190 protein-coding genes and 6 pseudogenes (1 of these 196 cut by a window edge) are annotated in these 229,816 nt (G+C 70.4%); 101 read left to right on the top strand and 95 right to left on the bottom strand.

Features of this window, described 5'->3' with window-relative positions; genetic code table 11:
* The 4 genes from gcvT to ACQP09_RS26380 all read left to right on the top strand — a co-directional run.
* On the top strand, positions 1–748 hold the 3' portion of the coding sequence (gene gcvT / locus ACQP09_RS26395; RefSeq protein ID WP_433403888.1) for a glycine cleavage system aminomethyltransferase GcvT. It extends 419 nt beyond the left edge of the window; 748 of the gene's 1,167 nt are visible here — the last part of the coding sequence; its start codon lies off the left edge, out of view; it ends in the stop codon at positions 746–748.
* A gap of 122 nt (positions 749–870) precedes the next feature.
* Positions 871–1,248: a glycine cleavage system protein GcvH gene (gcvH, locus tag ACQP09_RS26390; protein WP_018509777.1), complete on the top strand. Its 378-nt coding sequence runs from the start codon at positions 871–873 to the stop codon at positions 1,246–1,248.
* Positions 1,249–1,274: 26 nt separating this feature from the next.
* On the top strand, positions 1,275–2,534 hold the full coding sequence (gene glyA, locus ACQP09_RS26385) for a serine hydroxymethyltransferase (protein ID WP_433403885.1): 1,260 nt from the start codon (positions 1,275–1,277) through the stop codon (positions 2,532–2,534).
* Between the two features lie 172 nt (positions 2,535–2,706).
* A complete protein-coding gene (locus ACQP09_RS26380; RefSeq protein WP_433403882.1) occupies positions 2,707–4,092 on the top strand; it encodes an L-serine ammonia-lyase in 1,386 nt (461 codons plus the stop codon).
* A 246-nt stretch (positions 4,093–4,338) separates the two neighbouring features.
* Here the strand turns inward: ACQP09_RS26380 and ACQP09_RS26375 are convergent.
* From ACQP09_RS26375 to ACQP09_RS26365, 3 genes and pseudogenes are all read right to left on the bottom strand, one after another.
* Positions 4,339–4,864 (bottom strand): annotated as a pseudogene (locus ACQP09_RS26375) (transposase family protein); the annotation flags it as partial.
* A gap of 79 nt (positions 4,865–4,943) precedes the next feature.
* Positions 4,944–6,296 carry a hypothetical protein gene (locus ACQP09_RS26370; RefSeq protein WP_433403879.1) on the bottom strand — a complete coding sequence of 451 codons (1,353 nt, stop codon included), beginning with the start codon at positions 6,294–6,296 and terminating at the stop codon, positions 4,944–4,946.
* Positions 6,293–8,434: a sensor histidine kinase gene (locus ACQP09_RS26365; RefSeq protein ID WP_433403876.1), complete on the bottom strand. Its 2,142-nt coding sequence runs from the start codon at positions 8,432–8,434 to the stop codon at positions 6,293–6,295. Before ACQP09_RS26365 ends, ACQP09_RS26370 begins: the two co-directional genes overlap by 4 nt.
* Before the next feature lie 879 nt (positions 8,435–9,313).
* Between ACQP09_RS26365 and ACQP09_RS26360 the strand changes: the two genes are divergently transcribed.
* The 7 genes from ACQP09_RS26360 to ACQP09_RS26330 all read left to right on the top strand — a co-directional run bounded on the left by ACQP09_RS26360 (position 9,314) and on the right by ACQP09_RS26330 (position 23,824).
* A complete protein-coding gene (locus ACQP09_RS26360; protein ID WP_433403874.1) occupies positions 9,314–12,769 on the top strand; it encodes a helicase-related protein in 3,456 nt (1,151 codons plus the stop codon).
* Entirely contained in the window at positions 12,769–14,667 is a 1,899-nt protein-coding gene (locus ACQP09_RS26355) for a hypothetical protein (RefSeq protein WP_433403871.1), read from the top strand. Before ACQP09_RS26360 ends, ACQP09_RS26355 begins: the two co-directional genes overlap by 1 nt.
* 98 nt (positions 14,668–14,765) lie before the next feature.
* Entirely contained in the window at positions 14,766–16,310 is a 1,545-nt protein-coding gene (locus ACQP09_RS26350) for a hypothetical protein (RefSeq protein WP_433403868.1), read from the top strand.
* Between the two features lie 185 nt (positions 16,311–16,495).
* A complete protein-coding gene (locus ACQP09_RS26345) occupies positions 16,496–17,971 on the top strand; it encodes an ATP-binding protein (protein ID WP_433403865.1) in 1,476 nt (491 codons plus the stop codon).
* A 63-nt stretch (positions 17,972–18,034) separates the two neighbouring features.
* A complete protein-coding gene (locus tag ACQP09_RS26340) occupies positions 18,035–20,815 on the top strand; it encodes a Z1 domain-containing protein (protein ID WP_402450913.1) in 2,781 nt (926 codons plus the stop codon).
* Complete coding sequence (locus ACQP09_RS26335) at positions 20,812–21,822, top strand: PD-(D/E)XK motif protein (protein WP_433403862.1); 1,011 nt, start codon at positions 20,812–20,814, stop codon at positions 21,820–21,822. The genes ACQP09_RS26340 and ACQP09_RS26335 overlap by 4 nt, the downstream gene beginning before the upstream one ends.
* Positions 21,815–23,824, top strand: a complete 2,010-nt coding sequence (locus tag ACQP09_RS26330) for an AIPR family protein (RefSeq protein ID WP_402450918.1) — start codon at positions 21,815–21,817, stop codon at positions 23,822–23,824. Before ACQP09_RS26335 ends, ACQP09_RS26330 begins: the two co-directional genes overlap by 8 nt.
* A gap of 20 nt (positions 23,825–23,844) precedes the next feature.
* Here ACQP09_RS26330 and ACQP09_RS26325 read toward each other — a convergent pair whose 3' ends face one another.
* The gene (locus ACQP09_RS26325) at positions 23,845–24,033 is read right to left on the bottom strand and encodes a hypothetical protein (protein WP_402450920.1); all 189 of its coding nucleotides are present in this window, start codon (positions 24,031–24,033) and stop codon (positions 23,845–23,847) included.
* A 55-nt stretch (positions 24,034–24,088) separates the two neighbouring features.
* Here ACQP09_RS26325 and ACQP09_RS26320 point away from each other — a divergent pair, with 55 nt between their 5' ends.
* Positions 24,089–24,583, top strand: a complete 495-nt coding sequence (locus ACQP09_RS26320; protein WP_402450923.1) for a very short patch repair endonuclease — start codon at positions 24,089–24,091, stop codon at positions 24,581–24,583.
* On the opposite strand, the gene dcm is transcribed toward ACQP09_RS26320, so the two are convergent.
* Positions 24,498–26,480 (bottom strand): DNA (cytosine-5-)-methyltransferase, encoded by a 1,983-nt coding sequence (gene dcm, locus ACQP09_RS26315; RefSeq protein WP_433403859.1) that lies wholly within the window; start codon positions 26,478–26,480, stop codon positions 24,498–24,500. The two genes, ACQP09_RS26320 and dcm, sit on opposite strands and share 86 nt — an antisense overlap.
* 431 nt (positions 26,481–26,911) lie before the next feature.
* Here dcm and ACQP09_RS26310 point away from each other — a divergent pair, with 431 nt between their 5' ends.
* Entirely contained in the window at positions 26,912–27,847 is a 936-nt protein-coding gene (locus ACQP09_RS26310; RefSeq protein WP_433403857.1) for a DUF5655 domain-containing protein, read from the top strand.
* A 97-nt stretch (positions 27,848–27,944) separates the two neighbouring features.
* Here ACQP09_RS26310 and ACQP09_RS26305 read toward each other — a convergent pair whose 3' ends face one another.
* Positions 27,945–28,691 carry a DNA-methyltransferase gene (locus tag ACQP09_RS26305; protein WP_388290014.1) on the bottom strand — a complete coding sequence of 249 codons (747 nt, stop codon included), beginning with the start codon at positions 28,689–28,691 and terminating at the stop codon, positions 27,945–27,947.
* 579 nt (positions 28,692–29,270) lie between these two features.
* Between ACQP09_RS26305 and ACQP09_RS26300 the strand changes: the two genes are divergently transcribed.
* From ACQP09_RS26300 to ACQP09_RS26255, 10 genes are all read left to right on the top strand, one after another.
* Entirely contained in the window at positions 29,271–30,398 is a 1,128-nt protein-coding gene (locus tag ACQP09_RS26300; protein WP_433403855.1) for a C40 family peptidase, read from the top strand.
* Between the two features lie 90 nt (positions 30,399–30,488).
* Positions 30,489–30,797, top strand: coding sequence for a DUF6112 family protein (locus tag ACQP09_RS26295; RefSeq protein WP_030578070.1), 309 nt, complete (start codon positions 30,489–30,491; stop codon positions 30,795–30,797).
* Positions 30,797–31,483, top strand: coding sequence for a hypothetical protein (locus ACQP09_RS26290; protein WP_433403852.1), 687 nt, complete (start codon positions 30,797–30,799; stop codon positions 31,481–31,483). The genes ACQP09_RS26295 and ACQP09_RS26290 overlap by 1 nt, the downstream gene beginning before the upstream one ends.
* Before the next feature lie 27 nt (positions 31,484–31,510).
* A complete protein-coding gene (locus ACQP09_RS26285; RefSeq protein ID WP_433403850.1) occupies positions 31,511–32,893 on the top strand; it encodes an SCO6881 family protein in 1,383 nt (460 codons plus the stop codon).
* A 144-nt stretch (positions 32,894–33,037) separates the two neighbouring features.
* Entirely contained in the window at positions 33,038–34,510 is a 1,473-nt protein-coding gene (locus ACQP09_RS26280) for an SCO6880 family protein (RefSeq protein ID WP_433403847.1), read from the top strand.
* A gap of 37 nt (positions 34,511–34,547) precedes the next feature.
* Positions 34,548–35,000 (top strand): DUF6238 family protein, encoded by a 453-nt coding sequence (locus ACQP09_RS26275; protein WP_433403845.1) that lies wholly within the window; start codon positions 34,548–34,550, stop codon positions 34,998–35,000.
* A gap of 25 nt (positions 35,001–35,025) precedes the next feature.
* Positions 35,026–36,531 carry an ATP-binding protein gene (locus ACQP09_RS26270; protein ID WP_433403844.1) on the top strand — a complete coding sequence of 502 codons (1,506 nt, stop codon included), beginning with the start codon at positions 35,026–35,028 and terminating at the stop codon, positions 36,529–36,531.
* Positions 36,532–36,872: 341 nt separating this feature from the next.
* Complete coding sequence (locus ACQP09_RS26265; protein ID WP_433403842.1) at positions 36,873–37,505, top strand: hypothetical protein; 633 nt, start codon at positions 36,873–36,875, stop codon at positions 37,503–37,505.
* Positions 37,506–37,638: 133 nt separating this feature from the next.
* Entirely contained in the window at positions 37,639–38,790 is a 1,152-nt protein-coding gene (locus ACQP09_RS26260) for a hypothetical protein (protein ID WP_433403840.1), read from the top strand.
* 94 nt (positions 38,791–38,884) lie between these two features.
* Positions 38,885–39,652, top strand: a complete 768-nt coding sequence (locus ACQP09_RS26255; RefSeq protein ID WP_433403837.1) for a hypothetical protein — start codon at positions 38,885–38,887, stop codon at positions 39,650–39,652.
* 145 nt (positions 39,653–39,797) lie between these two features.
* On the opposite strand, the gene ACQP09_RS26250 is transcribed toward ACQP09_RS26255, so the two are convergent.
* The 4 genes from ACQP09_RS26250 to ACQP09_RS26235 all read right to left on the bottom strand — a co-directional run bounded on the left by ACQP09_RS26250 (position 39,798) and on the right by ACQP09_RS26235 (position 43,206).
* The gene (locus tag ACQP09_RS26250; protein ID WP_433403835.1) at positions 39,798–40,262 is read right to left on the bottom strand and encodes a calmodulin-binding protein; all 465 of its coding nucleotides are present in this window, start codon (positions 40,260–40,262) and stop codon (positions 39,798–39,800) included.
* A 153-nt stretch (positions 40,263–40,415) separates the two neighbouring features.
* The gene (locus tag ACQP09_RS26245) at positions 40,416–40,754 is read right to left on the bottom strand and encodes a hypothetical protein (protein ID WP_433403833.1); all 339 of its coding nucleotides are present in this window, start codon (positions 40,752–40,754) and stop codon (positions 40,416–40,418) included.
* A 581-nt stretch (positions 40,755–41,335) separates the two neighbouring features.
* Positions 41,336–42,106 carry a transposase gene (locus ACQP09_RS26240; protein WP_433403831.1) on the bottom strand — a complete coding sequence of 257 codons (771 nt, stop codon included), beginning with the start codon at positions 42,104–42,106 and terminating at the stop codon, positions 41,336–41,338.
* 185 nt (positions 42,107–42,291) lie between these two features.
* On the bottom strand, positions 42,292–43,206 hold the full coding sequence (locus ACQP09_RS26235; RefSeq protein WP_433403829.1) for a DUF11 domain-containing protein: 915 nt from the start codon (positions 43,204–43,206) through the stop codon (positions 42,292–42,294).
* 303 nt (positions 43,207–43,509) lie between these two features.
* Between ACQP09_RS26235 and cspE the strand changes: the two genes are divergently transcribed.
* The 3 genes from cspE (at position 43,510) to ACQP09_RS26220 (ending at position 46,384) form a co-directional block, all read left to right on the top strand.
* Positions 43,510–43,719, top strand: coding sequence for a transcription antiterminator/RNA stability regulator CspE (cspE, locus tag ACQP09_RS26230; protein WP_433403827.1), 210 nt, complete (start codon positions 43,510–43,512; stop codon positions 43,717–43,719).
* Between the two features lie 315 nt (positions 43,720–44,034).
* Positions 44,035–44,880, top strand: coding sequence for a hypothetical protein (locus ACQP09_RS26225; protein ID WP_433403825.1), 846 nt, complete (start codon positions 44,035–44,037; stop codon positions 44,878–44,880).
* Positions 44,881–45,175: 295 nt separating this feature from the next.
* Complete coding sequence (locus tag ACQP09_RS26220) at positions 45,176–46,384, top strand: IS110 family transposase (RefSeq protein ID WP_433406768.1); 1,209 nt, start codon at positions 45,176–45,178, stop codon at positions 46,382–46,384.
* Between the two features lie 45 nt (positions 46,385–46,429).
* On the opposite strand, the gene ACQP09_RS26215 is transcribed toward ACQP09_RS26220, so the two are convergent.
* From ACQP09_RS26215 to ACQP09_RS26205, 3 genes are all read right to left on the bottom strand, one after another.
* Positions 46,430–46,786 carry a thioredoxin family protein gene (locus ACQP09_RS26215; RefSeq protein WP_433403823.1) on the bottom strand — a complete coding sequence of 119 codons (357 nt, stop codon included), beginning with the start codon at positions 46,784–46,786 and terminating at the stop codon, positions 46,430–46,432.
* 153 nt (positions 46,787–46,939) lie between these two features.
* Positions 46,940–47,266: a thioredoxin family protein gene (locus ACQP09_RS26210; protein ID WP_433403820.1), complete on the bottom strand. Its 327-nt coding sequence runs from the start codon at positions 47,264–47,266 to the stop codon at positions 46,940–46,942.
* A 1,020-nt stretch (positions 47,267–48,286) separates the two neighbouring features.
* The gene (locus tag ACQP09_RS26205; RefSeq protein WP_433403818.1) at positions 48,287–49,366 is read right to left on the bottom strand and encodes an RICIN domain-containing protein; all 1,080 of its coding nucleotides are present in this window, start codon (positions 49,364–49,366) and stop codon (positions 48,287–48,289) included.
* 724 nt (positions 49,367–50,090) lie between these two features.
* Here ACQP09_RS26205 and ACQP09_RS26200 point away from each other — a divergent pair.
* The 17 genes and pseudogenes from ACQP09_RS26200 to ACQP09_RS26120 form a co-directional block, all read left to right on the top strand.
* Positions 50,091–50,393: pseudogene (locus ACQP09_RS26200) on the top strand (hypothetical protein); the annotation flags it as partial.
* Between the two features lie 201 nt (positions 50,394–50,594).
* A complete protein-coding gene (locus ACQP09_RS26195; RefSeq protein ID WP_433403817.1) occupies positions 50,595–51,869 on the top strand; it encodes a hypothetical protein in 1,275 nt (424 codons plus the stop codon).
* On the top strand, positions 51,866–52,651 hold the full coding sequence (locus ACQP09_RS26190) for a hypothetical protein (RefSeq protein ID WP_433403814.1): 786 nt from the start codon (positions 51,866–51,868) through the stop codon (positions 52,649–52,651). The genes ACQP09_RS26195 and ACQP09_RS26190 overlap by 4 nt, the downstream gene beginning before the upstream one ends.
* Positions 52,652–52,746: 95 nt before the next feature.
* Positions 52,747–54,532: pseudogene (locus ACQP09_RS26185) on the top strand (type IV secretory system conjugative DNA transfer family protein).
* A 482-nt stretch (positions 54,533–55,014) separates the two neighbouring features.
* Positions 55,015–56,184: a DnaB-like helicase N-terminal domain-containing protein gene (locus ACQP09_RS26180; RefSeq protein ID WP_433403812.1), complete on the top strand. Its 1,170-nt coding sequence runs from the start codon at positions 55,015–55,017 to the stop codon at positions 56,182–56,184.
* Positions 56,185–56,224: 40 nt separating this feature from the next.
* Positions 56,225–56,803 (top strand): hypothetical protein, encoded by a 579-nt coding sequence (locus tag ACQP09_RS26175; protein WP_433403809.1) that lies wholly within the window; start codon positions 56,225–56,227, stop codon positions 56,801–56,803.
* A 1-nt stretch (position 56,804) separates the two neighbouring features.
* Positions 56,805–56,987 (top strand): annotated as a pseudogene (locus ACQP09_RS26170) (DNA cytosine methyltransferase); the annotation flags it as partial.
* Positions 56,988–57,108: 121 nt separating this feature from the next.
* A pseudogene (locus tag ACQP09_RS26165) lies at positions 57,109–57,339 on the top strand (DNA cytosine methyltransferase); the annotation flags it as partial.
* A 435-nt stretch (positions 57,340–57,774) separates the two neighbouring features.
* Positions 57,775–58,005, top strand: coding sequence for a hypothetical protein (locus ACQP09_RS26160; protein ID WP_433403807.1), 231 nt, complete (start codon positions 57,775–57,777; stop codon positions 58,003–58,005).
* A 93-nt stretch (positions 58,006–58,098) separates the two neighbouring features.
* Positions 58,099–58,698 carry a DUF4913 domain-containing protein gene (locus ACQP09_RS26155; protein WP_433403804.1) on the top strand — a complete coding sequence of 200 codons (600 nt, stop codon included), beginning with the start codon at positions 58,099–58,101 and terminating at the stop codon, positions 58,696–58,698.
* Positions 58,695–59,462, top strand: coding sequence for a glycosyl hydrolase (locus tag ACQP09_RS26150; protein ID WP_433403801.1), 768 nt, complete (start codon positions 58,695–58,697; stop codon positions 59,460–59,462). The genes ACQP09_RS26155 and ACQP09_RS26150 overlap by 4 nt, the downstream gene beginning before the upstream one ends.
* On the top strand, positions 59,459–59,929 hold the full coding sequence (locus ACQP09_RS26145) for a hypothetical protein (protein ID WP_433403798.1): 471 nt from the start codon (positions 59,459–59,461) through the stop codon (positions 59,927–59,929). Before ACQP09_RS26150 ends, ACQP09_RS26145 begins: the two co-directional genes overlap by 4 nt.
* Positions 59,926–60,594, top strand: a complete 669-nt coding sequence (locus tag ACQP09_RS26140; protein ID WP_433403796.1) for a hypothetical protein — start codon at positions 59,926–59,928, stop codon at positions 60,592–60,594. Before ACQP09_RS26145 ends, ACQP09_RS26140 begins: the two co-directional genes overlap by 4 nt.
* Positions 60,591–61,043, top strand: a complete 453-nt coding sequence (locus tag ACQP09_RS26135) for a hypothetical protein (RefSeq protein ID WP_433403793.1) — start codon at positions 60,591–60,593, stop codon at positions 61,041–61,043. The genes ACQP09_RS26140 and ACQP09_RS26135 overlap by 4 nt, the downstream gene beginning before the upstream one ends.
* A gap of 395 nt (positions 61,044–61,438) precedes the next feature.
* Positions 61,439–62,281 carry a winged helix-turn-helix transcriptional regulator gene (locus ACQP09_RS26130; RefSeq protein ID WP_433403791.1) on the top strand — a complete coding sequence of 281 codons (843 nt, stop codon included), beginning with the start codon at positions 61,439–61,441 and terminating at the stop codon, positions 62,279–62,281.
* 124 nt (positions 62,282–62,405) lie between these two features.
* Entirely contained in the window at positions 62,406–63,350 is a 945-nt protein-coding gene (locus tag ACQP09_RS26125; RefSeq protein WP_433403788.1) for a DUF317 domain-containing protein, read from the top strand.
* 57 nt (positions 63,351–63,407) lie between these two features.
* Positions 63,408–63,899 carry a hypothetical protein gene (locus ACQP09_RS26120; protein WP_433403786.1) on the top strand — a complete coding sequence of 164 codons (492 nt, stop codon included), beginning with the start codon at positions 63,408–63,410 and terminating at the stop codon, positions 63,897–63,899.
* Between the two features lie 4 nt (positions 63,900–63,903).
* Here ACQP09_RS26120 and ACQP09_RS26115 read toward each other — a convergent pair whose 3' ends face one another.
* A complete protein-coding gene (locus tag ACQP09_RS26115; RefSeq protein WP_433403783.1) occupies positions 63,904–64,194 on the bottom strand; it encodes a hypothetical protein in 291 nt (96 codons plus the stop codon).
* 215 nt (positions 64,195–64,409) lie between these two features.
* Here ACQP09_RS26115 and ACQP09_RS26110 point away from each other — a divergent pair, with 215 nt between their 5' ends.
* The 5 genes from ACQP09_RS26110 (at position 64,410) to ACQP09_RS26090 (ending at position 66,836) form a co-directional block, all read left to right on the top strand.
* Positions 64,410–64,757: a DUF317 domain-containing protein gene (locus tag ACQP09_RS26110; RefSeq protein ID WP_433403780.1), complete on the top strand. Its 348-nt coding sequence runs from the start codon at positions 64,410–64,412 to the stop codon at positions 64,755–64,757.
* Positions 64,758–64,887: 130 nt separating this feature from the next.
* Positions 64,888–65,232 carry a winged helix-turn-helix domain-containing protein gene (locus ACQP09_RS26105; RefSeq protein WP_433403777.1) on the top strand — a complete coding sequence of 115 codons (345 nt, stop codon included), beginning with the start codon at positions 64,888–64,890 and terminating at the stop codon, positions 65,230–65,232.
* Positions 65,233–65,364: 132 nt separating this feature from the next.
* Positions 65,365–65,850 (top strand): hypothetical protein, encoded by a 486-nt coding sequence (locus tag ACQP09_RS26100; protein WP_433403775.1) that lies wholly within the window; start codon positions 65,365–65,367, stop codon positions 65,848–65,850.
* 89 nt (positions 65,851–65,939) lie between these two features.
* On the top strand, positions 65,940–66,269 hold the full coding sequence (locus ACQP09_RS26095) for an esterase (protein WP_433403772.1): 330 nt from the start codon (positions 65,940–65,942) through the stop codon (positions 66,267–66,269).
* Between the two features lie 243 nt (positions 66,270–66,512).
* Positions 66,513–66,836, top strand: coding sequence for a hypothetical protein (locus ACQP09_RS26090; protein WP_433403769.1), 324 nt, complete (start codon positions 66,513–66,515; stop codon positions 66,834–66,836).
* Between the two features lie 325 nt (positions 66,837–67,161).
* Here ACQP09_RS26090 and ACQP09_RS26085 read toward each other — a convergent pair whose 3' ends face one another.
* From ACQP09_RS26085 to ACQP09_RS26045, 9 genes are all read right to left on the bottom strand, one after another.
* Entirely contained in the window at positions 67,162–67,566 is a 405-nt protein-coding gene (locus ACQP09_RS26085; RefSeq protein ID WP_433403766.1) for a hypothetical protein, read from the bottom strand.
* A 106-nt stretch (positions 67,567–67,672) separates the two neighbouring features.
* Entirely contained in the window at positions 67,673–69,445 is a 1,773-nt protein-coding gene (locus ACQP09_RS26080; protein WP_433403763.1) for a relaxase/mobilization nuclease domain-containing protein, read from the bottom strand.
* Positions 69,445–70,098, bottom strand: coding sequence for a MobC family plasmid mobilization relaxosome protein (locus tag ACQP09_RS26075; protein WP_433403760.1), 654 nt, complete (start codon positions 70,096–70,098; stop codon positions 69,445–69,447). Before ACQP09_RS26075 ends, ACQP09_RS26080 begins: the two co-directional genes overlap by 1 nt.
* Positions 70,095–70,319, bottom strand: a complete 225-nt coding sequence (locus ACQP09_RS26070; protein ID WP_433403757.1) for a hypothetical protein — start codon at positions 70,317–70,319, stop codon at positions 70,095–70,097. Before ACQP09_RS26070 ends, ACQP09_RS26075 begins: the two co-directional genes overlap by 4 nt.
* Positions 70,320–70,420: 101 nt before the next feature.
* The gene (locus tag ACQP09_RS26065; RefSeq protein ID WP_433403755.1) at positions 70,421–71,482 is read right to left on the bottom strand and encodes a DUF2637 domain-containing protein; all 1,062 of its coding nucleotides are present in this window, start codon (positions 71,480–71,482) and stop codon (positions 70,421–70,423) included.
* A complete protein-coding gene (locus ACQP09_RS26060) occupies positions 71,479–72,045 on the bottom strand; it encodes a WhiB family transcriptional regulator (protein ID WP_433403752.1) in 567 nt (188 codons plus the stop codon). The genes ACQP09_RS26065 and ACQP09_RS26060 overlap by 4 nt, the downstream gene beginning before the upstream one ends.
* Before the next feature lie 118 nt (positions 72,046–72,163).
* The gene (locus ACQP09_RS26055; RefSeq protein WP_433403749.1) at positions 72,164–72,871 is read right to left on the bottom strand and encodes an ATP-binding protein; all 708 of its coding nucleotides are present in this window, start codon (positions 72,869–72,871) and stop codon (positions 72,164–72,166) included.
* The gene (locus tag ACQP09_RS26050) at positions 72,871–73,890 is read right to left on the bottom strand and encodes a hypothetical protein (RefSeq protein ID WP_433403747.1); all 1,020 of its coding nucleotides are present in this window, start codon (positions 73,888–73,890) and stop codon (positions 72,871–72,873) included. Before ACQP09_RS26050 ends, ACQP09_RS26055 begins: the two co-directional genes overlap by 1 nt.
* Before the next feature lies 1 nt (position 73,891).
* Positions 73,892–74,218, bottom strand: a complete 327-nt coding sequence (locus ACQP09_RS26045; protein ID WP_433403744.1) for a transcriptional regulator — start codon at positions 74,216–74,218, stop codon at positions 73,892–73,894.
* 390 nt (positions 74,219–74,608) lie between these two features.
* On the opposite strand from ACQP09_RS26045, the gene ACQP09_RS26040 reads away from it, so the two are divergent.
* A complete protein-coding gene (locus ACQP09_RS26040) occupies positions 74,609–75,502 on the top strand; it encodes a helix-turn-helix domain-containing protein (protein ID WP_433403741.1) in 894 nt (297 codons plus the stop codon).
* Positions 75,503–75,558: 56 nt separating this feature from the next.
* On the opposite strand, the gene ACQP09_RS26035 is transcribed toward ACQP09_RS26040, so the two are convergent.
* The 4 genes from ACQP09_RS26035 to ACQP09_RS26020 all read right to left on the bottom strand — a co-directional run bounded on the left by ACQP09_RS26035 (position 75,559) and on the right by ACQP09_RS26020 (position 81,028).
* Positions 75,559–76,746 carry an amidohydrolase family protein gene (locus tag ACQP09_RS26035; protein ID WP_433403738.1) on the bottom strand — a complete coding sequence of 396 codons (1,188 nt, stop codon included), beginning with the start codon at positions 76,744–76,746 and terminating at the stop codon, positions 75,559–75,561.
* On the bottom strand, positions 76,740–77,888 hold the full coding sequence (locus ACQP09_RS26030; protein WP_433403736.1) for an MAB_1171c family putative transporter: 1,149 nt from the start codon (positions 77,886–77,888) through the stop codon (positions 76,740–76,742). Before ACQP09_RS26030 ends, ACQP09_RS26035 begins: the two co-directional genes overlap by 7 nt.
* Before the next feature lie 3 nt (positions 77,889–77,891).
* A complete protein-coding gene (locus ACQP09_RS26025) occupies positions 77,892–78,464 on the bottom strand; it encodes a hypothetical protein (protein ID WP_433403733.1) in 573 nt (190 codons plus the stop codon).
* A gap of 1,298 nt (positions 78,465–79,762) precedes the next feature.
* On the bottom strand, positions 79,763–81,028 hold the full coding sequence (locus ACQP09_RS26020) for an esterase/lipase family protein (RefSeq protein ID WP_433403732.1): 1,266 nt from the start codon (positions 81,026–81,028) through the stop codon (positions 79,763–79,765).
* Positions 81,029–81,377: 349 nt separating this feature from the next.
* Here ACQP09_RS26020 and asnB point away from each other — a divergent pair, with 349 nt between their 5' ends.
* Complete coding sequence (gene asnB / locus ACQP09_RS26015; RefSeq protein ID WP_433403729.1) at positions 81,378–83,201, top strand: asparagine synthase (glutamine-hydrolyzing); 1,824 nt, start codon at positions 81,378–81,380, stop codon at positions 83,199–83,201.
* 72 nt (positions 83,202–83,273) lie between these two features.
* A complete protein-coding gene (locus ACQP09_RS26010) occupies positions 83,274–84,494 on the top strand; it encodes an acetyl-CoA C-acyltransferase (RefSeq protein WP_433403728.1) in 1,221 nt (406 codons plus the stop codon).
* A gap of 598 nt (positions 84,495–85,092) precedes the next feature.
* Here ACQP09_RS26010 and ACQP09_RS26005 read toward each other — a convergent pair.
* The 17 genes from ACQP09_RS26005 to ACQP09_RS25925 form a co-directional block, all read right to left on the bottom strand.
* Positions 85,093–85,857: a 3-deoxy-manno-octulosonate cytidylyltransferase gene (locus tag ACQP09_RS26005; RefSeq protein WP_433403725.1), complete on the bottom strand. Its 765-nt coding sequence runs from the start codon at positions 85,855–85,857 to the stop codon at positions 85,093–85,095.
* A gap of 32 nt (positions 85,858–85,889) precedes the next feature.
* Positions 85,890–86,450 (bottom strand): NUDIX hydrolase, encoded by a 561-nt coding sequence (locus ACQP09_RS26000; RefSeq protein ID WP_433403723.1) that lies wholly within the window; start codon positions 86,448–86,450, stop codon positions 85,890–85,892.
* Entirely contained in the window at positions 86,447–87,568 is a 1,122-nt protein-coding gene (locus tag ACQP09_RS25995) for an adenosylhomocysteinase (protein WP_433403720.1), read from the bottom strand. Before ACQP09_RS25995 ends, ACQP09_RS26000 begins: the two co-directional genes overlap by 4 nt.
* 31 nt (positions 87,569–87,599) lie before the next feature.
* Positions 87,600–88,550 carry an NAD-dependent epimerase/dehydratase family protein gene (locus tag ACQP09_RS25990; protein ID WP_433406767.1) on the bottom strand — a complete coding sequence of 317 codons (951 nt, stop codon included), beginning with the start codon at positions 88,548–88,550 and terminating at the stop codon, positions 87,600–87,602.
* Between the two features lie 83 nt (positions 88,551–88,633).
* Complete coding sequence (locus ACQP09_RS25985) at positions 88,634–89,470, bottom strand: aminoglycoside phosphotransferase (RefSeq protein ID WP_433403717.1); 837 nt, start codon at positions 89,468–89,470, stop codon at positions 88,634–88,636.
* A complete protein-coding gene (locus ACQP09_RS25980) occupies positions 89,467–90,123 on the bottom strand; it encodes a histidine phosphatase family protein (RefSeq protein ID WP_433403715.1) in 657 nt (218 codons plus the stop codon). Before ACQP09_RS25980 ends, ACQP09_RS25985 begins: the two co-directional genes overlap by 4 nt.
* Entirely contained in the window at positions 90,120–90,878 is a 759-nt protein-coding gene (locus ACQP09_RS25975) for a phosphotransferase (protein ID WP_433403712.1), read from the bottom strand. The genes ACQP09_RS25980 and ACQP09_RS25975 overlap by 4 nt, the downstream gene beginning before the upstream one ends.
* Positions 90,875–91,726 carry a class I SAM-dependent methyltransferase gene (locus tag ACQP09_RS25970; RefSeq protein ID WP_433403709.1) on the bottom strand — a complete coding sequence of 284 codons (852 nt, stop codon included), beginning with the start codon at positions 91,724–91,726 and terminating at the stop codon, positions 90,875–90,877. The genes ACQP09_RS25975 and ACQP09_RS25970 overlap by 4 nt, the downstream gene beginning before the upstream one ends.
* A gap of 31 nt (positions 91,727–91,757) precedes the next feature.
* Positions 91,758–92,267, bottom strand: coding sequence for a topology modulation protein (locus ACQP09_RS25965; RefSeq protein WP_376082644.1), 510 nt, complete (start codon positions 92,265–92,267; stop codon positions 91,758–91,760).
* A gap of 96 nt (positions 92,268–92,363) precedes the next feature.
* Complete coding sequence (locus tag ACQP09_RS25960; RefSeq protein WP_433403705.1) at positions 92,364–93,416, bottom strand: glycosyltransferase family protein; 1,053 nt, start codon at positions 93,414–93,416, stop codon at positions 92,364–92,366.
* Complete coding sequence (locus tag ACQP09_RS25955; protein WP_433403702.1) at positions 93,413–95,131, bottom strand: carbamoyltransferase family protein; 1,719 nt, start codon at positions 95,129–95,131, stop codon at positions 93,413–93,415. The genes ACQP09_RS25960 and ACQP09_RS25955 overlap by 4 nt, the downstream gene beginning before the upstream one ends.
* 8 nt (positions 95,132–95,139) lie before the next feature.
* A complete protein-coding gene (locus tag ACQP09_RS25950) occupies positions 95,140–96,090 on the bottom strand; it encodes a thymidylate synthase (RefSeq protein ID WP_433403699.1) in 951 nt (316 codons plus the stop codon).
* Positions 96,087–97,934 (bottom strand): hypothetical protein, encoded by a 1,848-nt coding sequence (locus tag ACQP09_RS25945; protein ID WP_433403696.1) that lies wholly within the window; start codon positions 97,932–97,934, stop codon positions 96,087–96,089. Before ACQP09_RS25945 ends, ACQP09_RS25950 begins: the two co-directional genes overlap by 4 nt.
* On the bottom strand, positions 97,931–98,623 hold the full coding sequence (locus ACQP09_RS25940) for an HAD family hydrolase (RefSeq protein WP_233435894.1): 693 nt from the start codon (positions 98,621–98,623) through the stop codon (positions 97,931–97,933). Before ACQP09_RS25940 ends, ACQP09_RS25945 begins: the two co-directional genes overlap by 4 nt.
* 84 nt (positions 98,624–98,707) lie before the next feature.
* Positions 98,708–98,962 carry a hypothetical protein gene (locus tag ACQP09_RS25935; protein WP_030577884.1) on the bottom strand — a complete coding sequence of 85 codons (255 nt, stop codon included), beginning with the start codon at positions 98,960–98,962 and terminating at the stop codon, positions 98,708–98,710.
* Between the two features lie 130 nt (positions 98,963–99,092).
* Positions 99,093–99,698: a hypothetical protein gene (locus ACQP09_RS25930; protein WP_433403692.1), complete on the bottom strand. Its 606-nt coding sequence runs from the start codon at positions 99,696–99,698 to the stop codon at positions 99,093–99,095.
* Positions 99,656–100,048 (bottom strand): ATP-binding protein, encoded by a 393-nt coding sequence (locus tag ACQP09_RS25925; protein ID WP_433406766.1) that lies wholly within the window; start codon positions 100,046–100,048, stop codon positions 99,656–99,658. The genes ACQP09_RS25930 and ACQP09_RS25925 overlap by 43 nt, the downstream gene beginning before the upstream one ends.
* Before the next feature lie 257 nt (positions 100,049–100,305).
* On the opposite strand from ACQP09_RS25925, the gene ACQP09_RS25920 reads away from it, so the two are divergent.
* Entirely contained in the window at positions 100,306–101,553 is a 1,248-nt protein-coding gene (locus ACQP09_RS25920) for a helix-turn-helix domain-containing protein (RefSeq protein ID WP_433403689.1), read from the top strand.
* A 51-nt stretch (positions 101,554–101,604) separates the two neighbouring features.
* Here the strand turns inward: ACQP09_RS25920 and cutA are convergent, their stop codons facing one another.
* The 3 genes from cutA to ACQP09_RS25905 all read right to left on the bottom strand — a co-directional run bounded on the left by cutA (position 101,605) and on the right by ACQP09_RS25905 (position 103,826).
* Positions 101,605–101,931 (bottom strand): divalent-cation tolerance protein CutA, encoded by a 327-nt coding sequence (gene cutA / locus ACQP09_RS25915; protein ID WP_129826109.1) that lies wholly within the window; start codon positions 101,929–101,931, stop codon positions 101,605–101,607.
* Positions 101,932–102,196: 265 nt separating this feature from the next.
* Positions 102,197–102,883 (bottom strand): GIY-YIG nuclease family protein, encoded by a 687-nt coding sequence (locus ACQP09_RS25910; RefSeq protein ID WP_433403685.1) that lies wholly within the window; start codon positions 102,881–102,883, stop codon positions 102,197–102,199.
* A gap of 262 nt (positions 102,884–103,145) precedes the next feature.
* Complete coding sequence (locus tag ACQP09_RS25905; protein WP_433403683.1) at positions 103,146–103,826, bottom strand: hypothetical protein; 681 nt, start codon at positions 103,824–103,826, stop codon at positions 103,146–103,148.
* Between the two features lie 273 nt (positions 103,827–104,099).
* On the opposite strand from ACQP09_RS25905, the gene ACQP09_RS25900 reads away from it, so the two are divergent.
* Positions 104,100–104,366, top strand: a complete 267-nt coding sequence (locus ACQP09_RS25900) for a helix-turn-helix transcriptional regulator (RefSeq protein ID WP_433403680.1) — start codon at positions 104,100–104,102, stop codon at positions 104,364–104,366.
* Between the two features lie 120 nt (positions 104,367–104,486).
* On the top strand, positions 104,487–105,923 hold the full coding sequence (locus ACQP09_RS25895; protein ID WP_433403677.1) for a tyrosine-type recombinase/integrase: 1,437 nt from the start codon (positions 104,487–104,489) through the stop codon (positions 105,921–105,923).
* 82 nt (positions 105,924–106,005) lie between these two features.
* On the opposite strand, the gene ACQP09_RS25890 is transcribed toward ACQP09_RS25895, so the two are convergent.
* Positions 106,006–107,529: an MFS transporter gene (locus tag ACQP09_RS25890; RefSeq protein ID WP_433403674.1), complete on the bottom strand. Its 1,524-nt coding sequence runs from the start codon at positions 107,527–107,529 to the stop codon at positions 106,006–106,008.
* A 103-nt stretch (positions 107,530–107,632) separates the two neighbouring features.
* Between ACQP09_RS25890 and ACQP09_RS25885 the strand changes: the two genes are divergently transcribed.
* Entirely contained in the window at positions 107,633–108,517 is an 885-nt protein-coding gene (locus ACQP09_RS25885) for a helix-turn-helix transcriptional regulator (RefSeq protein WP_433403671.1), read from the top strand.
* Between the two features lie 136 nt (positions 108,518–108,653).
* Here the strand turns inward: ACQP09_RS25885 and ACQP09_RS25880 are convergent, their stop codons facing one another.
* Complete coding sequence (locus tag ACQP09_RS25880) at positions 108,654–110,153, bottom strand: MFS transporter (RefSeq protein WP_433403668.1); 1,500 nt, start codon at positions 110,151–110,153, stop codon at positions 108,654–108,656.
* A 153-nt stretch (positions 110,154–110,306) separates the two neighbouring features.
* Here ACQP09_RS25880 and ACQP09_RS25875 point away from each other — a divergent pair, with 153 nt between their 5' ends.
* A complete protein-coding gene (locus ACQP09_RS25875) occupies positions 110,307–111,245 on the top strand; it encodes an NAD(P)H-binding protein (protein ID WP_433403665.1) in 939 nt (312 codons plus the stop codon).
* On the opposite strand, the gene aroB is transcribed toward ACQP09_RS25875, so the two are convergent.
* The 7 genes from aroB to ACQP09_RS25840 form a co-directional block, all read right to left on the bottom strand.
* Positions 111,137–112,306 (bottom strand): 3-dehydroquinate synthase, encoded by a 1,170-nt coding sequence (aroB, locus tag ACQP09_RS25870; protein ID WP_433403662.1) that lies wholly within the window; start codon positions 112,304–112,306, stop codon positions 111,137–111,139. The genes ACQP09_RS25875 and aroB overlap by 109 nt on opposite strands.
* Positions 112,303–112,830: a shikimate kinase gene (locus ACQP09_RS25865; RefSeq protein ID WP_433403659.1), complete on the bottom strand. Its 528-nt coding sequence runs from the start codon at positions 112,828–112,830 to the stop codon at positions 112,303–112,305. Before ACQP09_RS25865 ends, aroB begins: the two co-directional genes overlap by 4 nt.
* The gene (aroC, locus tag ACQP09_RS25860) at positions 112,827–114,011 is read right to left on the bottom strand and encodes a chorismate synthase (protein WP_433403657.1); all 1,185 of its coding nucleotides are present in this window, start codon (positions 114,009–114,011) and stop codon (positions 112,827–112,829) included. Before aroC ends, ACQP09_RS25865 begins: the two co-directional genes overlap by 4 nt.
* Positions 114,012–114,048: 37 nt before the next feature.
* Positions 114,049–115,332, bottom strand: coding sequence for a 3-phosphoshikimate 1-carboxyvinyltransferase (aroA, locus tag ACQP09_RS25855; protein ID WP_433403651.1), 1,284 nt, complete (start codon positions 115,330–115,332; stop codon positions 114,049–114,051).
* Positions 115,329–117,506 (bottom strand): transketolase, encoded by a 2,178-nt coding sequence (gene tkt, locus ACQP09_RS25850; protein WP_433403649.1) that lies wholly within the window; start codon positions 117,504–117,506, stop codon positions 115,329–115,331. The genes aroA and tkt overlap by 4 nt, the downstream gene beginning before the upstream one ends.
* 308 nt (positions 117,507–117,814) lie before the next feature.
* A complete protein-coding gene (locus ACQP09_RS25845) occupies positions 117,815–119,026 on the bottom strand; it encodes an IS701 family transposase (RefSeq protein ID WP_433403647.1) in 1,212 nt (403 codons plus the stop codon).
* A gap of 140 nt (positions 119,027–119,166) precedes the next feature.
* Positions 119,167–120,336 (bottom strand): IS701 family transposase, encoded by a 1,170-nt coding sequence (locus ACQP09_RS25840; RefSeq protein ID WP_433403644.1) that lies wholly within the window; start codon positions 120,334–120,336, stop codon positions 119,167–119,169.
* A 163-nt stretch (positions 120,337–120,499) separates the two neighbouring features.
* Here ACQP09_RS25840 and ACQP09_RS25835 point away from each other — a divergent pair, with 163 nt between their 5' ends.
* Positions 120,500–121,171, top strand: a complete 672-nt coding sequence (locus ACQP09_RS25835; protein WP_433403642.1) for a TetR family transcriptional regulator — start codon at positions 120,500–120,502, stop codon at positions 121,169–121,171.
* A gap of 153 nt (positions 121,172–121,324) precedes the next feature.
* Positions 121,325–122,098, top strand: coding sequence for an SDR family NAD(P)-dependent oxidoreductase (locus ACQP09_RS25830; protein ID WP_433403639.1), 774 nt, complete (start codon positions 121,325–121,327; stop codon positions 122,096–122,098).
* A 98-nt stretch (positions 122,099–122,196) separates the two neighbouring features.
* Here ACQP09_RS25830 and ACQP09_RS25825 read toward each other — a convergent pair whose 3' ends face one another.
* Positions 122,197–123,177, bottom strand: a complete 981-nt coding sequence (locus ACQP09_RS25825; protein WP_433403636.1) for a ScbA/BarX family gamma-butyrolactone biosynthesis protein — start codon at positions 123,175–123,177, stop codon at positions 122,197–122,199.
* A gap of 156 nt (positions 123,178–123,333) precedes the next feature.
* On the opposite strand from ACQP09_RS25825, the gene ACQP09_RS25820 reads away from it, so the two are divergent.
* Positions 123,334–123,954, top strand: a complete 621-nt coding sequence (locus tag ACQP09_RS25820) for a ScbR family autoregulator-binding transcription factor (protein ID WP_433403633.1) — start codon at positions 123,334–123,336, stop codon at positions 123,952–123,954.
* Between the two features lie 44 nt (positions 123,955–123,998).
* On the opposite strand, the gene ACQP09_RS25815 is transcribed toward ACQP09_RS25820, so the two are convergent.
* The 5 genes from ACQP09_RS25815 to ACQP09_RS25795 all read right to left on the bottom strand — a co-directional run bounded on the left by ACQP09_RS25815 (position 123,999) and on the right by ACQP09_RS25795 (position 129,555).
* The gene (locus tag ACQP09_RS25815) at positions 123,999–124,955 is read right to left on the bottom strand and encodes a 4'-phosphopantetheinyl transferase family protein (protein ID WP_433403631.1); all 957 of its coding nucleotides are present in this window, start codon (positions 124,953–124,955) and stop codon (positions 123,999–124,001) included.
* Positions 124,956–124,968: 13 nt separating this feature from the next.
* Positions 124,969–125,628, bottom strand: a complete 660-nt coding sequence (locus ACQP09_RS25810) for an acyl carrier protein (RefSeq protein WP_433403628.1) — start codon at positions 125,626–125,628, stop codon at positions 124,969–124,971.
* An 82-nt stretch (positions 125,629–125,710) separates the two neighbouring features.
* Entirely contained in the window at positions 125,711–127,603 is a 1,893-nt protein-coding gene (locus ACQP09_RS25805; protein ID WP_433403625.1) for an anthranilate synthase family protein, read from the bottom strand.
* Positions 127,604–127,641: 38 nt separating this feature from the next.
* The gene (locus ACQP09_RS25800) at positions 127,642–128,325 is read right to left on the bottom strand and encodes an isochorismatase family protein (protein ID WP_433403622.1); all 684 of its coding nucleotides are present in this window, start codon (positions 128,323–128,325) and stop codon (positions 127,642–127,644) included.
* A gap of 57 nt (positions 128,326–128,382) precedes the next feature.
* The gene (locus ACQP09_RS25795; RefSeq protein WP_433403619.1) at positions 128,383–129,555 is read right to left on the bottom strand and encodes a 3-deoxy-7-phosphoheptulonate synthase; all 1,173 of its coding nucleotides are present in this window, start codon (positions 129,553–129,555) and stop codon (positions 128,383–128,385) included.
* 607 nt (positions 129,556–130,162) lie between these two features.
* Here ACQP09_RS25795 and car point away from each other — a divergent pair.
* Both car and ACQP09_RS25785 read left to right on the top strand, forming a co-directional pair.
* Positions 130,163–133,591: a carboxylic acid reductase gene (car, locus tag ACQP09_RS25790; protein ID WP_433406765.1), complete on the top strand. Its 3,429-nt coding sequence runs from the start codon at positions 130,163–130,165 to the stop codon at positions 133,589–133,591.
* A gap of 209 nt (positions 133,592–133,800) precedes the next feature.
* Positions 133,801–134,673, top strand: coding sequence for a DUF4394 domain-containing protein (locus tag ACQP09_RS25785; protein WP_433403617.1), 873 nt, complete (start codon positions 133,801–133,803; stop codon positions 134,671–134,673).
* 52 nt (positions 134,674–134,725) lie between these two features.
* On the opposite strand, the gene ACQP09_RS25780 is transcribed toward ACQP09_RS25785, so the two are convergent.
* On the bottom strand, positions 134,726–136,540 hold the full coding sequence (locus ACQP09_RS25780) for a cytochrome c biogenesis protein DipZ (protein WP_433403614.1): 1,815 nt from the start codon (positions 136,538–136,540) through the stop codon (positions 134,726–134,728).
* Between the two features lie 171 nt (positions 136,541–136,711).
* Entirely contained in the window at positions 136,712–137,356 is a 645-nt protein-coding gene (locus tag ACQP09_RS25775) for a transcriptional regulator (protein WP_433403611.1), read from the bottom strand.
* A gap of 66 nt (positions 137,357–137,422) precedes the next feature.
* Between ACQP09_RS25775 and ACQP09_RS25770 the strand changes: the two genes are divergently transcribed.
* On the top strand, positions 137,423–138,634 hold the full coding sequence (locus tag ACQP09_RS25770) for a PEP/pyruvate-binding domain-containing protein (protein WP_433403608.1): 1,212 nt from the start codon (positions 137,423–137,425) through the stop codon (positions 138,632–138,634).
* Positions 138,635–138,644: 10 nt separating this feature from the next.
* On the opposite strand, the gene ACQP09_RS25765 is transcribed toward ACQP09_RS25770, so the two are convergent.
* The 11 genes from ACQP09_RS25765 to ACQP09_RS25715 all read right to left on the bottom strand — a co-directional run bounded on the left by ACQP09_RS25765 (position 138,645) and on the right by ACQP09_RS25715 (position 154,653).
* Positions 138,645–140,549 (bottom strand): helix-turn-helix domain-containing protein, encoded by a 1,905-nt coding sequence (locus ACQP09_RS25765; RefSeq protein WP_433403605.1) that lies wholly within the window; start codon positions 140,547–140,549, stop codon positions 138,645–138,647.
* Between the two features lie 74 nt (positions 140,550–140,623).
* Positions 140,624–142,024 (bottom strand): MFS transporter, encoded by a 1,401-nt coding sequence (locus tag ACQP09_RS25760; protein ID WP_433403602.1) that lies wholly within the window; start codon positions 142,022–142,024, stop codon positions 140,624–140,626.
* A 106-nt stretch (positions 142,025–142,130) separates the two neighbouring features.
* Complete coding sequence (locus tag ACQP09_RS25755) at positions 142,131–142,928, bottom strand: 3-hydroxybutyrate dehydrogenase (RefSeq protein ID WP_433403599.1); 798 nt, start codon at positions 142,926–142,928, stop codon at positions 142,131–142,133.
* An 89-nt stretch (positions 142,929–143,017) separates the two neighbouring features.
* The gene (locus tag ACQP09_RS25750; protein ID WP_433403597.1) at positions 143,018–144,445 is read right to left on the bottom strand and encodes a 3-hydroxybutyrate oligomer hydrolase family protein; all 1,428 of its coding nucleotides are present in this window, start codon (positions 144,443–144,445) and stop codon (positions 143,018–143,020) included.
* A gap of 27 nt (positions 144,446–144,472) precedes the next feature.
* A complete protein-coding gene (locus ACQP09_RS25745; RefSeq protein ID WP_433403594.1) occupies positions 144,473–145,801 on the bottom strand; it encodes an extracellular catalytic domain type 1 short-chain-length polyhydroxyalkanoate depolymerase in 1,329 nt (442 codons plus the stop codon).
* Positions 145,802–145,988: 187 nt separating this feature from the next.
* Positions 145,989–146,678: a CoA transferase subunit B gene (locus ACQP09_RS25740; protein WP_433403592.1), complete on the bottom strand. Its 690-nt coding sequence runs from the start codon at positions 146,676–146,678 to the stop codon at positions 145,989–145,991.
* 1 nt (position 146,679) lies between these two features.
* Positions 146,680–147,450, bottom strand: a complete 771-nt coding sequence (locus ACQP09_RS25735) for a CoA transferase subunit A (RefSeq protein ID WP_433403589.1) — start codon at positions 147,448–147,450, stop codon at positions 146,680–146,682.
* Between the two features lie 120 nt (positions 147,451–147,570).
* Complete coding sequence (locus ACQP09_RS25730; protein WP_433403586.1) at positions 147,571–149,703, bottom strand: ATP-binding protein; 2,133 nt, start codon at positions 149,701–149,703, stop codon at positions 147,571–147,573.
* Positions 149,700–150,410, bottom strand: a complete 711-nt coding sequence (locus tag ACQP09_RS25725) for a DUF4255 domain-containing protein (protein WP_433403584.1) — start codon at positions 150,408–150,410, stop codon at positions 149,700–149,702. Before ACQP09_RS25725 ends, ACQP09_RS25730 begins: the two co-directional genes overlap by 4 nt.
* On the bottom strand, positions 150,407–153,676 hold the full coding sequence (locus tag ACQP09_RS25720; protein ID WP_433403581.1) for a hypothetical protein: 3,270 nt from the start codon (positions 153,674–153,676) through the stop codon (positions 150,407–150,409). Before ACQP09_RS25720 ends, ACQP09_RS25725 begins: the two co-directional genes overlap by 4 nt.
* Before the next feature lie 200 nt (positions 153,677–153,876).
* On the bottom strand, positions 153,877–154,653 hold the full coding sequence (locus tag ACQP09_RS25715; RefSeq protein WP_433406764.1) for a response regulator transcription factor: 777 nt from the start codon (positions 154,651–154,653) through the stop codon (positions 153,877–153,879).
* 273 nt (positions 154,654–154,926) lie between these two features.
* On the opposite strand from ACQP09_RS25715, the gene ACQP09_RS25710 reads away from it, so the two are divergent.
* The 5 genes from ACQP09_RS25710 to ACQP09_RS25690 all read left to right on the top strand — a co-directional run bounded on the left by ACQP09_RS25710 (position 154,927) and on the right by ACQP09_RS25690 (position 159,810).
* Positions 154,927–156,303 (top strand): COG1470 family protein, encoded by a 1,377-nt coding sequence (locus ACQP09_RS25710; protein ID WP_433406763.1) that lies wholly within the window; start codon positions 154,927–154,929, stop codon positions 156,301–156,303.
* Between the two features lie 816 nt (positions 156,304–157,119).
* On the top strand, positions 157,120–158,667 hold the full coding sequence (locus ACQP09_RS25705; protein ID WP_433403578.1) for a phage tail sheath family protein: 1,548 nt from the start codon (positions 157,120–157,122) through the stop codon (positions 158,665–158,667).
* Between the two features lie 59 nt (positions 158,668–158,726).
* Positions 158,727–159,167: a phage tail protein gene (locus tag ACQP09_RS25700; protein ID WP_007457189.1), complete on the top strand. Its 441-nt coding sequence runs from the start codon at positions 158,727–158,729 to the stop codon at positions 159,165–159,167.
* Positions 159,164–159,655, top strand: coding sequence for a hypothetical protein (locus ACQP09_RS25695; RefSeq protein ID WP_432150359.1), 492 nt, complete (start codon positions 159,164–159,166; stop codon positions 159,653–159,655). The genes ACQP09_RS25700 and ACQP09_RS25695 overlap by 4 nt, the downstream gene beginning before the upstream one ends.
* Positions 159,652–159,810: a DUF6760 family protein gene (locus ACQP09_RS25690; protein ID WP_018492281.1), complete on the top strand. Its 159-nt coding sequence runs from the start codon at positions 159,652–159,654 to the stop codon at positions 159,808–159,810. Before ACQP09_RS25695 ends, ACQP09_RS25690 begins: the two co-directional genes overlap by 4 nt.
* 186 nt (positions 159,811–159,996) lie before the next feature.
* On the opposite strand, the gene ACQP09_RS25685 is transcribed toward ACQP09_RS25690, so the two are convergent.
* Positions 159,997–160,470, bottom strand: coding sequence for a hypothetical protein (locus tag ACQP09_RS25685; RefSeq protein WP_433403574.1), 474 nt, complete (start codon positions 160,468–160,470; stop codon positions 159,997–159,999).
* 83 nt (positions 160,471–160,553) lie between these two features.
* Positions 160,554–160,688, bottom strand: a complete 135-nt coding sequence (locus ACQP09_RS25680) for a hypothetical protein (RefSeq protein ID WP_433403572.1) — start codon at positions 160,686–160,688, stop codon at positions 160,554–160,556.
* 308 nt (positions 160,689–160,996) lie between these two features.
* Here ACQP09_RS25680 and ACQP09_RS25675 point away from each other — a divergent pair, with 308 nt between their 5' ends.
* The 13 genes and pseudogenes from ACQP09_RS25675 (at position 160,997) to ACQP09_RS25615 (ending at position 176,118) form a co-directional block, all read left to right on the top strand.
* Positions 160,997–163,018, top strand: a complete 2,022-nt coding sequence (locus ACQP09_RS25675; RefSeq protein ID WP_433403569.1) for a hypothetical protein — start codon at positions 160,997–160,999, stop codon at positions 163,016–163,018.
* 50 nt (positions 163,019–163,068) lie between these two features.
* Positions 163,069–163,494, top strand: coding sequence for a phage tail protein (locus tag ACQP09_RS25670; protein ID WP_432150356.1), 426 nt, complete (start codon positions 163,069–163,071; stop codon positions 163,492–163,494).
* A 55-nt stretch (positions 163,495–163,549) separates the two neighbouring features.
* On the top strand, positions 163,550–164,272 hold the full coding sequence (locus ACQP09_RS25665; protein ID WP_433403566.1) for a peptidase M23: 723 nt from the start codon (positions 163,550–163,552) through the stop codon (positions 164,270–164,272).
* Entirely contained in the window at positions 164,269–166,038 is a 1,770-nt protein-coding gene (locus ACQP09_RS25660) for a VgrG-related protein (protein ID WP_433403563.1), read from the top strand. Before ACQP09_RS25665 ends, ACQP09_RS25660 begins: the two co-directional genes overlap by 4 nt.
* 51 nt (positions 166,039–166,089) lie before the next feature.
* The gene (locus ACQP09_RS25655) at positions 166,090–166,407 is read left to right on the top strand and encodes a PAAR domain-containing protein (RefSeq protein WP_433403560.1); all 318 of its coding nucleotides are present in this window, start codon (positions 166,090–166,092) and stop codon (positions 166,405–166,407) included.
* Entirely contained in the window at positions 166,404–166,862 is a 459-nt protein-coding gene (locus tag ACQP09_RS25650) for a GPW/gp25 family protein (protein WP_404059355.1), read from the top strand. Before ACQP09_RS25655 ends, ACQP09_RS25650 begins: the two co-directional genes overlap by 4 nt.
* Entirely contained in the window at positions 166,862–168,823 is a 1,962-nt protein-coding gene (locus tag ACQP09_RS25645; protein WP_433403557.1) for a putative baseplate assembly protein, read from the top strand. Before ACQP09_RS25650 ends, ACQP09_RS25645 begins: the two co-directional genes overlap by 1 nt.
* Positions 168,820–169,410 carry a phage tail protein gene (locus ACQP09_RS25640; protein ID WP_432150351.1) on the top strand — a complete coding sequence of 197 codons (591 nt, stop codon included), beginning with the start codon at positions 168,820–168,822 and terminating at the stop codon, positions 169,408–169,410. Before ACQP09_RS25645 ends, ACQP09_RS25640 begins: the two co-directional genes overlap by 4 nt.
* A gap of 4 nt (positions 169,411–169,414) precedes the next feature.
* Positions 169,415–169,477 (top strand): annotated as a pseudogene (locus ACQP09_RS25635) (zinc ribbon domain-containing protein); the annotation flags it as partial.
* Positions 169,478–169,879: 402 nt separating this feature from the next.
* Entirely contained in the window at positions 169,880–170,584 is a 705-nt protein-coding gene (locus ACQP09_RS25630; RefSeq protein ID WP_433406762.1) for a zinc ribbon domain-containing protein, read from the top strand.
* A 385-nt stretch (positions 170,585–170,969) separates the two neighbouring features.
* On the top strand, positions 170,970–171,977 hold the full coding sequence (locus ACQP09_RS25625) for a terpene synthase family protein (protein ID WP_433403554.1): 1,008 nt from the start codon (positions 170,970–170,972) through the stop codon (positions 171,975–171,977).
* A gap of 293 nt (positions 171,978–172,270) precedes the next feature.
* Positions 172,271–174,613, top strand: coding sequence for an N-acetylmuramoyl-L-alanine amidase (locus ACQP09_RS25620; protein ID WP_433403551.1), 2,343 nt, complete (start codon positions 172,271–172,273; stop codon positions 174,611–174,613).
* Between the two features lie 41 nt (positions 174,614–174,654).
* Complete coding sequence (locus tag ACQP09_RS25615; RefSeq protein ID WP_433403548.1) at positions 174,655–176,118, top strand: carboxylesterase/lipase family protein; 1,464 nt, start codon at positions 174,655–174,657, stop codon at positions 176,116–176,118.
* Between the two features lie 92 nt (positions 176,119–176,210).
* Here the strand turns inward: ACQP09_RS25615 and ACQP09_RS25610 are convergent, their stop codons facing one another.
* From ACQP09_RS25610 to ACQP09_RS25585, 6 genes are all read right to left on the bottom strand, one after another.
* Positions 176,211–176,426 carry an EF-hand domain-containing protein gene (locus tag ACQP09_RS25610; RefSeq protein ID WP_018509815.1) on the bottom strand — a complete coding sequence of 72 codons (216 nt, stop codon included), beginning with the start codon at positions 176,424–176,426 and terminating at the stop codon, positions 176,211–176,213.
* Positions 176,427–176,518: 92 nt separating this feature from the next.
* Complete coding sequence (locus tag ACQP09_RS25605) at positions 176,519–177,310, bottom strand: polysaccharide deacetylase family protein (protein ID WP_433403545.1); 792 nt, start codon at positions 177,308–177,310, stop codon at positions 176,519–176,521.
* A gap of 409 nt (positions 177,311–177,719) precedes the next feature.
* Positions 177,720–178,235: an ATP-binding protein gene (locus ACQP09_RS25600; protein ID WP_404059375.1), complete on the bottom strand. Its 516-nt coding sequence runs from the start codon at positions 178,233–178,235 to the stop codon at positions 177,720–177,722.
* Between the two features lie 338 nt (positions 178,236–178,573).
* A complete protein-coding gene (locus ACQP09_RS25595; RefSeq protein ID WP_433403542.1) occupies positions 178,574–179,341 on the bottom strand; it encodes an enoyl-CoA hydratase/isomerase family protein in 768 nt (255 codons plus the stop codon).
* A gap of 132 nt (positions 179,342–179,473) precedes the next feature.
* On the bottom strand, positions 179,474–180,718 hold the full coding sequence (locus tag ACQP09_RS25590) for a L,D-transpeptidase (protein ID WP_433403539.1): 1,245 nt from the start codon (positions 180,716–180,718) through the stop codon (positions 179,474–179,476).
* Positions 180,719–180,947: 229 nt separating this feature from the next.
* The gene (locus ACQP09_RS25585) at positions 180,948–182,189 is read right to left on the bottom strand and encodes a L,D-transpeptidase (RefSeq protein ID WP_433403537.1); all 1,242 of its coding nucleotides are present in this window, start codon (positions 182,187–182,189) and stop codon (positions 180,948–180,950) included.
* Positions 182,190–182,343: 154 nt separating this feature from the next.
* Between ACQP09_RS25585 and glgX the strand changes: the two genes are divergently transcribed.
* Positions 182,344–184,635, top strand: a complete 2,292-nt coding sequence (gene glgX, locus ACQP09_RS25580) for a glycogen debranching protein GlgX (RefSeq protein ID WP_433403535.1) — start codon at positions 182,344–182,346, stop codon at positions 184,633–184,635.
* Positions 184,636–184,648: 13 nt separating this feature from the next.
* On the opposite strand, the gene ACQP09_RS25575 is transcribed toward glgX, so the two are convergent.
* From ACQP09_RS25575 to ACQP09_RS25560, 4 genes are all read right to left on the bottom strand, one after another.
* The gene (locus tag ACQP09_RS25575) at positions 184,649–185,299 is read right to left on the bottom strand and encodes a response regulator (protein ID WP_433403533.1); all 651 of its coding nucleotides are present in this window, start codon (positions 185,297–185,299) and stop codon (positions 184,649–184,651) included.
* A 91-nt stretch (positions 185,300–185,390) separates the two neighbouring features.
* On the bottom strand, positions 185,391–186,680 hold the full coding sequence (locus tag ACQP09_RS25570; protein ID WP_433403531.1) for a sensor histidine kinase: 1,290 nt from the start codon (positions 186,678–186,680) through the stop codon (positions 185,391–185,393).
* A 14-nt stretch (positions 186,681–186,694) separates the two neighbouring features.
* Positions 186,695–187,495: an ABC transporter permease gene (locus ACQP09_RS25565; RefSeq protein WP_433403528.1), complete on the bottom strand. Its 801-nt coding sequence runs from the start codon at positions 187,493–187,495 to the stop codon at positions 186,695–186,697.
* A 1-nt stretch (position 187,496) separates the two neighbouring features.
* Positions 187,497–188,414, bottom strand: coding sequence for an ABC transporter ATP-binding protein (locus ACQP09_RS25560; protein ID WP_433403526.1), 918 nt, complete (start codon positions 188,412–188,414; stop codon positions 187,497–187,499).
* A 160-nt stretch (positions 188,415–188,574) separates the two neighbouring features.
* Between ACQP09_RS25560 and ACQP09_RS25555 the strand changes: the two genes are divergently transcribed.
* On the top strand, positions 188,575–190,461 hold the full coding sequence (locus tag ACQP09_RS25555) for an ABC transporter ATP-binding protein (protein WP_433403523.1): 1,887 nt from the start codon (positions 188,575–188,577) through the stop codon (positions 190,459–190,461).
* Positions 190,458–192,377: an ABC transporter ATP-binding protein gene (locus tag ACQP09_RS25550; protein ID WP_433403520.1), complete on the top strand. Its 1,920-nt coding sequence runs from the start codon at positions 190,458–190,460 to the stop codon at positions 192,375–192,377. Before ACQP09_RS25555 ends, ACQP09_RS25550 begins: the two co-directional genes overlap by 4 nt.
* Positions 192,378–192,449: 72 nt before the next feature.
* On the opposite strand, the gene ACQP09_RS25545 is transcribed toward ACQP09_RS25550, so the two are convergent.
* Both ACQP09_RS25545 and ACQP09_RS25540 read right to left on the bottom strand, forming a co-directional pair.
* Positions 192,450–193,484, bottom strand: coding sequence for an LPXTG cell wall anchor domain-containing protein (locus tag ACQP09_RS25545; RefSeq protein WP_433403518.1), 1,035 nt, complete (start codon positions 193,482–193,484; stop codon positions 192,450–192,452).
* 216 nt (positions 193,485–193,700) lie between these two features.
* Positions 193,701–194,792, bottom strand: a complete 1,092-nt coding sequence (locus ACQP09_RS25540) for an FAD-dependent oxidoreductase (protein ID WP_433403515.1) — start codon at positions 194,790–194,792, stop codon at positions 193,701–193,703.
* A gap of 122 nt (positions 194,793–194,914) precedes the next feature.
* Here ACQP09_RS25540 and ACQP09_RS25535 point away from each other — a divergent pair, with 122 nt between their 5' ends.
* Together ACQP09_RS25535 and ACQP09_RS25530 are read left to right on the top strand one after the other, a co-directional pair.
* The gene (locus ACQP09_RS25535; protein WP_433403512.1) at positions 194,915–195,508 is read left to right on the top strand and encodes a TetR/AcrR family transcriptional regulator; all 594 of its coding nucleotides are present in this window, start codon (positions 194,915–194,917) and stop codon (positions 195,506–195,508) included.
* 427 nt (positions 195,509–195,935) lie between these two features.
* Positions 195,936–197,978: a M4 family metallopeptidase gene (locus tag ACQP09_RS25530; RefSeq protein WP_433403510.1), complete on the top strand. Its 2,043-nt coding sequence runs from the start codon at positions 195,936–195,938 to the stop codon at positions 197,976–197,978.
* 96 nt (positions 197,979–198,074) lie between these two features.
* Here the strand turns inward: ACQP09_RS25530 and glgP are convergent, their stop codons facing one another.
* A complete protein-coding gene (glgP, locus tag ACQP09_RS25525; RefSeq protein ID WP_433403507.1) occupies positions 198,075–200,750 on the bottom strand; it encodes an alpha-glucan family phosphorylase in 2,676 nt (891 codons plus the stop codon).
* A gap of 723 nt (positions 200,751–201,473) precedes the next feature.
* On the opposite strand from glgP, the gene ACQP09_RS25520 reads away from it, so the two are divergent.
* The 10 genes from ACQP09_RS25520 to ACQP09_RS25475 all read left to right on the top strand — a co-directional run bounded on the left by ACQP09_RS25520 (position 201,474) and on the right by ACQP09_RS25475 (position 215,725).
* On the top strand, positions 201,474–203,492 hold the full coding sequence (locus ACQP09_RS25520; RefSeq protein WP_433403504.1) for an alpha-1,4-glucan--maltose-1-phosphate maltosyltransferase: 2,019 nt from the start codon (positions 201,474–201,476) through the stop codon (positions 203,490–203,492).
* Complete coding sequence (gene treS / locus ACQP09_RS25515) at positions 203,489–205,195, top strand: maltose alpha-D-glucosyltransferase (protein WP_326703436.1); 1,707 nt, start codon at positions 203,489–203,491, stop codon at positions 205,193–205,195. The genes ACQP09_RS25520 and treS overlap by 4 nt, the downstream gene beginning before the upstream one ends.
* Before the next feature lie 199 nt (positions 205,196–205,394).
* Entirely contained in the window at positions 205,395–206,816 is a 1,422-nt protein-coding gene (locus tag ACQP09_RS25510; RefSeq protein WP_433403501.1) for a maltokinase N-terminal cap-like domain-containing protein, read from the top strand.
* 58 nt (positions 206,817–206,874) lie between these two features.
* Positions 206,875–209,277 carry a 1,4-alpha-glucan branching enzyme gene (glgB, locus tag ACQP09_RS25505; protein ID WP_433403498.1) on the top strand — a complete coding sequence of 801 codons (2,403 nt, stop codon included), beginning with the start codon at positions 206,875–206,877 and terminating at the stop codon, positions 209,275–209,277.
* A 281-nt stretch (positions 209,278–209,558) separates the two neighbouring features.
* Positions 209,559–209,942: a DUF6507 family protein gene (locus tag ACQP09_RS25500; protein WP_398723539.1), complete on the top strand. Its 384-nt coding sequence runs from the start codon at positions 209,559–209,561 to the stop codon at positions 209,940–209,942.
* Positions 209,939–212,260 carry a hypothetical protein gene (locus tag ACQP09_RS25495; protein WP_433403495.1) on the top strand — a complete coding sequence of 774 codons (2,322 nt, stop codon included), beginning with the start codon at positions 209,939–209,941 and terminating at the stop codon, positions 212,258–212,260. Before ACQP09_RS25500 ends, ACQP09_RS25495 begins: the two co-directional genes overlap by 4 nt.
* An 11-nt stretch (positions 212,261–212,271) precedes the next feature.
* Positions 212,272–212,562 carry a hypothetical protein gene (locus ACQP09_RS25490; RefSeq protein WP_398723535.1) on the top strand — a complete coding sequence of 97 codons (291 nt, stop codon included), beginning with the start codon at positions 212,272–212,274 and terminating at the stop codon, positions 212,560–212,562.
* 178 nt (positions 212,563–212,740) lie between these two features.
* Positions 212,741–213,397: a pentapeptide repeat-containing protein gene (locus tag ACQP09_RS25485; RefSeq protein WP_433403492.1), complete on the top strand. Its 657-nt coding sequence runs from the start codon at positions 212,741–212,743 to the stop codon at positions 213,395–213,397.
* 112 nt (positions 213,398–213,509) lie between these two features.
* A complete protein-coding gene (locus tag ACQP09_RS25480) occupies positions 213,510–214,937 on the top strand; it encodes a DUF6177 family protein (protein WP_433403490.1) in 1,428 nt (475 codons plus the stop codon).
* Between the two features lie 149 nt (positions 214,938–215,086).
* Entirely contained in the window at positions 215,087–215,725 is a 639-nt protein-coding gene (locus tag ACQP09_RS25475) for a hypothetical protein (protein ID WP_433406760.1), read from the top strand.
* A gap of 247 nt (positions 215,726–215,972) precedes the next feature.
* Here ACQP09_RS25475 and ACQP09_RS25470 read toward each other — a convergent pair whose 3' ends face one another.
* Positions 215,973–217,340, bottom strand: a complete 1,368-nt coding sequence (locus ACQP09_RS25470) for a cation:dicarboxylate symporter family transporter (RefSeq protein ID WP_433403488.1) — start codon at positions 217,338–217,340, stop codon at positions 215,973–215,975.
* A gap of 161 nt (positions 217,341–217,501) precedes the next feature.
* Between ACQP09_RS25470 and ACQP09_RS25465 the strand changes: the two genes are divergently transcribed.
* The 3 genes from ACQP09_RS25465 (at position 217,502) to ACQP09_RS25455 (ending at position 220,722) form a co-directional block, all read left to right on the top strand.
* Positions 217,502–219,163 (top strand): sensor histidine kinase, encoded by a 1,662-nt coding sequence (locus tag ACQP09_RS25465; RefSeq protein WP_433403485.1) that lies wholly within the window; start codon positions 217,502–217,504, stop codon positions 219,161–219,163.
* Entirely contained in the window at positions 219,160–219,834 is a 675-nt protein-coding gene (locus ACQP09_RS25460) for a response regulator (RefSeq protein ID WP_018509853.1), read from the top strand. Before ACQP09_RS25465 ends, ACQP09_RS25460 begins: the two co-directional genes overlap by 4 nt.
* Before the next feature lie 183 nt (positions 219,835–220,017).
* Positions 220,018–220,722, top strand: a complete 705-nt coding sequence (locus ACQP09_RS25455; RefSeq protein ID WP_433403481.1) for a helix-turn-helix domain-containing protein — start codon at positions 220,018–220,020, stop codon at positions 220,720–220,722.
* Between the two features lie 27 nt (positions 220,723–220,749).
* Here ACQP09_RS25455 and ACQP09_RS25450 read toward each other — a convergent pair whose 3' ends face one another.
* Positions 220,750–221,775: an ATP-dependent 6-phosphofructokinase gene (locus tag ACQP09_RS25450; protein ID WP_432149664.1), complete on the bottom strand. Its 1,026-nt coding sequence runs from the start codon at positions 221,773–221,775 to the stop codon at positions 220,750–220,752.
* A 325-nt stretch (positions 221,776–222,100) separates the two neighbouring features.
* Between ACQP09_RS25450 and pta the strand changes: the two genes are divergently transcribed.
* From pta to pyk, 3 genes are all read left to right on the top strand, one after another.
* Positions 222,101–224,182, top strand: coding sequence for a phosphate acetyltransferase (gene pta / locus ACQP09_RS25445; RefSeq protein WP_433403479.1), 2,082 nt, complete (start codon positions 222,101–222,103; stop codon positions 224,180–224,182).
* Entirely contained in the window at positions 224,179–225,471 is a 1,293-nt protein-coding gene (locus tag ACQP09_RS25440; RefSeq protein ID WP_433403476.1) for an acetate kinase, read from the top strand. Before pta ends, ACQP09_RS25440 begins: the two co-directional genes overlap by 4 nt.
* Positions 225,472–225,545: 74 nt before the next feature.
* Positions 225,546–226,973: a pyruvate kinase gene (gene pyk / locus ACQP09_RS25435; protein ID WP_433403473.1), complete on the top strand. Its 1,428-nt coding sequence runs from the start codon at positions 225,546–225,548 to the stop codon at positions 226,971–226,973.
* A gap of 101 nt (positions 226,974–227,074) precedes the next feature.
* Here the strand turns inward: pyk and ACQP09_RS25430 are convergent, their stop codons facing one another.
* The 3 genes from ACQP09_RS25430 to ACQP09_RS25420 form a co-directional block, all read right to left on the bottom strand.
* Positions 227,075–228,391 (bottom strand): hypothetical protein, encoded by a 1,317-nt coding sequence (locus tag ACQP09_RS25430; protein WP_433403470.1) that lies wholly within the window; start codon positions 228,389–228,391, stop codon positions 227,075–227,077.
* Positions 228,381–228,950 carry a DUF6114 domain-containing protein gene (locus tag ACQP09_RS25425; protein ID WP_433403467.1) on the bottom strand — a complete coding sequence of 190 codons (570 nt, stop codon included), beginning with the start codon at positions 228,948–228,950 and terminating at the stop codon, positions 228,381–228,383. The genes ACQP09_RS25430 and ACQP09_RS25425 overlap by 11 nt, the downstream gene beginning before the upstream one ends.
* Before the next feature lie 96 nt (positions 228,951–229,046).
* Positions 229,047–229,688, bottom strand: a complete 642-nt coding sequence (locus ACQP09_RS25420; RefSeq protein ID WP_433403464.1) for a DUF6230 family protein — start codon at positions 229,686–229,688, stop codon at positions 229,047–229,049.
* Positions 229,689–229,816 lie beyond the last annotated feature (128 nt).

Raw genomic sequence — 229,816 nt, 5'->3', positions numbered from 1 at the left:
GCTGGACGCGCTCACCGCCCGGGTGGGCGGCTTCGACGCCGAGGTGCGCGACGACCGGGACGCGTACGCGCTGCTCGCGGTCCAGGGCCCGGAGTCGCCCGCGATCATGAAGGCCGTCACCGACGCCGACCTGGACGGGCTGAAGTACTACGCGGGTCTGCCGGGCACGGTCGCCGGGGTGCCGGCGCTGATCGCCCGTACCGGCTACACGGGCGAGGACGGCTTCGAACTCTTCGTCGCGCCCGAGCACGCGGAGGCCCTGTGGCGGGCCCTGACGGAGGCCGGCGAGGCGCACGGCCTGATCCCGTGCGGCCTCTCCTGCCGGGACACGCTGCGTCTGGAGGCGGGCATGCCGCTGTACGGGCACGAGCTGACGACGGCGCTGACCCCGTTCGACGCGGGCCTCGGCCGGGTCGTGAAGTTCGAGAAGGAGGGCGACTTCGTGGGCCGCGAGGCGCTCCAGGCCGCCGCCGAGCGCGCCGAGACCGCCCCGCCGCGCAAGCTGGTCGGCCTGATCGCCGAGGGCCGCCGGGTCCCGCGCGCCGGTTTCTCCGTCGTCGCGGCCGGCAAGGTGATCGGCGAGGTCACCTCCGGCGCCCCCTCCCCCACCCTCGGCAAGCCGATCGCCATGGCGTACGTGGACGCGGCCTTCGCCGCCCCGGGCACCGAGGGCGTGGGCGTGGACATCCGGGGCACGCACGAGCCGTACGAGGTCGTCGCGCTGCCGTTCTACAAGCGCCAGAAGTGATATCCCGGAAGAACCCGGGCCTTCGCATCGGCGCGCGGACGTCACAGAAGTGACGTACCTCCGTCTCACCCCGTAAGACCACCGTTCATCAGCACTCCCCCGCGTACAGGAGAATTCAGGTCATGAGCAACCCCCAGCAGCTGCGGTACAGCAAGGAGCACGAGTGGCTGTCGGCCGTCGAGGACGGCGTGGCCACGATCGGCATCACGGAGTACGCGGCCAACGCGCTCGGTGACGTCGTCTACGCCCAGCTTCCGGAGGTAGGTGACACGGTGACCGCGGGCGAGACCTGCGGTGAGCTGGAGTCGACCAAGTCCGTCAGCGATCTGTACTCGCCGGTGACCGGAGAGGTGACGGCGGCCAACCAGGACGTCGTGGACGACCCCTCGCTGGTGAACTCCGCTCCCTTCGAGGGCGGCTGGCTGTTCAAGGTGCGCGTCACGGAGGAGCCGGCCGACCTGCTCTCCGCCGACGAGTACACCGCGTTCTCCGGCAACTGAGACCTGAGACCTTAAGGGACCCCCTGATGTCGCTTCTGAACTCCTCCCTCCACGAGCTGGACCCGGACGTCGCCGCCGCTGTCGACGCCGAGCTCCACCGCCAGCAGTCCACCCTCGAAATGATCGCCTCGGAGAACTTCGCTCCGGTCGCGGTCATGGAGGCGCAGGGCTCCGTCCTCACCAACAAGTACGCCGAGGGCTACCCCGGCCGCCGCTACTACGGCGGCTGTGAGCACGTCGACGTGGTCGAGCAGATCGCGATCGACCGGATCAAGGCCCTGTTCGGCGCCGAGGCCGCGAACGTCCAGCCGCACTCCGGTGCGCAGGCGAACGCCGCCGCGATGTTCGCGCTGCTGAAGCCGGGCGACACGATCATGGGCCTGAACCTGGCCCACGGCGGTCACCTGACCCACGGCATGAAGATCAACTTCTCCGGCAAGCTCTACAACGTGGTCCCGTACCACGTCGACGAGAGCGGCATCGTGGACATGGAGGAGGTCGAGCGCCTCGCCAAGGAGTCCCAGCCGAAGCTGATCGTGGCCGGCTGGTCCGCCTACCCGCGCCAGCTGGACTTCGCCGCCTTCCGCCGCATCGCGGACGAGGTCGGCGCGTACCTGATGGTCGACATGGCGCACTTCGCGGGCCTGGTCGCGGCCGGTCTGCACCCCAACCCGGTGGAGCACGCCCACGTCGTCACCACCACCACGCACAAGACCCTCGGCGGTCCGCGCGGTGGTGTGATCCTCTCCACCCAGGAGCTCGCCAAGAAGATCAACTCGGCGGTCTTCCCGGGCCAGCAGGGCGGCCCGCTGGAGCACGTGATCGCGGCCAAGGCGGTCTCGTTCAAGGTCGCGGCGGGCGAGGAGTTCAAGGAGCGCCAGCAGCGCACCCTGGACGGCGCCCGGATCCTGGCCGAGCGCCTGGTCCAGCCGGACGTCACCGAGGTCGGCGTCTCCGTCCTCTCCGGCGGCACCGACGTGCACCTGGTCCTGGTCGACCTGCGCAACTCCGAGCTGGACGGCCAGCAGGCCGAGGACCGGCTCCACGAGCTGGGCATCACGGTCAACCGGAACGCCATCCCGAACGACCCGCGCCCGCCGATGGTCACCTCGGGCCTGCGGATCGGCACCCCGGCGCTGGCCACGCGCGGCTTCGGCACCGAGGAGTTCACCGAGGTCGCGGAGATCATCGCCGCCGCCCTCAAGCCGTCGTACGACGCGGACGACCTCAAGGCCCGCGTGGTCGTGCTGGCCGAGAAGTTCCCGCTGTACCCCGGCCTGAAGTAGCACCTGGCCTGCGGTTCCGCGCATCGTGACGGGGCACCGCGCACACTGAGGAGAGTGAGCGCGGTGCCCCGTTCCACGCCCCCGGTCTGAAGTTTTCACCCCGCTTGCCCCGCTTGTCCCCGCACCGCCCAGGCAGACAACGGCGTCTTCCAACCCCCCAAGGAGTCCTCCCGTGGCCATCTCGGTCTTCGACCTCTTCTCGGTCGGCATCGGCCCGTCCAGCTCCCACACGGTGGGCCCGATGCGGGCCGCCCGGATGTTCGCGCGCCGCCTGAAGAACGAGGGCCTGCTCGCGCACACGACCTCGATACGGGCCGAGCTGTACGGCTCCCTCGGCGCGACCGGCCACGGCCACGGCACCCCGAAGGCGGTCCTGCTCGGCCTGGAGGGCGAGTCCCCCCAGACCGTGAACGTGGAGACGGCCGACGCCCGGGTCGACGAGATCCGCTCCACCGGACGGATCAACCTGCTCGGCATGCACGAGATCGCGTTCGCCTTCGACGACGACCTGATCCTGCACCGCCGCAAGGCGCTCCCGTACCACGCGAACGGGATGACGATCTTCGCGTACGACACCGAGGGCGCCCCGCTCCTGGAGAAGACGTACTACTCGGTCGGCGGCGGCTTCGTGGTGGACGAGGACGCGGTGGCGGGCGAGAACCCGATCGTTCCCGACGACACGGCCCTCCGCCACCCCTTCCGCACCGGCGACGAGCTGCTGCGCCTGGCCCGCGAGACCGGCCTCTCCATCTCGCAGATGATGCTGGAGAACGAGCTGGCCTGGCGCACCGAGGCGGAGATCCGCTCCGGGCTGCTGGACATCTGGCGCGTCATGCAGGCCTGCGTCTCACGCGGCATGTCCCGCGAGGGCATCCTCCCCGGCGGCCTCAAGGTCCGCCGCCGCGCCGCCAACTCGGCCCGCCAGCTGCGCGCCGAGGGCGACCCGCAGGCCCACGCGATGGAGTGGATCACGCTCTACGCGATGGCGGTCAACGAGGAGAACGCGGCGGGCGGCCGCGTGGTCACCGCCCCGACGAACGGCGCGGCGGGCATCATCCCGGCGGTCCTGCACTACTACATGAACTTCGCGGCACACGGCTGCACCGAGACGGAGAAGGAGGACAGCGTCGTCCGCTTCCTCCTCGCCGCCGGCGCCATCGGCCTGCTCTTCAAGGAGAACGCCTCCATCTCCGGCGCCGAGGTCGGCTGCCAGGGCGAGGTCGGCTCGGCCTGCTCGATGGCGGCCGGCGCCCTGGCCGAGGTCCTGGGCGGCTCCCCCGAGCAGGTGGAGAACGCCGCCGAGATCGGCATGGAACACAACCTGGGCCTGACCTGCGACCCGGTCGGCGGCCTGGTCCAGATCCCGTGCATCGAGCGCAACGGCATGGCGGCGGTGAAGGCGGTCACGGCGGCGAAGATGGCGCTGCGCGGCGACGGCAGCCACAAGGTCTCGCTGGACAAGGTCATCAAGACCATGAAGGAGACGGGGGCCGACATGAGCGTCAAGTACAAGGAGACGGCCCGGGGCGGGCTCGCGGTGAACATCATCGAGTGCTAGGCGGAGTGGCCCTGACCAGCGTGTTTCCATCTTTCAGCGCTGTCAGGGCCTTCCCTGCTTACGCGGCGGAAAGTCCCTGAAACCTCCCTGGGACAGACGTGAAAGTCCCTGAAAAGTCCCTGGGATGCACCTGCGCTCGGAGGGGGCGACCCACGGACCCCTCAGCTGATTGGACACGGCAGAACCCCTTGCGTAGGGCCTGCGAGTGGAGTCTGCCAGTGGCCAGGAAGGAGGCTCACCTCGTCATCCGGCTTCACCAGTACATTTGTCGGCCAAGACGAAAATCTGCCGGGTCAGGCATGCCTGGACGATGCCGTGGGCGCGGGCCGCCGTCAGGTCGAGGGTGCGGCCGGGCAGTGCTCGGGAAAACCATAGAGGTGTGCCGTTCGCGGTGGCGATGACCTGCCCGTTCATCCTGTGCCGCTTGTGCTTCTGCGAACAGTACGGCTCGTCGACGGCCACACGGTCGGTAGGGATCAAGGTGCCGTCGACGATGACATGCCCTCACGGCTTCACCGCGGCCAAGACCTCATGGAGACCCCCTGCCTGGTCGGCGAGAATCTCGACCGTCTCGTTGACGTATCGGCCGGCGGTCGCAGTGGACACTCGAACCCGGCACCGACCTGAGGCAGTGTCTCGTTCTTCCGCAGGTGGACCAGGGTAAGCAGAGCCTGCTGAGAGCAACCCAGCCTGCGCCACCAGGAGTTCAATTCACGCCTTCGGGCGTAGATGGGCCGGAAACGTGCTCCACGACCTCGTGTGGCACATCGAGCAGAACCTCGCCTCGTTACGAACCCCGATCACCACTGGCCATAACTTTCACGTCGCAGGATGATAAGATCTCACCGAATCTATTCGGAATTCCTCTCCTTACCCACCTCACCTTGACGCTCGATTATTTCGCGCGAAATCCTTTCGAGAACTGCGTCGGCATCAGGGTCATCGAACCCCATCCGCCCGGTTTGGCGATTATACCTGTTTACCAGCACCTGCGGCCACGGCGAAGCAAGTCCACTGATCCTGGTATATTCACACATCTCGGACTCCGTAGGAGTCTTCACGTGCTGGAGATCAATCAGCAGGTCCGGAACTGTGAAGAACTGTGGCAAGTGGAAGTACCGATCATGCCGCCCGAGAATAATTCTCCTGCTTTCTGCGCGCAATTCACTGGAACTCTTTTTCAGCTTCGCACGACGTTCCTTCTCTTCTCGGCTCCACCCACTACGCGGAGTAACAGCATTTTCGATGCCCTTCCACTCCGGCTCGATCATGCTCCAGGCACGAAATGGGTCGACCTCGAGAAGAGGAGCTGCGGCCACCAAAAGGTGCCGGTCCGCCTTTCCGTTTGCAAGATCACAACCGGGCGTGAGCTGGACCCAATAGCGCTGCGAAACCCCATGCAGCAGAAGATCTCCCGTGTCGAAATTCTCCCCGATGGGAGGAATCACATAGATTCGAGAGGGGTGCCAATTACTGGGCGAGGCCAGCGCGCGCCCCACAGGGCCGCGCAGGCGATCGTCTCCATCGAGAGAAAGCGTCAACTCCAGCGACCGCGTCAGACGCGCAACCAGGAAGGTGGTCTTCTCCTCAGCATCGTAGCCTCCTAGCGACGCCCACTGTTTCGAGATATCCCAGAGATACTCTCGGGTCACCTCGCGGACATGGTCGGCAAGGCCCCTCACAGCGATCGGCAACCCGCTGTCGAACGCCGCCTTCACGGCATTGACCAAAACGTCGGTGCGCTCCTCCTTTCCCACGACCTGGACGACGGGTGGCTGAGCCAAGGGCTCGACCCGCTCTGCGTATGCTGTGTAAAAGACGACTGGCACAAATCGCGTGGCCTTCAGGTTTTCCAGAATAATCTCGCCAGCGTCGTCACTGCCTTTGTCGTCACGCACATCAAGGATGACGACGTCAACTGTCTGCGCGCTCAGCACCTCCTCCGCTTGGGAGAAATCGGCGACCGGGATTACTCGCGGTGCGCGGCCATATGCGACATCCGACCGACGAATCTCGTCCTCTACATCTTTTCGATAGTCCTCATCGTCCTCCACGATGACAACGGTCCACTCAGGACTGGGGTCAGGAATCTCGACGGCCAGATGCGGAATGACTATTTCCATGCCATCGCCGTCTCCACCGTCCGGGTCGGAATCCACCTCGGCTACACCCTCTCGAGTTGCGCCATCAGGGATTTCACTCACACTCTTCTCCTAAAGGTCACCTGGAAAGCTGCTCCGCCAAGCCGACTGTCGACAAGATCAAGCACGCCACCGTAGGCGTCAGCGACACGTTCACCCACGATCGCCAGACCGAGACCGCCGCCATTCGGTTTACTGGAATAATAGGGCTCGAAGATGAGTTCACGAATTTCGGGCGGAACCCCTGGTCCACTGTCATCAACTACCAATGCCAAGGCCCCGTCTCCCAGTTTCTCCACTTTCAGCTCCACATGCCGTGAACCCTTCGGGACGTGTTGAATCCAGTAGAGAGAGTTGTCCAGCAGGTTGATAACGACCTCTTGCAGTTCGGCGGGATCAAGCGTGACGGTCTCGTCGACCCCGGTTACCGTGACATCAGCACCGACCTTTGCGGCCCGGCTCGCAAGAACGTCGACAGCCGAATTGATCGTCTCCAGCATGCTCACTTGCTTGGGCCGACCCCGCCGACGGCCTCCGAAGGGGGCAATGCGTTTGAACAGTTGGGCCAGGTAGTCCGCTTGCTTGTCGACCGTACTGACGAGGCCAACGGCATCGTCACGAAACCCACAGGCGTCAGCGCTGGCCAGCAAGCGCTCGGCATCCCGGGTAACCCGACGAATCCGTCCGACAGAAAGCTGCCCATCATGCACGACCTCGTCAACGAGTCTGCCGAGCGTGGCGAGCCTCTGATAGCGGGCAAGTACCTCGCGAACGTGCTCGACCCCTGCGTTGATCCTGCGTTCTGCGTTGGCGACCACAGCAGCCAGCGCGCGGTCGTTGGGGTGTGATTTGCGAACGGCTTCTGCGACATCAGTGATATAGATTTCGTCGAACAGGCCGCGTCCCCGGGGCTCCTCAGTCTCGCGTGCCTGTTCCCGCTGCTTGAGCCGAGCGCTCTCAAGTTCCGCAATGATCTCCGTGACGGCATCCCGCAAGCCGTCATAGGCAGGGCCCTGGAGCAGCCCCTCACGGTTCGTCTGGTCGCGCAGATCGGGGTTCCCATCTGCGGAGACACTGACAGTACCGATTATCTGCGAATTACTCAGACGCATTCGGGGATTGTTGACGCGTCGGGCATCGAGCGTGAGCCAATCGTCACCACGTTCCCCGAATGGCAGGACTCGGAACCCATCGCGGTATACGCTTACTCCAGCCCGCTGGTCGAGCAGGTCACGAAACTTCTTAGTAGACAGATTGAGTCCACCGTCAGCAGCCAGCTGTGAGATCGCGTCGCGGTCTCGGTCATAGACCCGAAGGTCGATAGAGAAAGGGCCACTAGCAAGCAGCCCATCAGTGCCCCGGTACTGCATGCTGCGGTCAATTTCCACGTGGCGCCGATACGGAGCCCGACCGGGGATCGTGATCTCCAGATCCGCTGTTCCGTCGGCTGACACGGATCCGGACAGCCGATACGGGGGGTTAATCAGTTCGGTCGGAGGCTCGATTAGCCCTGACAGCGCTTCGAATTCCCGAGGCAGCTCGAGAACGATCTCAAAGTCCTGGTTACCGTCCCCATCTGGTGGCGCAATGAGGCGAGAAAGATCCCGGCGGAGAGCAAGAAGATCTGGCTCTTCCCAGCTACGCGTCAGGCCTTCCAACAGCAGCAGCGTGCCACCTGGCCGGCTCGGCAGATCGACACGTTCCCAGAGCGCGGCCGCACGCCCGCCGTCGCGGAAGTCCTCCGCTGCTCGTTCCTTCACTTCGATCTCGACTTGGTCTAGATAAACGTCTGGATCCCTGAACTGACGCCAGTCAACTCCGACTTCGACCTCGGTCGGCTCTCCCCTCTGCCGACTGATCAAAGTCATGGAGTCAGCCAGTCGAGCAACTGCGAACCGCCCGACGCCCTTTTCTCCCAGGACGCGGCGACCGCGCGGAGTAGTTCTCGCGCCCATCCGATGCGGAGTTGCGATTTCCAACCAAGTATTCGAAACAGTCTCGGCGGTCATTCCCGACCCGTCGTCGAGGACTGCCAGCTCCCCCTGGCCTTCTCGAAGCGCACCGGAGAAGCGCAAGACCACGCAACTCGCATCGGCGTCGTAGGCGTTCTTGACCAGTTCTACAACTGCTACCGTCTCACTGCTGATGAGTTCTGTACCGATGGTGTGTAGCAACCTCGCACGAGGGCGGAGCGTCGGCATGGTGACCTCCCGGCAGCTGATGCTAGATCACCACACGGTTCCGTGTCCGCTGCGGCAGCGTTTGCGCCAGCGGTGACAACGCGGACAGCGTCCACGCGACTGGCACGGCGGGCTGGCTGCGGGGTCAGCTCCCCTTGGCCGGTGTTGCGGCATCGTCGCCCACCCATAGCGCAGGCCGAATCCGTCATGGTGGTAGCGCGGGCGTCCCTGCTCGCCGCACGGCGCGTTGCACTGGGACCATCCCCACGGAGTGCCTGCGCGATCATCATGCTCAAACGGCTCCTCGCTCGAGTAGATCCGGATCTCGTCCTCCCTGCAGGCACGCAGCGCCACCCGGCCGTCGCCGTCGCCGTCGCCGTATGCGATAGGCACAACGCCGAGACAGGCCGGTCCCGGCCAGAACTCCGAGCGGAATCTCAACTGCCCCTTCGTCGCCACGTCGGTCTTCCGCAGGCTCTCTGGTCACGGCTTCAGGCTGCTACGGCGCCGACGACTCTCGTCGTCCCGCGGATCACCTGTGATCCACCTCGGGATCCAAACGGGCAACAAGCGAACTAGTTCAAGCCAGATTCGACCAACTTGGCATACCCGCTTGTTACTTCACATGTCCAGGTCCGATGCTGCTGAGGTTCGAAGAAGCAGAAGATGTCCGGCCTTGGCGTCGTGCCATGGCGGCTTCTGACTCGCGGACATTGGAGAACCCGTGGACACCCCTGTCCTGCGGGCCGGTTCGGCATGGTCGTCATCCCCGGCACGCGCATGGAAGCCGATCCGGCGCCCCCCTCGCCAGTTCCCGAGCGACGGCACCTGCCTCGTCAGGTCCTCTTGCAGCCCCTCCCCCCTTGCGGCGGCCTCCGCCCGGACTCACGGGGAGACGCCGTGACCCCTCCCCCGTTCGAGCCGAGCGTGGCCCAGCAGACAGCGCTCGTCGAGCACCTCGTGAGCGCTGTGGTCAGCGACGCGACCGGAGAAGCCCAAGGCGACGTGTGCCTGGGCGAGCCTCCCAGTGCCCGGTACTTTATGGAGAGCCTCGGCCCTCACACCGTCGAACCCGGGGGCACGGCTCCGAGGTACGGACGCACCACTCCGGACAGCCTCGGGTTCGAGTTCGAGGCCGAGAACGCCAGCTCTGTCACGGTGAAGGCACAAGCTTCGTTCTACTACTCGGCCCTGCCGACCCGAGCCCAGCAGCTGGAGTGGGCCGGCGACCGTGAGGAGCCTTACAGGCTGGCACCGTTGTTCAAACGACTCGGTGTGACGGTCGGCCCGGTGGAGATCGTCCTGGGGCACGAGGCCGGCATGCGTAAGACCCTGGAAGCAGAGTTCCGGCACGCCTTCGCAGAGGCCGTCGAGTTGGCCCTCGGCGACCTGCGGATCGATCGCCGCGTGGGGAACGACCGCCGAGAGCGACTGGTCCCTCCTACTGCGATGGAGGACGACACGTCCTTCGAACAGTGGCTGGCCCGGGAGGTGGGTGGAGACCCCGTGGTGCCGTCCCCCGCCGCGCACGTCGTCGTCACGTCGAGGCCGGTGGCCCCCGGACGGCTCCGGGTGACCGCGACCCTGCAGAACCTAGCCACAGACCCGGTCGTGACCGTCCAGGGGCGGGGCAGTAACGCTGGGCGCAGCCGTCGCGACGAAGCGAGGGACAACGCCCTGTTCCGCGCCGGACTGGAGGTCGGGGGAGACCGCCTCCTCCCCATCGTGATGGACCTCGGGGCTGACGCCTACCGTTACTCCGGGGAGCTCGGAGCGTACGCGAACAACTGCGGTATCGGGCCCCGGTGGCACAAGGGCCGCCTCGTCTCCGTACGCAGTGTGCCCGTACCGCAGCATGACACCCACCGCGCGGTTGCCCGGACCGACGAACGCTGGGGTTACGCGGCGCTCGCGACGGACCCGCTTCCGGTTCTCGACGACCTCGCAGACGAGATGGAGGCGTATCTCGACACTCCCGCCTGGAACACGGCAGATCTCCAGGACAGGCCCGAGTTGGCCCTCCGAAAGGAATCCGACCGAAAGGCCGCCGCGCTGGAGGTCGCGCGTTTCCGCGACGGCATTGCGTGGTTGCGGCGGGACAGTCGTCTGCTGACGGCATTCCAGCTGGCGAACGAGTCCATGACAGAACTCAACACGCGCAAGAGGCGGATGAACGGTGGGTGGCGCCTCTTCCAGCTCGTGGCTATCGTCAGCCAACTCGGCGCCCTGGCCTGGCGAGAGCACCCCCAGCACCTCTTCACGCCAGGACTCTGGGGAGACGACGAAGACGTGGACCCCACCGAGGCTGCGACGGTCGTCTGGTACCCGACCGGAGGCGGTAAGACCGAGGCCTATCTGGGGCTGGTACTCGTATGCATGTTCTACGACCGAACCCGAGGGAAGAAGGTCGGAGTCTCGGCCTGGTGCCGCTTCCCCCTCCGGCTCCTGACTCTCCAGCAGACGCAGCGGCAACTCGACGTAATTGCTGCCGCTGACACCGTCCGAGACCGCAACGCCGACCGCATCAGGGAGATCGGCGGCGATCCCGGGTGGCCTTTCTTCATCGGCTTCTACGCCGGCGGTGGCAACACCCCCAACTCGCTCACGTCCGACCGCATGCTCGACCGCCTTCGGTCGAGCGAGGCAGAGCGGCATGCGTATCGACTCGTACACGACTGCCCCTATTGCGGTGAACGGTCGGTACACATCCCGCCCCCCGATCCTCAGGAACTCAGGCTCAAGCACGTCTGCGGCAACAAGCAGTGCGGCAAGGTCCTCCCGATCGTCGTGGTGGACACCGAGATCTACCGCTACCTCCCCACGGTCGTAGTCGGCACTCTGGACAAACTGGCCAACATCGGACTCTCGGACCGGTTCGGTGCGCTCATCGGCGACGTCGACTGCCGGTGCCCTCTGCACGGCTTCGGTCGCGGTGGGAAGTGCCACGAGCGTCACGCGCCAGGTCACCCGAAGTCATCACCCAGGGCCTTGGAACCGCCTCTTTACGACCCATCCCCCTCCTTGGAGATCATCGACGAACTCCACATGGTGAACGAGGAACTCGGGGCGTTCTCAGGCCACTACGAAGGGCTCCTGGCTGAGGTCCAGCGCACCCTGACGTCCAGACACCGTCCTGACGGACGAGGCGTCCGCATGAAGGTGGTCGCGACGACCGCGACCATCCGCGGCGAAGACCGCCAGAGCGAGCACCTCTTCGGCCTGAGGTCGGTCGTGGTGCCTCTCCCCGGGCCCAACCTCGACGAGAGCTTCTACTGGCGCCTCGACCGAAGCCTTCCCCTGCGTCGCTTCGTCGGGGTCATGCCGACCCGGGGGACGGCCGAGATGACGCTGGTCAGGATCCTGACGTCCGCCCACAGGGCTCTGTGGAAACTTGAGCAGCGCCGTGGCCTTCCACCCGCTCTCGCAGCATGGCCGGAGGAGGAGCTCCGTACGCTCGTCGACCTCTACCGCACGAGCCTCACATACGCCACCACGCTCGTCGACTTCGGTCGTATCCGCCGTTCGCTGGACACCCAGGTCAACGAGGCGCTCCGCAGGGAGGGCTTTCCGGATCTCCGCGTGGCCGAGCTGAAGGGCGAGACGCGCTTGGACGAGGTACGTGGCGTCCTGGACGACCTGAGCAGTCCCAACGGCGACACGGGCATGGTCGTGGCGACGAGCATGGTGAGCCACGGGGTCGACGTGGACCGGTTGAACCTCATGCTGTTCAACGGCATGCCCAGGTCCATGGCGGAGTACATCCAGGCATCCTCACGAGTGGGCCGCGCCTACCACGGCCTGGTGTTCATGCTCTTCAACCCGGTCAGAGAGCGGGACCGCTCGCACTACAGGTACCACGGCAAGTTCCACGAGTACCTGGACCGCATGGTCGAACCAGTGGCGATCAACCGCTGGAGCCGGTTCGCGGTACGCAGGACCCTCCCGGGGATACTGATGGGCCATCTCCTCCAGATCGCCAACCGCGACTGGTGGCGTGCGGGTAACGCGCCGGGGCACCTGCACGACCTCTCGAAGATGCAGGCAGCTCTCCGTGATCCCTCTCTCGGGGGCCTTGAAGGTGTCCAGCTCACCGAACTGCTGGAGGCACTTCACTCGGTCTTCCAGTCGGATCGCCCGGAAGGACAGGAGCTCCGCAGCGATCTCGAGGAGATGGTGGAGCACGCCCTGGCCAGTCTCCGCTCCGCAGGTGCCTCTGCCGCTCTCGCTGGCGGGAACAACCGGGGATACCGCGCGACGGGAGACTACCTGGGCCTCGAGTGCCGGCCCATGACGAGTCTCCGCGACGTCTCCGAGGGCATCCCGTTCCACATCGTGTCCGACGGCCGGAGGTCGTGATGGCGTTCAACCCGAGGAACGACGAGATGGCCCGCGGCCGGGGCCAGGTCCTCTACCGGTACCGCCCAGGCCAGACCTTCGACCACCGCGGCGGCTACACCGCACAGGTAGTGCAGATCGGGCGTGACGAGGAGTTCGACGGACCCTCACTCGATCGTCAGCACCTGATCCAGGAAGCCATGCGGTTCGTTCGCAGATGGCGGGCCGCTGGCCGTGCCTTCGTCGCCGGATCCGACCGGGCGCCGGAATTTCCCGGGGACGAGGACCGGCTCGCCGATCGCCACTACGAGGTCGTGGTCCCGGGCAAGGTCTTCTGTCGCATCTGGCCTCGGGTGGTGCGCTGTTCCAGTGGAGGATGCGGACACGTCTGGACGGCCAGTGACCCGCGGCCCGGAACCGACGACTGGCCGCCGGCCTGCCCTGCCTGCGGCAGTGTCGGCGGCAATCGGCAGCTCCAGTTCGTCTTCGCGCACAAGTGCGGCGAGACGTCGCCCATGTACCCGCCGAGCAAGTGCCCCAGAGGCCACACCCGGTTCAGGCTCGACGACCGCGCCAGTCGGTTCCGTGACTTCCGATGGGAGTGCATGACCTGCGGTTTCCCCCTGGGCGTGCAGTGGAGCTGCAACAACTCCTCATGCAGTTACCCGGACAAGTTCATGAACCCTCTCCTGCACACCGCAGGGACCGCGCATGTCGGCCAAGGCCTGACCCTCGTCAACGTGACCACGACCGAGGAAGCGACCCGTCAGAGCAACCCCCTCTACACGGCGGCCGTACTCGGCTGGTGGCTGGGAGAAATCACCGAGGACGAGTTCCGACGAGTCACGGACGGGCACACGGTTGACGTCCCTGACGAGGTCGTCCAGAGCATCCGTGTGATGGAGGACGCCGGCCTGCACGACCAGGCGCGTGCCCTGCGGGCACGCTTCATGCCGGTCGAGATGGACCACCTGCGGGACCGGGTGGGCAAGGCTCTGGGACTCGACACCGAGAGCGACGACGCCCGCGGGCTCGCAGCCGAGCTTCACACCTACCGTCGCGTCCTCAACCTGGAACGCCTCGGCGTCCCTCGTCTGCAACGAGAAGCACGCAACGCCGAGCGACGAGCCCTGTACGAACGCTACCCCGGCGTCCTTGCGGCTGCCGGCCTGGGCCGGGACACCTGCCTGGTGAGCGATCTCCCCATCACCTATCTCGCGATCGGCTACAGCCGGACCGGTTTCAGCCCCGAAGAGGCGGATCTCGTGCCCTACCGGGGACGCGCTTCGCGGGGCGCCCCCGAGAAGACCCTGCTCTATGCACACCCCACCCAGGCAGAGGCTCTGCTCTTCCCGGTGGACCGGGATCGGGTGAGTCGTTGGATGGTCCGCAACGAGCTCATCAGCCAACGTACTCTCGACGATGCCGGAGGCGTCGCCCAGTGGCTGGTGCACCAACTCGGCCCGAGCGACGGCAAGGCCCTCTCCCACGAGACACGCCCGGCACCGGGACATCCCGACCTCCCCGTCCACGAGCTGTTCGGCCTGGTCCATTCCCTGTCGCATCAGCTCCTGCGTGCGCTGGCGGTCGACAGCGGATACAGCGAGACCAGCCTGTCCGAGTACCTGTTCCCGTACGACCTGGCATTCGCCATCTATCCCAACGGTGGGAGCGAGTTCAGTCTCGGTGCCATGCGGACCGTGCTCGAGCAGAACCTCGACGCGGTCGTGAGCCGGGCCGTCGACAACGACTCGTGTCTCTACGACCCCAACTGCATGATCACGAACGAGGGCGCCGACCACGGCTGCCTCCAGCTACCCGAGACCGCCTGTCAGTCCTGGAACAGGAACCTCTCCCGCTGGCACCTGTTCGGTTCTCCGGATGGCTCGAGAGTCGGGTACTGGGACCCGACTCTGTGAGCGCCCGGTGGGGGCCCTTTCTCGGTCCTTCCCCCACCACCCTCCTGCCCGCTGTCGTAGTGCCCGTTGACCGCTGACCGTGCACGAATGGAGCATGCGTGAAACCCGAACTGGACCTGCTGGACACCATTGCCGGCGCTCGCGACAAGGTCCGCACGCTGCCGGGCTGGGGCTCAGGTCCGGACCGGATCTACGATCTGCTCCGGACCGCGACGAAAGTGCGCGCGATGGAGATCAGCTCAGGAGTGACGAGCGAACTGCCCTGGGAAAGCGTCCTCGCCCAACTTGTCGTCTGGCACCACGACTATCCCGTCGGCACGGGTACCTGCCGGGTAGAGGACGCAGCCGAGATCGTCCTTGCCGCTGCGGCGGCCCATCGGTTGGACCTTCTGGAGACAGGCGTGCGGAGTGGCGCCTACCGAGTCCGCAAGACCGGAGGCGACTTCCGAGTGCGTCACAGCTGGGACGTGTCGGCGGAGGTGGCCGACATGCTCCTCGAGCACGACGCGCGCCCCACACGGGTACCGGAGTTGTCGATGGTGGAACGTCGGTGGATCGCCACCCGGCCCGTCGGTTCCAGAAGCGGCCCACCATCGGAGGTTCTTCGTGCGTCCGTTGGACGTGCCACCGAGACGATCGATGCGTACCGCCGGTCGGTGCCCGAGGGGCAGATACCGGACAACTTCCCCCTGGGCGACGGAATGACCGCTGGCGACATGATCAGCATTCTGGCCGTGATCATGGGGATTGCCTCCCTGAGTGAGCACACGGCACACAGGCTGTCCCGGTTGGAGGCCACCCTCGTCGACATGCCGGCTTCCAGGTTGATGTCTCTCATCGCGACGATATGCCGGAGTATCTCGGAGGCTCACCAGACCTTGGTGGTGGAAAGACTCACCTACCGTCCCGGTCGCTCTTGCAGGACCTCGCCGTTGATCCGGCATGGCGAGGTCGTGATCATCTGCCCGCCCCTCGTGACCCCGAGAGCAGTGGATCCGATCATGCTGCGTTCGGCTGCTCGTGACTACAGGCGGTTCGGCCCGGTAGGAAGGGAGCAGGGTGAGCGCGCGACGGCCTGGGCCACCTGGATGCGTACCATCCCAGGCACTCTGGTCGCAGAACTGGTTCCGGCGGCCAGAACCGACGGCAACCCTGCTGGCGATCTGGACGTGATCATCGTGGATCCGGTCAAGCGCCTGGGCCTGTGCCTCGAGATCAAGTGGCCGATCGAAGCTCTTTCTCTGCACGAGGTCATGAAGGTCGAGAACTGGATCACGTCCGCGGCCCAGCAGTTGGACCGCCTGAGGGAGGAACTCCGGGCAGGCAGCGCCACCGCCCAGATGCCGGCCGAGTGGCCTGCGTTCGGTTCCGTCGACTGGACCTGGTGTGTCGGCACCCCTCAGCAACTCAGTACGCGCCCTCTCCCCGTGCCGGACATGTACGCCACATCACTTCGGTACGTACAGGCGCTGGGGGCCCCACCCGACCTCGATGCCTTGGTGACAGCCCTGACCAGGCCGGACCTCCCCGTCGACGGGGTGCATTTCGACGTACGGAGAAGATCGTTTCCTGTGGGGCGGCACCAAGTACATCTGGATGCAATCCAGGTACGCACCACCGATTGGCGCCCACGCCTGGGATAGCCAGAGCACTATCGGTCTGCTCCTCACGAGGGGCAGATCCGGACCGGGGGGCGACGAGGAGTATGGATGGCGCCCATCGCCTCGCGTCGGCAGGACATCCCGCTCGACCACCCGCCCTTGGCCGAACGGCGTGGGTGGATAATCCCAACCAGTATCAGAAACCGGAAGCAGGCCGGAAACTCAGCATGATGTACGACATCGCGGCTCCGGAGCCGGCGGGCATGGTCGCCTCGCTCAGTTCGCTCGGGTACTCGTTGCCTGCCGCCATCGCGGATCTCGTCGACAACAGCGTCTCCGCTGGGGCGTCAACCATCGACGTCGAGTTCACCTGGGCCGGACAGGACTCGTGGATCGCCGTTGCAGACGATGGTGCCGGGATGACCGCCAGCGAGCTGGTGACCGCCATGACTGTGGCCGCGCGCGGCCCTGCGACGCCACGCAGCTCGACGGATCTGGGGCGCTTCGGCGTCGGACTCAAGTCGGCGTCCTTCTCACAGGCCCGGCAGCTTACGGTCGCCACCGCCACCTCCGACGAGTGGCACGTGCGCACGTGGGACCTCGACGTCGTCGAGTCGTCTGGCGAGTGGCGGCTGCTCCGCGGCGCGGACGAGGCGACCACCGGGCTGCTGGAAAGGATCCGGGGGACGGCAGGCCACGGCACAGTCGTGTTGTGGCGTCGCCTCAACGGCTACCACGTCGACGCGGTGACGGTGGAGGACGAGCGGACCCAGAAGCAGTTCTACGCGGAGGCCGCCCGCACGGAGTCCCATCTGGGAATGGTCTTCGCGCGGTTCCTCGTCGGAGGCCGCCGCCGCAACCTCCGGGTATCCGGTTCCCCCGTCGAGCCCTGGGACCCCTTCCTGTCCCGCCACCCGTCCGTACAACCGCTTCCCGTCGAGCGCCTGCCCCTGGGATCGGGTTCCGTCCGGGTGGAGGCGTTCGTCCTCCCCAGCGCGCAGAGGCTCGCCCCAGCCGAGTACGAGAAGGCCGGCGGTCCGCGTGGCTGGCTCGACCAGCAGGGGTTCTACGTGTACCGCCGGGACCGTCTGATCCTGGCGGGCGACTGGCTCGGACAGCGCGGACTACGTCGCGAGGAGAAGTACAACCTGGCGCGGATCGCCGTGGACATCCCCGCCGAGACAGACGTCGAGTGGAGTGTCGATGTCCGGAAGTCCAGCGTCGTCCCGCCCGTCGCCTTGCGTTCCCACCTCCGTCGCATCGCCCTGCAAGCCAGGAAAAGGGCTGCCGACGTACTGCGCTACCGGGGGCAGATCGCGGCGCGCACGCATGGGGATCCGCTCCTCTACGCCTGGAACGTCCGTCGTGTCGACGACCGGGTCACCTGCAAGGTCAACCGGGGGCACCCCCTGGTGAAGGCAGCTCTGCGTCCTGGCGCTGCAAGCTCGGACGACGTGCGCGCCCTGATCCGTCTGCTTGAGGAGACCGTGCCGGTCACCGCCCTCCGCGTGATGCACGAGACGGACACCAGCGACGATCCCGAGCCGTTCGGGGGCCCCGGCCCCGCCGACTCCGGGGCCACAGAGGTCGCACAGCGGATCTACGAGGCACTGGTCTCGGACGGCCGCTCGCCTGCGGCGGCTCGCGAACGCCTGCGAACGATGCCCCCCTTCGACCAGATGCAGGGATTCTGGAACGGATGAGCCCGTTGTCAGTGGCCCCGCATAGCCTGCCCCATGCCGTTCCCGCCCAGCCGGAGGTCTGCTGTGAGTTCCACCCCCGATGACTCCTCGGAGTCCCTTGCCAAGGCCCGTCGTCTGGTTCTCGCACTGCTGTCGCAGGACCGCCAGCCGACGCCGGACGAAGTACAGAGCGCGGTCACCGTGATCTTCGGGATGCTGGCTGGCCAAGGCGAGGTTCTCGACCGTGACCAGCTGGCCAAGGAGATCGAGGTCCTGACAGCGGTCTTCCAGGAAGGCTCCTCCGGCCTGGAGAGCGACAGCGGACACGAGCCGTGGCTGCCGGAGGCGAAGAACGACCGGGCGTGGGACTTCTGGGAGCGCTACCGGCGGTACTTGGAGGACGTCCGCAACCTCCCCCCGCTCGTCGTACGTCGGCTGGACCAGAGCACGGACGAGGTCCTGAGTCAGCTCGAGGATCCGCACCGTGCCGACTCTTGGCGGCGAACAGGCCTTGTGATCGGGCAGGTCCAGTCGGGCAAGACCGGCCAGTACATCGGTCTCGCCGCGAAGGCCGTGGACGCGGGATACCAGTTCGTGGTGATCCTCGCCGGCATCCACAACGACCTCCGCAGCCAGACCCAGTTGCGTGTCGACGAGGGGCTCCTGGGGTTCGACACCCAGCACCAGCAGCGATCCAACCAGAACGGGAAGTCCCGGCTCATGGGTGCCGGCCGGATGCCCGGCGTCAAGAAGCTCGACATCGCCTCCCCCACCAACAGCTCGGAGAAGGGCGACTTCGGTCGACAGGCGGCCAACGCCATCAACTTCCCGCTCGGCCGCTTCCCAGTGGTTCTCGTCGTCAAGAAGCACTGGAAGATCCTCGAGTACCTGCGGACGTGGGTGACCGAGGTCCAGGGCACGGAGGACGAGACGGGAAGCAAGGTCGTACGCGACATCCCGCTGTTCGTCATCGACGACGAGGCGGACAATGCCTCCATCAACACCGAGCGCGACCCCGACGCGGATCCGACCAAGACCAACGGTGCGATCCGCGAACTCATGAAGAGCTTCGAGAAGTCGGCATACGTCGGGTACACCGCCACCCCGTTCGCCAACATCTACATCGATCCCGACGTCGACCACGCCGAACTCGGCGCCGACCTCTTCCCCGACAGCTTCATCCGCACCTTGCCCTCCCCGACCAACTACCTCGGTCCGGAGCGGGTTTTCGGGCTTCGGACCGACAACGACGACGAGGAGGACGTTCCCCCTCTGCCCCTCGTACGGCCGGTGGCCGACTCCGACAGCTGGATCCCGAGTAAGCACAAGTCCTCCTTCGTCCCCTCCGACGACCTTCCTCGGTCCCTCCGCGAGGCGATCGACTCGTTCGTCCTCGCCAGCGCTGCACGAAGGGTGCGGGGCCAGACGAAGGTCCACAACTCCATGCTGGTGCACGTCACCCGCTTCACGGCGGTCCAGGGGATCGTCCGCGATCAGGTGGACGACTACCTGCGCCTCCTCGTGGACTCCCTCCGCGATCGGTACGGGCAGGCAGCGCAGCGCACGACCGAGCTCCGCGCCCTGTGGGAACGGGACTTCGTACCCACCACGGGCCACTTCCCCGCAGACGAAGCCCGGCGCGTCACATGGGAGGACGTGTCGAGCCAGCTGGTGCCCGCGCTGCGGAAGATCGTGGTCAGGACGGTGAACGGTGCCTCCCGCGACGCGCTCGACTACTACGAGCACCGCAGGACCGGTCTCTCCGTCATCGCGATCGGGGGCCAGAAGCTCTCCCGGGGTCTCACCCTGGAAGGGCTGACCGTCAGCTACTACCTGCGTACGTCCAGCACGTACGACACTCTGCTCCAGATGGGTCGCTGGTTCGGATACCGGCCAGGGCACGAGGACCTCTGCCGCCTGTACACCACGCCTGGCCTGCAGGCGAAGTACATCGAGGTGACCGCTGCGACCGACGAACTACGGCGTGAGGTCGAGGAGATGGCGGCGTTGGATCTCAGCCCGCGGCACTTCGGGCTGAAGGTCCGTGCTTCCTCGCTCGGCCTCGCGGTCACGGCTGCCAACAAGATGCGCCAAGGAACGAAGGTCATGCTCAGCTACTCCGGGGAGGGGCCGGAGACGGTGATCTTCAACCTCTCCGACGGGGTCCCTGAGCACAATCTCAAGGTCCTCGGGGACTTCGTCCGGAGACTCGACGGTCACACCGCCGGTCAGCAGGGAACACCGGGTGCCAACGTGGAGTGGGCACAGGTGACCTCCGATGCGGTCGTGGACTTCCTCAGTCGTTACGAGACGGACCGCATGGCGCAGAGGGTCCGCCCCCGCTTCATCGCGAAGTACATCGAACAGTGCATGGCCGTGGGGGAGCTTCCGATGTGGAAGGTGATCCTCGTCGGCAAGAGGGCGGCCACGGACCACCAGGACGTCTCCGGTCACATGGTGGGGCCCGTGGAGCGCACAGCGCTCAACGACGTCGAAAGGGACGGCCGTTACACGATTCGCCGCCTGCTCAGCCCTCCCGACGAGTACCTCGACCTTGATCCGGACCAGGTCACAGCCGCCCTTGAGGCGACGCAGAAGGCCGCAGCCATCAAGAAACGGGAGAAGGTACCCCAGTCCCCTTCAGGCGATCACCTCCGCTGGCAGCGCCGACCCGACCAGGCACTGCTGCTCGTCTATCTCGTCGAGCGGCCGACGACCGAGGACGGTCCGGCTCAGCCGCCACTGGTGGGCTTCAAGGTGAGCTTCCCCCTCTCGGAGCACCAGTCCGACACCGAGTACGTCGTCAACAGCATCTGGCAGAAGGAAGGCCTGGACGCCTTCGACGACGAGGAGGATGGGGAATGACCATCACCGAGGCGGAGTGGCGCGACCTGGAGGCACCGCAGGAAGCCCCCGGCCGGTCCCGCATCCGCCTGCATCCCGACGCCCCGCTGGACGTCTTCCTGTCCGTCTCCCATCCGGCACAGCGGCGCATGCTCGTGCTCAGGACCGACGCCCGCTCAGCGGACCACATCGTGCGGACCGTGACCCGGTTGCCCAGCGCAGCCGGCCTGGAGATGAACCTCAGCGCTGTGTCACGTCTCGAGTACGAGCTCCAGGTGGTGCTCACCGCGGACGAGCTTCGCGAGGTGTTCAACCCTCTCGTCACCGACGTCGCCGACACCGTGAGGGAAGCCCCCGGGGCCGCAGCCGCTCTGACAGCCGCCGTGGAGAGGTTCGAGCGGTGGCAGGACCTCCTGCGCGCCGTGGGCAGGGACGGTCTCGGCCCCGAGGCCCGTCTCGGGCTTGTCGGCGAGCTCCTGCTGCTGCGCGACCACATCCTGCCCGTCGTCGCGCCAGCCCAGGCCGTCGACTCCTGGGCGGGGCCGAGCGGGGCCAACCAGGACTTCCAACTGCCCGGAGTCGCCGTCGAGACGAAGGCCAGCGCAGCCAAGCGTCCCCGAAGCATCCGAATCGCCAGCGAACGCCAGCTGGACGACACGGGAACGCCCTCGCTCGTGTTGTCCCTGGCTATGCTCGACGAACGTCGAGGCGGTTCGGGGGCGAGCCTGAACCGCTTGGTGGACGGGATACGCCAGCAGCTCACCAGCCCCGTCGTGCGCGCCTCCTTCGACGGTCGACTCGTTCGGGCCGGGTATCTCCCCGGGCACCGAAACCTGTACGAAGAGCCTCGGTACACCCTCCGTGACCTACGTTTCTGGCACGTACGGGAGGATTTTCCGAGAATCGTCGAGGCAGATCTCCCCGAGGGTGTGGGCGACTGCACGTACAACTTGAGCATCTCGGGGCTGGACCAACACCGCGCATCGACCGACGAGGTGACTGCATTGATCGGGGGAACCCATGCCTGAGCTGGACCTGTCCCAGTACGCCCGCGACCTCGTCGCTGACGTGCAGGCGACAGCCGACGCCGAGAGAACCACCACTCCGGAGACGTTCACGCGGCGTGTGTTCGAGGACCTGGAGCAGGCTGGCATCGCGTCCAACACGTTCACGGCGTTTCACGGTGCACACGGTCACCTGGTTCACGGCTACGCCATCGGGGACTCCGGAGAGTGCCTCGACCTCTTCGTCACGGACTTCGACTTGGAGCCGCTGGCATCCAAGCTCACGAAGGGGCAGACCGAGACCGCCTTCAAACGGCTCCTCACCTTCGTCCGTCGGTGCCAGGACGGCCTGCGCCAGCACATCGACGAGTCCTTCGACGTCTACGACATGTGCGCGGCCGTGGAGAAGGCGCTCACCGAAGTGCGCAGGATACGGCTCTTCCTCCTGAGCAACCGCGTCGGCACCAGCACCACAGTCGCACCCACCGACTTCGACGGCCTCCCCGTGACCCACGAGGTGTGGGATCTGGCACGGCTGCACCGCCACGCGACCTCCGGCAGCATCAGCGAACCCATCGTCGTCTCGTTCGTCCCTCCGCTACCCTGCGTCGCAGCGTCCAGCAGCGAGCCCGACCACTCGGTGACCATGGCCGTGATCCCCGGGGAGAGGCTCGCCGAGCTCTACGGGGAGTACGGGACCAGGCTCCTCGAACTGAACGTCCGTTCCTTCCTGCAGGCCCGCGGGTCAGTGAACCGTGGCATCCGGGAGACCTTGCTGAACTCCCCCGGCAGGTTCCTGGCGTACAACAACGGCATCACGGCGACCGCTTCGCAGGTCGACTTCGCCTACGACCCGGAAGGCAGGCCCACGGGCATCTCCCGCGTGCACGGGCTCCAGGTCGTGAACGGCGGGCAGACGACAGCCTCTCTGCACTACGCCTCCAGCCGCGACAAGGCGGACCTGTCGCACGTGGCCGTGCAGATGAAACTGACGGAGGTCTCCCCGGAGCGACTCTCGGAGATCGTCCCGATGATCTCCGAGTACTCGAACACCCAGAACCGCGTGACGTTGGTCGATTTCAGCTCGAACCACGAGTACCACGTGGCCGTACAGCGGATCACCCGATCTCTGTGGGCGCCGGCGACGGACGGCAGTGGTCAGGAGACCCACTGGTTCTACGAACGGGCGCGCGGCCAGTACACCGACGAGGTGGCCAAGGCCCGGACGCCCGCGAAACAGCGCACGTTCAAGAAGCTCAACCCGACGAAGCAGAAGTTCACCAAGGCGGACCTCGCGAAGTACGCCAACTCCTGGAACCACCTTCCGTTCCAGGTCAGCCGTGGCGCACAGAAGAACTTCGCCGTGTTCATGGATCGCATCGGCGATGCGCCCCCGCGCGTCGACGTCCAGTACTGCCAACGCGTGATCGCCATGGCCATCCTCTTCAAGGCTGTCGACCGCATCGCGGCGAACCACGAGGCCGGCAGCTACAAGAGCATGATCACGACATACACCATGGCCCGTCTGTCGCTCGCGACGGAACAGCGCATCGACCTCGACAGAATCTGGCGAGAGCAGCAGGTCTCCCCGGCCGTCGAGGCGGCGATCGACGATCTCTGTCCCAGGGTGATGCGGGCGGTGACCAGGCCGCGCGAGGGCAACCACGTTGGTGAGTGGGCGAAGAAAGCCGTCTGCTGGGACGCCGTCTCCCGCGTGTCCTGGTCCGTGCCCGGTGACCTGGAGAGGGAACTCCTCGATCGTCCGCTGAACGAGGAAGCTCTCGCAGGGGGCTCGGAAGGCGGCCAAGGGGCACGCGCCGAGGTGGCGTCCGTTTCGGCGGACGAGTGGTACGCCGTCGAACGATGGGCGAAGGAGACGCACAACCTGGATCCCTCGCAGCGCCAGCTGGCGCAGTACGTCGGCAGGCGACTCGAACTCGACCAGGAGATCCCCGAGCCACAGGCGGTACAGGCACTGCACGCGCGCAACGAGGCGCTGTCTCTGGGGTTCGTCTCCAGTCCGTAGGACTGACTGATCGTCGGCCTTCAGAGCTCCCCGCGCTCGAGGAGATCCCCCACCGCGTCCTCGGCGCGGCGGAGCACGATCCGCCCGTCTCCGTCGCTGAAGGCCAAGAGGTCCGACCCGAGTGAGATGCCCGACTCCGCGAGCAGGCCGATGGGGAGATCGACCCGACCATGATCGTCGACACGGAGTTCTGCAGGTTCACGAAGCATGGGACGAGTGTGGCACCCTCGCACTCGTAGGCCGACGACGGGCTGGGGCTGAGGTATGGCAGCACGCGAGGACACCACGAGCGCGGAGTGGGTCAGCACCGAGCTGAGCGGCCATCTTCGCGGTCGGCGCGCCCGCGACACGAAACCGGAGGTGGCCCTCCGGCGTGCCGTTCACCGGCTCGGCCTCCGGTTCCGTCTACAGCGGAAGGTGGCTGCCCGTTGCACGGCGGACTTCGTCCTCCCCAGGTACAACGTGGCGGTGTTCGTCGACGGGTGCTTCTGGCACGGTTGCCCTGTGCACGGCCCGAAGACGTTCCGCGGCCCGAACGCCTCCCTTTGGGAAGCGAAGATCGAGACCAACAAGGACCGCGACCGCCGGAACACCGCAGCAGCCGAGGCCGCTGGCTGGGCCGTCGTCCGTGTCTGGGAGTGCGAGATCCGGGCAGACGTCGAGCGCGCTGCGCTCAGCGTCGCCCGGCAGTGCGACCGGGCTCGCGAGCCTGCGTCGGCACCGTCTCCCGTCCATGCGTCCCAGTCAACGCGTCCGTGAACAGGTCTCCCGAGACGCTCTCCCTGGCAACGCAGTACTTGCTCAGGGGGCACACGTCGCAGACGGGCTCCTTGGCTCTGCAGAAGCTGCTACCGATGAGGCGGAGCGCAGCCATGCGGAGTGGTGCGTCCTTACCGGCTCCGACAAGCTTCACCAAGTCGACTCGCCCGTCACTGAGTCTGTTCGTGCGGTCCGACTCGCTGCCGTGCAGCCGGGCGGCAACACGCAACGCCCCTTGCCCGACCCACAGAAGGTCCTCGCCGACCAACAACCGGTAGACCGTCACCTCAGCCGGCTTCAGCTTCAGGTACTCGCGGACCCTTTCCTCGTCGCCCCAAGCACTCTTTTTGCCCACCATCACGGTCAGCCGGGCAACTCGCGCCTTCACGGCCTCGGAGGGCGCCGCCGCGGTAAGTGCCTCGAGCGTGGACTTGCTCAGGGACGTTCGCCCTCGCACCACCTCGACCATCGCTGCCAGGTGGGACGACTGCATCCTGGTCCCGGAGAGTATGGCCACCACAGCAGCCTGCAACCCGGACACCTGCCCGCCCGGAAGCTGGTACCAGTCCTCCGAATCACGCCGTCCTTCGGCCCATGCGGTCAGGTCCCTCCGCACCGCACGCCAGTGCGGCTGAATTCCGCCGTCGACCGACTGCACGTCACTTACGGGCAGCAGGGCTTCGGCCGCAGCCTCACCCAGGAGGGGCGGCACCGCATTGCCGATCTGGCGGAAGGCGTCACTGCGGGTTCCGGCGAAGCGGAACCTGTCCGGGAAGGTCTGCACCCGCGCCGCCTCCCGCACGGTGAGGGTGCGCGGCTGCTCCTGGTCCGGATGGATGTACCAGTAGCCGTCCTTGGCGATGTGAGCGGTGATGGACCTGCTGAGGTCCGACCAGTCGAGCTTCTTGTACTTGTCCGTGAAGTGGTCAGCCTTGTAGCGCTGTAGTTCAGGGGAGATCTGCGAGTACAGGGTCTTGGAGTCCATGCTGGAGAAGATCTCCGCATCGTCCTTCCGGACCCGTCGGGTCATGTGGTCCCAGACCCGGTCCCTCGACGCCCACTTTCGCATGTCGAGCGCGAACTTGGAGAGCTTGGCCGGCTTGACATACGGCAGTTCGCGCTGCCCGACACGCTCCGTGGGAACGACGGGCAGAACTGGCAGGTCACCGATCGCGTCCCGCAGTGTGGTCCGCTGGTCGTGCTCCAACTCCTCCCGCCAGCCGAAGCGCTCCACGTCGTTCCTCGCCAGCAGGATCAGACGCTTCCTGTGCTGCGGAACGCCGTAACGCCACGCATCGACGAGGCGTACCTGCGTCGCGTAGCCGAGCTCCTCCAGCTGCTCCTCGATAGTGCGCACCACGAAGAAGTCGTCGCCAAGGCCCATGTCCGGCACGTTCTCCATGAGGACCGCGCGCGGCCGGAGGCGCTTCACGACATCAAGGTAGGCGCTCCACAGTTCCTTGCGGCGATCGTGGGGATCGCGCCCGTGATGTTCCACAAGGCTGCGGATCTTACTTCGGCCTGCCCTGCTGAACGGCTGGCAGGGCGGGCCACCGGCCACGAGGTCGATCTTGGCCGGAGCCAGTACGTCCACGAGCCTGTCCCGCTCGTCGGGATTGCCCAGGTCCATGCGAAGACTCATACCCGGGAAGTTCGCGGCGTGCGTCTGGAGAGCCCGCTCGTCGAAGTCGACCGCGGCCGCTACCGTCCAACCTGCTCGTTCCAGTCCGAGACTCAGGCCCCCCGCTCCGGAGAAAAGGTCTACGGCCAAGCGCTTTCCGGCGCCGAAGCCACCGAGCCACTTACCGAAGTTCTCGGGCCTGCAGCTGTTCCTGTGACGCTTGAGCTCCAGGCTGTCGCTCCGCTCTAGGGGCACCCCGTAGTGCTGCCTGCGCACAGTGCGAACCTCCATTGGACGAGAAGAACGAGCACCAGGAGATCACACATCCTCTGGCAAGATCAAGAATCCGGCGTCTACCTCGGAGAACAAGACCGCTCGGGACGCCACAGGCGCACCAAGGATATTACGTGCCCCCCTCGCCCGCAGGCGAAAGCAGCCCCCTAACCACTCCAGAGATGACCAATCATACGGATATGCACTGACAAGATCACCGAAGCGGTTACACGTTGATTTCCTGCGGCCAAGCGTCACCTGTGAGGGGACTCCTCGCACAGGGGTGAAGCTGCTCCACCCCGGCACCTCGACGAGCTCGTACCGCTGGTTGATCACGCCGTGCGGCAGCGTCCCACGACGAGCGGATCCCGTGGCCTGGAATAGCAGCGCCCGGTCCGATTGCTCTCCTGATCTGATCACAAGAGGAGACGCGTGTGGCCGATCTGTTGCTGTTCCAGCAGGGTGCCGACGGCCGAGACATCAAGCTAAGAGGCTTGAGGGTGGCCCTGGAGGTGGAGCTGCAGCGGCGTGTCGAGGCCGGTCTGGAGCAGATGCTCGGCATCCGCTTCCTGGCTTCGGAGTACTCGACGGGACCGTGGCATCGGGGGCGGATCGACACCCTGGGGCTGGACGAGAACGGGGCCCCGGTGGTGATCGAGTTCAAGAAGGGATCCGACAGCGGGGTGCTGTCGCAGGCAGTCTCCTACCTGTCCTGGCTGGACTCGGCGCACCACGAGTTCGAGGCGCTCGTACGGAGGGTGCTCGGCGCGGAGGCCGCCGAGTCGATCGACTGGCGTCGACCGCGGATGGTCTGCATCGCGGCCGGCTTCTCCCACCACGATCGCGTGGCCGTGCAGCGACTGCCCGGGCGGATTGACCTGGTGCGCTACCGCGTCTTCGACGGCGGCCTGCTGAGCCTGCTGCTCGTCGACTCCTCGCCCGGCTCCCCGAACCCGGCTGCGTCCCGGCGGCACCGGGAGCGGGAGGCCGCAGTCGTCAGCGCGCCGACGGTGCCAGCCGGTCCAGCGCCGGGAAGCGCCAGCCTCGTCCCGGAGTGCCTGCGGGACCTGTACGCGGAACTGGACGACGCCCTGACGGCGTGGGGCGAGGTCGAGGTGGCAGCGCTTCGGCATTACATCGCCTACCGGCGGCTGGTGAACGTGGCATCGGTGCTGTTCCGTCCGAGGCACGAGGCGATCCTGGTCTACCTCAGACTCGACCCGGGCTCGGTCGTGCTGGAGGAGGGCTTCTCCCGGGACATGCGCGGCATCGGGCACCTGGGCACCGGGGACGTGGAGGTGCGCCTCGCTTCGGCGGGCGACCTGGAGAGGGCAACACCGTTGATCCGGAAGGCGTTCGAAGCGGCCTGACGTAACGAGAAGGGCGGCTGGAGCATCGATTCTCGATGCTCCAGCCGCCCTTCGGCGTCTGCGGCCCGTTGGCCCCGGGCTCTCTTCGCTCTCATGATCATGCCTCCGGTCCGGCCAGGGCGACGTCGTCCTGCGTCAGCTCCGCGCGGAGCCGCTGCTCGGCCACATCGGCGTAGTGGGAGGACAGTTCGACGCCCACGAAGCGGCGGCCTTCGCGCAGGGCCGCGACGCCCGTGGAGCCGCTGCCGGTGAACGGGTCGAGCACCGTTCCGCCTTCGCGGCAGATCTGTACGAGCTGCTGCATGACCTCGACCGGCTTCTGGGTGATGTGCACCCTGCCCTTGCGGGGCTGGGACGCGATGAAGTGGCCGGGCAGGTAGAGGTCCCGGCCCTTGGCGAGACTGCCCTTGACTCCCCAGGTGATGAATTCGGCGGACTGCTTGAACCCGCCCTTGCGGGGCCGGCTGGCGGGCTTGATCCACGGGATCGTTCCGCTCCAGGTCCACCCCGCCATCTGGAGGGCGTCGGACGTCGTCGGTTCCTGGCGCCAGTCCGAGAAAACGATGGCGACCGCGTGCTCGGTCGATGCCCGGTATGCCTCGGTCATCAGCTCGGTCAGCCAGGAGCGGTACGAGCGCTGATCGCGGTTCTCGCCGGGGAAGGTGGCGAGGTCGTGCGCCGAGTTGCTGGTGACGTACTTGGCTCGCGCCGTACGACCGGTGCGCTCGGAGCTGGTTCGGCCGCCGCTGTTGTACGGGGGGTCGGTGATGACGGCGTCGACGCTCTCGTCCGGGAGGGTCTTCATCACGGTGAGGGCGTCGCCTCGGTGCAGCGTGTAGCTCATGTGGAGGGCCTCTTTCAGGGCATGACGGGGCGGTTCCCGCTCCGGACCATGCTCAACGGCGTGCATCTCGGGCGGGGTTGTGCCGGAGGTTAGCCGTGATCTCCGGCCGGGCCTAACGAGGTGTGCCGTGCTGCGGCCCCGGGTCCGGGAGGCGTTTGGTGCGGCCGGATTCCCGGTCTACTGTCTCGCCGTGTCACCGGGACGAAGCCTCGCTTCACCCCTGCTGACCTGTGCTTATCCGTGTTGTCTCGTCCTATCGAGCACCCCGGCGCGGCACGCTTCCCCCCTCGTTCCACGCGCTGTCAGGAGGCCAGGTGTACCACCTGAGATTACGAGCGCGGCCGGCTGCCGCGCTTGACCGGAGACCGGTGTCCGGGAGCTACCAACTCCCCTGACCCGGGCCCGCCCTGAGAGGCGGATGCACATCGGCGCGGTGCCGACGGCTTTGCACGAGAGGTCGGCACCGCGCCTCCTACGAACACGAGGAGCCGCTGCGATGCAGCATGCCCTGATACGCCCACACCCCTCCACGCCCACGTCGTACGACGTGCCCCGCCCCGCTGCTGACCGGCGGTCGCGATGAAGAAGGCCCTCGGAGCCGTCGCCGGTCTCTGCGCCACCGGATCCCTGCTGGCCCTGCCGCTTCTCGGCTACGCCGCCAGCAACGCCTCGGCGGCCACCTGCCCCGTCGGCGGTGAGCAGTCGGTGGACAGTGCGGCCGTCGCCAAGCAGGTGAAGGCGATTCTGGACGGGGGCGAAGACGACTCGGTGTCCGTGCCGGGCCTGGACGCGCCCGCCGAGCAGATCCCCCACGCCAAGACCATCCAGGCCACCGGCGTCGCGATGAACGTCCCTCCCCGGGGGCAGGTCGTTGCCCTGGCCACCGCTCTGCAGGAGAGCGGCCTGCGGAACTTGAACTACGGCGACCGTGACTCGTTGGGGCTTTTCCAGCAGCGTCCGTCCCAGGGCTGGGGCTCGGCGACCGAGGTCCTCGACCCGGTCCACGCGAGCACCAAGTTCTACGAGGGGCTCAAGAGGGTTTCGGGCTGGGAGTCCCTGTCCGTGACCCAGGCCGCCCAGGAAGTGCAGCTGAGCGGTTACCCCGAGGCGTACGCGAAGTGGGAGCCGCTGGCGACTGCTCTGCAGCGCGCGATCGAGCCGCTGCTCACGAAAGGCGACGACGCATCGTCCGCTCCCTCCGCCCTCGGAGGAGTTCCGGCCGCTGCGGGGGGCTGTACGACCGGTGCGGACGGGACCGACTTCGGAACCATCCCGCCCGGATCGGTACCCGACGAGTACCAGATCCCGGCGGACGCTCCGGCCAAGGCCCAAACGGCGATCCGCTGGGCTCTGGGCCAGCTCGACACCCCGTACCAGTGGGGTGGGAGCTGCGCCGACTCGCACGGCAAGGACCCGATGGGCCGGTGCGACTGCTCGTCCCTGATGCAGGGCGCCTACAAGGCCGCCGGGGTCTCGCTCACGCGGACGACCTACACGCAGGTCAAGGAAGGCAAGCCGGTAGCGGTCGGCTCCGTACGGGCGGGGGATCTCCTGTTCACCGAGGGGTCCGCCGCCACGCCGGAGCACGTCGGCATGGCGATTGGCCACGGGCTGATCGTGCACGCGCCGAAGACCGGTGACGTCGTGCGCATCACGACCCTCGCTTCCTGGAAGCCGCAGATCCTCGCGGCCCGCCGCGTCGTCTGACCCGGCCTCTCCCTCCCCTCTTCCTCTCTTCTCGCGTCGCCGCTCTACCTCTCGGGCTTCGGCGTGCACTAAATCGAACTGGAGTTCGCTATGTATCTGGCCGACAAGGTCATCCAGCTCGCCTACGACCCCGGCATCAAGCCGAACGAGGGCGGGCTCCCCGGCCTTTCCGTCCTCAAGCAGGTGATGGGCTCCATCAACCTCTTCGGCCTCGTCGCCATCGTCGGCGCGCTCGCCGTCAGCGCGGGCGTCTGGGCCTGGGGCCATCACAGTGGTGGGCACCAGGCGGAGGCGAACGGGAAGAAGGGGGTGTTGGTCAGCTCTGGAGCGGCCCTCCTTTTGGGGGCGGCGAATGGGATCGTTGCCTTCTTCAGCACGCTGGGAACGCAGGTCCGCTGATGCCTGCCCACTCCTCCAACCCCGGCGGCGCATCTCGCGTGCGCCGCCGGGCGCTGCTCGGCACCGCCGTCCTGGTGGTGCTCGTCGCCCTCGCCGGCCTGCTCGCCTTCCTCACGCGCGACGCCAGGGGCCCCTCCGCGCCCGCACCACACAGCAGTTCGGCGACACCGCGTCCTTCCGGCGCGGCGCCGTCGGCATCGCCGCCTCCGCACGCGAATCACCGGGCTCTGCCTCGACCGCCGAAGACGCACGACCCGATCGCCTACGGGAAGGCGGCGGCAGCGGCGCTGTGGTCGTACGACACCCGGGCCTACTCCCAGCAGGCGCTGCTGTCCGCGCTGCGCGGGTGGATGACCGGAGAGAAGAAGTACGTCGACACCGCCTCGGTCGCCAAGCTCGTCCCGTCGCCCGTGCTCTGGAAACAGATGGCGGACAACGGTCAGCGCGCCAAGGGGGTTGTGAACGAAGGGCACTTCCCCGACTCGTTCACCCGGGCTCTCCAGGACGATCCCGGAGCGATCACGCAGACCTACCTGTACGCCGTGACGGTCTCCGGCAAGCAGTCGATCGCGTGGAAGGGCTCCCCGGCCGGAGGCGCGGAGAGCCGCGTCACCACCCTCGCGGTCCAGTGCCGCCCCTCCTCTCCCTGCACGCTGGCCGGTGTTCTGCCGGCCGTCGCGCCCTGACCCCACCCTCAGAAAGGAGGTATCGCCATGGGAGTCTGCGACTTTCCGCTGATGGACAAGGTCTGCGGCGCGGTCGATTTCGCCAGCAACCCCGCCGGGGCCGTCACCGACGGCATCGGGGCGTGGATCGCGAAGTCCGCGGGTGAACTCGCGGCGAGCGCGGCGGATCTCGCCGCCGACGCCGTGAACTCGACCACCGCGATCGACCTCAACGCTCAGTGGTTCCGGACCAACTACGAGCTATTGCTTCCGATCGGCCTCGCGCTCACCGTCGGCTTCTTCTGCATCGCCTTGGTGTCCGCCGCCTGGAGGCGGGACGAGCGCGCCCTGGCGCAGGCTGCGGTCGGCACGATGACCGGTGTCCTGTTCAGCTTCTGCGCCGTCGCCTTCACGTCCGTCGCGATCACGGTCGTCGACGTGCTGTCCGACGGCCTGTTCCAAGCCGCGAACACCTCGGTGGACGACGCCATCCGCCGCATCATCAACGTGCAGCAACTCGGAGCGATGTACGGCCTGGGCTGGGGCGTCCCGTCCCTGGTGGCCTTCGGCTGTGCCATCGGCGCATTCATGTACTGGTGCGTGATGGTCGCGCGGAAGGTCGGCGTGCTGATCCTCGTCTCCCTGGCGGTCTTCGCCGGGGCGGGCGGCGGCTGGGAGGTGGCGAAGCGCTGGCGTCGCGGCTGGATCGAGGCCACCGCAACGCTCGTCGTCTCCAAGCTCCTGATGACCGTGGTCTTCCTCATCGGCGTCTCGGCGATGGGCAAGGCTGACTCCCAGGACGGCATGGCCGCGCTCTCCGACGCACTGGCCGGACTCGTTGTCATGATCTTGGTGTTGCTCTGCCCCTACGCGACGTACAAGTTCATTCACTGGGCCAGCGACGGCGGCGGCAACGACGATCTGCACCGCACCGGCGTCGCCGGAGTGGCGGTTGCCGCAGGCGCCGCGAAGACGGCCGGCACCCTCGCGATGCAAGCCGGCACCGGCGCCCCCGCCCCGCAGGGGCCCAGCGAGGTTCCCGGCGCGGGGAGCGACGGTGTCACCTCCGGCATCAACCCCACCGGCGGGAATCTGAGCAAGGAGGGCATCGACTCCGGACCGCCGAAGGCCCGGACGAACTTCCGGTACGGCGAAGACCCGGACGCCACCGGTGACAAGGGACGAGCCCTCATCCAGCGGCCCGGCATCCCACCGCTGATCAACCGGCCCGGCGGCACCGAAGCCGCCGAAGGCGAGGACGGCTCCGCAGCCCAGCCCGCTGCGGTGTCAATTCCGGGCGGGAGCATGCCACGCGTCGGCTCGGCGTCCCCGGGCGGCCCCGGGTCTCCGCCCCCGACCGGCGCCGGTCCATCGCCCACCGGGTCCGAGACGAACTGGGTCTTCCCGACCCGTCCACCGTCCGGATCCTGACCCGTCACGAGTACGGGGGCGGGCTGCCACCCAGCAGTCCGCCCCCGCCTCCCCCAATCACCACCGAAGGAGCCCTGCCATGTCCTCCAGAAGAGCGCCGAGCCCTCTGCCCTGCCGCACTCGCACCCACTGTCTGGACCCGCCATGTCTGCCCGCTCCCAGGCCGAAACCGCCACGGCCACCGTCAAGTTCCCGCACCGCAGTCGCCGAGGCGTACTGCTCGGCCTGACCGTCCCCCAGCTCATCGTCGCCGGGCTCACCGGGCTGCTGCTACTCGCCGTGATCATGACCCGTGGGGTCGTCGGCGCGCTCCAGCTCGTCCCGCTGTGGAGCGCCATCGCCCTACTCGTGTTCGTCCGCAAGCGCGGTCGGTCCCTGGCCGACTGGACGCCGATCGTCCTCCGCTACGCGCTGCGCCGGATGCGGGGCCAGCTGATCTGGCTCGCCCGCCCGTCCCGACGTCCCGTACGCGAGGGGCACCTCAATCTGCCGGGCACCTCCGCCAGCCTGCGTGTCGTCACCGCGCCCGACCGGCGGTACGGCGCCGTGCACGACCCCCACACCGGTTCGCTGACCGCCGTCGTCAAGGTCTCCTCCCGCGCCTACGCGCTCCTGGACCCGGGCACGCAGAACGCGAACGTCGCCGGGTGGGGCCGGGCGCTCGCCGCGCTCGCCCGTACCGGGCACGTTGCCCGCATCCAGGTCGTAGAGCGTACGGTCCCCGACAGCGGGGACGCCCTTCGCCGGTACTGGGAGGAACACGGCCGGCCCGACACCCCGCTCGCGGGCGCGATCTACACGGAGCTGATCCAGAGCGCGGGGCCCGCCGCCGCGCCGCACGAGGCGTACGTCGCCATCAGCCTGGACGCCAAGGCCGCCCAGCGGCTGATCAACCGGGCTGGCGGCGGCCTCACCGGCAGCTTCAGCGTCCTGGCCCAGCTGACGTCGACCTTCGAACAGGCCGCGCGGACCGCCGGACTCAACCCCACCGGCTGGCTCACAGCCCGCGAAATAGCAGCCGTCGTGCGCACGGCGTACGACCCCAAGGCCCTGCCCGCGCTGGACCGCTGGTCCGCCTCCGGCCGGCCAGAGGCCGAACCCGCTGCCGCAGGCCCCGTCGTGGTCGTGGAGAAGGGCGACCACATCGTCTCCGACTCCGCGTTCCACTCCACCTACTGGGTGGAGAACTGGCCACGCACCACCGTCGGAGCCGGGTTCCTGCACCAGCTCCTGTTCACGGCAGGCGTTCGCCGCACTCTCTCGCTCGCCTACGAGCCGGTGAGCGTGGACGCCGCCCTGCGCGATATCCAGCGCAAGAAGGCGAGCGTGGTCGCGGACGCCGCCGAGCGCGCGCGGCGTGGCCAGGTGGAATCCGAGGCGGACGCGATCGAGTACCAGGACATCCAGGCGCGTGAGCGTCAGCTCATCGCCGGTCATGCGGATGTGGCCCTGACGGGTCTGCTGACCGTCTCCGCCGACTCCGAAGAGGAGCTGCGTACCGACTGCGCGGTGGTGGAAACCGCGGCCGTCGGTGCCGGACTCGACCTGCGTCCGCTCACCTGGCAGCAGGCCAGCGCCTTCACCGCTGCTGCGATGCCGCTCGCGCTCGCGGCCTGACGCCCGCACCTTCACCGCGTCCGGAAAGAGCACCCTCATGTCCCGCACCACTTCCCCGTCCGCGCAGGACTTCGTACCCTTCGCGACCGCCGCGCTCGACTTCCACCGAGCGCTCAACCTCCCCGCCGGCCCGCTCGTCGCGTCCCGGGACGAGCTGGACGCCCTGCACGCCCACCTCGTCTCCCTGCACGGGCTGCTCGACGCGCACACCTCACGCACCGGTCCCCTCGTACCGGTCGAAGGCGACCACCTCCACGGTGCGCGCACCCGCATCTGGCAGGCCGCCGACCACATCCACCGCGCCTACCACGCTTCCCCCCGGCCCGGCTCCGACGACTTTCCCACCCCGGAAGCATGCCGCCCCGGACTGCCCGAAGGCGCTCCGGAACTCACCATCTGCCAGCGCCACCAGCGAACCGCCCGCCTCGTACGACGCCACTCCACACCCGCCGACCTGCGCGCGCCGTTCACCGGCCTGATCCGCCACTGACCACTCACCCCCCGGAGAAACGTTCATGCCCAGGACCCGCGCCAGCGCCTCCCACCTGTTCGTCCCCCGCAAGGCATCCCGCGCCCAACAGCGCGCAGCCCGGGCCGGGTTCGCCGCCGCCCGCCGCCAGGCACAACTGGCCGGGGCACCGCCCAAGCACCGCAAGGAGGCCGCCCTCGACCCGGAGCTGCGACCGGTCTACCCGGCGTCCGGACGCCCCGGACCTGCCTCGGCGCGCGGCAGCAAGCTGCGGCTACCCACTCACCGGATGACGACCGCCACGGTCAGCGGCGCTTACCCGTTCTTGGCCGAGGGCGGTCTCGGCTCGTCCGGGATCTTCATCGGCAGGGACGTGCACGCGGAGGCCGCCTTCTGCTACGACCCTTTCGCCCTGTACACCAGCGGGCGGATCGAGGGCTTCACCAACCCCAACGCGGTGTTGGCGGGAATCATCGGCATGGGGAAGTCGGCGCTAGCGAAGTCAATCGCGACGCGGGCCGTCGCCCACGGGTACAAGATCTATGTGCCCAGCGATCCGAAGGGTGAATGGTCGAACGTGGCGCAGGCTCTCGGCGGCCACACCATCGCCCTGGGTCCGGGGCTCCCCGGACGTCTTAATCCTCTGGATGCCCCGGCGCGACCCGCGTCGGTGACCGAAGAGGACTGGTCCGCCGAAGTACGCAAACGGCGCCTCGCGCTGCTGGCCAGCCTTGCCCGCACCGTACTGAACCGCGATCTGCTGCCGATGGAGCACACGGCCCTCGACCTCGGCCTGGACCTGGTCGTCGCCGAAGCCAAGGTTCGCGGCACGGTGCCGCTCCTCGGCGACATCGCCGACGTCATGGGCTCGCCGGACCGCCTCGACCGCGGCTTCGGCAGCCCCGCCGGCGGGATGGGCCACGCAGCTCAGGACCTTGCCCACGCCCTGCGCCGGCTCGTGCACGGAGACCTCAGCGGGATGTTCGACGCCCCTTCCGCCGTCGCCTTCGACCCGACGACGCCGATGCTCTCGATCGACCTCTCCCGGCTCGGTAACTCAGGCGACGACACCGGCCTGGTGCTGGCGATGACCTGCGCCAGCGCATGGATGGAGTCCGCTCTCGCAGACCCCCACGCCGGACGACGCTGGGTGATCTACGACGAAGGATGGCGCGTCCTGAAGCACATCGCGCTGCTGGAACGGATGCAGAGCCAGTGGAAGCTCAGCCGAGGGCTCGGCATCGCGAACTTGCTGGTCATCCACCGGCTTTCCGACCTGCTCAGCGCGGGCGACGCCGGATCACGTGGCCGGGTACTGGCCGAGGGGCTCCTCGCGGACTGCAGCACACGCATCATCTACCGGCAGGAGAGCGACCAACTCGCCGCTGCGGCAGCGCTATTGGGGCTCACCGGAGTAGAAACCCAGGCCGTCTCCTCCCTCACCAAGGGCAGGGGCCTCTGGAAGGTCGCCGGTCAGAGCTTCGTCACCCAACACCTCCTCCACCCTTCCGAACGCGAACTCTTCGACACTGACGCACGCATGTCGGGATAGCTCAACCACTGCTAGCCGCAGTCGAGTTGCTTACCTCCACGGATCGCCTGCTTCCCGAGACGGGCTACACCCCTGCGGTGATTCTCAGTGTCGGCGAACCGCCGGACGACTGGAGTGGCCGCCCCATCCCAGCTCACCACCGGGCCGCCGGGTTGCCGAAGCCCGCGTTCGGACGCGGTTCCGCCGGCCCGCAGAGGAACACATCTGCACCCTCCCGCCGCCAACCCCCTTCGCTGCCGTACTCGCGGTAGCGCCGCCACAGGAACCAAGGACTTAACGTGCCCACTTCGCCCAGCTCTCCCTCACCCAACGAAGACCGGCCACCGGCAAGCACCGACCACATGGCGTGGCGGCAACACGTCCCGGCACTGGCCTCCGCTTCTGCCGGCATCAAGCAGGCAGAAGACGCCTGGGACGCCGTCTCGGACTACTTCTGCGACCACGACGGTTGGCCGGTGGACGAGAAGGGCTACGCGGACGGCAAGGTCGTACGCGACGCCCAGGCGTGGAAACACGTCGAGGTCTTCCTCGCTCACGGTCCCGAGGTATTGGCCGGGGTCCGCGCTACCGCTACCGGTGCCGACTACCTCGGGGGGCCGATCAGCGAGGACCTCCGGCGCCTGAGCAGCATCGACGCCGCCCTGAAACGAGCCGGACAGATCCAGCGCGAGTGGGACGACGTCATGACGATCATGGACGGCTCCCTCCCCGGCACCCGGGCGCTCTACGAGGGCCGGGCCCAGGAAATCCGGAACGCCGAGGGCTGGCACGACGCGCACGAGCTGTCGCTCCACGGTCCGGCGCTGGTGCGGGCCGCTGAATACGTGACCGCTCGGCCGAAACCCGAGCAGCCCTCGCAGACCGAGCGGGCGCGGGCGGCTCTCAAGCGATCGGCCTCCGGCACCAGCACAGCTCCACCAACCCCGCCCCCTGTGCCTCCGGCGTCGCCGACGCCTCCCCATCGGTCCCGCTGACGCCACTACCACCGCATTCCGGCTCGGCCAAACCTGCCGATCTCCGGATCCTCATAACACCGGTACCCATACACGTGCCCCTCACGTTGACCCGTGTCGTCGACTCTGGGGCGCTCGGCCACGGAGACCATCGATGCCCCCCGATCAGCCCCTGGTTACCCTCCAACAGGAGGGCGCGCGTGTCACCGCGCGTACAAGCGGGCCCGCTGCCTCACGGGCGCCGGACAGCGATCCGGAGCAGGAACGCGGGTACGGGCACCTCACCTCCCCCCTTCGGCAACGCGGCCTGGTCTGCACCGTCGAGTACGGCCTCAGCGACTACTTCGTCCATGCCTCGCTTCCAGACGGCAGCGACGTGATCATCTCGCCGCCGCAGGAACCGTCCAGCGAGCACCCACCCGGGTATCCCGAGAGCTGGCTCGTCACCCGCCACCGCAGCGATGAGCCAGCAGCCTACGAAGTGATCTACGACTCGGAGCCGGACGGCCCGCACGCCCGGCACCGCGGCGACGTCGCAAGGTTGCTGGCCGCCGTCGACACCCGTCTGGATCAGCTCGGCGTACCTCCACGACCGGAGCCGAAACGGTTCGCTCACGACGCCGCCGCCGACGCGGTTCTCCACCGCGCGGGCTTCGTCCCGGCCGTCGAGTTCGGCGGTGAGCACTACCACCGGCTGCCCTCGGCCATGACCGACCCTGAGGAGCAGCGGCTGGTGGTGACCCGGGCCTTCGACATGCTGCAGGCCGACGGATTCGATGTCTCGTGCGACCCTGACCTGCTGGAACACGACATGCCTCCCCCCTGGATCCCGGAGACGAGCCTCGGCGACCGCCTCGGGTTTCTGGCCAAACACATCCAGGCGTCGACGCATACGCGCGACATGGTCGCCAACCTGAGCGAAGTGACCGCCCCGGGCGACGGCGTTCTTCAGCGGGTCGTGGAGATCCTCGACACGACGGCCGAGTGGTGGGAAGGGTTCGGCGAACCGGCCGATCACCGCTACGCGCAGCGTCTGCGCACCATCGCTGAGAGCCTCGACTCCTACGCGATCGAGCTGCGCGCGATACGCGGCGATCTGGCCGACCGCCATGCCGTGCGCCCCGGGAAGGACCGGGTCCGCGAGAACCAGGTCGCTGCGTCGACGCCTGCGCCACCACGGGTACGTGCTGCTCTCGCGCCCTCGCCGACGGCTGCGCAGCGCCGTGCTTCCTCGGCGCTCCCTGCCACGGCGGCGGCCGTCCGTCCCGTACCTCCGGCCCGCCCCTCGTCCGCCCCCGGTCGCTGATCGCCTCCCCTCTCGGAGTCCTCCGTGCCTCGTACCACCAGAACCATCCCGGACCTGGCCCCTGCCCTGCACGCCCACACCGGATGGATCAGCCATGCCCACCCATTACCAATCACTTCCCGATGCCGCCTTCGGTCACCACCCTGACCACGGCATCGTCGCCGCGAACCCGAAGCAACTCGTCTCCACCGCGTGGATGTTGGCTCGGTTCGACTTCCACCCCGTACCGGACCAGCCGACGCTGTACGCACTGGCTGATCAGCAGCGTGACGGACCGGGGCGTACCTCCCGGGCAGTCGCGCTGCTGCGCGAGGCCGGCTACCAGGTCGACGTGGACGCCGCGTACGACCCCTCGCTGGCCTCCCGTGCGAATTCCACCCGTGACCGGGCCCCGCGCGCAGATCCCGAGGTGGCGTTCGCCGAGCATCCGCAGCTCGGCATCGTTGCAGCCACCAGCGACCACTCCTCGGCGCTCGGCGGCCAGCTCATCCTGGAGGAGCACGGCTGGCGGCTGGACCCGAATCTGGACATCTACACGCTGCCCGTCACCGCCGACCGCACCGAGTCCGTGCAGAAGGTCGCCAGCGCCACGGTGGCGATGCAGCGGTCCGGTCTCCAGGTCGCTGTTCATCCCCGCCTCGCCCACGACGCGGCGCCGCGCCGCGCTCCCGCGCCCACGAGCGCCGAGCGCCTCCTCCCCGGTCAGGGCGCCACGCCCAACAAATCTCGCAACGCCGCCGCGCTCGCAGCGAGCCCAGCGCGCTCGGGCCTCCGGGACAAGGCACCGACTCCCGCCGCCGCTGCCTCCGGAGCTTCGGGTCGCCCCGTCGACCCGCGCATCGCGTTCTCCCGAAATCGCTAACTCACCTTCCGTAAGGAGCAGTTCTCATGGCTGTTATTGGTGAACCCGGATATCAGAACGTGCGGAATGCGCGCCCGGCCCGAGCGCTGCTGGGCCTGGGCTGGCCAGCGTGAGGGGCATGCGGCCGACCAGCCCGGGGGCTCACCTACGAAGCCGGGACCTCCCGGACGAGCCGGGAGGTCCAGTCGCACCAGACCAGGCCGGGCAGGAAGGCACCGCCAGCCTCGTCGAGGTGGTCCTCGGCGTACGGGATCGTCGAGTCGCAGACCTCGATGGCCTCGTTGAAGAATTGGGTGGTCTCCGGTTTGGCGTGGTAGCTCCAGCCCGGGTTGTAGGGGGCCGGCCTCTTCACGATCCGCGCGAGCACGTGTGGCCGGTCGGTGGTCTCGCCGGCGACGAGTTCGCGGGCGTGATCGATGTCCTCGCTCTTCGTCAGCTTGATGACGAACTGCTCCTGGGTGATGTCGGTCATCACGAAGTACGCAGGGCCGTCGGCGGCCGCGGCGCGGACCGGCTGGGCGGGGGTGTTGGCCTGGGAGGGCTGGGCGCCGGCGAAGGCCATCATGCCGACGGCGGCGAGGGTCGCCAGCTTGGTGAACACGGGTCGCATGAGAGATCTCTCCTTGATCAACGGTCGTCGCGCACATCACGAATGGCCACTGACAGCATTAAAGGGGTAACGGTGAGTGATATTTGTGAGGTGGCGCCCGCGTCGGGGGTGACGTATGAGGGCTTGTCTTAGACAGCGGTGCGGACGTGGCGGTCAGCGGTGGCTGAGGGCGGCGGCGTACGCAGCGCTGAGGGGCCCCGCTTCCTGGCGCCAGTGGTCGGCGGTGCTCTGGTTGAAGCCGAGGAGTCGGCTGACGACCATGGCGGAAAGTTCGGCGACCAGGTCGAGCAGGGCGGCCTGGCGTCCGGCGCGCGGGCGAATTCCAATCGCCTTCAGCCGGTGGTTGAGGTGGCGGGCGGCCGGGGGACCCGCCGTGAAACAGCCATGCCGACGTCTCGGCGGGGCTCGCCGCGCGCCAGCGGACGAGGGCGCGGACCAGGTCGTCCAGCGGGCCGGCAGGTCCGCGAGAACGCGGCCCAGCCGCAGGGGCACCCGGGCTGCCCTGGGCGGACATCCCGCTGGACCACCGCACCCGCGACCGTACCCACCACCGTGATCAGATCCGTCGCCTCAAGGTCGCCCGCCTTCCGGCGTCTCGACTATCCCGGCGCCTGCCAGGCCGTCCAGATCGCCCGCTGGCGACGGGAGTTGAGCACGGGGAAACTGACGATCGAGCGGGTCTACATGATCACGAGCCTGGACGTCTTCGACGCCCCCTGGCCGAGCTCGCCTCCTGGATCAGAGGTCACCGGGGCATCGAGAACCTTCTGCCACGTCTGTGACCGGACCTTCCGGGAGGACGACTCCAAGGTTCGCACCGGACACCTGCCCCGCATCATGGCCGGCCTACGCACCCTCGCCATCAGCATCTTCTCGGCGGAACGGCGACACCGGCATCGCCACCGTCCTTCGTCACACTGGCCGCAACCACCGGCGGCCTCTGACAGCTCTCGGCCTCACGTGATCAACCCGTGCAGGTCGCGATTGCACAATGGCCCTGGGCTACAGACCTAAGGGTTGTCCCGTAAATGATCTTGAGGGCGTGTATTGGTTGTTCTTGCGGGATAGCGGGGTCATTGTCTGGTGGCGAGGTTGTGCAGGTGGGCGATGCCGAGCATGGCGTAGTGGACTCCGTTGCCTTTGAGGCGGCAGTCTCGGAGGATTTTCCAGCTCTTCATGCGGGCGAAGGTGTGCTCGACTCGGGCCCGTATTCGTTTGTGAGCACGGTTGTGCTCGGCTTTCCAGCCTGAAAGTTCGCTCTGTCCCGGCAGGCGGCGGTGCGGGATGACCAGGCCTGTGCCGCGGTAGCCGCCGTCAGCGATCGTCATTGTGTTGCCCACGGCGTCCTTGGCACCGGATTCCGCCCAGGCCCGGCAGTCGTTGCGGTTGCCCGGCAGCGGTCGGCCGACGGCCACTACCAGGCGTGTGTCGGCATCGATGACGACCTGGTGGTTGGTGGAGTATCGGTAATTCTTGGACTGTTCGGCGACGCCGTGGTCCCGGGTGGGCACCAGAGTTCCGTCCACGATCAGCACAGCATCCTTGCGGAAGTGCAGTCGCGGCTGGAGCGCAAGCAGCGGGCCCAGATGGTTAATGATCCGACCGGCAGCCGATTTCGAGATCCCGAAAAGCGGGGCGAGCTGGCGCATGGTCAGATTCGTGCGCCAGTAGGCGGTCACCAGCAGCACGCGGTCTTCCAGGGGGAGACTCCATGGGCGCCCTCGCCGCGTACCGTCTGCCCCTTGACGGCGCGCGAAGGTCACCAGCTTGCCGAAACAATGTGGGCTGAGCCCGGTGAACAGCGCTGTCCAGCTCCGCTCTGACGCCGTGATCACTCCAGCCACGCCACGATCACCCCAGACACTCAGCCACAGGCCCCGCCCAGCAGTCCCACCGGGCGGCGGGAGGGAAGCCGAGAACTCCCGGGCGAATGGTGGGTGGGCCGGCGATGGTCTTTGTTGTTCTGCTCGCCCAGGTGCCGGTGGGGCGGGACGACTCGGTCACGCCCCACCGGCGCCGGTGGGTGGGGTCAGCAGTTGATGATCAGGCTAGTGACGGCGGTGCAGGTGGCGGTGGCGGTGTCGTTGGCGGGGTTGGGGTCGGTGGGTGTGCTGGTGGTGCGGGTGGCGGTGGCGGGCAGGGACCCGAGGGAGGTCAGGTTCATTTTCGCGGTGAAGGTGTGGGTGGCGGTGCTGCCGTTGGCCAGGTCGTTGAGGGTGCAGGTCACGGACTTGGCGCCGGGAGTGAAAGCGCAGTTGGCCGGCAGACCGGACACGCTCGCGGTCTGGGCGGGCAGCTTGGTGGTGACGGTGCCGCTCGTGACCGTGGCGGGGCCGTTGTTGGTCACGGTCTGGGTGTAGGTGACCTGCGGGGACAACGGGGCCGGGTCCGCGTTCAGCCCGACCTCAAGGTCGGCGTCAGCGCCCAGGACGGTGAAGGTCGGGCTCTCCGGGCTGAAGTCGACGGGTTCAAAGTCGAACTCGCCGGAGGCCGTGAGGGTGTAGGCGCCGGGAGCGGCGTCCTTGGCGACGGTCGTGGTCAGGGAGACCTTCGCCGAGGAGTGCGGGTCGATCGGAGGCTTGCTGACGTAGCCGTGGTCCAGCTCGAGCGAGCCGCCACCGTCGGGTGGAGCGATTCGGCACTGGTCGGGCTGGGGGCCCGACTCGATGACGCAGTTGCCGTCGACCACCGGGGAGAAGACCGGGGCGGACGGCTGAAGCGACAACAGAGCGCCCTTCTCGGTGTCGGTGTCGTTGGTGACCGTCACGGTGAACGTGACGGTGTCACCGGGCCGGGCCGCGGTGGTGGACATCTCGATCGTGGTCTGCTCGCTGCGGGTGAGCACGGTGTCGGCGTGCGCGGCCTGCGGCAACCCGAGCAGGGCTGTCGCGGCCATGGCCAGCGCCGAGACTGCCGACCGCACCACGTGATGCTTCCTTGCCATCGAACCTCCTGGGTAGCTGTTGGATCACAGCTCCCCCCATTCCCCACCAGTAATCACTTTCCGTAGAAACTCCAACACACACAGGAACAACATCCGGTTGGAAGTCGCGTGGCGAGACGCGGACCGGCGGGCAGACGCCGCCAGCCTCGCTGCCATGCAGCGTAAGAGCACCTGCCGCTGCGCTCCGGCCATCCAGGCGTCACTTCCAGTCAAGATCATCCCTGCCGGGTGTCCCGCCGTAGTTCCTGGGCAGCTGCACGGGCCACAGACAGCACCACATGGTGCATGAAGGGATGGACGGTCATGGCCAGGCAGACAGGCAGCGTCAAGTGGTTCAGCGAGGAGAAAGGCTACGGGTTCATCACGCCCGACGACGGCAGCAAGGACCTCTTCGTCCACTTCGCCGCGATCAAGAGGGACGGCTTCATCACTCTGGCCGAGGGAGAGCGCGTCGAGTTCGACGTCCAGAACGGCCAGAAGGGCCCCGCCGCAGACAACGTCGTGCCCATCTGAGCCCACCGCACATTCCCCGCCCCTGCCGACGCCGCCGAGGCGGGTCCGCTTCCCGCGGGTGCCGGTGTAGTCCGTCGGCACCCGTGACACCTGAAACGAGTGGGGCACAGACCGACCGGCCTGTACCCCACTCGTTTCAGGTGTTCTTGCCGCCCGTCCGCGTCCCTGCGGCGCCGGCCGGCCACGGCCCTCTTCGCGCGCCACCGACTCCAGGTCGCCCGCACCGGACCTCGCACGGCCTCGCGGACCTTGGCCCTCGACGAACGGGTGCCACCGGCACAGCCCTCAAGCCCACGGCTTCCAGGAGAGTGATCCATGACCACCCCACCTCCCTCCGCACGATCCACCGGCGGCAAATCCCGGTTCGAGGACATCTACGACCAGCCCGACCCGCGCCCCTACTTCACCCGCCTGAAACCGCTCCAATACGAGATACCCCACCACGCCCAGGACGTCTTCCGCCGCACCGCCGCCGCCCGCACCGCCCTGCCGGACAACGGCACCGGGCCGCCCTGGGTCCTGGACGCCTGCTGCTCGTACGGCATCAACGCGGCCCTCCTCAATCACGACCTCACCCTCGCCGACCTCTACGACCACTACACCGGCCCGCAGGCCCAGCGGCTCACCACCGACGAACTGATCCTGTGGGACAAGGAGTTCTACGCCGCCCACCGCCGCCCGGACGCCTTCCCCGTCCTCGGCCTCGACATCGCCACCCGCGCCGTCCGCTACGCCCAGAGCGTCGGCCTACTCGACGCAGCCCTCACCGACAACCTCGAACACCACCCGCCCGGACCCGACTTCCCTCAGTCGATGGAGAACGTCGGCTTGATCACCCTGACCGGCGGCGGCAGTTACATAACTCACCGCACCTTCGACGCCCTCCTGCGCGCGGCCCGGCGGCCCGTCTGGGTCAGCGCGTTCTTCCTGCGCACCGTCTCCTACACCCCCCTCACCGCTACCCTCGCCGCCCACGGTCTGCACACCGCCACAGACCCCCACCGCACTTGGCCCCAACGGCGCTTCACCGGCCCCCGAGAACAACAGCACGCCATCGAAGCCGCACGCACGCTGGGCACGGACCCCACCGGCAGGGAACAGGCAGGTTGGTTTCACACCGTCCTGCACGAATCCCGGCCCCCTGGCCACCGCCTCCCGTAGGTGGCTCAGCACCGTACGACGGACCACAGCACGGTCCCTCGGCGGCCGAGAACGAGTCTCCCCCCCCCCATTACCTTTTTGGTGGCCCCGCAACGGGGCTTCCGGCCTCCGGGCCTGGCATGACTTCCCCCCTTGTTAACCATGATCCGGGGGGTGGTGTCACCGGGCTCGGAGGCACTGACTGACCGCTGATTAGGGGCATGACCACCGACTCTTCGCAGGTCGGCAGGCTCTTCGTAATGTGGATGTGGCGATCGGTGCCGTGGACGAGGCCGGGCAGAAGCACGACCGGAGGATGCACGTGATCGAGACCGGCGACATCGACGTCTATCTCGGCCTGGACGTCGGCAAGGGCGAACACCACGCCACCGCCGTCACCCCGGCCGGGAAGAAGGCGTTCGACAAACGCCTGCCCAACACCGAGCCCAAGCTCCGCGAGCTGTTCGCGAAACTCCAGGCCAAGCACGGAACGGTGCTGGTCGTGGTCGACCAGCCGGCCTCGATCGGAGCTCTGCCGCTGGCGGTTGCGAGGGACATGGGCTGCCCGGTCGCCTACCTGCCCGGCCTGACGATGCGGCGGATCGCCGACCTCTATCCCGGCGAGGCCAAGACCGACGCGAGGGACGCGTTCATCATCGCCGACGCCGCCCGCGCGATGCCTCACACGCTGCGTTCGGTCGACCTCGAAGACGAGACGATCGCCGAGCTGGAGATGATCGTCGGCTTCGACGACGACCTGACCGGTGAGGCCACCCGGGTCGCGAACCGGCTCCACGGCCTGCTGACCCAGATCCACCCGTCCCTGGAGCGGGTGCTGGGCCCGCGGTTGCAACACCCGGCTGTCCTGGCCCTGCTGGAGCGGTTCGGGTCACCGGCTCAGATCCGCAAGGCAGGCCGCCGTCGGCCGATCACGCTGCTGCGGCCGAAGGCGCCGCGGATGGCCGAGCGCCTGGTCGAGGACATATTCACCGCGCTGGACGAGCAGACCGTGGTGGTTCCCGGCACCGAAGCGGCCGCCCTGATCGTCCCGAGTCTGGCCGGCTCGCTCGCCGCCGTCCTTGACCAGCGCAAGCTCCTGGCCGGGCGGATCGAAGAGCTGCTGGAGGCCCACCCTCTTTCCCAGGTCCTGACCTCGATGCCGGGAGTCGGGATCAGGACCGGAGCCAGGATCCTCGTCGAGGTCGGCGACGGCAGCAGCTTCCCCTCCGCCGCCCACCTCGCCGCCTACGCAGGACTCGCCCCGGCAACCCGCAATTCGGGCTCCTCGATCCGAGGCGAACAGCCATCCCGAAGAGGGAACAAACAACTCAAACGGGCCTTCTTCCTCTCCGCGTTCGCAGCTCTGGGAGACCCGGCGTCCCGGGCCTACTACGACAAGAAGATCGCCCAGGGCAAACACCACACCCAGGCCCTCCTCTGCCTCGCAAGACGACGAGTCGACGTCCTCTTCGCCATGCTCCGCGACGGCACCTTCTACGAGCCCCAACCCGCCCGATCAGCTTGACCAAACTCATAGGGGCACCCCCCCGAGATCATCACGGGACAACCCTTAGGAGCCAAACAGTTTCTGCACATTGTCGCGAAGTTTCACTTCGCTGGCACCCGAAAACTTTTCCTTCACTACGCGCTCCTGCAAGAAGACGAATGTCGGCATGGCCTCGATTTTGTATTCTGCGGCGAGATCTTCATGGTCATCGACATCGACTTTCAGGAATGTGACGTTCCCGTACTCCTTCGACATTTCCGTGAGCACGGGGGTGATTACCTTGCAGGGGCCACACCAGACTGCAGTGAAATACGCGACGACCTGCGGATTTTCCCCAAGCAGCTTATTGAACTGCTCCTTGCCGGTGATCGTGATCATAACTGTCTCCTTCCAGCGGCGGAAGCCGCAACACTTTTGCACTTCGTGGCCGCGAACGCTTTTCCACGGCCAGCAGGGTGAGGGTCAGTCGACGATGCGCTGACACAGGGAGAAGCAGCAAGCCTCTCGCCGAGGACGGCACATTTTCCGCCGACGGCCGGACGAGACCGATTCCAAGCCGAACGCAAGCGGGTCTCAGAGTTCCTTGCCCTGCTGGATGAGCTTCTTCACGTTGTCCGGCATGGCTCCCTGGAAGCCGTCGATCTGGACCCCGTCCTTGTAGAGCATGAAGGTCGGAATGACCGTGATGCCCGCCTCCTCTGTGATGTCCTGGTGGTCGCCGATCTCCACAGTGTGGAAGGCGACTGCGGAGTTCTCCGCATCCTTCGACATGGTCTCGAACGACGGGTTCATCTTCCTCCAGGGCTCGTTCCACACCATCCAGAAGGCGACGAGGGCGGGCTGGGAACCGCTGATGACCTCGTGGAACTGTTCGACGCTCGTGATGGGAGTTGCGGACATGCTCGACCCCCTCGTGGCAACTAGAAGTAAATGATCAGTAGCGCAGCGTGATGGTACGCACTGATGTCGACCTACCACCGCCCGATGCGGGCAAGGCGGGGGCCCTCGGCCCCTACTGCTGGGGCCAGAGAGCGGAACTACCGCGCACCCGCCCCGAGGCGAAAACGCCGGTCCGAGCGCCCGCGCTCTCTCGCCGCGAGCGAGGGCGGCCGTAAGGATCGTGAGGCAATCCACCCGGGCACAGGGCCACCCACTACTCGCTGCCCTCACACGGCGCTGACCAGGGTTGTAATCCCGCACGGGCCTGCCCCCACATCGCCCCGTCGCGTCTACGAGCGCCAGGGCGAGTATCGCCCAGGCCCGCTGACCCGACGGCTAGAGGCGCGCGGCGCCGGCCCCTCGGGGAGCCCCGGAAGGGACGACCCTCAGAGGGCCTTGCCGGTTCGATTCCGGGGTCGGACACCGCGACGGACGCCATCAGTGGGGCGCACATGCGCTGTTTCGACTGCACCGATTCGGCCTTGCACCGTGAGCGGGCCACTGGGTGCCACGGGGCGTGGGAGGGCCGCCGAGCTTTCGTTTCCGGCGGGTACAGGGTCGACGACGGGCGAACCGCCGGAACGCTGCTGCGAGACTTTGCCGAGGAGTGCGGGGAAGGAGCTCGGCTTGGTGCGCCTGGTGCTTGGGTGACTCGCCCTCGAACGGCGTGGAGGGCAAGTCGACCAGGTGTCGCCGGCCTCGCCGCCGCAGATGCACGATCTTCCACAGCCCGAAGTCGTTGGGCGGATCACGCGCCCGCACCCCAGGCAGTGCCCGGTGCAGCTTTGTTGATCACCTGCCGATGATTCCGTCGTCTGTCACAGCGCCCGCTGCCCGCCAGCGGAAGCGGCCCCACTCCCCGACCGTCAGATCACCGTCGCCAGTCATCCCGCACCATCGAGGTAGGACGACGCGACTGCCATGGCCCAGCGGGAGCGTTCGCGCCGTTGTTGCGGAACGGGAAGCCGCATCGGCAAGGCGTCAGCCTGTGTAGCCGTCCAGCACCTCGATTGCCGGGTTGAGGGTCTTCCACTCCAGGACCTGCGTGCCGTCCAGACGCTGCAGGCTATAGCGGTCCCCCCGGTACCAGAGACACTCAGCGACCTTTTTACCGTCGCCCTTATACGTCCTCGTGATCTCCTGCTCGGTGGAGTACTGCTCCACCTTGCCGACGTGAGTGGTGACTTGCAGCTCTCGGCTGTAGGTGGTGCTCAGGGAGGCGGAGAAGCCCTCGTAGGCGAACTTCGCCTCCGCTGTCACCGAGATGCCGGTCTTCTCCACTACCTCCTTACCGCTGCTCGTCGTCAGGCCGAACGTGACCTTCTTCGTCTTGGTGACGTCACTGGTGCCGGAGTGCTCGTAGAAGAACACCTTCTGGTAGTAGCCGTAACGCTTGATGATGTAGTACGGGCTGTTGTCGATCTGCCACTGGCGCGTGGCATCCGCGATCGTGAAGAAGGGCACCGCCATCTGGCCGACCAGGACCTCCGGCGTGGCGCTCACTCCGGGATCCTTGAAGCCGGTGAGCCGGATGACGTCGCCGATGTCGTCGGCATCCCCGCCAACCGACTTGAGGTCCGTGACCCGCGGGTCCCCTTCTTCCAAGTCCAGCGCCCAGTACTGTTGCTTCCGCTTGCTCGGGTCGCCGGGGTGGAACTGCTGCAGGACCGTTGACGGTGACGTGCCCCAGTTCTTGGGGGTCAGGTCCAGGCTGCTGTTCTTGTTGAAGATCGTGTAGCAGCCGTCTGCCGCCGGCCGGAGCATCCACGTCTGGCCGGAGGCGACATTGGACGGCTGGATGGGGTACTGCTGGACGCCCCTTGACGGGTCCTTGCTGTTCGCGTGAACGTTGAAGCAGAGGCCGGTCTTCGCGTTGACGATCATGACATCGTCGTTATCCAGGGGCATCACATGCCAGACCTGCCGGATGCGGTTGCCGTCGCTCTGCAGCGGATAGATCTGGAGCTGGGTCTCCCCGGAAGCCCACTCCTTGGGCGTCACAACCAGGCCATCACTTGCCGCGTTGCGGATTCGGTACGTCTTACCAGGCGTGAATGCCACGATATTTCCCTCCTGCCGTGCCCGCGCGAGGCTGTCTGCGGGCGACCGGAAAATCACAGACTGCGCCTGTGACGCCGAGCGCTCCTGTTCCAGCAGTTGATCTGGTGGATTGGCGCGTCAGCCCTGGTCACGCTACCGATCATCACCGAATGCATCCAATCGACTTCGAAGAGTGATGCGTCTTCTCGCCACATGCCCACCGGACGACCCTGCCCGGTCATGGCCTTCTTGTTGGCCGTGTCTGCAAGGCCCGTCCGGCGTCTTGCTGGTATTTACAGGCGGTCAACCAGCGAAGACGCCGACTGCCTCACCGTGCTGGTTCCCGCGGGCTGGTGCCGGTGCGGCAAGCGCACCCGGCGCCACCGCTGTTCCGTGATGACGGACCGATCGAGCTGTCACTTCCGAACGAGCTCAACCCCTCGCGACAGCGATACTCCCAGCACGACGGGGCTTCTCCGGGGTGGGGCTCAAGGGGCCGCCGCCAGCACAACGGCGAGGGTTGCTGGTCGAAGTGCTATGTCTCAAAGTCGCCGCTCAAGTGCTCGTTGAGCGGCCATCCCCCGGCCGAAAGCAATCTGCATGATCTTCAGCCGGATCCGGTTCTGGGCCATGTGGTGCCGGGCGGAGGGCGCGCCGCGCGGCCCGGACGCGGCTCTCGGCCCGAGCCCTCATCCGCTGGCAGAGCTCAAGCTCGGCCTACCCCCAGCCTGCGAGGCCAGCGCCCGAAGAGCAGGCCGAGTCGGAAGCCTGGTCGGAGCAGTACCGGATGCCTCCGCTGGAGGGGACCGAGCGGGCCGTCGCCTGGGGCGTGCGCTGTCGTCACCAAGTCCTCGCCGCTGCCTACACCGCCCTGGTACTCGAAGGGGAAACCGATGAGAGGGAGTGGGAGGCGATCGAGGAGGCCGCGCGCTTCGTCACTCGCGCCGGTTGGTGGATCGACCAGCGCTCCTCCGAGCCCGGAGACCTCGCCGAGCTGCTCCAGGCCGCCACCGAGGCCGACCGGCCGACGGAGAACCCTCACTTCTGACGGCCCCGCCACCGCTCCTCGCCACGTACCAGCGGCAGCCGGGCGCACTCGAACGTGTGGCCTCACGTGGCCCCGATGCCTCGGGATAGGCGGCGTCTACCAGCGAACTCCGGCCGGTCCAAATCTCGGATTCTGCGGATCCTCTTCGTCTGACGGCCCGAACGCCCGGCTCGTGTCCACTACTCCTTCGAGGTAGACGCCGTGATCGCTCACCTGCAGCGTGCCAGCAACACCGTGGGGCTGCTCTCGTACCTGTACGGTCCCGGCGAACGTGGCGACCACGTCAGCCCTCGGCTGATCGCGGGCGAAGGTCACGGAGACCCGATCGAACTGCTGGCCGAGCCCGGCTCGCTGCCCTACTTGGCACACGCCCTCGACGCACCCGTCGAACGGCTCGGTACTCGTGTACCCGCGCAGCCCACGTGGGTCTGCTCGGTTCGCTCCGATCCTCGGCAGCCGGACCTCACCGACTCGCAGTGGGCCGCTGTCGCCCGGCGACTGGTGGACGTCACCGGGATCGCTCCGGAAGGTGATCCGGATGCCTGTCGGTGGATCGCCGTACGTAACCGGCCACGGCAGGTGCACGTCGTGGCCACCATCGCTCGCGAGGACGGAAGCCTCCACAACGGCTATCGCGACGCCTTCCGTCTGCAATCCGAATGCCATCTTCTCGGCGCCGAGCTGGGCCACCTGCCCATCGCTCCGCAATCGACGCCCCGCACCCAGGAGCCCCGCATGCCTTCTCCCTCCATCACCATCACCGCCGAGCCCAGCGGCAGCGTCTCGGCCAAGGGCGCCAGCGACGACCTGTCCGCCACGCTCCTCAAGCACGCCGGCTTCCAGCAGATCGACGACTGGTACGGCCGACGTCACCGCCTCCCCACCACTACCCCGACCGATGACCGGGCGGCCATCGCCACCCACGCTGCCGAGATGCTCCGCGCCGCTCGCTACGGTGTCCACCTCGACCCCGCCCTGGACACCACCAAGGCGTTCACCTCGGCGAATCCGCTCGGGCCCTACGCCGCCGGAGCGGAACTCCTCCGGCTCACCGAACAGATCAGGTCTGCCGAGACCGGCGCCGACCTGAAGCAGGCTCTCGACCACCTCCTTGATCCCGAGCACGGCGCGCTGGAGCGCATCCGGGAGGCGCTGGAGGCGGCAGGCGAGCAGATCACCGATCTCGACGATGAGGCGTTCCAGCTCGCCGACCGGTTCGGCTTCGCCGAGGACTTCGTCCACTCGGCCATGTCGGAACTCGTTGATTCGGATGACGAGTTGCTCGGTGTCGGCCGTGCGCAACAGCCCTCGGACCAGGCGCAGACGCGCTCTCGATGGCTCCCCCAATTCCGAGGCGCCGCCGTCGCTGCTTCGCCTGCAGCGGCCAAGGCTCAGGTCTCCGCGTCTCCCGACTCTCGATCGACGCAGCCCAGCGCGGCCGGCCTCCCACCCCGCGCGCCAGGCTCCGGACTGTGACACAGGTCGTCCTGGCCGCCGCCAGCCGCCGCCCCGTCGCGCGCCCGCAGTCGACTCGGCCGTCCACGACGACTACCCAGGAGGGCAACATGCCCGAGCACTACTCCAGCATCGGCGAGGCCGTCGGCGCTGCCATGCAGCACAACATCCGTCTCGCCCAGCGCAGCGAGGCGCCCGGCTCCGACAGCCCATTGCAGGCCCGGCACCTACCCAGCGCTTCCGCCGATCCGTACTCCGTCCGCGGAATGATCGCTCGCCTTCACGAGGACGCCACGCCCGACGAAGTGGCCGGGATCATCGAGGAGATCAATGGCGCGCTGGTCGGGGCTCTGCCCGAACTGACCGAACTCGTCGCCGCTGCCGCCGACTGGACCTGTGGCCGCCTGGAGTTCCCCACCGACCCCGAGGTCTATTACCCCACCTGGGAGACCTGGAAGGTACTGGCCGCCGCACACGAGATGCTCCGCGACGTCCACGAGGAGTTGGCGGTCGCTGCGGACGGGGTCGCCGCGTGCCCGCCCCAGCGGGCAGACCTCCGGCATCACGAGAACGTCCGCACCCTGCGAAGCCGGGAACTGCTCGACGACGTCTTCGTTGCCGGCTCGGTCTCCCCGGACCTGGTCGCTCGCACCACCGAGGGGAATCTCGATCCCGAGGTCCGGCGGCAGGCAGTCGCCCTCCAGGTCTCGCCCGTCGCGGCCAAGGCCGGCGTCGAGACCAGTGCCCCGGCGCCCGCCACGCCGCCCCCGCCCACGGCACGGCCTGCCAGTCACCAGCGCTGAAACGTTCCCCTCCGGCCGTCAAGGAGCAGACCCGTGAACGACACGAGAGCCGAGCGCGCCCCGCCATCGCCCGCTCGCACCCTCAAGGAACCGCCGTGCCCCCACGTACCAGTGCGCCCTCGACCACCACGGGGTCGGACGCGCTCCTCTACCTCCTCTTCGGCGTCCTCGGCGCCGCCATATCCTTCGGCTCCTTCGCCTGGCTGACCGGCAACGTCACCAACTCCCTTGTCGGCAGCGGACCGTGGACCCCGTTCCGCGCGACGGACGCCCTGCTGCACCCCGAGATGCTGTGGCCGACCCTGGGCACCACAGCGCTGCTGGTCGGCGTGCGCCTCGTCCCCGGCCTGATCACTCTGGCCCTGGCCACCACCGGCCTCGTGCTGTGGATGCGCTGGCGCTCCGGCTCCAGGACCGGCCTCGCCCGGAAGGGCGAGCTGGCACCGCTGCTGGACAAGGAGAGCACCGCGAAGGCGAAGAGCCTCCGGCCCTCCCTCAGCGACCGGGAGCGTAAAAGAGGTCGCGCCCGCCGACCGCGGCATCCTGCTCGGCACCCTCGACCCCGGTCGTGCCGAGGTCCGGGCTTCCTGGGAGGACGTGGTCGTCGCGATCATGGCTCCGCGCAGCGGGAAGACGTCTGGACTGGCGATTCCCGCGATTCTCTCGGCTCCCGGCCCGGTCCTGCTCACCAGTAACAAGGCCGCGAACGACGCCTTCACCGCGACGGTGGACGCCCGCGCCGAGGTCGGCACGGTCTGGACCCTCGATCCGCAGCAGATCGCGCACCACCCGCGCGAGATGTGGTGGGACATCCTGGCCGACGCCCGCGACCTGGCCGGGGCGAAACGCTTGGCCGGGCACTTCGTCTCCGCGAGCGTGGACGAGTCGTCGGGCTCCGACTTCTGGTCCACCGCCGCGAGCAACACCCTCGGTGCACTGTTCCTGGCCGCCGCCAGCCAGCGGCGGCCGATCACCGACGTCCTGGCCTGGCTCGCCACCCCGGCCGACCGCACCCCGGTGGACCTGCTCACCGACGCCGGCCACGACGCGGTCGCCGCCCAGCTCCAGGGCACCGTCTCCGGCGCAACCGAAACCCGCGATGGCATCTTTGAGACCGCGAGGCAGTACGCGAGCTGCCTGCTCGACCCGGATGTCGCCGCCTGGGTCACGCCGAACGAGGACCTCCCCGAGTTCAAGCCCTTCGCCTTCGCCACGTCTCGCGACACGCTGTACCTCCTCAGCAAGGACGGCGGCGGCAGCGCGAGCGCGATCATCGCGGCGGCGGCCGACGCTGTCATGCGCGCGGCGGTCATCGTCGCCGAGCGCTCCGGCGGGCGACTCGACCCGCCTGCTCTGTGCGTGCTCGACGAGGCCGCGAACGTCTGCCGCATTTCCGATCTCCCCGATCTCTACAGCCACTTGGGCAGCCGGGGCGTGATCCCGATGACGATCTTGCAGAGTTATCGGCAGGGCCAGCGGTGTTGGGGCGAGGCCGGGATGGACGCCTTGTACTCCGCCGCCACCGTCAAGATCATCGGTTCGGGCATTGATGACGCCGACTTCGCCGACCGTCTCAGTCGGCAGGTCGGTGACCACGACGTCCAGACCACCTCGGTGTCGACCAGCGAGGGTGGCAAGTCCACCTCGGTGAGCATGCGTACCGAGCGGATCCTGCCGCCCGACGCGATCCGCGCCCTCCCCAAGGGCAAGGTGCTGCTGCTGGCCACCGGGATCCGGGTCGCCATGCTCAACCTCAGGCCCTGGTACAAGGAGCCCTCCGCCAAGGTCGTCGGGCCGGCCTCCGCCCGTGCCACGAAGGCGATCACCGAGCGAGCCCTCGCAAAGACCATCGGCCACGACGACTTCGAGTTGTCGGCATGATCGCCCCCGCCCCCGAGGCGCTTCTGCATCGCAGCCGGCGGCCTCTGGATCAGGCACCGATCGACCGGGGCACTGTCCACGAGCGGTCGGGGCGACGGTCGACGTCTTCGACGCCGTCGCGGACGCCACCCCGAAGAACGGCAAGCCGGACCGCTGTTCCCTGCCGATCCGGCGGCCTCGTCCAGGCAGTCGGGCGCCCCCCACCTCTCCGCGTTCTGGAGTCCCATCGTGTCCCCGCGCAGTAGCTCCTCCTCCGTGCCCTTCTCCGTGCCTCGCTCCGGGCGGCTCGCCGGGTCGCCGGCCGTACGGCGTGACGGCAAGTGGTGCCTAGTAGTCGGTTCGGGTTCGGTCAGCGCTACCGATCCGGCCTTCACCGGCGAGCTGGACCGCTTCGCCGCGTTGATGACCGCCGCCGACCAGTCGGTCGCCGCTCTCCACACCGCGCGGGGCGGTCCGCCGGCTTCTCGTCGCCGAGGGCGACGATGAACCCGCTGTTGCGGGCGGAGCAGGCAGTTCTTGGCTCGGTACTGCTCGACCCGAACCAGCTCACGCACCTGAACTGGCTCGCGCCCGATCACTTCGACCGTCCGGTGCACCGGGCGCTGTTCACCGCGCTGCGGAAGCTCCGAAACGACGGTCACCCGGCGGCAGCGGCTGATGGTCCGGTGCCGCTGTCGTGGGTGACCGACTCCGTCGTCGAGGCCGGCCGTCACGTCCGGGGGCTCACCGCGGTGTACGCCCACACCCTGGTCTCTGCCTGCCCGCGTCCCGAGCACGCTCCGGTGTACGGCCGCATGGTGCTGGAGGGGGCGATCCACCGGACCGTTGCCGAGCACGCGATCCGTCTCCACCAGGCGGCTCGGGCCGACGTCCTGCGAGGAGAGGTCGAGGGTGCGCTGCGGTCGGCGGATGTCCTGACCGGGGTGCTCACCGATCTCGCGCGGCGCTGGGGTACCGAACCGCGTCCGGTCGCGCCGCCCGCCCGGCCGGCCACGGTTCCGACCACGCCGACGGTTCAGGCCGACCAGGTTGCCGAGGACGAGCGTTTCCTCCTCGCGGTCCTCGCCGAGCAGCCGAAGGGCATGGGGGAGGTGGTGGGCTGGTTGCGGCCGGGGGACTTCGCCGACCCGGGTCACGGGCGGCTCTACCGGTGTCTCGGTGCCCTGCACCACCGGGGCGAGCCCATCGACCGGATCACCCTGCTCTGGGAAGCCCAGCGGCGGGGCCTCCTGGCGGACGGCACGCTGTCGGGCGAGCAGCTCACCGCGATCTGCGACGGCGTAGGCCCCGGCAGCGCGGAATGGCTGGGTGAACGGGTCATGCGGTCCTCCGTGACCCGCACCGCAGCCGCTTCCGCGCGCGCCGTCCGAGCCTTGGCCCAGGTCGAGGCCCTGGGCCCCGGGCCACTGATCAACCACGCGCTCTACGTACTCGGTCCGCTCGACGAGGTGCGCACCCGCTGGCAGTTGGCGACCGGCGACCCGCCTCCGGCGCCGAAGGCCCCAGCTTCTTCGGACAACGTGCCTCGCCCCGCCCAGGTGCAGGCCGCCCTCGCCCGCAGCTCACCGAGCCTCCCCTCGCCACCCTCGGCGCTATCCCGAGGTGCGCCCAGGTCAGCCGCCGTACGACCACGGTCCCTCGGCCCCAGCTGAAGCCTCCCCCGTACGTCACTCCTCTCCACTGGAACTCACCGTGAACACCACCCCCATATCCGACGCCCGAGCCCTGCGGTCCGCAGCCGAGAACTTCGACGCCCTACGCGGCAAGCTCCCGATCCCCGGAGATCCTCACCGCGGACCGGACAGCGTGACGGTCGCCAAGCAGATCTCGGAACTCGGCAAGAGGATCACCGCCCTGGGCGACGAGATCCTCTTCCGCACTGCGTCTCCGGACCTGGACGATCACACGGCCAGGGTCGCCATGGGCTTCGCCGTCGCTGTGGAACCCGCCGGGGAGGTGGCTTCCGCGCTCGGCTCGGTGGCGCACCAGCTCTCCTTTCTGGAGCGAACCGAGCACATGCGCGACCAGCCCGATGCGATGGATGCGCGCGAAGCGGCCACGCTGGTGATAGGTGACGCGCTCGGTCTGGCGGACGCATCCCTCCGGGACGCCTCCTACTCCCTTTACGCTGCGGCAGCAGCGGCTTCACCTCCGCCCAGGCAGCTCCGGGCCGCCCGCAGCCGGTCCACAACCGCGGCCCCGCTTCCCGCCGCAGCGCCCTCCACCGTTCCACCGGCTGCTGCCCCGAGCCGGACCACACGGGGGCGGTGACATGCGGAACACCATCGTGCGCCCTCCGCTCATCGGCTCGCTCTGCTCGGGGTACGGAGGGCTGGACCTAGGCGTGCAGTCCGCCCTCGGCGGGACGCTGGCCTGGCACGCCGAGGTCGATCCGAACGCCTCGCGCATCCTGGCCCGCCACTGGCCCGGCGTCCCGAACCTGGGCGACATCACAGCCGTCGACTGGTCCCTCGTTCCCCGGGTGTGTGTCCTGACGGCCGGCTTCCCCTGTCAAAGACGTCTCCGTTGCTGGCCGCCGGGCCGGACTCAACGCCCAGACCCGCTCCGGGCTCTGGCTGCACGTCACCCGTGCGGTCGAGGCCCTCCGACCCTGCCTGGTTGTGATCGAGAATGTGCGCGGCCTCCTCACCTCCCCCGCCGGTTCCCCTGGCGACGTGGAATTCTGCCCGTGGTGTCTGGGAGACACCGCAGGTCAGCCTCCTCTGCGGGCACTCGGTGCCGTACTCGGATCCCTGGCCGACCTCCGGTACGACGCAAAGTGGCTCGTGCTTCGTGCCTCCGACGTCGGGGCCCCGCACCGCCGCGAACGGACCTTCCTCGCCGCCTGGCCCACCGGAGACCCTGCTGAAGACGCCGACCAGCAACATCGGCAAGAACGGCGGCTCGCAGCATCCGTCGAAGAGGAAGAGCGGGGGGCACGGTCCGAACTTGGCCGACGAGGTCGAGTGGCTGCTGCTGCCGACCCCGAAGGCGTCGGACGGGATCAAGGGCTCGCCGAACCAGCGGCACGGCAACGGGGACATGACCCTGCCCAGTGCGGCGGCGTCGCTGCTGCCCACGCCGAGGGCCAGCGACACGGGGACTCCGGGCCGCCGCCCGGGGAAGGGGTGGCGTCCTCCCTTGTCGGCGGTGGTCCTGCCGCTCTGGACGGAGGAGTCGACGGAGTCCGCGGGGCGGACCGGCGATGGGGGCCGTACGCAGCAGCGATCACCCGATGGGAGATGCTCACCCGTCCCGTCCCCGAGCCCACCGACGCGGCCGGTCGGCTCCGCGCCGACTTCGTGGAATGGATGCAGGGCCTCGACGACGGCTGGGTCACCGCCACGCCGGGACTCGGACGACCGGCACAGCTCACCGCGCTCGGCAACGGTGTCGTCCCTCAACAAGCGGCAAAGGCAATGCAGTTGCTGGCACCGCCCTTCCCTCGCTGTCCTCGCTGCGCGGGCGGGTAGCGTCCCACTACCGGATCTTTCCGGCCGCGCCAAACCGCGGATTCTCCGGATCCTCTCGGGCATGTCGCCGTCTCACAGATGGAGCACGCCCCGATGTCCGACACCAGCCCGACCACCCCCGGCCCCGAGCCGTTCCGCATCCCCGACGGGGATCTCGACGACCTCGCCAGCACCCTCGCCAAGACCATGGCCGAGGTCAGGCAGCACGGCGCCCTCCTCGACCGCCTCGGCTCCGATCCCGTACCCGGTGCCAGCCAGCACACGGATGACGTTCCGGAAGCCGAGGCGGCCGACGCCGCGCAGGGGGAGGGCCCCGCCTCGGTGTTCATCCTCGCCTTGGGCGGGGAAGCGTACGCCGCCGAACTCACCGCACTCAGCGACTGGGTGAACTACCTCTTCCTCCCCGTCTACGGACGAGAAGTCAGCTCGTCCCGCCCGTGGTGCGCGCGGTGGGACGAACACCCGGAGGCCGTCGCCCGGCTGCACGCGCTCTGGCTCGCGTGGCAGCAGCTCACTGATACCGAGGCCGGCCTGTCAGGTCCTTCGACCTGGCACCGTGACCACCTGGACCAGGCGCTCGTCCACCTCCGGGCCCCCGACGGCCCATTCGCCGCGTGTACAACGAGCCCGACCCGGCCGAACCACCGGGTGCTGGTCACCCCGGCGCCCGAACAGTCGGAGGCGGCAGCATGAACACCGAACTCGACTTCCGCCTCGACGACCTTGCACCCGCCGACGCTGACTCCGAGTACGCGGAGCAGCAGTTCTGGTCAGGCGACCTGTCGGTCCTGACCGAGCACCACACCGCTCCTCACGGCTCACACTCCTACGTCGTCGCTCACGACGGGTCGGTCACGTGGGATGTCCCCGGCGAGCCGCAGGTAGCCGCGATCAAGGTCGCGCGGGATCTCAGCCTCAACACGTTCACCATGGAGACGGCCTACCACGCCACGGTCCCCTTCGCCCAGGACTGGTTGATCGAGCACGGCTGCCCACCCGAGCAGATAACCGAAGTAGGCGCCGGATTCTCCACTCCCGCCGACGATCTCACCGTTCGTATCGAGGCACAGATCCGGGAGTCGGGCGCGCGGTACGAGGTCATCGAGAGCCAGACCTCGGACTACGACCCGTGCGAGGCATGGACGTTGGCCCGTGACGGTGAGGCCGTTCAGGCACCCGTTCGCCTCTTCCTCGAAGAGGGGAACTCCAACGCCCACACGTACACGCTGCGCGAGGGCGCCTTCCCCGATGAGGAGGCCGCTCTCCGCTGGCTGGACGACCGCAGCACCCCGCTGCCGCAGCCACCGGACCACCTCGGTGAAGCTGCCGCTCTCCGGACCCGTGCCGCCCTCGCCCGCTCGGCCGGCAGCTCCGGGATACCGAAGACCGCCTCTGGAGCCCACCAGTCCGCGGCAGCCGTGCCGGTACAGCGTTCGGTACAGGGGAGGCTGCTGTGAGCGCCCGCTTCGCCTTCGCGGCGCATCCCGACGCCATTGAGGATCTGCGGAACCTCCCCGATCGCATCCGTGATCTGGCGCTGCTGGAGCTGCAGAACCTGATCCACGGAAGCGACGACTGCCTACCCCTGAAGGGGCGTCTCGCCGGTTATCACAAGGTGTACGTGGATCCGTCCGTCTCCTACCGGATGGTCATCCAGTTCCGCCCGGCCCCGCCCAGCTCGAACCACCGGCGCGAGGTCTACCTCGTTGCCGCCGGAAGCCGGAAGAACTACGCGGTCTACCACTCCGCTCACCTCCGTACCGGCCCTGAGCGAGGTACCGAGGCGGACTCCCGTACGGCGGCCCGGGTGCAAGCCGCCCGCGCCCGCTCGCCCCTTGCGAACCAGTCGACGGCTGCTCCGTCGACCTATCCAGCAGCAGCCCAGTCTCCGGCCGCTGCCTCTCGAAAGGCTCCCCAGCGATGACCTCCGATCACGCCCCGCTCACGCGTGCCGAACTGGCGAGCCTGCTCACCGATGCTGCGCACCGCGTCTCCGGGATCCTCACCGCCGACTATCCGACGGCCGCCAGCCACTCCTACCTGCATCCCGTACTCGGTGCTCTGTCCGCCGGGCCCCAGGTGATCTGCGAGCTGAACGACCGGCTCGAAGAGTTCGTGGCCGACGATCCACTCCCCACGACACCGGCAGGTCTCTTCACCCTGGCCTCCTACGCCTCCGCCCTGGGGTGGCTCACCGAGTCCCTGGCCGAACTGACCGCTTCGGTCGACCGGATCTGCACACACGTCGGCATCCCCGCGGAACCACCGGGCTCCGCCTTCTCCGCCCCTGCCAGCATGAAGCAGGGCCATGACTTCGACTTCAGTTTCAGCGCGCTGGAGTTGGAGGCCATCCGTACTGCGGCCGACGCCGCCGGTCTCGCACCGGACGACTACGTCGAGGTGCTCTCCGAATCCTTGCTCGCTGCCTCCAGGATCACCGACGCCTGCATGGAAATCTCCGGCGGCCTTCTCGAAGACGCCACGTACGTCCTCGACGAGGTGACTGACCACGTCCGGCTCGGTGACGGTCCCGACAGCCTTCCCACCCTGGTCCGCTCCCTACTCGCCCGGATGGAGACGGCCAAGTGAATCCCTACGACCCGAACACCGAGCCCGGTACGCACTTCGTCGCCGACGCGCTCGGTATCTCGAACGTCAACATGCTCAACACCACGTATCGTCCTGCCGATCTGCTGTACCGAGCCTCGACTCGGGTGATCACGTCCGCGTACGAGCTGAACGAGCAGCACGACCGGGTGACGGTTGCGGAGAGGGGTGCCTTCCCGCTCCTCGAATCCATCGGGCGCGGCGAACTCGGCAGGGCCCGCACTTCGTACGCGTTCCTGCGGACATCGATCCCGAAGCTCGGAGAACTCCTCACCAGGCAGGATCGGGCCTACGCCCAGCTCATCGAGGCCGTCTCCGCGTACCAGCGCCTTCTCCCCGATCCGGATACCGAGCACTCGGCGACGAAGGCCCACGAGGAGAACCGGGAACAGCGTGCCGGCCGGGACGACGACTGGGCGATAGAGGTGTAGCGCCAGCTCAAGGCGCTCGAAGTGGTCGAACTTGGCGAACTACGCCTTTGCCGGACCGCGCTCGGCGAGGAGCCCTTCCTCTCTGACGGGACGGGCCGACTTCCCCAGGTGCTGCCCTCGACCGTCCGGCGGATGACCGCCGACGGGCTACTGCACCAGGACACCAGCGAGAGCCCGTACCGGCTGGGGCAACTCCTCTCGCTCACGTCCTGCGGCGAGGCCGCCCTTGGTGCGGCTCGTACGGCGACGTCGCGTGTGGCCGCTGCCCTCGGCCGCAGCGGTGCCCCGGCGAACCTTGGCCGCCCTGCCCACCCAGCTGCAGCCTCCTCCGCCGCGATCTCCAGCACGGCTTCCCACCCCCGCTCCCGATGACCCCTACCGGAGAGAACGCACTCATGCCCAGCCCCACGCAGCCCCCCGCCTTCTCCTTCGACTCGGTCGACCCTCAGCGCATCGACCACGCGATTGCCCGGATCGGGCCGAAGTGGACCACCTGGTCGACGATGATCCTCGCCCAGGAAAACCGCCCCATGCGGGTGCGCGAGATCTCCGCCCAGCTCCCCTTCGTCACCGAGCAGTCAGTAAGCCAGCGGCTGCTGTACATGCAGGCCGACGGCTTGGTCACCCGTTCCGATGTCCGTCGTCGGGGCACCTACCAGCTCAGCGCGCTCGGCGAGTCGCTCGCCCCCGTGCACCGCACCTTGTCGGACTGGTCCCGGGCCCACTTGCCGCTCCAGACGATGGCCGAAGCCGAACGCGTCGAGGACGCTCTGGGACGTCTAAACCTTCGGCACACGACCGGCGTTATCCAGGCCCTCGGCACTAACGGTCCTCTGCGGTTCAGTCACATCGCCGAGGAGATCGGCGTGGACCGACCCTCCGCCCGGCAACGGCTTCTGCGGATGCAGGCCGACGGCCTGGTCGGACGCACCGGTTCGGACCACGGCGCCCCCTACGTCCTGACCGATGCCGGCCAGTCGCTGAGGGCCGTCTACGCAACCATCGAGCACTGGAGCGAACCCTTCACCACGTTCAAGACCTCGTCGAGCCCCGCTCGCGTCGCGGCGGCCACGCGGACCCATACGAATGTCCCGCTTACGGGGGACGGTGCCCGGACCGCAGCAGCCCTGCGTCGGAGTGCCGCCGCGCCGAACGACCTGTTCAGCCATGCGACGCAGCCCCAGCCGCGGGTGTCGGCGGCTGTCACCGCCCGGTTGGCCCCGGGCCGGGGGCGGTGAGCCGGGTGGTGGTGCTGAGAGCCAGTGCCGTCTCGCCGCTGCCTCCGCGTCCGCGTGCGCCGCCGCACTTCACCCTGCCGCGCACGCGGGCGCGTTCCCCTCCTACGTGCCCGGAGTCTCGACCATGAGCGTCCAGCAGCCCAACGACAACTATCTGTACCAGGAGGTACTGGTCAGCCCGATGTACCTGGCCGGGACCGGCGGGACCGGCGACCCCAGCTTCGAACCGGTCGCCCACTGGCCTCACCGCTACCTCGACGACGGCCCCTGCCAACTTGTCATCACCTCGCCGGATGACCGAATTCGCATCGGCTGGTACGGCGACGACTTCGAGCTGTGGAAGATCACCGCAGCCGAAGAGGCCACCTCCTCGACCCGCTGGACGGCCACCTTCAACCACAACACGCCCCCCGAGATCGTCGTCGGCCTTACCACCGCGTTGGCCCGCGACTACGCCGAAGCCGATGTCTACGACGGCAACGGACGCTTCCTTGCGAACCCGTCGATCTACTGGGCCGACGCCGTACGGCCACTGACCGATGCCGGCTGGACTCGCAACGGCGGAGCCGCATCCGGCACCGTGGAGATCGTCGCTCCGGACGGACAAGCAGGCGTCCTCATCGACAGCCGCCTCTACCGTCATGACGACGAAGCCGTCACGCTCTGGGCGGGTCCACGCGGCTGGGGCACCCGAGCGGAGGCGGTCTTCTCGGCTCGTACGCCCTCCCACCTGATTGCCGCGACGGCAGCCACCATGGTCGATCCAGCCCCGGTGGTACGCGAGCGCCACCACATCCACCGAGAGGTGGCACACCTTGTCTCGCTCACCCCCGTCACCCCGAGCACACCCCAAGTCCCCCGGGCTCCCACTCCCCTCGACGTACGCCGCACTGCTGTCACGCAGGCCGTCCAACGCGCCGCGCGATTCCCCCGGACGGCCGCCGACCTCCGGGTCATGGCCGCCCGAAGCCGCACGTCGGCTTCGGCCATGAACTCGTCCGGGAGTCCCGCGCCTGCTCTCACGGCCAGGCCGGCGGCCAGCGCGTCGACCCCGCGCCGCAGCCGCTGACCCCTGCTTCTCTTCCGGAGCACCGCCTCCACCCCCCTTGAATGCCGGGAGTTCCCCATGCCCGACGCCACCGCACTCGACCAGGCCACAACCATGATCGAGGAAGCCTGGGGCCGTCCGATCGAAGCTCTGGAGTCGATCGCGGTCCGACGCCCGACCGACGCCCCTTTCCTACGCTCGGTCATGCACATCCGCTCGGCCCTCCTGGTCACCGCCGACAGCTCTGTGGCCGTGCACCAGGAGCGCCTGCACGCTCTCACCCGTCCCGGCCGCGCACCGGCCTTCTACGACCTGCAACGCATCACCAGCTCCGCAGCCGACCTTCGCGTCACCCAAGCCGAAAGCCGTACGGCCCTTCAGGCGATCAGCCATGTGGTCCAGGCGCGTGAAGCCGCCGCGACGGCGGACCGGGCCCCAGTAACCCGGTTGGCGCAGGCCGCTGTTGATTGCTCCGGGCGCGATCAACACGTCCTCGGCCAGGTACCGGACCGGGCCGCTCCTTCGGCCGTCGTCGGGCCGCCGACGCCTGGCCCGGGGCCAGGTCGCTGATCGATCAGTCGTGGTCCTCGTCGCGGTGGGCGGGATCGCTCTGGTCCAACGTGCGCATCCAGATGCCGGAGCCCACCGCGCGGGCCAGTTCCTCCACCGTCAACTCGACGCGATGTCCGTCAGCGCTGCGGTCCAGGACCACCTCGCCGTCGTCCCGCCGCGCCTCGGGCTGGACGCCGACAGCCCACTGGCCGTCGGCGACCATCATCATGTCGCCCACCATCCACGGCCGCCCGGCGGCACGGACCTTGTGCTCCAGTCCGGTCCCGACCTCGTGTCTGCTCGGCTTCGCCATCCCTGCTCCCCCTTCGACCCCGTGCGGCCCTTTGCCGCAACCCCAGTACGACAACTCCCTTCGCCGTTCCATTCCCGGCGCACGGCCCTGATGGCGTCAGCCAGTTCGCCCACGGCAGACGCCGCTTCCTGGGAATCGACTACGTACTCCGCCACACCCCATGTCAACGTACGGGTGTTGGGAAAACCGCAGGTCAACGAAGGGATCGTTCAACCGTGACCACCTCCGCCACCCTCCTGCCCGCCGTCGTCCGCCCGGCCCCGGAAGACCGCTGCTGGCTCTCCTCCGACCACTGCGCCGGTCCTGTTCTCGGCCTCCTCGACAGCCTCGGCTGGGCTGTCGTCGACACCCCGGAGGCCAACGTCCACGCAACCAGCCCGGACGGTCGCGTCTACGTCGGCTGGCTCCCCGAAGACCCCGCCGCCTGGAAGCGCGACATCGTCTGGCGCGTCCAGGTGCTGCCCGCCGACGGCGCTCCTTGGGTTCAGGAGTTCGGCATCCACACCCCCTCCGAAGCCGTCGCCGGATTCCTCGCCGCCCTCGTCGCCCACTCCTCGCACTGACCGCCGAACGACCAGAGCGAGCCGACAACGCCCCGCCCACCGGCACCCGCACCGCCCACCCCGGCAGACCCGCCGAACCTCTTGTTCCTGACCGAAAGGCGTTGAAATGACGTTCTACTCCGATGACCTCGTGAGAGTCGCGAACCACATCGTCGGCTCCGGCACCACCGTCCTCGCGGCGTACGACGCCATCGCGGGCTCCGGCACGGCCTCGCGCGGTATCCCTCAGGTCTGCTGCGGGATGTTGCTGCTGTACACCGCCGGGATCTTCCAGGACTACCTCCGCCGCCGCGACACCCGTGTCGTCGCCTGCCTGTCCGCGAACCCCAACGCACCCCTCTCCAAAATCAGCTCCGCTACTGGGCTGAACCACGATCGCGTCGCCAGCTCGCTTCAGCGCCTGATCACCGACGGCCTGGTCATAGCGGAGACCGGACCCTCCGCTCCGGCCCGGCTCTACCGGCTGGCCCACTGACTCCTCCGTCACCGGGCCGCCCGTCGCGCCGTGGCACGCCAGCGGCGGCGCGACGCCTTCGCCTGACGGCGCGCTCCCCACACCTGTCGCTCCAGATGCCCGTCTACACCTCCCACGAGGAGCCGCCTCACCATGACCTTCCGCGCCCCGCTCACCAACCATCACGCCGACGGGAGTCTCTGCCCGGCGGGCCACAAGCACACCAGCTCCGGCAAGCCGCTCCACACCGACTGCCCCGGCCGCGCGTACACCCGCGCCGTCTGCTCCTGCGGCTGGAAGAAGGAGGAATCCGGCAAGGGCTACGTCAACGAGTGCCGCAAGCGGCACCTCGCCAGCCACGCCGAGGGGGCAGAACGCCTCCTCGGCATCCTGACCCCTCATCCCGTACCGCTCTCGGAGGTCCTCTTGCCCCAATACCTGACCGTCGGACACCTGCTTCGCCAGCTCCAAGACCTGGACCCCGGCCTGCCGATCCGCCTCGCCATCAACCCCGACTTTCCTTTCACCCACTACCTGGGAGCCGAGATCGTCGTCCGGGACGGCAAAGCGTTCATCGCCGACGACGGCCAGGAGGGCTACCTCCCGCCCTCCGTCAGCGATGCCCTGGCCTGGGCCTGACCGTCACACGAACCACCTCGGAGGCTCATATCCCGTCGCGATCCCTCTCACCGCAGACCCTTCCCCTGCACCGCGTTGCCGTACGCCCGATGCCAGACGACGTGCGCGGTGCGCTCGTCCAACGTGTCTCCGGCCTGCCCGACGGGCCGCTCGACATCTCCTGGCTCGCCGCCGGTACCGCGAGACTCTCTCAGGGCCGCGTGCGCCTGCACTGGAAGCCCGCCTCCCACACAGGTTGGGACGTCACCGCCCACCTGGGCCTGGCCACCACCGAGGTGCACCTCGCTTCCTGGCCCGCCGCCCCGGACGACTGGCCGCACCTGGTCCGCCCCACCCTCCACGAGGTGCTCGGCCTCTGCGCCGCCCTCTCGGTCGCGACCGCCGCCCTCGACCTCTCGCACCGCCTCGCCCACGTCTGACCGAACCGCAGAAGGCCGCCCCACGCCGATCACGCAGGGGCGGCCTTGCCGTACGCCCAGCCACCTGATGCGTACTCTCGTCCTGACCGACATGGAGGATCCGATGTCCGACGAAAAGCGGCTCTGGGGATATCGAGGAGGCGCTGCCCACCGGGGCACCAGCGTCCGCACCGCCCGGAACCGGACCAGCCTGGGCAGCCTGCCTCCCTCTGCCTCAACACCGCCTCCCGCACGAGGAATCTCATGACTAGGCTGTTCATAGGCTCGGCACTGCTCAGCGCTGCCGGGGCGGTCACCGCCATCGTCGCCGCTGTCCAGGACGACTACGCCGTCTGCAGCGTCGCTCTGTTCGCCGTGGCGTCCGGTGGCATCGGTGCCTACGTCGTCAGCCGGTACCAGGATGCCGCGAACGACCGCGCCGTCCTCCACCGACTACGAGTGTCTCCCCACCAGCCCGTTGACGTTCTCGCGAGCGAACTGGGGCTTCGCCCTGCGGCGGTTCGGCTCAGCATCTACCGCTTGACCAGTTCCGGCGAGCTTCGCTCGAACGCCGGTTCCTCTGAATAGGGCAGGTTGGGCCTCTAGAGTCAGGGCATGACCGCCTCACCCATGCCATCGCCCCCCCTTCCCCTCACTGGACAGCGCCATGCTCCGACTGGTCGTCGGCAACGCCATCGCGTCGGTCAGAAGCGGTGAAGCCTCGGTGGAGGAGGCGATCCTGCACACCGCTGTCCACGGATGGTACGAGGGCCATATTGAGGGCGAGGACGAGTGCCCTGGCTGCAGCTTCCGGGGTCAGCTACCGAGAGACGGAATCGACAGCTGACCAGTTATGACGAGAAGGGGCGACACCCGTCGGTGTCGCCCCTTCTCGTTCTGCTCTCGCGCTCACCTAGTCGAGGTACGTGCCGGCAAAGGCCCCGTCGAACCCCAAGGCGGCCAGGCCCTGCTCGACGCTGGGGTAGATCGTTCCGTCGGGGATCGCGATCAGGGCGTCGAAGTCGGCGCGGGTGATCTCGGGTTCGAGCCACTGGTTGCTGCAGCGGCAGCAGACCCAGACGTTGCGCCCGTGGTTGATGAGCAGCCAGTCGCGCCGGGCGCGGCAGGCAGTGCACGTCACCGGGATCCCGCGAAGGGCGAGTTCGCGAGGGTGGCTGAGGCAGCGCGTCGCGCCGGGGCCGCTGGGCGGCTGCGTCTCGTATGCGAGTTGCAGTAGGGGATCGGGGCCGGCGGGGAGGGCCAGCTGCGCGGGTGTCGACTCCGCGGGGCGGTCGGTGGTTCTGAGCACGAGCGTCATCTCCCGGTCGAGGTCCTTCTGTTTCCATCCGTAACAGCCGGTGGAACCGGTTGTCCAGGGACTTCTCGGAGTCCGGCGGGCCGATGGCCAGCCCGCCGGACCTTCGTCAGCGGCGTGGTGGGCGGTTTCGTCGAGTGGGGGCGACGGGGCGAACTCCGGTCCTGGGTGTCGTTCGGTTGCTGGTGCGGTTGGCCGAGGCTTTCGGGTTGCTGGTGCCGTCCTTCGGGTGGCGGGGAGTTGCGCCCGGGTGGGCGGGGAGCTGGGCGATGCGGCGCAGGCGCCAGACCAGGACGTCATTGACGTCTGTGGCGGTGTCGAGTTCGCGCATGTCGATGGCCTGTCGCAGGAGAGCTTCGGGGTCGTGGCCTGCCTGCTCGGCATGGGCGAGGGTGGCGGCCAGGGCGTCGGTTTTCGCCGGTACACCGTCCTCTCGTACGCCATGGTTCGGTAGGGCGACGCGAATGGTGGTCTCGTACGTCCGGCGTTGGGCGTCGGGGAGGGCGCGGCCTTGCTCGTGCAGGGTTCGCATCGGGGTGGTGGCGGCCTGTCGGTAGGCGGTGCGCAGGTGCTCGGCGGTCTGCCGGGAGGCGTGGGCCTGCTGGGCGCGTCCCCGGGCGGAGTGCCAGTGGGCGGCGGCGAGGGTGACCAGGACGAGGGTGGAGAGGAGCATGGCGGTGGTGCCGCCGTCCTCGCCCCGGCCGAGCGCGCCGCCGGCCCGGATGATTCCTCGTGCGGCGGAGCGGAGTGCTCGGGTGTCGGCGTGTTCCGCCTGGACGTGGCTGCGGGTCGCCCGTTCGAAGGTTCGGGCGGCGGCGGCCAGCTCGGTGCGGGTCGCGGCCGGCGAGGTCTGTGCGACGGCGTCGAGGAGTTCTCCGACGCCGACGAGCTGGGCGGCGGCTTCTCCGTCGTCACCCTGGTCGAGGAGGACGGTGGCACGTTCGGCGATGGCGGTGGCGCTGCGTCGTTCTCGGGCAGGTAGGGACGAGTCCGCTCGTCCGCCCGAGGCCGGGGTCGCCGTGTGTTCGACGGTGCCGTCGGCCAGCCTGCGGCGGATCTTGGGGAGGGACAGGTCGGGGGAAAGTTTGGAGCCGGGGTACCAGACCGGTTCGGCGTCGCGGTTGCGGTCGCCGGGCAGGGCGACGTTGTAGCCGAGCGCGTCACCGGACGGGGCGTGGCGCACTTTCACCCGTAGGCCGGCCTCGTGGAGACGGGTGAAGAACTCCTTCTCGTCTTCAGCTCCGGCGAGGGCCCGGCGTACGGCTTCGCGGAGCGTCTCCCGGGGGGTTTCGGGGCGGCCGGTGCGTTCGGCTTTGAACTTCTCGGCGCTGGTGGGGTTCTTCGCTGCCGTGCCGTCTCCGGCGTTGAGGCGGCGCAGGCCCATCTCCTTTTCGATGCGGCGGCATTCGGCCTGGGCCTTGTTGAAGTCGTAGTTCAGGCGTGGGTTGCGCAGGTCGCCGCGTACGAGGGTGGCGACGATGTGGATGTGGTCTGCCGCGTGGCGGACGGCGATCCACCGGCAGCCGTCGGGATCCCCGTCCGGTGCGGTGCCGGTGGCGTGGACGATGCGCTGGGCGACGGCGTTCCACTCCTCGTCGTTCAGCCGCCGGTCCCCGGGGGCGGTGCGGACCGAGCAGTGCCAGACGTGCTTGGCGGGCGCTCGGTCTCCGGCCTGCTTGACCCGCAGGTCCAAGGCGGCGGTGAGCCGGGCGAGGGTGACCTTCGGATCGGGATCGGGGCTGGTGTCGCGGCCGGGGTCGGGGGCGAAGCCGTCCCAGGAGCCGACGAGGTGGGCGTCGGTGTGCTCCTCCCGTCGCCCGGGGCCATACAGGTAGACGAGCAGGCCGTGGGTCCGGGAGCCGCGTCCGATGTCGGGAACCATCACAGCCGCCTGTTCACCAGGTTGTTCGCCGCGTCGTCGACGCGGGCGAGGAGCCGGAGCAGCGTGCTCAGCGCGTGGTCGAGTTCGCCGGGGCGGGGCTGCCCGCCAGCATTGAGGACGTAGGCGATCTGGTTGATGTTGTTGCCGATTCGAGCCAAGGCCGCTCGTAGGGAAGCGAGTTCGTCTATGGCCGTGTCCCAGCGTTCGTTGCTGTGCAGGGCGGTCGAACCGCGGGCGGCTGCGAGGCCGGCACCAGCGAGGAAGCGGGCGACGGTGATGCCGCGCTGCGCGGCAGCGGCGGCGATCTCGGCCTTCTCGGTGTCGGAGAGGCGGGTCGTCGTCTTACGAGTGCGCTCGCTGGCGTTGCGGGTGCGGCGGCGCGGTTTACGGTCGGGGAAGGGGGGCGTGCTCGCGCTCTGCGGCTCGCAGTTGGCTTCTCCTGCGGTGACCGGCGCCCCCTGGTGCCGGTTGCCCGGCTGGTCCCCGTGCGCCCTCGCTCGGGGACCAGCCGGGCTTCCCCCGCCCTCCTGGGCGGGGGCAAGTGCGTACGACGGGCCGTAGGACCGTCGTACGCGATAGCTTGCTCCGCCAGGAGCCGTGGTGGGGTCACGCTGCTGCCCAGCCGTGACCACCGCCGGGTCGTCGGGGGTCACCGGCTCGTCTCCGGGTCCTGCTGCTGGATTTCGTGGACGAGGTCCGCGATCCAGTCCATGGCCAGGACCGGGTGGTGCAGGGTCCACGGGCGGTCGTGCTGCTCGCGTTGCACGATCCAGGTGGTGTCGGGGCCGGACTGAGCGCGGTGGAGGTGGCCGCGCTGGTGCAGGACGGTCAGCCAGGAGTCGACTTCGGCGGGGGTAGCCGGGTGAGTGTGCATCAGATGTACTCCGCTTCTGCTCTGGAGGAAGGTAGGGCGGGTGTGCGGAGCGGGTGACCGGCCGGGGTGACCTGCTCGGTCACCCGCTCCGTAGTGTCCGATCAGGTCCGGGCGGAGCTGACCGGCTGTCCGTGCTGCTCGCGGAGCTGGGCCATCAAGGTGGTCAGGGTGTCGCTGGAGAGCGTCATCTGCTGGTCTCGGATCGCCTGTCCGACCACCTTGCGGGTCAGCTTGCCCTCGGCCCTGACCGCTGACCGAGCGATCTTCAGTAGCTCCTCGGTGTCCGAGTCAGATCGCCGGTCACCAGCTGTCCGGGTCCGCCGGTCAGTGACCGACGGGGCGGTGACCGACGGAGTGACCTGCAGGGCGGTGGCCGCCCCCCGGCTGTCCTCGTCGCCGGTCACCGAGACGGTGTCACCGGGGCGGTCAGTGACCGGCCGCGCGGTGTCCGACTGTCCGGGCAGGTCAGCGGCCTCGTGCGGCTGGCTCCGGTCACTGGTGACAGGGGCGCTGCTGTCCGCCGGAGCCCTGTCCCCGCTGAGCGACCGAGTGGCGGGAGTCGGCTTGTCCAGGGAGAGCGGCTGCCGGTCGGTCCGGGCGGTGACCGGCTGACCGGCCTCCGGCTGCTGACCGACCCGGTCGGTCCGGGTGACCTCTGCGCCGTCGCTCCGGTTGACCTGACCGAGGTGACCGGCCTGACCTAGGTCCTCGCGGTCACTGTCCTTGACCGGCCCCCGGGCGATGAGGATGTAGAGGTGGACAGCTCCCGCCAGGGCCAGCGGTGCGATGGTGGACAGCACCGCGACCACCGTGTCCCCGAGCCGGAGACCGGTGCCGGCGACCGCGTCCTGGTTGATCCGCACCGCGTGGAGCGCGTTGGCCCAGATGCTGGCGGCGGTGGCCGTGCCGACGAGCGTCCAGACGTAAAGCCGGGCGCGCAGCGGGGCATCGCGCAGGACCAGGAGCGCGCGGACGCCGTAGGCGATGAACCCGTCGATCACCAACGGGAAGACGAAGGTCAACAGGCCCCGGACGTGGATGGCGACGGCCATCTGCTGGAGGGCGTCGTACGACAGCGCGCACCCCGCGCCGCCCAAGGCGATGACCACCGCGCGGTCCCAGGCGGATATGTGCGCCGCCTTCGTTGTGCTCGTAGTGGTCATGCCGCCGTCCCGAAGTCGTCGCGGACCGGGTGCTCACCGTCGACCTCAGGTGACAGGGCGGTCTCCTTGGGCTGGTTCAGGGTTCGGTTGCGCTCGGCCCGGCGGATCTCGCGGTATCGCTTCTTGGCGTGCTCCTCGGTGACCTTCAGAAGCCAGGCCAGGCGCTGCTCGCTCACCCCGTGGCGGTAGGCAGCGTGCTCGACCGCGCGGCGCTCTGTATGGGTGAGGTGCACGTCGCGCCCGGCGATGGTGGCGTTGACGCGGCTGTAGTCGAGGCGGCTGGGGAGCTTCTCGTGCAGCGGCCCGCGCTCCTCCTCCGTCAGGCCGCCTCGGATCCCGTCGGTGTCACCCCCTTCGAGAGCGACATCCAGGCAGGTGCGGCGGACCGGGCACTGGCCGCACAGGGCCTTGGCCGTGGCGATCTTGGCAGTCTCGTCGGGCTCGGGGAAGAAGACTTCGGGGTCCACCGGGTTGTACTCGGTGCTCTGGCAGACGGCGTCGGCCTGCCAGGTCTGGTCGCCGAGCTGGCGGTGGTGGACAGGGCTGTTCGTCGTGCTGGTCATGCGGGTTGCTCCGATCGCTCTCCGCGCGCAGGGGCGTCGGCGGAGAGGTGCGCTGGTCGTGAAGTTGCTCGTGGCGGCGCGCAGAGGGCGCGGCCCGGACGTGGTGACCTGCGGCAGGTCAGGCTGCTGCGCGGTAGCGTCTGCGGTCGAGCGGCTCGAACTCGACCCGGGTGGTCATCTCCGCGAGTCGGGAGGCAACGCGGTCACCGAGGTAGGAGCGGAGGTCCTTGATCGCCAGGTTGGTGGTGATCAAGGTCGGGAGCATGAGGTTGTACCGGCGGTTGATCAGCCGGTACGTGATCTCCTCGACCCACTCGCTCGCCTTGGCCGCGCCGAGGTCGTCGATGATCAGCAGCGGGCACCGGCTGACGGCCGCCAGCTCCCGCTCGCTGTCGACCCCGGGCCGGGGGCGGAGATCGGCGTACAGGTCGGCAGCGGTGCTCGCGCGCCAGCGCACGCCGACCCCGCTCTCCACGAGCGCTCGGACCGCGCCGTACGCCTGGTGCGTCTTGCCCGCGCCGACGACTCCGGCCATCAGGAGACTGGGCCCGGTGGTGACCTGCCGCCGGGCTCCCCGGCTGGGGGCGACGGCCGCCTCGGTGACCTTCCCGACCCACTCCAGGACCATCGGGTGGTCGGCGGCAGCCGCCTGGTAGCGCGGGGGCATCCCGGCCAGGGGGGCGTCGAGCGGGGAGTGCGGCTCGGGGTCGTCGGGGAGCGCGGCGGCGTCGGCCGGGTCGATGTTGCGGGCGGCCAGGATCCGGGCCATGCGCTCCAGGGTGCCTTCGTGGCCGAGGAGCTGGGGTTCGCGGTGATGGGTGTGCATCACAGCTCCTCGGCGTAGGCGGCGGAAGCGTTGGCCGGGTTGGTCCACGCCTGGTGAGCGGGCACGTTAGGCCGGATTCCCGGCCGCGCCAAGCCGCCGGGGCGAGCGTTCATTGCCTCGTTGACCATGCTGGTCAGCACGCTCGGGTGCCTCGGGTTGGCCGCGAAGTTCGCCAGCCCGGCCCGGATGTGCTCCGGTGCGATGCCTTCGTCAAGGAGCTTCTTGGTGATCCGCCCGAGGTGTCCGATCACGTCGTTCGGGGGGCGCTGGTCGCACCCGGCGACGTACTCGCCGACGAGGTCCTTGGCGGAGACGCTGGGTGCGGGCGCTGTGCGCCCCGTAGGGACAAGAGATCCAGGATCCAAGATCCTAGATCCAGGCGCCGAGCCTCCGGAGAGGCTTCGGGGAAGGTTCGGGGAGTCCTCGGAGAATGCGGCCTGACCTGCACCTTTAGCACCAGATCGCCCCGCTGTGCCGATCGCGCCGTCGGCAGCCTTCTGCCGGTCGGCGACGAACTCGTCTGCGTGGTCCGGCGTCGTCGAGGCGGATACGGCAGGCAGATCGAGGGCTCGGGGAGCCCTCCCGGAGGTCTCGGCGAGCCCTCGGGGAGCCGTGGACAACCCCTCGGTCCGCCGGGAGCACGAGCCCTTGCACGGTGCGCACCGGTCGGCAGCCTGGTGCTGCGGGCACGAAGGCAGGCGCGACTGGCTCGGCTTGTCGATCTTCTGGTGCTCGGACCAGGTCACGATGTGGAGGTAGCGGCGGCCGTCGCATCCGGTGTACCGGCAGATCAGACCGGCGTTCGCGAGCTGGTGGAGGTCGTCCTCGACATGGACCGAGGTGTGCTCGGCACGCAAAGGCCAGAGGAGCCCCGCGACGATCGCAGCGTTGTCCCGGTGACGACCATGGTCGTCGGCCTGGGTGAGCATGCCGAAGAAGGTCCGCTCGGCCGTCACGGTCACTTCGGCGAGTGACTCGGAGGTGAACGCCTCCGGCTTGATGGTTCGGATCCGGGCCATGTCAGCGGCCCCGCTCGGCGGCGACCGAGTCGCTGCGGGTGAGGGTAGCGTTGGCGAGGCGGAAGGTGTGCGGGCGGGTCCAGTCTTTGTCCGGCCAGACCCTCAGGATCCAGCGGGCGGCGACCCTGGACGTCGTCCGGCCCAGCTCCACCGACCGACCGGCCTCGTCCTGCACGACCGTGTGCGGGTGCGGCCACACCTGCGCCGGGTCGGTGAGGCTGACCCGGATGGTGGCTGCGCCCGGGATCATGTCGGCGAGCTGGGCGGCAAGGCGGTGTCGACGGCTGGTGTCCGGGCAGGCCGGGATTCCGCTCGGCATGGCAGGCATGCAATACTCCGTGGTTCGTAGGAGCGCGGTGCGGTGGTTCTCGTGCAAAAGCCCCGCCGCCCGCGAGATGTGCATCGGCGCCCTTCGGGGTGCCGGCCCGGCGCTTGGGAGCTGGTAACTCCCGGGCGCCGGTTCTTCGTTGCTTCGTCGAGTTACGGGCCCTTGGCGTGCATCCCCTGCCCCTCCCTGACCTGCGTTCGGTCGGCACCCCCTCTTGCCGGGCACGCCGAAGGAGGTGTTCTCCTCCTCAGCCTCACGCCCTCGGCAGGCACGCAGCCTGGCCGGGAGAAATGCACGGCACCCCGTTTTTCGGTAGTCTGAAGCTATCCCGGTTCGCACGAAAGGTCAACGAGCCGATAGTTCTTCGATTCGCACGAAAAAGAGGTCTCGATGTCAGCTCGCCACTTCGACAGAGCCGTGGTGCGCGCCGTACGGCGGGCTGCAGAGATCCCGCAGGCCGAGGTGGGGGCTGCCGTCGACGCTGCGGACTCAACCGTGGCGGGGTGGGAGTTGGGCTCAAGCGTCCCGGACCAGGAGAAGCTGCCGGGCATCGCGCGTGTACTCCGGAAACCGTTGGATGAGCTGTTCCCCCGTAAAGGCACGCCCGACCTGATCGACCTGCGGTGCGACGCGGGCCTCTACCGGTACGAGGTGGCGAGGTTCATCGGCACGAAGAGCGACGGCCCGGTGGCTGCGGCCGAGAACGGCGTACGGCGGCTCAAGGAGAAGTACGTGCCGAAGCTGGCAGCGGCGTACGGCGTATCGGAGAAGGCGCTGGAGCAAGCTCAGGAGCGCTCGTTCGGAAACGTCGTCGAAGAGGACGGGGACGAGAGCGTCGCTGCGGCCGAGGCCGACGAGCATCCCCGTGCTCTCGGGGAGAAGATCAGCTTCCTACTGGATCACTCCTACCCGGCGGGCGCAGTTCCGGGGGATGGAGAAATCGCAGAGGCGGTGAACCGGCATGCAGGGGCGGAGGTCGTCACGGCCAAGGAGGTCGAGGCCCTCCGAACAGGTGCCGGTGACTCCGACGGCCCGGACCCCGTTGTCTTGGAGGGCCTTGCCGAGTTCTTCGGCGTCGAGCGCATGTACTTCGAGCCGGACGAGGCCGTCGCCCGTCAGGTGTACCAGGGGATTCGTGTGTTGCTCGCATCCCGGAACGGGACGATCGGACGGGTTCGGGCTCGTGGCCTCGGCCCGGAAGGTCTGTCGCCCGAGGTTCTCTCGCTCCTGACGGACCTGCAGGCCGAGTTCGAGAAACAGGTCGGCTCCACGGACGACGAGTAGGGCCCTGCCCTCCGGGCCTCCGGAGGCCCAAGAGGGCAGGGCTCGGTCAGCCCCGATTACTCGGCTGGTGCGTTCGGTTCGTGTCGCCGACCGGAGGCGAATACGGCCTTGATGTTCTTGAGCGCGTCGAGATCCGAGAGCGGGTCCCCGTCGACAACGATGAGATCCGCTCGGTAGCCCGGAGCAATGCGGCCCGTTGTGGAGCCGAGCCCCAGGGCTGTGGCTGCTGCGGTCGTCGCCATGTTGATGATCTCGGCGTTCGCCAGGCCGAGGTGGGCGTAGAACGAGAGGGCAGGTACCAGGCCGCTGAAGTCGGCACGCTGCACTCCGGCGTCCGTGCCGGCGACCAGCTTCACACCCGCGTCTGCCATCTGGCGTACCAGGTCGAACATCCCGGCGGCGCGCTCCTCGCCGAAGATCGCAGGGAGCATCCGCCAGTGGGGGCTTACCGCAGGGCAGACGGTGATGCCACGGTCGATGATCTGCTGCACCACGTCCCGGCGAAAGTCGAGGCCGTCGCCGGTCATCCACGTGCAGTGCTCGATGGTGTCCACCCCGGCCTCCACGGCGGCGGCGATACCGTCGGCTCCGTGCGCGTGGGCCGCCACGGGGACGCCTGCGCCGTGAGCCTCATCCACGAGAAGTCGCAGTTCCGCTGCGGAGAACTGGGATTCGTGGCTTGCCGGCCCGCCCCGGGTGAGCCCGCCGCCAGTGACCATGCATTTGATGACCCCAGCGCCTCGTTCGAGGTTGAGGCGGACGACGGAGCGGATCTCGGCTTCGCCCGAGACCTCACCCCCGAGGAAGTGGCAGTGCCCGCCGGGGGTAGTCAGGGGCGTACCTGCGGAGACGATCCTCGGGCCCGGCGTGCGCCGGTCGGCGATCTCCGAATCCAGGCGGAGAGCCAGCCCGTTCCGGTCTCCGAGATCACGGGCCGTGGTGACGCCGCTGAGCAGCAGTTCCTCCGCGCGGCGCCGCATGTCCGCGAGCAGGGCCTCATCCGTCGAGGTCTGGAGAGCGGATACCGGGTCGGGGCCCCCGTCGAAGACGAGGTGTACGTGGGCGTCGATCAAGCCGGGCAGAAGCGTGCCGTCGAACACCGACCGCGGCACGTCGGCGGCGGTCTGCTCCTCGATCTCCTTACGCGGCCCCACAGCCACGATCGAGTCGCCCTCGATCAGGACGGCGCCGTCGTCCAGATACGTGCCCGTGTCGACGAGCACACGTCGTCCACTAATCAGCATGGTGCCTCCTTGATCGTGAGGGGCGTCGCGCGGTCTGTCACCAGCGCGTCGGACACCGCAATCAGTTGTTTCACATCTGCCGATCGATCGCTCCCCAGCGTCATGGCGAGGGGGACCGCCCGGCGGGGCGCGGGGGCCCCTTCCTTGATCCGGGCAGAAGCGCGCCGTAGCCGAGCTGCCAGCTCATCCGAGTCGACATCGGGCGCTGTGATGCCGGTGTCGTCTATCAGGAGGTACGGGCTGAGGGCGACTAGGCCGTCTCGGATCTCCACGATGCGGCGGTGGTAGCGGCGGTGGACTCCCCGAGCGCGTCGTCGGTCGTGGGCGGACGAGGATGCCGGCGGCAGAACGTTGTCGGGGAACGCCTCGGCCAACAACTCCCAGAGGGCTGCGAGGCGGCGGTAATCACGTCGGTGCTGAAGCCAGAGTTTCGAAGAAGATATTCGGGCGCGGACCCCCGAGTAGGTGATCCCGGCCGTGAACAGAAGGATGGATGCGACCAACAGGAACGCGACCGCAGCCATCAGACGCTGGGGCACCTCGATGTCCGCCCAGCGGACGGCCACGATGACAGCCCTGATCGCGCAGGCCACGGCCATCGCGCCCAGACCAACAGCCGCCATCCACAGTCCTGTTGCGTGGGGGCGCCAGGACATTCGGGCGTAGGTGCGGGTCCACCTGGCGGCGAGGCCCAGGACGTACGTCAGGTAACACCCGGCTCCGCCATAGAAGACAGCGATCTGCGGAACCGTCATGTCCGCGGTGCTGAAACTGCCAGCGAAGACCTCGTGCGGCACCGATACGGCAGCCAGGGTGATGACCACCACGACGGCCACGACGGCGACCGCCTCCTTGTTCGCCCTGCGACGGCTCGCCTCCTCGTCAGCCGCAGAGTAGAGGTAGAAGCACATCAGGAAGTACATCGAGACGATCAGCAGCACGTTCTGGACCAACTTCGCCGCCCCGTGCCCCGCCACCGTGTCGACGCCGGTCGCGCCTCCCGGCATAGCGATGGGGTAGGAAAGCGTGGCGCAGAGGAGGCAGAGAGTCACCGACCGCAAAGGCGCGTCGTGGGGGGTTCGCCACAGCTTGTAAAGCTTCCAGGCAAGGGCGCCCACGAGCCCCAGGAGTAGCAGTTCCACGGGTTACAGCCATCCTCGCCGATCGCCGAGGGCCGACTGCACACGCCGAAGCGACGGGTCCTCCGAGAGAGGAGTGGAGTCGTCCAGCACCGACGCCCACTCAAGGATGATCGTCGCTGCCAGTTCGACGGAACACTCCTCGCCGTCGTCGTACGTACACCGGCGCGCGACGCGCTCGATCGTCTCGGGGTCGAAGACTGGAAGCATGGCAGCCCAGCCCTCGACGAAGACGGCCGACTCCTCGTCGGGGTCGAGCGCGGGCGCCTGCTCCGTCCCTTCGGCCAGCGCCTGCTCGGCGGCCTCAGCCTCCGCCACGAGGATGTGCCCTATCTCATGGAGCTTGATGTGATCTTGATGCAGACGGGTCGTCTCCTGCTGGTACAAGATCACGTCATAGTCCTCGTACTCGACCCACATCCCCGTCGGGCCGGGCTTCGGCAGCGGTGCTTCCCGCAGGTAAAGGGGCCGCCCACGCCGACGGCTGAGCGCCGAGCACAGCTCCTCCACGTCCAGCGGCGGATGAATGCCGAGGTCTTGAAGCTCCCGACGGAGGAAGCGATGCAGGTCCTTTTCCACCGCCCGACGGCGGCCCAGTCCCCTTCGGGGCTCTGCGCCCCGGGTCGGCCCCGTGGGCTCAGTGCGAAGGATCTTCCCAGACCACATGACAAATCCCTTCTATCGGTTAGCTCCCCCCGAGCTAGGCGCGACCGCGCCGTTGACTCTCGGTTCCCTCCGCGTTGGCCCGGTGCCCGGATTCGCCCTTCGGCTGCCTCCAGGGCGACACCGCTGCAGCCCATCAGGGCCTACGCGACATCGACGCCTATGTGTCGCTGTAGCGAATGAGCAACGCGCTCGCCACTCGCCTCGCCGAGGCTTCGGGAACTTCTTGGACAGTACGCGAAAGGTTCGGCAGAGATTGACCGAAAACTCAGCAGCGGTCGGTTCAGCGGGAGCGTTGACACTTCGGAATTGACTGCACAAAAGGACCATTAGGGAGCGTTGACCAGCGCCCTGACATGCGGTTTCGCCAATCGCTGGCACCGCCACGCCCCGGAGGGCCGAGCGGCTACCCCGCTGTCAATCCGAGATACGTCACACCAAAACCCGACATTCAGTTTGTTACAAAATACGCAAATACCCCATGTGATCACGCGCGGACAGCTCCGCTATCAGACATGGAGGGCGAATGACACCGAGTGCTCGGAGTGACGCAATCCAGCCAGCTCCTTGACCCCGCCGGAGGGCCCGGGTGGACGCGGCAGCCCATCCGGCTCGTCGCCCTCCCTCGTCGCGGTAAGCGCCCCTCGCTCGACCTGTTATCAGTCGCAAACTTCACCGGGCGGAGACTCATGAGCGCGAAGGCGCACGGCGCCCCTCACGGTTTCGACTGCGGAGGGTTTACGGAGGCTCATGCTTCTTCTGCCTCCATGGCCTTTCGCGCCTGTCGACGCAGGTCAGCCCAGCCGGCCATCCGCCCGGACCGCGCCACCCAGTAGGGATGCGCCGCCAGGCGGGTCGAGAGGTGCCGCAACCTCGACCTGGCCGCCCACCCCAAGGGAGCCCGTTGCACGTCGATCAGCTCGGCGTACGTTCGCGCCCAGTCCGCTTGGAGGAGTACCAGGTGTGACTGAGCATCACACTTGGCGGCGCTCCCCAACTGTCGTGCTCAGTTCGGTGCTCCATCGCGTTGGCCGCACGTGTAGGGCAGCTGTTCGTGGGCTGGTGCTCAGCTCAGCCGTGGGGCGCCTTGCAATCGACAGTGGGCACGGGGCGATCTGGGCGAACCGGCATGGGGCGCATTCGCCCGCGTGGGGCCCAGGACCGAACGGACATGGGCCCCACGCGGATCACTGCTATCGGCGGTTTGCCAGCGGTCACACTTCCTTGAGCTTGTTCACGATCCACTCGCCGAGTTCGCGGGTCATGGTGGTGTGGCCTTCGTTGCTGGTGGCACAGCGGTATTCGTGGAGGTCGCTGCGCTCGGGGTCGATCTTGCTGTACAGGGCGTCGTGGTCGTCGATGCGGGCTGAGGACACGGCGCTGATGGTGGGGACGAAGGTGGAGGCGTTGTGGGTGAGTTCTGCCTCGGTCTTGTTGACGAGGCCGGCGAGCATGGCGGCGATGCCGAAGTTGGCGGCGTCGTTGAAGGCGGGGGCCTGGGGGAAGAGGCCGCCGGGGGCGCCGTCGAGTTCGGGGAAGCCGGTGGTGCGGATCTCCGTCGGTTCCTGGCCGGGCTTGTCCATCCGGGCGACGGTCTGCGCGCCCGTGCCCTGGGCGTCGAGCCGGGCGATCAGGTGCGGTCCGTTGGCTTCCATCGCGGAATGGCCGGCAGGGATGTTGTTCCCGGCGCCAGTGTCGGTTCCGTTGGCGACGCCGAGGAGGCGGGGGATCTGGGGCCAGTCGCCCATCCGCGCGAGGGCCTCCAGGAAGTCGGTCCGGTCCTGGTGTTGGCCGTCGGCGACGTCGAGGGTCGTGCCGTTGGCGGTCTCCAGGTGCCAGCGCAGCATCTGGCGCGCGGCGGGGCTGTTGACCAGGTTGGAGAAGGAGTTGAGGACCGGCTTGAGGGGGCCGCCCCAGTTGTCCTTCACGTAGTGGGCGTATGCCTGGACGCCCAGGGGCAGCCACGCTCCGCGGTGCGGGGTGTCGTAGGAGAGGTAGGTGGCGGTCTCGTGTCGCATCCGCTGGCGTTCCAGCTTGGCCAGGGCGTAGCGGGTGATGAGCCCTCCCATGCTGAAGCCGCCGACGGTCAGTGGGTGCTCGCCCTCGCGGTCGGCGATCGCCCGCATGATGCACTCGATCGCGACTTCGGCGTTGTCAGGGATGGAGGCGGTGCGGTCGGCGAAGCCCAGAAGCACGACGTCGAAGCCGGCCTCGCGCAGCGTGGAGACGAAAGGGTACTGGCCGTTCTGCAGGCCGTCGTACAGATCGTCGACGTTGGTCCCGCCGGGGGCGAAGCCGTCGGCGAGGATCACCGGACGCTTGAGGGTCTTCTCACCGGGTGAGCTGTAGAAGATCCACGCGGTCCCGCTGGCGGTGTGCCGGCTACCGAGGTCCCACTTCGTGTCCCACGGGGCGGCCGGTGCGGCTGCGGGCGCGGTCTCTGCTGAGGTGCCCCAGATGTTGACGACAGGCTTGGACATGTTTCGGCGTCTCCTTGGTAGCGCGGATGATCATGTCGATCGCCGCCATCGTGACGATGCCCACGCCTGCCTTTCACTCGAATCGGCTCGGATCACTCTTTCAGTTAGGAAACACCCTGTTCAGGCCCGCTCGCACACCTCGCGCATGCGGGCGGACATGTTGTGGACCGAGAGCCCCGCGAGCGCAACCTCCGGTGAGGCGGTGACCTCGCTGGTGTCTGGTCGTTGCAGTCACGGTGGCCGGTGAACCGGCCGCGGACCTACCTCTCGCACGATCAGGGCGATGAGAAGTCCTGGTCATGGACCGTGCGGCGAGCCCTGGGGCCGGCGTGCGCGGGGAGTTGCGACGATGTGTGGGCTGGCCGGCTTTACCGGATTCACCGGGCATGTGCCCGGGGGGACCGAGGACACCTCGCTGAAGGAGATGACCGAGACCCTGGCCTGCCGCGGCCCGGACGCTTCGGCGGCCTGGGCCGAGGGGGCGGCGGGCCTGGGGCACACCCGCCTGGCGACGGTCGACCTTGTTGGTGGCCGGCAGCCGCTGGTGCTGGAGCGCGACGGGCGCGTGGTGCTGGTGATGGCGTTCACCGGCGAGATCTACAACCATGGACGGCTGCGTGCGGAGATGACCGCGCGCGGGCACCGGTTCGCCACCCGCGGCGACAGTGAGGTGGTGCTCCGGGCCTTCGACGAGTGGGGGCCAGCAGCAGCTGAGCGGCTGGAGGGCATGTTCGCCTACGCGGCCTGGGAGCCGGAGCCCCGGCAGCTGACGCTGGTGCGCGACCGCCTCGGCATCAAACCGCTGTACTGCGCGCGCACGGGCGATGGAGTGGTGTTCGGCTCCGAGCCCAAGGCGGTACTGGCACACCCCGCCGTTCCCGCCCGGCTCGACCTGGACGGCATGCGTGAACTGCTGCTGTCCGCCCACCCGATGATCAGCACCCCCGGACACAGCGTTTTCGCCGGCCTGGACGAGATCACGCCCGGGACCGTGTCCGTGTTCACGCCCCAGGGGGTGCGAACGCGTCGTTACTGGTCGCTGACCCCGGCCGAGCACCACGACGATCTGCCTACGACGATCACCCGGGTGCGCTCGCTGCTGGAAGGATCTGTCACCCGGCAGTTGCAGGCCGACGTACCTGTGAGCGTGCTGCTGTCCGGGGGGCTCGACTCCAGCGCCATCGCCGCCCTCGCCCGGCCCGAGCCCATCACCCTGCACACCCTCTCGGTCGACCTGGGCTCCCGTGCATCTCGCCAGGACGCGATGGGGCGCGACCCGGACGGCCCGTACGCCGACCTGATGGTGCGCCACCTGGGCAGCGCACACCGCCAGGTGTCGCTGAACGCCCGAGATCTGGCCGACCCCGCCCGGCGCGCCAGGGTGGGCCACCTGCGCGACGGGCTGACCCTGGGAGACTTCGACACCTCTCTGCTGCGGCTCTTCACCGCGGTGCGCGAGCACTTCCCCGTCACCCTGGCCGGAGACGGAGCGGACGAACTCTTCGGCGGCTACCGCTGGTTCACCCCCCAGGCCACCACAGCAGAATCCTTTCCCTGGGACAGCGTGCTGGACCGCACCGACCTCACCCAGCTGCTCGACCCGGCCCTGGCCGCGTCCCTGGACCTGCCCGCACACCGCGCGGACCTCCACGCCTCCGCGGTCGCCGAACTCGACCACCTCCCGGGAACCGCCCCGGCCGAGATGGCGCTGCGACGCGCCTGCTACCTCAACCTGACCCGCTTCCTCCCCTGCCTGCTGGACCGCGCCGACCGCCTCAGCATGGGCGTGGGCCTCGAAGTCCGGGTCCCCTTCCTCGACCACCACCTGGTCGAGTACGTCTTCAACACCCCCTGGGCCTTCAAGACGTTCGACGGCCGCGAGAAAAGCCTCCTGCGCGCCGCAGTCGCCGACGTCCTCCCCCAGCCGGTGCTGGCCCGCCGCAAGAGCCCCTACCCCATGGTCCGCGACCCCGCCTACCGCACAGCCCTCACCCACCAGGTCGGCCGCCTCTTGGACGACGGCGGACCCGCGACCGACCTGCTCGACACCAGTGCCGTACGCCGCCTGCTGCTGGGCTCCTCCGGCGAAGACCGCTTCCCCCGCGAAGGACTCGAACTCGTCCTGGACCTGGACCAGTGGCTACGCACCCACCGCCCCACCCTGCACCTCTGACCCCCCGCCCTGCACCGCTGGACACCACACACCGCACCACACACCCGCCCCACCCGACAGGACAGCTTCCTCATGCAGCACGCCGTGATCACCTCCGCCGTACGCACCCCCATCGGCCGCGCCCACAAAGGTGCCCTGGCCGCGATTCGCCCCGACGACCTCCTCGCCCGCACGGTCGCCGAGGCGCTGGCCCGGACACCCGGGCTGGAACCAGCCGACGTGGACGACCTCGTGGCCGGCTGCGCCCTGCCCGGGGGCGAACAGGGCTTCAACATCGCCCGGATCGCCGCCGTCCTGCTCGGCTGGGACCACGTACCGGGCGTCACCGTCAACCGCTTCTGCACCTCCTCGCTCCAGGCGATCCGCACGGCCGCGCAAGCAGTGCGCTGCGGCGACGCAGACGTGGTCGTCGCGGCCGGCGTCGAGTCCCAGTCCCGGCTCGCCCACGGCAGCTCCGACACCTGGCCCGACACCGAGAACCCGGCCTTCCGGCAGGCGGGCCTGCGCACGGTCCGGCGCTCGGGCGCCGGGACCGGCCCTTGGAGCGATCCGCGCGAGCGGGGCGAGTTCCCCGACCCGTACATCCCGGTCGGCCTGGCCGCCGAGAACACCGCCGACCTCTACGGCATCACCCGCACCGACATGGACGCCTACGCGGCCCGCTCGCACCACCTCACCCAACGGGCGCTCGCCGAAGGCTTCCACTTCGGCGACATCGTCCCGGTCAAGTCTCCCGACGGCACGACCGTCACCACCGACGACTGCCCCCGCACCGGAGTGACCGAAGAGAGCCTCGCCGCGCTGCCGCCCCGCTTCCGCCCCGACGGGCGGGTCACCGCCGGAAACAGCGCGCCCCTGTCCGACGGGGCAGCCGCGGTGGTCGTCATGTCCGAGGAGTACGCGCGCGCCCACGGCCACACACCGCTGGCCCGGATCCTCGCCACCGCGGTCTCGGCCGGCACCCCGGAGACGGAAGGCCCCGTCCCCGTCACCGCGACCCGCACCGTCCTCACCCGGGCCGGTCTGTCCCTCGCCGATGTCGGGACCCTCGCGGGCAACGAGCCCTTCGCAGCACAGATCCTGTCCTACTGCGCCGAACTGGGCCTGGACCCTGAGCGGATGAACCCGCACGGCGGCTCCATCGCCCTCGGCGAGCCCTACGGCGCAGCCGGAGCACGGCTGACCACCACCGCGCTCACCACCCTGCGCCAAGACGACCTCACCACCGCCCTCATCACGGTCGTCGCCGCGGGCGGCCAGGGCATGGCCATGCTCCTGGAACGCACCACATAGACCAACAAGGCACCAATCCGAGCAGGTCGGCGGCACGCACCGTGCGCTGGGCCAGGACCGTCTGGCCGCCCGGGTCGTCGAAGATCCCGATGACAAGGGCCAGCAAGGCGGCTGACCGCAACGGATCGCCAGGCGAGTGGTCGACGGAGCGAGCCAGCCAGCCGTCTCCTGGAGGTCCGGCTCGCTCGGCGGGCGCTCGGTTCGGTCTCGGCGTGAACGGCGACCGCGTCCATACACTTCGGCGCCACGAATGGCTCCGCCGCGCCGGGCCAGGTACTGAACATGGCGAGCGTGGCGGCACGGACGTCGATGAGGAACCGTTGGGGTGAGGTGGGCCGGCACAGACCTTCGGCCTCCTGCCTGGCCACGGAACAGGCGGCCGCGGTCAGCCGCTGTTGAGCGTGCACCATCGCCTCGGCCGAGCATTCGCTGGCGGAGGGGGCGTCGAACCGCCGGGCACATGCTGGCCGACTCCCCCGCTACCTATCGCACTCAATCGTCAACTGGAGTGCTCAGAAATCAGAGGCACCCTTGTGCCCAGAAGAACCTGAATGAGCGGGGCGGGTGCGTGAGGAAAGGTTGAGTTCGTGTCGACGCCTCAGTTGCTCTGGTCGAGAAGTCCCTCGGCGCGCGCCAGATCCTCGGGGGTATCTACTGCCACCCCGTTGTCCAGGACGGGCACCATCCGCACGGCGTGGCCGTGTTCGACGAAGCGCAGCATCTCCACTCCCTCAGCACGCTCCAGGGGCCCCTGCTGAAGCTGCCGGAAGTGCTGGAGAGCCTCGCCGGTGAATCCGTAGAGGCCCAGTTGACGCAGGTACTTCGGCCGGTCGCCCCTGGGGTACGGGATGGGCTGGCGCGAGAACATGAGGGCCTCGCTGCGGGCCGTGACGACGACCTTGACGACGTTGTGGTCCAGGACGGCGCCGACGTCTACCAGCTCGGTGTAGGCGTTCACGGCGCAGGTGCCGGGCGGAGTGAATTCCAGTGCCTCGGAGACGTCGTTGATGGCGGTCGGCGAGATGAACGGCTCGTCGCCCTGGACGTTGATGTATCCGTCGGCTGGCAGGCGTTCGGCGACCTCCGCGACGCGGTCGGTGCCGGTGAGGTGCTCCCCGGTACGGATGCTGTCGATGCCGAGATCGCGGCACGCTGCTTCGATGCGTTCGTCGTCCGTCGCGACGATGGCCCCGTCGAGGCGTTTGGCCTCCAGGCAGCGCTGGTGGACGTGCCAGAGCAGCGGCATGCCGCCGAGGAGGGCCAGTGGTTTGCCGGGGAAGCGGGAGGCACCCCAGCGGCAGGGTATGACGGCGATGTGCCGACGCCGCTCGGCGTCGGTCGGTCGGGCTGTGGTGGCGGCCACGGCGTCCTCCTGGTTGTCGGGGTCGGGGGGCTTCAGGTGAGCTGGGCGAGCTTGGCGCGGACGGTGGGTGAGGCGGTGGTCGCGAACGGCCGCCACTGGTAGCCGTCGACCTCCTCCTCCTGCAGCGTCACCGCGTGATCGGCCCCGAGGTGGAAGGCCCAGCGGAAGTCCACATGGTGGTGGGCCGGCTCGTTCTTCGACGGGTTCGCGTCGATCGCGTGCACGTCGATGTCGAGGGGGATGTCCTCGTGGACGGCGAGGGGGACGACGGCGCTGGGCGGGATGCCGGCCTCCTCGTGCAGTTCGCGCAGGGCCGCGTCGCGCAGGAGCTGGTCGGACGGTTCGTTGTGCCCGCCGGGCGTCAGCAGTTTCCCCGACGCCTTGTGCAGGATGTGGAGCACATGCCGTTCACCGTTGATGAGGATGGCGCTGCAGGTCACGTGGGCGGGTAAGGTCTTGCGGCTGGTGGGATCGTCCGCGCCGGCGAGCACGGCGAACAGCATCGTCAGGGAGGCGCGCTCGTCCGGGTGGCGGGCGAGGTACGCCTCCGTGACGGCGCGGACGTGTTCGGTGGAGGGTGGCAACGAGGTCACCTTTCGAAGTGGCGGAGCCAGGTTCTGGCGATGGTGTCGCGGTCGGCCGCCGGCATCTCGTGCAGTCCGGGCTGGAATCGCGCGTGGCTGAGTGCGGCGGTGGCGGCGAGTATCTCGGCCTGGACGAGGTGGATGTAGGTGCCGACGGCGGCTCCGTGCACGAAATTGACGGCACCGCCGTCGGCGAGAACGTAGAAGTAGTGGCCGGTGACCTCGTACCGGGTCAACTGGGGTCCGACAGGCTGGCGTTCATAGAGGTCATCGAGGCTGCCGAGTTCGAGTTCGTCCTCGGAGGAGGTCACCGATCCGAGGTACGCGCCGTTGCGCAGGGCGGCGAAATCCTCGTGCCGGAGGGCGAGGTTGCCGGTTGCGCACAGCACGAGTTCCGCGTCGTGGACGGCCTCGGTGGTGGACGCGCTGGTGCGGAAGCCGAGGGCGTGCGCCTGTACCCGCTTGACGGCGTCGTTGTCGTACACGGTGACGCGCAGGTCCTGGGCGCGCAGGGTCTGCGCAATGGAGCGACCGATCTTGCCGAAGCCGATGACACAGGCGCTGCGGCTCGTGAGGATGTCACCGCGGGCGCGGACGAGGGCGTCGGTGGAGAACACGATGGACCGGCCGACGAGGTGGTCCTCGCAGTCCTTGAGCGGTGAGCGGGCCACGGACACGACCGGGCACGGCAGCGAGCCGAGAGCGGCGTACCGCTGGTGTCCGTTCTCGGTGTCCTCGACGATGCCGAGTATGCGGCCGGAGAACTTGTTCACGAGGGTGTCGAGGCTGGCCGCGAAGTAGCCGCCGATGTCGACCAGGACGACGTCCTGGCCGCCGGCCGTGTCCTCCAGGTAGTGCAGGGCCTGGGTCTCGTCGGTGAACCGCTTCCGGCTCAGGTCGTGGACGGGCAGGGTGCGGCGGACGGTGTCGAGGGTCGGCTGGTGGATCGACCGGGGCTTGGGGAGGACGGCGCCGATCGTGGACACCGCGGCCATGGCGCGCAAGAACGCGGGGCGTTCCGGGAGCAGGTGGGTGATGACCAGCGTCGTGATCGCCTGCCCGGCGGGGAACTGCGCGGTGATCCTCCGGAAGAAGGCGTCCAGCCGTGCTCGCTCGGGGGTTTCCATGGGCACTCCTCTCGGGTTCCGAGGCGTAGGGCTACGCGGCCCGGCTGTAGTCCGGAACCGGGGCGGCCAGAGCCTGCATGTGGGCGCGCAGTCCGCTGTGGAGGTCGACGCGCGGCTGCCAGCCGAGGACCTCTCCCGCGCGGCCGGCGTCTGCGCGCGTGAGCAGGACGTCCCCGTTGCGCACGTGGTCCTGGTGGAGCTGGATCTCGCGGCCGGTGAGGCTGTTGGCGATGTCGATCACGTCCAGCAGCGATGCGTTCGAGCCGCCGCCGACGTTGATGGGGCCGTGAGCGTTCGGGACGACGCCGGCGGCGATCGTGGCGGCGACCGCGTCGTCGATGTAGGTGAAGTCGCGGCGCTGGTGACCGTCTCCGTACAGGCGTAGGGGCTGTCCGGTCAGGGCGGCGTACAGGGCGCGATGGGTGAACATGTCGGCGCGCTGCCGGGGGCCGTAGACGGTGAAGTACCGCAGGGCGACGACGGTGGGGCCACCGGGGCGCTCGGCATAGGCGAGGCAGAGCTGCTCCTCGGCCAGCTTGGTCACGGCGTACGGGGAGGCGGGGTTGGGGCGGTCGGTCTCGCGGCTCGCGTCGCCGTCGGTCGGACCGTAGACGCTGGAGGAGGAGGCGACGACCAGACGGGGGAGGCCGATCCGGATGGAGGCTTCGAGGACGCGGTGGGTGGCCAGCACGTTGGAGGCGAGGTAGTCGCCGAACTGCGGTCCCCAGGAGGGCCGCACGCCGGGGATGCCGGCGAGGTGGAAGACCGCGTCGGCGTCGATCAGAAGGGGGTCGATGGCGCAGTGAAGGAGGTCGGCCGTGACGTGGTGGTATCCCTGGCGTCCTCGCAGCGCGGCGAGGTTGGCGGCGGCCGTCGGGTCGGTGGACGGATCTCGGCGGTCCACGCCGATCACGGTGGTGCCGGCCTGGACGAGGGCGTGGGCGAGGTGGGAGCCGATGAATCCGGCGGAGCCGGTCACCACGGCCCGTCGGGGGGCAGCGTTGGTCGGGGGCTGCTCGTGCTGTGGCACGGGGATCTCCAGAGAGGTGTCGTCGAAGGGGTAGGTCATGTGAGCCGGGACAGGACGGTTCTGCCGTGCGCGCTGAGGGCGGCGTCGTTCTCTTTGTGGCCCTTGACCAGGGCTGTGGCCGCCTCGATAGCGCCGAAGGACTCCAGGAGGCGTCGCTCGGTGTCGTTCGGCGGGCGCCCGTAGCCGTGGAAGAAGGCGGTGCGGAGGTGGGGTGCGGCCTGCCAGCGTCGGAATTCGAGCCGGGCGAAGTCGCGGACCCGGGCGTCGCGTCGCATGTGCTCGAAGTCGTAGATGCCGAAGGTGTCGCCGAGCAGCCAGTTGCGCGGCTGGTAGTCGAGGTGGCAGATCGCGCTGTCCATGTAGCTGGCGCCCAAGATCGCCGCGTGGTGCTTCAGCAGGTTCTCCTCGGCCGCGTCGAGCAGGTCGGCTCGGACGGCCCGGTCGATCCACCGCTGGAACCGCTCGGCGAGCGAGGCGCCGACTGCTCCGCCCTGGGGCATGGCGGTGGCCCGGTGCAGCTTGCCCAGCACGTGCCCGGCCTCGTGGTGGGCCAGTTCCTCCTCGGGCGAGCCGGGAGCGACGGTGTCCGCGCGGTCGCCTGCGAGTGCGGTGAGCAGCAGGGTGCGGGTGGCGTCATCCCGGCCGACCAACTCCGGCGCGTGACCGGTCAGATGGCGGACCCACGCCTCATAGGCGTTGAGTTCTCCGGCGTACCGGTCTCGCTCCGCGTGCTGCTTCGCGATGAACTGACGCCCGTCCCCGGCCACCAGGCGCACCACGCGGGGCGGGAGCGCGGGGTCCGCTGCGATGTCGACTGCGCCGAGGAGGTGGTGCGCCAGTCGTATCCGGGGGTCGTCCGCGGTCGCGATCACGGAGTCGGCTCCGGCGTGAGGAGACTGAGGTGCTCGGTGTCGTTGTGCCGGTCGAGCATCCAGCGGGTCTGGCCCAGGCGGTTGCGGTGGTGCTGCCAGCGGGTGATGGAGGCGTGGTTGTGGGTGAACCCGGACGGCGAGCCGATCGGGATTCCGAGCAGCAGGGTGTGGGCGGTGATCACCGTCTCCCCGTGGGCGGCGAAGACGACGCGCTTGCCGTGGTTCTCCTTGATGAGCTGGCTCAGGTTCCTGCCGGCGCGCTCCAGGTACCCGTTCCAGGTGTCGGAGCCGTTGGCCCAGGGTGTGTCGGGGTGGGCGTGCGGCCCGCCGTCGGCGGCCGTCTTCACCGCGTCCCAGGGCCTGCCGTCGGCGTCGCCGTGGACCGGTCCGTCGAGTCGGTCGTCGTGGTGCACAGGGGTCTGGAGCGTCTGGGCGATGATCTCGCCGGTCTGGACGAGGCGGATCCGCGGGCCGGTGTAGATGACGTCGAAGGGCTTCTTCAGGTGCTCGGTGGCCAGGCGGCGTGCGGCCTGTTCGGCTTGGGCGTACCCGAGGTTGGTAAGGCCGGTGCAGGTGCGCGGGCCCCCGACGAGGCCGTCGGCGTTGCACTGGGCCTGGCCGTGCCGGACGAAGACGAGTTCGGTGGTGATCATGAGGCTCCTCTGTGCGTGAAGCGGAGGGGCAGTCTGTAGTGGTAGCCGTTGCGGCCGACGTACGGTGCGGTGAGCACGGCGTGCAGGCCCAGGAAGCTGTCGAGCTGGCCCCGGTCCGTCGTGCCCAGCCGGGCGTCGTAGCGTCGGGCTGCCGCGTTGTACGCGAGCAGGGCGGTAGTGACGGCTTGGTCCGTGAGCGGCCCGTAGGTCAGGTGGAGCGTCGCGACGAGCTTGGCGAGGTCGTAGCCCAGCGGGGCGAGGGACAGGTCGTCGGTGTCGACGGCGACGATGTCTTGCGCGGTGATGATGAAGTTCCGCGGGTTGCTGTCCTTATAGAAGGCGCACGGGCCCTCGGCGGTCGCCTGCAGCAGACCGAGCATCGCGTGCAGGGCCGTCTTGTTGGGCAGGTAGCCCTGCTCGTGGCGTCGCCGTAGAGCGACCTTCCGGGGCCCGAGGTAGTCGTCGAACTGCGTGCCGTCCTCGAAGTGGTGCGGGGTGCCCAGCGACGCGGAGTGCAGGTCGCTGGCCCAGGCGGCACCGTGGGCGTGGCCGAGCAGTTCCGCCACGCGCGGGAGGTCCTCGGGACGTACGGGGCGGCCCTCGATCCGTTCGAACATCAGGAACCGCGGTCCGGCAGTGTGGAGAGCCGGCTGCCGCAGCGGCTTGGCGTGCGCGGTGAGCCACCGGTAGTGGCGCGCCGCCCCCGCCGCGCGCTCGGGTTCCGCGTAATGCTTGGTGAACGGGGCGGGGCTCATGCCGGCTCTCCTTCTTCCTTCGGCTGGGCGACGACGAATGTGATCCGGGACCGGGTGGTCAGCGGCTGGTCAGGAAGGAACTCGTGCAGGGTCGCCGCCAGGGCACCGGGGTTGCCGTACAGGCCGGGCGCCAGGTCGTACTTGGGGTTGGTGGCCAGGTACTGCGCCGTGTGGTCGTGGCCGTCGAAGGTGAAGACGTGCTCCTCGTCCAGGACGGCGATCACGTCGAGCGAGGAGGCGGCCACGTCGGCGAGGTTGCCGCTGTGGGCTGCGGTGTAGAGGCTCTCGTGCTGGGCGGCGCGCGGATCGAGGCCGGCGGCGGCGACCATCTGATCCATTTCCCGGTAGCTGTCGAGGCCCTTGGTGACAAGCACGGCCACACCACCGGGGGCGAGGACCCTGGCGATCTGTCCGATGACGTCCTGGGGGCGCGGCGAGTGATAGAGGCAGAATGCCGCGACGACGATGTCGCTCGACCCGTCGGGCAGAGGGAGGTCGTGGTAGTCGCCTTCGACGAAGTCCACCGTGCTGTCGGGCAGGTCCTTGGTGCGCTCGCGGGCCTTGGCGAGCAGGGAGGGGGCGGCGTCCAGACCCACGAGGCGTTCGGGCCGGAGCTGCTCGGCGATGACGCGGCTGCTCGTGCCACGACCGCAGCCGATGTCGAGCACCACGCCGAGCCGGTTGGGCCGGGCGTGATGGGTCTGCACCAGGCTGACGATCGTCTCGGGCACCGGGTGGCCAGCGGTCTTGGCGCGCATCAGGGCGTTGGTCCGCCCGGCCAGCCGCGAGGCGTGCCCGTACAGCTCCCGCTGCCGGGCCGGGTCCAGGAACGGGTTGGGCTCGTTCATGCCGCACCCCCTGACCGGGGGCGCGGACCGGTCAGGACTGCTCGGCGGCTACCTTCCGCAGCCAGCGGCGCGTCTGACGCCGATTGGCCAGCAGCACCACATCGGCACCGGCGCCGAACTCCTCGATCTTCGCCATCACGCGGGGCCGCATCTTGCGCCGGTACGTGGCGACGTACTTGATCACGCCCCAGTGGATGCGGTTGTGCACCCCGTTGCCCTTGTGCCCGGCCCCGTGCCGGATCTGCCGGGAGAAGATCCCGTACAGCGCCGCCACGGTCGACACGTCCATCAGGACCACCGTGTCGCAGGCTTCGAGCCGTACCTGCAGCGTCGAGTTGTAGTTGCCGTCGATCACCCACCGCGGCTGCGCGACCAGCTCGCGCTGGACGTCGGTGAACTTGTCCATGGGCAGCGCGTTCCACTCGCCGTCGTAGAACGCGGCGTCGAGGTGCGTCACCGGGGCATCGAGGATCCTGCCCAGTTCGCGGGCCACGTGGGATTTGCCGCTGCCTCCGCAGCCGACGATGGCGACCTTCTTCATGGTGCTCCAGCGTAGAGAGGTTCGGGTGTCCGGCGGACCCATCCTCCGGGACGCGCCCTGAGGACCCGCGCGCCGTGGTCGATCGAGCGGTCTGCATCAGGCAGCTCCCCGCTCGGTCGCCGTGGTCTGGAGGAGGCCGTGCAGGACGGACTCCAGGGTGTTGACCTGCCTGCACAGGCCGAACAGGCGCAGGCGGTCCACACATGCGGCGATCAGGGCGGCGTGCCGCTCGGTGCCGGCGATCTCGCTCAGGTACGAGAGGCGTTCGAGGACGTCGTCGCCGGAGCGCACGACCAGTTCCTTCGGGACGAACCGGTCGGCGAAGCGGATGTCCGCCGGGGCCAGCGGCAGGCAGCCGGCGAGCACGGCCTCGAAGATGCGCTGAGTCATCTGCCCGACGGCGGCGTACCGCTCGGGCAGCATGAGCACCGTGGCCAGGGACCGGCCGTAGACGCCAGCGGCGTCCTCGAACGGGATCCGGCCCGCGAACCGGACGTGCGGCCAGCGGCCGGTCTTGGTCCACTTCCCGGCGATCAGGTGCTCGACGCGAGCGGCTGCCGGGGCGAAGAAGCGGTCGAAGGACTCGTCGCGGTCGTACTGGTTGCCCACGTAGCCGAGCGCGAGATCCCGGGGCCGCGCCGCCAGGGTGAGGGCATCGGCCTGGGCGAGGAGGTCCTCGGCGACGGGGAAGAGCAGCGAGTGCGCTCCGGGGGTTGGCGCGAGCGCGGCCTCGCAGACGCGGGTGTGGGCTGTACGGCGCCACACGCTCTCGGCGCGCAGGGTGCGGTCCTTGTCCCAGATGACGGTGGGCGTCCGGTGCCGGGCCGTGTAGTGGTTGATGAGCTGGGCCTGCCGGTGGAGGTCGCAGGTGTGCCCCTCGCTGCCGCACACGGTGGTGTTGCGGCCGGAGATCGCCCAGCGCCACTCCAGGAACAGAGCGTCGATGCCGGGCAGGCCGTCGTCGAAGGTGTACGCGCCGCCGAGGTCGTCATCGGCTTCGAGGCGGTCACGGTCGGGCTGGAGGAAGACGATCTCGTGACCGCGGGCAAGGAGGGCGTCGATGAAGGGGCGGCGGTGGCTGCGGCCTCCGTCGGGGGTGTCGGTGACGCCGTTGCCGAGGAAGCCCCAGAAGCTGTATCCGATCTTCATTTGGTGATCCACCGCCCTTCGAGGAGCAGGGCGTCGAGGCCGGAGTTGGCCAGGCAGTCCAGGGCCATCTCGGGTGTCCCGCAGATCGGCTTGCCCTTGACGTTGAGGGAGGTGTTGATCAGCACGGGGATGCCGGTTCGGCGGCCGAAGGCGGTCAGCACCGCGTGCATGAAGGGGTTCTGCGACCGGGTGACGGTCTGCAGGCGGGAGGTGCCGTTGCCGTGCACGATGGCCGGCACCCGCTCGTGCGTCAGGTCCGTCACCCCGGAGGCCATGGACATGTACGGGGCCGACTGGCCGAGGGTGAAGAACTCGGCGGCGCGCTCGGCCGGGACCATAGGGGCGAAGGGCCGGAACGGTTCGCGGAACTTCACGGTGGCGTTGAGCCGCTCGACGACGCCGGGCTCCAGCGGGGAGGCGAGGATCGAGCGGTTGCCCAGGGCACGCGGCCCGGCCTCAACCCCTCCCTGGAACAGTCCGGCGATCACGCCGTGGGCGAGCTGGTCGGCGAGGAACTCGGCGGTCTCGATGCAGGGGGTCTTCTGGCGGAGGCCGGGCCAGGGGGCCAGGTCGAGGGGCTGGTCCTCGTAGGAGGGGCCGAGGTAACAGTGGCGGGCGATGCCGGCGACCGGGCGAGGGCTGCGCCCATCGACATGCACGGCGAGGGCGGCCCCGATGGCGGTTCCGGCGTCTCCGGGCGCCGGCGGGACAAACACCTCGTCGAAGATGTCAGCCTCGATGATCTTCCCGATGCTGACGCAGTTCGTGGCGACGCCGCCGCCTACGCACAGACGCCGGGAGCCGGTAAGCACACGGGCGCGGCGGGCAAGGTGAACCATCACCTGCTCGGTCCGCTCCTGGAGGGCAGCCGCCAGGTCTCGGTGGACGTCGGTGAGCGGCTCGCTCGGGTGCCGCTCGGGGCAGGTCTCGGCGACGAACCGCCGAGATGTTCTCGGGTATCCCGAGGTGAGGGTGCGCGTCGGGAAGTAGCCGGGGTGGATGCGAAAGCCCGTGGCCGTCGTGCGGACGGCCGTGGTGAACAGGTGCCGGAAGCGGGCTGGGTCACCGAGGGCGGCCAGCGCCATGACGGTGCCTTCCTCGTCGCCCCGCCGCCAGCCCAGGTGCTCGGTGACGGCGCCGTACACGTAGCCGAGGGAGGCCGGGTCGTTGATCGCTTCCAGGGTGTGGACGCGGGGGTGCTGAACGCCGTGGCCGTGGGCGATCGTGGTGGTCTGCCGCTCGCCGAGGCTGTCGACGACGAGTACGGCCGCTTCGTCCCAGCCGGAGGCGGCGTAGGCCGTGAGCTGGTGGGCTCGGTGGTGCAGGACCGATGTGACGCGGGCCGAGGGGAACTGGCTGCCGAGGACGCGCAGCCGCCGCCGGGTGCGCAGGGCGACCTTGGCGAACCCGTGGGCGCGGGCCAGGCTGCGTTCGCGCGTGATCGGCGAGAGCGCCATGCGCAGCGCGACGGGCAACTCGGCGAGGTAACGGGCGGGCTGGAAGTTGTAGGCGGCGGCGTCCACGTCGCTGGCGCTCAGTTTGGCCTGGTCGAGGAGCCATCCCACGGCGCGGGCCGGGTAGAGCTTGGTGTGCTTCTGCTCGGAGAGGCGTTCCTCCTCGACGAAGCCGACGAGTTCACCGTCCACGAGAAGGGCGGCCGAGGAGTCGTGGGTGTACGAGCACAGGCCGAGGATCACGGAGGGGGTGTGCTTCATGGCGGCGGTCACCTTGCCCCGGCCGTCGCGGCGCGCTTGGTCGAGCGCCGCTCCAGCTCTCCGTACCAGCTGGTGAGGGCCCGGCCGAGGGGTCCGTCGATCGTGTCGGCCGCCCGCCACGCCTGCTCGCGCTTGCCGTCCTTCCACAGCCGGTAACTGCGCAGCGTCTCGGACATCGCGTCCCAGCCGGGATGGCCGGTCACGTCGCGGGCCTCGACCTGGTCGAGCAGGCCGGAGAATCCCGTCCAGGACGTTCGCAGGTCGGGCATGACCTCGCTCGCCGAGAGCGAGGTCAGCGCGTCGGCCTGCTCGATGTGCTCGTCGTAGATGTGCAGCGAGCCGATGTGCAGGTGGAACTCGCCGAGTTCCGCGTCGAGCCACCCGGCGACCAGCTCGTGCAGCACGCTGTAAAAGAACACGTCGTACGGCATGCCGATCCATACGTCCTGGCCGCGCATCATGGTCGCCATGTGCAGGCGGCCGGCGCGCAGGTGGAACCGGAACCCGAGGGTGCAGGGCACGTCCTTGTGCCCTGCGGCGTCCTGGGCCGGGTCGTAGAGCTGGATCAGGGCTCGCCGGGAGTCGGGGTCGGCCTGGAGGATCTCCACGACGCGGGCGAGTTGGTCGACCTTGCCGCCCCACTTCCGCATCCTGGGGCCGTACGCCCCCAGGAGGACGCCGTCGTCGGCGAACTGCCGCAGCCGGTTGTTGTAGTCGAAGATCCACGGGGCGTTGGAGCCGGACAGGTGCCAGACCGTCTCGGCGACGGCGAAGGCCGGATTCACGATCCGGGCGGGCGGGGCGTAGAGCAGGCGGGCGCGCGGCTGGGTGAGCAGCAGGTGCACGTCGCGGACTTCGTGCGTGGCCATGCCCCGGGGGCTGATCCTCTCGCCGGATTTGGCCAGCGTGACGGCGCCGGAGAACAGCTCGGCGATGCTGTCGGCCGTGAGGGATGTCATCGGACGGATGCTCCTTCGTCCTGGGGCGACGCAGCGGCGCCCGGGTGGTGGTGGGTGGGGTCGTCGGCCCTCGGGCCGGAGGTGGCGCGGTCGGTGATGAGCCGGGCGATCCGAGCGGCGCTGTCGCCGCGCCACCGGCAGACCTCGTCCAGGGCCGCCCGCGGGATCGGTGTAGGGTCCCCGCGCACGCCGGAGAGCGCTTCGGCGACGTCACCGGTGGCCTCGCACCGGGTCGCCAGTCCGTGGCTGGTCAGGCCCAGGGTGCGTTCGCCCGTCGGGCCGATTTCGAGGACCGGGATGCCGAGCAGTGCGGCTTCGATCCCGCACGTCGAATACGCGCTCGCTACTGCGTCAGCGCCGGCGAGGCAGCCTCGTGCTCCGACCCGGGGATCGGCCACCGCGACGGGCGTCCCGTCGGCCCGCTTCACCAGAGCGTTGAAGGCGTCGGCTCCCTGCGCCGGGTGTGGAGCGATGACGAGCCCCCAGTCGCCGTCCGCCTCGGCGAGCCCGTCCAGGAGGAGGTCCGCGTGGGAGTTGAGGTGATCGGGGTTGAAGGGCTGGCAGGCCCACACCGCGATCCGGGCGGGCGCGCGGCGGCCCCCCGAAGCGAGCAGCTTCTCCAGGTATCGGCGCTGTGCCTGGCGGCTTAGGCCGGCGAGGACGTCGAAGCGGGGCTGCCCGAGGACGTGCACCTCGACCTCGGGGTGGCGTGCCCACCTCTGGCCCAGAGCGAGGTCCCGCTCGCCCATGACGACGATGTCGCGGCTGTGCAGGGCCGGCCAGGCGACCGACCCTGCCGTCCACGCCCCGTGCTGGACGTGAACCGAGTTCGCCCCGTGCCGCTCGGCGGCGTGCGCGGCCAGCACGCCCAGGGGGCTGGTGTCGTTGCTCAGCAGGACGGTGTGCGGCCGGGTGCTCGACAACATGTCGTCGAGCCAGCTCTCCGCCCGCACCACCGTCCGCCACGACGGCTGGGTGCAGCCCCCGCTGGTCTCCATGAGCACCGACAAAAGCCTCATGAGCCGGGCAAGTTGGACACCGTGGCCTTCCACCTGGACGACGTGCTCGTCGTCGGGACGGTGGAGGCCCTCGGCGGTGCCGGAGAGGGTGAAGAGGTCGCTCGGGGCCGAGCGCAGCTCGATACCCGTGACCGATCCCGCGCTGCACCGCTCGGCGGCGTCAGTGGCGAGATCGAGCAGGAGACTCCTCTGCCCGCCGCGCGCCAGTTCGGCGAGAACCGGGGTCAGCGTGGCCGCGTGGCGGGAGGTCCACGACAGCGCCAGAACGTCCTGCCGTCCGAGATCCGAGGGGAGCGGGCTCGGCTCCGTGTTCGCCGTACTCGTCCGGGCGCGGTTGCGGAGCTGGGCGGAGCGGGTCGGGTTGTGCGGTGCCGCAGCACCGAGCACGTACGCGACGCCGGACCACGTCACGGTGTAGGCCAGGTACTCACGCGAGCTGCTCGACCGCAGTCCCACGAGTCCTTCGTACGGGGCCAGGGTCAGGGGCCCTGGGGTCGAGGCGAACGGTGCCCAGGCGTTCAGGGCCAGGAGCTTGCGCACGATCTCGGCGACGAAGCGTCGCACGGGGACGTGCTGGACGTGGAGCCAGCCGGCTCCGCCCGGGGTGGAGGCCAGTGTGGTGCTGTAGTGGTCGAGGGCGGCCATGACGTCTTCGACGCCGGAGCGCAGTAACTGCTTGTCGACGGTCGTCGCTTCCAGGTCCGTGGTGTGGACGTGGTCCGTTCGCGCGCGCGCCAGGGCACCGGTTCCGACGAGAGCCCACGTCGGCTTCCCGGTGTTGGAGGAGCGGACCAGGCCGAGGCCGCCAGTCGTGCGGGGACTCACGCCGCGCTCCCCTCGACGAGCTGCTTGGCGGGGAGGAGACTCAGCAGTTCCTTGGGCGACGCGGCCGTCTCAGGGTCGGGAGTCGTCGGCTGCCCGTAGCCCCATGCAGCGTGTACATAGGGGACGCCGGCGCGTGCGGCCGACTCCTGGTCGACCGCCATGTCACCCACGTAGACGGCGGAGGCGGGGTCGACTCCCAGGTCGACCAGCGCCAGGAGGAGCGGGTCCGGGGCCGGCTTCGTCCGGCCCGCTCCGGCGGGCGTGCGGATGGTCGCGAAGGGACAACCGAGGCGCGCGAGGAGCGGGGCCGCCCGGTCGACGTGCTTGGACGTCACGACGCCCAGCCGCCAGTCGGCGGCCACGAAGGCGTGGAGCGTCTCGACGATGCCGGCGAACTCCTCCGCGAGGTGCGCGGTGGCCACGGACTCCGCCTCGTACGTCCGGCGGATCGCTTCGGTGTCGGTCACGCCCAGCCGCTGCATGATGTCGCCGAACTCGCGGCCCAGATGGCGCTCGTAGTCGCGGAAGGGGAGCGCGACGCCATGGATCTCTTGGACCCTCTGCCACGCCTTCCGCATCACCGGACGCGTGTCGAGCAGGACGCCGTCGAGATCGAGAAGAAGAGCGCGCGACCTGTGGTCGTTGGGTGCGGCCGGAGCCGGTGGCGATTCGTGAGCGGGAATGGTCATGATCATCCTTTCGTCAGGGGTCGTCGCGCCTCAGAGGGCCAAGCCCGGTTCGAGTTCCAACTCGGGGTACTGGGCCAGGGCCAGTCAGGCCGCTTCCGGCGGACCGTCAGTCGAGGGCGAGACCGATCCATTCGGCGCGGCCGGCAGGCGCGAGAGCCGGTGAAAGCGCGAGAGGTCGAAGCCGCGCCCCTGAACCTCGCCGGCGGGCACGGCGAAGAGATCGATGCCCTCTTCGCTGGGCGCCGTCGGGGCGGCTTCCCGGATGGCGAGGAGCGCTTCGCCCTGCTCGCGGTGCGGCAGGAGGCGCGGCGCACGATCGGTGTGTCCCTCGAAATTCATGGTCAGCCCTCGGTCAGGTGTATTTGAAGGTGAAGGCGAGTGCGACGCTCACGGTGACGATCAGGACGACCTGGGCGCCGATCTGCCGCCAGCCCCAGCCCTTCCTGTCCATCCAGCGCAGTGGACGCCTTCAAGTCGGCGCGACGGGCTCCTCGGAGATCACGAGGCGGAGAAACGCCCTGCAGTGCTCGCCCAGGTGTCTGATCACGGCGTGGTACTCGTCGTCGTCGGAGCTGATGTTGTGCCGGTCGAGGACGATCACGCCGTCGGCCAAGCCCTCTCGGAGCTGCCGCTCGGCTTCCCGCCAACCAGGTCGATCCCAAGGCGGCGTGTAGACGCCCTGGCTCGCACTGGATGCCGGGAAGTACGTCGTGGCCACCGGGACGGCCACATCGTGGAGCCGGGCGGCGATCGCGTAACCGAGCTGGTCGGCCTCAGCCTGTAGCGTCCCCCAGTCCTCGTCAGGTCGGGCTCTCGGACTCGGTACCAAGCTGTACGCCAGCACGCGCAGCGGCTGATCGTCCTGCGTGTCGACGACCTGTCGGTAGAAGTGCTGTCGGATGCCTCGGAGTTGGCCAGCTCGGGACTGGCGCTTCACCGGGAGAGGTGTTGGGCCCTCTCGGGTGTCATTGCCAGCAATCGGCGACCCACCGCCCGTGTGCTTCTCACGCCCCCGGTAGAAGGCAACGAGGCTCAACACGTCGGGTCCGTGCTTGACTGCGCCGTGCGGCGACATGGGGGTGCCTCCGTGAGAGTGGGGATGACCGCGTACGTAGTTCGGCCGCCGTCCGCGACGCCCCACCGAAGCGACAGGCAGGCGACGAGGTGCAGCCCTCGACCACCGAGGCTGGCGGCACTTGCACGTCGTCGCCTCGCCGGTGCGGTGCTGTCGTCGGTGACTCGGATTCGAAGCTCGTGGTCGTCGTGTCGCAGTCGCAGTCGGACATCCCCGGAACCGTGGATGATCGCGTTGGACACCAACTCCGAGACGACGAGTTGGGCGTCTTCTGCCGGCGCCTCCGGCAACGACCACTGCTTCAGGACGGTGGCCGTGGTTCGTCGTGCTTGAGCGACGTGCACATCCATCGGCTCCATGGCCATCTCGAAGACGTGAGAGGTCAGAGGACACCGAGCGGTCGCGGCGCCGACGACGTGGGCGCCACCGTCCTCACCCCCAGGTCGGGGTGGCGTTGCTGTCCGGTGTGTGGTCATGCGCACATCGCACCGTGGCTGCGCGATCCGGAACAGGGGAAACCGGAGGGGGGAAATCTTCGTCAAGGGGGAAAAATCACTGGGAAGTTGGGGGGAGTATTGGCTTTCTCCCACGGATAGGGGCCAGACTCATGGCAGTGGATCCATTTGCCGAGCTGCTCCGTCACCTGCGGCGTAACGCGAATCGGACGCAGGACGAGCAGGCCGGTGCGATCAACGCCGCTTCCGGCCGGGCAACGATGACCCGCCGAGAGGTGAACCGGTACGAGAACGGTGCCAACGTTCCGACGGACCACACCCTGGGGAACATCGCTTTGGCCTGTGGCGTCCCGCTGGAGCCGCTGCTGCGCGAGGCGAAAGCCGCCCGCGCAAGGCGGCGAGAGAAGAACAAGGCCGAAGCGGAGGACCTGGACGACGTGAAACGCCGAACGCTGCTGGGAGGCGCAGTCATCGGTGCGGCTGCGGCTGCCGAGCCGTGGGGCCGGCTGGCCTACGCACTCAGCAAGGGTTCCAAGATCGACCCTGAGTCCGCGCGGGTGCTTATCGATCATGCGGCCCGGTTGCACGTGGACGAGCTGAACGAGAGCGCGCTCAGCCTGCAGTCTCGGGTCGAGGCGCACTTGGACGCGATCAGCGCAGCCCTCCCCCGCGCCGGAACCCACGAGCGAGCGCTGACCATCGCGGCGGGAGAGACCGCTGCTCTTGCCGGATGGGTTGCCTGGGACCTAGGCGAGCACGACAAGGCCACTTCCTATTACGGAGTGACCTCGGAGTGCGCGAAGAAGGCTGGGCACCCCCCTCTGCGCGCCCTGGCTCTGGGCTACGCGAGCTACGGTGCGCCCAGCCCTGCTAAGGCGCTGGAGATGCTCTCGCAGGCAGCTCAGGACGTACGCGGACGTGGCAATGCAACCGCCGCAGCATGGGCCCTGGGCCGGTACGCGGAGGAGGCCGCCCAGTCGGGCGATGACGCCGCCGCCCTTCGCGCGCTGGACCAGGCCAGGTTCGCCTATGACTTCGCCGACCATACGAGCGAGCAGGCGTGGGTCCGCTTCGTGACGCCGTACCGGATGGACTCCTTAACCCTCTCGGTCTACGGCGAACTCAAGCGTCAGGAGCTGACGGCCACGGTCGACTCCGCAGTCGAGCGCCTCGGCGGCGGACTACCCGAATCCGGTGTGGTCGTCCTGGGGGACCTGGCGTCCGCACTTCTGCGCGGCGGCGACGTAGACCGCGGGGCGTACGTCGCGCACCAGTTCGCAGCAGCGGCGGAGTCGAAGCCCAACACCATGGGCCGTCAGCGGGCGCAGGCCATCGCTGCCGGCCTCCCCGACACCGAGCATGATCTGGCCAGCCACCTACTGACGTTAGCGACGCTGTGAAGCGTCCAAACGCACAGGCTCGGTGAGAGCGAGGCGCCGCAGTGGTGACCTCTACTGCGGGCGCGTCTCGTCGACGACCCAGGACAAGTACGCCTCCGACCCTCCAGTCACGGGCAGCGTGACCCACTGGGGGACGTCGTACGGGTGCTTCTCGTGCAGCCATGCCTCCAGCGCGGGGAGGCGATCCGACGACGTCATGTAGGAGATCCGCCACTCCTGAGCCGTTTCGACCTTCCCCTGCCACCAGTAGAAGGCGGTGATGGGCGCATCGATGTGAACGCCCGCCGCCAGCTTGCTCTCAACAGCGCCTCTGGCGAGGGTCTTCGCCTGCTCCTCGTCGTCACTGGTCGTCTGCGCGATCACGATCTCGTGGTCCATGCGGCTACCTCTCCAGCTCGGGTACCGCGACCCTATCCATGTGTTCGACGTAGGCCAGCGAGTGCTAGCCGGCGGGAGACCGCGCAAACGCACTGATTGCTTCTGAAGCACCTGTGATCCCGCGAAAGGAGCGCTTCTTCGACGCCACTGTGAAGGCGCAGCTGGTCGACAGCGACCCAGGTGATGCGTTGCCGGGGCGCAGCCTCGCCGAGATCGGTCTGGACATCAGAACTGCCTGACCGGCAACGATCCCACGGGCTCAGCCTCAATAGGTGGCGTCGTACTGCTGAAGGAAGGTCCGCGCCGCCTTGTTGATGGCCTTCACTGGGTCTGCGGTGCGCTGGAAGTTGAACCACTCCCCTACGATCCGCAGCCGGGTGAACTTCTCGTGGAGGTGGCTCTCCAACGGAAATCCGCCCGGCGACTGCCAGCGCAGCACTATGGGAGACGCCGACCCAATCTGAAGCTGCTTAAGGCGCTTCTGGATGTTCCCGGCAACACCGATCTTTATGGACTTCGGGTCGGCTTCGGTGGATACGGCATAGACCCACCGGAAGTCCATCTCTTTGGTGCTCTCCGCCTCGGGGACACGTGATGCCCGGACCTCTGAGCAGGGCTGGCAAACCCCTCTCAGGCCACCGCACGAGCACTGGCCGCAGTCGTCGCAGGGCACGCACGGTTGCTGGTCGGCTGGAGGTATCGCCTCGAGGTTCACGGAGAGGACAAGACCCAGGCCGTGGTGCTCACGCTTGTCGACTACACCGACCGCGGTGAGTTCAGCAAGGACTGGTAGCAGCGCGTCCGAGTCGGCCAGGCCCACAACGCGGGCAATGTGGTCCAGGTCGAAGGTGTCGCTGCCCTCGTCGACCTGCTGGTCTGCGGTGAGGACGGCGTATGTAAGGCGGGCGGTGGGGCTCAGGTCCTGATTGAGAAGGGTGACGGCGTCGACCAAGACGGCGTAGGGATGTCGGCGGTAGACGCGGATGATGAGCCTCCTTCGGCGGAGGCGGCCCGCAGTGTTCGGGCCGCCATGTTGTGAAAACGCCGGGCGCGCGGATCTGTTCCAGACCTGTGGGGTTCAGCGCCCTCGGCCGACCGCCCCCGGAGAGCCGTCGAAGTACCGCCGCCTTGTGGCGACCGCACGGCGCCCATTCGGTGCCCGGCCGAGGGTGGACCTTCACTCGCGAGTGGGCGAGCATTACGCGCCCGCGCCCTCACTCTTGGTACGGGGCCTCCGAGCGAGAGTCCTCCAAGTCGGCGGCCTCTGCCTCGGCTATCTGTGCGGCGATCTCCCTGCGGATGGCCGCCGTGTCCGCAGGCGACCACACCGAGCCGCTCCCGAAGGGCAGCACACGGTCGTGGGGCTGGTAGAGCTCCTCGCTTTCCAGACTGCGGCAACAGGCACGGCACTTCCACGGACGGCGCAGAGTGATCCACTGTCTGAGCCCGCACCAGGGGCACAACACGAAGTACGCGCTGGGCCCGTAAGCGGCGGCCCAACTGGCATAGCCCGAACGGCTGCGAGCCACGTTGATGTCGCCATGGGTGCGTTCCGCGACCCAGCCAAGAAGAACCATCTCGCCACCGGGCCACGCACAGGCGCAGGGGCCGTCGCAGGGGCAGGCGCGCGCCTTGCCCAGCTCGACGGCCTTTTCCTTACGGGGCGTGGATGGTCCCTTGATCTCAAGCCATGTCCCGATCTCGGGCAGCCAGAAGTCCGGCAGGTAATGCGCCCCTGACGGCAGGGTGATTCGCTCACGCTCGTACTGCCAGAGGATGCTGTTGGTGTCGAGGGTGCAGGCCCAGTCGGCTTCGAGCCGAGAACGGAAAGTGGTGCCGCTGTACTCCGTCGGTACGGCTTCGATGGGCTGGGCGTCTGTGGGGAGTTCCGTCACGGCGTCTCCGTTCCAGGTCAGTTATGCGCCGACCCACAGTTTGACCGCTAACCTCGCGCTTCATGAACCGGGCTGTCCGACGGGTGGCCAGTCCCGCTCTCGTTTGCAGACCCATGCCTCGGCCTTAGCGCAGCGGACAACCACCGTTAGCTGCTTCGGCATCACAAGATCCATTTCAGCAACGCCCTCTTTATCGCAAGAACCCGGTTCGTCCAACTCGGCCTTTCCCTGGAATCTCGTCCTGTCATCGCCCCACACGACAGGAGTCGACCCATGCCGGAGCCGCGCGGAGCATCCCAGACCGCTTTCTTGACCCTCCCCAGTGCTGCCGAGTACCTCGGCATCTCACCCAACACGTTGTACGTCTGGCGACACCGCCGACAGGGGCCTCCCAGCTTCCGCATGGGACGGCGCGTGATGTACCGGATCACGGCGCTCGACGAGTGGGTCCGCGATCAGGAGCGAGCGGACTCCCGCTCCAACCGCGTCCTCGACCCGCTGAGCCGGAAGCCGCAACGGCGCTCTAAGGCCATGCAGTAGCACAGTGGCTTACGCGTCCGGCCTCCCCGAGAAGAAGTTCTCCGCACGGGGATTGGATCGTGCCGCAGATCGCGTTAACACCGACCAGCTCATGATCACGCACCACTGGAGGGCCCCGTCATGGCGGGTTACATAGAAGACCGATGGCTGAAGAAGCGCCCCGACAAGCTGACCGGGAAGCGGGAGCGGACCGCGATCTACGGCACCGGGAAGCGCTACCGAGTGAAGGGGATTCCCGGCATCCAGGACCGGTCGTTCCACACCAGCGAGGACGCGAAGCAGTGGCTCGCCAGCGCCAAGACGGACTCCAGCCGTGGTGAGTTCGTCGATCCCCGCAAGGGCGAGATACTTGTCGCCGACTACATCGCCGAGTACTGGTGGGCGGGCCGCTCCGACGAACCCTCGACGGCGGACCCGATGCGCAGCCGCATCTGGAACCACATCATCCCGTTGGTGGGCGACTACGCCCTGCGTGAGATCGACGCGTCCGCTCTACGGACCTTCAAGGCAGCGCTACTCACGAGGGTCGAAGAGTCGACAGCAGAGGTGATCTGGGGACACCTGTCCTCGATCCTCGGCAGCGCCGTCGACGACCAGCGTCTGCTGCGCAACCCGATGAAGGCGAAGAACAGCGTCAAGCCCCCACGAGCAATCGACAGCAAGGCCAAGGCGTGGTCACGTGAGGTCGTCGACGCCGTCCGCGCGGAGTTGCAGGACCGCTACCAGATCGCGGTCGATCTCGGCATCGGCCTCGGGCTGCGCCAAGGAGAAGCGTTCGGTCTCGCCGAAGAGGACTTCGACTTCGCGGCTGGAGTCGTCCACATCCGCCGCCAGCTCAGGTGGGACATCAAAGGCCGCCCCTACTTCTCGCTCCCCAAGGGGCGCAAGACCCGCGAGGTCCCCCTGCCGGCCAACCTCACCCTCCGGGCCCGAGCTCACTTCCGCCGGTTCCCGTCGACTTCCTGCACGTTGCCCTGGCGGAACCCGGAGGCCCCGACCACCGCGCTCGAGGAGCGCCAGCGGAAGCCGATCACGGTCGAACTGATCCTCACCTCGTCGCACGGCAACCGCATCTACTACCGCACCTGGAACGACCGCAGCTGGAAGCGTGCGCTCGCCGCCGCCGGGCTGATCAAGCCCGTGGGCGAGAAGGTACGGCGCGACGGCAACCGGGTTCGCCGGGTCCTGCTCTACGCCGCCCCACGCGAGGACATGTTCCACGTCCTCCGCCACACCTACGCGAGCGTGCAGCTGGAGGCCGGCGAGTCGGTCGTCAGCCTGTCCAAGTGGCTCGGGCACTCGACACCGAAGGTCACCCTCGACCACTACGCTCACTTCATGCCCGGTGCGGGGCAGCGAGGGATCGCCGCGATGGACGCCTGGCTGCGGGACCCCTCCCGTCCGAAAGTCCCTGAGAAGTCCCTGCCGGTGCCGAACACCCCTCGGATACTCTCGAACATGCAGGTCAAGGGCATAGCACGGCAGGGGGCGGACATGTCCGTCAAGTACAAGGAGACCGCCCGGGGCGGGCTCGCGGTGAACATCATCGAGTGCTGACGTTCTAGGCCCTGAACAGCGCGTCCCTGCCTTTCGGCGCTGTCAGGGCCTTTCCCGTCCGTACGGCGGAGAGTCTCCGGAGCTACTGCTTGCTCGCGATGCGCTCCTCCGCGGGCTGCTCGGGCACCTCGGCGGTCTGCTCCTTCGGGGCCGACCTGGGGAGCCAGCGCAGTGCGGCCGTGCCGAGGGCGGCGTGCAGGAGGCTCGCCACGACCACGACGACGTGCAGGCCGGTGACGAACGCGGACTTCGCGTCCTGGACGGCGGACGGGAGCAGGGAGGGCAGCTGGAGGGTCTCGTCGAGGGTGGGGGCGAGGTCCGGGCCCTGGAGGCGGAAGAGCAGCGCGGCGAGGGAGCCGAGGATCGCGATGCCCAGGGCGTTGCCGATCTCGTTGCTGGTCTCGGCGATCGCGCCGGCCGAACCCGCCCGCTCCGCGGGGACCGCGCCGACCGCGGTGTCCGCGACGACGGCGAAGGAGATGCCGTATCCCAGTCCCGCGATCACGGTCGAGGCGATGTACCAGCCGATCCCGCCGGTGATCGTGGTGGGGAGCAGCATCAGCAGGCCGCTCGCGATGGAGAAGTGGCAGATGAGGAGCGCGGCCCGCTTGCCGATGCGCTCGACGACGGCCGGGGTGACGATGCAGGAGAGGGTGAGGGCCGCCGCGCCGGGGAGCGCCAGGAGCGCCGCGTGCAGGACGCTCAGGTTCAGTACGGACTGGAGGTAGATGCCGGACAGATACGCCGCTGCCGACCATGCGGCCAGAGGTAGCAGGCCGGTGATGATGGCGATGGTGAAGACGCGGTCGCGGAAGAGGGAGAAGTCGATCAGCGGGTTGTCGAGGTGCCGTTGGCGCAGGCCGAAGAAGGTCAGTACGGCGATGCCGGCGATCACCGTGATGACCGGGAGGGCCGAGATCCCGTCGGCGGCCAGGTGCTTGATCCCGTAGATCGTGAGCAGCAGGCCTCCGGCTGAGGTCACGACGCTGAGGGGGTCGACGCGGCCCGTCCCGCCCGACCGGACCTCGCGGAGGAGGACCGGCGCGAAGACCAGGAACACGACGATGACGGGGAGGTTGACGAGGAAGACCGAGCCCCACCAGAACGGGCCGAGCAGGGCGCCGCCGACGACCGGGCCGATGGCGAAGCCGGCCGCGAAGGCCGCGGCGAAGATGCCGATGGCCTGGGCCCTGCGCCGGGGGTCGGGGAACAGCTCGCTCAGCACGGCCAGCGCCGAGGGCAGCAGGGTCGCACCAGCCACGCCCATGAGCGCCCGGCAGGCGATGAGGAGTTCGGGGGTCGGTGCGAACGCGGCCCCGGCGGAGCCGAGTCCGAACACGGTCGCGCCGATCATCAGGAGCTTCAGCCGGCCGTAGCGGTCGCCGATGCTGCCGAAGGCGACGAGCAGGGAGCCGACGGCGAAGCCGTAGATGTCCAGGATCCACAGCGCCTGGTCGGCAGTGGGCGAGAGGGCCTGGCTGATCCGGGGCATCGCCAGGAACAGGATCGAGCCGTCCATGGAGACGAGGAGAACCGGTCCGAGGATCACCGCGAGCCCCAGCCAGGACCGCAGTCCGGGTGCGTCGTTCGCTTGCTGTCGAGTCATGGTGCCGACACTCGGGCACGGCGGAGCCGGCAGCCATCCCCATGGTGTGGGTACACCCGACAGGTACACCCACGGAGCGGGCGGGCGCCCTACGCTCGTATGCATGGAGAGCCTCGGTACGTTCCTGAAGAGCCGCCGTGACCGGGTCACGCCGGCGGAGATCGGTCTGCTGACCTACGGCACCTCCCGCCGGGTTCCCGGCCTCAGGCGGGAAGAGCTCGCACAGCTCGCGGGGGTGAGCGCGGGGTACTACACGCGTCTGGAGCAGGGGCAGGCGGAGACCGCCTCCGAGCAGGTACTCGACGCGCTCGCCCGGGTGCTCCGGCTCGACCAGGTGGAGACCGTCCATCTGCACAACCTCGCCCGGCAGTCGGTGAAGCCCGGGCTGGGCGATCCGCCCGCCGAAGAGCCCCACCCGCGGGTCCTGACCCTCCTGGAGTCGCTGGGCGATGCCACGCCTGCGGTGGTGCTCGGCCGGCGCGGCGACGTCCTCGCGTGGAACCGCACCGGGCACGCGCTGGTGGCCGAGCACATCCCCTTCGAGGCGCCGCGGAACGCGCAGGGGCGTCCGTCGATCCCCAGGATGTTCTTCCTCGACCCCCACACCCGCGACATGTACCGCAACTGGCCGGACCTCGCCAAGGTCCACGTCGCCTATCTGCGTCTCACCGCGGGACGCTATCCGACGGATGCCCGGCTCGCCGGGCTGATCGGCGAACTCACCATGAGCAGCCCGGACTTCGGCGCGATGTGGGCGACGGGTGACGTCTCCGACTGCACGACGGGGGCCATGCATCTGCAGCATCCCACCGTCGGGGCGGTGAGCGTCGACTACCAGGTGTGGCTCCAGCCCGACAGCCCCGACCACCGGGTCGAGATCTACACGCCCAACGACGCGACCTCCGCGGACGCGTTGCGCGTGCTGAACCAGCAGAGCGGCCGGGGTCACGAGCCGGAGTCCACCCTCGTACGGGCCGAGCGGCGCTGAGGCGCTGAAACCGCCCCGCTCCTTCCGGGGGACGCCCGCGGTGGGGCCGGGGGCGTCCGTACGGAAAGGAGCGGGGCGGTTTCGCGTGCTGGGAGCGGGCGGTTTCGCGTGCTCGTGACACGCGGGGTCCGGGTGCTCAGGACACGGTCTGCTCCTGCCGGTCCGGGGTCTCGGGCTTCGTGTTCCGCTCCTCGCGCGGCAGCCAGCGGATCGCGAGGATGCCGAGCGCGAGCGTGAGGGCGGCCGCGACGCCGATCGCCGCGTGCAGTCCGGTGACGAAGGCGTCCTTGGCCTGCGCGGCGCTCTCGTCGGACAGGCCGGGTGTGGACAGGGTGGTGTCGAGCGTGCCCGCCGTGCCGGGGCCGAAGAACCGGAAGAAGAACGCGGCGAGCGAGCCGAGCAGGGAGATGCCGAGCGCGCCGCCCAGCTCGTTGCTCATCTCCGCGATGGCCCCGGCCGAACCGGCCCGCTCCGCGGGCACCGCCGCGACGGCGGTCTCCGCGACCAGGCTGAAGGAGAGCCCGTAGCCGACGCCCGCGATGACGGTGGAGGCGATGTACAGCGCCGCACCGGCGGTGGTGCCGGTGAACATCAGCAGCAGGAGTCCGGTGCCGATGAAGAAGTGCGAGGCGATCAGCGCGGACCGCTTGCCGATCCGGTCGACCACGCCCGCCGTGCCGATGCAGGCCACGGTGAGCACCGCCGCGCCCGGCAGGGCGAGGAACGCCGCGGTGAGCACGGTGAAGCCGAGCACCGACTGGAGGTAGACACCGCTGAGGTAGCCGGCCGCTGCCCAGGCCACCAGGGAGAGGAGCCCGGTCAGTACGGCGACGGTGAAGACCCGGTCACGGAAGAGGCCGAGGTCGAGCAGCGGCTCCTCCAGCGTGAACTGCCGGCGTACGAACCACACCAGGATGGCGATGCCCAGCGCGCCGATGGCCAGCTGCTCGACCGAGAACCCCTCCGCCGCCGCGGCCTTGACGGAGTAGACGGCGAGCAGGATGCCGACCGCCGACTGCGCCACGCTCAGCGCGTCCACCCGGCCGGGCCGGGCCTCGCGGACCTCCTTCAGGAGCTTCGGGGCGAAGGCCAGGAAGACCACGACGACCGGGAGGTTGATCAGGAACACCGAGCCCCACCAGAAGCGGTCGAGGAGCAGACCGCCGGCGACCGGGCCGACGGCGAAGCCCGCCGCGAAGGTGGCCGCGAAGATGCCGATCGCCCGGGCCCGCTGCCTGACGTCGGGAAAGAGGTGGCTGACGATCGCCAGGCCGGAGGGCAGCAGTGTCGCGCCGCCGAGTCCCATCAGTCCGCGCGAGGCGATGAGGAGTTCCGGGCTGGTGGCGAACGTGGCGCCTGCCGATCCGATGCCGAAGAGCATCGCGCCGCCGAGCAGGAACTTGAGCCGGCCGTGCCGGTCGCCGAGGTTGCCGAACGCGATGAGCAGCGAGGCCACCACGAATCCGTAGATGTCGACGATCCAGAGGGCCTGGCTCGCGCTGGGCGAGATGGCGTCGTTGATGCTCGGCATCGCGAGGTAGAGCACCGAGTTGTCCATCGCCACCAGCCCGACGAGGCTGAGGACCAGGGTGAAGCCGAACCAGGCCCGGCGGGGTGTTGTGCTGTGTGTGGTCAACGTACTTCCTCCAGAGTGAGTGCGGCCGGGCCGCGGAGCGACGAGGGGGATGACCGCCCGCCAAGAAACATAGTGCTCATTATTATGTTGGCATAGTAGCCGCTCCTTCGCCAGATCCGGTGATAGTCATGGAGCCGTGGAGAGGAGAAGGCCTTGCGGATAGCGCTGACGGGGGCGACGGGAACGGTGGGGGGCCAGGTGGCGCGCCTCCTCGCCCCGCGGTACGACCTGAGCTGCCTGACCCGCTCCCCGGAACGGGCGGCGGCCCGCCTGCCGGGGCCCGGCCTGACCGTCGAGACGGACCTGGACGACATCTCCTCCCTGACGCGGGCGCTGGCCGGGGCGGACGCGCTCCTGGCGGTGACGTTCGACCCCCTGCGGGACACCCACGACGAGCACCTCCTCACCGCCGCACGCCGGGCCGGGGTCCGGCACGTCGTGAAGGTCTCGGCCCTCGCGGTCGCCGACCCCGGGGCGCAGGACGCGATCACCCGGTGGCAGCGGGCGTGCGAGGAGCGCGTCCGGGCGTCCGGGCTGTCCTGGACGCTGCTGCGCCCCCGCGCCTTCATGTCCAACTGCCTGGACTGGACGCGGTCCGTGCGCGAGGAGGGCGTCGTACGTACGCTGCACGGCTCCTCCGCCAACTCCTGCGTCGACCCCCGGGACGTGGCCGCGGCGGCGGCCCGCGCCCTGACCTCCCCCGCGTGCGCGGGACGGGCTTACGCGCTGACGGGCCCGGCCCCCCTGTCGGCCCGGCAGCAGGCCGCGCAGCTCGCGGAGGTGCTGGGCCGGCCGGTACGCCACGAGGAGCTGACCGAGGCGGAGGCCCTGGCAAGGTGGCGCGCCCGCTACCCCGACGCCCTTGCGGCGGCGCTCCTCGAAAGCGCGGACCGGCAGGCCCGGGGAGCCAAGAGCGCCGTGGACCACGGGGTACGGGAAGCGATCGGCCGGGAGCCCGGTACGTTCCGGGCGTGGGCCCGGCGTCATGGCGCCGCCTTCCGTACGGAGGAGGCGGAGGCGGTGGGGAATGCCGTGGAGAAGGCGGCGGAGAAGCCCCCGGCGGTGCCCGTGGAGGCGCAGACCTCGGCGTAGACGGTGTGCAGGAGGACCGGGTCGGGGCCCTCCAGTACGCCCGGTGCGGTCGGCCCGTCGAGGACGACGAACCGCAGGAGGTCGCCGCGCGCCTTCTTGTCGAGCCGCATGGTGGCCAGGAGCCGGGGCCACTGGTCGGCGCGGTAGGTCACCGGCAGGCCCACCGACCGCAGGATCGTGCGGTGCCGCCGGGCGGTGGCCTCGTCCAGGCGTCCCGTCGCGCGGCCGAGTCCGGCGGCGAAGACCAGGCCGACGGAGACGGCTTCGCCGTGCCGGACGCGGTAGCCCTCGTTCCGTTCGATGGCGTGGGCCAGGGTGTGCCCGTAGTTGAGGATCTCGCGCCGGCCGGACTCCTTGAGGTCCTCCGACACGACGTCCGCCTTGACCCGGATCGCCCGCTCGATCAGCTCCTCGGTGTGCTTCCCCGTGGGGGTGCGGGCGGCCTCCGGGTCCGCCTCGATCAGGCCGAGGATGTCCGGGTCGGCGATGAAGCCCGCCTTGATGATCTCGGCGAGGCCGGCGACGTGGTCGCGCGTGTCCAGGGTGTCCAGTGCGGCTAGGTCGCACAGCACCCCGGCGGGCGGGTGGAAGGCGCCGACGAGGTTCTTGCCCTCGGCGGTGTTGACACCCGTCTTGCCGCCGACCGCCGCGTCCACCATGCCGAGGACGGTGGTGGGCACCGCGATCCAGCGCACCCCGCGCAGCCAGCAGGCCGCGACGAAGCCGGCCAGGTCGGTGGTGGCACCGCCGCCGACGCCGACGATCACGTCACTGCGGGTGAACCCGGCCCGCCCGAGGGCCCGCCAGCAGTGGGCGGCGGCCTCGGCGGTCTTGGCCTCCTCCGCGTTCGGCACCGCGACGGCGAGCACCTCGAACCCCTCGGCCGCGAGAGCCGCGGCGACGGCCTCGCCCCTCGGGGCCAGCGCCGCCGGGTGGATCACGGCGACCCGGTGCGCGGCCCCGGCCAGCCGGACCAGCTCGCCGGTAAGCCGCCGCCCGACGACGACCTCGTACGGTTCGCTCCCGGCGCTCCCGGCGACGGGGATGCGGACGGCGGTCATGACGGGACCCCCACCGACGCGGCGGCCAGCTCGGACCGCACCACCGAGGCGACCTGCGCCGCGGTGCGCCCGTGGGTGGACACCACGACCCGGGCCACGGACAGGTACAGCGGGCGCCGCCGGGACATCAGGCCGAGCCACCGGCCGGCGAAGTCGTCCCGCAGCAGCGGACGGGAGTCGTCCGCGCCCAGGCGATCCCGGACGTCCGCGAGCGTGGCGTCCAGGAAGACCACCGGCAGCCCGCGCAGCGCCGCACGCGTCCCCGCGTGCACGACGGCCCCGCCGCCCAGGGCGAGCACCCCGGAGTGCTGGTGCAGCGCCGCGCGGACGGCCTCGTGCTCGATGGCGCGGAAGTGCGGCTCGCCCCGTTCGGCGAAGATCTGCCCGATGGTCCGGCCGGTCAGCCGCTCGATGTCCCGGTCGGTGTCACGGGCCTCGGTGCCCGTACGCGCCGCGAGGATCCGTGCGACCGAGGACTTGCCCACGCCGGGCGGGCCGACAAGTACGGCCAGGGGGGAGGTCATGCGATCTCCAGGTGGGCGAGGAAGCCGGAGACGTTACGGCGGGTCTCGGCCACGCTGTCGCCACCGAACTTCTCCGCCACCGCGTCGGCCAGGACCAGGGCCACCATCGCCTCCGCCACGATCCCGGCGGCCGGCACCGCGCACACGTCCGAGCGCTGGTGGTGCGCGACGGCCGCCTCGCCGGTGCTGACGTCCACGGTGGCCAGGGCGTGCGGCACCGTCGCGATCGGCTTCATCGCGGCCCTTACGCGCAGGAGTTCACCGGTGGTCAGGCCGCCCTCGGTGCCGCCGGAGCGGCCGGAGGCGCGCCGGATGCCGTCGGCGGTGGCGACGATCTCGTCGTGCGCCTTCGAGCCGGGAACCCGGGCCAGGTCGAAGCCGTCGCCCACCTCGACGCCCTTGATCGCCTGGATGCCCATCAGCGCGGCGGCCAGCCGCGCGTCCAGCCGGCGGTCCCAGTGCACGTGCGAGCCGAGGCCGACCGGCACCCCGTGGGCGACGACCTCGACGACGCCGCCCAGGGTGTCGCCGTCCCGGTGGGCCTGGTCGATCTCCGCGACCATCGCCTTGGACGCGTCCGCGTCCAGGCAGCGCACCGGATCCGCGTCGAGCCGCTCCACGTCGCCGGGCCGGGGCACGTCCCCGTACGGGGCCCGCGCGGCGCCCAGCTCCACGACATGGCTGACGATCTCGATCCCGGCCGTCTCCTTCAGGTACGAGCGGGCCACCGCGCCGAGGGCCACCCGGGCGGCGGTCTCCCGGGCGCTGGCGCGCTCCAGTACGGGGCGCGCCTCGTCGAAGCCGTACTTCTGCATCCCCGCCAGATCGGCGTGGCCCGGGCGCGGCCGGGTCAGCGGGGCGTTGCGGGCCAGGCCGGCGAGCTCGGCGGGGTCGACCGGGTCGGCCGACATGACCTGCTCCCACTTGGGCCACTCGGTGTTGCCGACCATGACGGCGACCGGGGAGCCCATGGTGAGCCCGTGCCGTACGCCGCCGAGGAAGGTGACCTCGTCCTGCTCGAACTTCATCCGGGCACCGCGCCCGTACCCGAGCCGCCGCCGGGCGAGCGCCTCCGCCACCATCTCCGTGGTGACCGGGACACCGGCGGGAAGTCCCTCCAGCGTCGCCACCAGTGCGGGGCCGTGCGACTCCCCCGCGGTCAGCCAGCGCAACCTGCTCATCCTCTCCCTGCTTTCCTCTTGCGCGCGTACGTGGTCATCAGCGGTGATCCGGCACTTCGTAGGACGGGAAGAGCCGGGCCATCTCCCGGTGGAACCCGGGGAAGGTCTTCTTCACACAGGACGGGTCGTCGAGGGCCAGCGGTATCCGTGCGGCCATCCCCAGGACCGAGAACGCCATGGCGATCCGGTGGTCGCGGTGGCAGGCGATGCGGGCCGGGCGCAGCAGGCCGGGGTGGACGGTGACCGAGTCCTCCGTCTCGTCCACCCGGACGCCGCAGGCGCGCAGGTTCTGCGTCACCGCCGCTATGCGGTCCGACTCCTTGTAGCGGGCGTGCCGTACACCGCCGATGGTCAGGGGCCCGTCGGCGAGCGGGGCGATGGCGGCGAGGGTCATGAAGGTGTCGGAGATGTCCCCCATGCCGAGGGTGAGACCGCCGCGCAGCCGTCCGGTGCCGGTCACGGTGACGTCCCGGTCCGACACCTCCACCTGGGCGCCCAGCTGCCGCAGGGTGTCCACGAACCGCAGGTCGCCCTGGAGGCTGCGCCGGCACAGGCCGGGGACGGTGACCCGGTGCCCGGTCGCCGCGGCGGCGGCGAAGACGTAACTGGCGGTGGAGGCGTCGGGTTCGATGACGAGGGCGGCGGGCCGGTATCCGCCCGGCCGCACCTCGACCACCCCGGTGCCGGACTCCTGGACGTCGGCGCCGAAGCGCCGCATCAGGGACAGCGTCATGTCCAGGTAGGGGCGGCTGACGGAACCGCTCAGGTCGGCCCGGACCGGGCGCCGCATCAGGGGGGCGCTCATCAGCAGGCCGCTGAGGAACTGGCTGCTCATGGAGGAGTCCACCCGCAGCTCGCCGCCCTCCAGTCCGGTGGCCCGTACGGTCAGCGGGAGGCGTCCCGGGGCCGGGGTCTCCAGCTCGGCGCCGAGCGCGGTCATGGCCTTCATCAGCGGACTCAACGGGCGGGCCCGGAGCTGTTCTGAGCCGTCGAAGGTGAAGGTGCCCTCGCCCGCCGCGCTGAACGGGGGCAGGAAGCGGGCCGCCGTACCGGCGTCCGCGCACCACACCTCGCCCGTCCCGACGGGGCCGCGGCCGTGGCCGGTGACGTCCCAGAACTGGTCGCCGGGGCTGTTCTCGACGTGTACGCCGAGGTTCCCCAGGGCCGCCCGGAAGGCGAGGGTGTCGTGGCTGACCAGCGGGGCCCACAGGGTGCTGGTGCCCTTCGCGGCGGCGGCCAGCAGCAGGGCTCTGGTGGTGATGCTCTTGGAGCCGGGGATGCGCGCGGTCAGCGGGCGCAGCCGGGATGCCTGCGTCGTCATCGGCCGGCCGCCTTCTCCATGGCGGTCTCCACCTCGGCGGCGATCGCCTCGGGGGTGAAGCCGAACTCGCGGAAGAGCAGTGCGCCGTCGGCCGAGGCCCCGAACCGCTCCAGGGACATCACGCGTCCCGCCTCGCCCGCGATGCGGTCCCAGCCGAGGCCGACGCCGGCCTCGACCGTCACCCGTACGCGGATGCCGGGAGGCAGCACCAGGTCCCGGTAGGAGCGGTCCTGCTCCATGAACCACTCCAGGCAGGGCATCGACACCACCCGGGCCGCGACGCCGCGCCGCTCCAGCAGCTCCTGGGCGGCGACCGCCAGGGACACCTCCGAACCGGTGGCCACGAGCAGCGCCTGCGGAACCCCGCCCTCGGCCTCGCGGAAGACGTAACCACCGCGCGGGACGAGGTCGTTGGGCGGGTAGACGGGCAGGTTCTGCCGGGACAGCACGATCCCGTGCGGGGCGGGGTCGGTGCTGTGCCGGCGGACGATCTCCGCCCAGGCCGCCGCCGTCTCGTTGGCATCGGCGGGGCGTACGACGTTCAGTCCGGGGATGGCCCGCAGGGAGGCCAGCTGTTCGACCGGCTGGTGGGTGGGGCCGTCCTCGCCGAGGCCGATCGAGTCGTGGGTCCACACATAGGTGACCGGGAGCCGCATCAGCGCGGCGAGCCGTACGGCGGGGCGCATGTAGTCGGAGAAGACCAGGAAGGTGCCGCCGTAGATACGGGTCGCGCCGTGCAGCGCCACCCCGTTCATCACGGAAGCCATGGCGTGTTCCCGGATGCCGAAGTGCACGGTGCGCCCGTACGGGTCGGCCTGCGGGAGGGCGTTGCCCAGCGGCAGGAAGGAGGAGGAGCTGTCGATGGTGGTGTTGTTGGAGCCGGCCAGGTCGGCGGAGCCGCCCCACAGCTCGGGCAGCAGCGGCCCCAGCGCGGCGAGTACGGTGCCCGAGGCCTTGCGGGTGGCCACCGAGGTGCCGGGTTCGAAGGTGGGGAGCTTGTTCTCCCACCCGGTCGGCGGCTGCCCCTGGGTGATCCGGTCGTGCTCGGCGGCCCGGCGGGGGTGGGCGTCACGCCACCCGGCCAGTCTCCCGGCCCAGGCGGTGTGGGCGGCGCGGCCACGGACCAGGGCGGTCCGGGTGTGCGCGAGCACCTCGTCCGGTACGTGGAAGGAGCGGGCCGGGTCGAGGCCGAGGATCTCCTTGGTGGCCGCGACCTCGTCCGCGCCGAGGGCGGCTCCGTGCGCGGCGGCGGTGCCCTTGGCCTGGGGCGCGGGCCAGGCGATGACCGAGCGCGCGGCGATCAGGGTGGGCCGGTCGCGTACCTCCTTGGCGGCGAGGAACGCCTCGCGCAGGGCGCGGGGGTCGAGGTCGCCGTCGGGCTTCGGCTCCACCCGCTGCACATGCCAGCCGTACGAGGCGTACCGCTGCAGGACGTCCTCGGAGAACGCGGTGCTGGTGTCCCCCTCGATCGAGATGTGGTTGTCGTCGTAGAGCACGACGAGGTTGCCCAGCTTCTGGTGCCCGGCCAGCGAGGAGGCTTCGGCGCACACGCCCTCCTGGAGGTCGCCGTCGCCCGCGATGACCCAGACCGTGTGGTCGAAGGGGGAGGTGCCGGTGGCGGCCTCGGGGTCGTAGAGCCCCCGCTCGTAGCGGGCGGCCATGGCCATGCCCACCGCGTTGGCGATGCCCTGTCCCAGCGGCCCGGTGGTGGTCTCCACCCCGGGGGTGTGCCCGCGCTCGGGGTGGCCGGGGGTGAGGCTGCCGTGCCGGCGGAAGGCCTTGAGGTCGTCCAGGGTCAGCGGGTAGCCCGCCAGCATCAGCTGCACGTACAGCAGCAGGCTGGCGTGCCCGGCCGAGAGGACGAAGCGGTCCCGCCCCTCCCAGCCGGGGTCGGCGGGGTCGTGGCGCATGACCTTCTGGAAGAGGACGTACGCGGCCGGGGCGAGGCTCATCGCGGTTCCGGGGTGTCCGTGCCCGGCGTGCTGCACGGCGTCCATGGCCAGGGTGCGAGCGGTGTCGACGGCCAGCTCGTCGAGCGCGCTCCATTCCTGTGCGCTCCATTCCTGTGCGCTCCGGTCCTGCGCGCTCCATTCCTGCGCGCTCCGGTCCTGAGCGCTCCGGTCCTTGGTGCGCTGTGCCGGCTGATCCGGTGCGGTCTGCGGTGGTGACTGCATGAGGTCGTCCCTACGGAGTTCGGCGGTCCGGGAGAACCGCGGGGCTGGTCGGGAGGTGCTGCCCGGGGCAGCGCGGTCGAGACGTGCGGGCGTGCGGGTGTGCGGGCGGGCGCACATGAGCAGGCGCGTGGGGGGGCGGCGGGTTCGGGGTGGGCCCCTGTCCGGGGCCGGTCCTCGTGGTGGGGTCCGGCGTGCCGTGCGCCGGACGGGACCGGCGGCGGGGCGGCCCGCGGCGGGGCCGGGCCGTGGCTCGGCTACCGTTCCAACTTATGGGGCAGCGGGTGGGCGCCCAAGCCGGAGGTCGATAACTAGCGCACCCTGTGCGGAAGTTGCCGTGCGGGGTCGCCGAGCATGGTGACGGCGTGGGCCGCCGAGGCGAGCGTGACGTGCCGGTGCCAGCCGGTGAAGGAACGCCCGGTGAAGTCCCGGATGCCCACCCGGTCGGCCACCACCGCGGCGTCCCGGGCCGCGCGGGCCGTGAGCTGTCGCAGCCTGGCCAGGTATTCCATGGGGACGGTGGTGAGGTTGGACAGCCACAGTTCGGCCGGCCAGCGGCTGCCGTAGTCGCCCGTGCCCAGGAGCACCAGCTGCCGGTGCTCGGAACCCCGTGGGTATGCAGGGAGTTCGACGCGGACGGCGGCGGCGAGGGGCATGCCCTGCACCCTGCCCGGCAGCGGGCGCCCGTGCGGGACCGGACGCCGCATGTTGCCGGCCATGGCCATGATCCGGTGCGCGGGGAGCGGGCTCTGCTCCCGCCCGCCCATGACCCGGTCGACCACGGTGAGCAGGGTGTCCTCGCCCACCCTCGCCATGAGCGGCGCGTGGCTGGTGGCGAGCGTCTCCAGGAGCGGTTCGGGCGCCTCGTCCAGGTCGAAGACGACGGGCCGCACCGGCAGCCCCCAGCCCAGCTGGGTCTCCCGGGACGCCTCGACCGCGCAGCCGTGCAGGCTCTCCGCGCTCGCCCCCTCCGGGACCGCCGCCTGACTGCGCCGGGCGTCGTCGGTGTGCCACGAGGAGGGGAGGTACAGGCGCCAGTTGACCGGTACGCTCGCGGACTCCGACGCGGCCCAGACGCCGACGGCCCGCTGTGCGTTCAGGGTCTGGCCGAGCGCCGGGGAGAAGTGCTGGCCCACCCCCACGGAGTTCTGGCCGGCCTTGGGGATGGTCATGGGTCTCACCACCCAGGCCCGGGTCGGCAGGGCGTCGTCCACGGCTTCGGCCAAGGCCCGGCGTATGGGGACCCAGTCCCAGGTGGAGTCGCAGATGAAGTGGTGCAGGTTCTGCTCGGAAGCCTGGGTTCCGAGCAGTTTGGCGATGTTGCGGATCGACTTGCGCCCCTGGACGGTCAGCAGACCGTCCAGGTACTGGAGGCCCTTGCGGCGCTGGTCGCTGCGGGGCAGCGAGGCCAGGACCCTGGAGGACAGCTCGGCGAGGGTGAGGTCACGGGAAGCGGAAGGAGCCTGGGCCTGGGCCGGCAGAGCGTGGCCGGTACGGACAGCGGCCGGGTAGTGGTCAATCATGGGGCTTCCTCACTGTTGCCCGGGGGCGTGGCCCCGGAGGGATCGACGACAAGACGGCACGGTGTCCGGCTGAGCGGCACCTCGGCTGCGCGAGGTCCCGCTCGGCGACGGGCCACCTCGTACGGGGTGTTCGGGCCCCTCTACGGGGTGTTCGGGCCCCGCAGCCGGCGGTAGAGGTAGGCGGCGGAGGCCAGCGTCATGTGGTGGTGCCAGCCCGGGAAGGAACGGCCCTCGAAGTCCAGGAGACCCAGCTCGGTCTGCACGTCCCGGACCACGACGTCGGTCAGGACGGTGCGGTGGGCGAGCCCGCGCACGGTGGTGGGCGGGGCGTCGCGCAGCGAGGTGATCCAGAACCGGGAGGGCCGTTTCGGCGCGGCGGCGACCTCCGCCACGAGCCGGTGGGGCTGGTGCCCGGCCGGTGCCGGGGGGCCGGGCGGGAGGAGGCGTACCGCGGCCGAGAACATCTGCGCCCGCCCCGGCAGCGCGGAGGCCGTCCGCCGGCAGTGCGCCGCGACCAGGGCCGCCGCGTCGCCGCGGGGCGCGGTGGATGAGGAGGGGACGGTCCCGCGGGGGGACACCGGGACGAGCGGCTGCCCGGGCTCCACCTCCAGGACGAAGTCGCGCCGCCGGCGGGTGAGTTGTGAGACCACCTGGCGGACGCCCGGGGCGAAGTCACGGCCGAGCACCACGGGCGCGGACCCGGCCACCCCCGCGGCGGCGAACTGCTCCACCATCTCCAGTACGAGGGCCCAGGCGGGGCGGGGCGTCACCGTGTCCGGGATCCGGACCCGGCGGCGGCGCTCGGGGTCCTCGCACCAGGCGTCGTCGAGGAGGAGACGCCAGCCGACCGGGACGCTGTGTCCGGCTCCGGTGAGGAACAGTCCGATGCCGACCTGGCAGTTCACCCGCCGGCCGGTACCCGGGACGATGCCCTCGCGCACCCCCACGGAGTGGTTTCCGCGCTTGCGCAGCAGCACCGGCTTGGCCGTCCAGACGGCGTCGGGCAGCAGTTCGGCGGCGATCTTGGCCAGCTCCACCCGCGCGGGCGTCCACTGCCAGGGGCTGGCGCTGATGAACTGCTGAAGGGCCTGCGGCGCACTGTCGGGCAGGTCCAGCCTCCGGGCCATCCGCCGTACGGTCTTGCGACCGGGCGTGGCGAGCAGTCCCCTGAGATAGGCGTCCGCCCAGCGGCGCTGATCGCTGCGGGGCAGATACCCGAAGACCCGCTCCCCGTAGGCGGTCAGGCCCTCCGGCCCCTCGCGCCGCGCGCTCTCCGGTGCGTCGAGGATCGCTGTGGCCCCTGCAGACATGGCTGGCTCCTTGAAGGCTCCCGGCCGGCGCTGGCTGCCGGCGACACCAAAAACATAACCATCATTCTCATTCTTTTGAAGAGTGAGGATGCCTTCCGGGTGCAAGTTCGTCAACTCGGCGTTGTGAACGGCGGATGACGCGGGGAGCGTAGGGAGTTGATCAGTGAACGAGAAGCGGGAGGCCACGGTGACATCGGACGGAGCGGGAAGGAGGCCGGCGAAACAGCAGGAGAGATCCCTGCTGACGCGCGGCACCCTGCTGGACGCCACCGCACGGGAGATCGACCGGCACGGCCACGGCAGCATCGCCATGCACCGCATCGCCCGCGAGGCCGGCGTCACGACCGGGGCGCTGACCTTCCACTTCCCCACGAAGGGACAGCTCCTCACCGAGCTCAGGGAGCTCGGCCTCGCCCGGATCGAGGAGCGGGTGAACGAGGCGGTCGAGCTCCCCGCGGCCCCCCTGCGCCGGGCCCACCTCCTGCTGCTCGCCCTGCTCGAACTGCTGCACCGCGACGTCGCGGTGCGCGCGGCCGTACGGCTCTCCGGAGAGCTCCCGGAGGGCGGGGGCTGGCCGGATTCCTGGCTCCGGCCGGTGCGGCAGATGCTCCGGAGCGCGGACGAGGAAGGGAAGCTGCGGGCGGGCGTCACCCCGGAGGCGGTGACGGAGATGGCCCTGCGCCTGGCCGCCGGGACGGAGGTGCGCGCCCGGGGCCGCGATCCGGAGCCCGGCGCCGCCGAGGCCGGCGGAGAGTACGTCGCCCAGTTCTGCGATCTGCTCCTGTACGGCATCTCGGCCCACCGCCCACCGGAGCCGGACCACACCCCCCGGTAGGGCCCCGGACTCCCCCGGCCCTGACGCCCGCCAGACCCCTGACACCCGCTAGCAAAAATACATAAGGACCATTATTCTTTTCTTGTACGGGGGGCCATCCGCGAGGGCGGCCCCTGGGGGGTCAGAAGCAATCCATGGGGAGTGGGAGCTCGCATGACGAGGGACACAGGCTTGCTGCGCGACAAGGTCATCATGATCACGGGGGCGTCCAGCGGGATCGGGGCGGCGGCCGGGCACGTGTTCGCCACCGAGGGCGCGACCGTGGTGCTCATGGCGCGGCGCGGGGAGCGGCTGCGCGAACTGGCCGACCGGATCGTCGCGAGCGGGGGCCGCGCGATGGCGACCGTGGGGGACGTGACCCAGGAGGGCGAGGTCGAGCGGGTCGTCACCGAGGCGGTGTCACGCTTCGGCCGGCTGGACGGGGCGTTCAACAATGCCGGATACGCGGCGTCCGGCAGCCTGCTGCACGAGACGGACGGCGCGGCCTTCGAACAGATCATGGCCGTGAACGTCCGGGGCGTGTGGAACTGCATGCGCCACCAGATCCCCGCCATGCTCCGCTCCGACCGCCCCGCCGCGATCGTGAACACCTCCAGCGTGGCCGGGGTGCTGGCCACCGGCACCTCCGCCGCCTATGTGGCGGCCAAACACGCGGTCCTGGGGCTGACACGGGCGGCCGCGGCCGAGTACGGAGGGCGCGGGATCCGCGTGAACGCCCTGGTGGTGGGCAGCACGCGCACCGAGATGATGGACCAGGTACTGAAGGAGACCCCCGCGCTGGAGGAGCAGTTCGTCGGGCGCTCCATGCAGCGCCGGATGGCCGAACCGGAGGAGATCGCGCGCAACGCCGCCTGGCTCTGCAGCGATCAGGCCTCCTTCGTCACGGGGGTCGCGATGCCGGTGGACGGCGGCTGGACCGCCGGCTGACACCAGGTGGCCCGCCCACGGCGACGGCGGCCCGCCCCTTTGCGGGGCGGGCCGCCGTCGCCGTATCAGCGCGTGCCGGTGAGGCGGGACACGGAGGCCTACCGCGGGAACGGGATGACCTCACCACCGGCCGCGAGAGCGCCGGCCCCGGAACCCGCCTTCCGGGTGAGCCGCACCGTGGCGGTGAAGCACTCGACGCCGTTCTGCCACAGCGAGACGACCGTACGGTGGTGGCCCCGCGGGTCCGGGTCCACCGGTCGCGCCTCGATCCGGCACGGAGCGTCGAGCTCGACGTAGCGGACGAAGGAGGTCTCCATGCCCAGCACGGACTGCGGGTGGCCGGCGGGAAGCATCAGGGCGGCCTGGCGCGCGGCCTCCAGGAGGAGCAGGCCCGGGGCGTGGTCGAGGGGGTGGTCGAAGAAGAGGGGGTGCGCGGTGTCCACCCGCAGCCACCACCGGCCGAGGCCGGCCGCGGGACTGAGGACGACGTCGCGGAGCCGGGTGCGCGCCAGGGCGGACGACGCGATCGGCGCGATGGGGGCGGCGGGCAGGGCGGTGACGGATTCCGGGGTGCCCCGCCCCGCCCGCAGGCGCTGGTAGACGGCCGGGGACTGTACGGTCAGGCGCGTGTCGCACTCGGCGAGCAACACCCCTTCCCGGACCACCGATATGGACAGGGTCAGCGCCGCCGCCCGGCCGCCCCGGCGGGTCGACTCCCGGCAGGAGACGTGGAGTTCGACCGCTCTGCCGTGGTCTCTGGGGGCCAGGGCCGCGGGGGTCAGCTCGTAGCCGAAGGTGTCCCAGAGCAGGTGGTGGCCGAGGGGGACGTCGTAGGCGCTGTGGCACAGCAGGGGGAAGGCCTGCCGCACCGTCTCGGTGAGGAGCAGCGGGTCGAGCGCCGTGCGCCCGGTCGCGTAGAACTCGTGCACCTCGGGCCAGTGGGCCGAGACGACGAACCCGTCGCCCCCGTCGGGCCGCAGACCGGTCAGGAGCACCGAGCCGGGGCGGGCCTTGTGGACGAGCTCCCCCGCGACGAACGCGACGGGCGGGGCAAGGGTGGCGGTGGCGGTGCTGAGCATACGGATACTCCCCCGGTAGAGAGGTGCGAGAGGTATGGACACAGAGCGCACGGGACACTGGTGGGGCGCACCAGCCTGGACGGCTGGGGCCCTGAGAGATAAAATAAGGATGATTCTTTTTTTTGTCCAGACTTTGCTGATGAAAGGAGCCGGAACATGGAACGTCAGATGCAGGACCGTGCGGTGCGCACGCGGGAGATGCTGCTGCGCGCGGCGGCGGAGGAGTTCGACGCGTCCGGGTACGCGGGAACGGGCCTCAACAAGATCGCCAAGCGGGCCGGGCTGACGGTGGGCGCTCTCTACTTCCACTTCGAGTCGAAGGAGGGCATCGCCCGGGCGGTCATGATGGCCCAGCCCGAGAGCATCGAGCCGCACCTCGACACCCAGGGGCTGCAGCGCATCGTGGACATCACCCGGGTCTGGTCGCACCAGCTCCTGCAGGACCCGCTGCTGCGCGCCGGTGTGCGGCTCTCGGTGGAGCAGGGGAGCTTCGGCGTCCACGACATCACGCCCTACCTCCAGTGGCGGGACGTCATGGAGCAGTGCCTGTGCGACGCCCGGGACAGCGGGGAACTGCTGCCGGGGATCGACCCGGGGCGGGTGGCGGAGTTCGTCGTCAGCGCGTGCACCGGCGTCCAGCTGTACGCGCAGCTGGTGAACGGCCGGGAGGACCTGCCGGAGCGCACGGTGGAGATGTGGCGGCTGCTGCTCCCGGGGATCGCCACACCGGGGACCCTGCCCCGTATCGATCTCAGCCCGCACCGCGACAGGTCCTGAGCCGGCCGGCTCGCGTACGGCCCGCCGGCTCAGGACCTGTCGCGTCAACGCCCGGCGACCGGCTCCGGCAGCTCCAGCAGCTCCGGTGCCTCCCGGCTCCAGGGGAAGCCACGGTGCAGCTGGAGGGCGGACGGTACGCCGGTGTCCGCGAGGAGGGCCACGGCCGCCAGCACTCCGCGCTCGGGTTCGAGCTCCACGAACCGCCAGGGCAGCTCCCCTTCGGACTCGGGCGGCCGGAACGCCAGGACCCCTCGCTCCTCGTGCAGGGTGAAGGAGAAGCTGTCGAAGGGGAGCCCGAGGCCCAGCCCCCGGGCCTTCGCGTACGCCTCCTTGAGCGTCCACAGCCGCAGGGTCCGGCAGTCCCGGGGGCGGCCCGGCGCGGCGCGCGCCACCCAGTCGCGCTCGTCCCGCGCGAAGGTCTCGATGATCGCGTCGAGGCCCTGCTCACCGCGGTCGACCCGCTCCACGTCCACCCCGATCCGGTGACTGCGCACCACGCCGAGCAGGTTGTGGCCCTCGGCGTGGGACAGGTTGAAGTCCAGCTCCTGTCCGCCGCGCGGCAGTCCGACGGAGGGCCGCTGGAGGAACGGCCGCCCCCGCTCGGAGCGCCAGATCACGGCTTCCGCCTCGGGCAGACCGCTCTCCAGTGCGAGGACCCGCCGGACGAGGGCATGGGCGACCAGGTACTGCCGCCGGTCCTGTTCGAACAGGAAGCGGCTCGCGGTCTCCTGCTCCTCGTCGTCGAGCCAGTGCCGGGCCAGGGTGGCGGCCAGTGCGTGGTCGAGCTCGTCGTTGGAGCAGTACCAGAGCTTGATGGGTTCATGGGCGCCGCCGGGCAGCGGCAGCAGCACCGGGGCGGCGGGGCCGGACGCCGGGGGGCCTGGCGCCGAGGGGCCGGCTCCGGGACCGGGTGCCTCGCGCCGTTCCGCGAGGAGCCACACGGCCTGCTCGCGCTCCAGCAGCCCGGCCTTGAATCGGGTGAGTATCTCGCGTTCGTCCATGGTGGTCGTCCGTTCACGCCCGGTGAGGCAGCCGCGTGAGCGCCTCGTCCACGGAAAGGCGGTCCGCGCGCACCGCGTCGAGGAGCGCGCCCAGTGCTTCGTCGGCCGCCCGGTCGTCGGTGGCGGGCGGTGTGTCCGCCGTGGCGACCCGCGCGACATGAGCGGCCATCGCGGCGAGGCCGGGGCGGTCGAGCAGGGTGACGGCGGGCTCGTTCATGCCGTACGCGTCGTTGACGGCGGCGACGAACTTCGCCCCGCGGATGGAGTCGACGCCCAGCAGGTTGAAGGGGGCCGCGGGGTCCAGGGCCGTCGGCTCACAGCCCAGGATCCCGGCCAGGCACTCCCGTAGGAACCCGAGGATCTCCTGTACGGGTGGCGTGGCGGGGGTGACAGGGGCCCCGGTTGCGCGGGCCACGTGTCCGGCGAAGGCCGGCAGCGTCGGGTGGACGAACAGGGAGGTGGGATCGAGGCCGGTCCCGTAACGGGCGTTGACCGCGGAGACGAACTGCGTGGCCGCCACCGATCCGACGCCCGCCGAGCGGAACGTCAGTCCGGGGTCCAGCTGCTCGGGCCGCACCTTCAGCACGCCGGCGAGCAGGGCCAGGAGCTCGGCCACCACCGTGGCCGGTGCCGCGCCGGACGCCGCGGCGAGGGTCTGGTGTTCAGGGGACATACGAGGGCTCCAAAGTGTCCGTGCGGGGTACGTCGGCGGCTCCCGGGCCCGGCCGTGCCGCCGGGCCCGGGAGCGCGGCCGGTCAGCCGACGCGTGCGGCGGTCAGGCCCTCCAGGAGGGCGGCGATGACCCCGGGGCCGTTCTGGGTCAGCACGGATTCGGCGTGGAACTGCATGGAGGCGAAGCCGTCGGCGTGCAGACCGTGCACCTCGCCCGTCTCCGGATCGCGGCTGATCCGTACGGGCCCGTACGCGGGATGGTCGAACCCGTCCTCCTCGGCGTGGGCGGCGAAGGTGTTGTAGAAGCCCACCCGCGCGCGCCCGCCGAACCAGTCGATCTCATGCTGCACGCCCTGATTGGGGACCGGCCTGCGGTGCAGCGGCAGGCCCAGGACGGTGCTGAGCACCTGGTGGCTCAGGCAGACGGCCAGGAAGGGCCGGCGCTCCGCGAGCAGTCCGGTGACGGTGCCCCGCAGATGGGCGATCTTGGCGTGCTCCGTCTCGCGCGGATCGCCCGGCCCGGGGCCCAGGATCACCAGGTCATGGGCGGTCACGTCGTACGGCTCGTCGAAGCGCCGCACCGTCACCTCGCAGCCCAGGGAGCGCACCTGGTGGGCGATCATCTGGGTGAAGGTGTCCTCCGCGTCCACCACCAGGACCTTCTGCCCCGCCAAGGGCTGCTCCTGCCCGTAGTGGCCGCCCGGTTCGCACAGCCAGAAGTCGGCGATCCCCTCGTTCCGCCGGTCGAGCGCCGTACGGACGGCGGGATGGGCGCCGAAGCGGACGGGCTCGGGTTCACCGAGCGCCGCGAGCAGTCCCGCGGCCTTGACCCGGGTCTCCTGCACCTCCGACCAGGGGTCCGAGTGACGCACCAGGGTCGCGCCCGTCCCGATGCTCATCCGCCCCGTGGCGTCGATGTCGGCGGTACGGATGAGGATCGCGGAGTCGAGGGTGCGGCCCCCGGCGGCGTCGCGGCCGATGAGCGCGGCGACCCCGCTGTAGTAGCCGCGTCCGACGGGCTCGTAGCGGCGGATCACCTTGGCCGCGCTCTCCAGCGGGGAGCCGGTCACGGTCGGGGCGAACAGCGTCTCGCGGAGGATGTCCCGGACGTCCCGGTCGGTCGCGCCCTCGATGAAGTACTCAGTGTGGGCCAGGCGCGCCATCTCCTTGAGGTAGGGCCCCACCAGCCGGGCGCCCGACGGGCAGACCCGCCCCATCATCTTCAGCTCCTCGTCGACGACCATGTAGAGCTCGTCGGTCTCCTTCCGGTCGCCGAGGAACTGCAGGACGCCGTCCAGGGAGGGGCCGTCGGCGGGGTAGCGGTAGGTGCCGCTGATGGGGTTCATGACCGCCACGCCGCCGTGCACGCTGATGTGCCGCTCGGGCGAGGCGCCGACGAACGTCCGCCCGCCCGTGTGCACGAGGAACGTCCAGTACGCACCGGACTCGCGCTCCAGCAGCCGCCGGAAGACGGACAGGGCCACCTGCCGTGAGAAGTCGGGCAGTTGGGCGACGAAGGAGCGCTTGATGACGAAGTTGGCCCCCTCCCCGGTGCCGATCTCGTCGTCGATGACCCGGCGCACGATGTCCGCGTACTCCTCGTCGGGCACGTCGAACCGGCCGTCGACGAACGTGACCGGTCCGCCCGGCAGCCGGGACAGCGTCGCGCCGAGGGGCGCCGTGGCCTGTTCCCGTACGGCCATGGCGAGCAGCGACTCACCGTCGTCGCGGGCCTGGTAGCCGCGCTCGGTGATCTGCCCGTACGGGATCATGACCAGCAGGTCGTGTCCCGCACCGGGCGCCGGTTCCGCCGCGACCGGCAGGTCCTTGAGGGCGGCGACCTCGGTCACCTCGCCGAGGAGGATCTCCAGGGTGTCGGCGCCGGCCTGCTCCGGCCGGTGCAGCAGGGCGAAGTCGGCGGCACCTCCGTCGAGGACGCGCGCGAGGAGGTCGGGAGTTCCGTTCACTGATGCCATGGTGTTCCCCGTGGGGTGAGATGGTGCGGACTGCGGTTTCACCGGCCGGCTCCGGGCGCGCCGAGGTCACCGGCTCGGCCGGGTTCGCCGAGTGCGCCGAGTGCGGTCTTGGTGGTGAGCACCCGGCCGGCGCGCCGTGCGACGTAGTTCAGGGCGAGGCGGTGGTCCTCGGCCGAGAAGTCGGCCACGGCGTCGGCGACCAGGAAGGGCTGGATGTCGTGGGTGTAGGCGTCCACGGCGGTCATCAGGACGCCGATGTGGGCGTACACACCACAGATGATCAGCTGGTCCCGCCGGTGGTGGCGCATGCGCTCCAGCAGGTCGGACTTGTGGAAGGCGCTGTACCGCCACTTGGTGAACTCCCAGTCGCCCGGACGGGGTTCGAGGCCGTGGACGACACTGCGGTCCTCCGGGGCGGGGTCCATCCCCGGCCCCCAGAAGTCGAGAAGCAGACCGCGCTGCCGCGGGGTCATGCCGCCGGGCTGGGCGGTGTAGGCGACGGGGATGCCCAGCTCGGCGCAGCGGTCCCTGAGAAGGGTGGCGTTGGCGACGAGGGCACCGCCGGGTTCGCCGGTGCGGGGGAAGGGCCTGAGGAAGAACTCCTGCATGTCGTGCAGGAGCAGCACGGCCCGGTCCGGGTCGGGCACCCAGCTCACGGTGTTGTCGGGGAGGTCCCCTTCCGCGGGCATGGGGTAGGGCTCGACGGGCGGTATGTGAGGCATGGTCGGTCGCGTCCTTCTGCGTGATGAATGGTGACGAAGTGGCCGGGGAGGGCAGGGCTATCCGCGCCAGGCGGAGACGACCTCGACCGCCTGCTGCGGGTTGAGCCGCGGGTCGCAGAAGCTCAGGTACTTCTCACCCAGCCGCCCCAGCTCGGCCTCGTCGCGCACGCACTCGACGACGGCCTCCGGAGTGGTCTCCAGGTGCAGCCCGGCGGCCACCCCGCCGTTCCCCGTCACCGCCTCCTGGAAGTTCACGACCTCCTGGACCACGGTCCGCACCAGGCGGGTCTTGGTCCCGTCCGGGCCGCTGACCGTGTTGCCGTGCATGGGGTCCGACAGCCACAGCACCGGGTGGCCCGCTTCGTGGACCGCCTTGACCAGGGCGGGAAGGGTACGGGCCGCGTGGTCCGCGCCCATCCGCGAGATGAGGGTGAGCCGGCCCGGCTGCCGCTCCGCGTCGAGGCGGTCGCACAGGGCCAGCAGCTCGTCCGGCGTCATCGTGGGCCCCACCTTGACCGCGACCGGGTTGGAAACGGCGGCGAGCAGCGCGATGTGCGGGCCGTCGAGCTGCCGGGTGCGCTCCCCCACCCACGGCCAGTGCGTCGAGGTGAGGAGCAGCGAGCCGTCCAGCTCCCTTCGCAGCTGGGGCACTTCGTAGTCGAGCAGCAGCGTCTCGTGGCTCGTGAACACCGGTGCGTCGAGGTCCGTCCTGCACTCGGTGCCCCGCCAGCCCAGGAAGTGCATGATGTCGCTGGCGGCGCGGTACCCGGTCAGCAGGTTCCGGGGGTCGGGGCGGCGCAGCTCGGCGTCGGGCTCCGGGCGGTTCACCATGTGGCCCCGGTAGACGGGGAGTTCGCGCCCGTCGACCATCTCGACGGACGCCGAGCGGGGCTTGGCGTACTGCCCGGCGATCCGGCCGACCCGCAGCACCGGCAGGCCGGAGGCCAGACGCATCGTCCCGGCGAGGACGTCGAGCAGCGCGCTTTTGCGCCGGACGTCCGCGTGAGTCGCCTCCGCGGGGTCCTCCGCGCAGTCGCCGGCCTGAACGATCTGGACCCGGCCCGCCGCGGCTTCCCTGAGCAGGGAGCGCAGCCGCTGTGCGGCCTCGGCGTCCACCAGGGCGGGCATCCGGCCCAGGTCCGTGCGGACCGCTTCGAGATCCGGATGGCCCTCCCAGTCGGGCTGCTGACGTGCGGGCATGGAACGGAGGTGAGTGACTATGTCGATCATTGAGTTCCCTCGAATTGGCCGGACCCGGTGGGCCGGCTGTCGACAGACCTGGTGATGCGCCCAGCCGCACGGAAGTACGACGGAAGAGCGGGCGCAGAGGCAGATGCAGGAGCGGATACGGCTGGCGATGCCATGCGCCCCGTACCCGTGCACGGGGCGATGTCGCGCACCTTCGGCGGCTTTCGGCGGCTTTCGCCGGGGGAATTCCCGCCCCGGATGAAAGCCCGTGGAGATCCCGGGTGTTGAGCCGTGCATCCACCGCTCGTACGGTGAATTCCGACGCTTTTCACACCGTCGGCCGACCGGGACCACCTCTCGGACGGACACCACTCTCGGCCGACGGCGGCCGGTGGACAACTCGGCGGAACGTAATCCGTCAGGTGGGCTCCGGCGAGGGCGTCGCCGCTGCCGTCGTCAGGGGCGCGGAGGGCGGACCTGACGGACTCCGGCTCAGGGGCTCGAATGTTCGGTTCGGCCGCGCCTAGCATCACGGCGCGCCCTGGGTGACGGGAAGGGGATTGCGCCGGCCTCGCCCCGCGCAGGAGTTTTCCCGTCCGTCCCGGAATCGAGCGTCCGACGTCAAGAGTTGGCGTAATCCAGTTATGCGATACGGAGATTCATCATGCGACTTGCGCGAGTGATGGCCGACATCATGGAGCAGTATGCCGAGCGCCCCGCTCTCGGGGAGCGCGTGAGAGAACTCGTCGAGGAACCCGGCACGGGCCGCACCCGTATCGGCCTGCTGCCGCGGTACGAGATGACCACCTACGGCGAACTCTGGCAGCGGGTCCGCTCGGTGGCGAGTGCCTGGCACCACGGCGGCGACGACGCGGTGCGGGCCGGGGACCGGGTGGCGATCCTCGGTTTCGCCAGCGTCGACTACACGACGGTCGATCTCGCCTGTGCGCATCTCGGCGCGATCAGCGTCCCGCTGCAGACCAGCTCCGCGGTGTCACAGGTGAACGCCATCGTCGAGGAGACCGAGCCCGTCACCGTCGCGACCAGCATCGAGCGCCTGGACACCGCGGTCGAACTGGCCCTGGCGAACCCGTCGGTGCGGCGCCTGGTGCTGTTCGACTTCGAACCGGCGGTGGACGACCAGTCCGACCGGCTCACCGCCGCCCGGGCCCGTCTGGCGGAGCACGGGCGCGAGCTGGGCATCGACGTGCTGGAGGACGTACGCGCACGAGGGGCCGCACTCCCCGAGGCGCCGCTGTTCGACATCGCGGGTGACGAGGACCCGCTCGCCATGCTCATCTACACCTCGGGCAGCACGGGAACCCCCAAGGGGGCCATGTACACCGAGCGGCTGGCCCGCGCCATGTGGGGCGGCGCCTGGTCGCAGCTGTTCTCGGACGAGCACGCGGCGAACCTCCACTACATGCCGATGAGCCACGTCGCCGGGCATTCCTCGCTGAAGAACACCCTGGCCCGCGGCGGCACCACGTACTTCACGGCGAACAGCGATCTGTCGTCCTTCCTGGAGGACATGGCGCTGGCGCGTCCCACGGAAATGTCCCTGGTCCCCCGCGTCTGCGAAATGCTCTTCCAGAAGTACCAGAGCGAACTCGACCGCCGGTCGGCCCGGGACGGCGACGGAGATCAGGAACGGATCGAAGCCGAGGTCAGGAAGGATATCCGCGAGAACGTCCTCGGCGGCCGTGTGGGATGGGCCAGTTGCGGATCGGCTCCGCTCTCCGCCGAACTGAAGGAATTCACCGAATCCCTGCTGGGGATCGATGTGCACATCATCTACGGTTCCACGGAGGCCGCCGCGGTTTCGGTGGACGGAAAGCTTTTGAAGCCCCCGGTCATCGACCACAAACTCGTCGACGTACCGGAACTCGGCTATTACCGGACCGATTCACCGCACCCCCGGGGCGAACTCCTGCTCAAGACCGAGGCGATGGTCCCCGGCTATTTCCGCAGGCCCGACCTCGACGCCGAGATCTTCGACGAGGAGGGGTACTACCGGACGGGCGACATCGTCGCGGAGACCGAGCCGGGCCGGCACGTCGTCGTCGACCGGCGCAAGAACGTACTCAAGCTGTCCCAGGGCGAGTTCGTCGCCACCTCCCGCCTGGAGGCGGTCTTCGCGGTCAGCCCGCTGGTCCGGCAGATATTCGTGTACGGGAACAGCGAGCGGTCCTATCTGCTCTCGGTGGTCGTCCCCACCGCGGACGCCCTTGAGCAGTGCGGAGACGACGAGTCGACGCTCAAGAAGCTCCTCGGGGAGTCGTTCCAGGAGATCGCGAAGGAGGCCGGGCTGAACTCCTACGAGATACCGCGTGACGTCCTGATCGAGACCGAGCCGTTCAGCCAGGGCAACGGCCTGCTCTCCGACCACCGCAAGCTCCTGCGCCCCCAGCTCCTGGAGAAGTACCGCCCGGCTCTGGAGGAGACGTACTCCGCCATCGCCTCCCGGGAGAAGGAGGAGCTGCGCGAGGTGCGCCGCGGCGGCAAGGACCGGCCGGCCGTCGAGACGGTGCAGCGGGCGGCCCGGGCGCTGATGTCCACCGCGACCTCCGCGATCGGCCCCGGCACACGCTTCCGGGAGATCGGCGGGGACTCCATGTCCGCGGTCACCTTCTCCGACCTCCTCCTGGACATCTTCGGCATCCGTGTCCCCGTGGACCTGATCATCAGCCGCGGCACCGACCTGGGGCGGATCGCCGCCCATGTCGAGGAGAAGCTCGCGGCGGGGCCCCGGCGGGTCAGCTTCGAGTCGGTCCACACGGCGGGCAGCTCCCGCGTCCACGCCAAGGACCTCACCCTCGGCAAGTTCATCGACGAGGAGACGCTCGACCAGGCCCTGTCCCTGCCCCGGACCTTCGGGGATCCGCACACCGTGCTGCTCACGGGGGCCAGCGGCTATCTCGGCCGGTTCCTCTGCCTGGAGTGGCTGCGGCGGCTCGCCCCGGTGGGCGGCAAGCTGATCTGCGTGGTGCGCGGGACGGACGACGCCGCGGCCCTGGCACGGCTCGTGGAAGCGTTCGGCGACGGGGACGGCGAGGCCGCCCGCACCTTCCAGGAGCTGGCCCGCGACCACCTGGAGGTCCTGGCGGGCGACATGGCGGAGCCCCGGCTGGGCCTGGGCGAGCAGGTGTGGGAGCGGCTGTCCGGCGAGGTGGACCGGATCGTGCACGCCGGTGCGCTGGTGAACCACGTGCTGCCCTACAACCACCTGTTCGACGCCAACGTGGTGGGCACCGCCGAGCTGATCCGCCTGGGGCTCACGGGCCGGCTGAAGCCGTTCACGTACATCTCCAGCGTGGCGGTCGCCGCGTCCCTGCCCGGCGGCCGGGCCCTCGACGAGGACCGCGACGTCCGTGTCGCCCTCCCCGACCAGCCGGTCGACGACGGCTACGCCAGTGGCTACGCGACCAGCAAGTGGGCCGGTGAGGTGCTGCTGCGGGAGGCGCACGACCTGCACGGCCTCCCGGTCACGACGTTCCGGTCGAACATGATCCTGGCGCACAGCGAGTACGCGGGACAGCTGAACATCACCGACATGTTCACGCGGCTGCTGCTCAGCCTCGTCGTCACGGGCATCGCCCCGCGCTCCTTCTACGCGACCGACGGCACGGGCCGCCCTCCGCGCGCCCACTACGACGGCCTTCCGGTCGACTTCACCGCCGAGGCCGTGGTGACGCTGGGAGGGGAGGCACGGGCGGGGTACCGGACGTACAGTCTGGTCAACCCCCATGACGACGGCATCTCGCTCGACACGTTCGTCGACTGGCTGAACGAGGCCGGCCACCGCATCGACCGCGTCGAGGACTACGACGACTGGCTCGCGCGGTTCGCGACGGCGCTGCGCGCGGCGCCCGAGACGCAGCGGACCCACTCCATCCTCCCGCTGCTCGACGCGCACCGGACTCCGGAGAGCGTCGTGAACGGATCGGCCATTCCCTCCGCCCGCTTCCAGGCCGCCGCCAAGGAGGCACGCCTGGCCCGGACAGGCGCCATTCCGCAGCTCTCCCCGGCCTTCATCAGGAAGTACGCGGACGACCTGGCGCATCTGATCGCTCCGTGACCGAGGAACCGGTGCGCGCACCCTCCCGGTCCGGCCACCGCACCGGCGCGGTGGCCGGACCGCCCGGCGCGAGCCCGGCTCCTTCCCGGCCGATGACTCCAATGAGGTGAGTTTCCCGGTTTCCACCCATCCGTGCGCCCCTGTGCTCCGAACCCGTCGCGAAGCCGCCCGCGGCCGTGGGCGGTACACCGCACTTCTCCAGGAGCATCATGCGTACGCGTAGAACCGTCGTCGCCGTCTCGGTCGCCGTGGCCGCCGCCCTGTCCGTTCCGGCGCTGGCGTCCGCCGACGGCCATGGCGGGCCCGCCATGGACCACCGCGGGCACAAGGCGCTCACCGCTGTCGGGCTGACCTCCGACCAGCGGCTGGTCGCGTTCGGGGTCGACCGGCCCGCCGGGACCTCGGCCATCGGGAAGGTGTCCGGGCTGCGCGGGGACACCAAGGTCGTCGGGATCGACTTCCGCGTCCAGAACGGGAAGCTGTACGGCGTCGGCGACAAGGGCGGCGTCTACACCCTCGGCACCTCCGACGCCCGGGCCCGGAAGGTCTCCCAGCTCACCGTCGCCCTCTCCGGCAAGCGGTTCGGCGTCGACTTCAACCCGGCCGCCAACCGGCTCCGCGTCATCAGCGACACCGGGCAGAACCTGCGGCACAACATCGACGACGGCGCCGCCCCTCTCGGCACCATCGCCGACGGCACTCTCACCAACCCCACCATGCCGCCCTCCACCGCCCTGGGCGTCACCGGGGCCGCCTACACCAACAACGACCTGAACGCCGCCACCGCGACCACCCTGTTCGACATCGACACCCTCGCCGACCGGGTCTCCCTCCAGTCGCCCGCCAACGCCGGCACCCTCGCCCCGACCGGGAACCTCGGTGTGGACGCGGGGCCGGACGCCGGATTCGACATCTACTTCTCCCCGAAGCACGGCACCAACCACGGCTTCGCCACCCTCAACACCGCCGGTGCCGCCCGGCTGTACGGGGTCGACGTGCTCACCGGCGCCGCCCGCGACCTCGGCGCCTTCCCCCGGGCCCACCAGGTCACCGACCTCGCCCTGCCTCTCGACCAGCACTGAGCCACAGCCCGCTGTGCGGTGGGCCGTCGGATCTCCCGGCGGCCCACCGGCTCTACCCGAAGGTGAAGGCGTACGCCTGCAGGCCCTCGTCGAGGCGGAGTTCGAGCCGGGCGGTGCGCGGGTCCTTGTCATCGGTCAGGCGGTACAGCGTCGGGGATCCGGAGACGTCGATCGTCCTGGTGGCCTTGCCGTCCACGACGACGGTGACCTTTCCGGTGCCGGCCAGGACGAGGTTGGCGTTCTTCGCGCGGTAGGTGATGGCGAGGCGGGCGTCGGGTCCGGCGGTGAAGTGCTCGTAACCGGCAGTCCAGGTGCCGTCCAGTGAGAGCTTGTCGAGGGCCAGGGGCTCTCGGGGGAAGCGGTAGACGGCGGGCTTGTCGTCGACCAGCGGGGTGCCGGTGTAGCCGCGGATGCGCAGGTTGCTGAGGTAGGTCTCGGGGGTCCGGCCGGTGGTCAGGTCGTCCATGGCGCGGCCGGTCGGCTCGGGGAGGGTGACGGTGGGGTCGGCCTGGCGGAGCAGCTCGCGGATCATCTTCTCGGTCTTGTCGTACTCGCCTTCGCCGAACTTGAAGTAGCGGACGGTGCCTTCGGCGTCGATGAGGTACTTGGCGGGCCAGAAGCGGTTGCGGTAGTTGTCCCAGGTGGCGAGGTCGTTGTCGAGCGCGACGGGCCAGGTCACGCCGAGCTTCTCGGCGCCGGAGACGACGTTGCCACGCTTCTTCTCGAAGGCGAACTCCGGGGAGTGGACGCCGATGATGCGCAGTCCGGCGTCCTCGTAGGCGCGCTCCCAGTCCTGCAGATGGGGCACCGCGCGCTGGCAGTTGATGCAGGAGTACGTCCAGAAGTCGATCAGGGTCACCTTGCCACGCAGGCTCTTGAGGTCGACGGGCCGGTTGCCGGGCGTGTTGAGCCAGCCGTCGATGCCTTCGAGCGGCGGGGCCTGCCCGCAGGAGCGGAGCTCGTCGGCGCCGTCCTCGCAGCGGGACAGCTCCTTGTTGGAGTCGTCGTAGAGGCCGGAGAGCTGCTGCCGGGCGGCGTCGCTGTCCTCGATCTTCTTCTGCACGCCGGAGGTGTAGTCCGGCAGGGCCCGCTGGATGGCGGCGGTGACGTCGAAGGCGAGGCCGAGGGCGAGGACGATCATCAGCGACCCGGCGATGACGCGGAGCACCCGGGCGCGCTTGCGGAACGCGGCGACCCGTTCGGCGACCCTGCGTCCGGCCAGCGCGAACGCCAGGAGGGGTACGGCGGTGCCGACGGCGAAGGAGAGGGTCAGCACCACGATGTCGGCGCTGATCTCGCCCCGCGCCCCGGCGACGGTGATCGCGGCGAGGACAGGACCGGCGCAGGGCACGTACAGCAGGCCGAGGCCCAGGCCCAGGGCGAAGGCGCCGCCCTCCTTGTTGACCTGGCGCTGCGGGATGCGGGCGAAGGGCTTCTCCAGGATCCGTTCGACGGGCGGGAGGATCAGGCCGAGCCCGATGAGCACGAGCAGGCCCAGGCCGATGTAGCGCAGGATGTCCTGCGGCAGGCCGAGGGCGGAGATGATCGTGACGCCGAGCAGCGTGAAGAAGGCGAAGCTGACGACCAGTCCGGCGACGACGGCGTACGGGCGGCGGTTTCGCGTGCGCGGCGGGCGTCCGGCCGCGTCCGGGGCGGGTGCGGCCGGGGCGGGTGCGGTGAGTACCGCGGTGCCGCCGTGCGGCGAGGGCGCGTCCGGCCCTTCGGTCGCGGCTCCGGGCTTCGTCCGGTCATCCTCCTTGCCGCCGGTTCCGCCCGCCAGGAACACCACGGGGAGGACCGGCAGGATGCAGGGCGACACCGCGGTGATCAGCCCTCCCAGCAACCCGATCAAGGCCAACGTGAGCATGCCGGTCACCTTCCGTCCGGAGTGCGGATGGCCCGCTCCTCCTCCACCTGCTATTCGTCGCGGCGGGAGGTTCGGATTGGCCGGAGGGAGGTGCGGATGGTGGGCGAGGTTCGCTTTCGTGAGCCGGTAAGCCCATTTGGCTGGCAGATGCGAGCCCTCACCCGGCCGGGCCTACGGGCTTTCCTGGGTGGTGCCCCGGGGGATGCCGAGCGTCGACAGCAGGTCCTCGTGGAGCTCCATCCAGACCGCGTGACACGACGGCACGCCGACGCCCGCCACCCACCGGTCCTCCCCCGCCCGGGCGCGGGCCAGCGCGGTGGCGAACCGCTCGTCGTAGCCGCCGAACCGGGTCAGCGGGTCGGCCAGACCGCGGACGAGAACAGCCAACTCTTCGCTGAGGGAGGTGAGTTCGCCGAGCACACGGGCGTCCCACGCCGGGTCGCCGTGGTCGTTGGTCGCCAGCCGGTCGTCCTCGGTGGGCCGCAACTGCCAGTCGGTGCAGGCCCGTACGAGCCGTCCGTTCAGGATCTCGAACGCCTGGTGCGCCTGCTCGACGGCGGGGCGCGCGCCGGTCTCCTCCAGTTCGCGCGCCAGTTGACGGGTGTCCTCGGCGCGGCCGCGCTCGGTGAGGGACCAGCCGCCGGTTCCGGCGAACGCGGTGTGCGTCACCCAGCCGTACGCTTCGAAGTCCGGTAGCAGTTCGCCGACCGTGTCCTGGTCGATGCCGGTACGCCGGGACACCGCCGCGTCATCGGCGAAACCGGTGACCCGTACGGCGTGCAGGACCAGCAGGTTCGGGGAAGAGGTGTGCGCCATGGCGAGGAGCATTCAGGATCCGGCACGTCCGCGTCAACGCGGCGTGTGCGGGAGGAAGGGGACACGTTGCTGATCGATCTGGCCGACGCGGAGTACGGGACGTCGGAAGGAAAGGCCGCGGTACTGGCCCGGCTGCTCGCGGCGGGTCTGCCGGTGCCGCCCGGGTTCGTGGTGCCGGTCGCCGCGTACGAGGAGGCGGCCGGCGGCCTGGACTTCTCGGACCCCGCAGCCGTACGGGATCTGCCCGGGCCCTCCGCCGCGCTGACCGGTGAGATCGCCGGGGCGCTGGTGCGCGCCGCCGGGGGCGGGCCCGTCGCCGTACGTTCGTCGGGGACCGGCGAGGACACCGCCACCGCCAGCGCCGCCGGGCAGCACGACACGTTCCTGGGCGTCAGCGGCGCGCGCGAGGTGGCCGACGCGGTGCGCGGGTGCTGGGCCTCGCTGTGGTCCGAGCGGGCGGTGGCGTACCGGCGCAGGCAGCCGGACGCGGTGCCGCCCGGCATCGCGGTCCTGGTGCAGCGGCTGGTGGCGGCGGATGCGGCGGGGGTGATGTTCGCCGGTGCCGGTGGTGGTGCCGAGGTCCGGCTGGAGGGGTCCTGGGGGCTGGGCGAGAGCGTCGTCGGGGGCCGGGTCACGCCGGACTCCTGGACGGTCTCCGGTCCGACGGTCACCCGGCGGGCGCTCGGCACGAAGTGCACGCGGGTCGACCGGGGCGGTACCGGGGTGGTCACCCGCGAGGTGGAACCGGCCGACCGGGAGCGGTTCTGCCTGACCGACGAGGAGGTGTTCCGGCTCGCGGAGCTGGGGCGCCGGACGGCCGGGCTGCTGGGCGGGGAGCAGGACATCGAGTGGGCGATCGCCGGCTCCCGGATCTGGCTCCTCCAGGCCCGGCCGGTGACCGGTGCTCTTCCCGGCGGGGTGGTGGGGGCTGCTGACAGCACCGGGGAGCGTGGCTTCCGTACGGGTACACCCGGGAGTGCCGGGGTCGCCACCGGTCCGGCCCGTGTGGTGCGCGGCCCCGGTGATTTCGGCCGGGTGCGGGCCGGGGACGTCCTGGTGTGCCGGACCACGGACCCGGCGTGGACCCCGCTGTTCGGGATCGTCGCCGCGGTCGTCACCGAGACCGGCGGCCTGCTCTCCCATGCCGCGATCGTGGCCCGGGAGCTGGGGCTGCCGGCCGTCCTGGCGGTGGCGGACGCGACGGAGACCCTGACCGACGGAGCGATGGTCGAGGTGGACGGGGGTACGGGCCGGGTGGAGGTGGTCGGGCGGGGGTGACGGGACCGGCTCACAGGCCCTGGGCCAAGCGGTGCAGCCGCAGCGCCAGTTGGATCTCCAGCGTGCGCGGCGGCTCGTTCCAGTCCGGGCCGAGCAGGCGGCCGATGCGTTCCAGCCGCTGGACCACCGTGTTCACGTGGACGTGGAGCAGGGTCTTGGTGCGGGTGAGGCTCGCGCCTTGCCCGAAGTACGCGTCCAAGGTGGCGACCAGGTCGGTGGAGCGCACCTCGTCGTAGTCGAGCACGGGGCCGAGCGTCCGGCGTACGTACCCGGTCAAGTCGGCCTGGTCACCGAGGAGTACGCCGATGAACCCCAGATCCGCCGTCGCCCCGCCGCTCCCGGTGTGGCCGAGGGCGCGCAGCGCGGAGAGGCAGCGGGCCGCCTCGTCGTGGGCGCCGGGGAGTTCGGCCGGGCCGGTGGCGGGGCCGGCCGCGCCGACGGTGACCGGGCAGCCGGCCGCCTGGGTCAGTTCGGCGGCGAGCGTCTGGGCGTCGGGGCCCGGAGTGTCGGAGGGGGCCACCAGGACGACGTGGTCGTGGTGGAGGCCGGCGAGGCCGTTGCGGGTCTGGGCGCTGCGCGCGGCGGCGGCCAGCAGGCGGTGGCGCGGCGCCACCTCGCTGTGGGCCACGAACACGCTGTGCAGGCGGCCCAGGTCGACGCCGAGGCGGCGCGCCCGAGCGGTCAGCGTGCCCGGGTCGCCGGTGCGCGAGAGCAGGTCGCCGAGCAGCTCACCGCGTACCCGGTCCTCCGTCTCGGCGACCGAGCGGCGCAGCAGCATCAGGAGTGCGGTCACCACGCTGGCCCGCTCGAACAGCAGCCGGTCCGCGTCCGCCAGGCCCGCCCGGCCGGTCAGGGCGATGGAGCCGAGGAGTTCGGGTCCGGCGAGGACCGCGCAGACCCAGGTGCCGTTGAGCGGGACGGCCCGGCCCCGCGCCCGGGAGGTGGCGACCGCCGGGGTGGGCGGGGGCTGCGGTTCGGTGCGGGCGCGGGCGAGTTCGGCGCCGTCCGCGTCGTGGATGAGGATGCCGCCGTCCAGGATGTCGGCGAGGGCGGCGGCCACGTCGTCGGCGCCGCCGCCGCGCAGCACCAGGTCGGTGAGCTGGTCGTGGGCCTCCTCGGCCCGGCGCATCGCCTCGCTGTGGGTGCGGATGGTCTCCGAGGCGGCGTTGAGGTCGACGAGCGCGGCCCGGGTCTCCTCCAGCAGCCGGGCCCCGTCGATGGCGATGGCGGCGTGGTCGGCCAGCGAGGAGAGCAGCGCCACCTCACCGGCCGTGAACTCGCGGGGTGCGCGGTCGGCCGCGTACAGGACGCCGATGATGCGGCTGCCGAGCCGCAGCGGTACGCCGAGGATCGCGCGCAGCCCCTCGTCCGCGACGGCGCTGTCGATGGTGCCGGTGTGGTGGAAGCGGGTGTCGGCGCCGTAGTCGCCGGTCGCGTAAGGCCGGGCCGTCTGGGCCACGAGGCCGCCGAGCCCCTCCCCCATGCCGAGCCGCACCTTCTGGAACGCCTCGGCGACCGAGCCGTCGGTGACCCGCATATAGGTGTCGCCCGCCGCGTCGTCGTTGAGGGAGAGGTAGGTGACGTCGGTGCCGAGCAGGAGTTTGGCCCGGTGGACGATGGCCCGCAGGACGGCGTCCAGATCGCGCAGGGCCGCGAGGTCGCTGGCCGTGTCGAAGAGGGCGGTGAGCTGAGCCTCGCGGACCCGGTGCTGGCTGAGGGTGCGCCGGATGCGCAGCGCCACGGTGGTGGCCTCGGTGATCTCGGCCAGTTCGGAGGCGGGCGCGCCCGCCTCCCGGGCGGTGGCGGCGGGCCGGTCGAACTCCTCGGCCGCCGCGCCCTGCGCCAGCAGGTCGAGCAGCCGGCGCAGGGCGGCCGCGGAGTGCTGGGGTCCGGGGGCTGTCACGCCGGTGAGCATACGGTGATCACCTCCGGGAGGGACGGCCTCTCCCGCGCGCTCCGGGCAGCCGGGCGCGCGGGAGGAGGATGAGGTCAGCGGCCGAGCGGGACCGAGTCCTTGACGGTGGCGGCCGGCGCCGCCGGAACCGAGTCCTCCAGGCCGTCCTTAGCCAGGTCGCGGCCCCGGGTCTCCTTCGCGATCCACACCGTCACCGCCGTGACCAGCGCGGCGAAGCAGAGGTAGACCGAGATCGGGACGGACGAGCGGTAGTCCTTGAGCAGCTCGACCGCGATGAGCGGGGCGAGCGCGCCGCCGATGATCGAGGCGAGCTGGGAGCCCATGGAGGCGCCGGAGTAGCGGACCTTCGTGTCGAACATCTCGGAGATGAAGGCCGCCTGCGGCCCGTACATCGCGCCGTGCAGCAGCAGGCCGACGGTGACCGAGAGGACGATCACCGGGAAGGACTTGGTGTCCAGCAGCGCGAAGAAGCCGAAGGCCCAGACCGCCATGCCGAGAGCGCCGATCAGCGTGACGGGCCGGCGGCCGAGCCGGTCGGAGAGCGCGCCCCACAGCGGGATGGTGACGAAGTGGACCGCCGAGCCGATCAGTACGGCGTTCAGCGCGTCGCTCTTGGACAGCTCCAGGTGCACGGTCACGTAGACGAGGAGGAACGCGGTGAGGATGTAGTACGAGATGTTCTCGCCGAACCGGGTGCCGATGGCGAGGAGCACCTCACGCCAGCTCCTGCGGAACACCTCGACGACCGGCGGCTGCTCCTTGACGCCCGCCGCCGCCTGCTCCTGCGCCTTCTTCTGCGCCTCCAGGAAGACCGGGGACTCCTCGACGGAGATCCGGATCCAGAGGCCGAGCATCACGAGGACACCGGAGAGCAGGAACGGGATGCGCCAGCCCCAGGCGAGGAAGGCCTCGTCGGACTGGACGGCGGCGAGCAGCGCGAGGACACCGGTGGCGAGCAGGTTGCCGCCGGGCGCTCCGGCCTGCGGCCAGGAGGCCCAGAAGCCGCGCCGCTGGTCGCCGCCGTGTTCGGAGACGAGGAGGACGGCCCCGCCCCACTCGCCGCCGAGCGCGAAGCCCTGGACCAGGCGCAGCACGGTGAGCAGGATCGGCGCCCAGACGCCGATGCTGGCGTGGGTGGGCAGCAGGCCCATGAGGAAGGTGGCGCCGCCCATCATGAGCAGGCTGATCACCAGGAGCTTCTTGCGGCCGATCTTGTCGCCGTAGTGGCCGAAGACGACACCGCCGAGCGGCCGGGCGGCGAAGCCGACCGCGTACGTCAGGAAGGCCAGGAGCGTGCCGACGAGCGGGTCGCTGCTGGGGAAGAACAGCGTGTTGAAGACGAGCGCGGCGGCCGAGCCGTAGAGGAAGAAGTCGTACCACTCGATGGTGGTGCCGACGAGGCTGGCCGCGACGATCCGGCCGATGCGGCTGGTGGCGGGCGGAGCGGAGGGCTGGGCGGAGGCTGGGGAGCCCATGGTGAGTCACCGCGTTTCGTTGACAGGTGGGGCAGGGACGGGGGTGCGGGTGGGGCGGGGTGGAGCAGGTGGTGCACCCGGCCTCGATGGGTGCCGGGTGTGGGGTTCAGCGGGCGCCCCAGCCTCCGTCGACGGGGAGGGAGGCGCCGGTGATGTACGAGGTGTGCGGGCCGCAGAGCCAGACGCAGACGGCGGCCACCTCCTCGGGCTCGATCAGCCGCTTGATCGCGGACCGGTCCAGCAGGACGTCGGCGACGACCTCGTCCGACGGGATGCCGTGCGCGGCGGCCTGGGCGGCGATCTGGCCCTCGACCAGCGGAGTCCGTACGTAACCGGGGTCGACGCAGTTGCTGGTGACCCCGTGCGGTGCGCCTTCCAGCGCGGCCACCTTGCTCAGCCCCTCCAGGCCGTGCTTGGCGGCGACGTACGCGGACTTGAAGGGGCTGGCCCGCAGGCCGTGCATGCTGGAGACGTTGACCAGCCGGCCCCACCCGCCCGCGTACATGTGCGGCAGGCAGTGGCGCATCAGGAGGAACGGCGCGGTCAGCATCACCTTCTGGATCAGCTCGAACCGGTCCGGCGGGAAGTCCTCGATCGGCGCCACGTGCTGGAGCCCGGCGTTGTTGACCAGGATGTCCACGGCCCTCGGCAGCGCGCCGACCGCCTCCGCGTCGGCGAGGTCCACGACATGGGCCACTCCGCCGGTCGCGGCGGCGACGGCCTTGGCGGCGTCGGCGTCGCGGTCGGCCACGTGCACGAGGGCCCCGGCCGCGGCGAGCGCCTCGGCGGTGGCCCGTCCGATGCCGCTGGCGCCACCGGTGACCAGGGCGGTGCGCCCGCTGAGGTCCACGGCTCCGGCCGCCTGGGCCGAGGGACCGGGCGCTGCGTGAAATTGGCTCGTCATGGCCGGAAACGCTAGAGACACCCGGCCGGACATCCCATGGCACGGACCCCCACAGTGGAGGCGGCCGGTGTGGCGGCCGCCACCACTGTCTAGCCGTTCAGCGGGCAGTACGTGAGCAGCTTCTCGGGGCTCGCGTCGGACGGCAGCTTCAGCGTGCGGCTGGACGGCGGCCGTACGCCGTGGTCCAGCCAGCGTTCCAGCGCGGTCGCCGCCGACCGGTGGCACGGCACCAGGGGCCGCACCTGGCCGGGGAAGGCGTCGGCGAGCGAGTCCACGTGCGTGCCGGCCTCGACGCGGTAGTACCGGTGGAGGTGGCCGCGCCCCTCGCGCTTCACCAGCTGCGCGTAGACGTCCGAGCTGCGGGAGATCGGCAGAAGCACGTCGTAGGTGCCGTGGAAGGTGATCAGCGGTTTGCCGATCCGGCCGGTCAGCGCGATCTTCGCGACGGCTTTCCGGACCTCCTTCGGCCGGTCAACGTAGACGTAGTCGGCGTCGCAGGCCGGGGTCCCGGGCGCGCAGAACGGTGTCCCGGCCTCCGTCGCCCCGTCGAACCCCGGGTCCAGCTCCTCGCGGTAGATGCGCTGGGTGAGGTCCCAGTAGTACTGGTGGTGGAAGGGCCAGAGGAACTCCGAACCGGCCGGGAAGCCCGCGTCCGTCAGCGCCCGGTGCGCCTGCTCTGCGCCCGCGCCTCCGGCCGCGTACGCCGGATAGTGCCGGAGCGCGGGCGGCAGGAAGGTGAGGAGGTTCGGTCCCTCGGTGCGCCAGAGCGTGCCTTCCCAGTCCACCCCGCCGTCGTACAGCTCGGGGTGGTTCTCCAGCTGCCAGCGCACCAGGTAGCCGCCGTTGGACATGCCCATCGCCAGGGTGCGCGCGGGCGGGCGGTCGTAGCGGCGGGCGACGACCTGGCGGGCCGCGCGGGTGAGCTGGGTGACGCGGTGGTTGCCTTCGGCCAGCGCGTCGCCGGGGGTCCTGCCGTCGCGGTGGAAGGCGGCGGAGGTCGCGCCCTTGTCGGTGGCGGCGAACGCGTAGCCGTTGGCCACCGCCCAGTCGCCGAAGGCCCGGTCGTTGGCGTACTGCTCGCGCACGCCGGGCGCGCCGGAGACGACCAGGCCGCCGTTCCAGCGGTCGGGGAGGCGGATGACGAACTGGGAGTCGTGGTTCCAGCCGTGGTTGGTGTTGGTGGTGGAGGAGTCCGGGAAGTATCCGTCGATCTGGATGCCGGGGACGCCGGTGGGGGTGGCCAGCCCTGCCGGGGTGAGGCCCGCCCAGTCGGCGGGGTCGGTGTGGCCGGAGGCGACGGTGCCGGCGGTGGTCAACTCGGTGAGGCAGGAGAGCTGTTGGTGTTCCGCACCCGGGACCTTGAGCGTGTCGGTACGGGAGCAGAGGGCAGGTCGGGCGGTGTCCGGCGGCAAGGGTGCGGCGGTGGCCGGGGCGGCGGTCCAGGCGGTCAGGGCGGCTGCGGCGAGGGCGGCGGGGCGGAGCCACCGACGGCGGTTGGATGGTGGGTCAACTGGCATGTTTTGGGCCTCCGTCGGGGTGGCGGATCAGGGGCAGGAGCCGGTGGCGATGGTGTAGTGGCCCGGCGGGGACTCCTTGAGCGTGCGGGTCACGAACGTGTTGTAGAGGCCGAGGTTCTGGCCGGAGCCCTTCGCGTAGGCGTAGCCGCCGGTGGTGGTGGCGCGGCCCGCGCGGACGTGCTCGTAATTGCTGGCGGTCCAGCAGGCGGCGGGCTCGGTAGGCGGGTCCGTGGGCGGGTCGACCGGCGGCTCGGTGGGCGGCTCGGTCGTCGTGCCGTCCAGGCCGAAGAACGTGGTGATCCAGTAGCTGGAGCAGATCGACGCGATGAAGTGCTGGGTGCCGGTGGCGCCGCACTGCTGCGGGCCGGTGCCCGGCGCGACCGGGGTGCCGTGGCCGATGCCGGGCACCTTGTTGACCTCGACGGCGGTCCGGCCGCCTGCCGTGACGTACTCGCTCCTGCGCGTGTTGTTCGGGCCGAGCGTGGAGGTACGGGACGGGGTCTGGCCGAGGCCGTGGACCGCCGTCCATTGGTCGCGCAGCTCGTCGGCGTTCCTCGGGGCGACGGTCGCGTCGTTGTCGCCGTGCCAGATCGCGACCCTGGGCCACGGTCCGGCGTAGCCGGGGTGCGCGTCGCGTACGGCCTGTGACCAGGCGGCCGGGGTGCGGTCGGCCCCGGGGCTCATGCAGCTGAACGCGGAGACGACGTCGACCCCGCAGCCGTACGGGATTCCGGCGACCACCGCACCGGCGGCGAACACCTCCGGGTAGGCGGCGAGCAGCACCGCCGTCATCGCCCCACCCGCCGAGAGACCGGTGACGTGGGCCTTGGCCGGGTCGGTGCCGTACGCGGTGGTGGCGTGGGCGACCATCTGCCGGATCGAGGCGGCCTCGCCCTGGCCCCGCCTGGTGTCGCCCGGCTGGAACCAGTTGAAGCACTTGTTGGCGTTGTTGGCCGTCGTGGTCTCCGCGTAGACGACCAGGAAGCCGTGCCGGTCGGCGAAGGTGTTGAGCCCGGAGTTGTCGGCGTAGAGCTGGGCGCTCTGGGTGCAGCCGTGCAGGGCGACGACGACGGGGGCCTTGACGGGGAGAGCGGCGGGGCGGTGGACGTACATGGTGAGGGCGCCGGGGTTGGCGCCGAAGTTCGCGACGCGTTCGAGCGCGGCGGCGGCGCTCGGGGCGGCCGCCGCCTGTGCCTCGGCGGCCGGCGCGACGGCGGCGCGGGCCTCCGTGGCGGGGCTGAGCAGCGCGGCTCCGGTGGCGAGCGTGACGGCAGCGGCGAGCGCGGCGAAGAGGCGACTCCGGCGGCCTTGCGGCCTGCGTGGTGGTGCCGGATGCGATGGCGTGACGTACGGCAACGTGACCTCCCGTGGGGCGGTGGCACGGAATCGCCCGTGATCCCGTGGCCCCGGCGGCCCGCTCCCGCAGAGCCTCCGAGGTCCGTCACCGTAGGAAGCGCGCGGCGGGCCGGGTAATGGCGGTGCGCGCCACAACCCGGCCCGGAACGAGGCGCCGCCACCCGTTGCGGGAGCGCGCGTCCCGCTGCTACACGCGTACGCCCTGCTGCTGCACGCGTACGTCCCGCTGCTGCACGCGTACGTCCGGCCGTACGGTCACCTCCGCGCCCGTGGCCGCCCGGACCTCGTCCACCGTGACCCCGGCCGCCACCTCCCGCAGCACGAATCCCTCGGCGGTGATGTCCAACACCGCGAGATCCGTGATGACTTGGTGCACCACGCCCCGGCCGGTCAGCGGCAGCGCGCACTCCGCCAGCAGCTTCGGCGAACCGTCGCGCGCGGTGTGTTCCGTCACCACGATCACGTGCCGGGCGCCGTGGACGAGATCCATGGCCCCGCCCATCCCCTTGACCATCTTGCCCGGGATCATCCAGTTCGCCAGGTCCCCGGTGGCCGAGACCTGCATGGCTCCGAGCACCGCCACGTCGATGTGGCCGCCCCGGATCATCCCGAAGGAGAGCGCGGAGTCGACACACGAGGCGCCGGGCCGCAACGTCACGGTCTCCTTGCCCGCGTTGATCAGATCGGGCTCGACCTCGGACTCCCCTGGGTACGGGCCGACGCCGAGCAGGCCGTTCTCCGACTGGATCACCACCTCCACGTCCTCGGGCAGGTAGTTCGGGATCAGCGTCGGCAGGCCGATGCCCAGGTTGACGTAACTGCCGTCGGTCAGCTCCCGTGCGGCGCGGGCCGCCAGCTGTTCACGGGTCAGTGCCATGTCAGGCCTCCACGCGTACGGTCCGGCGCTCGACGCGCTTCTCGGCGCGCGGGTCACCAGGGGCGACGGGAACGACCCGCTGGACGAAGATTCCGGGCAGATGGATGTCGTCGGGGCCGAGTTCGCCGGGCTCCACCAGCTCCTCCACCTCCGCGACCGTGATACGTCCGGCCATCGCGGCGAGCGGGTTGAAGTTGCGGGCGGAGGAGTGGAAGCGGAGGTTGCCGTGCCGGTCGCCGACGGCGGCTCTGACCAGCGCGAAGTCGGTGGTGATGCCTTGCTCCAGGAGGTGGTCCCGGCCGTCGAAGACCCGCGTCTCCTTGGGCGGTGAGGCGACGGCGACCGAGCCGTCGGCTCCGTACCGCCAGGGCAGTCCGCCCTCCTCGATCCAGGTGCCCGCGCCGGCCGGGGTGTAGAAGGCCGGGATGCCGGAGCCGCCGGCCCGCAGCCGTTCCGCCAACGTGCCTTGCGGGACCAGCTCCACCTCCAGTTCGCCTTGGAGGTACTGCCGGGCGAACTCCTTGTTCTCCCCGACGTACGAGCTGGTCATCCGGGCGATCAGCCCGGCCCGCAGCAGCAGGCCGAGGCCCCAGTCGTCCACCCCGCAGTTGTTGGACACCACCCGCAGTCCGCCCGCGCCCCGCTCCAGCAGGGCGTGGATCAGCACTCCGGGGATACCGCAGAGACCGAATCCGCCGACCGCCAGCGACGCTCCGGCCGCCACGTCCGCGACCGCGTCCGCCGGGTCGGCGACCACCTTGTCCACACTCATCCGTCCGTCCTCTCCCCGCCGCATCGACTGCGACGAGACTAGGAACGGAGGACGGCGTACGGCGATGGCGTCCGCCCACACTTCGCCACCGGCCCAGGTGGTGACGGACCACGCGAGGCCCTACCGCCCGTGCCGCTCCTTCGCCAGCCATGGCCCGAACTCGCTCTCCAGCACCAGCCGGCCCAGCTTGCGGTACTCCTGGAGCACCGCCGTGACGAGCTGGTCCATGGTCAGCGGAGCCCGCGACTCGGCGGCGAGGTAGGCGGCGGTCACCGCGCAGGCCCGGATCGAGCCGCCCGCCAGCTCGAAGCGGTTCGCGCAGAACTCCAGGTCCAGCGCCGGATCGCGCGGGATCGCGGTGCCCAGGCAGCGGTCCCAGAGGGCGAGGCGCTGTTCGGCGTCCGGGATCGGGAACTCCGCGATCACGTCCAGGCGGCGGGTGAACGCCTCGTCCAGGTTGGCCCGGAGGTTGGTGGTGAGCACGGCGATCCCGTCGAAGGACTCCATGCGCTGGAGGAGGTACGCCGACTCCACGTTGGCGTGCTTGTCATGGGCGTCCTTGACCTGCGACCGCTTGCCGAAGATCGCGTCGGCCTCGTCGAAGAGCAGGATGCCGTTGACGTCGGAGGCCTCGACGAAGATCCGTTCCAGGTTCTTCTCGGTCTCGCCGATGTACTTGTCCACCACGGTGGAGAGGTCCACCACGTAGAGCTCCATGCCCAGTTCGCGGGCGATCACCTCGGCCGACATGGTCTTGCCGGTGCCGGACTCGCCCGCGAACAGCGCGATGACCCCGCGCCCCCGGCCGCCGCCCGGCCGCATCCCCCACTGGCCGAGCACCTGTTCGCGGTGGCGGGCGCGGAGGGCGAGTTCGGTGAGCTGGGTGCGGGTGGCCGGGGGCAGGACCAGGTCGTCCCAGCCGACGGCGGGTTCGATGCGGCGGGCGAGCCGTTCGAGCCCGGCGCCGTTCTGGGCGCGGACCGCCGCGCGCAGGTCGTCCGGGTGGACCGGGCGCTGTTCCAGGAGCGCCAGCCGGGAGGCGACGGTGGCGGCCTTGCGCAGCTGGTCGGAGTCGAGCCGGTAGGAGGCGGTGGCCTCGATGAGGTGGTCGTCGGCGCTCGCCTGTGCGTCCGGCAGCCCGACGGACCTGGCGGCCTCGGTGAGCGCCTGGCGCCACTGGCGTGCCGCGCCCGCCGGGCCCGGCGGCAGGACGGCGACCGGGACCGGGCTGTCCCGGGTCCAGAGCGGGTCCCAGTTCTTCTTCCCGTACGCGATCAGGGGCGTGCCGCTCACCGCCGTACAGAGCGAGGCCAACAGGCGGGCGCCTTCCGGGCGTTCGGGTGCGAGCGCCTCCAGCGGGCCGAGGACGATGCCGCCGTGGGTGAGGCGGGCCTCGGCGGCCAGGGTCCGTACCAGCTCGGCCGTCCGGTCTCCGGCCGCCGCGAGGGCCGCGATGTCGACCACGAGCGGGCGGCGGCCTGCGGCGGTGAGCGCCTCGACGGCCAGGCCGGAGGCGTCGCCGCCGCGGTCGAGCAGGTGCACCAGGCCGCTGCCGGTGGCGAGCGCGGCGGCGATGCGGTGGGCCTCGGGACGGTCGTCGGGCTCGGCAGCCGGTACGGGCACGTGGGCCAGGCCGCGCAGCCGCCCGTCGGGCTCGTCGTCGCCGAGGAGGTGGGCGGTGATGCGGTCGGGTACGCGCAACGTGCGGGAGAGCAGCGGGCGTTCGGGGTCCGTCACCTCCAGCAGGCCGCCTGCGACGAGCGGGGCGGAGGGCTGGAAGCGGAAGCGGCCGGAGCCTGCCGCGGGCAGGCCGCAGAGCTCCAGCGCCAGGCCGATGGCGGGGCGGCGGCGGGTCAGGTCGTCGTTGAGGTAGCCGTAGAGGCGCTCGAACCGGGCGTCGATGTCGGGCGCCATGGCGACCAGCAGCAGCTCGATGTCCAGCTCCACCAGCCCGAAGCTCCGGGCCAGTCGGCCGAGCCGGGAGCCGCTCTCGGTGACGTACGACGACGGCTCATCACCGTACGGCACATCACCGTACGAAGGTACGGCCGCGAACGCGTCCCGCGACTCCAGGATCCGGTCCACCGCGTCCGGCGTGAGGTACTGGCCCCGGTACGGATCGTCCGGCTCCGGGTCGGTGGCGCGGCGGGCCGCCACCGCGTGCCGGACCCGCTGCTCGACGCGGGCCAGCCGCTCCCACAGCACCTCGACGTCCGCCATCGGCGGCGCGCTCTCCGTCAGACTCGCCGTCATCGCGCCGCACTCCCCCGCCTGCGCCGCCCGGGCGGCAGTTGTCTCTCCCGTTCGGCGGCGAAGCCCTCCGCCGCCAGGTCCGCGCCCGCGTTCTCGTACCGCAGGCGGCGGCCCGGGTCGTCGACCGCCGTGCCGTCCACGGCCGGTGCGGCCTTCATCACCAGGCCCTCGGTGACCGGCGGTCCGGTCGGGGCCCGTTCACCGGCGAGCGGGGCCAGGGCGCGGAGGTCGATGGCGGCCTTCAGCTCGCCGCCGAGCGCGGACCACACGTCGGAGGCGGACGGCCCGTCGGTGCGCGGCCCCGCCGCCTCCAGCTCGACGGTGAGGCCGAGTTCGGCGAGGCTGCCGGTCAACATCGATGCGGGCAGCGTGTCGTGGCGCATCAGACAGCGCAACACCTCGGAGAGCAGGCGGTGTTCGTCCTGCGGGCGGTTGGTCCAGGCGGTGACCAGGTAGGTCAGCTCGAACCAGCGCGGCGGGGTCCGCCGGCCGGTGACCATGCCGTGCTCGTCGTGCTCCTCGGCCGTACCGGTTCGCCGCCTGCCCGCGTCCTCGCGGATGCCGTGCAGGAAGACACTGATGGTGGGGGCGTTGCGCCGGGCCGACCAGTCCTTCGTCGGCGCGTCGAAGACCAGGTCGACGCCGCTCTCCTGGAGCCCGGCGTCCACCAGCAACAGCCGCAGTCCTTCGTCGACTTCGTGGATCATCGGCGGATCACCTCGTCCGGCGGCGTGATGGTGCCGAGCACCACGAGGAAGTCCGTGGTGACCGGGGAGAAGCCGGGGCCCCGGGCCGTGATGATGCGCGGTCCGGTCTGGTCCTTCGCCAGGATGAGCAGCTGCGCGATGAACGTGCCGTCCGGGTTCGGCAGGGTCGGCGCCGCGGCCGCCGTGATCCCCGGGTCCCAGTCGAGCTTCACGGGCGCGCCGGGCGGGAAGTCCTTGCCGCGCACCGAGGTGACGAAGCCGGGCTTGCCGACGGCCGGGACCGCGATGATCCGGGGCTGGAGGATGCGCAGCGGGATGCGGGAGACGTTGTCGTTCCGGTCCGCGTCCGTGCCGGTGGTGGTGAGCGTCGCCGTGATCCTCGTGCGCAGGGCGCGGTCCGGTGAGAGGACGACGCGGACGACGGTGGAGGCGCCGGGCGCCAGGTCGGGCAGCCCGCACTGTCCTCCCGTGCAGCCTGCCGGGAGCGGGCCGGACGGAATGTTCCCCGGCAGGCCGAGCTGGAGCCGGAGGCCGGTGGCGGTGGCGTTGCGGCCGTTGCGCACGGTGTAGGTGACGACGACCTTGCCGCCGACGTAGCCGGGGCTGGGCTGGGCCCGGACGACGACGCCGGGACCGGCCGGGGGCGCGGGCGGCAGCGGGGCCGGGGGGCGTGGTGCGGGCGGGCGCGGGGCGGGCGGCGGAGGCGGTGCGGGCGCGGTGGTCGGGGGCGCCGGGGTGGGGGTCGGAGGTGTGGGGGTGGGCGGGGTCGGCGTGGGAGGCGTCGGGGTCGGAGGGGTGGGGGTCGGGGTGGGCGGGGGCACGTCCTGGACGGGGACGAGGGTGCCGGTGGCGTTGTCCGTCGGGTTCGGGTCGAGCACGGTGCCGGTGACGGACCAGCCGATCGGCTGGTCGCCGCGCGTGACGCCGGTCAGCTTGGCGGTGATCTCGACGCTCGCGCCGGGCGGCACGACACCGAGGCCGCACTGCGGCGATGCGGCCCCGCACGTACCGGCGTCGGTGGTCAGCTCCTCCAGCCGTACGCCGGGCGGAGGATCGGCGGTGAAGACGGTGCCGGGGGACGGCGACGGGCCGTGGTTGACCACGGTGACCTTCACCTCGACGGAGGAGCCGACCTCCACGGTGGGCCCGGTCGGCGGGGCCGTCACGGCGAGGTCGACCGACTGCTGGTAGCTCGGTTCCTTCTGGCGTCCGGCGTGGTCGTTGTCCAGCGGCGTCAGCTCACCCGAGGCGAGGTCCAGGACGGAGAGCTGCTCCATCGAGTTGACCGGCTGTTCCCGGCGGGAGGAGAGCACGAGCCGGCTGCCGTCCGGCGACCAGGCCACATCGCGCGGCTGGAACGGGCCGGTCCCGGTGGTGTCGGGGACCGGCAGTTCGCAGCCGAGCGGGTTGTTCCGCTGGGAGGAGGGCAGCACGACCCGGCAGCCGCCGCCGCTCAGCGGCTTGACGATGACGCCGTTGCGTTCGTTGATCCGGCCGCCGCCGTCCTTGCGGTTGAAGGCCACCGTCGTACCGTCCGGGGAGAACGCCGGGCTGTCGTCGATCACTTCGCAGGCGCCGGGGCAGATGGTGGCGCTGAGGTCCCGCTGCTGGTCGAGCCGGTTCACCGGCACGGTCCAGATGTGCTTGTTGCCGCCGTTGCCGTTGATCACCTGCGTACGGGTGAAGGCGAGGTTGACGCCGTCGGAGGACCAGGTCGGCTGGGCGTCGCCGCCCTGCTGCTGGCCTTCGGGCGGGCGGATCTCGTCGAGGATCGCGCCGGTGGCCACGTCGGCGATGAGGATGCGGCCCGGACCGGCCGCCCCGCCGGTGCCGCCGGGCGAGGTGCGGGTGAACGCCAGTTTCGTACCGTCGGGCGAGAAGGTCGGGTCGGTGTCCCAGTCGCGGTCGCCGCGACCGGCGAGCGGCAGGGCGGCGCCGTTGGTGCCGTCGGCGTCGACCATCCAGATGCGCTGGATGCGTGCCTCGGCCGGGCCTTCGAAGCGGGTCACGACGATGCGGCGGCCGTCGGGCGTGTAGTTCTGCCGCTCGGTCCACGGGTCGAATCCGGCCGCCGGGTTGAAGAGCGGGTCGGCCGCCGGGTCGGTGTTGGTGCGGGCCGCCGGGTCCTCGTTCAGGATGGTGAAGCCGAGGTCGCGCGGGTCGGAGCCGTCCTGGCGTACGTCCTGGAGCGTGACGGTGTTGGCCGTGGCGGCGGTGATCCGGGAGACGATGACCTCGCCCGTACCGCTGTCGCTGCCGGTCCAGGTCGGAGACGCGACGTCACGGTCCTCGGAGACCAGCTGGTCCGGCGTCTGCTCGGAGAAGACCGGGCCCCGGTAGACGTGGTCGAAGTTGTCGCAGCCGCAGACGTGGAACGGGCTGAGGAAGAGGACGTCGTCGCCGTTCGGCAGCCAGGAGACCGAGTGACTGCCCCACTCCGCGTGCCCGCCCGCCAGCAGCGGCCGGTCGGTGCCGAGGCCCTCGGTGACCCGCAGCCGGTAGCCCTTCTGCGGGTCGGGGTCGGTGATGTGGGTGTACGCGACCCGGCTCCGGTGCGTGTCGTCGTCCACCGGGTTCCAGGACGGGTCCTTGGCGTCGCCGGGCGGGCCGTCGCTGATCCGGCGCTGGTCGCCGCCGGCGAAGGCCCGCTCGTAGATCTGCCAGCCGCGGGTGGCGTCGCCGTCGCAGGCGTACGCGATGCGTGTTCCGTCCGGCGAGAAGGTCGGGGACTCCTCGTTGTCCGGGGTGTCGGTGAGCCGCCGCAGGTTCGAGCCGTCGACGCCGACCGCCCAGAGGTCGCGCTGCACGGTGCCGCCGGGGCCCGGCTCGGCGGAGTCGAAGACAACCGTACGGCGGTCCGGCGAGAGTTCGGGGTTGCCCGCGTCCCGGTCGGTGGTGAGCCGGCGTACGGTCCCGTCGGCATCGCGCACGTACACCTGCGGCCGCACGCTGTCGCGGAGGCTGGTGAAGACGAGGACGCCGTCGCGCGCGGAGGGGTCCTGGTCGTAGTGGGTGGGGCCGGTGTCGCCGAAGAGCGGGTCGGTGGTCTTCTCGGCGTTGGCCCGGCCCAGGCTGCGGTGTTCCGTGCCGGCGAAGGCGATCCGCCCGGCCTGCGCCGGGTCGGCGTCGGCCTCGGCGGCCACCGCCTCGCCCGAACCCTGCGGGGCGGCGGCCGATCCGACCACCAGCAGCGGCGCCAACAGCACCACCGCGCCCGCCAGTCGGCTCCACCGGGCATGCTTCGCCGGGCCAGCAGTGCCGGTCACGGCCCACCTCACAGTCTGTTGATGACGCTCCACCGTCGAGCATCGCGCCCGCGCGGGGCAGGAGGACAGGCCTCAAGTACCCGGACCGGGGGAAGGAGCGGCTGCCCTTTGCGGCTGCTCCTCCCCGCCGGGAGGCTCTCGGCCCCACCGGGAGACCCGGCGCGCGGCTGTCCCTCCCCGCCCCGGGGCCGGGCGCACGGTCAGATCAGGCCGTGCCGCATCGCGTACCCCACCGCATGGGCGCGGTTGCGCAGTTCGAGCCGGGTCGCCACCTCGTGCAGCACGTTCTTGACGGTGCGTTCGGAGTACGAGGTCTTCTGCGCGATCTCCGACGTGTCGAAGCCCTCCGACACCAGCCGGATCATCTCCGCCTCCCGGGCCGTGAGCGTGGAGAGGGTGAGTCCGCGCGGGTCCAGGACCGTCCGCTGGAGGCTGCTGACATGGTCCAGGAGCTTGCCGAGCAGATCGCCCGGGAGCACGCCCTCGCCGTTGGCCATCGCCTTGACCAGGTGGATCAGCCGGTCCTGGTCGGCCTCGCCGCGCCGCAGCACGGCGGCGACCCCGCACTCGATCATGGTCTGGAGCGCGCCCGACTCGAAGAAGCCGACGACCAGACCGGTGCGGGTGGAGGTGTTGCGCTGAAGGCGGTGCAGGAGCTGGACGGTGGGCTCGTCCACCGTGTCCACCACCACCAGGGAGACCTGGGCCTGGTCCGCCTCGGCCTCCGGTATCAGCTCTATCTCGGGCCGCATCCGCAGCTGGTGGACCATGCCGGTCTGGAGGATCAGGTCCTCCGCGTAGACCGCCACGGTGACCCGGCCGCCGCTCCCGGCGCCGGGGACGGTGCGGGCGGACCGGGCGGTCCGCCGGTCCGCGTCGGGCCTGCGGTACTGCGCGCGCTCCGCCGTCCCGCTCCTCGCGCCTGGCGTGGTCACCGCGTCCGCCGGGGGCCTGCTCGTGCCGTCCGCCGTCGTCATCGTGTCGGCCGTGGTCATCGTCATCGTGTCTGCCGTGGTCATCGTCATCGTTCCGCGCCGTCTTCCTCAGGTACTTCCGCCCGATATGCCTGTCACCGCTCCCCACCGCACCGGTCTTCGGCAGGGGGCGCGGGCCCGGGGCGGGGGCGTGGAGCCACCGGTGCGGTGTGCGTCCGGGGCACCGGCCCTGCCCGCTCGTTGCCCTCGCGACCCTGCTGCGCAGCCACCGGGGCGGCCTACGGTCGCAGGGTGACCACATCTGCCGAACTCGAAATGCCCACGGTGACGGTGTCGCCCGGCGGTACCGCGACGACGACCCTGACCGTGCGCAACGACGGTGACATCGTCGAGGCCTACACCCTCGAAGTCGTCGGCGACTGCGCCGCGTGGAGCACCGTCGAGCCGGCCCGCGTCTCGCTCTATCCGGGCACCTCCGAAACGGTGACCCTCACCTTCGCGCCTCCCCGCTCCCACGAGGTCAAGGCGGGCGAGACCCCGCTGGCCGTCCGTGTCCTGCCCGCCGAGCACCCGGAGTCGGTGGTGGTGCCGGAGGGCACGGTCACCGTCGAGCCGTTCCACGAGCTGCGCACCGAGCTGGAGCCGCGCCGCCGCCGGGGCTGGCTGGGCGCCCGCTTCCGTACCGCCGTGCAGAACCAGGGGAACACCCCGGTCGACGTGGCCTTCACCGGCAAGCAGGCCGGCGAGGAGCTGCGGCTGGGCTTCACGCCGGGTCAGAAGCGGCTGGAGCCCGGCGAGTCGGCCGAGATCCGGCTGAAGGTCCGTGCGGCCAAGCTGATCTGGTTCGGCGAGCCGGTCACCTGGCCGTTCGAGGTGGAGGCCGCGGAGGTCGTCGCGCCGGTGGAGGCACCGGTCGCGGTGGCCGCCGGGAGCGGGGAGACCGTCCGGCAGGAGCCCGTCCGGCCGGAGACCGGCGGCATGGAGGCCGTACGTCCGGAGCCGGTCCCCGGTGAGTTCCTCCAGCTGCCCGTGCTGCCCAAGTGGCTGCTCATCGTGCTGGCCGCGCTGCTGGCGCTGCTGCTGGCCTGGTTCGCGCTGGTCCGGCCGGCGGTGAAGAGCACCGCGAAGCAGGCGGCGACCGAGGCCGCGCAGGAGGAGGCCGCCCGCGGCGAACAGCAGCAGGGCGCGCCCACGCCGGGCGGCCCGAACGACCCGACGGGAGGCCAGGGGCAGGGCACCGGCCCGAACGCGCCGGGCACGCCCGGAGGTACCGGCGGCTCCGGTACGGGACCGGGCACAGGCTCCGGGCCGGGCGGCACGGGCGCCGGGGGCACCGAGCAGAGCTCCGCGACGATCGACGTGGAGTCCCGGGCCGGGGGCGAGGAGACGGGGACGTACCAGGTTCCGGCGGGCAGGGTCTTCGGCATCACGGACATCGTGGTGGCGAACTTCCAGGGCGACGAGGGGGTGCTGACGATCTCCTTCGGAGAGCGGAAGATCACCACCATCGCGCTGGAAACCTTCCGCAACCAGGACTATCACTGGGTCACCCCCATTCAGGTTCCGGAGAACGCCACGGTCACCGCTGCCGTCACCTGCGCCAAGCCCGGCACTCCGGCGACCGGAACACAGGCTTCGGGCTGCCATCAGGTGATTAACGTCAGCGGCGTACTCAGCGATCTCGCACGGTAGAACTACAGCGGAAACGGCGGCGCCGGGCGCCGCGTTCCCCTTTCGACGACGGCACCTGTTCGGTGACGACGACACCTTTCGATGACGACAAGAGCAGAAACCCGCCCCCGGGGGAAACCCGGCGTGCCGGGCGATGGCGGATTCATCCTCCCGAATACACCAAAGGTCTATACCAATTCGGTCACCCCCGGCACCGACGACCAGGGAAGAATATCCGGTTCCGGTGGACCGGAGCACGAACGGGGCTGATCAGAGCCGTTCCTGACGGTTCGGGAGGAGACCCCGGGTGCCCGATCGGAACGGTCGGGTGCCCGTTTCCGTCGGCGCGAACCGGCCGGAAGATCACACCTTCTGGGCGCATTCTGGCCGAATCCCGTCACTCCGCCACGATTCCCGGGCAGCCCCGTACGGCTTTTCGCCGTGTGGCGTTCATCGAGAAAAAGAGATACCGAACACACCACCTCCAGGAAACGGAATCAGTCCTTCCGGCGAATCCCCGGAAGACATCCGGAACGACGTCCGGAACGACGTCCGGAACAGCGGGCAGAACGGCGGCCGGAGCGGAAACACTTCTGTGACCCGTTGTTCTCCTCCGCGTCATCCAGGAGCCCTCATCCAGGAGCCGTGGAATGCGTCCGGCCTTCCGCGAAATGCGCAAGTGACGCGGCCGGTCCGCCGGGGCAGCATTCACCGCCGCCAAGGTGCCCGGGAAGGCAGCGTCATTGCCCCGCGCCCAGGACTTTGAGACCTGGTCCCGGCCGCCGGCGCCGGGCAAGACTGACCGGTGAACGAGTGACCACCCCCGAAGGAGCGAGCATGCCGACGTACCTCACCCCCGGTGTATACGTGGAGGAGGTGCAGTCCGGAGCACGGCCCATCGAGGGAGTCGGCACCGCGGTCGCAGCCTTCGTCGGCTTCGCCGAGACGGGCCCCTTCCACCAGCCGACGCTGGTGACCAACTGGGACCAGTACGTCCAGACGTTCGGCACCTTCACCGCCGACACCTACCTCACGCACGCCGTCTACGGCTTCTTCGCCAACGGCGGCGGCGCGGCCTACATCGTGCGCATCGGCGGCCCCGCGCAGGGCGCCTCCGCGTCGAGCGGTCCCGGCGCGGTGAGCCAGGCCCCGGCGCCCGTCGCCCTCGGCGGCTTCCTGGTCGCCGCCAAGTCCGGCACGGGCGACGGCCTCTCCGTCGAGATCGCCGACCCCGAGGGCGAGAACCCTCCGGAGGACCGCTTCAAGCTGCTGGTCCGCCAGGCCGGCAAGGTGGTGGAGACGTACGACGTCTCCACCCGCAAGAACGTCAAGGGCTACCTGGTCACCCAGACCCGCGACTCCCAGCTCATCCAGGTCACCGAGCAGCCCGGCACCGCCCAGAGCCGCCCGGAGAAGCAGACCGTCGCCCTCGCACCGGCCACGCCCGCTCCCGCCACCGGCTCCGGTGTGGCGCGGCTCGACGCGTCCGAGTACGTCGGCGACGCCGCCGCCCGCACGGGTTTCGGCGGCCTGGAGTCGATCGACGAGATCACCATGGTCGCCGTCCCGGACCTGATGAGCGCCTACCAGCGCGGCGAGATCGACGCCGAGGGCGTCAAGACCGTGCAGCTCGCGGTCATCTCGCACTGCGAGCAGATGGGCGACCGGGTCGCCGTCCTGGACACCCCGCCCGGCATGAACGCCCAGCAGGTACGTAACTGGCGCAACGACGAAGCCGGTTACGACTCCCGCTACGCCACCCTGTACTACCCGTGGGTGAAGGTCTTCGACCCGGCGGCCGGCCGCAATTCCCTGGTCCCGCCGAGCGGTCACGTGGCCGGTGTCTGGGCGCGCAGCGACGGTGAGCGCGGAGTCCACAAGGCGCCCGCCAACGAGGTCATCCGCGGTGCGGTGGACCTGGAGATCCGGCTCAGCAAGGGCGAGCAGGACCTCCTGAACCCGATCGGCGTCAACTGCGTCCGCGCCTTCCCGGGCCGCGGCATCCGCATCTGGGGCGCCCGCACCCTCTCCTCCGACCCGGCCTGGCGCTACCTGAACGTGCGCCGCCTCTTCAACTACCTGGAGGAGTCGATCCTGATCGGCACCCAGTGGGTGGTCTTCGAGCCGAACGACGACCGCCTCTGGTCGAGCATCCGGCGCAACGTCACCGCCTTCCTCACCGAGGAGTGGCGCCGCGGCGCGCTGTTCGGCCGCACGGCCGAGGAGGCGTTCTACGTCCGGTGCGACCGGAGCAACAACCCGCAGGAGTCGATCGACCTCGGCCAGGTCGTCTGCGAGATCGGCGTCGCCCCGGTGAAGCCGGCGGAGTTCGTGGTCTTCCGCCTCGCGCAGTTCTCGGACAGCACCAGCCTCATCGACGAGTGACCTCCGCGGTCCTCATCTCCCCACTTCGCCACATCAATCGGAACAGGTGACACACAGTCATGGCAGAGGGCGACGCTCTTTCCACCCACGTATTCGGCGTGCAGCTCGGCGGCTACCTCGTGGAGTCCATCCAGGAGATCAGCGGCATGACCGTCGAGGAAGAAGTCGTCGAGGTCCGTCAGGTGACCGCCGAGGGCAAGCAGATCATCCGCAAGCAGCCGGGCGCGCGCCAGGCGGGCGAGGTGACGATCACCCGCGGGCTCGACAAGAGCAGCGAGTTCACCACCTGGATCAAGGAGACGCTCAACAACGGGGCCGTCGACACCGCGCGTCAGAACCTCACGATCGAGATCAAGGACTCGACCGGTGAGACCGTCCGCCGCATCCAGCTCATGCAGGGCTGGGCCTCCAAGTGGGAGGGCCCGTCGCTCAAGGCCGGCGAGTCCAGCGCGGCGACCGAGACGGTGACCATCACCTTCGAGGAGATCGTGGTCGAATGAGGCGCCGGACCGTTTCGCCGGGCAGCGGCCTCGAAGAGGTCCTGGACAACCTCGCCGCGGCGCCCGCCGCACGCGAGGAGGCACCGCCGGCCCGCACCCCGCAGCGTGAACGCGACTCCCTGCAGACGGAGTTCGCGTTCGAGCTGCCGCGCGGATACGTCGACGACGAGGGCCAGGTGCACCGCCACGGCACCATGCGCCTCGCGACGGCCCGGGACGAGCTGCGCCCGCAGATCGACCTGCGGGTGAAGGAGAACCCGGCGTACCTGTCGGTGGTGCTGCTGAGCCAGGTCATCACCCAGCTCGGCACGGTCACCGACGTACACGCCGGGATCGTGGAGCGGATGTACGCCACGGACGTGGCGTTCCTCCAGGACTTCTACCGCCGGATCAACAGCGAGGGCCACACCCACGCCGCGGTGACCTGCCCGCTCTGCCACGGCTCGTTCGAGGTGGACCTCTCGGGTGGGCGCCTGGGGGAATCGTGACGTACGCGCTTCCCCGGCTGCGGGAGGAGATCGCGTACGTCGCCTACCACTTCCATTGGCAGCGTGAGGACATTCTCGACCTCACCCACGCGGAACGTCAGCAGTGGGTGCGGGAGATAGCGCGGATCAACACCCGCGTCAACGAAGGCGGGTGATCGTGTGGGGTTCGGGAACTGGCTGCGCCGGACGGACCGGGCGGTGCCGGGGCCGGTGCCTGGGCCTGGGCCTGGCGCGGAGGAGGCAGGCTCCACGGGGCCGGCTCCCGAGTCCTCCGGCTCCGGTGCCTCGGGCGCCTTCGGTGCGTCCGGTGCCTCCGATGCCGGCTGGGACGGTGGCTGGCGTCAGGTCGCTCCGCCCGCGGTGACCGTTGCCCGGTCCTCGATCGGGGTGAGCGACGGACTGCGGTTCCGGTCCCAGCTCGCCTCCTGGCAGAACCCGACCCTCGGCGGCGAACTCGGCCACGCCGTCCTGCCGTCCGCCCCGGTGGGCCTCATCCACGGCGTGACCCGCCCGGGCTCCGCACGCTCCGCCTCACCCGGAGGCCCGCTGCTGCTGCGGGCGGCCCGGCCGGAGGGCGCCGAGGCGGAGGCGGAGACCGGGACGGCCGCGGTGGCGGGGCGCGCGGGCGGCGGAAAGCCGGGGACGCCGGGGCGGAGTGCGTCGGTCCAGCGGTCTGGCGGTACGACGCGGACGTCGGTACGGGAGGTGGGGGCGGGGTCCGTCCCGGCTGGCTCGGGTCCTGGTGCGGGCGCGGCCGTGAGCCCTGTCGTCGGTCCGGGCGCAGGCTCGGGGTCGGCGTCGGGCTCGGCTGCCATGCCGACGGTGCAGCGGGCTGCGAAGGCCGGTGCGGCGCCGACCTCTTCGGCTCCAACGCCCCCAGAGGCTGCCGCCGTTTCGGCTACAGCTCCGGCTCCGACTTCAGTTCCAGCTTCGGCTTCGGCTTCGGCTTCGGCTTCGGCTTCGGCTTCGGCTTCGGCTTCGGCTGTTGAGCGTGCGCGGCCTGCCGCCGTACGTCCTCGGCGTACCGCGCCACCGCTGACCGTCGCCCGCCGTCCGGCCATGCGGCTGCGGCAGATCACCGGGCTACCGCCGGCCGCCGCCGCTGCCACCCCCGCCGCGCCCACCGCACCCTCCGCACCGGCCACCGCTCCGGAGCCCGTGCGGCGGAGCACGCAGCAGGAGAGCCCCGGCCGCACACCGGCTCCTGCTCCTGCTCCCGAGGCCGTACGCCCGGCTCTGGGCAAGCCCCTACGGGAACTGCCCTCCGAGGCCATCACGCCCGGCCCGGCAGGGCTAGGACGACCCGTGCCCTCCGCCCCGGGAGGGCAGGAGGCGGCGGCCATGCCGGTACTCCAGCGGCAGACCTCGGAGGCAGCGGAGGCGGCCTCACCGGCCGTGGCGCCTTCGCCGGGTCAGGCTCCACGCGACGGCTCCCCGGGGCGCACGCAGCCCGCCGACGCACCCGCCGGCCCCCGTGCCCGTATACGCGGCGGCATCGGCACGCCCCTCACCTCGCTCCCGTCGACCGCCCGGGTCCAGCGCGACGCGCCGCTCCTCGGTGACCGCAGGCGTACGCGACCGGGCCCGACGGGCACACCGTCCCCGCAGACCACAGCGCCGCAGGCCACCACACCACCGACCGCCCCGAACACCCTGACCAACCCGAGCACCCCGAGTACCCCGAGTACCCCGTCGGAGATGCCGGTCCGCTCGGCCCCGGCACCCGCCCAGACCTCGCCCGTACAACGCGCGGTGGACGGCGACCGCCCCCGTACCTGCGCCGGTACGGATACGGGCACGCCCGCCCCCGGCAACACCGCTCCCCCGGCCCCGGCCCGCGTCCGGAACATCGGCCCGAAGCGGGAGGCCGGACGGGCCGCGGCCACGCCCACCGTCCAGCGTTCGCGCACCCTGCTCTCGGGCCGGGAGCTGAAGGTGAGCACCGGTGCGGCCGAAGGGTTCTCGGCGCCGCCGACGACGACAGCGGCCGGCACCACGGCCCGCCCGGTCGTGGCAGCCACCTGGAGCCGCGACGTACAGCGGTCGGCATCCGGAGCGACGGCGCCCGGTGCGCCGGGGACCAGCCACACACGAACGGCGAACGCGCGGACCAGCAACGTGCGGACGACCGGCGACGGGCAGCCCGGCAACGTGCGGACGGCCGGCAATGCGCGGACCGGCGACACACAGACCGGCGGCACGCCGTCCGGGGAGCGCCGGACGTCAGCGGGTGCGACGCCCCGGCGCAACACACCCCGCGCCCGCCCTGCCGAACCCGCCACCGCACCGGCTGCGCCGCACCGAACCCGTACCCCCGGCCCGGCCCCGACGACGACAGCGGCGGCGGCGGCAACAGCGGTCGACGGCGGCCAGATCCCCGGCACCACCGTCCAGCGTGCCGTCCCCACAGCCCTCGCGCCCCGGCGCACCACCGGCGAAGGCACCACCGGCGAGACCACCGGCCCGCAAGCCATCTCCGCCCGCACCGCGAAGGCCACCACCGCCCCGGCCGGGAAAGGGTCCACGATCGGCGGCGCGCTCCAACGGCTCGTGCAACGCCGTTCGGTTCAAGCTCCGGCAACGGCCCCGTCGTCGCCCCGCCCCACCCGCCCCTCCCCCCACCACGGCAGCCGGCAACCGACCGTCCAACCGGCGTCGTCTCCCCCGCAGGCCACCCCTTCAACGGCTTCAACGCCGCCCAGGCCCTCCGCCGCCTCCACGGCCCCTACCCCGGCCCGGGTCCCGGTCGTCCGCCCGCATCCCCCCGTGGCCGCCCCACCCGGAGCCACCGTCGTACCCGTCCAGCGGATGCCCCTGCCGGTCGTCCCGGACCCCGCAGGCCCCCCGCCCGCAGGCCCGGCGCCCGGCGGCGGCGACGCCCCCCTGGCAGGTCCGCAGCCCCTCTCCGTACGGGTCCCACCGCGCCCCCACGCAGCGGCATCCGGCACCACCGGGCAACCCGCCTCACCGGCCCAAGCGCTCCAACGCGCGGCCGCCCAAGCCGGCATCACCGGCGTCCCGGTCAAGGCGGTCCCGCCGAAGAGCACGCACAAAGACACGCACAGGAGCACGCACAAGGGCGCCCAGCGCGGCGCACAGCCAGGCGGACCGAGGCCCGTCCAGCGCGCGGCCGAAGACGGCCCGTCCGGCTTCGCCCCCAGCACCGAGACGCCGACCGGCACCACGGCGGCCACGGTGAACACGGCGAACGAGGCACACACGGCGAACACGACCGCCCGGATCTCCGGAGCCGAGATCGAGGAGCTGGCCCGCCGCCTCCTCGACCCCGTGAGCCGGCTCATCCGCGCCGACATGCGCCGCGGCCGGGAGCGTGCGGGACGGCTCCACGACGGCCGCCGCTGACAGCACACCCCGACCCTCACCACCCCAGCAGTCAGAAGAAGAGAATCGGCATGACGGACAACATCTTCGCCACGAGCGTGTTCTTCAAGCTCGTGATCGGCGGCAGCGACCTCGGGGCCTTCCACACCTGCTCGGGCCTGGGCGCGGAGGTCGAGATGGAGACGTACGCCGAGGGCGGCAACAACGGCTTCACCTGGCACCTGCCCGGACGCATCACCTGGACCAACATCACGCTGACCCGCCCGGTCACCGCCGACACGATGAAGATCGCGCGTTGGCTCAACGAGACGATCCAGCGCGTCGAGCCCAAGGACGGCGAGATCGTGGCGCTGCGGCCGGACCTCAGCCGGATCATCAGCTGGCAGGTGCAGGGCATCGTCCCGGTGCGCTGGCAGGGCCCGTCCTTCGATCCCGCCAACTCCCAGGCGGCGATGGAGACGTTGGAGATCGCGCACGAGGGCCTGGAGCCCTCCTGATGACCCGTCACGTCACACGCCAGGAACGCCCGGAACACCCGGAAGGAGGAACGCCATGTCACCCGCTCTCCGTGCGAGCCGTGCGCGCGCCCAACTGACCATCATGGAACCGCCGTCGACCGTCGGCGCCAAGCCGGGCGGCAAACTCGCCCAGCTCACCCTCCAGTTCAACCCGAACAAGCTGTCGCTGAGCAAGAGCACCGAGTGGCGGCGCACTCCGTCCCGGATGGCCGGGCAGTCCGCGCTGCCCGAGTTCGTCGGGAGCGGGCCGCGCTCGCTCTCGCTGGAGGTGTTCCTCGACGCGACCGCCACCCACGACAACTCCGTGGAGAAGGCGGTGGAGCAGCTGATGATCGCCTGTGTGCCCACGCCGACCAGCCTCGCGCGCAAGACGCCCGCGAGCCCGTGGGTGCGGTTCGACTGGGGGACGTCGCGGACGACCTCGTTCGACGGCGTGCTCTCCAACCTCTCCGTCTCGTACACGCTCTTCGACGTGGACGGGAAGCCGCTGCGCGCCACCTGCTCCCTCTCCATCGAGGAGGCGAGCGTCGACCCCGCCGGCCAGAACCCCACCTCGGGTTCGAAGGAGGCGCGGCGGACGCACCGGGTCGTCGCCGGGGACAGCCTGCCGCTGCTGGCCTGGCGCGAGTACGGCGACGCCACGGCCTGGCGGACGATCGCGGACGCCAACGACATCGACAACCCGTTGCAGTTGATCCCGGGCAGCGAACTCCTCGTGCCGGGACTGGAAGACCACCTCGCGGAGGGCGGCCGATGACCGCCTCCGCTCCGGGGCGTTCGTTCGCCGCCGATCCGATCGTGGAGATCCCCGCCGAACTGCCGCTGGGCTGGGCCGCGCAGCTGGTGAGCTGTGTGGTCGACGAGAACGTCGGGCTGCCGGACACGGCCGTGCTGATGTACCGGGACCCGGACCACGATCTGCTCAGCGAGAGCGGGATCACGCTCGGCACTCCGCTGAAGATCTCCGTCGTCACCGTCCAGGACCGGGTCCGTGAGCGGCTGTTCACCGGTGAGGTCACGGCGATCGAGCTGGACCACGACACCACCGGCACGTTCACCGTGATCCGCGCGCTCTCCAAGGCGCACCGGCTCCAGCGCGGCCGGAAGGTGGTGGCGTACCGGAACATGAAGACGGCGGACATCGTCCGCAAGGTCGCGGCGGGTGCCGGGCTGGCGTGCGGCAAGGTCGAGGCGGCGCCGATCACGTACAAGCAGCTGACCCAGCCCAACGTCTCCGACTGGGAGTTCCTCCAGCACCTGGCGGCCGAGAGCGGGGCGCAGGTGCGGGTGGACGACCAGGGCGTGCTCCAGTTCACCAAGCCGAAGCCCGCCTCCTCGGCACCGTCGCCCGACACCCGGGCCGCGAAGAACCCGATGGTCCTGGAGTACGGGGACAACCTGCTCGCGCTGCGGGCGGTGGTGACCGGCGCGGACGGGGCCGGGGACGTGGAGGTGCGCGGCTGGAACGTCGACACCAAGACGCGGCTCGTGGCGCGGGAGCAGTCGGTGCGCAGCAAGACCGTGACGCCCGGGATGAGCCCGTCGGTGGCGGCCGGGGCGTTCGGTGCGAAGGCCCGCGTGACCGTCGCCGACACCCCGTACCGCACCCAGGCGGAGACCACGGCCGTGGCCGGCGCGGTGGCGGCCCAAGTCAGCTCGGGCTTCGGGGAGATCGAGGCGGTCGCCTTCGGCAATCCGCAACTGCGCGCGGGCGCACCCGTGGCGCTCGGCAACGTCGGCCCGACCTTCTCCGGCCGCTACACCGCCACCGCCGCCCACCACGTCCTGGAACCGGACGGCGGCTACCGCACCACCGTGATCGTCAGCGCCTCGCCCGACCGCTCGCTGGCCGGGCTGACCGGCGGCGGGGCCCCCTCGCGTGGTCCGCGCATGCCGGGGCTGGCGATCGGCGTGGTCACCGACATCCGCGAGGGCAAGGGCCAACGGGGCTGGGTGCGGCTGAAGTTCCCGTGGCTCGACGACACGTACGTCACCGACTGGGTCCGTACGGTGCAGTGGGGCGGCAACGGAGGCGGCGGGGTGTTCAGCCCCGAGGTCAACGACGAGGTGCTCGTCGGCTTCGAGCAGGGGCTGCTGGACAGCCCGTACGTGCTCGGCGGCCTGTACAACGGCATCGACCGCCCCTCCGAGCACGACGTACCGCTCGTCGACAAGACCAGCGGCAAGGTCAACCGCCGTTCTCTGGTGTCCCGTTCGGGCAACCGGCTGGAGCTGCTGGACACGCCGCGCGGCCCCTCCGGCGTCCGGCTGGCCAGCGGCAACAAGCGGCTCGAAGTGACCCTGGACGAGCGGAAGAACGAGATCGCGCTGACCGTGTTCGCGCCCGGCTCCAAGCGGCCGCAGAGCGCCGTGACGCTCTCCTCCTCGGGCATCACGCTCGACGCGGGCACCGGCACCGTGGAGGTCAAGGGGCGCTCGGTGACCATCAACGGCAAGACCGGGGTCACCGTGGACGGCGGACTGCTGGCGGTCCTGAAGGCCAAGCTCATCCGCATCAACTGACGCCCGACCCGCTCATCCCAAGTCCCTTTCACAGCAAGGAGAACCCCGGCCATGCCCCCCGCAGCCCGCTCGGGCGACAGCACCGCCCACGGCGGCGTCATCGGCACCCCGCCCCCGGGCGCGGTGACCGTCGCCACCGTGCTGATCGGCGGCCGGCCCGCCGCCGTCACCGGGAGCCTGCACGTGTGCGTGGTCCCGCCGCACGCGGCGCTCGGGCCGGGCAACGTGCTCCTGCCCAATCCGGCGGCGGCCGTCTCCGGCCCGGTGCTCATCGGCGGGTTGCCCGCCGCCCGGATGGGCGACAAGTCCACCTGCGGCGCCCCCGTCATCAGCGGCGCGTTCAACGTCCTGATCGGAGGCCCGATGTGAACGGCGACGGATACACCGGCACCCTCAGGGGATCCGGCAGCGGCTTCATCGGACGCGGCTGGGGCTTCCCGCTGCGCACCGGCCCGACCGGCGGGATCGCCCTGGTCGAGCGGGACAAGGAGATCGAGGAGGCCATCGGCCTGATCCTCGGTACGGCACCGGGTGAGCGGCCGATGCGCCCGGAGTTCGGCTGCGGCATCCACGACTACGTCTTCGCGCCCGGTGACGGCGCGACCGCCGGGCGGATCGCCCAGGAGGTCCGTACGTCGTTGGAGCGGTGGGAGCCGCGGATCGAGGTGACGGACGTGGTGATCGCGTTCGACGCGATCGAGGAGGGCACGCTCTACATCGACGTGCGCTACACCGTGCGGGCCACCAACGACCTGCGCAACCTGGTCTTCCCCTTCTACACGATCCCCTCGGAAGAGGGCTCGTCCGAAGCGGGTGTGCGCTGATGGCCCTCCCCTCCCCCAACCTGGACGACCGCCGCTTCCAGCAGCTCGTCGACGAGGCCAAGCGGTACGTCCAGCAGCGTTCGCCCGAGTGGACCGACCACAACGTGTCGGACCCCGGGGTGACGTTGATCGAGACGTTCGCGTACATGGTCGACCAGCTGCTGTACCGGCTGAACCGGGTGCCCGACAAGAACTACGCGGCCTTCCTGGACCTGCTCGGCGTGACCCTGTTCCCGCCGACCGTGGCCCGCGCCGAGGTGGATTTCTGGCTCTCCGCGCCGCAGCCGGAGACCGTGCACCTGGTCGCCGGTACGGAGGTGGCGACCGCGCGCGGCGAGGCGGAGGAGCCGGTGGTGTTCACCACCTCCGAGGAGCTGCCGATCGTGCCGAGCGAGCTGGTCCGGCTGGTGACCGCGCCGAAGACCGGCGACCAGACCGACCGGACCGGGCCGCTCGGCGCGGGCAAGGACATCCCGTGCTTCTCGCCGCGCCCGGAGCCGGGTGACGCGCTGCTGTTCGGGCTGCCCGCCGCCGTACCGCGCTGCATCGTCGCCGTACGCCTGGACAGCCGGGTGGAGGGCGTCGGCGTCGACCCGCGGCAGCCTCCGCTGGTGTGGGAGGCGTGGGACGGGGCGCGGTGGGTGGAGTGCGCGACCGGTGACGACACCACCGGCGGGCTCAACCGGCCCGGCGAGGTCATCGTGTTCGTCCCGGCCGGGCACACCGCGTCCGTGGTCGCCGGTACGCGGGCGGGGTGGCTGCGCTGCCGGGTGACACCGGCCGAGCCGGGCCAGCCGTTCTACTCCGAGTCGCCGACGATCCGCGAGGCCGAGGTGTTCACGGTCGGCGGTACGGCGGCGGTCGAGCACGCGGAGACGGTGTACGACGTACCGCTCGGCACCTCGGAGGGGGTGGCCGGGCAGCGGTTCTCGGTGAGCCGGGTGCCGCTGCTGATGGACGGCGACCCGCCGGTGGTCCAGGTGTCGACCGCCGAGGGCTGGCAGGTCTGGACGCCGGTGGAGCACTTCGGCGCCTCCGCGCCCGGTGACCGGCACGTGCGGATCGACGCGGTCTCCGGTGAGTTCGCGTTCCCGCCGGAGGTACGGGCCGAGGACGGCACGATGCGCGCGTACGGCGCGGTCCCGGCGAAGGGCGCCCAGCTCCGCGTACCGCGCTACCGCACGGGCGGCGGGTCGGCCGGGAACGTGGCCCGCGGTGCGATCTCGGTGCTGCGCAGCTCGGTCCCGTACGTCGCGGGCGTCGACAACCGTGAGGCGGCGACCGGAGGCGTGGACGGCGAGACCGTCGAGAACGCCAAGGTGCGCGCGCCCAACATCCTGCGCGTGCAGGAGCGGGCCGTCACGGCCCGGGACCACGAGGTCATCGCCCGCGAGGCGGCGCCGTCGCTGCGCCGGGTGCGGTGTCTGCCGGCGGTGGCGGGTGAGGCCGGTGCGGTACGGGTGCTGGTGGTGCCGGACGCGGTGCCGGACGAGGGCGGCCAGCTGCGGTTCGAGCAGCTGATCCCGTCGGACCAGGTGCTGGCGGCGGTCGCGGAACGGCTGGACGAGCGCCGCCTGGTGGGCACCCGGCTGGTCGTGGAACCGCCCGCCTACCAGGGCGTCACGGTGGTGGCCCGGCTGGTCGCGGCCCCGGGGGATGTGGACCGGGTGCGCGCGGAGGCGCTGGAGGCCCTGTTCCGGCTGATCGACCCGCTGCGGGGCGGTGCGGACGGTACGGGGTGGCCGTTCGGGCGGCCCGTGCAGTACGGGGAGGTGTTCGCGGTGCTCCAAGGGGTGCGGGGCGCCGGTCTGGTGGAGGAGGTCCGGCTGTTCCCGGCGGACCCGATCAGCGGGCGGCGCGGCGGCGCGGTGGACCGGATCGACGTGGCGCCGGGCGCGCTGGTCTTCTCGCACCAGCACCAGGTGATCGTCACGGCGAGCGGACCGGGTGAGGGCGTATGAGCCGGGCCGCCGTACCCGGGCTGCCGAGCCGCTACCCGATCGGCGAACTGCTGCCCGCGCTGTACGCCGACGACGACCTGGCCCAGCGCTTCACGGCGGGCCTGGACACGGTCCTGGCCCCGGTCCTGTCCACCCTGGACAACCTCCCGGCCTACTTCGACCCGGCTCTCGCCCCCGCCGACTTCCTGCCGTGGCTGGCGACCTGGGTGGGCGCGGGCATCGACCCCGACTGGCCGCCGGAGCTGCAACGGGCGGTGGTGGCCCGCGCGGTGGAGCTGCACCGGTGGCGCTCCACCCGGCGCGGCCTGGTCGACCACCTCCGCCTCTGCTTCGGCGTCCACGCGGAGGTGCGGGACGGCGGGGGCGTGGCGTGGTCGGACCGCCCGGGTACGGAGCTCCCTCCGCCCCCGACCGGCGAACTGCTGGTCCGCGTCTGGCCGGTGGCCCCCGGAGCCACGGTGGACGAGAACCGGCTCCTGGACGTGGTGACGGCCTCGTGCCCGGTCCATCTCACCTGCCGGGTGGAGATCCTGCCGGGCCCGCCGGAGACAGCACCTGACGTGACACCCGTAGAGACAGGAGACTGACGCGATGCGCTCGTGCCCGGCATGCGGTACGGCCAACCGCGAGGACGACGACTTCTGCGGCAACTGCGGGTCGTATCTGGGGTGGTCGACGGAGCCTCGGCGCACGCCGCCGACCCCGGAGCCGGAGCCGCAAACCGTTCCGGAGCCGGAGGCCGTCCCGGAGCCACGGCCGGAACCGAAACCGGAACCACAGCCTCAACCGACACCACCGCCACCGCCACCGGCACCACCGATTCCGGCATCGGCACCTCGGCCGGAGCCTGAGCCGCGTCCGGAACCCGCGCCAACGCCTGCGCGTGAACCCGCTCCCCCCACCGAACCGCCGCGCCCCGCCCCCGTACGCCCGGCGCCTCCCGCACCCGCGCCCACCCCCACATCCGAGCCCGAACCCGAACCCCCCATAGGCGCCGTCCAACCCGCCAAGCCCGTAGCCCGGCGGCCCGTCGTCCGGCCGGTGGAGGCGGACGAGGTGCCGGACGGACCGCCGTGTCCGGCCTGCGGTACGCCGAACCTGCCCGGCCGGAGGTTCTGCCGGCGCTGCGCGGCCCCGCTCCGCCCCAAGGAGGCGACCGCGCCGCTGCCGTGGTGGCGCACGGTGTGGCCGTTCCACCGCCGCGTACGGGTCAGGTCGGGCCGGGCGCTGCGCCGCATCCTGCTGATCCTGGCGGTCGTCGGACTGCTCTTCGTGGGCTTCCTGTTCCTGCCGGCCGGACGCGTGCTCTTCGAGGACGTACGGGACAAGCTCGGCGGCACGGCGGAGATCAGCCCGGCCGGCGTGACCGCGAGCGCCGAGGCCGCCGGCCATCCGGCGGGCGCGGCCACCGACGGACTGACCAACAAGTACTGGGGCGCACCCGCCCTGGGCGCGTCGCTGACGTGCACCTTCGACACGCCGTTCCGGCTGGTCGGGGTGGTCCTGCACACCGGGGCGTCGACGGAGCCGGAGGAGTTCCGGCGGGAGCCGCGGCCGGTCCGGGCGGACCTGGTCGTCGAGACGGCGGACGGCACGGTCCACGAGAAGCAGCTGACGCTCAACGACAAACCGGGTGAGCAGACGGTACGGACCGGCATCAGCGATGTCGTCTCCGTCCGGCTGGTCCTCCGCGACGCGGCGGGCCGGAGCGAGGGCCGCCCGATCGCGCTCGGCGAGATCGAGTTCTTCAAGCGCACCTGACCGGCGGAGCCACCGGCGCGGCACGCCAGGCCCCGCCGGTGGCATTCAGTCCCAGAGACCCCCCAACTGCTCATAGCTGCGCAGCAGTTCTGACCGATGAAGCAATTTCGGTCACATATGGCTTCCCACCACCCCGCCACAGGGGGTTGACTAAGCCTCACGCATGGTGACGCGGTCGGCCTCGTCGGCTCGTCGACCCAGCTCCGGTGCCCCACCCCGGCGGAGGAGAGAGGACAGCGATGACCGGCTCACCTCGTACGGTCACCCCTTGGCCAGGACATACGGACACCCGGCGGTCGGCCTCCGGCGGGAGCGCGCCCATGCACGGCCACCGGGAATGCGCGGTGCGCATCGCCCGTCCGTACTCATTCGACGAGGGGCAGCAATGAGCCAGATAACGTTACCGGCGTTTCACATGCCGTTCGCCAGCGCAGGGTGCAATCCGGGTCTGGAGAAAACCAGGGAGGCCGCCTGGGAATGGGCGGAAGCGGAGGGGCTGATTCTCTCTGTTCCGGCCCGCAGGAAGATGATCCGCACCCGGCCCGAACTCTGGATTTCCCTCATCTTCCCGAAAGCGTCGCAGCATCATCTGGACCTGTTCTGCCAATGGCTGTTCTGGGCCTTCCTGGTGGACGACGAGTTCGACGACGGCCCGGCCGGGCGTGACCCGTTGATGTGTGAGGTGGCGATCACCCGGCTGGTGGACGTGTTCGACGGGGCGGAGCCGCGCGGGCCGATGGAGCGGGCGCTCGCCGGACTGCGCGAGCGGACCTGCCGCGATCGTTCGCCGCAGTGGAACCGGCAGTTCCGGCGGGACACGGCGGCCTGGCTCTGGACGTACTACGCCGAGGCCGTCGAGCGGGCGGCCGGGCAGGCGCCGAGCCGGGCGGACTTCGTCAAGCACCGCCGGGACTCGGTGGCCATGCAGCCGTTCCTGGATCTCCATGAGATCACCGCCGGAATCGATCTGCCGGATTCCGCCAGGAGCCTGCCCGCGTACATCGCCCTGCGGAACGCGGTGACCGATCATTCCGGGCTCTGCAACGACATCTGCTCGTTCGAGAAAGAGGCCGCGCTCGGTTACGAGCACAATGTGGTACGGCTCATCCAGCGCGACCGTGGATGCACGCTCCAGGAAGCCGTCGACGAGGCCGGAATTCAACTGGCACGTATTGCGGAGCGCGTGGTGCGGGCCGAAAAAGAACTGATCGAGGAAATCGACGCGGCGAGAATCGGTTCCACGACCCGGGCCGCCCTGGAACGGTGCGTACAGGACTACCGGAGTCTCGTACGCGGCGACTTCGACTATCACGCGCGCGCCGAGCGCTACACCCGCCCGGACCTGGTGGAGCTGGACGCACGGAACTCGATGTCCCAGTATTTCGCCGCCTGAGAGCGCCGCCTGCGGGAGGCTTGGAAGCCTGCGGACCCCAGGGCCTGGAAGGGTGTAAGCCTTCCAGGCCCTGGGGTCCACTTCCCTCACCCCGGAAAAGGCTCGATCGGATCACATCGCGACGGTTCATCAGAGAACAAGCTCGATCAGAAGCGATCGCATGGAAGACTGTGCCGCGCAAGCATGTCCCGGGCCGCCCCACCGGCCGGGCCGACCACTTCGTCGTGCCCCCGGTCAGCGGCTGACCGGTCGGAATGCCATGTCTTCCACCAGCGTCCCCGGGGAAATCACACGTGAGATCACAGCGAAGAATTTGGACCACGGCTGCCGTCGCCACCGTGGCGGTGACGGGTGTCCTGGTGTTCCAGGGCGTCACCGGCAGCTCCACGCCCGACGGTGCGGCGGACGCCAAGTCCGCTCCCGCAGAGGCGGACGTCTACCAGACCCCGCTCAAGACCTCCGAGGACGGTGCCACCGCCTCTCTTCCCCGCCGCTCCACCGAGCGGTTCAGCCTGCTCGGCGTGACGTGGACCGACCCCGCCGCCAAGGTGGCCGGCCAGGTCGAGGCCCGTACGCGCTCCGCCGCCACCGGCGAGTGGACCGGCTGGCTGCCGCTGGACACCGAGATCGACGGGCGCACCGAGGCCGGCCGGGCCGGCGTCCGGGGCACCACCGAACCGCGCTGGGTCGGCCCGTCCGACGGCGTCGAGGTCCGGATCAGCGCCGCCGACGGCGTCAAGGCCGGGCTCCCCGAAGGGCTGCGCCTGGACACCGTCGACCCGGGCGGCAAGACCACCCCGCTCGCCGCCGAACCGGCCGCTTTCGCCGCCGAGCCCGTCGCGTTCGCCGCCGAGGAGACGCCGACCGAGGAGCCGACGCCGTCCGCCGAGCCCTCCACCGAGGTGCCGACGGAGGAGCCCTCCCCGACGCCGCCGGTTCCGACCCCGACCACCGCGTCCCCGACGCCGCCGGCCCCGAGCCCCACCCCGACCCGGAGCGCGACCCCGACTCCGACCCCCACCACCGCCTCGCCCACGCCGAGCGTCACGCCGAAGCCGACGCCCACTCCCACCACGACCCCGACGCTGCCGCCCGCCCCGCCGTCCACGGCCCCGCAGCCGACGATCGTCTCGCGGGTCGCCTGGAAGGCCGACGAGTCGCTGAACAACGAGGCGCCGGACTACCTGCCCACGGTCAAGGCGGTGTTCGTCCACCACACCACGCAGACCAACACCTACTCCTGCGCCGACTCCCCGGCGATGGTGCGCGCGCTGCACACGTACCACGTGAAGTCGAACGGCTGGAAGGACCTCGGCTACAACTTCGTGGTCGACAAGTGCGGCACGATCTTCGAGGGCCGCAAGGGCGGTGTGGACCGGGCCGTGATGGGCGCGCACACCTACGGCTTCAACCGGGACACCACCGGGATCGCCGTGATGGGCCTGCACACGAGTACGGCGGCCAGCAGCGCCGCGACCGACGCGGTCGCCCGGGTGGCCGCCTGGAAGCTCGGCCAGTACCAGGGCAACCCGACGGGCACGGTCCAGCTCATCGCCGGTGCCACGGGCAACAACCACGCCGGGAAGAAGTTCACCGTCGGCTCCGCGTACCCCTTCCAGCAGATCTCCGGCCACCGGGACGGGTTCAACACCGAGTGCCCCGGCCTCAGCCTCTACAACCAGCTCCCCGCGATCCGCTCGACGGCCGGCGCCCTGGTCACCGACAAGGTCGCCGGCCTCGCCATCACCTCGGTGACCGGAGCGAACGCCTCCGGCTCCACGTACTACGCCAAGGCGGCCGTCACCGTCGGCTGGAAGGCGACCACGCCCGCCGCCTTCGTCAAGGGGTACGAACTCCTCGTCGCCGGCAAGCCGGTGGCCACCACCACCGGCAACGTCACCAAGGCCTCGGCCACCCTCGCGCCCGGCAAGCACTCCGTGCAGGTGCGGGCCACCCACCAGTCGGGCAAGGTCACCACCTCGGCCGCCGCCACGATCGTCGCCGATCGCACGGCCCCGGCCTTCACCACCAAGCCGGCGCTCACCCTGCGCACCGGCACGGTGAACACGGCGGCCGTCCCGCTCACCCTGACGTGGAAGGCCGCCGACACCACCGCCCTCAAGGAGGTCCGGCTCACCGCGCCCGTCGCCAAGACGTACGGCCCGACGGCGGGCAGCGCCTCGCACACCGCCAAGTCCGGCGCGGCGACGGCCTGGAAGATGACGGCGTACGACCGCGCGGGCAACACGGCCGCCGCCTCGGTCTCCGGCACGCCGGTGATCCTCCAGGAGACCGCCGCCAAGAGGACCGGGACCTGGACGGTGAAGTCCTCCTCCAGCTACCTCGGCGGCAAGTCCCTGACCAGCAGCGCCAGGAACGCGAGCCTGACCTGGACCTTCACCGGCCGGTCAGCCGCCTGGGTGGTGTCGCGGGCCGCCACTTCGGGGCAGGCATACGTCTATGTCGACGGCAAGAAGGTCGCCACGGTGGACCTGAAGTCCGCCACCACCAAGTACCGGGACGCGATCTGGACCCGGTCCTGGTCCACCAGTGCCAAGCACACGGTCAAGATCGTGGTGGTCGGTACGAAGGGCCGCCCGGCCCTCACCACGGACGGGCTGGTCTACCTGAGGTGACCCGCTGAGCCACCGCACCGCGAGAGGGGTTGGCACGCACCATGTCCGACATCGTGGAGGCCACGGCCAGGACCGTGCAGGGCACCGTCCGCGGTGCGGTGGAGCAGGGGGTCGCGGTCTTCCGCGGCATTCCGTACGCGGCCGCGCCGGTGGGCGCGCGGAGATTCCGCGCGCCGGAGCCGCCGGAGCCCTGGGAGGGCGTGCGCGAGGCGGTGGCGTTCGGGCCGACCGCCCCCAAGCGCCCCTACGCCCCGCCGCTGGACCGGCTGCTGCCGGATCCGGCGGTGGCGGGCGAGGAGTGGCTCAACCTCAATGTGTGGACGCCGTCGCTTCCACCGGAGGCGGTGGGGCTTCCCGTACTCGTCTGGATCCACGGCGGTTCGCTGCTGCACGGCTCCTCGGCGGTGCCGGTGTACGACGGGTCCGCGTTCGCCCGGGACGGGGTGGTGCTGGTCTCCGTCAACTACCGCCTGGGCGTCGAGGGCTTCGGCCTCTTCCCGGACGCGCCCGCCAACCGCGGGCTGCTGGACCAGCTGGCGGCCCTGGAGTGGGTGCGGGACAACATCGCGGGGTTCGGCGGCGACCCGGACCGGGTGACGGTGGCCGGGGAGTCGGCGGGGGCGGTGAGCATCGGCGCGCTGCTGGCCACGGACCGGGCGGCCGGGCTGTTCCGGCGGGCGGTGCTCCAGAGCGGGGCGCCCGCCGCCCTGACGCCGGACGCCGCGCGCGGGACGACCGAGCTGATCGCCAAGCGGCTCGGCGTGCCCGCCACCGCCGCCGCCTTCGCCGCCGTGGACCCGGAGGCGCTGCTGACCGCGCAGACCGAGGTGACGAGCGGCGGCAACCCGCTGACCGGCCGCAACTCGTTCCAGCTCGTGGTGGACGGCGAGCTGCTGGACCGGGACCCGGCCGAGGCGCCGCGTCCGGGCTCGGCGGCCGCCGGGGTCGACCTGCTGCTGGGGACGAACACCGAGGAGTACCGCCTCTGGTTCGTCCCCAGCGGTCTGACCGAACGGATCGGCCGCCTCAAGCTCCGCCTGGCCCTGCTGAAGTTCAGGGTCCCGAACGCCACCGCCCGCACCTACCGGGCCAACCGCCCCGACGCCACCCCCGGCGAACTCCTCGGCGCCCTCGCCACGGACCTGCTGCTCCGGGTCCCGCTCAACCGCCTGGCCGACGCACGGGCGGGCGCCGAAGGTTCCACGTACGTCTACGAGTTCGGCTGGCCCTCCCCCGTACAGCGGCTCGGTGCCTGTCACGCGCTGGAACTGGGGTTCGTCTTCGACACGCTGGCCCACCCCGACACGATGGCCCTGACCGGCCCGGACGCGCCGCAGGAGCTGGCGGACGCGATGCACCGGGCGTGGGTGGATTTCGCGACGACGGGTGCCCCGGGCTGGCCGTCCTGGGACGCGTCCCGGCCCGTGCGGTTCTTCGGGCCCGGCGCCCCGGCCCTCGTCCTGGCCCCGCGCGACGACGAGTTGCGGAGCTGGGGACGGGGTTAGGGGCGCAGCGAGATCCCGTGCGGGTCGGGGACACCCGGCAAAATGCACAGATCCCCCGGCCGGACCAGCGCGGCCGGGGGTCCGTCGCGGGCTCAGGCCTTGTTCTGCGCGGCCCAGAACTCGTCGAAGGTGAGCAGGCCGTCACCGTTGCCGTCGTGGGCGTTGATGATCGCCTGCGCCACCGTCTCGGTGACGAACGGGTCGCCCAGCTGCGCCATCGCGCTCTTGTACTCGTTCGCGGTGATGAGACCGTCGCCGTTCGCGTCGAACTTCTCGAATACCGTCCGCGCCGACTCGATGTCCGCCACTGTTCCCGCCCTTCGTGGTGCCGAATGTCGGGGTCAGATTATCGGTCCGTACGGGTGACGGCTCCGGCGACCTGGGCGCCGGGCCCCTGACGTCAGCTCAGCAGCTCCGTGGCCGTCACCGCGCGCAGGCCGCGCCGGTCCATCTCGGTGAGGAGCAGCGGCAGCGCGGCCACGGTGACCGGCCGGGCGAGGCTCAGCCCCACCACCGAACCGGGCCGGAGCTCGCCCGTCACCTTGCGCAGGACGGCCGGTACGCCGGTCGCGGCGTGATCCAGGGACTCGACGTCGTACGAGAGGAGGTGCGGGTATCCGGCCCGCCGGGCGAGGTGCTGGACCAGCGGGGTGGCGTCGGGGCCGGGCGAGGGGCGGAACCAGGTGCCGATGGAGCCGGTGAGCCGGCGCAGCCGCCGGGCGCAGGCGGTGATCTCCTCGTACGCGTCGCGCTCGCCGAGGGCGGCGAGGTCGCGGTGGTTCTGGGTGTGGTTGCCGATCTCGTGGCCGCCGTCGAGGATCCGGCGGGCCATGGACGGGTGCGCGTCGAGCCAGCTGCCGACGGCGAGGACGGTGACCCGGGCGCCGGCGCGTTCGATCCGGGCGAGCGCGGCGCGGGCCAACTCCGGATCGCCCCGGCCCTCGAAGGTGAGCGCGACGCGGGGCCGGTCGCGGGGGCCGTGGGCGATCCTGACGGGCCGGCCGGGGAAGCGGCGCGGAGCGTGGGCGGTGGTGGAGGCGGGACGGGAGGCGTACGCGGGTGAGGGCGCGGGGGCGCCCGCCGCACCCTCAGGACTCCGCGCGCAGCCCGCCGCGAAGGCGGCGGCCGCGAGGAGACCGGCCCCGCTGCCCAGCACCTCGCGGCGGCGCATCGGCGCCCTGTGCCCGTCCATCCCGACCACCTCGCCTTCCACGGAGTCCGACTGGGTCCCGGGACAGAGTAGAGGCGCGGCGGGCGAATTACCCCGATTGACCGATTACCGAAATGATCTATGAATCATTCACGGCATGCCATAAAGATGCACGGAAAGCCAGGCGAGTGACCGATCCCACCTGCGATTCAGCCACGGAATGACCGATTGACCCGGGTATAACCCGAAATATCTCTTTGGCACCGAGGTCGCCCGTCTGCCATAGTCGGAGCCACGACCCCCATTGACCCGGGCGAGGTCGCCATCAGCGGCCGTGAACACACCCCGCCTTTCACGGCCCCCCAGAGAAGCCCCCGCAGCGCCGCACCACGGCCGACCGGGGGCTTCTGTGCATCCCGAGCGGCCTCGGCGCAACCCGCGGCCTCACGTGTCAGCGGTCGGAGATCCGCATCTCGAACCAGGTGGTCTTGCCGCGCGGCAGCAGATCCACGCCCCACCGGTCGGAGAGCTTGTCGACGAGGAAGAGTCCGCGCCCACTGACGTCCATCTCGCGCACCGGCATCAGACACGGCAGCCCGCGCGAGGGATCACGTACCTCGATCCGGATCCAGCCCCGGCGGCGCACCATCCGTAACCCGAAGACGCGGGCGCCGGTGTGGCGCACCGCGTTGCCGACGAGCTCGGAGACGAGGAGCACCGCGTACTCGGCGGTCTGCGGCGAGAGGGCCCACTGCCGGAGCACCACGCAGGAGGTGAGCCGACGGGCGGTCGCCGCGGACTCGGGCCGCGACGGCAACCGCACCTCCGCCTCGGTCGGATTTCCGAACAACTCCAGCGCCTTGAACGCCTGTTCGTCATCCATACCCGATGTCCAGCGTGCCGCGGTCGCGCTGCTGCGCGGTCGCGGCTGATCCACACCCTCCAGGCCCGCCATGCCCACCATCATGGACGCACATATCGCCGCCCGGGGCCGTTCCGAGGGAATCCACCTCCCGGAACAACCCATTCCGCACAGGGCAGTTGGCATATGCCTCCGGCAGAAAGAGACCTTCCAGGGCCCTGGTGAGCTGCGGCGATGTACCGGCCGGGTGAGGTGGCCCGGAGGAGTACGGCCCCGGGCCTTAAGGTTGCCTTAAGGCCCGGATAATCCGCTCGGAGGGATGAACTCGCGTCAGGAGTGCATCCAGAAGGAGCGCTCGGAGAAACCCAGAGGACTCAGAGAACGCAAGGCCCTCAAAAGGCTCAAGGCTCAGGGCTCAGGGCTCAGGGCTCAGGGCTCAGGGCTCAGAGGAACTTCGCCTTCCCCGGCCCCTCCTCCACGAAGCTCCGCATCCCGCGCTCGCGGTCCTCCGTGGCGAACAGGCCGGCGAACCAGTTCCGCTCCACCGTCAGCCCGGTGTCGATGTCCGTCTCCAGACCGGCGTCCACCGCCTCCTTGGCCGCGCGCAGCGCCAGCGCCGGCCCCTTCGCCAGCTGCGCGGCCCAGGCGTGCGCCTGCTCGTAGACCTCGGCCGCCGGGACCACCCGGTCCACCAGGCCCAGCGTCAGGGCCTCCTCGGCCTTGACCATGCGGCCGGTGAAGATGAGGTCCTTGGCCCGGGACGGGCCGATCAGCCGGGCCAGGCGCTGGGTGCCGCCGGCGCCCGGGATCAGCCCGAGCAGGATCTCCGGCTGGCCGAGCTTGGCGTTGTCCGCGGCGATGCGGAAGTCGGCGCAGAGGGCCAGTTCGCAGCCGCCGCCGAGCGCGTAGCCGGTGACGGCCGCGACGACGGGCTTGGGGATGCGGGCGACGGCGGTGAAGGAGTCCTGGAGCGCCTTGGAACGCACGACCATCGCCGTGTGGTCCATCGCCTGCATCTCCTTGATGTCCGCACCGGCCGCGAACACCTTCTCGCCGCCGTAGAGGATCACCGCGCGCACGTCCTCGCGCCGGGTGGCCTCCTCGGCGAGCTCCCGCAGCCGGTCCTGGACGGCCACGTCCAGGGCGTTCATCGGCGGCCGGTCCAGGCGGATCGTCCCGACGTTGTCGCTTACTTCGAGGGTCACAGTCATGCAGGCAGGTTAACCACTGCTAACGCGGACGGACCCGGTGCCGTAGGTCACAGCACCGGGCCCGCCGGGATCGTACGGAAGAAGCGACAGAAGAAGCGACGGAGGAAGTGACGGAGGAGCGGTGGCCGGGGCCTACTTCTTCCACTCCTCCCAGTCCATGTTCCAGCCGTTGAGGCCGTTGTCCGGCTGGATCTGCTTGTCCTTGGAGTTCTTCACGATGACCACGTCACCGATCATCGACCGGTTGTAGAACCAGGCCGCCGGGGTCTGGTTGTCGTAGCCGCCGCGCACATCGCGCAGACCGACACAGCCGTGGCTGGTGTTGGTGGTGCCGAAGATGGAGGACGCGCCCCAGTAGTTGCCGTGCAGGAAGGTCCCCGAGGTGGAGAGCCGCATGGCGTGCGGCACGTCCTTGATGTCGTACTCGCCGCCGAAGCCGACGGTGTCGCCGTTCATCCGGGTCACCTTGAGCTTCTCGCTGACGACCATCTGACCGTTGTACGTGGTCGTCGCCGGGGCGCCCGCCGAGATCGGGATGTCCTTGAGCAGCTTGCCGTCACGGACGACCTTCATCCGCTTGGTGCTCGCGTCGACGGTGGAGACCTGGCTGCGGCCGATGGTGAACGACACCGTCTTGGCCTGCTTGCCGTAGACCCCGGGCCGTCCCTCCACGCCGTCCAGGTGGAGCTCCACCGTCACCTTCGTACCGGGCTTCCAGTACTTCTCCGGGCGGAAGTCGAGACGGTCGTTGCCGAACCAGTGGCCTTCGATCTCGACGGCCGGCTCGGCGGTGACCTTGATGGCCTTCTCCACCGCGGCCGGCTCGGTGATGCCGCGGGTGAAGTTGATCGAGACCGGCATGCCGACCCCGACGGTGGAGCCGTCCTTCGGCGTGTAGTGCCCGATGAAGGTGTTCTCCGGGACCAGTGTGGTGAAGGTGGTGTCCTTCGCCGACTCGCGGCCCTTCGCGTCCTTGGCGACCGCGTGGACCGCGTACTTGGTGGCGGCGGCGAGGTGCCGCTCCGGCACCCAGCTCGCGCCGTCGGCCGCGATCTCGCCCGCGACCTCGTTGCCCTTGGGGTCCGCGACCTTGACCGTGGTCAGCTTGCCCTGCGCGGCGGTGATCTTCAGCGCGCCGCTGGTCGCCACCGACTCCGCGCCGTCCTCCGGCGCGATCGTCACCACCGCCTGCGAGGCCGTGGTGTCCTCCGCCTTCGCGCCGGCCTTGCCGCCGCCCTTGCTTCCCGCTTCCGCGTCCCCGCCGCACGCCGTCACCAGCAACAGCATGGCGCCCAGGGCCAGGGCCAGAGGCCCCGATCCGCCGCGCCGCTTCCTGCCCGCCCCGGCCGATGCCCCCGATATCGGCTGCACGTCCACTGTGGTGTCTCCCCTCGCCGGGCCCGGCTCCCAAGCCGTGGCCCGCATCCCCCGCGCGCTGCACGTACGCGCTCCACCGCAAGATAATCACACCGTGAGTGCGGTGGATCCCCTCCGGAATGTCACCGTTCCGTCCCAAGTGGCAGGGAGAGCCGTGCAGGTGGGACGGGGTGCGGGGCACCCCCGGGAGGGCAGGGGCGCCGGGCTCCCGGAGGCCCCGCCCCGGGGGTCAGCGGACGGCGGAGCCCGCCGTCCACTTCTTCCAGCCCATGTTCCAGCCGCTGAGCCCGTTGTCCGGCGCGACCTTCCTGTCCTTGGAGTTGACGACCTCCACCACGTCCCCGATCAGCGTCCGGTCGAAGAACCAGCCGCCCGGCGTCGTCGCGCTGCCGCCCTTCGCGTCGCGGAGCCCGATGCAGCCGTGGCTGACGTTCTCCTCGCCGAAGACCTCCTCGTCGGCCCAGTAGTTGCCGTGCAGGAAGGTGCCGGAGGTGGTGAGCCGGATGGCGTGCGGCACGTCCTTGATGTCGTACTCGCCCTTGCCCTTCTCGTCCGTGAAGCCGACGGTGGCGCCGTTCATCCGGGTCACCTCGTGCATCTCGGAGACGACCATCTTCCCGTTGTACGTGGTCGTCTTCGGGGCCCCCGCCGTGATCGGGACCGTGCTGACCAGCTCACCGTCCCGGCGTACCTCCATGGTCTTGGCCTCCGCGTCGACGAGGGAGACCTGGGAGCGGCCGACGGTGAAGGTGACCGTCTTGTCCTGGCTGCCGTAGACCTTCGGCGCGCCTTCCACGTCCCGCAGCCCGATGTCCACAGTGACCTCGGTGCCGGGCTTCCAGTACGTACGGGGCCGGAAGTCGAGCCGGTCCTTGCCGAACCAGTGGCCGACGACCTCCACCGCCGGTTTCGCGGTCACCCGGATGGCCTTCTGCACGGCCGCGCGGTCGGTGATGGCCCGGTTGAAGGAGAAGGAGACGATCATGCCGGTCCCGACGGTCGACCGGTTCTCCGGTTTGAAGTAGCCGATGAAGCGGTGTTCGGGGACGAGCGTGGTGAACGTGGCGTGGCGCGCCGAGCGCTGTCCGGAGGCGTCCACCGCCACCGCGTCGACGCTGTACTTCGCGGCCAGGGCGAGCCGGGCCGCGCCGGGCTCCGGGTTCCAGGAGAGGCCGTCGGCGGCGACGCGTCCGGCCACGGTCTGCTGCTGGGCGTCCTCGATCCGCATCACCTTGACGCTCTCCAGCCGGCCGTCGGGGATCGTGACCCGGATGGGGGTCTCCGCGTCGACCTCCTTGGCCCCGTCCTCCGGAAAGATGCTGATCACGTCCTTGGAGGAGCCGGTTTTGCCGTTGAGCAGGGCCTCCCTCGTATCGGTGCATCCGGTCAGCAGGACCAGCACGGCGAGCAGTCCCGTCCATGTCAGCACGGCGGCCGAGCCCGCCCGTGCGCTCTTCGCTACGTGGTTCACGCTCCCCCAACGACCAGGGCCGGTCGGGGGAAACGTGAGTGCGGGGCCCGCGGTGGGCAGAACAGAGGGAAGGACTACCAGGAGAGGGCCGCGGCCGGGACGTCGCGCGCCCCCTTTCCGGTGCCCGTCCTCATGAGCCGCGGGAGGCGACACGGTGTCGAGCGCAGCCGAGCAGGAGGCAGTACAGGAACCGGCCGGGACGGCGGTGGAGCCCGCCGGACCACCCGGACGGGCCACACCCGTCACCGTACGTACGGAGGTCGAGGAGATCACCGGGGCGCTCCGCGCCGAGCCCCGCGCCCCGGTCGTCTGGCCCGGGGCGCCGATGCCGCTCGGGGCCCGCTTCCGGGTCGGTCCGGACGGGGTGGCGGGCACCAACTTCGCGCTCTGGGCGGGCGGGGCCGAGGCGGTCGAGGTGTGCCTCTTCGCAGAGGACGGCGCCGAGACCCGCTGCCCGCTCACCGAGCTGACGCACGAGATCTGGCACGGCTTCCTGCCGGGCGTCCGGCCCGGTCAGCGGTACGGCTACCGGGTGCACGGCCGCTGGGACCCGTGGACCGGCGCCCGCTGGAACGCGGCCAAGCTGCTCCTGGACCCGTACGCCCGTGCGGTCGACGGCGACTTCACCCTGCCGCCCGAGGTGTACGGCCATATGAGGGACTGGCCGGACCAGCATGTGGCCGACACCGTGCGCGACGAGCGGGACTCGGCTCCGTACGTGCCCAAGGGTGTCGTCGTCCACGATGACGACGACTGGGTGGAGGACCGGCGCCCGAAGACCCCGTGGGCCGACTCGGTCATCTACGAACTCCACGTACGCGGCTTCACCAAGCTCCACCCGGACATCCCGCCCGAGCTGCGCGGTACCTACGCCGGTCTCGCGCACCCGGCCGCGATCGACCATCTGACCCGGCTCGGCGTGACGGCGGTGGAACTGCTGCCGGTCCACCAGTTCGCGCACGAGGACCATCTGCTGCGGCGCGGGCTGCACAACTACTGGGGCTACAACTCCATCGGCTACTTCGCCCCGCACGCCGGCTACTCCGCCTCCGGCACCGCCGGCCAGCAGGTCGGCGAGTTCAAGCGGATGGTGCACGCGCTGCACAGCGCCGGGATCGAGGTGATCCTCGACGTCGTCTACAACCACACCGCCGAGGCCGGTGAGCTGGGCCCGATGCTCTCGCTGCGCGGCATCGACAACCGCGGCTACTACCGCCTCCAGCACGACCCGCGCCGCTACGCCGACTACACCGGCTGCGGCAACACCCTGCACGTCGTCCAGCCCCAGGTGCTGCGGCTCATCACCGACTCGCTGCGCTACTGGGTCACCGAGATGGGCGTCGACGGCTTCCGCTTCGACCTGGCAGCCGCGCTGGCCCGCTCGATGCACGACGTGGACATGCTCTCCCCGTTCCTCGCCGTCATCGCCCAGGACCCGGTACTGCGCCGGGTCAAGCTGATCGCGGAGCCGTGGGACGTCGGCAACGGCGGCTACCAGGTCGGCGCCTTCCCGCCGCTCTGGACCGAGTGGAACGACCGCTACCGGGACGCCGTACGGGACTTCTGGCGCGGCGCGCTCCCCGACGTACGGGATCTCGGCTACCGGCTGACCGGCTCCAGCGACCTGTACGCCTGGGGCGGCCGCCGCCCGTACGCCTCGGTCAACTTCGTCACCGCGCACGACGGGTTCACCCTGCGCGACCTGGTCTCCTACGAGCACAAGCACAACGAGGCCAACGGCGAGGGCAACCGGGACGGGACGAGCGACAACCGGGCGTGGAACTGCGGGGCCGAGGGCGAGAGCGACGACCCGGAGATCAACGCGCTGCGCCGCCGCCAGCTCCGCAACCTGCTCACCACGCTGCTGCTCTCCACCGGGGTGCCGATGCTGGTGGCGGGCGACGAGATGGGCCGTACGCAGGGCGGCAACAACAACGCCTACTGCCAGGACAACGAGATCGGCTGGCTGGACTGGTCGCTGCTCGACCGGCCCGAGTGGCGGGAGCTGACCGAGCTGACGGCCCGGGTGCTGAGGCTGCGCCAGAGCCATCCGGTGCTGCGCCGCCGCGCGTTCTTCTCCGGCCGTGCGCAGGCGCCGGACGGGCTGCGGGACCTGGCGTGGTTCACCCGGGACGGCCGGGAGATGACGGAGGGCGACTGGTACGCGCCCGCCGCCACGCTCGGTCTCTACCTCTCGGGCCGCGACATCCCGGGCCGGGACGCGCGCGGTGAGCCGGTCACCGACGACAGCTTCCTGGCGGTTCTGCACGCGGGCGCGGAGCCGGTCGCCTTCGAGCTGCCGGGAGCGCCGTGGGCGGCGCGGTACGAACTGGTCCTGGACACCTCCCGCGAGGACCAGGCCGAACCGCCCGGCACGGTCCTGGACGGCGGTACGGAGCTGAGCGTCCCGGGCCGCTCGGTGCTGCTGCTGCGGGTGACAGCGTAAGGGCCCCCGGAAGTCAGCCGAGGATGCCCCGGTCGTAGCCGACGGCGACGGCCGCGGCCCGGTCCTTGGTGCCGAGCTTGGCGAAGATGTGGGTGAGGTGGGTCTTCACGGTCGCCTCGCTGATGAAGAGTTCGGCGGCGATCTCCCGGTTCGTGGTGCCCTTCGCCACCAGCACCAGCACCTCGCGCTCACGGGCGGAGAGGACCGCGTCAGCCGGGGCCGTGGGCGTACGGACGCGGGTCATCAGCCGGGAGGCGACGGCGGGTGAGAGGACGCTGCGGCCGTCGGCGGCGGCCCGGACGGCGGCGAACAGCTCCTCGCGCGGGGCGTCCTTGAGGAGGTAGCCGGTGGCGCCCGCCTCGATGGCGGGGAGCGTGTCGGAGTCGGTGTCGTACGTGGTCAGCACCAGGACCTTCGCACGGGCGCCGCGCCGGGTCAGCTCGGCGATGGCCGCCACTCCCCCGCCGCCGGGCATCCGCAGGTCCATCAGGACGACGTCGGGGTCCAGTTCACCGACGACGGCGAGCGCGTCCACCCCGTCGGCCGCCTCGCCGAGCACCTCGAAGCCGGGTTCGGCGGTGAACATGCCGCGCAGCCCGTCCCGGACGACCGGGTGGTCGTCGACGACGACGAGGGTGACAGTACGGGCGGGGGGCTCGGTCATGATCGCACCGTACGGGGGCTCACGGGTGTCTGGCCAGGGCCCGCGGTGGGGCCGTCGACGGGTGCCCGGCCGGGTCGCGTCGCAGGGTCGTTCACGGGTGTCTGACCAGTGGGACCCTGGCCGACACCGCCGTGCCGCCGCCCGGTTCCGACTCCACCTCCACCGCGCCCGCGATGCGCTCCGCGCGGGCCCGCATGCCGCCGAGGCCGAAGCCGCCGGTGCGGCCGGCCGGTGCGGCGGCCGCGGGGTCGAAGCCGCGGCCGTCGTCCCGTACGTCCAGGGTCAGTTCGTCGTCCATGAACGACAGCGTCACTCCGACCCGGGATGCCCCGGCGTGCCGCCCGGCGTTGGCCAGCGCCTCGCCCGCGATGCGCAGGAGGGTGGCGGCGATCTCGTCGTGGACCGGTTCGACCGTGCCGGTGACGGTGAAGTCGGCCCGTACGCGGTGCTGTTCGGCCCATGCGGTGACCGTCTTCTTCAGCGCCCCGGCCAGTTCGTCGTGTTCCAGGGCGACCGGGGCCAGGTTGTGTACGGAGCGGCGGGCCTCGCCGAGGCTGTGGCGGGCGAGCGCGGCGGCGCGGTCGAGGTGGACGAGGGCGGTCTCCGGGTCGCGGTCGGTGAGGGAGGTGACGACCTGGAGCTGGGCGATGATCCCGGTGAGGCCCTGGGCGAGGGTGTCGTGGATCTCGGCGGCGAGCCGACGCCGCTCGTCGTCGACCCCGGCCTCCCGTGCCTGAAAGAGAAGTTGGGTGTGCAGGGCCGCGTTCTCGGCCATGGCCTGCTCCAGCCGGAGGTTGGTGCGCTCCAGCTCGGCGATGGTCTCGGTCTGGATCCGGGCCTTCTCGTCCTCGCGCATCCCGACGTGCCAGAAGAAGAGGGCGAGGGTGGCGTTGACGACGTAGAGCACGCAGAAGGCGACCCAGTTCATCAGGGAGGCGGGCGGCAGCCCTCCGCTCTGCGAACCGGCCAGGGTGACGGCGGTGGTGAGCAGGCCGACGCGGATGAAGCGCTTGGGCAGCAGGGGTTCGACGTCGAAGTAGCTGAGCGCCGCGTAGATCGCGAAGAACGGGTTGAGCCAGGACAGCGCGAAGGCGAGGACGGTCCTCGCGGTGTAGTAGGCCACCCCGGCCGGGGCGCCCGGAACAGTACGCGGGCGGGCACTGCCCCACCAGATCTGGAGCCCGTACGCCGCCACCGACAGGGCCCCGGCCGCGTACATCTCGGTGCGGGTCATGATGAGGTCGGCGGCGACGCCCCCGACGAGGACGGACAGGGTGAGGACGGCGTAGGGACCGTACCGGTGGAACTGCTCCCAGCGGTCCTCGATCGTGCGGGGCCCCGTCGCACCCGACGGGTACGAGGAGCGCGGCGGCAACGTCATGCCCGAAGTCTCCGTCACTGCCACCGGAAGAGTCGAGCGGCCGCGAAGCCCAGGACAACGGTCCACAGGGCGAGGATCCCCAGGTGGATCCAGCCCGGCCAGCTCCCGGACGCGGCCTGCTCCAGCGCCTGGGAGGCGGCCCCGAACGGGGTGATCTCCACGATGCGGCGCAGGGCGTCGGGCAGCGCCTGGACCGGCAGATAGACCCCGGCGGTGAACATCATCACGAGGTAGGCGCCCGAGCCGACCGCGGTGACCGCCTTCGTCGTGCGGGACAGGGCGCAGAGGGTGGCGCCCAGGGTCAGCGCGGCGGCGACGGCGAGCAGCAGCGCCAGCAGATAGCCGGGGAGCTGTTCGGGCAGCGGCACCGAGTAGCCGATCCGGCCGACGGCGGTGACGAGCAGCGCGGAGCCGAGGCAGGCCGCGCCGTGCAGCAGGATCTGGGCGGAGAGCAGGGCGGAGGGCCGCACCGGAGTGGTGGACATCCGGCGCAGGATGCCGCGCTCGCGGTAGGCGGTGAGGACCGGCGGCATCGCCTGGATCCCTGCCGTGATCATGGCGAGCAGGATCGAGATGGGGACGTACAGGTCGATGACGCGCCGTCCGCCGAGGTCGTCCCGCGCCTCGTCGAAGGCGGGGATGAATCCGAGGATCACCAGGAGGACGGAGGGGAAGGCGAGGATCCAGAACAGGCTGCCCGGTTCGCGGAGGAAGAGCCGGGTCTCGGCGATCAGGACGGCGGCCGCGGGGCCGCGTCGCCGGGCGGCGCGGGGTTCCGGGACGGTGGCTGGTGAGGTGGTGGTCTCGGTCTGCATGTCAGGCGTCCTGTCCGGTGAGGTCGAGGAAGGCTTCGTCGAGGCTGGTCTCGGTGATGCGCAGCCGCAGGGCGGTGACGCCGAGTTCGGCGAGCAGGGCGACGAACGGGGTGAACGTCTCGTCGGTGCCGTGCAGCGCGAGCTCCCCCTCGCGGTCGGGCGGGGTCACGGACGCGACGCCGGGAAGCGCGGTGAGCCGGGTGAGGTCGGGGCCGGTGAGCGCCCGGGAGGGCGCGAAGGAGATGACCGTGGAGCCGGTGGCCCGCCGGATCAGCCCGGCCGGGGTGTCCAGGGCGACGACCTTGCCCCGGTCGATGACGGCGATCCGGTCGCAGAGGCGCTGGGCCTCCTCCATGAAGTGGGTGACGAGCAGGACGGTCACCCCGCCGTCGCGGATCTCCTCGATGAGCTTCCAGGTGTCGCGGCGGGCGCGCGGGTCGAGTCCGGTGGTCAGCTCGTCGAGGACGACGACCTTCGGGTCGCCGATCAGGGCGAGGGCGATGAAGAGCCGCTGTTTCTGGCCGCCGGAGAGCTTCGCGAAGCGGGTGGTGAGCCGGTCGGTCAGGCCGAGCCGGTCGGCGAGCGGCCGCCAGTCGACGGGGGCCGGGTAGAAGGCGGCGTAGAGCTCCAGCGCCTCCCGTACGGTCAGTTTGGCCTGGAGCTCGCTCTCCTGGAGCTGCGCGCCGAGCAGCTGCGTCACCCGGTCGTGGTCGGCGACGGGGTCGAGTCCGGCGACCTTGACCGTGCCCGCGTCCGGGATGCGCAGGCCTTCCACGCATTCGACGGTGGTGGTCTTGCCGGCGCCGTTGGGGCCGAGGATGCCGAAGATCTCGCCCTCCTCGACGGAGAAGGAGACGCCGTCCACCACAGGGCGGCCCGCGTAGGTCTTGCCCAGCCCGGTGACTTCGATGATTGCCATGCCATCAGGGTTCCGGCGGGTGGCGGCGGGCGGTATCCGTCATCACGCTCGACGCCCCGTCAACCGATCGGTTGACCCGGGCGTACGACTCCGGGACGCGGCGGTCTCCGGCCGAAAATCGGAGGCCTGATGTCAGTGGTGAAACGTACAGTCGGTTCTGATGCCCGAAAAGCCTGCAGAGCACACGGACCGGTCCGCCGTGCGCTCCCTCCTGCGTCTGTGGCCCTATGTCCGCCCGGTACGGGTCCGCCTGTTCACCGCCGCCTTCGTGGCGATCGTGGCGTCCTGTCTGTCGCTGGTGATCCCGCTGATCCTGAAGTGGATGGTGGACGGCCCGGTCGCGGACCGGGACCCGGGCGGCGTCTGGCTGGGCGCGCTCTACCTGCTGCTGCTCGGCATCGCGGAGGCCGTGCTGTTCGGGTTCCGGCGGTGGCTGGTGGCGCGGCCGCTGGCCGGGGTCGAGGCGTCGATGCGGGCCGACCTCTACCGCCACCTCCAGCGGCTGCCGGTGGCCTTCCACGACCGGTGGCCCTCGGGCCAGCTGCTGTCGCGCGGGACGACGGACCTGATGCTGCTGCGGATGTTCCTGGCGTTCCCGCTGACCTTCCTGGTCGTCAACGCGGCGACGATCCTGGTCGGTTTCGTCATCCTCTTCGCGCAGGACTGGTCGCTCGGGCTGGTGCTGCTGGCGCCGGCGGTGCCGCTGATCATCCTGTGCTCGGTGTTCGAGACGAAGTACTCGCTGGTGGCGCGGAAGGCGCAGGACCAGGTCGGCGATCTGACCACGGTCGTCGAGGAGAGCGTGCTCGGCATCCGGATCGTCAAGGGCTTCGGCCGCCACCGGAGCCAGGCGAAGGCCTTCAAGGCGCTGTCGCAGCGGCTGCGCTCCACGGAGCTGGGCAAGGCGCGGCTGCTCGCCGGTATCTGGGCGCTCATCACGACCATCCCGGAGCTGGCGATCGGGACGGCGCTGGTGCTCGGCACGGTCCAGGTGGCGGACGGTTCGCTGTCGGCGGGCACGCTGGTCGCGTTCCTGTCGACGGCGCTGGCGCTGCGGTGGCCGGTGGAGTCGATCGGGTTCCTGCTGGCGATGAGCCAGGAGGCGGCGACCGCGACCGACCGGTACTTCGAGGTGATGGACGCGGCGGAGGAGAAGGACGCGGCAGCCGCCGGTGCGGGTGCGCCGGACGCGCCCGCCGGGCTGGTGTTCGAAGGCGTGGAGTTCCGCTACCCGGACGCGGAGCCGGGCTCGCCGCCGGTCCTGGCCCGGCTCGACCTGCGGGTGCGGCCCGGCGAGACGATGGCCCTGGTGGGCGGTACGGGCTCCGGAAAGACGACACTCACCGCGCTGGTCCCCCGGCTGCATGAGGTGACCGGCGGGCGGATCACGCTGGACGGTGAGGACATCGCCACCATGGAGCGGGCGCGGCTGCGGGAGCTGGTGTCGGTGGCGTTCGAGGAGCCGACGCTGTTCTCCGCCACGGTCGGCGAGAACGTGCGGATGGGCGCCGAGGACGCGGACGAGGAGCAGGTCCGGCGGGCGCTCGCGGTGGCGCAGGCCGACTTCGTCCACGCGCTGCCCAGGGGCCTGGACACGGAGGTCGGCGAGCAGGGCCTGAGCCTCTCCGGCGGCCAGCGCCAACGCCTTGCCCTGGCCCGGGCGGTGGTGGGCGAGCCGCGCTTCCTGGTGCTGGACGACCCGCTCTCGGCGCTCGACGTGCACACGGAGACGCTGGTGGAGGCGGCGCTGCGCCAGGTGCTGGAGGAGACCACGGCGGTGGTGGTGGCGCACCGGCCCTCGACGGTGATGCTGGCGGACCGGGTGGCGCTGCTGTCCGGTGGCCGGATCACGGCGGTGGGCACGCATCAGGAGCTGCTGCGGTCGAACGCGGAGTACGCGTGGCTGATGTCGGGGGCGGAGCCGGGCGCGGGTGGGCCGGGGACGGCGTCATCCGCCGGGGACCCCGTCACCACGGCCCCCGGCCCCGTACCCACCAAGGCCACCGCCACCGCCCAGCAGGTCACCGCCGAGGAGGGCACCCGATGACCACGACCACCGACGACTCCGCGCTCACCGCTTCCGGTGACGGTGACGGTGACCGCGGCGACGGTGACCGCGGCGACGGCCGGCCGGAGCCCGGCAGGCCCGCGACCACCACGGCCCGGCCGTCCGCCGACCCCTTCGACCAGGACGACCTGCCCGCGCCGCGCGGCGCGACCCGGGCGCTCCTGTTCTCGCTGCTGCGGCCGATGCGCGGCCGGGTCGCCGTCGCCGCGCTGCTGCTGGTGCTCCAGCAGGCGGCGGTGCAGGCCGGGCCGCTGCTGGTGGCGTACGCGATCGACAGCGGGGTCCCGGCGTTCCGGGACCACGACTACGGGCCGCTGATCGCGGTGGCGGTGGGCTACCTGCTCTGTTCGGCCGGCGCGGGCGTGCTCCAGTACGCGTTCATCCGCGGCTCGGCCCGCATCAACCAGAACGCGCTGCTCGACCTGCGCGGCCGGATCTTCCGCCACGCCCAGGCGCTGAGCGTGGACTTCCACGAGCGCTACACCTCGGGACGGCTGATCTCGCGGTCCACCACGGACGTCGAATCGATCCAGGAGCTGCTGAGCGAGGGGCTCCAGGAGCTGATCACGGTCGTCCTCTCCTTCGTGTCGATCGGGCTGGTGCTGCTCTGGCTGGACCTCGGCATCGGCGGAATCGCCGTGCTCTCCTTCGTACCGCTGTATCTGCTGGTACGGCTCTACCGGCGGCGCGCGGGCATCGTGTACGGGGCCAGGTCCACGGCGATCGCGTCGGTGATCGTCAAGTTCGCGGAGACCATGAACGGCATCCGGCCGGTCCAGGCGTTCCGCCGGGAGCGGTCCAACGACGCCGCGTTCGCCGCGCTCAACCACGTCCACGAGCGGCGCAACGGTGACGCGCTGCTGGAGATGGCCCGCTATGTGGTCGGCTCGCGGCTGGTGGCGAACACGGCGGTCGCCGGGATGGTCCTGTGGGGCGCCTACCGGGTGGCGGACGGGACGCTGGCGCTCGGCGTGCTGGCGGCGGCGGTGCTGTATCTGCGCCGGCTGTACGACCCGATCGACCGGCTCGGGATGTTCCTCAACTCCTACCAGTCGGCGGCGGCCTCGCTGGAGAAGATCGCCGGCCTGCTGGCCCAGACCCCGACGGTCCCGGTGCCGGCGGACCCGAAGGAGCTGCCCGCCCGCTCCGGCGACCTGCCGGGCCGCGAGGTCGTCTTCGACGGGGTGCGGTTCGCCTACCGTACGGGCGGCGAGGTGCTGCCCGCCTTCGACCTGCGCATCCCGGCGGGCCGTACGGTGGCGGTCGTCGGCTCCACGGGCGCGGGCAAGTCGACGCTGGCCAAGCTGCTGGCCCGGTTCTACGACCCGACCGACGGCCGGGTCCTGCTGGACGGCGTGGACCTGCGGGACCTGTCCACGGCCGAGCTGCGCAAGGGCGTGGTGATGGTGACGCAGGAGGCGTTCCTGTTCTCCGGGACGGTGGCGGAGAACATCGCGATCGGCCGCCCGGACGCCACCCCGGACGAGATCGAGCGGGCGGCGAAGGCGATCGGCGCGCACGACTTCATCGCCGCGCTGCCCGAGGGGTACGACACGGACGTACGCAAGCGCGGCGGCCGGATCTCGGCGGGCCAGCGCCAGTTGGTGGCCTTCGCCCGCGCCCTGCTGGCGGACCCGGCGGTGCTGATCCTGGACGAGGCGACCAGCTCCCTGGACATCCCGGGCGAGCGGGCGGTGCAGCGCGCCATGGACACGGTGCTGCACGGCCGCACGGCGGTGGTCATCGCCCACCGCCTCTCCACCGTGGAGATCGCGGACCGGGTGCTGGTGATGGAGGGCGGCCGGATCGTGGAGGACGGCGCGCCGGCCGAACTGATCGGCGGGACAGGGCGGTTCGCGGGGCTGCACCGGACGTGGAAGGACAGCCTGGTCTGAGCCCGACCTGAAGGAGACGGCGAGGGGGTGCCGCTGCCCGGCCGGGCAGCGGCACCCCCTCGCGTTCGTACGTCAGGCGGTGGCGCCGGCCTTGCGGCGGCGGCCCAGCGCGAAGACGACGCCGGCGCCGGCGAGGATCGCCACGCCGCCGATGGTCGCTATGACCGGCAGGCCGGAGTCCGAGCCGGTCTGGGCGAGGGTGCCCTCGGGCTTGATCTCGGTGTTGCCGACGGGCTTGACCGGGACCGGCCTCTTGCCGCCCGTCTGGGGCTCGGCCTCGTCGGGCTCGCCCGGGTCGGCACCGGGGGCGAGGACGTCGAAATCGTAGAACCGCTCACCCTCGGAGTAGACGCAGTTGCCCTCCTCGTCGGCGTAGAAGCCGATGGAGAGGGTGTAGCCGATGCCCTTGGGCGCCTTCTTGTCGACGCTGAGGCGCAGGTCGATCGAGAAGGACTCCTTGGCCCGGATGTCGGTGTAGCCGATGTAGCCGACGCCCTCGTCGCTCTGGGCGGGGGGGATGTCCGTCCAGCCACCGGTCTCGGGGTCCTTGAACTGGACCGTGAGGTGGCCGGCGGCCTCCAGCCCGCTATCGACGTCGATCAGCCCGGCGACGAGGCCGAGGTCGACCCGCTGGTAGGCCTTGTCGCCCTTGTTCTCCACGTTCAGCTCGAAGCCGTGGAAGCCGCTGCCGGCGACGATCCTGGAGGGCAGGCCGGAGAACGAGGAGTGCAGGTTCTTGTCGAACTTCCTCTCCTCCGTGTCCTTGCAGCTGCCGTCGGGCTCGGTGACCGACGGCGACGAGGCGGGCGGCGTGGTGGCGGGGGCCGGAGCCTTCTCTTCAGGCTTTTCCTCCTGCTGCTTCTCCCTCTCCTGCTCCTCCTCGCCCGCGGGCTCCTCCTCGGAAGTGGACTGCTCCCCCTCGGGCGTGGGAGCGGTCTCCGTCTCCTCCTCGGCGGCGGGCGTCTCGGACTCCTCCGACGCGGTGGCGCTCTCGGTCGCCTCCGGGGTGGGGCTCGGGGTCGCGAAGGCGGCCGGGGACGAGAGCAGGGTGACCGGGGCGAGAACAGCGGTCGCTGCTGCGACGGCCAGAGCGCGGCGGATCTTCATGGGGCGAGGTCCTCTGGGGAGTCCGGGGGCCGCTGCAACGGCCCGAAGGCTGGGAGGGCCGTCCGGTTTCGAAGGTGAAGAGGAGACACGGGTGAGGCCAAGGGGTGTGACTGCCTCGGATGGTGAAGGGTTGTACCCGGCCGACGGCCGAATCGCGTGAGGCGGCACACAGCACGCGCACAGGAACACCACATTTCACGCCTACCGGCCGCCCCCTCACCCCGGCAGCAGCCGCACCGCTCCATTCCGCAGCCGGGTCCGCTCCGTGGACATGAAGCGGTGCAGGGTCCGGGAGGCGAAGGCGGTCCGCTGGGCGCTGCGGCGGCGTTCGCGGTCGTAGGCGCGCAGAGCGGCGGCGAGCCCGGCGGGGCCCGGGGGCGCGGCGGTGACCGCCCGGGTCAGCGCGTCCGCGTCCAGGATCGCGGTGCAGGCGCCCTGCCCCAGGTTGGGCGTCATGGCGTGCGCCGCGTCGCCGACCAGCGCAACGTGGCCCGCCGAGGCGTCGGCCGAGACGAACGACGGCAGCGCCGGGTACAGATGGCGCATCTCGTACCGGATCCAGGTCTCCGGGTCGGTGGCGTCCAGGATGCGCGGGATCGGGTCGTGCCAGCCGGCGAAGGAGGCGCGCAGCTCGTCGGCGGTGGTGGCCTCGGGGACGGTGGCGTACCAGTTGGTGCGGCCCGGCTCCACCGGGGTCAGCCCGAAGAAGCGGCCGCTGCCCCAGGTTTCGCCGTGGACGGGGCTCTCGAAGCCGGCGATGCCGATCCAGGCGACCGTGGAGACCGGGCGCGGGCCGCTGCGGTCGCCGAAGCGGGCGGTACGTACGGCACTGCGGATACCGTCGGCGCCGACCACCAGGTCCGACCCGGCGGCCAGGGCGCTCACTTCGGTGACGGTCTCCCCGAGCTTCACCGGTACGTCCCCGAAGGCGTCCAGGCCCGCGAGCAGCGCGTCGACCAAGTAGGGCCGGGAGATGAGGAGTTCGGGGCGGCACGCCTTCTTCTCGATGCGCTCCAGCGGCAGGCGGGCGAGCGTGCGGCCGTCGGGGGTGCGGATGTACGCGTCGCGGTAAGGGACCGCGTGGCGGCGCAGAGCCTCCCCGACGCCGAGCCGGTCGAGCGCCGCCTGCGCGGTGGGGTGGATGCCGAACGCGGCGCCGTACCGCTCCAGTTGGGTGCGGCGCTCCAGCACGGTCACCGACCAGCCCGCCCGCCGCAGCCCGATCGCGGCGGCCAGGCCGCCGACGCCCGCCCCGACGACGGTCGCCGTCCGGGCGCCCCCTGCCCCTGTTCCCGTACGCCGTGTCATGCCGTACTCCCGAAGCTCGTCCGGCCGGTGCGAACCAACCACCACTCCCGTGGTACCACGTCTGGGGTAGCATCGGCAAGCGTCAAGAACACCGCAGCGGTACGGGACCGAGGGAGCGCGCCATGAATCCGGAGCGGCGTGACAGGCTGCGCGACGCGGCCATCGCCGTCCTGGCCGAGGAGGGCGGGCGCGGCCTCACCCACCGGGCTGTGGACCGGGTGGCCGAGGTGCCGGACGGGACCACCAAGAACTACTTCCCGACCCGGGACGCGGTGCTGCGGGCGGTGGCCGAGCGCTGCCTGGAGCAGTACCTCGCGCTCACCGCCCGTCTCGCCGCCGGGCCGGGTCCCGCCGACCGCGAGGCGCTGACCGCCCTGTTCCGCACCCTGCTGGAGAACGTCGCCGGACCCGGCCGCCCGCGCCTCCTCGCCTACCTGGAGCTCCAGGCGGAGGCGGCCCGGCGCCCCTGGCTCTCCGCACTCCTCGACCCGATGGCGAGCGGCGATTTCGCGGGTTTCGCGGCGGCCCAGCGCTCCGCCGGACTGCCCGTCACCCCGCATCGGGCGGCCACCGTCACGCTCGCGCTGCACGCGGCGATCCCCCACCTGCTGGGCGGCGGGCCGGACACGCTGGCGGCGGCGGGACTGGACGACCTGGACCGGTTCGTACGAGGACTCCTCGACGCGGTCTACCCGGCGGACGCGCCCCCGGCCTGAGCACACCGACCCGACGCACGCCACCCCCACCGGAGAACCCCACCGGAGAACCCCGCCAGGACCATCGCACCGGACCACCCCGTTCCGCTGGCGGGATCTGGCCAGAACCCGACCCCGTCTCACCAGGTGGGCTGTAACCGCTTCCGGGCGTGCCGCTCGCATGTGCCCGTCGCGCACCGAACCTGTGCCCACCCTGTGAATACAGGCCTTCCCACACTCCGGCAACACTGCGGTAATGATCGGCGAAACGTCCGCTTAACGAACATGACCTTTTCGACAACGAACGAATTCCGGCCAAGTTGTTGACGCGCTCCTGACAGGCCTACGGGTCTGCTGACACTCTTCACCCCGTTCTGCGCACCGCCTGCACTGTCCCGGACGGCCCATCCAGCGCCGCCGGGTAACCCCCCTCGCAGAAGGAGTCCGCGTGAGATCCACGCCCAGCCGTCGCGCCACCGCGACCGGCGCTCTGATAGCCGCAGCAGCCATGATCGCCGTCGGACTGCAGTCCGGCGCCGCCACCGCCACCCCGGCCTCGGCCGCTCCGGCCGGCGGGATCACCGCCGGCACGAAGGCCGACCCGGGATCGCTCCCCGCCAAGCTCTCCCCGGCCCAGCGCGCCGCGCTCCTCAGCGAGGCCGACGCCACCAAGGCGGCCACCGCCAAGGCGCTCGGACTCGGCGCCACGGAGAAGCTCGTCGTCCGCGATGTCGTCCAGGACCGGAACGGCACCACGCACACCCGCTACGAGCGCACCCTCGACGGGCTCCCCGTCCTCGGCGGCGACCTGGTGGTCCAGGAGACCACGGCCGGCCGGACGCTCAGCGTCACCAAGGCGTCGAAGGCGACCACCGCGCAGCTGAAGGCCGTCGGCCTCACCGCCGACGTGGCCCCGGCCGCCGCCGAGAAGCAGGCGCTCGGCGCGGCGAGGACCGAGGGCTCGAAGGCGACGAAGGCGGAGAAGGCGCCGCGCAAGGTCGTCTGGCTGGGCAGCGGCTCCCCGCAGCTCGCCTACGAGACGGTCGTCGGCGGACTCCAGCACGACGGCACCCCGAACGAGCTGCACGTCATCACCGACGCGGCCACCGGCGAGAAGCTGTACGAATGGCAGGCCGTCCACAACGGGACCGGCAACACCCAGTACAGCGGCCAGGTGACGCTGGGCACCGCGCCCTCGTACACGCTGACCGACACCGCGCGCGGCAGCCACAAGACGTACAACCTGAACCGGGGCACCTCCGGCACCGGCACGCTCTTCACCAACTCCACGGACGTGTGGGGCAACGGCACTCCGCAGAACCTGGAGACGGCCGGCGCCGACGCGCACTACGGCGCCGCGCTCACCTGGGACTACTACAAGAACGTGCACGGCCGCAACGGCATCCGCGGTGACGGCGTCGGCGCGTACTCCCGCGTGCACTACGGCAACAACTACGTCAACGCGTTCTGGCAGGACAGCTGCTTCTGCATGACGTACGGCGACGGGGCCGGCAACGCCAAGCCGCTGACCTCCATCGACGTGGCCGCCCACGAGATGACCCACGGCCTGACCTCGGTCACCGCCCGCCTCGTCTACAGCGGTGAGTCCGGCGGCCTCAACGAGGCGACGTCCGACATCTTCGCCGCCGCCGTCGAGTTCCACGCCAACAACGCCCAGGACCCGGGCGACTACCTGGTCGGCGAGAAGATCGACATCCGCGGCAACGGCACCCCGCTGCGCTACATGGACAAGCCCAGCCGCGACGGCAGCTCCAAGGACTACTGGTACTCCGGCATCGGCAACGTCGACGTCCACTACTCCTCGGGCCCGGCCAACCACTGGTACTACCTGCTCTCCGAAGGCAGCGGCACCAAGACGGTCAACGGCGTCAGCTACGACTCGCCGACCTCCGACGGGCTGCCGGTCACCGGCATCGGCCGGGACAAGGCCTCGCTGATCTGGTTCAAGGCGCTCACCACCAAGTTCACCTCGACGACCAACTACGCCGCCGCGCGCACCGGCACGCTCGCGGTCGCCAGTGAGCTGTACGGCGCCACCAGCCCCGAGTACGCGGCCGTGGCCCACGCCTGGGCCGGCGTCAACGTGGGCGCCCGTCCCGGCGGCGGCGACCCCGACCCGGGCGGCAAGGTCTTCGAGAACAAGACCGTCGTGAACATCCCGGACGCGGGCGCGGCCGTCACCAGCGCGGTCAACGTCACCGGCATCGCGGGCAACGCGCCGAGCGCGCTCAAGGTCGACGTCAACATCAGCCACACCTACCGCGGTGACCTGGTCATCGACCTGGTGGCCCCGGACGGCGGCACCTTCCGCCTGAAGAACTCCTCCTCCAGCGACTCCGCGGACAACGTGGTGGCGACCTACACGGTCAACGCCTCGTCCAAGGTGGCCAACGGAGAGTGGAAGCTGAGGGTCCAGGACGTGTACCGCTCGGACACCGGCCGGATCAACAGCTTCAAGCTCACCTTCTGACCCCACGGGATCACCGCACCACCACATGACCGAACGGCCCGGCAGGGGTTCTGCTCCCCTGCCGGGCCGTTCGTCACGTCGCCGTACGGCGCGCGCTCAGCGCATCAGCACGCCCGCGCCCTCACCCGTAGCCTCGTTCGGCACCGCGACCAGGCCCAGTTCGGCGCCGGAGGCCAGCAGTTCGTGCGAGGGCAGGACGCGCACGGTGTAGCCGTACGGTCCCGTCCGGTCCAGGGCGAGCGGGCCCTCGTACAGCCAGCGGTCCTCCAGGTCATGGCCGCCCGCCGGCTTCAGCGGGAAGACCTGGGCGTCCGCGATGGCGTCGGCCGAGTCGACCCTTCCCGCCACCACCTGCACCTCGACGTCGTCCGGGTCCAGGCCGCCGAGCGCGATCCGCACCCGCAGCGACAGGGTCGCCCCGAGCTCCGCCGCGCCGCCCGCCACGGTGCCGCTGACCGACTCCACATGGTCGACGGAGACTTCCGGCCAGGCCGCCCGGACCTTCGCCTTCCACTGGGCCAGGTCCCGTGCCACCGCCGGGCCGAGCGCCCGCCGGGACTGCGCGGCGGGGGCGTAGAGCCGCTCCACGTACTCCCGCACCATCCGCCCCGCCAGCACCTTCGGCCCCAGGTTGACCAGGGTCGAGCGGACCATCTCGATCCACCGGTCCGGCAGATCCGTGGTGCCCCGGTCGTAGAAGCGCGGCGCGACCCGGTCCTCGATCAGGGCGTACAGCGCGTTGGACTCCAGCTCGTCGCGCCGGTCCTCGTCGACCGCCGAGCCGTCGGCGGTGGGGATCTCCCAGCCGAAGTCCGGCTCGAACCACTCGTCCCACCAGCCGTCGCGCACCGACAGGTTGAGGCAGCCGTTGAGCGCCGCCTTCATCCCGCTCGTGCCGCACGCCTCCAGCGGGCGCAGCGGGTTGTTGAGCCAGACGTCGCAGCCCGGGTAGAGCTTCTGCGCCATGCCCATGCCGTAGTCCGGCAGGAAGACGATGCGGTGGCGCACCCGCGGGTCGTCCGCGAACCGCACCAGCTCCTGGACCAGCCGCTTGCCGCCGTCGTCGGCCGGGTGGGCCTTGCCGGCGACGACGATCTGGATCGGGTGCGTCGGGTGCAGGAGCAGCTCCCGCAGCCGGTCGCGGTCGCGCAGCATCAGCGTCAGACGCTTGTACGAGGGGACACGGCGGGCGAAGCCGATGGTGAGGACGTCCGGGTCGAGGACGCCGTCGATCCAGCCCAGCTCGGCGGTGCCCGCGCCGCGCCTGCGCCAGGAGGCGTAGAGGCGGCGGCGGACCTCGGTGACCAGCTGGCCGCGCAGCTCACGGCGCAGCTCCCAGATCTCCTGGTCGCCGATCCCGCTGACCGCGTCCCAGCGGCGCGGGGTGCCGGCCTGCGGCGAGGAGGAGGCCTCGCCGTCCACCGGTCCGCCGGCCAGCACCTGGTGGGCGCGGCCGGTGCCGACCTGTCCGGCACCGAGCCGGAACACCTCCGGAGCGACCCAGGTCGGTGCGTGGACGCCGTTGGTGACCGAGGTGATCGGCACGTCGGCCGGGTCGAAGCCCGGCCAGAGCCCGGAGAACATCTCCCGGCTGACGGCCCCGTGGAGCGTGGAGACGCCGTTGGCGCGCTGGGCGAGCCGGAGGCCCATCACCGCCATGTTGAACAGCTCGGGCTCGCCGCCCGGGTAGGTCTCCCGGCCGAGCGGCAGGATCTTCTCCACCGGTACGCCGCTCAGCTCGCCGTCGTCGCCGAAGTGGCGGGCGATCAGCTGCCGGTCGAAACGGTCTATCCCGGCGGGCACCGGGGTGTGGGTGGTGAACACGGTCCCGGCGCGGACCACTTCGATGGCTGCCTCGAAGTCGAGCCCGTCGGCGGCCAGTTCGCGGATGCGCTCCAGCCCGAGGAAGCCGGCGTGGCCCTCGTTGGTGTGGAACACCTCCGGTTCCGGGGTCCGGGTGAGCCGGCACCAGGTGCGCACGGCGCGCACCCCGCCGATGCCGAGCAGCATCTCCTGGAGGAGGCGGTGGTCGCTGCCGCCGCCGTAGAGCCGGTCGGTGACGTCGCGTTCGCCCGGCGCGTTCTCCTCGACGTCGGAGTCGAGCAGGAGGAGCGGGACGCGGCCGACCCGGGCCAGCCAGATGCAGGCGTGCAGCGAGCGGCCGCCGGGCAGGGCGAGCACCACCCGGGCGGGGGTGCCGTCGGCCTCGCGGACCAGGTCGAGCGGGAGCTCGTTGGGGTCCAGGACCGGGTAGTGCTCCTGCTGCCAGCCCTCGCGGGAGAGGCTCTGGCGGAAGTAGCCGTGGCGGTAGAGCAGGCCGACGCCGATGAGCGGGACGCCCAGGTCGCTGGCGGCCTTGAGGTGGTCCCCGGCCAGGATGCCGAGGCCGCCGCTGTACTGCGGCAGTGCGGCGGTGACGCCGAACTCGGGAGAGAAGTAGGCGATGGCGGAGGGGAGTTCGGCTCCGGAGGCCTGCTGTTCCTGGTACCAGCGGGGGCCGTCCAGATACTCCTGGAGATCGGCGGAGGCCTCGGCCAGGCGGCCCAGGTACTCCTCGTCCCGGCCCAGTTCGGCCAGGCGTCCCGCGGTCAGGGAGCCGAGCAGCCGTACGGGGTCGGCGTCCGCGGGCCGCCACCCCTCGGGGTCGGCGGACCGGAACAGCTCGCGGGTCTCGGTGTGCCACGACCAGCGCAGGTTGCGCGCGAGGTCGTGGAGGGGTCGGAGGGGTTCGGGGAGGACAGGACGCACGGTGAATCGACGAATGGCCTTCACGTACTCCACCTTTACAGGGGACTTGCGCATCCGAGGGGACGCACCACGGTGTGCGTCCTTTCCGTCACCCCTGACGGTAGCGGCCGTCCGTGGCGGCCTGCCACGGCGCGCGGACGGCTCACCGGAGCCGGGGCCGGCCCGCGCACGCCGCCCACACGCGCCCCACACGCACCGCGCACCCTCTCCCACCCCACCCTTCGTCTGCGGGTTTGGCCGATTTCCTTCCCGTACGCAGCCTTGTGGACCTTCCTGACACAGGGAAGGCTGCCGTGTGGCGCCGCAGAGCGGGTATCCGGAACCTGTGAGGGCGCTTCGGTCTCCCGTACGCCGTGGGGCGTACGCCGGGCGCCACCGGGCCCTGCCCCGGACCCGACCGAGCGGTTACGACCGAGTAGTTAACACAGCGCCGGATTTCCCGGGAGTGAACCTGGGGAAGGCTTTCCCGGTGCTTCCCGGTTCCTTCCGGCACTTCCCTGTACGCAGCACGACCCGGCCCGCACACCCTCCCCAGTGCATCCGAAACATGCGCGAAACCCCCGCGACCCACCCATTCGACTGCCATTCGGGTGAACGCGGACAGGAGCGGCCATGCCCACAGCCCGTCAGCCGACAGCTGAGCAGCTACAAAGGACAGATCCCCATCATCGCGGTACGCGCGGTCGGTCCTCCGCGTCCATGCCGTCATCCCCGCACACCGAGCTCCTCCAGCCCCCAGGTGATTCCATGATCGGTCGTATTCCCGTCCTGGACGTCCGTCCCCTCGTCGACTGCGGCAGACGGCCGGCGAAGGCGGTCGTCGGTGAGACCTTCCAGGTCACCGCCACCGTCTTCCGCGAAGGCCATGACGCGGTGGCGGCCAACGTCGTCCTGCGCGATCCGAGCGGACGGGTGGGACCGTGGACCCCGATGCGCGAGCTGGCCCCGGGCACCGACCGGTGGGGTGCGGAGATCACCCCGGACGCCGAGGGCCGCTGGACGTACACGGTGGAGGCGTGGAGCGACCCGGTCGCCACCTGGCGCCACCACGCGGCGATCAAGATCCCGGCGGGCATCGACACCGATCTGGTGCTGGCGGAAGGCGCGGCCCTGCTGGAGCGGGCCGCCGCCGGCGTACCGAAGAAGAACGGGCGGGAGGCGGTGCTCGCCGCGGTGGACGCGCTGCGCGACACGGCGCACTCCCCCGCCGCCCGGCTGGCCGCGTCCCTGACCCCGGCCGCCGAGGCGGTCCTCGGCCGCCACCCGCTGCGCGAACTGGTCACCCGGTCCAAGCCGTTGGCGGTGCGCGTGGAGCGCGAGCGGGCGCTGTACGGCTCCTGGTACGAGCTGTTCCCGCGCTCGGAGGGCGCGAGGCGGGTGCCGGTGGACCCGGCCGACACCTCGCCGGACGCGGAGACGCGGCTGGTCAGCGGCACGTTCCGGACGGCGGCCGAGCGGCTGCCGGCGGTCGCCGCCATGGGGTTCGATGTCGTGTACCTGCCTCCGATTCACCCGATCGGGACCACCCACCGCAAGGGCCCGAACAACACCCTGACGCCCGGTGAGCACGATCCGGGGGTGCCGTGGGCGATCGGTTCGCCGGACGGCGGCCACGACGCGATCCACCCGGAGCTGGGCACGCTGGAGGACTTCGACCACTTCGTGGAGGTGGCCCGCAATCTGCGGATGGAGATCGCGCTGGACTTCGCGCTCCAGTGCTCCCCGGACCACCCGTGGGTCAAGGACCACCCGGACTGGTTCCACCACCGGCCCGACGGCTCGATCGCGTACGCCGAGAACCCGCCGAAGAAGTACCAGGACATCTATCCGATCGCCTTCGACAAGGACATGCGCGGTCTGGTGGCGGAGACAGTACGGATCCTGCGCTTCTGGATGGACCACGGCGTACGGATCTTCCGCGTCGACAACCCGCACACCAAGCCGGTGGTCTTCTGGGAGAAGGTGATCGCCGAGATCAACGGCACCGACCCCGATGTCGTCTTCCTGGCGGAGGCGTTCACCCGCCCGGCGATGATGCACACCCTGGGCGCGGTCGGGTTCCAGCAGTCGTACACGTACTTCACCTGGCGGAACACCAAGCAGGAGCTGACCGAGTACGTCACGGAGCTGTCGGGGGACGCCGCCTCGTACATGCGGCCCAACTTCTTCGTGAACACCCCGGACATCCTGCCGGGCTACCTCCAGCACGGCGGCCGCCCGGCCTTCGAGGCCCGGGCCGTGCTCGCCGCCACCCTCGCCCCGTCCTGGGGCGTCTACGCGGGATTCGAGCTGTGCGAGAACACCCCGGCCAAGCCGGGGAGCGAGGAGTACCTGCACTCGGAGAAGTACGAACTGCGTCCGAGGGACTGGGAGTCGGCGGAGCGCGAGGGCCGCACGCTGACGCCCCTGATCACCTCGCTGAACCGGATCCGACGGCGTAACCCCGCGCTCCAGCAGCTGCGCGAGGTCCACTTCCACCACGCCGACAACGAGTCGGTGATCGTCTACAGCAAGCGTTCGGGTTCGAACACCGTTCTGGTGGTCGTGAACCTCGACCCGCACCACACCCAGGAGGCCACGGTCTCGTTGGACATGGAGCGGCTCGGCCTCCAGGGCCACGAGCGCGTACCGGTGCGCGACGAGCTCACCGGCGACACCTATCACTGGGGCAGGGCCTTCTATGTGCGCCTGGAGCCGGGCATCACGCCCGCGCACATCGCCGTCCTGCGACCGTCCCCGCCGACCGGAGGGTCACCCACACCATGATCGTCAATGAGCCTGTCCACGACACGTTCGAGGACACTCCCGCCAAGGACCGCGATCCCGACTGGTTCAAGCGCGCCGTCTTCTACGAGGTGCTCGTCCGGTCCTTCCAGGACTCCAACGGCGACGGAATCGGCGACCTCAAGGGCATCACCGCCAAGCTGGACTACCTCCAGTGGCTCGGCGTCGACTGCCTCTGGCTGCCGCCGTTCTTCAAGTCGCCGCTGCGCGACGGCGGTTACGACGTCTCCGACTACACCGCGGTCCTGCCGGAGTTCGGCGACCTCGCCGACTTCGTCGAGTTCGTGGACGCCTCGCACCAGCGCGGCATGCGCGTCATCATCGACTTCGTCATGAACCACACGAGCGACCAGCACGAGTGGTTCCAGCAGTCCCGTACCGACCCGGACGGGCCGTACGGCGACTACTACGTCTGGGCCGACGACGACAAGCAGTTCCAGGACGCCCGGATCATCTTCGTCGACACCGAGACGTCCAACTGGACCTTCGACCCGGTCCGCAAGCAGTACTACTGGCACCGCTTCTTCTCGCACCAGCCGGACCTCAACTACGAGAACCCGGCCGTGCAGGAAGAGATCATGGCCGCCCTGCGGTTCTGGCTGGACCTCGGCATCGACGGCTTCCGGGTCGACGCGGTGCCATACCTCTACCAGCGCGAGGGCACCAACTGCGAGAACCTCCCCGAGACCCACCACTTCCTCAAGCGGGTCCGCAAGGAGATCGACGCCAACTACCCGGACACCGTGCTCCTCGCCGAGGCCAACCAGTGGCCGGAGGACGTCGTCGACTACTTCGGCGACTACGAGGCGGGCGGCGACGAGTGCCACATGGCGTTCCACTTCCCGGTCATGCCGCGCATCTTCATGGCGGTGCGCCGGGAGAGCCGCTACCCGGTCTCCGAAATCCTGGCGAAGACCCCGGAGATCCCGAAGAACTGCCAGTGGGGCATCTTCCTGCGCAACCATGACGAGCTGACCCTCGAAATGGTCACGGACGAAGAGCGCGACTACATGTACGCGGAGTACGCCAAGGACCCGCGGATGCGCGCCAACATCGGCATCCGCCGCCGGCTGGCCCCGCTGCTGGACAACGACCGCAACCAGATCGAGCTGTTCACCGCGCTGCTGCTGTCGCTGCCCGGCTCCCCGATCCTCTACTACGGGGACGAGATCGGGATGGGCGACAACATCTGGCTGGGCGACCGGGACGCGGTCCGCACCCCGATGCAGTGGACGCCCGACCGCAACGCCGGGTTCTCCTCCAGCGATCCGGGGCGGCTCTACCTGCCCACGATCATGGACCCGGTCTACGGCTACCAGGTCACCAACGTGGAAGCGTCGATGGCCTCGCCGTCCTCGCTGCTGCACTGGACGCGGCGGATGATCGAGATCCGCAAGCAGAATCCGGCCTTCGGGCTCGGCGAGTACACCGAGCTGCCGTCCTCCAACCCGGCGGTGCTGGCGTTCACCCGCGAGTACAAGGACGACCTCGTCCTGTGCGTGCACAACTTCTCGCGGTTCGCGCAGCCGACGGAACTGGACCTCCGATCGTTCGCCGGACGTCATCCGGTGGAATTGATCGGCGGGGTACGCTTCCCGGCCATCGGCCAGTGGCCCTACCTGCTGACCCTGGCCGGACACGGCTTCTACTGGTTCCGGCTGCGCAAGGACGCGCCGCCGGCCTGATCCGCCGACCGCCGCGTGCGGGACGGTTTCCGCCGTCCCGCACGGGGCACTCTGGACGCAGGGCCCGGGCCTTCACGGTTCGGCCGTTCGAGTCCGTAAGCACCTTCCTCTCCCGACACGTCCCGCACAGCCGGACAGCCATTGCCGCAATCCGGGACACTCTTCGCATCCTGTGTGCCCGGGGAAAGGACGCGATGCCATGTCGGAGCGTGCATCCACTCACGTCGCCCTGGCGAAGAGCACGAGGAACAGCGCAACCCCAAGCAGTACGGTGGACGGCGCTCTGCTGCCGTCCCTCGCCCCCCTGCTCCATGAATGGCTGCCCCGGCAGCGGTGGTTCGCCGGAAAGGGCCGGCCGGTCACCGGCTTCGCCCTGGTCGCGGCCACCGAGATGCTGCCGCTGGACGGCAGCGCCGGACCCGGCCTGCTCCATCTGCTGGTCCGGGCCCAGCAGCCGTCGCCGTCGGACCACCCGGCGGACGACTGCTACCAGATCCTGATCGGCGTACGGAGTACGCTGCCGACCACGCTCGCCGGAGCGCTGATCGGCCGGGTGGAGCGCGGACCGCTGGCCGGGCGGACCGTCTACGACGCGCTGCACGATCCACGGCTGGCGGACCTTCTGCTGGAACGGTTCCGCCGTCCCGGCACGCTCGGCTCGCTCCGCTTCGAGCGGACCGCCGCGATCCCGGCCGGGCTGCCGCCCCGGGTGCTGGACGCCGAACAGTCCAACTCCTCGCTGGTCTACGGCGATGCGTACATCCTCAAGATCTTCCGCCGAGTCTTCCCGGGCACCAACCCGGATCTGGAGCTGCCGCTCGCCCTGGCCCGCGAAGGGTGCGACCGCGTCCCGGCGCCGGTCGCCTGGTTCGAGGCCCCCGGCCCCGAACCGCTCACCCTCGGTGTCCTCCAGCCGTTCCTGCACGGCGCACGGGACGGCTGGCAGCTCGCCCTCACCGCGCTCACGGCGGGCCGCGACTTCATCCCGGAGGCGCGGGCGCTCGGCCGGGCCACCGCCGAGGTGCACACCGCGCTCGCCGCGGCCCTGCCCACCCCGCCGCTGCACGGGACGCAGACCCGGCAGCTGATCGCGCAGATGACCCAGCGCCTGGAGGCCGCCGCCCAGGCGGTGCCCGCTCTCGCTCCGTACGTCCCGGCCCTGCGCACCGCGTTCGACGCCGTCACGGCGCTCGGGCACCGGGGCGGCGGCTGGGCGCAGCAGCGGGTGCACGGCGATCTCCACCTCGGCCAGGCGCTCCGCTCCCCGGACGGGTTCTGGTCGCTGATCGACTTCGAGGGCGAACCGGCCCGCCCGCTGGATGAGCGCCGCCGCCCGTCACCGCCGGTCCGCGATGTGGCGGGCATGCTGCGCTCCTTCGACTACGCGGCCCGCTCGCACCGCCCGTGGAACCCCGAGTGGGCGGCGCGCTGCCGGGCCGCCTACTGCGAGGGGTACGCGCTCGCCTCGGGCACCGATCCGCGCGGCGAGCCGGAGCTGCTGCGCGCCCACGAGACCGACAAGGCGGTGTACGAGGTGGTGTACGAGGCCCGGCACCGCCCCGACTGGCTGCCGGTCCCGATGGCCGCCATCCAGCGCCTGGCCCAGTCCGCCGCGGCCTGAGCCCCCACTCCCCCGTATCTCCCCTCCGCCCTCCGAACTCCCCGAGGAGGCAGTCCCCGTGACCGCCCGCAAGCCGTCCCGCAAGGGATCCCGTAAGACCGCCGAAGCCGTACCCGAAGCTGTGGGCGTGGAGACCGCGCCCGCGCCCGTCCCCGCGGAGGCGGCGGAAGCAGTCGAGGCCGCCGCGGCGACGACCGAGCCCGCACCCGCGCCCGCCAAGCGCGCCCGTCCCAAGCGTGCGGCCGCCGTCCCGCCGCTGCCCCGGCAGGCCGGCGACGCGAGCGCCCGTCCCGCACCGGCTCTGGACCTCGCCGACCGCGGCCGGCTGCTGGCCGGTGACCACCACGACCCGCACTCCGTGCTCGGCGCCCGTCCGATCCCGGGCGGCGTGCTGGTCCGGGCGCTGCGCCCGTTCGCCCGGTCGGTGACGGTGCTGGCCGAGGACGTGCGGGCCGAACTGCACGACGACGGGGACGGGTTCTTCTCCGGGGTGCTGCCGGTGAAGGAGGTCCCGGCCTACCGGTTCCAGGTCGCGTACGACGACAACACCATCGAGGTGGACGACCCGTACCGCTTCTGGCCCTCGCTCGGCGACCTGGACCTGCATCTGATCGCGGAGGGCCGCCACGAGGAGCTGTGGCGGGCGCTCGGCGCGGAGCCGATGGTCCACCAGGGCGTGGCCGGTACCCGGTTCACCGTGTGGGCGCCGAACGCGCGCGGGGTGCGGGTGAGCGGTGACTTCACCTACTGGGACGGCACGGGTACGCCGATGCGTTCGCTCGGCTCGACCGGGGTGTGGGAGCTGTTCCTGCCCGGCGTCGGCGAGGGCGCGCTGTACAAGTACGACATCTGCCGCCCGGACGGCTCGCACACGGTCCGGGCCGACCCGATGGCCCGCCGCACCGAGGTCCCGCCCGCGACCGCCTCCATCGTCACCGCCGCGCACCACGAGTGGCGGGACCAGGACTGGATGGCGCACCGGGGCGACCGCCCGGTCCACGAGGCCCCGTTCTCGGTCTACGAGGTCCATCTCGCCTCCTGGCGACCTGGCCTGACGTATCGTCAACTCGCCGAGCAACTCCCCTCGTACGTCAAGGACCTCGGCTTCACGCACGTCGAGCTGATGCCGGTCTCCGAGCACCCCTTCGGCGGTTCCTGGGGCTACCAGGTCACCGGCTTCTACGCCCCGACCTCCCGGATGGGCACGCCGGACGACTTCCGGTTCCTGGTGGACGCCCTGCACCGGGCGGGTATCGGCGTCATCATGGACTGGGTCCCGGCCCACTTCCCGCGCGACGACTGGGCGTTGGCCGAGTTCGACGGGCGCCCGCTGTACGAGCACGCCGACCCGCAGCGCGCGGCGCACCCGGACTGGGGGACGCTGGAGTTCGACTACGGCCGCACCGAGGTGCGTAACTTCCTGGTCGCCAACGCCACGTACTGGTGCGAGGAGTTCCACATCGACGGGCTGCGGGTCGACGCCGTCGCCTCGATGCTCTACCTCGACTACTCCCGCGAGGACGGCCAGTGGTCGCCCAACGAGCAGGGCGGGCGCGAGAACTGGGACGCGGTCGCCTTCCTCCAGGAGATGAACGCCACGGTCTACCGGCGCAATCCGGGCGTCGTGACGATCGCCGAGGAGTCCACCGCCTGGGAGGGCGTCACCCGGCCCACCGACAGCGGCGGCCTGGGCTTCGGGCTGAAGTGGAACATGGGCTGGATGCACGACTCGCTGCTGTACGTGGCGAAGGAGCCGGTGCACCGCAAGTACCACCACAACGAGATGACGTTCTCGATGGTGTACGCGTACAGCGAGAACTACGTGCTGCCGATCTCGCACGACGAGGTGGTGCACGGCAAGCGGGCGCTGGTGGCGAAGATGCCGGGCGACTGGTGGCAGCAGCGCGCCAACCACCGCGCCTACCTGGGCTTCATGTGGGCCCACCCCGGCAAGCAACTCCTCTTCATGGGCCAGGAGTTCGCCCAGGGCGCCGAGTGGTCGGAGGGCCACGGCCCGGACTGGTGGCTGCTGGACCCGGCGTACGAGGCCTCCGGCGACCACCGCGGCGTACGGAACCTGGTGGGCGACCTGAACGCGGTGTACGGGGCGGTGCCCGCGCTCTGGCAGCGCGACACCGTGCCGGAGGGGTTCAGCTGGGTGGACGGCGGCGCGGCCGAGGACAACGTCTTCGCGTTCCTGCGGTACGACGCGGACGGCTCGCCGCTGCTCGCGGTCTCGCACTTCTCCCCGGTGGTCCGCAACGACTACCGCCTCGGCGTGCCGGAGACCGGGACGGAGGGTTGGGTGGAGGTCCTCAACACGGACGCGGACCGGTACGGCGGCAGCGACGTACGCAACGAGGAGCCGCTGAAGGCGGAGGCGGTCCCCGCACACGGCCGCCCGTCCAGCATCTCGCTGACGCTGCCGCCGCTGGCGACGGTGTGGTTCCGGCCGGCGTGAGACCCGAGCCCGAAGGCTGCCGCTCCCGCTGCCGGCGGGCGGCCCGATGAAGGTGGCGCCACCGGACGAACCGGTGGCGCCACCTTCTTTCGGGCGGGGTCGGCCGGCTTCGACTCCATCGAGCAGGCCCACCGCGCCGGTTTGATCATTGAGCGGCCGCACTTGATGATGGGGAGGAGGGACGGCAGCCCCGAGGCCGGCCAGGGCCTGAGGCCGCCGTCCATGTCATCGGATGACTCCGGTGACACCGGGGGACGTAGTTTTCTTGCAACGGGGGCATTGTGTCGAAGTGGGATATCAGACCGGGTGGCGTTCGTGGAGTCCTGAGCAGGACAGCCGAGGTCGGCGGCAAGTTCGAGGACGAGTTCGTATCGTACGGCGAGGGCTTGGCGGGTGCCGCGAAGTGGGCGGGCACGATGGTCCTGGGTGGGACCGAGCTCCCCAAGGGGGGTGCTTTCGGTCCGGTGGCCCAGGCGCTGAAGGAGTTTCAGGATCGGACGAAGAATGACCTGAGGTTCCTTCCCGTCCGGACGGCGAAGTCGATCACCGGGGCGCGCCTGGCCACTGAGGCCTACCTCGCGGGCGATCTGGAGATGGCGAAGAACAAGCAGGAGCAGTACGCGAAGGCTCCGACCCCGGAGGAGCTGAAGGGCTCCGAGAAGTGATCGATCCGGAGAAGATACCGACCTTCACGGGGAATCTGGAGACGCTGGAGACCCATGCGGCTTCGCTGAAGACGACCGCTTCCGGTATTCGCGGTACAGGCAGAGACGTTCACACCGCCTTTCAGGCATTGGATCCGGTCTATGACGCTCCCGAACAGGAGGAGTTGCTCGATTCGACCCTTCCGGTGCGGGCGAAGGCGGACGAGTTCGCGAAGAAGCTGGAGTCCGTCAGTGGCGCGTTGACCGGTTTCGCGTCGACCGCGCGTCCGCTGGTGACCAAGATGAACCAGCTCCGCGAGGATGCGGAGAAGTTCGTCGCGGACAACAAGGACGACGACGACTGGCAGGAGGACCAGGGCAAGATCGACGAGAACGCGCGTCTTGTCCGTGAGGTCGGTACGACATGGGTGGCGTTCCAGGGCGTCGAGCGCGACGCGGCCAACAAGATCACTTCGCTGGTGGGCGGCACGCGTTTCGTCGTCGATGACGGTTCGCACAAGGCCGGTATGTACGGCTTCAAGGAAAGCGACGTCAAGGACGCGAAGGAAACACCCTGGGGGACGGCGGACGAGCGTGAGTACACGGGTCTGCGGGCGGCATGGGAATGGACCAAGGACAACGTCGGCGGTGGACTGAAGGGGTTCTTCGTCGACGGGGTCTGGGGCACGGTCAAGGGCCTGGCCAACATGGTCAACGTCTTCGACTGGGACACGTTCAAGGAGACCTGGTCAGGCATCGGTGACATCTTCGGCGGCATCAGCGCCTACATCATCACACCGTACGACTGGGCGATGGACAAGATGTTCGGCCCGGCCGACCACACCGACCGCGACAAGCGGAAGGCGGCCCTGCGCGACTTCGGCAAGTCCCTGGTCGCCTGGGACGAGTGGGGCAAGGAGCCCTCGCGGGCGTTCGGAGTGGTGGTGTTCAACGGACTGACCCTCGGTGCGGGATCACTGCTCAAGCTCGGCAGGTCCGGCAAGCTGGGTGCGGGCGCGGAGGCCGCGACCGTGGTGGGCAAGGCGGGCGCGCTCGTCGATCCGATGAGCTACCTGGGCAAGGCGGTGGGGGTCACCAAGCTGAAGGTCGGCGACTTCATGGAGAGCCTGAAGGCCGGCCAGGCCGGCGTCGACGACATGGCTCACAACGCCCCCACCACGGCCTCGCCGCACACGGGTGAGGCGAACACGCCCCCCGGCTTCGAGTACGCCGACCCCGCGGGTAACAAGCGGGTGGTCGGCAACGACGGGTACATCCGGGACGAGCACGGCAACGTCGTGCCCGACACCGAACCGGTTGTGGAGCCGCACAAGAACGATCTGCCCGACCTCAAGGAGCGCGAGTCCACACCGGCCAAGAAGAGGATCCTCGAAGGCGCGGGCGGGCCCGGGCGCGTGGAAGCCTCGGCGAGCCACCCGGCGGGCGGCGACGGCACTCAGGCGATCCCGTCGGCGGTCGGCACCACCCACACCCCGGGAGGAGTGGCCGCCCACACCCCGGGCAGCACGGCCGACAACACGGTTCACAACAGCCACACCACATCGGGCGGCCATAGCTCCGGGCCTCACGGGGGCACCGGCGCCGGCGCGCCGGGCGCAGGGACCGCCACCCATACCGACGCCAACGCGACGGGTGGCGACAGCGGTTCGGGCCTCCCCCACCAGGGTGGCAGCGGGGGCCACGACGCTCCGGGCGGCTCCGACTCAGGCAGCCATGGCGACGCACCAGATCCTTCGCCAGGCGGTGCGGGAGACCAGCCGATGGACCCCAAGGTGGTCGAGGAACGCATCAAGGAGTTGGACGACCGGCAGGGCGGCCAGGGACATGCACCCGGCCGCCACCTGCACCCGGACGACCAGGCCCTGACCGACCGGCTGGGCACGGTACTCCGCGACAGCAACGGGGCGCCGAAGCTGTACGGGCCGAACTCGAACTATCCGGGACTGGTCAAGTCCGAGAACAACATCGACCCGTTGACCGGTAGTGCGGTGGACGGTGTGACCGGCCGTGCACACCGCGTCGGCGCATTCGCGACGCGTTTCGACAACGCGGAAGACATGGCACGCGCCGACGCCTATTTCCGCGACGAGATGGCACGTACCGGGAGTGAGGCACAGGAGACGTCGATCAAGGACGTGCTCGGGCCCGGAGCTGAGGGCAGATTTACGGGCTACTATCGTGACCCGGCCAACCTGAACGAATTTAAGCAGGTGGATTTCGAAGGCGGAACCATCCTGCCTGTATACCGACAACTGCCCGACGGAACATACCGTCTGCACACCATGTTCGCGAACCCGGCGCCTGGCCGCCATCCGTAAGGAATTATTCAATGGATCCGCAATTCAGGAATTTCTTCAGGGTGAACCTGGACCTCGAACGAGGGTATGAGAACACGGGCGACCTGAGGCCCACCTTGTTGAGCTTCAGCGACTCCTACGTGAAATTGATCCGCGAGGGATTCGAGCAGATCATGGCGGACGATTCCTTCGGGCCGGACGAGTACGAGCGGCTGACTGATATCGAATTCCCCGACAAGGAGACCCTGGACACCTACCTTCGGAATATGTACGATTACCTTTTCAACAATGCACCGGAGCAGCCGATGCCGCCGGGCTACTAATAGTCTGCGTCAGGGTTCCAGACCGACAGGGGTGGCCTCGGTATCCACAGCTGCCTGAACTTTGTCACGCGTTCGCTCGACGATCCGGCGCGCAAAGTCGTTGTCGACACCCGAAACGCGAAGCAGGCGGCAATCGACAGCGTCAAGGGCGTCGTTGAAAGCCACGGTTGGGGAGACATTGTCATCTGGTATCCGTAAGAACTGGAATCCGGCGGCGTTCCCGGCCGCCCCTGAAGCAACACATCTGTTGCAGGAATGGATGACCGAAGAGGGTTACAGTCTCTTCGGCATCGAGCACGACTTCCGGGGCGCCGACCTCTCAGGCGGCGACTTCACAAAGGCGTGGTTCACTCAGGCAGTCCTGGCGGACGTGCGGCTTACGGGGGCAATTTTCTACCGCGCCGACCTGCAGTCAGCGGATCTCACCGGTGCGGACCTCACCGGCGCGGACCTCACCGGCGCGGACCTCGTCAAGGCCAATCTCGACGGGGCCGTACTCCGGTCCGCACGGCTCGACGGTGCCGACATGGCCAGAGCTTCGCTGCAAGAGGTCGATGCGTCGGAGGCCAGCTTCAGAGGAACGCGGATCATGGGGGCCTCGCTCTTGGGGGTCGATCTGCGGGGGGCCGACCTGACCGACGCGGTGCTGTTCCAGAACACCTTCAAGGTCACCGTCGATGACAGAACAGTGATGCACGGTCTGACGGGAACCGTTTTCGGCCCGATCACCGTCTTCTGCGGCGCATCGTCCCGTGATCTGGCCGACGCGGAACTCGAGGAATGGGTCGCTGAGCGAGGTGGACAGGTACAGGTGATTCCTCGCGCACAGCAGTAGGGCCAGGACGAGGACGCCGCTCAGGACCTCCTTGCGGCCGATGCCTGGTTCGCGGCGTCCATCGCCCTCACCGGGATGAAAGCCGAACACGCACGATCTGAGGAAGCTCCGCATGACCAAGGACGTGATCGCGCTCACCGAGCGTATGCCGGACGCACTGAGCATCCTGGCGGGGCTCCTCGCGGGCGGCCCGGACCTTCGGGTCGAGACCGCCGGTGAGGGGGCCGTGGTCCAGCTGTGCGACGCCGACGGGCGGCCTCTCGTCTCGATCGAGGTGCCGCTGCTCCTCCAGATACCGGGCGAGGCGGCCCGGCTGCTCGGGCCCGGTGCTGAGTTTTCAGGTGACGGACCGGTGTGGTGGGTCGAAGCCCGTGCCGCGGCGGGCGTTGCGCAGGCCGAGCAGCTCGCGGGCGCCTTCGCGGCGCGCCTGACGATGCTTCTGGGCGGCCGGGTCTGGCCACCGGACGCCCCGGGCATGGCCGGTGCGGCCCGTCCGGTCGATGTCTCGGGCATCACGGCTGTACCTGCCCCCGCCGCCGCCCAGCCGGCCGTCGACATGCTCACCGACAAGGCCGCCGTCGTCCTCCAGGACCGGCCGGTCATCCCCATGACGAGCTGGCTCACCGAGGCACTGCGAGCCGCCGTGGAGAGCGACCGGTCCCTGCAGATCGTCACCCCTGCGCACTGCCGCCTCTCCCTGCCCACTCGTACGCTGCTGGAGTCCACACCCTCGCGCTGGGTGGTGCAGGACGAACGGTGCGGCTACTACGACGGGCTGACCGGCGCGGTACTGCGCTGGCAGGACGACGCCTTCTCCCCGGCCCGGGACGCGAACGGCCAGACCCCGGTGGCGGACGCCTTCACGCAAGACCCGCCCGCCGGGGAACGCCAGCTCATCGTCTCCTTCCGCACCCTGCACCGCCCCACAGCGGACCTCGTTCTCGGCGGCGCGCTCGAAGCCGCCTGGCAGATGCTGACCGGAGGCCCGCCGGTCAGCTGGGGGACATCGGAGCCGGCGGGTCTGACCTGGTCGCGGCGGCAGCTGACCGAGCTGGCGTACGAGCGCTCCCCGCGCCCCACCTGGACGGTGGCGGTCGGCACCCCGGAACGCCCCGCCATCGCCACCCTGCGCGTGATCCGCACCCCGGAGGGTGTGGAGGAGGACATCACCCTCACCGTGGGCTACGGCCCCGGCGAGAAGCCGGCCCTGGAGCCCCTGCCCGCTCTGGCCGACGAACTGGTGGCCCGGCACGGGCTGCGGACCATGATGTGCCGGCTGCGCGAGGCCCGCCGGGATCTGAGCGCCCCGCCGCGCTTCGAACACCCGCCGCTTCCCTACGCCTTCGTCCTCGGCCCCGCAGAGGTCCGGGAGGCAGGGCGCGACACCGCGAGCATGACCCCGCTGAAGGAACGCCCGGTCCAGCTGGGGCCGAGCACCCGGCCGGGCTTCTACTACCGGCTCGGCGACGGCGATCCCGCCGAGAGCTGGACTGCCCTCGAACAGCTCATGCGTCATCTGCGCGGGGCACCACCCGCCTGAAGGAATTATTCTTTAGGGTGCACCCGTACCTTGAGCGAGGCCATGAGGACCCGGGCGAGCTGAGGCCAGCAACGGTGCGCCGGCACAGCCGATGCCGCCGGGTTACTCATGTTCTGCGTCAGGGGTGAGGTGGTTGAGTAGTTGTGCTGATGCGCTCGCCGAAGGCATGCGGCTCGTGGTCCTGGAGTCTGGAGGACGTCGAGGAGCCCGGTCCGGAGTTCGCGCTCATGATCGCGGCGCGCATGAGTGCGGTGCTGGAGAAGTACGCCCTGCTGGTGCCCTCCTCACTTGAGTGGGCCTGGTTCCAGACCGGCAGGGGTGGCCTCGGTGTCCACAGCCGGCTGAACCTCGTCACGCGTGCACTCGACGATCCGGCGCTGCCCGATGCGCTTCGCGCCTGTCGGCCGACCGGTCATCCACAGGCGGAGATCGGCGGAATCCTCGTGCTGGGCTCAGGCACCTGGTTCGACGCGGACGGTGCACAGCACAGGGAACACCGCCTGGTGGAACTCATGGTGGCACCGGACGAGACGGACCTCTGGGTCGAACTTTCCGTGCATCACGATGTCTGGGGCCAGTGCGATTTCCGGGGCGAGCCACAGTCGGCCATCCACACCAGCAACGCGCCGCGGCTCGCCTCGGCCCTGGAGGAGCTCGTTCAGGTGCTCGGAGTCGAGGCGGAGCGCGGCGAGCCGACGTACTACGGGCGAGCGGAGGGGTACGGGCTTGCGGCGCCCGACATCGTCGACGGGCGGGGGCCGGACCTCACCGATGCGACGTTCGGTTAGAGAGTTTCCTTCCGATCCGGTCCACATCACTCTGGGACACCGCATGGCCAAAGACGTTGACCGCGTCGAAGGGGTATCTCTCTCGCCGCCCGGAGAGACGGTGCAGTGCACGCAGTTGGAGTAGGTCTCGGCCGGGGCGACGCCGGAGGAGTAGGTGTAGCCCCCGCCGGGACCGAGCAAGGACACCCGTACCGGGGGATACGGGTGTCCTTGGGTGGGGGGTGTCGCAGTGGCTTGAATGCGTCCGTCAGACCTTGGCGGGCTCGGCCGCCTTCTCGCGCGGCTCGGGTACGTCGCCGGAGTCGGCCGGGCCGCCGTGGTCGTCGTCGACCAACGTCCGCTCGTCGAACGGGATCTGTCCGGCGAGGACCTGGCCCACCCGCTCCTTGTCGATCTCCTTGGTCCAGTGGCCGACCAGGACCGTGGCGACCGCGTTGCCCGCGAAGTTGGTCAGCGCGCGGGCCTCGCTCATGAAGCGGTCGATGCCGACGATCAGGCCGACGCCGTCGACGAGTTCCGGGCGGTGCGACTGGAGGCCGCCCGCCAGGGTGGCGAGGCCGGCGCCGGTCACGCCCGCCGCGCCCTTCGAGGCGATGACCATGAAGACGAGGAGCGAGATCTGCTCGCTCGCGCTCAGCGGGTCGCCCATCGCGTTGGCGATGAAGAGCGAGGACATCGTGAGGTAGATCGCCGTGCCGTCGAGGTTGAAGGAGTAGCCGGTCGGCACGGTGATGCCGACGACCGGCTTGCTGACGCCCAGGTGCTCCATCTTCGCGATCAGCCGCGGCAGTGCGGACTCGGAGGAGGAGGTGGAGAGGATCAGCAGGAACTCGCGGCCCAGGTACTTCAGCAGCGAGAGCAGGTTGACCCCGGCGACCAGGCGCAGGATCGCGCCGAGCACCACGAAGACGAAGAGACCGCAGGTGACGTAGAAGCCGATCATGATGATCGCCAGGGACTTCAGCGCGTCGAGACCGGTCTCGCCGACCACCGCCGCGATCGCGCCGAACGCGCCGACCGGCGCCGCCCACATGATCATGGCGAGGATGCGGAAGACGAGCCGCTGGATGTGCGTGATGCCGCGGATGATCGGCTCGCCCGCCGAGCCCATCGCCTGGAGCGCGAAGCCCGCGAGCAGCGCGACCAGCAGCGTCTGGAGCACCTCGCCCGCGGTGAAGGCGGAGACGATGGTGGTCGGGATGATGCCGAGCAGGAAGTCGACGGTGGACTCGCTGGCACCGGACGCCTGCTTCTCACCGGCGGCGCGGGCCGCCTCGGTGATGTGGAGGGTCGAGCCGGGCTCCAGGAAGTTGCCGACCAGCAGGCCGATGGCGAGCGCGACGGTCGACATCACGAGGAAGTAGCCGAGCGCCAGGCCGCCGACCGCGCCGACCTTGGCCGCCTTGCGGACCGAGCCGACGCCCAGCACGATCGTGCAGAAGATGATCGGCGAGATCATCATCTTGATCAGGTTCACGAAGCCGGCGCCGATGGGCTTGAGCTCGACGGCCACCCCGGGGGCCGCGAAGCCCACCAGGATGCCGAGCGCCACGGCGGCGATCACGGCGATGTACAGGTAGTGGGTACGGTCCCGTTTTTTGGCTGCCACGGCCATCGTGGGGCTCCTCGGCTCGGTCAGGGGGGTGCGCCCCCGTCCCTGGGGGCTCCGGTGACTATCCACCGCCCTGTGACCCCGGTCACCCTTGCGTTCATATCGTTCACGGGCGCTTTCGAGCCACTGGGGGCCAGGTGTTCCGGCGAGGCAGACTGTGGGGCATGCGCCTCCCCCGTACCCGTCCCCGCAGCCTGGCCGGGCAGCTCTTCGCCATGCAGGTCGTGCTGATCGCCGCGGTGGTGGCCGGGTGCGCGGTCTTCGCGTACGTCTCCGGCTCCGCGCAGGCCGAGCAGACCGCGGCCCGGCAGGTGCGGGCGGCGGCGCTGGCGGTGGCCGATTCCCCTTCCGTACGGGAGGCCATCCGCACCCCGGACCCCTCCGCCGTGCTCCAGCCGTACGCGGAGCAGGTGCGCCGGGACACCCAGATCGCCTTCGTCACGATCATGGACACCGAGCGGAAGCGGTGGACGCACCCGGACGCCTCGCTGATCGGCGAGACCTTCCTCGGCCACACCGAGGAGGCGCTCGCCGGGGAGACCTTCACCGAGACGTACACCGGCACGCTCGGCCCGTCGATACGCGTGGTCACCCCGGTCCGGGACGGAGAGCGGATCGTCGGGCTCGTCAGCGCGGGCATCACCGTGGACCGGGTCTCCTCGCAGGTACGCGAGCAGCTCGGCGCCCTCGCGCTGGCGGCGGGCGGGGCGCTGGCGCTCGGCGGGGTCGGTACGTACGTGATCAACGCGCGGCTGCGGCGCCACACCCACGGGATGAACGCGGCCGAGCTGAGCCGGCTGCACGACTACCACCAGGCCACGTTGCACGCGGTGCGCGAGGGGCTGCTGATGCTGGACGGGCAGCGGCGGATCGCGCTGATCAACGACGCCGGGCGCGAACTGCTCGGGATCCCCCCGGAGGCGGAGGCGCTCGGCCGGACCGTGGACGAGCTGGCGCTGCCCGCGCCGCTGACCGGGGCGCTGCTGGCGTCGGAGGCGCGGGTGGACGAGCTGCACCTGACGGCGGAGCGCGTGGTGGTGGTCAACACCCGTCCGGTGGTGGGCGGGGAGCGGCGCGGCACGGTGGTGACCCTGCGGGACCACACGGAGCTCCAGGCGCTCACCGGTGAGCTGGACTCCGAGCGCGGTTTCACGCAGGCGTTGCGGTCGCAGGCCCACGAGGCGGCGAACCGGCTGCACACGGTGGTGTCGCTGATCGAGCTGGGCCGGGTGGAGGAGGCGGTGGAGTTCGCGACGGCGGAGCTGGAGCTGGCGCAGGTGCTGACCGACCGGGTGGTGGGCGCGGTCGAGGAGCCGGTGCTGGCCGCGCTGCTGCTCGGCAAGGCGGCCCAGGCGAACGAGCGCGGGGTGGAGCTGGAGCTGGCGGAGGACAGCCTGATCGACGACGGCGCGCTGCCCGACTCGCTGGCCCAGCGGGACCTGGTGACGATCCTCGGCAACCTGATCGACAACGCGGTGGAGGCGGCGTCGGACGGGGACGCGGTGGCCGTTCCGGCGCCTCGTACGGCGTCGCCGGGTGGGGCCGGGCGGGCCCGGGTCACCGTGACCGCGCTCGCCGACGGCCGGGAGCTGCTGCTGCGGGTCTCGGACAGCGGTGCGGGCGTCGGGCCGGAGGAGGCGGACGAGGTGTTCCGGCGTGGCTGGTCGACGCACGGGGCCGGGCGCGGGCTCGGCCTCGCGCTGGTGCGGCAGGCGGCCCACCGCAACGGCGGGTCGGTGGAGCTGGACCGGGCGCCGGAGGGCGGGGCGCGGTTCACGGTGCGGTTGCCGCTCGGGGACCGTACCGCCACGGAGGTGACCACGTGATCCGGGTGCTGGTGGTGGAGGACGATCCGGTGGCCGCCGACGCGCACCAGATGTACGTGGAGCGGGTGGCGGGCTTCACCGTGGCCGCCGTGGCCCACACCCGGGCGGAGGCCGTACGGGTACTGGAGCGCACCCCGGTCGACCTGCTCCTGCTCGACCTGTACCTGCCCGACGGCCACGGGCTCGGGCTGCTGCGCTCGCTGCGGGCCGCCGGGCACGGGGCGGACGTGATCGCGGTGACCTCGGCGCGGGACCTCGCGGTGGTGCGGGAGGGGGTGTCGCTGGGGGTCGTCCAGTACGTCCTGAAACCGTTCACCTACCCGACGCTGCGGGACCGGCTGGTGCGGTACGCGGAGTTCCGGGGCGCCGCGGGTGAGGCGAGCGGGCAGGAGGAGGTGGACCGGGCGCTGGGCGCGCTGCGGGTCACCGAGCCGGCCGCCCTGCCGAAGGGGCTCAGCGGGCCGACCCTGGAGGCGGTGACCCGGGTCCTGCGGGAGTCGGCGGAAGGCGTGACGGCGGCCGCCGCCGGGGAGCGGCTCGGGATCTCGCGGATCACCGCGCGCCGCTATCTGGAGCACCTGGTGACCGTCGGGAGCGCGGCGCGCCGTCCACATTATGGGCAGGTCGGCCGACCTGAGCTCCACTACCGCTGGCTGGCCGGCGGCCGCTGAGGCCGACCGCCGGAAACATACCGCAAGCGCTTGCCGCAAGGGCACGCAGAGGCAGCGGGGGTGGAATACCGGCGGTAAGGAAAGCGCTGGTGGGGCCCTTGATTGCGTACCGCCCGCCCGGTTCGCGCTAGGAGGTTCCTACGAAGCGTGTTCTGTACAGAACAGACCGTAGCCAGGACGGAAATGGACTTCTACGGTGGGGCCGTGCACCCCACCCCGCCCTTCAACGCCCCCGCCGCGCGCCGCCTCCGCGAGGCACTGGGGATGGCTCCCGGACATGTCGCCTACGGCCTCGCCGCCCAGTACGGGCTCCGGGTACCCGCCGAGACCGTCATCGCCTGGGAGCGCGGCCTCGCGACCCCCGGCGAACGCGAACTGACCGCCCTGGCCGGGGTCCTGTGGTGCGCCCCGGGCGAGCTGCTGGCCGCCGCCTCCACCCTGCGCGAGCACCGGATGAGCCGGGAGCTCTCGGTGGACGACCTGGCGCGGCAGCTCGGGATGACCGGGGCGTCGTACCTGCGGATGGAGGAGGCCGGGCGCTGGAAGGGCAACGAGCGCCAGTCCGCCGCGCTGTGCCGGGCGCTCGGCCTGTCACCGGCCCAGTTCCTCACGGCGACCGGCCGCGACGAGGAGCTGGCCGAGCTGCTGACGAGTGCGGTCACCACGCGCTGGCAGGCGTACGTCCGCCCGGTGGCGAAGGTGGTCCCGCTGGACCGGGCGAAGATCCAGGACGTGCTGGAGCAGCTGCACGCCGACTACCAGGCGCTGATGGTCTCCACGCTGAGCTGGAGCAGCACGGGCCAGGAACGGTCCGGGTCGACGGGCGACGCGGGGCGGGCGTTCCTGGCCCGGGTGGTGGACCAGTTCTGGCGGACGGCGGGGGTGTGAGTCCCGTACGGGACTCGCCGTACGGCTCTAGAACACCGACTCCGCCTCGTACATCCGGTCCACCGGGACCGTCTTCAGCCGGGTGACCGCGTCCGCGAGCGGGACCATGGCGATCTCGGTGCCGCGCAGGGCGGTCATCCGGCCGAAGTCGCCGCGGTGGACGGCCTCCACGGCGTGCCAGCCGAAGCGGGTGGCGAGGACCCGGTCGTACGCGGTGGGCGTGCCGCCGCGCTGGACGTGGCCGAGAATGACCGGTCGGGCCTCCTTGCCGAGCCGGGTCTCCAGCTCGACGGCGAGGCGGTTGCCGATGCCCTGGAAGCGCTCGTGGCCGAACTGGTCGATCGCGCCCTTGGCGTACGGCATCGAGCCCTCGGCCGGGTGCGCGCCCTCGGCGACGCAGATGACGGCGAACTTCTTGCCGCGCGCGAACCGCTCCTCGACCATCTTGACCAGGTCGTCGACCGCGAAGGGGCGCTCGGGCAGGCAGATGCCGTGGGCGCCGCCGGCCATCCCGGACTCCAGCGCGATCCAGCCCGCGTGGCGGCCCATGACCTCGACGACCATCACCCGCTGGTGGGACTCGGCGGTCGTCTTGAGACGGTCTATGGCCTCGGTCGCGACGCCGACGGCGGTGTCGAAGCCGAAGGTCCGGTCGGTGGCGGAGATGTCGTTGTCGATGGTCTTCGGGACGCCGACCACCGGCATGCCCGCGTCGGAGAGCATCCGGGCCGCCGTCAGCGTGCCCTCGCCGCCGATCGGGATCAGCGCGTCGATGCCGTAACGCCGGGCCAGCTCCTCGCAGTTCTCCGCGGCCTCGCGCAGCCGGTCGCGCTCCAGGCGGGCCGAGCCGAGGATCGTGCCGCCGCGGGCGAGGATGCCGCTGACCGCGTTGAGGTCGAGGGGGCGGAAGTAGCCGTCGAGCAGCCCTTTGAAGCCGTCCTCGAAGCCGATGACCTCGTCGCCGTGGCCCACGACGGCCCGGTGGACGACCGACCGGATCACTGCGTTCAGGCCGGGGCAGTCGCCGCCCGCGGTGAGAATGCCGATGCGCATCGAGGTGTGTCTCCTGCTCGTTAGTCGCGCTGTTCCAGGAGACCGACCGAGGCGGCCCCCCTGCCCTGAACCAGCTCGATTGTCCCACGCCCGGCACGGACCCCGCGCTTTCGGCCGGGCCGGGGCAAGGATCCGGGAGCGGGTAGAAGGCGCTCGGGGGCCGAAATCCTCCGGCGGGCGGCATAGCGGCCCGCGCAGGTATCGTCAAGAGGCAATGCAGGCCAATGGCCGCACCCCTCGGAGCGCCGGGGACAGCGCGGGGAGGATCCCCCACGTCCCGGACGGACCGCGGGTCGCGGCACCGCACAACGACGGGAGAGCACGCGTGGCGCGCAGCGTGTACGTGACCGGGATCGAACGGGGGGACGGCCGGCAGGTCGTCGAGCTCGGAGTCATGGAGCTACTGACGCGCCAGGTGGACCGGGTCGGGGTCTTCCGCCCGCTGGTCCACGACGGGCCCGACCGCCTCTACGAACTGCTGCGGGCCCGCTACCGGCTCTCGCAGAGCCCCGCCTCCGTCTACGGCCTGGACTACCACGAGGCCTCCGCTGTGCAGGCGGAGAAGGGGACCGACGAGCTGGTCTCGCTGCTGGTGGACCGCTTCCACCAGGTGGCCCGGGAGTACGAGGTGGTCCTCGTCCTCGGCAGCGACTTCGCCGCGACCCAGCTGCCGGACGAGCTGGCGCTGAACGCGCGGCTGGCCAACGAGTTCGGCGCGTCGGTGATCGCGGTCGTCGGCGGCAAGGGCCAGACGGCGGAGTCCGTGCGCGCCGAGACCCGTAACGCGTACCGCGCCTACGCCGGCCTCGGCTGCGACGTGCTGGCGATGGTGGTCAACCGGGTCGCACCGGAGGACCGGTCGGTGATAGCGGAGCGGCTGGCGGCCCGGCTGCCGGTGCCCGTCTCCGTGCTGCCGGACGACCCGGCGCTCTCCGCCCCGACGGTCGCGCAGATCACCGCCGCGCTGGACGGCACGGTGCTGCTCGGCGACGACTCGGGGCTCGCGCGCGACGCGCTGGACTTCGTCTTCGGCGGGGCGATGCTGCCGAACCTGCTGAACGCGCTGACGCCGGGGTGCATGGTGGTGACGCCCGGGGACCGCTCGGACCTGGTGGTGGGGTCGCTGGCCGCGCACAGCGCCGGGACGCCGCCCATCGCGGGCATCCTGCTGACCCTGAACGAGCGGCCGGGCGAGGAGATACTCACGCTGGCCGCCCGGCTCGCTCCCGGGACCCCGGTCGTCTCGGTGGCCGGCGGCTCGTTCCCCACGGCGGCCGAACTCTTCACCCTCGAAGGGAAGTTGAACGCGGCGACGCCCCGTAAGGCGGAGACCGCGCTCGGCCTCTTCGAGCGGCACGTGGACACCGGCGCGCTCCTGGAGCGGATCTCGGTGGCCCGCAGCGGCCGGGTCACGCCGATGATGTTCGAGCACGAGCTGCTGGAGCAGGCCCGCTCCGACCGCAAGCGCGTGGTCCTGCCCGAGGGCACCGAGGAGCGCGTGCTGCGCGCGGCGGACGTGCTGCTGCGCCGGGACGTCTGCGACCTGACCCTCCTCGGCAACGTGGACACGATCCGCAAGAAGGCCGCCGACCTCGGCATCGACCTCGCCGAGACCCAGATCATCGACCCGCACACCTCGGAGCTGCGCCAGGCCTTCGCCGAGCGGTACGCCGAACTGCGCGCGCACCGCGGGGTGACGGTGGAACTGGCGTACGACGTGGTGTCCGACGTCAACTACTTCGGCACGCTGATGGTGCAGGAGGGCCTGGCCGACGGGATGGTGTCCGGCTCGGTGCACTCCACCGCCGCCACCATCCGCCCGGCCTTCGAGATCATCAAGACGAAGCCGGACGCCTCGATCGTCTCGTCCGTCTTCTTCATGTGCCTGGCCGACAAGGTGCTCGTCTACGGCGACTGCGCGGTCAACCCGGACCCGAACGCCGAGCAGCTCGCGGACATCGCGGTGCAGTCGGCGGTGACGGCGGCCCGCTTCGGCGTCGAGCCGCGGATCGCGATGCTCTCGTACTCCACCGGCACCTCCGGCTCCGGCGCGGACGTCGACAAGGTGCGCGAGGCGACCGAGCGGGTACGGGCCGAGCGGCCGGAGCTGCGGGTGGAGGGACCGATCCAGTACGACGCGGCCGTCGAGCCGTCCGTCGCGGCGACCAAGCTCCCGGATTCGGAGGTGGCGGGCCAGGCGACCGTCCTGATCTTCCCGGACCTGAACACCGGCAACAACACCTACAAGGCCGTACAGCGCTCGGCGGGCGCGGTGGCGGTCGGCCCGGTGCTCCAGGGTCTGCGCAAGCCCGTCAACGACCTGTCCCGGGGCGCGCTCGTCCAGGACATCGTCAACACGGTGGCCATCACGGCGATCCAGGCGCAGGGCGAGGAGCGCCCCGCATGACGAACTCCGCCCCCGATCACGAAAGCACGGCAGCCCCTGTGGAACCGCATCGCGTCCTCGTCCTCAACTCCGGCTCGTCCTCGGTGAAGTACCAGCTGCTCGACATGCGCGATCGCTCGCGGCTCGCCTCCGGCCTGGTCGAGCGGATCGGCGAGGAGACCTCCCGCCTGGTGCACACCCCGCTGGCCGGCGGCGGGGCCGAGCCCCGGGAGCGTACGGGCCCGATCGCCGACCACGACGCGGCGCTCAAGGCGGCGGCCGAGGAGCTGACGGCGGACGGGCTCGGCCTGGACTCCCCCGAACTCGCGGCGATCGGGCACCGGGTGGTGCACGGCGGGCTGCGGTTCACCGCGCCGACGGTGGTCACCGACGAGGTGCTGAAGGAGATCGAGCGGCTGGTCCCGGTGGCGCCGCTGCACAACCCGGCCAACATCACCGGTATCCGTACGGCGCAGGCGCTGCGGCCGGACCTGCCGCAGGTGGCGGTCTTCGACACGGCGTTCCACACGACGATGCCGGAGGCGGCCGCGCGGTACGCGATCGACGTGGAGACCGCCGACGCGCACCGCATCCGCCGCTACGGCTTCCACGGCACCTCGCACGCGTACGTCTCGCGCAGGACGGCCGAGCTGCTGGGCAAGGCACCGGAGGACATCAACGTCATCGTGCTGCACCTGGGCAACGGCGCTTCCGCCTCGGCGGTCGCGGGCGGGCGGTGCGTGGAGACGTCCATGGGGCTGACCCCCTTGGAAGGGCTCGTGATGGGTACGCGCTCCGGGGACATCGATCCGGCGGTCGTCTTCCACCTCAAGCGGGTGGCGGGCATGTCGACGGACGAGGTCGACGTCCTGCTGAACAAGAGGAGCGGGCTGGTCGGGCTCTGCGGCGACAACGACATGCGGGAGATCCGGCGCCGGGTCGAGGAGGGCGACGAGCGGGCCGCGCTCGCCTTCGACATCTACATCCACCGGCTGAAGAAGTACATCGGCGCGTACGCGGCGGTGCTCGGCCGGGTGGACGCGGTGGCGTTCACGGCGGGGGTCGGGGAGAACGCGGCCCCGGTGCGGGAGGCTGCCATCGCGGGTCTGGAGGAGTTCGGCCTCGCGGTGGACGCCGGGCTCAACGCCGTACGGTCCGGGGAGCCGCGGCTGATCTCGCCGGAGTACGCACGGGTCGCGGTCGCCGTGGTGCCGACGGACGAGGAGCTGGAGATCGCCGACCAGACGTTCGCGCTCGTCGAGGGGCCCGGTTCGTCCCGATCCGGGGGCCTTGGGGAGGTCGACAACTGAGCGCCTCCGCGCCCTTTTGTATCTTCCACCAGACGGAATATTCCGCATCGAAACAAACCGATAGGATCCGCCTCATGCGCCGTTCCAAAATCGTCTGCACCCTCGGTCCCGCCGTCGACTCCCATGAGCAGCTCGTCGCTCTGATCGAGGCCGGCATGAGCGTGGCCCGTTTCAACTTCAGTCACGGCTCCCACGAGGAACACCAGGGCCGTTACGACCGTGTCCGCAAGGCGGCCGCCGAGACCGGCCGCGCGGTCGGCGTGCTCGCCGACCTCCAGGGCCCGAAGATCCGCCTGGCGAAGTTCGCCGAGGGCCCGGTCGAGCTGGTCCGCGGGGACGAGTTCACCATCACCTCCGAGGACGTCCCGGGCGACAAGTCGATCTGCGGCACGACCTACAAGGGTCTGCCCGGCGACGTCGCCAAGGGCGACCCGATCCTGATCAACGACGGCAACGTCGAGCTGAAGGTCGTCGAGGTCGTCGGCCCGCGGGTCAAGACCATCGTCATCGAGGGCGGTGTCATCTCCGACCACAAGGGCATCAACCTGCCCGGCGCGGCGGTGAACGTCCCGGCCCTGTCCGAGAAGGACGTCGAGGACCTGCGCTTCGCGCTGCGGATGGGCTGCGACCTGGTCGCCCTCTCCTTCGTGCGGGACGCCGACGACGTCAAGGACGTGCACAAGGTGATGGACGAGGAGGGCCGCCGGGTCCCCGTCATCGCCAAGGTGGAGAAGCCGCAGGCGGTCGAGCACATGGAGGGCGTCGTCATGGCGTTCGACGGCGTGATGGTGGCCCGTGGCGACCTGGCGGTGGAGTACCCGCTGGAGAAGGTCCCGATGGTGCAGAAGCGCCTCATCGAGCTGTGCCGCCGCAACGCCAAGCCGGTGATCGTGGCGACCCAGATGATGGAGTCGATGATCACCAACTCCCGCCCGACCCGCGCCGAGGCGTCCGACGTCGCCAACGCGATCCTGGACGGCGCGGACGCGGTCATGCTGTCCGCCGAGTCGTCGGTGGGTGCGTACCCGATCGAGACGGTCAAGACGATGTCGAAGATCGTCTGCGCCGCCGAGGAGGAGCTGCTCTCCAAGGGCCTCCAGCCGCTGGTCCCCGGCAAGAAGCCCCGTACGCAGGGTGGCTCGGTGGCCCGCGCGGCCTGCGAGATCGCGGACTTCCTGGACGGCAAGGCGCTGGTCGCCTTCACCCAGTCCGGCGACACCGCCCGCCGCCTCTCCCGCTACCGCGTGGCCCAGCCGATCCTGGCCTTCACCACGGACGAGTCCACCCGCAACCAGCTCGCCCTGAGCTGGGGCGTCGAGTCGCACGTCGTCCCGCACGCGGACAACACCGACGCGATGGTCGACCTGGTCGACGCGGAGCTGCTGAAGCTGAACCGCTACACCAACGGCGACACGATGGTCATCACGGCCGGCTCGCCTCCCGGCATCCCGGGCACCACGAACATGGTCCGGGTGCACCACCTGGGTGGCGGGGAGGGCTAGTCCGCCGCTCCCCCGTCGTACGACCGTGGGCCGTACCCCTGTGTCGCAGGGGTACGGCCCACGGCTCTGTGCGGCTCCCGGACGGGATCAGGTGGCGGCGGCTAGCCTCTGCCGCCCTCCAGGTAGTTCTGCAGGCCCGGGACCCTGAGTGAGCCGCCGAACTGGCCTGCCTGGACGACCTTCACCTTGGTGAAGAAGGCGAAGGGCACGTTCAGCGGCGGCGGGGTCTGCGGGTTGAAGGTGATCGGGATGAGGCCGAAGAGATTGCCCTTCAGCTCCTCCGTGTACATCGTCACCGTGCCGTTGCGGATGGTCGACGTGGAGCCCGGACGCGACTTCACATGGCCCGTCGTGCCCGCCGGGCCCACGGTCAGCTGGTGGAGGTCCTTGATGTCGATGGAGCTCGCGGTGAACTTGAGCACCTTCTTGACGGAGCCGTCCGCCCTCTTCACCTCGACGATGCCTTTGTAGTCCAGGCCGTTGAGCGTGAGCAGCGTGGACTCCAGGACCCACGGGTCGGCCGGGAGCAGCGGGATGCCGGGCTCCAGGGACGCCGCGGCGAGTGCCTCCGGGTCGGGTTCGGGGCAGGGGAAGCGCGGCTTGGCGCCGTCGGGGATGTCCTCGTCCTTCTTGGGGTCGAGTCCCTTGACGTCGTCGTCGAGCTCCTTGACGTCCTTGCCTGCCTTCTCGGCGGCCTCGCGGATCGCGTCGGCCGTCTTGTCCGTCTTCTCCTTCGCGGGGTCCTTCTCCGCGTCCTTCTCCGCGTCCTTGTCCGGAGCCTTCGGCTTGTCGGCCGGCTTCGGGGTGTCGGCCGTGGGGCTCGGGGAGGGACTTGCCGTCTCCTCGGACTTGTCCTTGTCCTTGCCCTTGTTCGGGTCGAAGAGGTCCTTGAGCGCGTCGCCCAGGCCCAGCGGGTCGAGCGGGTTCTTCGACTTCGTGGGCGTCGGGGTGGGGCTCGGCTCGTCGGCGGGCTTCTCGTCGGCCGTGTCCGGCTTCTCGTCGGCCGCCGGGTCCTCGGTGGCCGTACCGCTCTCCGTCGGCTTCGGGGTCGCGCCGCCGTCCTGGCCCGGCTCCTCGCCCTTGTCCTGGTCCGGCTTGTCCGTGGGCGTCGCCGACGGGGTCGGGGTGGCCTTCGGGGACTCGGACCCGGATTCGCTCGGCTCGTCGGACCGGGTGACGCAGGGGCCCGGCGCGAAGGGAATGTCGGGGTTGCCGTCGGCCAGGGCGAGCTTGGGCGTGAGGCCCATGCCGACGAAGACGGCGGTCGGCATCGCGGCGAGCGCGAAAGCCTTTTTGCCGCTCGGCATGTGCAGCTTCGTCAGCAGCGACTTCCTGGGGGCCGCGTGGCGGGGGCCCTTGCGTTCCGGGAGAACCTCGTCCGCGTACCCATGAGGCTGCTGTTGCTCGTCACCCCGCACGGTGTGTCCCCCCGTCGTAGCCGGAGGTCGTGTCGTGGTCACCCGCCGGCTGCTGCGGGACGGCCGCGCCGTGCAGGGCGCCCTCGGGGGCGTACCCGCTCTCCGGCTGCTGCTTGTCCAGCGGTATCGGGGCGCCCTGCGGGGCCGCCTCGTCCGGCTGCGGCTCGCCCGGCGCCCAGGAGATGGACAGGGCTCCGCCGATGAGCGCGAGCAGGAACCCGACCACGAAGCCGCCGATGTTGGCGACGGGTATGGAGATCAGCGCGAGAAGAATGGCCGCGACCCCGGCGAAGACCCGGACGATGGAGTGGAACCACATCGTCAGGCCCAGCGTGATCAGCAGGATCCCGATGATGAGGGACCCGGCGCCGGCGGTGGTGGACATCGCCAGCGTCATGTTGCCGAGGTGGAGATCGGCGTACGGGAAGTAGGCGATGGGCGCACCGCCCAGCATGGTGAACAGACCCGCCCAGAACGGCCGGTTACCCCGCCAGGTACGGAATCCCCGCCGGTAGACGGTGAGGTTGTGCTCGTTCTGCCCTGTGGACTCGGGGCTCATGGAAAACAGCTCCCTGGAACCGGTACTGCTGTGAGAGGAGAAAGGGTGGGCGGCCGGAAGGCCCGCGCGGGGCGCCCCGGCCACCCGGGCGAGCGCTTAGAAGCACTCCTTGACGCCCTTGTGCAGCTTCAGGCTCAGGTTGCTGAGCTTGAAGGTGCCGGCGGTGGTCGCCCACGCCGTCTGCTTCACGTCGGTCAGGGTGGCCTTCTTGGCCCGCTGCGCGAAGGCGTTGCGGTTGACCCCGTCCTCGGTCCCGGGCTGGATGCCGGGCGCACCGACGGAACCGGCCGCGACACCGATGTCGATGTTCTCGAAGTACGCGTCGGTGTCGAGCTGTGCGACGTCCAGGTAGAGGTTGGTCGCCACGACCGGGTTCTCCGGGTTCGTGCCGGCCCTCAGCTCCAGGCTGACGTTGCCGATGCCGAAGGGCACCTTCGGCGTGACCACCGACTGGCACATGTTGTTGATCGTGGCCTTGCTGAAGCCCGAGACCGCGACCGGGTGCGCGGCTTTCTGGCCCTCAAGGTCGGTGCCGACGGCGACGCTGCCGTACTGGACGAAGTCCTCGCCCACCAGCTTGTCGGTGCGGACCTTGAAGCTCTGGCCGGACACGGCGAAGGACGCGGCCAGGGCGCCCTGCGCGAGACCGACACCCACTGCCGCCGTGGCGACGACACTGGGCACCATCACCAGAGCGAAACGCTTCCATCTCGTCCCACCGCGAACCTGGGAACTCATAACTTGCTCCTTCTTCTCGGACGTACATCTCCGGGCGGGTGGGAAACCCGTCCTGGGATGGGAGAAGTGCTACGTCCTCGGGAAGGAGAGCGCCCGCGGGCGGAGGCATGGACCGCATCCGCTGCACC

The sequence above is a fragment of the Streptomyces sp. CA-146814 genome, from assembly GCF_050942385.1.
Classification (GTDB): domain Bacteria; phylum Actinomycetota; class Actinomycetes; order Streptomycetales; family Streptomycetaceae; genus Streptomyces.
This window is presented reverse-complemented; position numbering and strand designations above follow the sequence as displayed.

What these genes read in the sequence shown, in the direction of transcription:
- ACQP09_RS25695 (WP_432150359.1), top strand. Translation starts at nt 159,164, where the DNA reads ATGAGGCGCCGGACCGTTTCGCCGGGCAGCGGCCTCGAAGAGGTCCTG.
- ACQP09_RS25545 (WP_433403518.1), bottom strand. Translation starts at nt 193,484, where the DNA reads ATGAAGATCCGCCGCGCTCTGGCCGTCGCAGCAGCGACCGCTGTTCTC.
- ACQP09_RS26345 (WP_433403865.1), top strand. Translation starts at nt 16,496, where the DNA reads ATGATGTACGACATCGCGGCTCCGGAGCCGGCGGGCATGGTCGCCTCG.
- ACQP09_RS25655 (WP_433403560.1), top strand. Translation starts at nt 166,090, where the DNA reads ATGCCCCCCGCAGCCCGCTCGGGCGACAGCACCGCCCACGGCGGCGTC.
- ACQP09_RS25600 (WP_404059375.1), bottom strand. Translation starts at nt 178,235, where the DNA reads ATGATGGTGGGCATGGCGGGCCTGGAGGGTGTGGATCAGCCGCGACCG.
- ACQP09_RS26335 (WP_433403862.1), top strand. Translation starts at nt 20,812, where the DNA reads ATGACCATCACCGAGGCGGAGTGGCGCGACCTGGAGGCACCGCAGGAA.
- ACQP09_RS25840 (WP_433403644.1), bottom strand. Translation starts at nt 120,336, where the DNA reads ATGTCTGCAGGGGCCACAGCGATCCTCGACGCACCGGAGAGCGCGCGG.
- ACQP09_RS25465 (WP_433403485.1), top strand. Translation starts at nt 217,502, where the DNA reads ATGCGCCTCCCCCGTACCCGTCCCCGCAGCCTGGCCGGGCAGCTCTTC.
- ACQP09_RS25570 (WP_433403531.1), bottom strand. Translation starts at nt 186,680, where the DNA reads ATGACGTTGCCGCCGCGCTCCTCGTACCCGTCGGGTGCGACGGGGCCC.
- ACQP09_RS25705 (WP_433403578.1), top strand. Translation starts at nt 157,120, where the DNA reads ATGCCGACGTACCTCACCCCCGGTGTATACGTGGAGGAGGTGCAGTCC.
- ACQP09_RS25825 (WP_433403636.1), bottom strand. Translation starts at nt 123,177, where the DNA reads ATGCTCAGCACCGCCACCGCCACCCTTGCCCCGCCCGTCGCGTTCGTC.
- ACQP09_RS26070 (WP_433403757.1), bottom strand. Translation starts at nt 70,319, where the DNA reads ATGCACACTCACCCGGCTACCCCCGCCGAAGTCGACTCCTGGCTGACC.
- ACQP09_RS25965 (WP_376082644.1), bottom strand. Translation starts at nt 92,267, where the DNA reads ATGAAGAAGGTCGCCATCGTCGGCTGCGGAGGCAGCGGCAAATCCCAC.
- ACQP09_RS25670 (WP_432150356.1), top strand. Translation starts at nt 163,069, where the DNA reads ATGACGGACAACATCTTCGCCACGAGCGTGTTCTTCAAGCTCGTGATC.
- ACQP09_RS26260 (WP_433403840.1), top strand. Translation starts at nt 37,639, where the DNA reads ATGCCCCCCGATCAGCCCCTGGTTACCCTCCAACAGGAGGGCGCGCGT.
- ACQP09_RS25900 (WP_433403680.1), top strand. Translation starts at nt 104,100, where the DNA reads ATGCCGGAGCCGCGCGGAGCATCCCAGACCGCTTTCTTGACCCTCCCC.
- ACQP09_RS26040 (WP_433403741.1), top strand. Translation starts at nt 74,609, where the DNA reads ATGTCAGCTCGCCACTTCGACAGAGCCGTGGTGCGCGCCGTACGGCGG.
- ACQP09_RS26045 (WP_433403744.1), bottom strand. Translation starts at nt 74,218, where the DNA reads ATGCCTGCCATGCCGAGCGGAATCCCGGCCTGCCCGGACACCAGCCGT.
- ACQP09_RS26250 (WP_433403835.1), bottom strand. Translation starts at nt 40,262, where the DNA reads ATGCGACCCGTGTTCACCAAGCTGGCGACCCTCGCCGCCGTCGGCATG.
- ACQP09_RS26365 (WP_433403876.1), bottom strand. Translation starts at nt 8,434, where the DNA reads ATGCCGACGCTCCGCCCTCGTGCGAGGTTGCTACACACCATCGGTACA.
- ACQP09_RS25715 (WP_433406764.1), bottom strand. Translation starts at nt 154,653, where the DNA reads ATGACGACGGCGGACGGCACGAGCAGGCCCCCGGCGGACGCGGTGACC.
- ACQP09_RS25845 (WP_433403647.1), bottom strand. Translation starts at nt 119,026, where the DNA reads ATGATTGACCACTACCCGGCCGCTGTCCGTACCGGCCACGCTCTGCCG.
- ACQP09_RS26120 (WP_433403786.1), top strand. Translation starts at nt 63,408, where the DNA reads ATGCCCGACGCCACCGCACTCGACCAGGCCACAACCATGATCGAGGAA.
- ACQP09_RS25800 (WP_433403622.1), bottom strand. Translation starts at nt 128,325, where the DNA reads ATGCCTCACATACCGCCCGTCGAGCCCTACCCCATGCCCGCGGAAGGG.
- ACQP09_RS25795 (WP_433403619.1), bottom strand. Translation starts at nt 129,555, where the DNA reads ATGATCGACATAGTCACTCACCTCCGTTCCATGCCCGCACGTCAGCAG.
- ACQP09_RS25810 (WP_433403628.1), bottom strand. Translation starts at nt 125,628, where the DNA reads ATGTCCCCTGAACACCAGACCCTCGCCGCGGCGTCCGGCGCGGCACCG.
- ACQP09_RS25785 (WP_433403617.1), top strand. Translation starts at nt 133,801, where the DNA reads ATGCGTACGCGTAGAACCGTCGTCGCCGTCTCGGTCGCCGTGGCCGCC.
- ACQP09_RS25975 (WP_433403712.1), bottom strand. Translation starts at nt 90,878, where the DNA reads ATGAGCCCCGCCCCGTTCACCAAGCATTACGCGGAACCCGAGCGCGCG.
- ACQP09_RS25895 (WP_433403677.1), top strand. Translation starts at nt 104,487, where the DNA reads ATGGCGGGTTACATAGAAGACCGATGGCTGAAGAAGCGCCCCGACAAG.
- ACQP09_RS26020 (WP_433403732.1), bottom strand. Translation starts at nt 81,028, where the DNA reads ATGTCCAAGCCTGTCGTCAACATCTGGGGCACCTCAGCAGAGACCGCG.
- ACQP09_RS25420 (WP_433403464.1), bottom strand. Translation starts at nt 229,688, where the DNA reads ATGAGTTCCCAGGTTCGCGGTGGGACGAGATGGAAGCGTTTCGCTCTG.
- ACQP09_RS25765 (WP_433403605.1), bottom strand. Translation starts at nt 140,549, where the DNA reads ATGCTCACCGGCGTGACAGCCCCCGGACCCCAGCACTCCGCGGCCGCC.
- ACQP09_RS25675 (WP_433403569.1), top strand. Translation starts at nt 160,997, where the DNA reads ATGCCGGTACTCCAGCGGCAGACCTCGGAGGCAGCGGAGGCGGCCTCA.
- ACQP09_RS25640 (WP_432150351.1), top strand. Translation starts at nt 168,820, where the DNA reads ATGAGCCGGGCCGCCGTACCCGGGCTGCCGAGCCGCTACCCGATCGGC.
- ACQP09_RS26210 (WP_433403820.1), bottom strand. Translation starts at nt 47,266, where the DNA reads ATGTCCGCAACTCCCATCACGAGCGTCGAACAGTTCCACGAGGTCATC.
- ACQP09_RS25960 (WP_433403705.1), bottom strand. Translation starts at nt 93,416, where the DNA reads ATGAAGATCGGATACAGCTTCTGGGGCTTCCTCGGCAACGGCGTCACC.
- gcvH (WP_018509777.1), top strand. Translation starts at nt 871, where the DNA reads ATGAGCAACCCCCAGCAGCTGCGGTACAGCAAGGAGCACGAGTGGCTG.
- ACQP09_RS26095 (WP_433403772.1), top strand. Translation starts at nt 65,940, where the DNA reads ATGCCAGACGACGTGCGCGGTGCGCTCGTCCAACGTGTCTCCGGCCTG.
- treS (WP_326703436.1), top strand. Translation starts at nt 203,489, where the DNA reads ATGATCGTCAATGAGCCTGTCCACGACACGTTCGAGGACACTCCCGCC.
- ACQP09_RS25920 (WP_433403689.1), top strand. Translation starts at nt 100,306, where the DNA reads ATGGCAGTGGATCCATTTGCCGAGCTGCTCCGTCACCTGCGGCGTAAC.
- ACQP09_RS25520 (WP_433403504.1), top strand. Translation starts at nt 201,474, where the DNA reads ATGATCGGTCGTATTCCCGTCCTGGACGTCCGTCCCCTCGTCGACTGC.
- ACQP09_RS26035 (WP_433403738.1), bottom strand. Translation starts at nt 76,746, where the DNA reads ATGCTGATTAGTGGACGACGTGTGCTCGTCGACACGGGCACGTATCTG.
- ACQP09_RS26150 (WP_433403801.1), top strand. Translation starts at nt 58,695, where the DNA reads ATGAACACCGAACTCGACTTCCGCCTCGACGACCTTGCACCCGCCGAC.
- ACQP09_RS25725 (WP_433403584.1), bottom strand. Translation starts at nt 150,410, where the DNA reads ATGATCCACGAAGTCGACGAAGGACTGCGGCTGTTGCTGGTGGACGCC.
- ACQP09_RS25755 (WP_433403599.1), bottom strand. Translation starts at nt 142,928, where the DNA reads ATGACGAGCCAATTTCACGCAGCGCCCGGTCCCTCGGCCCAGGCGGCC.
- ACQP09_RS25605 (WP_433403545.1), bottom strand. Translation starts at nt 177,310, where the DNA reads ATGGACGGGCACAGGGCGCCGATGCGCCGCCGCGAGGTGCTGGGCAGC.
- ACQP09_RS25575 (WP_433403533.1), bottom strand. Translation starts at nt 185,299, where the DNA reads ATGACCGAGCCCCCCGCCCGTACTGTCACCCTCGTCGTCGTCGACGAC.
- ACQP09_RS25555 (WP_433403523.1), top strand. Translation starts at nt 188,575, where the DNA reads ATGCCCGAAAAGCCTGCAGAGCACACGGACCGGTCCGCCGTGCGCTCC.
- ACQP09_RS26300 (WP_433403855.1), top strand. Translation starts at nt 29,271, where the DNA reads ATGAAGAAGGCCCTCGGAGCCGTCGCCGGTCTCTGCGCCACCGGATCC.
- asnB (WP_433403729.1), top strand. Translation starts at nt 81,378, where the DNA reads ATGTGTGGGCTGGCCGGCTTTACCGGATTCACCGGGCATGTGCCCGGG.
- ACQP09_RS25550 (WP_433403520.1), top strand. Translation starts at nt 190,458, where the DNA reads ATGACCACGACCACCGACGACTCCGCGCTCACCGCTTCCGGTGACGGT.
- ACQP09_RS26160 (WP_433403807.1), top strand. Translation starts at nt 57,775, where the DNA reads ATGCTCACCCGTCCCGTCCCCGAGCCCACCGACGCGGCCGGTCGGCTC.
- ACQP09_RS25925 (WP_433406766.1), bottom strand. Translation starts at nt 100,048, where the DNA reads ATGGATGTGCACGTCGCTCAAGCACGACGAACCACGGCCACCGTCCTG.
- ACQP09_RS26010 (WP_433403728.1), top strand. Translation starts at nt 83,274, where the DNA reads ATGCAGCACGCCGTGATCACCTCCGCCGTACGCACCCCCATCGGCCGC.
- ACQP09_RS25685 (WP_433403574.1), bottom strand. Translation starts at nt 160,470, where the DNA reads ATGGCAGCCGAGCCCGACGCCGACCCCGAGCCTGCGCCCGGACCGACG.
- ACQP09_RS25750 (WP_433403597.1), bottom strand. Translation starts at nt 144,445, where the DNA reads ATGCCAGTTGACCCACCATCCAACCGCCGTCGGTGGCTCCGCCCCGCC.
- ACQP09_RS25510 (WP_433403501.1), top strand. Translation starts at nt 205,395, where the DNA reads ATGTCGGAGCGTGCATCCACTCACGTCGCCCTGGCGAAGAGCACGAGG.
- ACQP09_RS26330 (WP_402450918.1), top strand. Translation starts at nt 21,815, where the DNA reads ATGCCTGAGCTGGACCTGTCCCAGTACGCCCGCGACCTCGTCGCTGAC.
- ACQP09_RS25665 (WP_433403566.1), top strand. Translation starts at nt 163,550, where the DNA reads ATGTCACCCGCTCTCCGTGCGAGCCGTGCGCGCGCCCAACTGACCATC.
- tkt (WP_433403649.1), bottom strand. Translation starts at nt 117,506, where the DNA reads ATGCAGTCACCACCGCAGACCGCACCGGATCAGCCGGCACAGCGCACC.
- ACQP09_RS26080 (WP_433403763.1), bottom strand. Translation starts at nt 69,445, where the DNA reads ATGGTTCCCGACATCGGACGCGGCTCCCGGACCCACGGCCTGCTCGTC.
- ACQP09_RS25940 (WP_233435894.1), bottom strand. Translation starts at nt 98,623, where the DNA reads ATGACCATTCCCGCTCACGAATCGCCACCGGCTCCGGCCGCACCCAAC.
- ACQP09_RS26280 (WP_433403847.1), top strand. Translation starts at nt 33,038, where the DNA reads ATGTCTGCCCGCTCCCAGGCCGAAACCGCCACGGCCACCGTCAAGTTC.
- ACQP09_RS26320 (WP_402450923.1), top strand. Translation starts at nt 24,089, where the DNA reads ATGGCAGCACGCGAGGACACCACGAGCGCGGAGTGGGTCAGCACCGAG.
- ACQP09_RS26235 (WP_433403829.1), bottom strand. Translation starts at nt 43,206, where the DNA reads ATGGCAAGGAAGCATCACGTGGTGCGGTCGGCAGTCTCGGCGCTGGCC.
- ACQP09_RS26130 (WP_433403791.1), top strand. Translation starts at nt 61,439, where the DNA reads ATGCCCAGCCCCACGCAGCCCCCCGCCTTCTCCTTCGACTCGGTCGAC.
- ACQP09_RS25830 (WP_433403639.1), top strand. Translation starts at nt 121,325, where the DNA reads ATGACGAGGGACACAGGCTTGCTGCGCGACAAGGTCATCATGATCACG.
- ACQP09_RS26100 (WP_433403775.1), top strand. Translation starts at nt 65,365, where the DNA reads ATGACCTTCCGCGCCCCGCTCACCAACCATCACGCCGACGGGAGTCTC.
- ACQP09_RS25995 (WP_433403720.1), bottom strand. Translation starts at nt 87,568, where the DNA reads ATGGAAACCCCCGAGCGAGCACGGCTGGACGCCTTCTTCCGGAGGATC.
- ACQP09_RS26255 (WP_433403837.1), top strand. Translation starts at nt 38,885, where the DNA reads ATGCCCACCCATTACCAATCACTTCCCGATGCCGCCTTCGGTCACCAC.
- ACQP09_RS26290 (WP_433403852.1), top strand. Translation starts at nt 30,797, where the DNA reads ATGCCTGCCCACTCCTCCAACCCCGGCGGCGCATCTCGCGTGCGCCGC.
- ACQP09_RS26180 (WP_433403812.1), top strand. Translation starts at nt 55,015, where the DNA reads ATGAACCCGCTGTTGCGGGCGGAGCAGGCAGTTCTTGGCTCGGTACTG.
- ACQP09_RS25660 (WP_433403563.1), top strand. Translation starts at nt 164,269, where the DNA reads ATGACCGCCTCCGCTCCGGGGCGTTCGTTCGCCGCCGATCCGATCGTG.
- ACQP09_RS25480 (WP_433403490.1), top strand. Translation starts at nt 213,510, where the DNA reads ATGACCAAGGACGTGATCGCGCTCACCGAGCGTATGCCGGACGCACTG.
- ACQP09_RS25970 (WP_433403709.1), bottom strand. Translation starts at nt 91,726, where the DNA reads ATGAACGAGCCCAACCCGTTCCTGGACCCGGCCCGGCAGCGGGAGCTG.
- ACQP09_RS26220 (WP_433406768.1), top strand. Translation starts at nt 45,176, where the DNA reads ATGCACGTGATCGAGACCGGCGACATCGACGTCTATCTCGGCCTGGAC.
- ACQP09_RS25470 (WP_433403488.1), bottom strand. Translation starts at nt 217,340, where the DNA reads ATGGCCGTGGCAGCCAAAAAACGGGACCGTACCCACTACCTGTACATC.
- ACQP09_RS25710 (WP_433406763.1), top strand. Translation starts at nt 154,927, where the DNA reads ATGCCCACGGTGACGGTGTCGCCCGGCGGTACCGCGACGACGACCCTG.
- ACQP09_RS26085 (WP_433403766.1), bottom strand. Translation starts at nt 67,566, where the DNA reads ATGACGCTCGTGCTCAGAACCACCGACCGCCCCGCGGAGTCGACACCC.
- ACQP09_RS25450 (WP_432149664.1), bottom strand. Translation starts at nt 221,775, where the DNA reads ATGCGCATCGGCATTCTCACCGCGGGCGGCGACTGCCCCGGCCTGAAC.
- ACQP09_RS26065 (WP_433403755.1), bottom strand. Translation starts at nt 71,482, where the DNA reads ATGACCACTACGAGCACAACGAAGGCGGCGCACATATCCGCCTGGGAC.
- ACQP09_RS25735 (WP_433403589.1), bottom strand. Translation starts at nt 147,450, where the DNA reads ATGAGTGTGGACAAGGTGGTCGCCGACCCGGCGGACGCGGTCGCGGAC.
- ACQP09_RS25950 (WP_433403699.1), bottom strand. Translation starts at nt 96,090, where the DNA reads ATGACATCCCTCACGGCCGACAGCATCGCCGAGCTGTTCTCCGGCGCC.
- ACQP09_RS25535 (WP_433403512.1), top strand. Translation starts at nt 194,915, where the DNA reads ATGAATCCGGAGCGGCGTGACAGGCTGCGCGACGCGGCCATCGCCGTC.
- ACQP09_RS25595 (WP_433403542.1), bottom strand. Translation starts at nt 179,341, where the DNA reads ATGACTGTGACCCTCGAAGTAAGCGACAACGTCGGGACGATCCGCCTG.
- ACQP09_RS25560 (WP_433403526.1), bottom strand. Translation starts at nt 188,414, where the DNA reads ATGGCAATCATCGAAGTCACCGGGCTGGGCAAGACCTACGCGGGCCGC.
- ACQP09_RS25780 (WP_433403614.1), bottom strand. Translation starts at nt 136,540, where the DNA reads ATGCTCACGTTGGCCTTGATCGGGTTGCTGGGAGGGCTGATCACCGCG.
- cutA (WP_129826109.1), bottom strand. Translation starts at nt 101,931, where the DNA reads ATGGACCACGAGATCGTGATCGCGCAGACGACCAGTGACGACGAGGAG.
- ACQP09_RS25885 (WP_433403671.1), top strand. Translation starts at nt 107,633, where the DNA reads ATGGAGAGCCTCGGTACGTTCCTGAAGAGCCGCCGTGACCGGGTCACG.
- ACQP09_RS25865 (WP_433403659.1), bottom strand. Translation starts at nt 112,830, where the DNA reads ATGACCTCCCCCCTGGCCGTACTTGTCGGCCCGCCCGGCGTGGGCAAG.
- ACQP09_RS25890 (WP_433403674.1), bottom strand. Translation starts at nt 107,529, where the DNA reads ATGACTCGACAGCAAGCGAACGACGCACCCGGACTGCGGTCCTGGCTG.
- ACQP09_RS25425 (WP_433403467.1), bottom strand. Translation starts at nt 228,950, where the DNA reads ATGAGCCCCGAGTCCACAGGGCAGAACGAGCACAACCTCACCGTCTAC.
- ACQP09_RS26115 (WP_433403783.1), bottom strand. Translation starts at nt 64,194, where the DNA reads ATGGCGAAGCCGAGCAGACACGAGGTCGGGACCGGACTGGAGCACAAG.
- ACQP09_RS25440 (WP_433403476.1), top strand. Translation starts at nt 224,179, where the DNA reads ATGACGAACTCCGCCCCCGATCACGAAAGCACGGCAGCCCCTGTGGAA.
- ACQP09_RS25645 (WP_433403557.1), top strand. Translation starts at nt 166,862, where the DNA reads ATGGCCCTCCCCTCCCCCAACCTGGACGACCGCCGCTTCCAGCAGCTC.
- ACQP09_RS26285 (WP_433403850.1), top strand. Translation starts at nt 31,511, where the DNA reads ATGGGAGTCTGCGACTTTCCGCTGATGGACAAGGTCTGCGGCGCGGTC.
- ACQP09_RS26225 (WP_433403825.1), top strand. Translation starts at nt 44,035, where the DNA reads ATGACCACCCCACCTCCCTCCGCACGATCCACCGGCGGCAAATCCCGG.
- ACQP09_RS25740 (WP_433403592.1), bottom strand. Translation starts at nt 146,678, where the DNA reads ATGGCACTGACCCGTGAACAGCTGGCGGCCCGCGCCGCACGGGAGCTG.
- ACQP09_RS25540 (WP_433403515.1), bottom strand. Translation starts at nt 194,792, where the DNA reads ATGACACGGCGTACGGGAACAGGGGCAGGGGGCGCCCGGACGGCGACC.
- ACQP09_RS25815 (WP_433403631.1), bottom strand. Translation starts at nt 124,955, where the DNA reads ATGGACGAACGCGAGATACTCACCCGATTCAAGGCCGGGCTGCTGGAG.
- ACQP09_RS25760 (WP_433403602.1), bottom strand. Translation starts at nt 142,024, where the DNA reads ATGGGCTCCCCAGCCTCCGCCCAGCCCTCCGCTCCGCCCGCCACCAGC.
- ACQP09_RS26295 (WP_030578070.1), top strand. Translation starts at nt 30,489, where the DNA reads ATGTATCTGGCCGACAAGGTCATCCAGCTCGCCTACGACCCCGGCATC.
- aroA (WP_433403651.1), bottom strand. Translation starts at nt 115,332, where the DNA reads ATGACGACGCAGGCATCCCGGCTGCGCCCGCTGACCGCGCGCATCCCC.
- ACQP09_RS26050 (WP_433403747.1), bottom strand. Translation starts at nt 73,890, where the DNA reads ATGGCCCGGATCCGAACCATCAAGCCGGAGGCGTTCACCTCCGAGTCA.
- ACQP09_RS25625 (WP_433403554.1), top strand. Translation starts at nt 170,970, where the DNA reads ATGAGCCAGATAACGTTACCGGCGTTTCACATGCCGTTCGCCAGCGCA.
- glyA (WP_433403885.1), top strand. Translation starts at nt 1,275, where the DNA reads ATGTCGCTTCTGAACTCCTCCCTCCACGAGCTGGACCCGGACGTCGCC.
- ACQP09_RS25475 (WP_433406760.1), top strand. Translation starts at nt 215,087, where the DNA reads ATGCGCTCGCCGAAGGCATGCGGCTCGTGGTCCTGGAGTCTGGAGGAC.
- ACQP09_RS25820 (WP_433403633.1), top strand. Translation starts at nt 123,334, where the DNA reads ATGGAACGTCAGATGCAGGACCGTGCGGTGCGCACGCGGGAGATGCTG.
- ACQP09_RS26140 (WP_433403796.1), top strand. Translation starts at nt 59,926, where the DNA reads ATGACCTCCGATCACGCCCCGCTCACGCGTGCCGAACTGGCGAGCCTG.
- ACQP09_RS25455 (WP_433403481.1), top strand. Translation starts at nt 220,018, where the DNA reads ATGGACTTCTACGGTGGGGCCGTGCACCCCACCCCGCCCTTCAACGCC.
- ACQP09_RS25955 (WP_433403702.1), bottom strand. Translation starts at nt 95,131, where the DNA reads ATGAAGCACACCCCCTCCGTGATCCTCGGCCTGTGCTCGTACACCCAC.
- ACQP09_RS26270 (WP_433403844.1), top strand. Translation starts at nt 35,026, where the DNA reads ATGCCCAGGACCCGCGCCAGCGCCTCCCACCTGTTCGTCCCCCGCAAG.
- ACQP09_RS26155 (WP_433403804.1), top strand. Translation starts at nt 58,099, where the DNA reads ATGTCCGACACCAGCCCGACCACCCCCGGCCCCGAGCCGTTCCGCATC.
- ACQP09_RS25700 (WP_007457189.1), top strand. Translation starts at nt 158,727, where the DNA reads ATGGCAGAGGGCGACGCTCTTTCCACCCACGTATTCGGCGTGCAGCTC.
- ACQP09_RS26265 (WP_433403842.1), top strand. Translation starts at nt 36,873, where the DNA reads ATGGCGTGGCGGCAACACGTCCCGGCACTGGCCTCCGCTTCTGCCGGC.
- aroC (WP_433403657.1), bottom strand. Translation starts at nt 114,011, where the DNA reads ATGAGCAGGTTGCGCTGGCTGACCGCGGGGGAGTCGCACGGCCCCGCA.
- ACQP09_RS25805 (WP_433403625.1), bottom strand. Translation starts at nt 127,603, where the DNA reads ATGGCATCAGTGAACGGAACTCCCGACCTCCTCGCGCGCGTCCTCGAC.
- ACQP09_RS26090 (WP_433403769.1), top strand. Translation starts at nt 66,513, where the DNA reads ATGACTAGGCTGTTCATAGGCTCGGCACTGCTCAGCGCTGCCGGGGCG.
- ACQP09_RS26055 (WP_433403749.1), bottom strand. Translation starts at nt 72,871, where the DNA reads ATGCACACCCATCACCGCGAACCCCAGCTCCTCGGCCACGAAGGCACC.
- ACQP09_RS25730 (WP_433403586.1), bottom strand. Translation starts at nt 149,703, where the DNA reads ATGACGGCGAGTCTGACGGAGAGCGCGCCGCCGATGGCGGACGTCGAG.
- aroB (WP_433403662.1), bottom strand. Translation starts at nt 112,306, where the DNA reads ATGACCGCCGTCCGCATCCCCGTCGCCGGGAGCGCCGGGAGCGAACCG.
- ACQP09_RS26325 (WP_402450920.1), bottom strand. Translation starts at nt 24,033, where the DNA reads ATGCTTCGTGAACCTGCAGAACTCCGTGTCGACGATCATGGTCGGGTC.
- ACQP09_RS26060 (WP_433403752.1), bottom strand. Translation starts at nt 72,045, where the DNA reads ATGACCAGCACGACGAACAGCCCTGTCCACCACCGCCAGCTCGGCGAC.
- ACQP09_RS25615 (WP_433403548.1), top strand. Translation starts at nt 174,655, where the DNA reads ATGTCCGACATCGTGGAGGCCACGGCCAGGACCGTGCAGGGCACCGTC.
- ACQP09_RS26355 (WP_433403871.1), top strand. Translation starts at nt 12,769, where the DNA reads ATGGCGTTCAACCCGAGGAACGACGAGATGGCCCGCGGCCGGGGCCAG.
- ACQP09_RS26275 (WP_433403845.1), top strand. Translation starts at nt 34,548, where the DNA reads ATGTCCCGCACCACTTCCCCGTCCGCGCAGGACTTCGTACCCTTCGCG.
- ACQP09_RS26305 (WP_388290014.1), bottom strand. Translation starts at nt 28,691, where the DNA reads ATGAGCTACACGCTGCACCGAGGCGACGCCCTCACCGTGATGAAGACC.
- ACQP09_RS25980 (WP_433403715.1), bottom strand. Translation starts at nt 90,123, where the DNA reads ATGATCACCACCGAACTCGTCTTCGTCCGGCACGGCCAGGCCCAGTGC.
- ACQP09_RS25490 (WP_398723535.1), top strand. Translation starts at nt 212,272, where the DNA reads ATGGATCCGCAATTCAGGAATTTCTTCAGGGTGAACCTGGACCTCGAA.
- pyk (WP_433403473.1), top strand. Translation starts at nt 225,546, where the DNA reads ATGCGCCGTTCCAAAATCGTCTGCACCCTCGGTCCCGCCGTCGACTCC.
- ACQP09_RS25565 (WP_433403528.1), bottom strand. Translation starts at nt 187,495, where the DNA reads ATGCAGACCGAGACCACCACCTCACCAGCCACCGTCCCGGAACCCCGC.
- ACQP09_RS25930 (WP_433403692.1), bottom strand. Translation starts at nt 99,698, where the DNA reads ATGTCGCCGCACGGCGCAGTCAAGCACGGACCCGACGTGTTGAGCCTC.
- cspE (WP_433403827.1), top strand. Translation starts at nt 43,510, where the DNA reads ATGGCCAGGCAGACAGGCAGCGTCAAGTGGTTCAGCGAGGAGAAAGGC.
- ACQP09_RS26125 (WP_433403788.1), top strand. Translation starts at nt 62,406, where the DNA reads ATGAGCGTCCAGCAGCCCAACGACAACTATCTGTACCAGGAGGTACTG.
- ACQP09_RS25935 (WP_030577884.1), bottom strand. Translation starts at nt 98,962, where the DNA reads ATGAATTTCGAGGGACACACCGATCGTGCGCCGCGCCTCCTGCCGCAC.
- ACQP09_RS25775 (WP_433403611.1), bottom strand. Translation starts at nt 137,356, where the DNA reads ATGGCGCACACCTCTTCCCCGAACCTGCTGGTCCTGCACGCCGTACGG.